The organism is Actinoplanes italicus (genome assembly GCF_003001815.1).
GTDB classification, from domain to species: Bacteria; Actinomycetota; Actinomycetes; order Mycobacteriales; family Micromonosporaceae; genus Actinoplanes; species Actinoplanes italicus.
In genome coordinates this window covers 56,813-287,498 of sequence record NZ_PVMZ01000010.1, presented here as the reverse complement: position 1 = coordinate 287,498, position 230,686 = coordinate 56,813, and the positions used below count along the sequence as shown (strand labels likewise).

The following is a 230,686-nucleotide window of genomic DNA, read 5'->3' as shown; positions in this document are numbered from 1 at the left end:
GATCGAGGCCGACGAGGCGTCCTACGGCGGCGGCCGGCAGGGCACCGCCCACCCGGTCACCTGGTGCCAGAAGATCGACTCCGGCCGGTCCTGGTACACCTCGATGGGCCACGAGGGCACCGCCTACTCGGAGGCCTGGATGCGCGCCCAGATGAAGAACGGCCTGGCGTACGCCGCCGGGCTGCTCGCCGCCGACTGCTCGCCGCCGGTGAAGGACAGGGCCGGCGCCTGGAGCGGCGTCACGCCGTGGCCGCTGGTGCCGATCAACATGTCGCTCACGTCCGACGGCAAGGTGCAGTCGTTCGGCAGTGTCGGGGGTTGGGGCACCGACACCACGCCGTACGACTGGACCGGCAACAGCTCGGTCACCCAGGGCGGCCAGATGGAGGTCGACATCTGGGACCCGGCACAGCCACGCACACTGGCCAACCTCCGGGCCGGCATCCTGCCGAACACCACGTACACCGACCTGTTCTGCGCCATGCAGGTGCAGAACCCGCACGACCACTCCACGATGACGGTCGGCGGTGACGACGGGCTCGGTGGCAACGCCCCGAACGACGCCGCCATCGGTGTCACCGGCTACACCACCAACAACGGGCTGCAGAACAAGGCGCCCATGAACTACCCGCGGTGGTACCCGACCGGCACCACGATGCCCAACGGCGACATCGTCGTCCAGGGTGGCAGCCTGCGCGGCGGGCCGGGCGGACCGGGCGTGCACGTCCCGGAGATCTACACCCCGCAGTCCGGCTCGGGCTGGAAGACGCTCGACGGCGCCCGCAGCCCGGCGGCGTACGGCGACGGCGGCTCCGACCACTCCGGCGCCGACGAGAACCGCTGGTGGTACCCGCGGGCGTTCGTCGCCCCCGGCAGCGGAACCCTGTTCAATATCACCGGCACCCAGATGTACGAGCTCAACCCGGCCGGCAACAACGGCACCGGACAGATCGTGCTGCGCGGCACGCTGCCCAGTGGCATCGCCAACCAGGGTGCCAACGGCAACCCGGTCGGCGCGACGTCCACCGCCACGATGTACCGCCCCGGCAAGATCCTGCAGGTCGGTGGCGGTTGGTGGGCCAACGGCGGCGGACCCGACGGCGCCCGTGCCGGCTTCACGGTCGACATCACCGGCGGTACGGCCGGCCCGGTCGTCACGGCGACCCAGCCGATGAAGTACCAGCGTCACTGGGCGACCTCGACGGTCCTGCCCGACGGCGACGTGCTCGTCACCGGTGGCGGCCGCGAGAACAACGGCAACGGCGGATACGTCACGAACGCCGAGATCTGGGACCCGGACACCGGGAACTGGACCGAGGTCGCCGTGCCGTACGAGCACGCCCGGCTCTACCACTCGGCGGCGCTGCTCCTGCCCGACGGCCGCGTGATGATGGGCGGCGGCGGCACCCCCGGCCCGCGCAACTACACGGACGTCGAGTACTACTCGCCGTCCTACCTGTTCAACGGTGACCAGCTCGCTCCGCGTCCGGTCATCAACACGGCGCCGGCCAAGATCGGTTACAACGGCAGCTTCGCGGTCACCGCGTCCGGGACCGTCTCCCGGGTCACGCTGGTGCGCAACGGCTCGGTGACGCACGGCTTCAACAACGACCAGAACTTCCAGGACCTGACGTTCAGCCAGTCCGGCAGCACGGTCAACATCAACGCGCCGGCCAACGGCACGTACGCGCCGCCCGGCTCGTACATGCTGTTCGTCTGGGACGCCTCCGGCACCCCGTCGGTGGCGAAGATCGTGAAGATCGACCCGGCCGTGAAGCTGACGCAGCTCAACCCGCGGGTCGTCGACCAGTTCGAGTACCCGCGCCTGCCGTCGGAGTGGCGTACCTCCAACCCGCCGGCCACCGTCGACGTGGCCCCCGGCAACGCCCGGATGTCACCGTGGACGGTCGGCAGCCAGGTTCAGCTCGTGCGCGGCACCGTCGCCGGGCAGGGAGGTCTCGGGCTCACCGGTTACCAGCTCAGCCTGGGCGCCGCGGGCAACATCCAGCGCACCCTCAGTTCCCTCACCCCCGGCACCACGTACCGGGTCTCGCTGCGTTACGCACGGGACAGCCGGGTGAGCGGGACCGGTGCGGCGACCGGCACCGTGTCGGTCGCGAACCTGAACGCGACCCTCACCGCCTCCACCGCCCAACCGTCGACAGCCAACTACGCGACGTACTCCGGCACCTTCACGGCCGCGTCGAGCACCGCGACGCTGACCCTGCGGGGCACCGCCGGCGGCCTGATGATCGACGACCTGGTGGTCGTGGGCGACGACGCGCCACCGCCGCCGCCCACCTCGCTCACCCGGTACGAGTTCGAGGAGGGCACTGGCACCTCGGCCGCCAACACCGGCACCACCGGTGGGCCGGGCGTCGCGACCCTGACCGGCACCACCGGCTGGTCGGCCAACGGCATCATCGGCAAGGCGGTCAACCTGCCCGGTGGCAGCACCGCCAACGCGGTGGACCTGCCGGACAACCTGCTCCAGGGCGCGGCGAACTTCACGACCGGGTTCTGGGTGCGCCCCGACACGAAGGCCAACTGGACCGGTCTGTTCCACATCGGTGACGGAACCGGCTCGGCCGGCAGCTACTTCCAGATCCAGATGCAGACACAGGCCTCCGGCAGTACGGGCCTGGCCGCGACCTTCAAGGCCAAGACCGGCCCTGAGGAGCGGATCTACGCCAGCCCGGCCCAGGACGTGGTCGCCGGTCAGTGGAGCCACGTGGCCTTCACCCGCCAGGGTTCGATCGGCACGCTTTACCTCAACGGTGTGGCGATCGCGAGCCGTGCCGACCTGACGATCGACATGACCGCCATCGGCCCGACAGCCGACAACTGGCTGGGACGCAACGGATACCCGGACGCCGCCTTCGACGGCCTGATGGACGACGTGCGCCTGCACACCTCCGCGCTGAACGCGGCCGAGGTGCAGGCGATGTACGACGAGGGTGTCCCGGTCCGGTACACCTTCGACGAGAACACCGGCACCGCCGCCGGCAACTCGGGCACCAAGACGTCGATCGGTGCGGCCGCGTTCCAGGGCACCACCGGCTGGGCGGCCGGCCGGGCCGGCGGCGCGGTGTCGCTGCCGGGCGGCGCCGCGACGACGAACAACCAGGTCAAGCTCCCCGACAACATCGAGGCTGGGCTGGACGAGCAGTTCACCGTGTCCTTCTGGGCAAGGCCGGACGCGCTCCCGAACTGGGTGCCGCTCGTCCAGATCGGCAGCAGCACGGACACGTTCTTCCTGCTGCAGTCGGCCACGAACGGCGGAACCACCGGGTTCGGGGCGACGTTCAAGGCACCGGGGGTGGCCGCACAGGAGCGGCTGCTGCTGGGCGCGGGCCGGGACCTGCCGCTCAACGCGTGGACCCATGTGGTCTTCACGATGAACGGCTCGACCGGGAAGATCTACTTCAACGGCGTCCAGCAGGCGGTCCGCGCCGACTTCCCGATCAACATCGGTGACGTGGGCGTGGGCGGCAACACCACGGCCAACTTCATCGGCGGTACGAGCTGGGGCGACCCCCGGTTCGACGGACTGATCGACGACTTCCGGCTGTACGGCTACGAGCTCAGCGCCGAGCAGGTGAGCCAGCTGCACTCGGGTCGCCGATGACCGGCAGGCTCCGATAGAGGTTGATCACGCCGGCGTGGGTTCGAGTCTCTCCCGGGCCCACGCCGGTGGCCGTCCGGCATTGAAAGCGATCTCTACTGTGGTCGCCGTGCATCCCTATCCGCCGCCCCCGCCCCAGCCGCCGCAGAGGTCGTTCTTCGAGCAGGAGATCGGCGGTGTCCCGCTCTACGTCCACCTCATGGCCGTCCTCGTCTCCTGCGGCGTCTACCTGGTCATCCTTCCTTTCGTCCTGCTCTTCGACGCCATCCAGAAACGGATCGACCGAGCCGTGGACCGCGTCGTCGGCTCGGTGGTGGACCGGATCCTGAAGGCGGCGCTGGTGGTCGTCGCCATACCGGCCTACCTCGTCTACGAGCTCGGCAGATGGATCCACCGCCGCTGGTTCGCGAAACCCGCCTCAGAGGTATCCCCCGCTCCCGCCGGCGACGTCGATGGAGGTGCCGGTCACGTAGGAGGCGAGCGGTGACAGCAGCAACGCCACGACCGGCGCCACCTCGTCCGGTTCACCGAGACGGCCCAGCAGGACACCACGCCTGTCCGCCTCGGCGGCGCACCACACCTCGTACGGGATCTCGGGCGCGCTCGCCGCATGCCGGGCCACCTGCCGGTCGGTGCGGATCGCGCCGATGTTGACCGCGTTGACCAGGATTCCGGACCCGGCGAGCTCGACCGCGAGCGACCGCGACAGGTTCAGCAGGGCCGCACGGGCGGCGCTGACCGCAGCCATCGCGGGCTCCGGCGCCCGTGCCGTGACGCCGTTGACGATCACGATGCGCGCCGCGTCCGACCTGCTCAACGGCCCGGTCGCGGCGGTCACCGTGTTCAGTGCGGCACCGACCTTCATCTCGAACTGATCGGTCCACCCGTCGTACGGCGTCGTCAGCACCCCGCCGGAGCGGCCCGCACCGGCGTTGACCACCAGACCGTCGAGCCTCCCGAACCGTGCCACCGCCGACTCGACGACCTCCCGCATCGCCGCCGCGTCACGGACGTCCGCCGCGTACGTCGCCAGCCGTTCCGAGCCGGGTAGGTCGAACCCGGCGGTGTCGCGGGCACACGTCGCCACGGACGCGCCCTCGGCCAGCAACAGGCGAACGACGGCACGACCGATGCCACGGCTGCCGCCGGTGACGAGGCAGACCCGCCCGGCCAGACCCAAGTCCACGTCAGACCCGCTTCCGGAGCAGGCGCCCGAGCCCCCGCAGCGGGTGCCCGTTCGCGCTGTCGACGAAAAAGCGTGCCAGCCGCGGGCTGATCGCTCCCTCGCTCATCCGGACCATCGCCCGCATCGGCAGACCGGCCGCGCCGAGCATCATCATCTTGAAGGCGACGTCTCCGTAGTCGACCCGGCGGCCGGCCCGCTTGGCCACGGCACGTTCGACGAAGAAGTAGACGATCCGCATGACGAGGCCCGAGTCCCGCATGTCGTGCAGCGAGCTGTACTCGTCGAAACCACCCCGGCCGGGCGCCCGCACCAGCGGAAACGGCTCGTGGATGGTCCCGAAGCCGTCGGGGGACGGACGGCCGTCGAGGGTGTGGTACCAGTCTGCGGCGGCGTCCCGGCGTGCTGGGACACCGTCGAGGGCGACGGTCTTCCGCAGCCGGATGTCCCGGGAGCTCGCACCGACCCGGATCTCGTGGTCGCCCTCCTCCACCACCCATTCGGCGCTTCCCGGGTCGTAGACGGCGAAGGCACGCCGGTCCAGGCTCATCGTGACGTCACGGGACTCCCCCGCGGCGAGCGCCACCCGGGTGAACGACCTCAGCTCCTGAGCCGGGCGGTACACGCCGTCGGTGCGGGCCGCGACGTAGAGCTGCGCGATCTCGGTCCCGTCCCGGTCACCGGTGTTGAGGAGCGTGAAGGTCACCTCGACGCGGTCCGGTCCGTTGCGGCTGAGGCGCAGGCCGGAGTAGGTGAACGTCGTGTAGGACAGCCCGTGCCCGAAGGGATACCGCACCGGCCGGTCCGCGGAGTCGAAGTAGCGGTAACCGCAGTACATGCTCTCCAGGTACGGCGTCTGCTCCGGATGCACCCCGTAATACCCGGAGCTGACCACGTCGTCGTAGGAGATCGGACAGGTCTCGGCGAGCTTGCCCGACGGGTTCGCCGCACCGAACAGCAGGTCGGCGGCGGCCGCTCCCCCGGCCTGCCCGGCCAGGTGCAGGTGCAGGACGGCCGCCGCGTGCTCCGCCCACGGCATCTCGATCGCGCTGCCGCCCACCACGACCAGCACCAGCCGGTCCGACCACGGGGCCAGGGCCTCCAGCAGGGCGATCTGATTGACGGGGATGCGTAGATGCTCGCGGTCGAAGCCCTCGCTCTCGGCGATCTCGGTCAACCCCACACAGACGACGACCCTTCCGGCGGTACGGACGAGAGCCACCGCCTCGTCGATCAGCGCCCGGTCCGGTTCCCCGGTGAGCCGATAGCCGGGCGCGTAGTCCGCCTCGGCGTACTCGCGCACCCCGTCGCGCAGGCTCACCACCCGCGTCGGATTGACGCGCGACGACCCCGACCCCTGGTAGCGGGCGTTGCCGGCGAGCGCGCCGACCAGTGCCACCCGCCCACCGCGCTCCAGCGGCAGCACCCCGTCGTTCCCGAGCAGCACCGCACTCGCGACGGCCGCCCGGCGGGCCAGTTCGTGGTGCCGCTCGTACACGTCCGCCGGAACCTCGGTGTCACCGCCGGTGGTGCGCCGGACCAGCGCGATCACCCGGTCCACCGACTCGTCGACGGTCTTCTCGTCGAGGCGTCCGGCCCGCAGCGCCGCGTGCACCTCGGCGTCGGACAACCCGCCGTTGCCGGGCATCTCCAGGTCGGTGCCGGCCCGGTACGCGGCGGCACGGTCGTTCATCGCGCCCCAGTCGGTGATCACCGCGCCGCTGAAGCCCCAGCGCTCGCGCAGGATCCCGGTGAGCAGGCGGTGGTTGTCACTGCAGTAGACGCCCTCGACCCGGTTGTAGGCACACATGACGGTCGCCGGGTCGCTCTCCCTGACCGCGATCTCGAACGCCGGGAGGTAGTACTCGTGGAGGGCGCGCTCGTCCACCCGTACATCGGTGGTCATCCGTTTGAGCTCTTGGTTGTTGAGCGCGAAATGCTTGAGCGACGCACCCGTCCCGGTCGCCTGGAGGCCGCGGATCCAGGCGGCGGCGAGCTTCCCGGCCAGGTACGGATCCTCGCTGAAGTACTCGAAGTTCCGGCCGCACAGCGGGTTGCGTTTCATGTTGACGCCCGGCCCGAGGACCACGTTGACGCCCTGGTCGACGGCCTCCAGCCCGATCGCGGTGCCCACCTCGGCGGCGAGGTCGACATCCCACGAGCAGGCGAGCGCACTGGCCGTCGGGAAGCAGGTCGCCGTGCTGCTCGCGTTGAGCCCCAGATGGTCGCCGCCCTCGCCCTGTCCGCGCAGGCCGTGCGGCCCGTCGGTCATCAGGATCGACGGCAGCCCGATCGCGGGGACGGCCCGTGTCGTCCAGAACGAAGCCCCCGACCCGAGGGCGACCCTGTCGGCGATGCTGAGCGAGCTGTCCGGCATGGATCAAACGATCTCACGGTTCGGAGCGCAGCTCTCGCCGCAGTTCGGCGGCCTCGGCGTACCTGCCGAGGGCGTCCAGGTCGCGGGCCAGGTTCTCGATCGAACGGTCGGTCTGCGGGTGCCCGTTGCCGAGCACCCGCCGCTTGCGTTCCAGCGTGTCCTCGTCGATCTCGCGGGCCTGCTCGAATTCGCCGAGCTCGCGCAGGTCGGCCGCGAGGTTGTTGGCGGAGGTGAGGGTGTCGGGATGGTCGTCGCCGAGCAGCCGCCGCCGGCGATCCCACGTGTCCCGGTTCAGCTGCCACGCCTTCTCGTGCTCGCCCGACCGCCGGAGGATCACTCCGAGGATGTTGGCCGTCGTGAGCGTGGCCGGATGATCGTCTCCGCCCTGCTCGCGGTATTTCTCCAGGGTCTCCTCGCTCAGCCTGCGTGCCTGCTCGTGTTCCTTCAGCTCGCACAGATCGATGGCCAGGCTGCTGGCCGAGGCCAGGGTCTGCGGGTCGTCGCCGCCGAACAGCCGCCGCCGGCGCGCCAGGGTGTTCTCGTCCAGCTCCCGTGCCCGTTCGAACTCGCGCAGGTGCCGCAGGTCGGTCGCGAGGTTGTGGGCGGCGTTCAGGGTGCGTGCGTCGTCGGCGCCACGGCGCCGGCGTTCCCGTGCGAGGTTGTCCTGGTCAAGGTCACGGGCCTGCTCGTATTCACCGAGGCCGCGGTGGATGCCGGCGAGGGCGTGCGCGATGATCAGAACGCTGTCCTCGTCCGGCTGCCAGGCCCGGTGCAGTTGCTCGGCCAGCGGCAGGGCGGCGCGGAAGTCACCACGGGCCAGCAGGGACCAGACCGCGCTGCAGGCGGTGTAGCGCAGCTGATGGTAGCCGGTCGTGGCGGGGTCGGCGGCGAGGATGTGCGGCAGCAGCACGCTCCAGCGGGGCCACCACCGCGGATCACTGCCGTCGTCGGGGCGGGCGGCGACCAGCAGTTCCTCGACGACCCGGCGGTGCAGGTACGGGTCGGGGTCGGTGTCACGCAGGACGGCCCGCACGAGCCGGTGCAGGATCGGGCCGGCCGCGGTCGGACGGGCGAGGCCGTACCGGGTCAGCTGGGCCAGCACCCGGCTGAACATCACCGTCCCGGCCGCCGCCGCCCGCAACGGCTGGGGCAACTCGTCGGGACTCGAGGTGAACAGATCGGTGGGGATCGGCTCCGGCCCCAGGCGGGCGCAGAGGTGGAGCAGCTGGCCGGCGGCCGGGTCGGCGGCGAGGAGCCGCTCCGCGGTCAGCGTGACGGCAGCGGCCAGCGGAAGCGGATAACCGGCCGGTGGCCGCGACTCACGCTTCGGGTCGGTCATGTGAGCCGTGAGTTCACGCAGGTAGTCGTCGGCGGACAGCCGGGTCTCGACGAGCAGATCCGCCGCCTGCCCCACGGCCAGCGGCAGGTCACCGAGCGCCTCGGCGAGCCGGTCGGCGCCTGGGCCGTCCAGGTGCGGCAGGTGGGCCCGGAGCAGGGCGACGGATTCGGCACGGGTGAACACGTCCACGTCCATCGGGCGGGCGACACCGGTCCAGTTCGGGTTCCGGCTGGTGATCAGCAGATGGCCGGGCCCGTCCGGCAGCCACGGGGCGAGGTGGTCACGGTCGTCGGCGTTGTCGAACACCAGCAGCCAACGGTCCGTCCGGCGCAGGTGCTCCTGCAGCGCGTCGGCCGCGGCCGGGGTGGGCGTGTCGACCGGCACCAGGCAGAGTTGCCTGGCGAGGGCGGCGAGGTGGTCGCCGATCAGCTCGGGCTGTTCGGAGGGAATCCACCAGACCAGGTCGTACTCTCCGGCGAACCGGTGGGCGTACTCCAGCGCCAGCTGGGTCTTGCCGACCCCGCCCAGTCCGTGCAGCGCCTGCACCGCCACCCGGCTGCCGCCGCGCAGCGTGTCGTACAGCTCGCCGAGCATGCCGTCGCGGCCGGTGAAGCCCGGGTTGCGGCGGGCGAGGTTCCACACCGGCGGCAACGACCCGGGCGGTCGCGGCCCGGCAGCGACCGCCCGGCCCGGATAGTCCGGAGGAGCCGCGGTCAGGGGCCCGGCCGGTGCCGGTTCGAGGACCCGGCGCACCGCGTCGAGCAGCACCGACACGGCTTGAGCGGGCACGAGATCGAACAGGTCCGGGACGACGATCGGCGCCCACAGCCCGCCGGACAGGTCCGCCTTCTCCACCCGCAGCGGGATCAGCTTCACGTCCGGGTTCCCGCGGCGCTGCGCCCAGCGCGCGGTCCACTCGTCGGTCGTGAACCGGTCGGCCTTCAGGTATGCCGCCGACAGCAGCGCCAGCATCGGGTTGTCGCGGTGCAGAGCGCGGTCCATCGCCTCGACGGCGTTCGTCCCCGGTGCCCGGTCCACGCTGTCCAGCTCGGTCGGATACCCCGCTGCCTCCAGATGCCAGCGTGCCCATTCGGCCCAGGCCCGATCGGCACCGGCATGGGAGATCACAATCGGCATCCGCTTCGGCACTCCGTACACATTGCACCAATCCGATGCCGGAAACCGACAACCGAACGGGTGTCACCGGAAGAGGTGGGCAGCGGGGCGCATACATAGCGACCGGCGCACACACGGCCGCCCGCGCAAACAGCGATCCACGCACACGCGGCCGCCGACGCCCACGCACCAGCCGGAGCACACGCAGCGGGACCGTGTGCTCCGTTCGTCGCCGGGACGACCGTGCGCGTCCACGGATCCGCAGCGTGTGCTCCTGCCGTCGCGGCCCACGACGTCACGCGCACACCGAGAGCGCCAGCGTGCGCCCGACGGCACCCGGCACGCCCAACGGCATCCGGCACCCGGCACCCGGCCCCCGGCACCCGGCACGCCCGACAGCGGCGGCACCGACGATTGCACCACCGGACATTCAGCCTCCGGGCCCGGCCACGATCACGAACGGCGGCTGCCGTACCGGCGGCGACGGTGAGGTCGCACGCTGGGGCTGTGCGGGTGCCGACCGTCGCCCTGGCGACCGCCGGATCGCACGTTGGTGTCATGTGTGCGCCGGCCGCGGCGGGCTTCCCTGACCGCGGAAGGGGCGCGGAGGCGGCGGGACGCCCATCGCCCCGCCGCCGTCTCACATCAGGTCACGTCAGCAGCGGCCGAGGTCCTGCCACTGTTGCGTCCAGCCGGGTTCCGAACCCTGCGTCCAATACCTGGCCTTCCACAGGTGCACGCCCTCGCCCGACTTCGGGCCGGACGGGTCGCCGTACTTGCTCTTCTCGTGCTTGACCGTGTTGCCACCGGTGTAGACGCTGCCGAACTGCCAGTTGGGCGCGCTGGAGCAGTCGCCGGCCGGCGGGTTGGACGGCCCGGGGTTCGACGGGGTCGGGGAGGACGGCCCCGGGTTGGACGGGGTCGGGTTGACGCACGGTCCCGAGGTGGCGACCGAGTCGTGGAACGCGGAGCCCGACGACCGGTAGGACGACGTCTGCGCGGTGACCTGGGCCGGGCTGAGCACCTGGTTCTTGGCGAACAGCACCCAGTCGACCTGCTCGATGTAGGTCGACATGCCGCCGGTGTGGGTCGCCGTGTCGATGAACCACAGGTTCCAGTTGATGGTCATCGTCTGGCGCGGGAAGTACTTGCCGCCGTGCACGCCGACCTGCACGCCGTCGATGTAGTAGACGACCTGCCCGTTCGCGACCTGGGCGACCAGGTCGTGCCATCCGTCGATGCTGGTCCGCTGCTCGGAGTGCAGGTTGTCGGCGAACCAGGGGTCGGCCCGGTAGGTGTACCAGGTGGTCTGGTAGTTGATGGGCCCGGTCTCGCCCCAGCCTCCGTTCGGCAGGTACTCGGAGATGTCCAGCTCGCTGTAGGTGGGGTCCATGTCCCCGTTGAGCGGGCTGATGGTGAAGAACGTCTGGTTGATGTGGTCGCCGTCGTTGCCGCTGACCGGTGCGTCGGTGAACCGGACCCGGCTGGCGTAGGTGCCCTCCAGGTAGCGCTTCTGGGTGGAGTACAGCTCGGCGTGACTGGTTCCGGCGGCGGTGCCGTCGGTGGAGGCGGTCAGCTGCATGACCTTCTGGCCACCCGAGGTGGGGAAGGTGATCGCGTTCGGCGACCAGTTGGCGCCCGGCACACCCGGTCCGCCCTGGTAGCTGCGGGGTGTCCAGCCATTGGCGGTCAGGGCAGGGTCGGCCGAGGAGTTGTAGTGGAAGTCGTCGAACAGGTAGCCGCAGTCGGCGGCGGAGGCGGTGCTGGCGTTGGCGACGACCAGTCCCATTGCGGACAAAGCGGTCACCGCCAGACCGGCAAGGATTCGTCTACCCATGGACATGGATGACTCCTAAGAGGGGGTAAATCGGGGGAGTTACCGGACCGCGCCGGCGGTCATTCCGGCGCGGATGTGCCTCTGGAACGCGACGTAAGCGACGAGCACCGGCAGCATGGCGATGGTCAAGCCGGCGAACAGGCCGCTCCAGTCGCTGCGGTAGCCCTGACTGACCGACAGGGCGGCCAGACCCTGCGCCAGGACATACCGGTCCGGGTCGGGATTGAGAACCAGCGGAAGCAGATACTGGTTCCAGAGCCCGAGGAAATTGAAGATGCCGACCGCGACCAGACCGGGCCGGGCCAGCGGCAACATGACGCGGAAGAACACCGCGGAATGCGAGCAGCCGTCGAGCACCGCCGCTTCCGCCACCTCCTCCGGAAGCGTCCGGAAGAACGCATGGAGAAAGAAGACGGTGAACGGTACGGCGTAGGCCGCGTACACCAGGATCAGCCCGTGATAGGTGCCGAGCAGACCGAGTTGCCGCACCACGAAGAACAACGGCACCAGTGCCAGGAACACCGGGAAGAACATCGCCGCGACGAAGGTGTAGTAGATGGCCCGGTTACCCCGGAACTGATATCTGGCGAGCGCGTAGGCGACCAGCGACCCCAGCAGCATGGTCAGCACGAGAGCACCGCCGACCACGATCAGGCTGTTGAAGAAGTACCGCCCGATGCTCGCGGCCGTCCACGCGCGGGACCAGTTCTCGAAGTGCAGCGACGACGGCGGCGCCCACGGTTCGTTCAGGATCTCCTGGTCGGTCTTGAGCGAGCTGACCACGGCCCAGAGCAGCGGCAACGCGGTCACCACGGCCCAGGCGAGCATGGCGAGCTGCGGCAGTGGGTTACGCGGTGACTTCATCACGCCTCCAGCGGAGTGCCAGCACCGCCAGAGTGAGCGCGGCGAAGAACAGCGCCACCCCCATGGCCGTGGCGTAGCCGAACTTGCCGTACGTGAACGCCGTCCGGTACAGCGACAGCCCGACCACCTCGGTGGTCCCGTCCGGTCCGCCCGGACCCACCGACATGACCTGGACCAGCACGAACCCGTCGAGCGCCGCGATGCCCAGGTAGACGAACGCCACCTGCACGCTCTCGGCGACCAGCGGCAGCGTGACCCGGCGGAACGTGGCCCACCGGCCGGCGCCGTCGAGCACCGCGGCCTCGAAGAGCTCCTTCGGGATGGCGCCGATCGCGGCACTGAACAGCACCACGTAGAACCCGACCGACGACCACACGACGACCGCCATCACCGACGGCAGCGCCAGCGACGGTTCGGCCAGCCAGCTGCGGGCCAGGCCGTCCAGCCCGATCGCCCGGAGGCCCGAGTTGAGCAGCCCGGTGTTCGGGTTGTAGACGAAGCCCCACAGCACCGCGATGATCACCAGGGAGAGCATCTGCGGAAAGAAATAGACGATCTGGTACGCGGACGCGCCGGGCAGAGGTCGCCGTCCGTTCAGCATGCTCGCCAGGAACAGGGCCAGCCCGATCGTGGCGATGGGCACCACGACAAGCATGACCGCGTTGTTGCGCACCGCGTCGAGGAAGAGCGAGTCATCGCCGAGGCGGACGAAGTTGTCCACCCCGACGAAGTTCGCCTCGCCGGCCACCCCGGTCCAGTCCGTCAGCGACAGGTAGAAGGCCTGGGCGTACGGGGAGAACACGAGCACGACGTGCAGGACCAGCGCCGGGACCAGCGCGGCGAGCAGGAACCGCCACCGGCCGTGCCGCATCAGCGCTTGTACTTCTTGACGGTGCTGTCCTTGGCCAGCGAGTCCGACGCCTTCTGGATGCGCGCCGACCAGTCGGCGGCGCTGATCCGGCGGTTGACCAGCTCGGCCGTGGCGTCGTCGACCGCCTTGGCGAGCGGCGCGTACCACGTACGGAATCGGTAGTTGAAAGCGTCCGGACCGGCCGCCGTGACCGCGTCGCGGACCGAGCCCAGACCGCTGGTGAGCGTGAGCCCGTCGGTGGCGCCGGCCACCGCCGGGAGGGTGCTGTTGGCCTGGGCGAACGCGGTCGCGGACTCCTTGGCGAACAGGATCCGCAGGTACTCCAGGCCCCCGGCGCGGTTCTTGGCCTGCGCCGGGACCAGGTAGGACTCGCTGCTGGACGCCTGCACGGCCGTGACCGGCAGCCTGTCACCGCTCGACGCCGACGGCACGGTGCCCATCACCATGTCGAAGCCGGCCGGGGTGACCTCCTTCTGCTCGCTCTCCAGCCACGAGCCGCACGGGATGAACGCGGCCTTCTTCTGGCACCAGGCGGCCTGCGCCTCGGTGTGCGACAGCGCCTCCGAGCCGGACATGATGTAGCCCTTGCCCGCCAGCTCGGCGAACGCCTCGGCGGCCTGCTTCAGTCCGGGTTGCGACCAGGCGGCCGGATCGAGGTTGTCGACGGCCTTCACCAGGTCCAGTCCGCCGGCCTTGGCGGCCATGGTGAGCAGCGGGTCGTTGATGTACTCGGCGTATTTGCCCTGGTAGGTCCAGGGGGCGATGCCGGCCTTCTTGATCGTCTCGCAGAGGGCGAGCATCTCGGCCCACGTCTTCGGATACGTCCAGCCGCGCTCGGCGAACAGCGACTTCGAGTACCAGACGCCCCAGACGGTGTAGGTGAAGTTCAATGTCACCGTACTGCCGTCGAACGTGCCGTCCTCGATCACGCCGGGCAGCAGCGTGTCGCGGACCGTCTTGCCGGGCTGGTCGAACGCCGGGGCGGCGAGCAGCTCCGCGAGGTCGGTGACCTGCTTGGCGCCGACCAGTGTGGCGATGTCGAGACGTCCGGCGCCGGTGTTGTCGACGACGTCCGGCGGGTCGCCGGCCACGAAGCGGGGCTGCATGGCCTCGCCGACCTTCTGCAGGCCCTTGTGGTCGATCTTGGCCTGCGGGTACTTCGCGGTGTACTGCTGCTCGGCCTTGATGGCGTAGTCGTCGCCGTACCCACCCTTGAAGACGACCACCTCGAGGGGCGCGTCAGCCTTGACCCCGAGCGGGTTCTCGGCGGTCTTGGCGCCGCCGGCCTGTGCGGGCTTCTCCTCCTTGCCGGCGGAGGTGACACACGCGCTGAGCAGCGGCGCGGTCACCGCCGCGAGCCCGGCGGTCCGGAGCAGGGTTCGTCTCGGATAGGGTCTGGGAAGGGATTCAGGGTTCATCGCTGGGCTCGTTTCTCTATGCGGTGCGCCGGATGCGCCCGGCGTACCGCGCCTCTAGTTCTGCGTTGTGTTCCTTGCCGCCGGGCACGTTGTCCGACAGGTAGACGGGCGGGACGATCCCCGCCGCGAGCAGGCGTTCGACCACCTCGACGACGATCTGCTGAGCCAGCAGCGCCGCGGTGATCGACGAGACGGCCCCGACCGCACCGCCGCCGGGGATCGGCAGTGTCGCGTCGCCGTACGGCGCGCCGTTGTCGAGGGTCACGTCGGCGATGTCGCCCAGTTTGCGGCCACTCGGGTGCCGCGACTCGACACCTGCCGAGTGCTGCGCCGAGGTGATCGCGATCAGCGGGTGGCCGTGTTCCTTGACCAGCAGCGCCATCTCGACGACCGCGCCGTTGATGCCGGAGTTGGAGGCGATGACGAACGCGTCATCCGGTTTGACCGGGGCCAGCTGGTAAAGCTTGTGGGCGATCTCGGTGCCGCGTTCCACCATCGGGTCGGCGAGCGCCTCGAGCGGCTCGCCGCCGTAGAGGACGATGTCGCGCAGCGCGATCCGGTTGGTCGGTACCAGTCCCCCGGCCCGTCCGGCGATTTCCATGGCCAGTGCCTCGGAGTGCCCGCAGCCGAACGCCTGGATCACGCCGCCGCCCTTTATCGAGGTGGCCAGGAGGTCGGCGGCCCGGGACTTCGCCTCCTGCTGCCCGCGGCCCACCCTGGCCACCAGTTCTTCGATCCTGGTCAGGAAGTCCTCACTCACGTCGATCCTTTCTCCACCCGCCGTTTACGGGTCGGCAGCTTCTCCGGCAGGCGGTGGGCGTCCACGGCACGGACCGTCAGTTCGAGGGCCTCGGCGGTGCGCTCGTAGGTGCGCTGTGCCACCGCGACGTAGATCAGGTCGAGGACGAGCAGCTGCGAGTGCAGGGCGGAGAGCGCCGCGAGCCGGAACGTCGTCTCCAGCACGCTGGTGGTGAACACGATGTCGGCGACCTCGGCCAGTGGTGACCGGTTGAAGCTGGTCACCGCCACGGTCAGGGCGCCGTGGTCGGCGGCCTCGGCCAGTGTCTCGATCACCTCGCGGGTGCGGCCCGAGTGCGACAGGCCGATGGCCACGTCACCGGGCAGCAGCAGCGCGGCGTTGGTGAGCGCGGTGTGGCTGTCCTGCCGGTGCCAGACCGGAACCCGGATCCGCTCGAGCCGGAACGCCATCTCCCGCGCCGCCGTGCCGCTGCTGCCGAGCCCGAACAGCTCGACGCGCTGCGCCCCGGCGATGGCCGCGGCCACCCGCTCGACGTCCTCGACCTTCAGCAGCGATGCGGTGCTCTGGATGGCCCGGGTGTCGGCGGCCGCGACGACGCTGAGGACCTGGTCGAGCGGATCCTCGGGGGTGATGTCGCCGCTGATGTCGGTCTCCCACCGGGCCTGCTCGGCACGCCCGGTCTCGGTGGCCACGGCGACCCGCAGGCTCGCGTAGCCCTTGAAGCCCAGCGTGCGGCTGAACCGGGTGACGGTCGCGGTCGACGTGCCGGAGCGTTCGGCCAGGTCCACGATGCTGGCGTGGGCAGCCGTCTCCGGGTCGGCCAGGATCGCCTCCGCGATCCGGCTCAGCGCCTCCGGCATCTGCGGTCCCTCGATGCGCAGCCGCCCCAGCAGCCCGCCGCTCTCACCCGTCATCCGTGGACATCCTTTTCATCAAGTGCCTGTGCCGATGAAAATTACGACCACCTTCACAACTAGTCAACAATGAATTTCTGTGTTTCGATCCGGAGCATGGATCTCGTGGTGGGAGTCGACGCCGGCGGGACCGCCTCCCGCGCGGTCGTCGCCACGGTGAACGGGCAGGTCACCGGGCGCGGGCGGGCCGGTCCCGGCAACCCGTTCGCCGCCGGACCGGCCGCCGCCCGGGCGATAGCCGACGCGTTACGGCAGGCACTCGCCGGGCACGACCCGGCGGCGGTCGCGGGCGGCGTGCTCGGCCTGGCCGGCACCGGGGCCTGCCTGGATCCGGCGATCACCGCGGCCCTCGGCGAGGCGTGGGCGGCGGCCGGCCTGACCTGCCCCTATGAGATCGTCGGCGACGCGGTCACCGCCTTCGCGGCGGGCACCGGCGAACCCTCCGGCGCGGTCCTCATCGCGGGCACCGGCGCCGTCGCGGCAGAGATCAAGGACCATGCGATCGTACGTACGGCGGACGGGCTCGGCTGGCTGCTCGGCGACGAGGGATCCGGCCACTGGCTCGGCATGCGGGCGCTGCGTTCCGCCGTACACACCTGGCCGTCGCCCTTCGCCGCCCGGATCGCCACCCGGACCGGCGCCGCCGACCGTGACCGGCTGATCTCCTGGGCCCAGGGCCTTCCGCACGCCCGGATCGCCGCCCTCGCGCCGGTGGTGTGCGAGGCGGCGCGGGCCGGCGATCCGCACGCCCGCACGATCGTCGCCGAGGCGGTCGGCCACCTGACCGCGACCCTCGACGCGGTGGCCGGCAGCGGCCCGATCGTCCTCGCCGGCAGCCTCCTCACCGCCGCGACCCCGATCCGCGACGGGGTCCGATCGGCCTTGCAGGAACGTGGGATCACCCCGCTGACCAGCGGTGACCCGTCGATCGCCGCGGCGTGGCTCGCGGTGGCCCGGCTGCCCGCCGGTGATCAGGCGGCACTGCACGCCGCGTTCTTCGACGCGGGCGCACTCGCCTAGAGTCGGCTCAGTGGAGACCGTGACCCAGATCCTGCACAGGCTGACCTCCTACGAGCCGGGACGGGAGTGGGACGACGTCATCGCCGATCCACGTCTCGTCGTCGATCTGAAACCCAACGACTTCGGCCGCTTCCCGCTTTTCCACAAGCGGTACACCGGGGATCTGCCGCGCTTCGAGCTGCCGCGTGACCTGCCGTCCACCGAGGCGCCGGCCATCGATGTGCTGGCCGGGACGGCGGAGGTCGCCGCCGGGGAGCTCGACGTGCCGCACCTGGCCCGGCTGCTGCACCTGTCGGCGGGCGTCGTACGGACCTCCAAGCGCAGCAACGGGATCACTCACCTGTTCCGCGCGGCAGGCTCGGCCGGCGGTCGCTTCCCGCTCGAGGTCTACGTGCTCGTCCCATCGGGCCACGAGGGGCTGCCGGCCGGCGTGCACTGGTACGACCCTGCCGGTCACGCCCTGGTGCGTGTCGGGCCCGCACCGAGCGGCGGCGGCGCGGCGCTCGTGGTCACCGGCGTCCCGTGGCGGACCGGCTGGCGGTATCGCGAGCGCGGCTACCGGCACGTCTACTGGGATGCCGGCACCATGCTGGCCCAGACCCTCGCGCTGGCCGGGTCCGCGGGGATCCCGGCGCGGCTCTGGACGACGTTCCCCGACCGGGTGGTCACCGAGCTGGTCGGCGCGGACGGCGTACACGAATGGCCCGTCGCCGTGGTCGGTCTCGGCTCGCAACCGCCCGCGCTGACGCCGACCGGCCCCGCGGCCGCCGGCGAGGTCGACACGGATCCGCTGGAGTTCCCGCTGGCGACGGCGGCACAGCGGGCCGGTGACGGGACCGTGCTGGGCGCACCGTGGGCCGAGGGCGACCCGGTCCGGGTGCCGGAGGCCGGGACCGGGACAGTCGAGGCGGTCGTGCTCACCCGCGGCTCGCAGCGACGGATGGACCCGACCCGCGGGGTGCCGCAGAGCGTGCTCACCACCGGCCTGCGGGTGGCCGTACGCGGCATCGGCCTGCCGCAGTTCGTGGCGGTGCACGACGTCGACGGTGTGACGCCGGGCGTGTACCGGTGGCCCGATCTCGGCACGGCGATTCACCCGGGTGACCAGCGCCAGGAGCTCTACCGGGTGAGCCTGGAGCAGGGGCTGAGCAGGGACGCGGCCTTCGTGGTCATCACCGCGGCGGACGTGGCGAGCATGGACGACCGCGGGTACCGGGCCGCGCAGCTGGCCGCCGGACTGGTCGAGGGGCGGTTGCACCTGCTGGCGTACGCCATGGGCGCGAGCGCGACCGGCATGACCTTCCTCGACAGCGAGATCGCGGCACTGCTCGGCACGCCGCTGGACGCCATGATCTTCACGTGCGTGGGCGTTCCGGACTACCGCGCCACCCCGGGCGGGCTGCCGGGTGCGCCGGTCGACGTGCGCCCGATGCAGCATCGGGAGTGAAAACGGGAGTGAAGGCGTCCCCGCATACCATGGGGCCCGATGACCGCTCCTGAGATCCGCCCCGCTGACCTGCCCGCCGCCAGAGCCCGGGCGGAGGAGGCCCTGCGCCAGTTGTCCGACACGCCGGTCGGACTCGACGTCGCCGTCAAGAGGCTCGGCCGGGCCAGTGGTGTCTACGCCTGGTGGGCCGGCCCGTCGGTCTTTCCCGACCTGCACGGGCCGGTGAACCCGAACGTCCCCTCGCTGCGGATGCTGTATCTCGGCCGGGCGACCACGCTGCGGGGCCGGATCCTGCGCAACCATCTGCGGCGCTCGGGCAGTTCGACGCTGCGCCGCACCCTGGCCGGCCTGCTGGTGTCCGAGGGTTACCGGACGACCTGGACCGATCGTGTCGTCCTGATCGGTGAGGACGAGACGCGGCTGACCGCGTGGATGCATGCGAACCTGCAACTGACCTGGGCTCAGGACGCCGAACCGAACTCCGTCGAGGCGAACCTCGTCCGGCGCCTGCACCCGCCGCTGAACGTGAGCGGCGTCGACCCCGAACACGTTCAGGCGGCCGTGGTCGACGCCAAGCACAGGTACAACGCGTCGGCCCAGCCGTAGCCGGTCAGCCCAGCCCGGCAGCCTTCTGCAGCAGCACCGAGCGTTCGCGCCGGTTGGTGCAGAGCCGGGCGGCCAGTTCCAGCTCGGCGCGTGCCTCCGGTCGCCGGCCGAGGCGGGCCAGCAGTTCACCGCGCACAGTCGGGACCAGATGGGAGCCGGCCAGGCGGCCGGAGACGGTCAGCTCGTCCACGATGGCGAGAGCCCGCTCCGGCCCCGTCGCCATGGCGACGGCGACCGCCCGGTTGAGGTCGACCACCGGCGACGGCGCGACCCGGCCGAGGGCCTCGTAGAGCACCACGATCCGTTCCCAGTCGGTCGTCTCCACCGAGGAGGCCGCCGCGTGGGTGGCGGCGATCATCGCCTGCAGTCCGTACGGCCCGAGCCCCCGCGTCGACGCCCTGGCCAGCGCGGCCAGCCCACGCCGGACCGCCGAGACGTCCCACAGCCGCCGGTCCTGGTCCTCCAGCAGGACCGGCGAGCCGTCCGGGCCGGTACGTGCCGGGAAGCGCGCGGCCGTCAGCTCGCACAACGCGAGCAGGCCGTGCACCTCGGGCTCGTCCGGCAGCAGGGCGGCCAGCGTGCGGGCGAGCCTGATCGCCTCGTAGGCGACGCCGGGACGAACCAGCCGGTCGCCCGACGTCGCCGTCGATCCCTCGGTGAAGATCACGTACAGGACGGTGAGGACACCACCGACCCGTTCGCGGCGTTCATCGGCCACCGGCAGCTCGAACGGGATCCGGGCCGCCGCGATCGTCTTCTTGCCGCGGGTGATACGGGCCTGCACGGTCGGCACGGACACCAGCAGCGCTCGCGCGATCTCCTCGCTGGACAGGCCGCCGACCACACGCAGGGTCAGCGCCACCCGCGACTCGGGTGAGAGCACCGGGTGACAGCTGATGAACATCAGCGCGAGCAGGTCGTCGTCGATCCGGTCGGGATCGGGCTCCGAGGCGGGCGGCGTGTCGGCCGTGAGCAACGGGTACCGATCCCGGAGCGCGACGCTCCGGCGGATCGCGTCGATCGCCCGCCGCCGGGCCGTGGCCATCAGCCAGCCACCCGGATTCACCGGAGCGGTGACCGGCCACGACACCAGCGCCTCGGCGACCGCCTCCTGGGCGGCGTCCTCGGCGAGGCAGAAGTCGCCGGTGAACCGGGTCAGCGCGGCGACGATCCGCGCCGACTCGATCCGCCAGACGGCCTCGACATCGACCGTACCCATCAGGCCTGCGGAACCTCGTCGCTGCCGGGCACCCGCCGGATCTCGATCTTGGCGCCGCGGGCGACCGGCACCCGCTTGGCCCACTCGACGGCCTCCTGCTTCGAGGCGACGTCGAGCATGAAGAAGCCGCCGAACAATTCCTTGGTCTCGCCGTACGGGCCGTCGGTGACCACCGGGGTCTCGGCGCTGAAGTCGACGACGACACCCTGGCGCGGGTCGTCCAGTCCCTCGGCCGCGAGCAGCACTCCGGCCTTGACCATCTCGTCGATGAACTGCCGGGTCGTGGCGATCATCTCGTCGATGCCGGCCATCATGGCCGCGTTCGACTCGTCGGTGCCCCGCATGATCAGCAGGTACTTCGGCATGGCGCTCTCCTCGTTCGGCGGGCCGCCTCTCGGCTCTCGCACCCCCACGTCGAACGAGTGTCCCGCGGATCGACACGGCCACGGAGAATTCTTGAGCACGGCGTCTACCGTGGCCGCCGTGGACGACGTACTCGATCCGGTGGGGTCGTTCGGCCGGTGGCTCGTCCGCCCGCCCGACCACTACAGCCTGCGGCACCGCAGCCGGACGGTGGTCGCGGTGGCACTCGACCGGCTGGGCGACCGGCCGATCGTCGTCACCGGCACCTTCGATCACCTGGTACGGGTCTGGGACGCGACCACCGGGGAGCAGATCGGTGATCCGCTCGCCGGTCACACCGAGCCGGTGTCCTCGATCGCGACCGGAACGCTCGACGGGCGGACCGTCATCGCCTCCGGCAGCCTCGACCGGACGGTCCGGCTGTGGGACGTGGCCACCGGCGAACCCCTCGGCACCACGATCGACGCGCACACGTATGTGGTGGAAGACGTGGCGATCGGATACCTCGACGGCCGTACGATCATCGCCTCCGCCGGCCGTGACAACACGATCCGGATCCACGACGCCCGCACCCTCGAGCCGCTCGCCGAGCCGATCGAGGCGAAAGGCCACTGGCCGCGATCCGTGACGATCGGAATCCTCGACTGCCTGACCGTGATCGTCAGCGGCGGCGGGGACGGGACCGTGCGGATCTGGGACGCCCGCACCGGACGGCCCGTCGGGCGCCCGATGGCCGGGCACACCGACGCGGTGACCACGGTGGCGGTCGCCACCCTGCACCGTGGCCTCGTGATCGTCTCCGGCAGCAGCGACATGACCGTCCGGACCTGGAGTGCCAACACCTTCGAGTCGATCGACGTGCGGTTCATCAGGCACACCGGCGCGGTCCATGCGGTCGCGGCCGCACGGACCGGCGGCCGCACGATCTTCGTCACGGGCGGGACCGACAAGGTGCTGCGACGCTGGGACGCCACCACCGGCGAACCGGTCGGCGAGCCGATCACCGGCGCCCCCTTCTCCGTGCACGCGGTCGCGACCGGGGACCTCGACGGCCGTACGGTCGTCGTCGCCGGCAGCAGCGACACGGCCCGGATCTGGGACGTGACCACCGGCGAGCCGGTCGTCGACCTGCTGACCGGCCGCTACGACTGGGTACGCACCGTGGCGGCCGGACGGGTCGGCGACCACCTCGGCGCCGGGTTCGGCGAAGGGGACGCGGCCGGCGACCAACTCGGCGCCGTGTTCGGTGGAGTGGACGCGGTCGGCTGGGCGACCGAGCGGGCCACCGGGTTCAGCCACCCCGCGGTCGGCTATGACGGTGATCCGCGTACCCGGGTGTCGTCAGTGGCTCTGGGCCGGCTCGACCGCCGGCGGCGGCTCCCCTGGCGGGCCGGTGGCGCACCGGACCGTCCGATCATCGTGGCCGGCTGCGACGACGGCACCGTCCGGGTGTTCGACCTGGCCACGAACCGGGCCGTCGGTAAGCCCCTGACCGGACATCTCGGTGCGGTGACCGCCGTGGCGGCCGGGCGGCACGACGGCCGGAACGTGGTGGTCTCCGGCGGCGACGACACGACGGTGCGCGTGTGGGACGCGGGTACGGGCAGGTCTGCCGGTGAGCCACTCACCGGGCACACCGGTCCGATCCGTTCGATCGCGATCGGCCACGACCTCGTCGTCTCCGGCGGTGACGACGCCACGATCCACCGGTGGGCGGCCGGCGCACCCGTCGGTCCTCCGGTCACCGGGCACACCGGCCCCGTCCGCTCGCTCGCGATCGGCCGGCTCGACGGCCGGGACGTCATCGTGTCCGGGGTGACGACGACCGGGTCCGGATCTGGGACGTCGTCACCGGCGACCCCGTCGGCACCCCGCTCCCCGGACCGGTGACGGTGGTGGCGATCGGACACGTCGACGGCCGGACCGTCGTCGCGTCCGGCGACACCCACGGAACCGTGCGGCTGTGGCACCCCACCGGGCCGGAGGTCTCCACCTGGACGTTGCCGGGCGCGGTCCACGCCCTCGGTTTCGACGTACCCGGCCTGCTCACCGTCGGCATCGGGGCTGGAGTGATCGGCATCCACCCGGAACGGGTCTGACAGCCGTCAGACCCGCACCACCCGGACGCCGGCTTCGGCGATCCGGGCGATCTCCTCAACCGGACCCCCGTGTCCGTGACCAGGATGTCGATCGACTCGATCGGGCAGATCCCCGCTTGCCGATCTCATCCCAAGGCCGCCTGATCGGTCGGCGGTGGTTTGCGCACCCGGGGTGGACGCCGGTGATGGTGAGGCATGAGCGGATTTCGGCCTGAATCACCATGCGGCCCTGAACCACCACGCCACGGACGTGGCACCGGGGCGTCGTGAAACGCGGCTCGATGTCGGGCCGTGAGTCACCACCCTGCTCAGGCGGTCAGCTCATCGCGGTCGGGTCGGGCGGGAAGAGGGCGTGGTCGCCCCACGGGTCGACCGGCTCGGGGTAGCCGGGTTCGTCCGTTCCCGTGTCGATGCGGGTCGGGTCCAGGACCGGCGGCCTGTTGTTTCCGGCGCCGGGCAGGCGGCGGATGTTCTCCGCGGGTGGCGTCGAACGGCCCGCCGACGGGCTCGGAGCCGGCCGGTTCGCCGAGGGGTCCTGGCTGAACAAGCCACCCGAGGAGTGTGGAGCGGACCTACCGGCTGACGGCGTGGCGGCGGGTTGGGAAGGCGGCGGGGTGGGACGGTGCCCCGGCGGCTGCGGAGCAGGGTAGGCACGTGGCGGTGCCGGTGAGATGGGGCGGTCCGCCGGGGCTTGTGGGGCACGGTGCGCGGGTGCCGGCGAGATGGGGCGGTCGGCAGAGGGCTGCGGAGCCGGGGGCGTAGGTGGCGGCGCCGACCGGGTGGGCGGTGGTGCCGGGGTCGGGGGCGGGGCGGCGGCCTCGACGGTGCGGGGCACGGGCCTGGCGGGGTCGGGGACGGCCAGCAGTGACGACGCGTTGGTGCGCTCCGAGTTGAGGCGCTCGCGGGCCTCCTGGAAGAACGCGCCTGTCAAGCCGGCCAGGGGCTCGTCCTCCCACATGTCCAGCGCACCTCGTACCCCGATGGTGGCGGTGTGGATGTTTCCCGTCTGGTATTCGCTCTGTGCCTGGGCCAGGGCCGCCCGGAACATGCCGGTGTCGACCGAGTTCTGGTCGACGCGGAGCACATAGCCGCCCTCGGTGTACGCCAGCAGCGACGGATCGAGGGCGCGACGCAGGCCGCCGATGCAGCGCTGCACCACGTCGACGCCGTTCTCCGGCGGGTCGCCGTTCCAGAGGGCGGCGACGATCTGCTGCATCGGCACAGGCTTACCGGCGTTCAGCAACAGCACGGCCAGGACCGCCTGTTGCCTGACCGGACCTAGATCCAACGCGTCGGCGCCCCGGAAGGCTCGAACCGGACCGAGTAGCCCGAACCTCAGCGCGCCGCCGGACGAGCCGTCGGTCATCGCGTCCCCCATCTTGCTGCAGTTTCCCGGCTGCCACGGTACGGCAAGCCCGCAGCAGCATAGTCACGCTGAGCAGCCCTGCCCAGACGGATCGACCGCGGGAGTGATGGGACGGCTACAGATAAAGGACCCGGTGCCGGCGATCCGCCCGCAGGCCATGGCCGCCCGGGTCACCCACACCGCCCGGCCTCGTCAAATGTCGGCCGGACGGGGGATTCCGAGCCGCGTGGCCGGGCCGTCGCCGGGACGGCGGCATGCCGGTGGCGCGGATCCGCACGAGGGGCCGCGTGCGATCGCCCGCCGCTATCATCCGACGGTGCTGCGCGTGATCTACCGACATCTGACCGACGGTCCCCTCCTGCCCGTTCCGGAGTTCGACACCGAACGCGCCATCCTCGACCTGCCACTCTGGAACGCCCGGCGCGACGCCCGCCGCGGAGACTGGACCGCGGCCCGTGCCGTGATCGAAGAGGCCGGTGACGACTGGGAACTCCGCGCCCGGCGGATCGGCTCGCTCAGCCGGCTCACCGACACCGACCGGGGCTGGTTCGACAGCTGGCAGGCCGCCGCACCGAGCGACCCGATCGCCGTTCAGGTACTCGCCGAGACGCTCAGCCACCAGGCCTCCAGCGCGCGGGGCGGCGCGACGGCCGACAAGACCAGCACGGAGCAGTTCCGCGGCTTCTTCACGCTGTCCGCGGCGGCTGCCGACGCATGCGACCTGGCCATGAAACTGGCCGGGCCCAACGACCCGAACCCGTGGGTGACACGGCTCGGCACGATGTTCACCGGCGCGAGTACGGCCGAGTTCGACGGCGTCCTCGAGGAGGGCCGGCGCCGCGATCCGTTCCACTTCGGCCTGCACGGGAGTGCGCTCGCCTGGCGTTGTGAGAAGTGGTTCGGCTCGCACGACCTGATGTTCGCCACCGCACGCGACGTGGCCGGGGCCGCGCCCGAAGGGGCCAGCGCCGTGCTGTTGCCGCTGCTCGCGCACTACGAGTACGTGCTGCGCGAGTTCAACTGGGGCGAGGAGAAGGACGAGGACAAGGCCCTGGCCGAGTGTCACCGGTACTTCCAGCGGCCGGAGGTGGAGGCCGAGATCGACGGGTGGATCGCCAAGTGGCGGGCGGGCACCCCGAACCCGGCCAACGCGCAGACCCTGCGTCAATGGATCGCGCTGTTCTACTGCCTCGTCGACCGGCGCAAGGCGAGCCGGGCGGTCTTCGAGGAACTGGGCCCGTACGTCGACCCGGCCCTCGCGTGGAGCCGCGTCTTCGGCGGCCGGGAGTACGGCTACGTCGTGGCCTGGTACTGGGCCAACGGCCTGAAGCGGCGCAAGAAGCTGTGACTCCCGGTCACTTGCTGAGGACCGCCCAGAGGAGAACCGTTCTCTGATCCACGACCGGCGGGAAGCCCGCGTCGAAGTCGCAGAGAGCCCACCGCAGCAGCACCAGCCCTCCACCACACCGCTCCCCCGCACCGGAGCAGCCCGCGCTCGTCAACTCACCCTGAGAATCCCGCTGCGGCGAGCTGCGGCCGGGAGCCTGGGCGGACGGTGACTGACGTGGAAACGGGACGCGCGGGGCGTACCCGCGAAGGGTTGTGAAAGAAACGCCGGCGGCCCGGACCGCGGGGACCGGGCCGCCGGAGCGTGAGGGTCAGGACTGGCGGCGGAGGCCGGCCAGGGCGGTGCTCCAGGCGACCACCTCGTCGAGCAGGGTCGTGAGCTGCGGGATCTGGTAGTCGCCCGGCTTGAAGACGCTGTAGTTCTCGAACTCGGTGCTGAGGGCGAGCGTCACCTGCTGCCGGACGTCGGCCATCTTGAGCTCACCGGCGACCAGCCGCAGGTGTTCGACGGCCCGGGCGCCGCCGACGGAGCCGTACGAGACGAAGCCGACGGCCTTGTTGTTCCACTCGGCGAACAGGTAGTCGATGGCGTTCTTGAGCACTCCGGACGTGCTGTGGTTGTACTCGGGGGTGACGATGACGAACCCGTCGAAGGAGGCGATCTTCTCGGCCCACTTCTTGGTGTGGTCGTTCTGGTACTGACCCATCGACGGCGGGATCGGCTCGTCGAGGTGGGGCAGGGGGAAGTCCTTCAGGTCGACGAGCTCGTACTGGGCGTCGCTGCGCTGTTTGGCGTGGTCGAGCACCCAGGCGGCGACCTGTTCACCGTTCCGGTTGGGGCGCGTGCTGCCGAGGATGATGCCTATACGAATCACGGGAAGCTCCAAGTCGACGGTGACGATGAGCGGGACGTTACGAGCGTTTCGTTGCAACCGGACCCGTTCCCCGATATCCGCGACCTAAGCGTGAGGTGGCGCGGATCTCGCTATAAACCTGGTTTATACATCGTGTGTATAGTGGCCCGCATGTCAGTCAGCTTCGCCCTGCTGGGGCTCCTGGAGAGCGGCCCGCGCCACGGCTACGACCTGAAGCGCTCCTACGACGAGGCCTTCGGGCGCGATCGTGCGCTGCACTACGGCCAGGTCTACTCGACGATGGCCCGGCTGCTGAAGAACGGGCTCGTCGAGGTCGAGTCGGAGCCGGGCGATGGGCCCGACCGCAAGCGCTACGCCATCACGGACGCCGGCATCACCGACGTGGCCGAGTGGATCTCGCGACCGGAGCAGCCCGAGCCGTACCTGCAGAGCACCCTCTACACCAAGGTCGTGCTGGCGCTCATGACCGGCCGCGACGCCACCGAGGTGCTGGACACCCAGCGCGCCGAGCATCTGCGGCTGATGCGGGCGCTGACCAAGCGCAAGAACGACGGCGACCTCGCCGACGAGCTGATCTGCGACCACGCGCTGTTCCACCTGGAAGCCGACCTGCGCTGGCTGGAGCTCACCGCCGCCCGCCTCGACCGCCTCGCCGCCCAGGTCCGCCCGTGACCCCGACCCCAAGGAACATCATGGCCGATCAACCGCTGCTCACCGCCGACGACGTCCACCTGAGCTTCGGCGAGACCAGGGCACTTCAGGGCGCTTCGCTTCATGTGTACGGAGGCGAGGTGCTCGCCTTGATGGGCCCCTCCGGCTCCGGCAAGTCCACGCTGCTGCACTGCCTCGCGGGCATCCTGACCCCCGAGTCGGGAAGCATCCGGTACGGCGACCGTGACATGGCGACCATGTCCGACTCGGATCGCAGCACCCTGCGCCGGGGCGAGTTCGGTTTCGTGTTCCAGTTCGGGCAGCTGGTGCCCGAGCTGACCTGCCAGGAGAACGTCGCCCTGCCGCTGCGCCTGGCCGGCGCCGGCCGGAGGGAGGCGCACCGTCAGGCCGCCTCCTGGCTGGACCGGCTCGAGGTCCCCGACGTCGCCGCCAAGCGCCCGGGCCAGGTGTCCGGCGGTCAGGGCCAGCGGGTCGCGGTGGCCCGTGCCCTGGTCACCCGGCCGAAGGTGATCTTCGCCGACGAGCCGACCGGCGCGCTCGACTCGCTCAACGGTGAGCTGGTGATGAAGCTGTTCATCGCGGCCGCCAAGGAGACCGGCGCCGCGGTCGTACTGGTGACCCACGAGCCCCGGGTCGCGGCGTACTCCGACCGTGAGGCCGTCGTGCGTGACGGCCGGGTTCGCGAGCAGGAGCCGGCCCGATGATCCGCGGACCGCGGAGGTGGCTGTTCGAGCTGGGGCTCGGCGCGCGGATGAGTGTGGCCGGCGGCCGGGCGGGCTGGTTCCGGCTCGGGCTCATCGCGATCGGCGTGGGTCTGGGCGTCGCCGTGCTGCTCGGCGCGGCGACCGTTCCGGCGGCGATCGCGGCCAGCAACGCCCGCACCGACGCCCGCGCAATCGACAATTTCGACGAGGACGTGGTGAAGGGCGACGACACCCTGCTGGTCAGCCGCACCGGCACGACGTTCGGGGACTACGCGTTCAGCGGTGAGATGCTGCAGGCCGAGGGCTCGCGCCCGCCGCTTCCGCCCGGTGTGACGCGCTTCCCGGGGCCGGGCGAGATGGTGGTGTCCCCCGAACTGGACCGGTTGATGCGCGAACCCGGCAACGCCCTGCTGCGTGAGCGCTGGGACGCCGAGGTGATCGGCGTCATCGGTGACGAGGGCCTGTCCGGTCCGGCCGAGCTCTTCTTCTACCTGGGCACCGACACGCTCTCGGCGGAGGACGGCGACCCGCGGATCGAGGGCTTCGGCGATGCCACGATCGAGCAGGACGTCGTGCCGATCTTCGTCCTGCTGACCCTCGTCGGCATGGTCGTGCTCCTCATCCCGGTGATGGTCTTCATGGCCAGTGCCGTGCGGTTCGGCGACCAGTCGCGTGACCGCCGGCTCGCCGCCCTGCGCCTGGTCGGCGCCGACGCCGCGATGACCCGCCGGATCGCCGCCGGTGAGACCCTGGCCGGTGCGGTGGTGGGGCTGTTGATCGGCGGGCTGCTCTGGGTGGGTGAGATCCTGCTGGCCAACCGGTACGGCACGGGCGCGCTCAGCTTCTACCTGTCGGATCTGCGGCCGGTTCCGCTGCTCGTGGCCGTGATCGTGGTCGGGGTGCCGGTCGTGGCCGTGCTCGTGACACTGTCGGCGATGCGCCGGGTCGTGGTCGAGCCGCTCGGCGTGACCCGGATGAGCGTCACGGTCCGCCGGCGCCTCTGGTGGCGGCTCATCCTGCCGCTCGTCGGGCTCGGCCTGCTGTGGCCGCTCTACCAGGGCATCGACGGGCGGTCGGACTACGAGGCCCAGGTCGTCGCCGGTATGGCGTTCCTGCTGGTCGGCATCTCGCTGCTGCTGCCGTGGCTGGTCGAGGCCGTGGTGCGGCGCCTCGGCGGCGGCAGTCCCGCCTGGGAGCTCGCGGTGCGCCGCCTGCAGTTCGACAGCGGGACCGCGGTCCGCTCGGTGTCCGGCATCGCTGTCTCGGTCGCCGGGGTGCTCGCCATGCAGGGCATCGTCACGGGGATCGAATCGCTCTACAACGGGAGCGGGAGCGCGTCGGCCGTACGGTATGGAATGGAGATCCTGCCCGGTACGGACCTTCCGGAGCGTACGTGGACGGCCGCGCTCGACTCGACGCCGGGCGTGCTGGAGTACCAGACCGTGAGGATGGTCCGGGCGGGTGACGATGCCACTCTCCGGATCGGGTCCTGTCCCGTGTTGCAGCAGTTCGCGCGGCTGGGAGAGTGCCGTGACGGCGATGTGTTCGCCCTCGACGGCGCCGCTCCCGGAGCGACCTACACGCTGGGTGAGTCCGGATCGTCCTGGACGTCGCCGGCCACCACCCGGGTCGTCGACAGCAAATCCGACGTCCCCGCGTCCGGAGCGACCGTCCTGGTCACCCCGTCGGCGATCTCGGGTGTCGCGGTCAAGCCGGACAACACGTACTTCTACGTCGCCCTCGACCCCGGTGCCCCGCAGGCCGTCGAACACCTGCGCAACACCGCTGTCGGGCTGGACCTGCAGGCCTACGTGTTCTCGTACGCGAACAGCACCGTCCGCGACGCCCTCGCCGGTATGCGCGACGCGCTGCTCGTCGGCTCGATCGCCCTGCTCTTCCTGATCGGCGCCAGCATGATCGTCAACGTCGCCGAACAGCTGCGGGAACGCCGGAAGGTCCTCGCGGTCCTCGTCGCCTTCGGCACCCGCCGCCGGACCCTCAGCGGGTCGGTGCTGTATCAGGTGGCCATCCCGGTCGCGCTCGGCATGATCCTGGCCGTCAGCGTCGGAACCCTGCTCGCCACGATCCTGATGGTCGCCGTCGACGCGCCGCTGACCGTCGACTGGTTCGGCATCGGCACCACCTCCGCGATCGCCGCGATCGTGGTCCTCGGCACCACGGCGGCCGGGCTGCCCGCCCTCTGGCGGCTCACCCGGCCCGGCAACCTGCGCAGTGAGTGAGGGCGGCGTGGGCTAGTTTGTTGCGGTGAGTCTCCTTGATGACGTGGGCGAACGTGACGGCTGGCGATGCTGGGTCTGCGACGAGCCGGTCGACGCCGACATGTCGGTGAACGACCCTCGCGGACCCAGCGTCGACAGCCGCACCGCCGACCGGAAAGCCAAGATCACCGAGCGGCTCGCCCATCGCGCCTGCAACACCCGCAAGGGCGCCGTGAAGGTCGTCATCGCGTGGCCGGAGCGGCTCAACGTGGTCGAACCGGCACCGCTCATCACCGTCGCCGAACGGCTCGAGCGCAAGGGCGGCCGTGAGCTGGTCGCCCGCTGCCCCAGCAAGCGCGACGCGCAGGAGGCCGCGGACTGGCTGGTCGACCGCTTCTCCCGGCTCGTGCCCGGCCTGCCGGTGACCGCCACCGTCGACGCGGGCGGCGGCCAGTTCCTGGTCGCCCTCTCCACCGGCCGCCGCTGAGTACGACGGGCGAGCCGGCGGGGCGGTAGGTGGAGCGGTACGGCGTATTCTTCCCCCGTGGGGCTGCGGTTCGAGACTCGTGGGTCCGATTCGCCGTGGGTGGACAGTGTGTGGACCTGCACCAGTGACCGGGTCACCGCGATGACCTCCGTCGCGGGCGTGCGGTGGGGACTGGTCTTCTGGGAGCGGGCCGGCCGCTCCCACGCGGCGATCACCGGGCCCGAGACGCGGACCAGCACGGCGCCCGTCCCGGAGGACGCGACCTTCACCGGCATCGATTTCGCCGTGGGGACGTCGCTGCGGATCGTGAGCACCCCGGCGCTCGTCGACGGCGGGATCGAGCTTCCCGACACCACGAGCCGGACGTTCCGGCTCGACGGGACCCGGTGGGGAACGCCCGGGCCGGACGACGCCGAGTCCCTGGTCGGTGCTCTCGTCCGGGCCGGGATCGTGGTCCGGGATCCGCTCGTCGCCGAGGTGCTGCGCGGGCATCTCCCGGACGTCTCGGGACGCACCGTGGAACGCCGGTTCCGGGCCGCCACCGGGCTGACCCGAGGCGCGGTCCGGCAGATCGAGCGGGCCCGGGCGGCCGCGGAGCTGCTGGCCGCCGGGGAGCCGACCGCCGACGTCGTCACGAAGCTCGAGTACTTCGACGAGCCGCATCTGGCCCGGGCGCTGCGCTCGTTCGTGGGACGCACCGTCGGGCAGCTGCGTGACGGGACCGGCGGCGCGATCGGCCTCGACCTGTGAGAGGCACCGCCGACGACGATCAGCGCGCTACGTCGTACACCAGCTTCAGGATCCCGTTCCCATAGCTCTGCGACTCGCGCAGCGACAGCATGTACTTGTCCCGGTCGGCCCGGCCGAACAGGCTCTTGCCCGCACCGAGCAGCACCGGGAACACGAGCAGGTTGTATCGGTCGATCAGGCCGGCGTCGGACAGGCGCCGTGCCAGCTCGCCGCTGCCGTGGATGAAGATCGCGCCACCGTCGGTCTCCTTGAGCGCGGCGACGTCCTCGGTCGAGCGCAGGATCGTGATCGGACCCCAGTCGTCGACGAGCGCGTCGTCGGACAGGCTGCTCGACACGACGTACTTCGGCAGGTCCTTGTAACCGGCGTGGTCCTCCGAACCGGGCCAGAACGGTGCGAACGCCTCGTAGCTGCGGCGGCCGAACATCAGCGCCGTCGTGTCGGCGAGTTCCTCGCCCTTCAACGACCAGGCCTCCGGTACGAACTCCAGGTCCTTGAACACCCAGCCGCCGCTGCGGTGCCCCTCCTGCGGGCCGCCGGGCGAGTCCACGACGCCGTCGAGCGACATGAAGCCGGTGTAGACCAGGTCACGCATGATGCTGTCTCCTAAGACTCGGGCGGGGCTGCCGGAACACACGCTAGAGCGCCGTCGCGGGGAACGTCTTGGACGGAAACGACACCGGGTCACGAAGACCGGTGGAGATCGAGACTGCCGAGCAGGTTGACGGTGTCGATCGTGAGCGGGAGGGCGCCGCCGTCGTGAGCTGGGCGACCGCGCCCGGCTGGGAGACGTAGGGGTCACGGGTGGCCAGGATCCGGGCGCCGGGCTCGCCGTCGACCGGCGCGATGTGCTCGGCCGGGAACGTGTTCCACCGGCGTGGCAGGCGCAGCCAGTTGTCGTCGAGGGCCCAGTTCAACGCGTCCTGGTCCCAGAACCGGGCATGCTCGCGGTGCACGGTCAGGAAGTACGCGCAGCGTTCGAACACCCGGTCCCGGGCGCAGGCCTCCTGATCGAGCAGCATCACGCCGGAGCTGAAGTACTCCCGGTCGCCGGGCACCCCGAGTCGTTCCCAGCCGGGCAGGCCGAGGCCGTACCGCAGGATGGGGTTCTGCGGATCACGGACCGCGGCGACCGGGCGGTCGGTCAGATCCATGTCCAGCAGCGCCCGCAGGTCGCCGACGACCAGGGTGTCGGCGTCGAGGTAGAGCACCCGGTCGTCGGGCACGTGGCCGGGGATCTCCAGGCGCAGGTAGCCGGAACCAGCGCCCCGGCCGGCCGGCGGATAGCGGCCCGCGGGGACCCGGACGGCGACCGTCCGTACGTCCAGCTCCAGCGCGTCGGCCTGACGGTGGATCCGGTCCCGGTTCTCCGAGGTCAGTTCGTTGTGCAGCACGTACACCCGTAACCGGGACAGCCGACGCGGGTGGGACCCGGCGAGCGAGCGCAGCGCCACCAGCAGAGGTTCGGCGAGTTCGTCCTCGACGCAGTAGACGATGGGGGTCACCGGAACCTCAACCGCAGTGACTGCGGCACCGCGGGGTCGGCCGGTTCGATGTCGGGGACGGTCATTCGGGTCCTTTCGGCAGGACTGCGGAAGACAGCGGCCTGCGGGCTGGAGGCCTTCTCCAACCTACGGGCCGCGTGCCTTCCGTCCACGGTGTCCACGCCGAAGCAGCAGGTCAGGACACCTGTCCGCGGTAGTGCTGCAGGAAGAGCGCCTCGGCGTGAGCGAGCCGCGCGATCTCACCGGGGTCGACGCTCTCGTTCGGGGCGTGGATGAGGGCCATCGGCTCCTCCACACCCATCAGGATGATCTCCGCGTCCGGGTATGTCTCGGCCAGCACACCGCACAGCGGGATCGAGCCGCCCTGACCCAGGTTGATCACCTCACAGCCGTACGCCTCCTGCATGGCCGCGGCCAGCGCCCGGTGCGCCGGACCGCCGGTCCGGGCCTCGAACGGCTGCCCCACCGCCTCCTTGTCGACGGTGACGCGGACACCCCAGGGAGCGGCCGCGTGCAGGTGGGCGGTCAGCGCGTCCAGGGCTTTCCCGGCGTCGGTGCCGGGCGGGACGCGCAGGTTGATCCGGGCGCGGGCGTGCGGCTGGATCGCGGCCGCCGAGCCGACCACCGGCGGGCAGTCGATGCCGAGCACGGTCACCGCGGGCCGGGCCCAGACCATGTCGGCGACCGCGCCGTCGCCGAGCAGACCCACCCCGTGGAGCAGTCCCGCGTCGTTGCGGAACCGCTCCACGGGATAGGTGGCACCGGTCCAGGTCTGGTCGGCGGCCAGCCCGGCGATGGTGGTGTTGCCCGCGGAGTCGCGCAGGGTGCTGAGGATCTGTATGAGCGCCGCCAGCGCGTCCGGCGCCGGGCCGCCGAACATGCCGGAGTGGACCTCGCCGTCCAGCGCCTCGACGGTCACGACCACGTTCGCCAGGCCGCGCAGGGTGACCGTCACGGCCGGCATCCCGACGCCCGCGTTGCCGGTGTCGCAGACCAGGATCGCGTCGGCCCGGAGCAGGTCGGCGTGGTTCTCGACGAAGTCCTCCAGGCCGCCGGTGCCCTGCTCCTCGGAGCCCTCGACGATCAGTTTCAGGTTGACCGGCAGGTCGTCGCCGAGGGCCCGTAGCGCGGTGAGGTGCATGACGATGTTGCCCTTGCAGTCGGCGGCGCCCCGGCCGTACCAGCGCCCGGCCGACTCGGTCAGCTCGAACGGCGGCGTGTGCCAGGCCTCCTCGTCCAGCGGCGGCTGCACGTCGTAGTGGGCGTACAGCAGCACCGTTGGCGCGTCGGGCCGGGTCGAGCGGCGTTCGCCGTAGACGGCCCGGCTGCCGTCGCTGGTCTCGTGCAGGGTGAGCCCGGTGAAGCCGACCTCCGCGAAGTGGTCGACCACCCAGTTCGCCGCGCGCAGGCACTCCTCCGGCGGGTACTGGCGGGGGTCGGCGACCGAGCGGATGGCGACCAGTTCGGACAGGTCGGTGCGGGCCTGGCCCATCAGGCCCGCGATCCGGTCGGTGAGGCTCATCAGGCCACCTCTTCGAGCTTGAGGTCGTCCACGACCTTCTGGAAGCTCTCCAGGTAGGACGGGCAGTACACCTTGATGATCAGCAGCTGGCCCTGCACGACCTTGTTGTCGGCGATCACGGGCCGCTGGCCGGGACCGGCCGCACCGTTGGTGAGCTGGCCGTAGAGGATCCCGCGGCGCAGCGCGTCGTCCGGGTCGAGGCAGACCGCCCCACCGTCCGCGCCGAGCACCTTGACGATGTTCTCCTTCTTCGGCGTCCTCAGCCCGGCCGTGTTCAGCTCGGCGATCAGCTGGTCGGCCTTCTTCTCCGCCTCGGCGGTCTGATACTCGGCGCTGTAGTTGGTGAGCGCGACGATGCTGAGCACGAGCAGGATCACGGCGGCAGCGATGTAGAGGGCACGCTTGCTCACGACGGGACCTCCTCGGGAGCGGCGGTCTTCCAGTGCGGCTTGCGCAGCCGGTAGAAGAGGTACGGCACGAGCAGGCCGAGCCCGAGCGCGCCACCCGCGACGACCGCCAGATAGGTGCCGACGCTGCCGGACCCGAACTGCGACGGCGGGACGAACCCGATGAACAGCGCGGCCAGCGAGGCGGCGAAGCCGATGCCGCAGAGCGCGGTCAGCATCGGGGCGCGGTAGCCGCGCGGGTGATCCGGGTGTGACTTGCGCAGGCGGACCGCCGCGACGAACATCAGCAGGTACATGATCAGGTAGACCTGCGTGGTGATCACCGAGAAGATCCAGTACGCGCTGGAGACGTCCGGGATGAACGCGTACGCCAGAGCGATCACGGTCGTGACCAGACCCTGGACGACCAGGATGTTCTGCTGCACGCCGTGCTTGTTGAGCTTCTGCAGGTACGGCGGCAGGTAACCCTCCTGCCGGGCGATCAGCAGCAGGCCCTTGGACGGTCCGGCCAGCCACGTGAGCATGCCGCCGAGCGACGCGGCGACCAGCATGACGCCGAGGATCGGGGTGAGCCACTGCGAGTCGAACGCGGCGAACACCGCGTCGAACGCCTGCATCACGCCGGCGGTGAGTGACAGCTGCTCGGCCGGCACGATCCAGCTGATCGCCAGCGCGGGCAGGATGAAGATCAGCAGCACCAGGCCCATGGCCAGGAACATCGCCCGCGGGAACTCGCGGCCCGGGTTCTTCAGGGAGCCGACGTGGACCGCGTTCATCTCCATGCCCGAGTAGGACAGGAAGTTGTTGACGATCAGCACGAGGCTGGACAGGCCCGCCCAGGCGGGCAGCAGGTGATCGGCGGTCATCGGCGCGGCGGACTCGTTGCCCTGACCGAGGAACGCGACGCCGAGGATCACGAGCAGGGCGCCGGGAATCAGCGTGCCGATGATCAGGCCACCGCTGGCCAGGCCGGCGACGCCGCTGGTGCCGCGGGACGAGACCCAGACACCGGTCCAGTAGCAGACCATGATCACGATCGCGGTCCACACGCCGCTGGAGGCGAGCTCGGGATTGATGACGTACGCCAGCGTGCTGGCCACGAACCCGAGCAGACTCGGATAGTAGAAGATCGTCATGGCGAACTGGCACCAGACGGCCAGGAAGCCGAGCGGTTTGGAGAGCCCCAGGCTCACCCAGTTGTAGACGCCGCCCTTCCAGCCGGAGGCCAGCTCCGCCGAGACGAGCGCGGTCGGCAGCAGGAACACCAGGGCCGGGACGATGTAGAGGAAGATGCTGGCGAGCCCGTAGACGGCCATCGTCGGTGACGGCCGCAGGCTGGCGACCGAGCTGGTGGTCATCAGGGCCAGTGCCACCCAGGACACATATGCGATGGTCCGGGGGGTCCGTGGTTGTGCCGTGGTCTCGCCCGGCACGTCCGTAGCGCTCACGGCGCCTCCGATCTGTGAATGTCGATCAGGCCCGCATCATGGAGCTCCGGCAACGGGCCGCGCCTCATCCCTGGCGAACGGTCCGGCGCCGGGTGAGCAGCCGATCCAGCGCGCGGTGGAACGGGTGGCCGCAGAGCACGCCGAGCGCCACCGCGACCATCGAGCCGGTGGCGCCGATCAGGTCCTCGGCGCCCATCGCGGTCGACTTGCCGAGGTACTCGGTCAGTCCGATCAGGGTCAGCGCACCCGGCACGAGCAGCCAGAACCCGGGCAGGAACGAGACCAGCGCTGGCGGGCCGCCCGGCACCCGTTCGACCAGGTACGCCACCAGGGTCAGGGTGAACGCGCCGACGAAACCGCTCATGTAGCCGCCGAGCACCATGTTGCCGAAGTACTGACCGATCCAGCCCGCGTAGAGAACCAGGCACAGCCAGCCGAGCGACTTACGTGGGCCGGCCAGCAGCAGGAAGATGCCGACACCGACGAGCAACGGACCCAGCCAGGAAGCCCACCCGCTGAGCACACTCGTCTCCAGCGGCGCGGCCGGCGGCGGCACCCCGACCACCTGCGCGGCCCCGATGATCCCGAAGGCGAGCAGCAGCAGTTGCAGGATCCCGGCGACCAGACGGCTCGAGCCGGTGATCATCTCGTACGCGGAGAGCTCGACCACCGCCATCGTGAGCATCGCCCCGGGCAGGAACGTCACCAGCGGCGCGACCATGGCCCGCAGGTCCGTCTCGGCCCACCCCGAGCCGGTGAGCAGGAACGTCACCGACGCCACCGTGAACGCGGCGATCACCGGCATGATCATCTGCAGGCTGGGCCATCGGCCGCCGGCCAGCTTGAACACGCCGACCATCACGCCGAACAGGGCGGCCAGCATCAGGTCACCACCGCTCGGCATGAGGATCATGCAGATGCCCACCGTGAGGATCGTGTGCCCGAGAACCCGTACCGCAGGACCGAACCGTGACGGCATGGCCACCAGCCGCCGGATCGCCAGGATCCCCTCGGCCGGGTCGATCTTCCCCTGTTCGGCCTCGTAGAGCAGCCGGTACAGCTCGGCCGTCTGATCCAGCCGGAGACCGCCGCCGAGCTGCCGGGTCGGCTCCTGCGTGGTCGGACCGACGGCGTCCAGGGACACCACCAGGAACGTCGGGAAGACGCTGACCCGCGCGTTCGGCGCCCCGTACGCGGTGGCCACCCGCATCAGATGCTGCTGGATCTGGTTGACCGCCTCCCCCGCGGCCGTGAGCCCGCTGCCCAGATACAACAGAAACTCCTGAAGGTCTCGCCTCTGCGACATGCGGCCCTCCTCCGCACAGCAAGGTAGGCATCGTGGCGATCGAAGGAATCATCCGGAACGAAGGATCCCCGGGCCCCGCACGACCGCGCAGTCTGGCAACGTCGTGCGAACCGCCCCATCGGCGACAGCCCAGGAGGTACCCGTGATGCCGGCCCGCCCCTTCACCGCCGAGGACTTCACCCGCCGCATGCGGCGCGCCGTCACCCAGGCGGCCGACGCGGGCCTGGCCGGGGTGCTCGTCACGCCCGGTCCCGACCTGGTGTACTTCACCGGGTACCGGCCGACCGCGATCACCGAGCGGCTCACCATGCTGGTGCTCGGCGCGGGACACGACCCGCACCTGATCGTGCCGGCGCTGGAGCATCCGGAGGCGGCGGCCGCGCCCGGCTCGGCGGCAGTGACGATCACCGATTGGAAGGACGGCGTCGACGCGTACGCCATGGTGGCGGGCCTGCTCGATCCGCGGGGCCGATATGCGCTGTCGGACTCGGCGTGGGCGATGCACCTGCTGGGTCTGCAGGAGATACTGCGGGAGTCGCGGTACACGTCGATGACGTCCACGCTGCCGATGCTGCGGGCGGTCAAGGACGCCGACGAGATCGAGCGGCTGGCCGGTGCGGGAGCCGCGGCCGATGCGGCTTTCGAGGAGATCCTTTCGGTACGCTTCGCCGGCCGCACCGAGACCGCGATCGGTCATGACCTGGCCGACCTGTTGCGCGAGCACGGCCACTCACAGGTCGACTTCACCGTGGTCGGTTCCGGGCCGAACGGGGCGAACCCGCATCACGAGATGGGCAAGCGGGTGATCCGGGACGGCGACATGGTGGTCCTGGACTTCGGCGGTCTCAAGGACGGCTACGGCTCGGACATCACCAGGACCGTGCACGTCGGCGAGCCGACCGAGGAGGAACGTTCCGTCTTCAAAGTCGTCAAGCGGGCGCAGCAGACCGCCTTCGAGGCCGTCCGCCCCGGCGTTACCTGCGAGGACATCGACCGTGCCGGCCGTCAGGTGATCGAGGACGCCGGCTACGGCGACTACTTCATCCACCGCATCGGACACGGCATCGGCCTGACCACGCACGAGCCGCCGTACATGGTCGCCGGCGAGAAACAGCCCCTCGTGCCGGGGATGTGCTTCTCGATCGAACCGGGCATCTACCTGCCGGGCCGCTTCGGTGTACGCATCGAGGACATCGTGACGGTCACCGAAACCGGCGGCCGCCGCCTCAACAACGCCCCCCGCCGCCTACGCCTCGTCACCTGAACCCGCGTGGTGACTTGCGGCTCCCCGGTGGGCACAGATCACCACACAGCCGGGCACAACACCTCGCGTGGTGACTTGCGGCTCCCCGGTGGGCACAGATCACCACACAGCCCGGCACAACACCTCGCGTGGTGACTTGCGGCTCCCCGGTGGGCACAGATCACCACACAGCCGGGCACAACACCTCGCGTGGTGACTTGCGGCTCGCCGGTGGGCACAGATCACCACACAGCCGGTGGGCGGCAGGGGCAGAACGCGGCCGGCGGGGTGATGTCAGGTTCGGTACCAGGCGGCGGTGGCGCCGGGGAGACGCGTGCCGCCGGCCAGGTGGGGGTCGCTGCACAGCAGGAGGGTCCCGGAGCGGGCATCCTCGGGCAGGCGGGCCGGCTCGTCGCCGACGTTGACCACGCAGACGAAACCGTCGCCGCGGCGGAAGGCCAGGACGCCGGGTTCGGTGGGCAGCCAGGTGAGGTCGTCGCCGGTGAAGGCCGTCCGGCGGAGGCCCAGGGCCGCGCGGTAGAGGTTGAGCGTCGACGCAGGGTCGGCGTTCTGACGCTCCACGGTCAGCGACTTCCACTCCACGGGCTGGGGCAGCCAGGAGGCCGGCCCGGGGCCGAACCCCAGCGACGCCGAGGCGCCTGACCAGGGCAGCGGCACCCGGCAGCCGTCGCGGCCGGGCTCGGCGCCGCCGCTGCGGCGGAAGACCGGGTCCCGGCGTGACCGGTCGGGCAGGTCCTCCACCTCCGGCAGGCCCAGCTCCTCACCCTGGTAGACATAGGCACTGCCGGGCAGTGCGAGCATGAGCAGCGCCGCGGCCCGCGCCCGCCGGAGACCGAGGTCGCCACCGCCGTACCGGGTCACGTGCCGGACCACGTCGTGGTTCGACAGCACCCAGGTGGCCGGCGCGCCGACGGACGAAAGGGCCCGCAGGCTGTCGTCGACGGCCGCCCTCAGCGCCGAAGCATCCCACTCGGCGGTCAGGAACGCGAAGTTGAACGCCGTGTGCAGCTCGTCGGACCGTAGGTAGAGCGCCAGCCGGTCGACGGTCTGCACCCAGATCTCGCCGACGAAGACCCGGTCGCCCTCATACTCGTCGGCGATCCGCCGCCAGCCGCGGTAGACGTCGTGCACCTCGTCGACGTCCCAGTGCGGGTGGCCGCCGCTCGGGGCCGGCGCCTCGCCGAGGTCGGGCATCTGCGGGTCCTTGGCCAGGCCGTGGGCCACGTCGATCCGGAAACCGTCCACCCCGCGGTCGAGCCAGTACCGCAGGATTGCGTGGAACTCATCGCGGACCTCGGGGTTCGTCCAGTCGAGGTCGGGCTGCTCGGGCGCGAACAGGTGCAGGTACCACTGACCGTCCGGGACCCGGCTCCACGCCCGGCCGCCGAAGTTGCTGGTCCAGTTGTTGGGGGGCCGGTCACCGCCGGGTCCGCGCCCGTCCCGGAACAGGTACCGTCCGCGTTCCGCCGAGCCCGGAGCGGCAGCGAGCGCGGCCCGGAACCACGGGTGCTCCGACGATGTGTGGTTGGGCACCAGGTCGATGATGATCCGCAGGCCGAGTGCGTGTGCGTCGCGGATCAGCGCGTCGGCGTCGGCCAGGGTGCCGAACCGGGGGTCCACCTCGCGGTAGTCGGCCACGTCGTAGCCGTTGTCGGCCTGCGGCGACGGATAGAACGGGCTCAGCCAGAGGGCGTCGACCCCGAGGGCACGCAGGTACGGCAGACGCGACCGGACGCCACGCAGGTCACCGATGCCGTCACCGTCGGAGTCGGCGAAACTCCACGGGTACACCTGGTAGATCACCGCGTGGCGCCACCAGCTCATGCCATCCGCTCCTGCAGTTTCTCCTGCTCCAGCTGGGCCAGTTCGGCCGCCGCCGACTCGTCGCGGGTGATGTTCTCGCCGGTCCGCGGGTCGAACAGGTGCATCCGCCGGGTGTCGGCCCAGAACTGTGCCTCCTGGTTCTCCCGTAGCCGGCTCATCGCGTCGATCTTGACGACGAGCTGGGTGCGCAGCGCCTCGCTGTCGAGTTCGGCGGCCAGTTCGGCGAGCTGCTTGGTGACCTCGTCGCCGGCCTCGAACGGGATGTACGCGTACTGCGCGTCCCCGAGCCACTCGGTGACGTCGACCCTCGCCCGGAACAGCGCGCCGCGCTGGCGCTTCACATCGTCGAGCAGGCCGGCGTCCTCGAAGTGGTCCGGCCGCAGCCCGGCGAGCAGCAGCTGCCCGTCCGTGACCCTCCCAGCCGCCGCGGCGGGCACGTCGATCTCCAGGAACGGCAGTTTGAGCCGGTCGCCGGCCACCACGGCGGGCAGGAAGTTCATCGGCGGCGACCCGATGAACCCGGCCACGAACATGTTGACCGGCTGCTCGTACAACTCCCTGGGTGAGGCGACCTGTTGCAGGAAGCCCCGCCGCAGCACCGCCACCCGGTCCCCGAGGGTCATGGCCTCGGTCTGGTCGTGCGTGACGTAGACGGTGGTGGTGCCGAGGCGTCGCTGCATGCGGGAGATCTCGGTACGCATCTGGCCGCGCAGCTTGGCGTCGAGGTTCGACAGCGGCTCGTCGAACAGGAACGCGTTGACCTCACGGACGATCGCGCGGCCCATCGCCACCCGCTGGCGCTGCCCGCCGGAGAGATTGGCCGGTTTGCGCTCCAGGTGCTCGTTGAGTTCGAGCATGTCCGCCGCGTCCTGGACCCGGCGGCGGATGTCCTCCTCGGCGAGTCCCTTCTGCAGCCGCAACGGGAAGGCGATGTTCTCGAAGACGGTCAGGTGCGGGTAGAGCGCGTAGTTCTGGAACACCATGGACAGGTTCCGGTCACGCGGCGCCTTCTCGTTGACCCGGTTGCCGCCGATCACCATGTCCCCGGAGGTGATGTCCTCGAGGCCGACGATCATGCGCAGCAGGGTCGACTTGCCGCAGCCGGACGGTCCGACCAGGATCATGAACTCGCCGTCGGCGATGTCGAGGCTGACGTCGTTGACCGCTTTGAAGCCGTCACCGTACTCCTTGACGATGTTGCGCATCTCGATGGCTGCCATCACGGTTTCCTTTCAGCCCTTCACGGCGCCGTTGGTGAGACCGGCCACGATCTTGCGTTGGAACAGCAGCACGAGGATGACCACCGGGATGGTGACGACCACGGCGGCGGCCGAGATCGGGGCGGTCGGCTGCGAGAATTGCGAGGCCCCCTGGAAGAACGCGAGCGCGGCCGGCACCGGGCGGGCCGCCTCGCTGGAGGTGAGCGTGATGCCGAAGACGAAGTCGTTCCAGACGGCGAAGAACGTCAGGATCGCCGCGGTGAAGACGCCCGGCGCGGCCAGCGGCACGATGACCCGGCGGAACGCCTGCCAGGCGGTGGCCCCGTCGACCTGGGCGGCCTGTTCCATCTCCCACGGGATCTCGCGGAAGAACGCGGCCAGCACGTACACGGCCAGCGGCAGCGAATACGACAGGTACGGGATGATGAGCCCGAGCCATGTGTCGTAGAGGCCGAGTGTGCGCCACAGGTTGAACAACGGCGTGGCGATCGCGATGACCGGGAACACCGTGATGGCCAGGGCGACCCCGAGCACCAGGCGTTTGCCGGGGAAATTCAACCGCGAGATGGCGTACGCCGCGAGCGTCGCCAGGATCACCGAGATCGTCGTCGCGATCAGCGCCATCCCGACCGAGTTGCGCAGGGCCGTGGTGAACAGGTCGGACGCGAAGACCGTCTTGTAGTTCTCCCAGCTCCACACGGTCGGCAGGAACGAGTTGTTGGTGATGTCGTCGCCCTCCTTGAAGGACAGCGACACGATCCACAGCACCGGGATGATCGCGTAGGCGATGATCAGGATCGCGCCGACGATCCAGAACACCTGGGTCCGGCGGCTGGTCTTCATCAGCGCTCACCCCTCTGCTGCGACAGGTCGGTCTTGAAGACCTTCACGAACAACACCGCGATGAGTACGACCAGAATCGCCAGGATCACGCTGACCGCCGAGCCGAGCCCGACCATGACCCGGCTGATCGTCTGGCGATAGGCCAGGAAGGACAGCGTCTCGGTGCCCTGCGCGCCGGCGGTCATGATGAAGATGCTGTCGAAGATCCGGAAGGCGTCGAGGGTACGGAACAGCAGCGCCACCATGATCGCGGCCTTCATGTTCGGCAGGATCACCCGTTTCACCCGCTGCCATGCCTTGGCGCCGTCGACCTTGGCCGCCTCCAGGTAGTCGTCGGGGATCTGGGCCAGGCCGGCGAGCAGCAGCAGCGACATGAACGGCGTGGTCTTCCAGATCTCGGCGACGCAGACCGTGAACAGCGCCGACCAGGTGCCGCCGAACCAGTCGAAGTCGCCGAGCCCGAACAGCGGGTTCACGAAGCCGTACGTGTTGCTGAACGCGTACGTCCACGCGTAGGCGGAGACGACGGTGATGATGCCGTACGGCACCAGGATCGCGGTGCGCAGGGGTGTGCGCAGGTAGAGCGCCCGGTGCATGACCATCGCCAGTGCGAAGCCGAGAACCAGCTCCACCGAGACGGTCACGATCGTGATCAGCGAGGTGATGCCGAACTGCTGCCAGAACAGCCCGTCGGTCAGGATCATCGCGTAGTTGCCGAGACCGACGAACTCCCGGCCGCCCGGGTCGGTCAGGCGGTAGTCGAACATCGACAGCCACAGGGCGTTGAGGATCGGGTATCCGGTCACCGCGACCATCGCGATGAACGCCGGCCCGGCCAGCAGCCAGCCCAGGTTGCGTTCGTGCCGGGCGCGGTCGGTCAGCCGGATCCGGCGTGGACGACGTGCGGCGGCGGGTTCGCGCGGCGGTGCTTCGACAGTGCTCACGGCCGCTCCTAGATCAGTCTCTTGTTGGACAGGACGTCTTCGAGCAGGTCGTTGGAGTCCTTCGGCGTGGTTTGCGGTGACAGCGAGTCCGGCGGGTGGAACGCGGTCTGGATCGAGCCGGTGACGTCGCCGTAGTAGGGACTGACGGGCCGGGGTGTCGCCGCGTCGAGGCCCTCACGGATCTGGTCGGCCATCGGGAACATCTCGCGGATCCCCGGGTCGTCGAAGACGGAGGCGAGCGCGGCCGGATTGCCGGCCGTCTTCATGAACTCGATCTGGCTCTGCGCGCTCGCCAGGCAGCGGATCGCCTCGACAGCCAGGTCCTGGCGGCCGCTGAACGCGCTGATCGACAGGCCGAGACCACCCGACGGAGCGGCGCTCTCGGTGCCCGCGTCGACCCGCGGATAGGCGGCCCACCCGACGTCGTCCTTGAAGTTCGCCGGGAGCGAGCCCTCCTCGATCGCTGCGTCGAAGGCGGCCCAGACGTACGGCCAGTTGACCATGAACCCGCCGTCGGCGGCCTGGAAGGCGGCCCGGGAGTCCTCCTCGCCGGCCGTGCTGAACCCGGCGGGAGCGGCCGGGGAGACCGCGAGGTCGTGCATGATCCGGGAAGCTGCCGCACCTGCCTCGGTGTTCAGGCCGCCCTTGACCTGGTTGGCCGGTACGTTCTCCGAGCCCGGCTGAAGGATGGAACCACCGGCCGACGAGACCAGCGCGTTGACCCAGACCATCAGGCTCTCGTTCCGGCGGCCCTGTGCGGCCACCGTGACGCCGGCCTGTGTGGCGCCCTGGATGAGCTGGTCCCAGGTGACCGGCCCGGCCGACGGGTCGACACCGGCCTTCTGCAGCACCGACTTGCGGTACCAGAGCAGTTGCGTGTTGCCGTAGAGCGGCGCCGACCAGAGCGTGTCCCGGAACGTCGACTGCACCAGCGGGCCCTCGAGCACGCCGGTGGAGAACTCCTGGCGTTCCTGGGCGGTGAACGGCCGGAGGAACCCGGCGTTGGCGAACTCGGCCATGAACGGCGGGTCGACGCTGACGATGTCCATCGAACGGTCTTCGGCGGCGAGCCGGCGCAGGAGCTGTTCGCGCCCGCCGGCCGCGGTGTTGGGCAGTCGCTGGATGTTGAACGTGTACGCCCCGCCGGACTCGGCGGAGCACCGGGTGGCCACGTCCTCCTGGGCAGCGTCGGCGATGTAGTACGTCAGCGTGTTCGGTCCGCCGTCACCGCTCCCGCATCCGGACAGGACCGAGGCGAACAGGGCCAGCGCGGACCCGTATGCCCACCGGCGTGGTTTCCTCTCAAGCACCATGCCGTCCCTTCGTCAATGAAGGTGCATCTGGAATCGCTTGCGCATTTCACCCTTGATGTGATCTGCGTCTCACGTCAAGTGTCACTATGTGCACACATTGCGTAGTCGGAAACGCTTCCAGCGGTTGCTACGCTGCGCCCGTGCCCCCACGTGCGCGGGTGAACATGGCCGACGTCGCACGCCGTGCCGGCGTGTCGATGGCGACCGCCTCGCGGGCGTTGAGCGACCATCCGCACGTCGCCGCCGGGACCCGCGCCCGGGTTCTGGCCGCCGCCGAGCAACTGTCCTACGTGATCTCGCCGGAGGCGTCACGGCTCGCCGGCGGCGTCACAGGCCGGGTGGCCGTGGTGGTGCCGCACATCTCCCGCTGGTTCTTCGCGACCCTGCTCGACGGTCTGGAGCAGGTGCTCCGCGAGGGCGGCCTCGACGTGCTGCTCTACCACGTCGGTGACGCGGCCGACCGGCGCGACTTCTTCCAGCGGCTGCCGGCCCGGCGCAAGGTCGACGCGGTCGTGGTGCTCGGCATGCCTGTGCACGACGCCGAACGCGACCGGCTCGAGCTGATGGGTGTGCACATCGTCGCGGCCGGCGGCCAGGTGGAGAACTATCCGTACGTGTCCATCGACGACGCCGCAGCGGGGCGGCAGGCCGTCGATCACCTGATCTTTCTCGGACACCGGCGGATCGGCATGATCGCCGCCATCGACCCGGCCGAGCCCGGCTGGCCGGTGCTGCCCGGTCGCACGCTGGCCTACCGGGCGGCGCTGGCCGACGCCGGCCTGCCCGCCGGCCCGGAGCTGGTGGTGACGGTTCCGTGGGGCGGGCTCAGCGGCGCCGACGCGATGGCCCGGCTGCTGAGCCTGCGTGAGCCGCCGACCGCGGTCTACGCCCACTCCGACGAGGTGGCCCTGGGGGCGATGCGCACGCTGCGGCGGGCCGGTCTGCGGATCCCCGAGGACATGTCGGTGGTGGGGATCGACGATCACCCGATGGCGGAGCTGGCCGACCTCACCACGGTGGCGCAGCCGGTGCTCGAGCAGGGCGTGCTGGCCGGGCGGATGCTGCTGGAGCTGCTGGCGGGTGGGTCCGGGACGGACGGCGCCACCGTTCCCACCCGCCTGGTGGTACGCGGATCGACCGCGCCGCCACGCCGCTGACGGCCGCTATCCGGCCGTCGCCGTCGCGGCGGCGCGACCGGCGGCACGTCCCGAGAACAGGCAGCCGCCGAGGAACGTACCCTCAAGAGATCGGTAACCGTGCACCCCGCCTCCGCCGAAGCCCGCCGCCTCGCCGGCCGCGTAGAGACCGGGATCGGGTTGCCGGAGGCGCCCAGGACCTGGCCCTGACGGTTGGTCTGGAGCCCGCCGAGGGTCTTGCGGGTCGTACTGCTGGAACTTCCGGATCGGCTCGGGCGTTTGCCAGACCCGGCTCAGCAGCAGCCAGAGGTTCTTGCCGGTGAGATCCGGATTCTGTTCAGCACCGGACAGCGCGAACTCCTTGTCAACGATCTTCTGCGTGGTGACGAACCACGAGTAGTCGTAGCCCGAGGCGGTGACCGAGCCCAGCGTGTCGTAGCCCGCCTGGGCGATCGCCGCGCCGGCCACCATGCCACCGGCCACACCGAGCGCCTGCCGGCGGCTGACTTGTCCCCGCTTGCTCACGCTTTCTCGGCCCGCCGGTTCTCAGCAGTCCACGACAGTGCCAGCGCTCCCCCGACCAGGGTGAGCAGCAGGCCGATGATGAAACCGCCCATGTTCGAGGTGAGCCAGGACGCGAGCCCGCACACCAGGGCGATCAGGGAGTAGAAGACCCGCTGGGCGGGGCTGAACCAGAGAAGTGCGCCGCACAGGATGATCACGATCGGCATCAGATAGCCGATGAAGTTCTGCATACCGACGTGCAGCACCACACCCAGCGGCGCCCAGACGGTGAACAGGATTTCCAGGCCGCCGAGCAGGACGAACAGGCCGCCCCAGAACGGCCGCCCGTGCCGCCAGGCCTGTTTCACGGCCTCGGCCTCGACACCGGCCTCGGCCATGATCAGCAGCCGTCCGAGGTGAAGGCCATCCGCAGGTTCGGCAGGTAGAACCTGGCCGCCGTGGTGGCGTAGTTGTTCTGTCGCAGGTTGGTCAGGGTGACCTCCTCGGCCTGCTGGCCGAAGACCCCGATCGCGCCCTTCTTGCCGGGCACCCGGTCCAGCGTGCTGGCGTCCTGTCCGATGTCGATCGTCTTGAAGTCGGCGTTGGCGGTGATCACGTCCGAGTCGACCACGAGGGTGTCGGCCTTGACCTTGTTGGCCGGGCTGCCCGCGGTGATCTTCAGGTAGACGCCACCGAGCTCGATGCTCTGGCACAGCCCGTCCAGTTCGGCGTCGCGGATGGCGGAGACGATCACGACGACCTGCCCACCGGTGTCGCCCTCGTTCGGGCTGCCCGGCGCCATCTGGTCGAGTTCGGCGTACTGGGCGAAGCCATACCCGTGCAGCTTCGGCGAGGTGACCACGAAGGGCATGCCGGAGATCGAGAACGACGCGGCGAGCACCCCCTGCCCGGTCAGCAGGATCAGTCCGGCGGCGATCCCGAGACCGCCCGCCATGATCGCCGTGAACCGGCGCCAGCGGGTGTGGCCGTGACGTGTGGACATGCGTACTCCTTCCGCATCGCGAGCACGGTCGACCGCACCGGCGCGGTACTGCGGATACCGCCCGGCGGTCAACGCAATTGGCAGAGCTCGATGGATTGCGGCGAAGTTACGCCCCAGTAACAGAAGGCGTCAAGCCTTTGAACGCTCATTCCCGTCAGTGAAAAACCCCGTCGGTATCTGACACCGCGCAGGGCGCCACCACGCGATCTCCGGCCGGCGGTGTGGTCGACACGTCGGCCGCACCGTCGCGTCCCAGGAACGGCGCCATCATGAAATAGCTGAGCATCGGCAACAGGTCCGGCAGCCCGGCCACCCGGCCCGTCGAGACGTGACCGTAGATCGCCGCGTAGACCCCGCCCACCACGGTGTCGACCAGTCCGTCGGGCACCGGCGGCGCATCGGTGAAGAACCGGCCGAACCGGCTCAGCAGTTCGGTGCGCTCACGTCGCGCCACCGGCCCGGCCGCGTCGATCTCCACGATCGCCATCACCGCGAACGCCGGCACGCTGGCCAGCACGTCGAGCAGCACCTTCAGTGCCGCCTGCGCCCCGGTACGCCAGTCGTCCGCCTCCGCGTAGGCGTCGTCCATCAGCCGCAGCACCACCGAGGTGCCGTGCCGGTATGTCGCCAGGAAGGCGTCCTCCTTGCCGGCGAACAGCGCGTAGAACGCGGGGCGGGTCACGCCTGCCCCGGCACAGATGTCGCTCACCCGGGCGCTGACGTAGCCCTTCTCGGCGACCGTGTGCACCAGCGCGTCGTACAACCGCTCCCGCTGCGTCGCGGCGACCGCCTCGGGGGTCATCGACCGCGGGCCGCGCTTGATCGCCCGAGCCGGATCGCGACCCGTCCGAGCGCCGGGAAGCGGGCTGACCACGGCATCAACCATTGACATCCCCCAATGTCTTGACATGACATACCGCCGGGGTTTCTCATACCGGGAGGTACGGACCTCGATGGCGTGCGAAGCGATTCCCCCAGTATCACCTCCGTATCAAGCCCCATCACCTCTGCATCAAGCCCCGGAACGCTGCGGAAACGGCCGGGCCACCCCTGAGAAGAAAGGCCGGGTGGCGCCATGCCCGCGTCACAGCTCACCGCTTTCGTCGCCGCGCTCCTGCTGGGGACCGGGATCCCCGCTCCCTACCAGGGCCTGGAGAACTGCCCGCTCACCTCCGCCACCATGAAGGACCCCACGAACCTGCAGGTCGGCTGCGTCCAGTCGGTCACCAACGGCGGCAGCATCACGATCGGCACCACGACCGTCGAGTTCGAGGACCCGATCACCGTCCAGTTCGGCGTCTACTGGCCCGCCGGCGCACCCGTGCGCGACCTGCCCGACGGCTCACAGACCAACGTCTACTCGACCGTTCCGGCGGCCGGCGGCAAGACCCTGGTGGCGAAGCCGCTCGAGGTCACCCTGCCCGGGATCGCCAACCTCATCCCCGGCGTGACCAGCGTGTACGCCCAGGTCGAGCTGGCCGGGCCGATCACCGAGTTCATCCCGCTCGCCACAGGCACCGACACCCCCGTGTTCGTCCTGCCGATCAAACTGCGCCTGCGCAACGCGCTGTTCGGCACCAAGTGCTACATCGGCTCGGACCGCAGCCCGATCAGGTTCAGCCCGACCACCGGCACCACCAGCCCGCCCCCGCCGAACCAGCCGGCCACCGGCGACCCCGGCACGCTCACCATCGAGAACGACCCGAACGGCTACGAGACCCTCGCCGTCGGGTTCACCGGCGCCACGCTGCTCGACAACGCGTACGCGGTACCGAGGGCCAACGGCTGCGGCCTCATCCCGGGCACCCTCGACCCGCTGATCAACCTGGCCTTCGGCCTGCCGTCGGCGGCCGGCCACAACGCGGTCGTGTTCAGCGGCAACGACACCGCCTTCGCGCTGTCCCCCAGCCTCGACGACCTGACCAAGGCGCTGAACGCCTCCTAGATGTCTCATCCCTCTCCTGGAAGGTGCACCCCCATGCACAGCACTCCCCTGCACACCCGCCGCATCGCCGTCGCCGTCGTGACCGGCTTCGCCGCCGTCCTGCTGACCGCCGCGCCGGCGCTGGCCGACGACGACACGGTCCTCACCAGCGGCACGCCCGCCGGCACGGCCGTCGCGGTCGGTGACACCATCTCGGCCGGCATCGCCACGGGCAGCCAGGCCGTGTTCGCCACGGCCCCGGGCGGGGCCAACGGCATGAAGTGCAACACGTCCAGCTTCAGCGCCGTGGTCAACGACAACCCGGCCGCGCCCGGTGCGGCTGCTCTCGGCTCCACCATCGGCCTCGCCGACTGCACCGTCACCGGGGTCATCGGCGTGCTCGGCGTCAACAGCGTGGCGGTCAACAACCAGCCGTACGCCACGACGGTCGCCAGCGACGGCACCGTGGCGGTCGCCGGCACCGATACCGCCCAGATCTCCGCCACCCTCGTGCTGCGTACCCTGCTCGGCACGGTGACCTGCAACTTCGTCGCCGACGGCAACGCCATCAGCGGTGTCGCCGACAACACCGACAACTCGATCAGCTTCACCGACCAGAAGTTCAACAAGAGCAGCGGCCCGGCGGCCTGCGTCGCCAACGGCTACTTCACCGCCAAGTACACCCCGGTCGTCGACTCCGCCGCCGCACCGGTCTTCGTCAACTGACGCCCACCGGCGCTCGCCGGCAGCGGGGTGACTCACGGGCCTCAGGTCCCCACCCGTGGGTCACCCCGCGCCGTCGGACAGCCAGCGCGCGAGGACCCCGGCCGGATTCAGCTGCCGGACGGCCACCTCCTCCAGCCTGGTCAGCAGCTCACCGGGATCGGTGCCGCAGACGACCAGGAACACGTCGTCGGCGACCAGACCCTCCCGGCGCAGCCGCATCAACGCGGCGACCAGGCTCTCGAACGTCCGGGTGCGGTCGGCCTGCTGCGACAGGATCCGCCGGGCGTCGCCGAAGTGATCCGGGACGTCCTCGGGCCACTCGGTCGGCTGGAACAGCCAGGACGGGTCGAGCCCCGCCAGGAATTCCTCCGTGCAGCCGGCCGCCGACAGCGAGCGCAGATCGTCGTCGGTGCACAACGCGAACCCCGCCAGGCGCTCGGCGGGCCGCTCCGTGACGATCGCGGCCAGCGCACGCCGGGCCCCCTCGGCGACGGCCTCCGCCAGCCGATCGTCAGCCACCATGCCCACTCCCCCGCGCGATCTGCTCTACTGACGCCCATGATCTGGGAGATGGGACGGTCCGGCCGGTTCCTGCTGAAGACCTACATCTTCGTGACGGTCGTCGTCGTCCTGGTCGCGCTGAACTCACCGACCCTAGCCGGTCCCGCGGGCATCGTCGGGCTGGTGCTCGCCCCGCTCGCGATCGGAGGGGCGCATGCGCTGCCCCCGTTGCTGGAGTGGGCCGAACTGGAGCCGGGCGGGTACGGCGACCGGGTGGCCGACGCCCTCACGCTCCCGGTGATCATGCTGCTGGCGCTGGCGAACGCGCTGCTCTACGTACGCCTGGTCCTGCTGGTCCGGAAAAGGCGGCGGAAAACCGCGGCCTGATCTCCACGATCACCGTCGGCCGCACCCGGACAACGGCATGCACCAGCGCCGCCTCCGCGCCAGCGGCTGAAATGAGGATTCCTCGCATCTCTTTGATCGAGCACAATCCAGCGCCATGGACTCGTCATTGACGACTGTCGGGCTCCCGATCGCGCTCGGCATCATCATGCTCGGCCTCGGTCTCGGACTGACCTTGGCCGATTTCCGTCGCGTCGTCGCCTACCCCAAGCCCGCGCTCATAGCCCTCGTGTGCCAGGCGCTGCTTCTACCCGTACTCTGCTTCGGAATCGTCCTCGCCCTTGATCTTCCCCCGGCCCTGGCGGTCGGCATGATGCTGCTCGCGGCCTCGCCCGGCGGGACGACGGCCAACCTGTACAGCCACCTCTTCGGCGGCCACGTCGCCCTCAACGTGACCCTGACGGCGGTGAACTCGGTGCTCGCCGTCTTCACGCTGCCGGTCATCGTGAACCTCTCGGCCGCCCACTTCCTGCCGGATTCCAGCTCCATCGGCCTGCAGTTCGACAAGGTCGTCCAGGTCTTCGCGATCGTGCTCGTGCCGGTCGCGATCGGCATGGCCCTACGCGCCCGGTTCCCGCGGCTCGCCGACCGCCTGGCCCGGCCCGTCAAGATCCTGTCGGTGGTCGTGCTGGTCGCGGTCATCGCCGGCACGCTGCTCAAGGAACGCGACAACATCGTCGACTACATCGTCGCCGTCGGTGTCGCGGTCCTGATCTTCAACGTCGTGAGCCTCGCCGTCGGTTACGGCGCGCCGCGTCTGGCCGGCGTCGGCAAGCGCGAGTCGATCGCGGCCGGCATGGAGATCGGCATCCACAACAGCACCCTGGCGATCACCATCGCGGTCAGCCCGGCCCTGCTGAACAACACCGAGATGGCGATCCCCGCCGCCGTCTACGGCATCGTCATGTTCTTCACCGCCGCCGCCTTCGGATATCTGGTGACCCGACGCAAGGAAACCGCCCCCGTGGAGTAGACGAAACGGCAATAACTACCCCATTGACGCGGTTCGAGACATCGACAACGATGATCGTCGACACGGCGGAGTGCGGGGGCTCATCCGTCGTGTCGTGCCGACCGTCCCCCGCGCCATGGGGGGAAGCCGTGAAACTGAGATCGCTTGTCGTCGGAATACTGCTCAGCGTGGCGGGAGGTCTGGTCGGCACGCCGGCCGCAAACGCGGCACTCCCGGCCGCAACGGTGGCGTCCCCGCCCGCGGCGTCCCCGGCCGGCCAGCAGCCGACCGTCCAGGCAGCGGGCACACTGACCCTGACCGCCGGTCACTTCAACATGGCCGGTGGCCATCCGACGCACGGCGTCAAGGGCAATGAGGTGGCAGACGCGCTGGCCCAGGACATCAACCGGCGGGTGCCACAGCTCGGGTTCCTGACCATCAACGAGGGCTGTCTGGACTGGCTGGAGCGGATCGAAGCGCAGCTGCCGGCGACGTACACGGTGCGATTCGACCCGATTCGCGGTGGCAATGGCCAGGTGGCCAACTGCAAGCACGAGTCGCCGTTCGGTAACGCCATCATCTACAACACCGGCGTCCTGGTCGACCCGCAGCCCGTGGCACACGACCTGCGCGCGCTGGAAGGCGCGGAAAAGCGGGAGATGCTGTGCCTGCGGTCCGTCGCCAGGATGCTGGTGGCCTGCACCGCCCACCTCGTCGCCTCGGGTGAGAACGTCGAGCAGCGCCGGCGCGAGGCGGCCGAGGTCAAGCGGGTGCTGGCGGCCGACTACTCCGGCTACACCGTGCTGCTCGGTGGCGACCTCAACGACGACCCGCTCTCCCAGGCCACCAGCAACCTCTACCACAGTGGCTACGGAGGTATCCCGGGCCAGGAGGCGCACGGCTCGTTCAAGGAGGCGTTCAGCCCCTGCGGCAACGAGATCAAGGTCCGCTACCTGGGACCCGGTGGCGAGGAGAACTGGTGCCGGGGCGGCGTGGCCACCCACGGCTTCAACAAGTTCGACTACCTGTTCGTGCCGCCGGCGGCGGTGGTCCAATCCGCCACGGTGGTGTCGTCACCGCACTCGGACCACAAGCAGATGTGGGCCGAGCTGACGATCCCGTCGAGCATCGGGCCGGCCGTCGACTCGATCATGGTGGTCGGTGACTCGATCAGTCAGGGTCTCGAGGGTGATTACACCTGGCGCTACCGGCTCGCCCAGCACCTGAAGGCGGCCGGTCGCGACGTCAGCTTCGTCGGTCCCTACCGCGGCACCACAAGACTGCCGAGAAGCCAGCCGGCCAACTACCCGGAGCAGTCGGCGCCGCCGTACTTCAACGGGGTCTACCGGGACGGGCTCACCTTCGACAGCGACCACTTCGCGCAGTGGGGCCGTCAGGCACACCAGACCAAGGACGACATCGCGGCCCGGGTGGGCCAGTACCAGCCGACCTACCTCCTGGTCGAACTCGGCTTCAACGACCTGGGCTGGGGCGTCTCCAATCCGGACGGGCTGATCGCCGACATCCGCAGCCTGGTCACCAACGCCCGGGCCAGCAAGTCCAACATCCGCATTCTGGTCGCCAACGTCCCCCAGCGCACGCCGCTGGACGTGCAACCGGACCTGAATACCAAGATCAGCACGTACAACGCCAAGCTGGGACCCGCGTTGCAGGCGCTGAACACGTCGGTCTCGCCGGTGCGGCTGGTGGACTTCGCCACCGGCTACGACCCGTACGCCGACGCCTATGACGGTCTGCACCCGAACCCCCAGGGCGAGCACAAGATCGCCAAGGCGTTCGCCAACGTCCTGTCGAGCCAGTTCCAGGTCGGTCCGGCCTACAGCACCCCATCCGGGAGCATCCCGCCGCTGGTGCCCGCCGCGCCGAGCTGGATGCGGGCCACGAACACCACCGCGGGCATCGCCATGGAGTGGCAGCACTCGTTCGGTGCCGGCGGCTACTGGCTCTACCAGCGCAACGCCACCATCGGCGAAGAGTTCCAGCGGCTGCCGTTGCAGATTCCGGCCGACTCGTGGAGCGCGAAGTGGGTGGTACCCGGCCATCGTTACGAGTTCTACGTCGTGGCCACCCGCGGCGACGGGCAGGCCGCCGGGCCGTCTCCGATCGGCGCGGTGACGGTCGTCAACCAGCAGACCGCGGCCGGCCCGCCGAACATCCTCGCGACGCCCGGTGCCGGTTACATAGACGTACGCTGGGACGCCGCGACCGGGCCGTACAGCGAGACCGTGAACAGGTACCTCGTCTACTACCTGGACAACTCGGTGCCGGGTGCCATCGTTTCGACGGCGTCCACCACCGGCCGCTCGGTCCGGTTGTCCGGCCTGGTCAGCGGTCACTCGTACACCGTGGCCGTGTGCTCGGTGAATGCGGCCGGTGAAGGGCTGCCCGCCGGTGGTCAGACCGTCACGGTCGGCTAGCAGTCGTCGCCGCGGGTACCCGGACGGTGTCCCAGCCGTCCGGGTACCCGCGCGCTCGGCCGGTCGCGGATGGATTTGTCCTGTGGGCGGACCTGGAGTCCTGCGCGGTCGGCGCCGTCACCGCCATGACGGACATGCTGCTCGGCGACCGGGGCCGTGACGAAGACGATGATCTCGTTCGCTGCCCGGCGCGGTCAGGCCACGGCGGAACGGCGGCCCTCCTCGCGGGCCCGGGCCAGCATCGATGCCAGGCGGCGACGGCGGAGGCGCCAGGCCGCCAGCAGGAGGGCTGCGGCGAGAAGGGCGAGAAGCTGCGGCCACGGTACGACCCAGCTGGTCACCGTCACGGTCGCGGACGGGCGGGCGGCCGACTCGCCGGGGATGGTCGGTTGCAGCTCGACGATTGTCCGGACGAGGCCCAGGCCCCACACGCCGTCGACCCGGGTCTCCGCGGCACGGCTGCCGCCGGGGAGCAGTTCGCCGAGCTCGGTGGTGACACCGTCGACGCGGGCGCGGGCGTCGACCCGTACGTTCCCCGTGTTGGTGGCGGTGTAGGAGACCCGGAGCCGACCGGGGCGCAGGGGATTCCAGGATCGTTCGTAGGTTGCCTGGACGTCGCCCGCGGTGAGTTCGGGCCGTAGCGTCCCGGAGGCCCGCAGCAGTAGGCGGAACCCGACCCGGCTCTCGACCTGCACGGTTCCCTGGGCACCGGCGATCGACGCGGCGATCCCGGCCGGGTGGTCGCCGGGTGTGACCTCGGCGGGAACGTCGATGGTGAACGGTACGACGGCCGTCTGACCGGCCCGGACCGTGACGGTCGGTGGCACGGCGATCCAGGTGCCGCCGTCGACCGAGGCCCGGTCGGACGGCAGCATGTTGAAGCGGCCCTTGTCGGTGAGGTACCCGTCGGCGGCCTTCAGGGTGAACACCGCGGTGGCGTCGCCGAGGTTGCGGACGGCGAGGTGTTCGGTGACCCGCTGGCCTGGATCGAGGGTGCGTTCGATCCAGCGGCGCCCATCCGGGCCGGCCGCGGTGGCGGGTTGGACGGTCCAGGTGACGGAGGCAGGCGCGGCCGCCGCCGGGGCCGCCGGCAGCAGAGCGACGACGGTGAGGGCGGCGAGAACGGCGGCGGCACGGCGCATGCAGGAAGCCCTTACTCGAAGAGGGACAGGGTGAGGGTGGATCGGTAGGAACCGGCCGCAACGTCGGCGGGGGTTCGCAGGGTCAGGCCGGCGTCGACGGTGTACGCCCCGCCGGTGACCTCGGCCGAGTCGTACGTCGACACCAGCAACTCCTGGTCGACGAGGCCGACGTCGTTGCCCGGCTGGGTGGGCTCGTCGAGTACGGTCACGACCTCCTCGCCCTCGCTGACCAGGCCGGTGTCACCGCCGTTGATCAGGCGCGGTTTCCAGCCGAGGTGTTCGGCGCCGATCGGGGCTTGCCCGGCGGTTCCGGTGAAGTCACTGGTGCTGCCCAGGACGGCCCATGCGGAGCCGGCCGGGATCTCGTCGAGCGTGCGGGTGTCGGTGACGGTGACCGTCGGCAGGGTGCCGGTGAACTGGCGGATCAGCAGGTCGGAGCCGTTCTCCTGGAGCGTGACGGCGTTGCCGGCGACGGTCAGCGCGAGGACTCCGGGTTCCTTGATCTCGGTGATGTCGACGGTCACCTCGACCCGGGCGGGGTCGGCCGGGTCAGCGGACGCGGCCGTGGGCACGGCTGCGGCCAGAACCGAGCAGGCGGCGGCCACACTCAGCCGGGACAGCGGTTTCATATGTTTCCTCCATCAATTACAGGTGAGCGCGGAATAGGTCGCGGGGACGGCGTTGGCGGAGGCTGATCCGGCGGGCAGGGCCGCGGCCCGGACGGCGAAGGATTGATAGGCGTTGCCTCCAGGGGCGACACCTTCGAAGACCTTTCGGCCGTACGGGGTGACGAGCTCGATGTCGAGCGCCGCGGTGCCGGAGTTGCGGGCCTGGACGGCCAGGTACGCCTTCCCGGCCAGGCATCGGGGCGTGGCCGTGACGGTCACCGGCGCCGTGGCCTGCTCATCGGCGAACGCCCGCCACTCGGTGACGGCCACCGCCGAGAACGTGGTGCCGTTGCCGTTGGCGGAGATGACGGCCCGCAGGCGCGAGGTGACGACCGGATCGAAGGTGACCCGGTTGACGGCGGTGCTGCTCGTCCCGTACGCGGAGGCCCCGGTGACGTCCTGCCAGGCCGTACCGTCCCAGTGCTGCAGTTTCCAGCCGTCCGGCTCGGCCACACCGTCACCCGTGCCTGCCGCGCTGTCCCGCCAGAACCTGATCTCGGCCGAGGTGAGCCGGATCGGGCGGGACCAGTCGTACTGGATCCACTGACTGGCCGGTCGCGTCCCGGACCAGGTGCCCCAGATCTGCGCCTGTCCGGGCGACGCCGGGTCGGCGTCGTCGTTGAGGGCGGTGACGCTGTTCCATCCGGCCGTGTACGAGGCGGTCGGCACCGCGATCGGCCCGACGTTGCCGGTGAGCGGCGCGGACAGGTCGGCCGGGATGGTCACCGACTGGACCACCGAGGTGTTCCCCGCCCTGTCGACGGCCCGGAACGAGACCGTGTGCCTGCCGCCGTCAGGAGCGCCGACCGGACCGCTGTAGACCGTCCACGGCCCGGCACCGATCAGGTACTCGATCCGATCAACGCCGGATGTGGCGTCAGCGGCGGTGGCAGTGGCCTTCCGGTCGGCGACGCTCACGGCAGCAGTCGGCACCACACTGTCAATATCAACTTCTAGTTCGGATATGCCGGAGTCGTTCCCGGCACGGTCGGTTGCCGTGGCGGTAACCGTGTGCCGCCCGTCCCCGGTCACCGCGACATCGACGAAGCGTACCGGCGACGCTGACACGGGAGCGCCCTCGTCGACGCGGGTCCGGATCGTCAGGCGGCCTCCGCGATCATCGACGGCCGTGGCCCGCACGGTCACCGGAGAGCGGAACCAGCCGTTGCTTCCCGCGCTGCCACTCGAACTCAACGTCAGCGTCGGCGCGGTCACATCACCCTCGGTGTCCCCCGGCGAGATCACCGTGACCTGCGCCGAGATCCGCCCACCGGCATACCCGAGGACACTCCCGCCAACGGTGATCGTCCCGGGCTGTGCCACGTCAGCCTCGGTGACGGGATCCCAGTAGACCGGCACCCGCAACGTCGTCCCACCGAAGTCGACGGGCACCGTCCCCGGCAGGTCGGTCTCCCCTACCTCCACGGTGACCTGCGGGTTCGCGACCGAGGCGGGCTGCGCCGCCAGAACCTTCCACTCCTCGACGGCGACCGCCGAATAGGTGCTGCCGTTGGTCGAGGCGTCGAACACCGCCCGTACCTGCGTGGTCGTGATGGGGTCGAAGGTCGTGTTCTGGAACCCCTGTGTCCCGGTCGGGTAAGCGCTCGGATTCGGCACGTCGGTCCACTGGCCGTTCCAGTACTGGATCTTCCAGCGGGCGGGTGCGGCGACACCCACACCGGTGCTCTGCGGCTGGTCGTTCCAGAACTCGATCTGCGACCCGGAGATCCGCATCGGCTGGTCCCACGTGTACTGGACCCACTGCTGCGGCGGGTTGCTGCCGGTCCAGGTGCCCCACATGTCCGGCGGCAGCGGGTTGGCACGCACGATCTCGTCGTTGAGCGCCTTGACCCAGTACTGCACGGGCACGGGTTCGTTGGAGACGGTCACCTTGGCGGCGTGCGCGATGTTGGCGCGCGGCGTCCGGTCGGCCTGCCTGGCCGGCGTCGGCACGACCGGCTTGATCCGTGGCGGCGAGACGGTGTCGTCCCATGAAACCTTGTCGATCGCTACCGACCTGCGGAAATGCCCGCCCCCGACGGCGTCCGCGGTGTGATAAGCGATGTACCACTGCCCCTCGAACTCGACGATCCCCGGATGGCTGGTAGTCGATGAGACCGGCGTCAGAATCGTGCCGCGGTACGTCCACGGCCCGGTCGCGCTGGTCGACGTCGCGTAGGCGATGCAGGCGTGGTAGTTGGCCGGGGTGCACGCCGAGGCCGGTCCGGCGTTGTTGCCGGCGTAGGCAAGGTAGTAGGTGTCATCCCGCTTGAACAGCCAGGATGCCTCGAAGAACCCGGTCAGCCCGGTGACGGTCTGCTGGGTGCCGACGGGTGTCCTCATGTCGGCCTGCAGCTCGATCCGCCGCAGTTGGCCGAAGGTTCCCCAGTAAAGGTGCACCCGCTGGCCCTCGACCAGGACCGTCGGGTCGATGTTCTCGATGGTGTTCGCGGTCGGGGTGCGCTGCGAGATGAGCGGCCCACCGATGTGGTCGGTCCAGGGTCCGGTCGGGGTGCCGGAAACGGCCACGCCGATGGCGAACCTGTTGGCGGCCGTCGAGTCGCGCTCACTGACCGGGACATACCAGTAGTAGCGGCCGTCAGGCCCGCGCACGACCTGCCCGGCATAGGCGCGGCCGGGTGTCGCCCAGGTGAAGACGGTCTCCGGTCGCATCAGTGACGGGAAGTGGGTCCATTCCCCCGAAGCCACGTCAGCGGTACGGAACGCGCCCCACTCGTTCATGACGAAGTCGTTGACGGCCGGTCCGGCCTCGTCGTGCCCGGTATAGATGTAGAGCTGCCCGTCAGCGACCAGCGGCGCGGGGTCGGCGGAGTAGTAGGAGCCGTCACCGAGGATCGGATTGACGGTGTTGACGAACTCGGCCGCCTGGGCAGGGGCGGCGGGCGCTACCAACAGCAGCCCGGCCGCGACCAGCCCGGCGACCGCTGCCTTCAGCGGTCTCACGGTGACGATTCCTTTGTGGGGGTGAGGAGGCGACGCCCGGTGAAGGGCGCCGCCCGAGGGTCAACCGCAGCTGATGGCCGCGTAGGGGGCGTCCAGGGCGGCGTCGCCGGCCTTGACCGTGGCGGAACCCGCCGGGAGGATCGCCAGCCGGCTGTTGAACGTCTGGTAGGCGGACTTGCCGGGGGCGACGCCGACGACGGTCCGGGTGCCGTACGGGCTGATCAGCTGGATGTTCAGCGGAACGTCCCCGGTGTTGCGGGCGGTGATCGCCACGTACGCCTTCCCGGCCGTGCACTGCGCCCGCGCCTGCACCTCGACGTCCGGACCGGGTTCGGTCACTCCGGGAACGTCGTAGACCTCCCACTCCTGCACACCGGGCGCACCCTTGCCCTCTTCGGTGCCACTGCTGGTGAGCAGCGCCCGCAGCCGGGTGGTGGTGACCTTGGTGAAGGTCACGTCGTTCCAGCCGGTGGCCGAGGTGCCGTAGGCGGTGGCGTCGCTGACGTCGGACCAGGCGGTCCCGTTCCAGTACTGGAGCTTCCAGGCGCTGGGCGGCGCCACTCCGGCCCCCGACTCGTCGACGTCGTCGGTGAACCAGATCCGGGTGCGGTCCACGGCCACCGGCGACGCCCAGTCGAGCTGGATCCACTGGTCGCCGACCTGCGGCCAGGTGTTCCACACGTCGGTGTTGGGACCGACCGGTCCGGTCGGCGCCGCCCCGTCGGCGAGGTTGTCGGCGGTGAGCCAGCCCGGCGTGTACGACGCGGACGCCGTACCGGTGCGGGCCACGTTGACCGGCGCCTGACCGGCCGCGACCTCGAGCGATCCGGCGGCCGAGGTGTTGCCGGCCCGGTCCACCGAGCGGTATCCGACCGTGGTGGCCGCCGACCCGATCGGCACCGCCCCGGCAGCGGTGGTCCAGTCCTGGGTGACGACCCCGCCGACGGTGAGCCGGTACTGCACGGCGGCGATCCCGGAGAGCGCGTCGGTGCCGGTGATCGACACCGTACGGGCCGCCGCGTTCAGCGAAGCGGTCGCGGACGGAACGGTCCGGTCGATGCCGACGACCAGCTGGGTGACGGCGGAGACGTTGCCCGCCTCGTCGGTGGCCCGCGCCTGGACGGTGGTGCTGCCCTGGTCGCCGACCGTGGCCGGCCCGTCGTAATCGTCCCACGACCCGTCCCCGACCCGGATCTCGATGTCCGGCGAGTCGTCCCGGTTGTCGGTGGCCGTCGCGGTGACCTTCACCGACGCCACGTTGGTCCACGGGTCGGCCGGGTCGGCGGTCAGCGACGCGACCGGCGCGGCGGTGTCCTTCGGCCCGCCCGCGCCGACCGTGACGGTGGCCTTGGCGGTCTTGTCGGTGCCGGCGACCTGCCCGGTCACTTCGAAGGTGCCTTCGGCCGCGTACGAGGCCGGGTCGACCGGCGCCCAGGTGACGGCGATGCCGCTCTGCCGGGAGCCGTCGTTGTAGCCGACCGTCACCCCGGCGGGAAGCCTGGGCGCGACGCCGACGGCGGTGCTGACGGCGACCGGGTCGATCGTGTTGATCTGCACCGGGTCGGCGCCGCGGACCCAGACGTGAGCGGAAGCGGTCAGCGTGGTGCCGGCCACGAATCCGGAGACCGTGAAGTCACCGACCGACGCGACCTTGTCCGGGTCGATCGCGCCCCACGCCACAGCCACCGGCAGGCGGCTTCCGTCGGCATAGGTCACCTCGACCGTCGCCGGGAGGGAGGGGACGACCCCCACCTGGGTACGCACGTCGACGCCCTGGATCGACGAGGCGGCGGCGGCGAACACCCGCCACTCGGAGACCCCGACCGCCGAGTACGCGGTCCCTGCCGCGTTGGGCAGCGCGTTGAACGTGGCCCGCAGCCGGGTCGTGGTGACCGCGTCGAACGCGACGTCGTTGGTGCGCCCGCGCACGGCCGGGCTGAACCCGCTCGCGCCGGTCACGTCCTGCCAGGCGGTGCCGTCCCACCACTGGACCTTCCACGAGGCGGGCACGGCCACGCCGCTGCCGCCGGTGGTGCTGTCCGACCAGAAGTCGATCGAGGCCCGGTCGACGCGGACCGCGGACGGGAAGTCGTACTGCAACCAGCGCGTGGCCGGCTCACTGCCGGTCCAGGTGCCCCACAGGTCGGACTGTGCGCCACCGGTGAACAGCGGCGGCTTCCCGTCGTTGACGGCGTTCACGTTGTTCCACCCGGCCGTGAAGCTCGCCGAGGCGGTGGCCGTGGACGCCACGTTGATCTCGCCCTCGGCCAGCGCCGTGGCGTCGACGACCACGTCCTTGGTGGACGCGCCGACGGTGAGCCGCAGCGTGTACCGGCCGGAGGCGGTGAACCTGGCGACCGTGCTGGGGGTGTTCGCCGGGTCGAAGGCGACCGCGCCTCCGGCCGGGGCGTCCACGACCGACCACTGCGCGGCGATCGGCGTGCCCGGGTTGCCGTCGTCCTGGGCCAGGCCGATCAGTCGCACCGAGCCGGCCTGGCTGTAGGTGGAGTCGAGCCACGCGTCGGCCAGCGGCGGAGCGTCGACCGGCGCCGGGGCGGCAACCCCGGTGTCGTACGCCTGGATCTCCTTGATCGCGGTCTTGAAGCCTGGTGCGTGCTGCACCGTGACCCGCAACTGCGTGGCGGTCACCGACGGGAACCGGATCTGGTTGAGGTTGCCGCGCGGGTACGCCGGATGACGGCTCTGCCTTGGCACGGCCTTCCAGCCGGAACCGTCGTGGTACTCGACCAGGAACTGTGCCGGTGGCGCGTAGCCCTGCACGGTCGCCGTGGTCGTCGACTTGTAGAAGTAGACGCGCACGTCGTCGACCTTGCGGGAACCCTGCAGGTCGACGGTGATCTGGTCCGAGGCGGTGCTCGATCCGGCCGTACCCCAGAAAGGCTCGTTGATCGTCGTGCCGTCGACCGCACCCGCCGGACCCCGCCCGGTGGCCGAGAACGACGCCGTGGCCGGACGTCCCTGTGCGACGTTCGCGGACGGGTCGACACCGGCCTTGGCCAGCACATCGGTGATCCGGGCGTCGGCTGCGAAGGCGACATCCTGAGGCGCTTTGACAGCGATGGCAGTCGAGGAAGACACCGCAATGCCGGGAGCTGTGGAAACATCCCCAGTGGCCGGGTCGTAGACGATCTTGCCCAGCGCCGACGCGGTGAACGCCAACTGACCGTCGAGGTAGACCGAGTAGCCGTCCGGCACGCCCTCGTAGTGGTCGGTACCGCCGGGCGCGTCCCAGACCACGGTCAGATCGCGGTCGCGGTAGCGGACGTTGTTGGCCGTGAAGTGGTCCCAGCCGATGTCGATCGGGTCCAGTTCGATCTTCGCGTCGGAGCGGGGCCGCAGGCCCATCGCGTCCTCGATGACGGTGAAGTTGGTGGCGCCGAGGATCGTGTGGTGGATCCACGAGCGGTACCCGATGCTCTGGTTCGCGGCCGAGCCGTCGGCCCAGAACTCGTTCTGGTCCGGATACCGGTTGTCGCCGTTGCCCTGGTAGTGGGCCCAGGCGTTCCAGTAGAGCAGCTTCTTGTACCACTCGGCGTCGATGTAGTCGGTCGGGTAGTTGCGCAGCACCGAGGCGAGCATCCGGAACGTCACCGTCGAGTTGATCACCGAGAAGTTGTTGCTGCCCGGGTCGCCCTGTGCCGCAGCGGCGGCCTTGTCGGCCTGGTTCGCCGTGGTGAACGGGAAGATCGGGTACTGGGTGTCGTCGGCGAACAGCCGCAGCGCCTCGCGGTACTCGGCGGTGTTCGGCATCAGCCCCACCGAGTACGGGTAGTAGTTGTTGATCTCCTTCCACGGCACCAGGTCACCGGTGGCGACGTGCCGGTGCTTGAGCAGGTTGCCGCGGTGCCCCATCTCGTCGGGCGTGTCGGTGGCCGGCTCCCACAGGTACTCCAGGACGGCTGCCTTGACCCGCTCGGCGAACGCCTCCATCTCGGCGGCCTTCGCGGTGTTCCCGGCCGTCCGGTAGGCGGCCGCACCGGCCTTGGCGTTGGAGTACAGGTAGGCGCTCTCGGCCCGGTCCAGGTTGCCGGCCCGCCAGTCGAACGACACCGCGTCGGCGTCGTTGCCGGTCATGGCGCCCCAGTTGTACTCGATCAGCCCGTTGTCGTCGGTGTCGTACGCGTCGAGCAGGCCCTTGACGTCGTACTCCGCGTACTCGCCGAGGTTCTGCGCGACCGCGGCCGGCCCGCCGTGCAGCTGGTACGAGCGCCACGCCGCCTCGGAGATGTACTGCGTGTAACTGTTGGACCAGTTCGCCGGGTCACCGGGGTTGTCGACGTACTTGCCGCTCTTGGCGACCTCACCGGCCGACAGCCACGGCCCGTACGAGTACGACGGGTCGCGGAAGTACTTGAGGTCGTCGACGAACATGCCGACGGTCAGCACGATGGCGTTGTTGTAGCCGAGTACCCCCTCCATCGAGGTGGGGAACTGGTAGTCGTTGCCCGGCAGGTCGGCGTCGAGGAAGTTGTACCGCATCAGCCACCAGCGGTAGAACAGCGTCTTGTCGATGTTGTTCTCGGGCGTGTCCAGGTAGGGCACGTTCTGCGCCCACCACCGGTTGTAGGCGGTGACGTGCTCGCTGAACGCCGCCTGCGGCGCGAGCCCGCGGATCCGCGTGTAGTCGGCCGCCGACGCCGGGATCTCCTTCGCCACGAAGCCGAGCTGCACCTTCGTACGCGCGGAGCCGGTCGCCGGGACGCTCACGGTCTGCCGCAGCCGGCCCTCGGCCGGGACGAACCCGTCGCCGGAGAATCGGGGGAACAGGTCGGTGAGCTTGTTGTAGGCCCGCACGGCCCCGGTCAATTCAGGATCAGACCCGGCGGCGGTACGGGCGAACGCCGACGACGCGTTCAGGACGACGTCCTTGGCGGCCCCGTTGGTGCTGGCCAGCTCCAGGTTCGTGACCGCCACGTTGGCGTCGGTGATGAACTTGGTCTGCACCACGCGCAGCCCGGCGGCGCTGTTGGTGAACACGCCGCGCCAGTAACTGGGCGTCTGACGGCGCTGGGCGGCGTCCTCGGTGAGCGCGATCTCGGCGCCGCCGACCGACGCCGTGATCGTGTAGGCGCCCTGGCCACCGGCGATCGACTCGATGTAGGCGACCTCGCCGCCGAAACCGAGCACGCCGGGCTGGTGGGTCTTCATGAACACCGTGCGGCCACGACTGAACAGGTACTGATTGGCGTCGCCGTTGGAGCCGCCCGGCTGGTTGCCGGTGCGGGCCAGCATGCGGTCGATCCAGAAGTCCTGGTCGGGGCTGCTTCCGGCACCCGCGGCGACGTCCGCGTCGAAGATCGCCTGGAGCTGGTTGCGGGCGTGGTAGCCGGTCCGGTCGTCGGGGACCGGGTCGGCGTCGCCCTTGAAGACCGGGTAGGGGGTGGCCGCGTTGGGGGCCGCCTGCGCGGCGACCGGGGACAGGGAAGTGAGCAGCAGGAGGGCGGCTGAGGACATGGCGATATGGCGGAATGTCCGCATGGAGGGGCGTCCATTCTGCGCGTGAGGCCCGGCCGCCCATGGCGACCGGACTTCACACGCTCAGGGGTTGGCTATGCGGTGCGGCGGAAGTACGCGTGGTAGGGCGCGGTGTCACCGAGGAAGAACGGTTCGAAGGTGACGCCACCGGCGGTGAACGTGAGTGGCCGGTCGCCCGGCACGGCGACGGTGGCCGGGTCACCGGCGATCTCGACGGGTGTGGTGCTCGCCGACTTGGCGACCAGGGCGATCGGCCCGTAGACCAGGGCCTGGAGGGTGGGGTCGTCGATGGTGGACTCGACGTGCAGGCGGTACGGGAAGCTGACCTCGACCTTGTCGCCGGTGCGCCAGGATCGCTCGACGGAGGCGTAGCCGTTCTCGCTCACCCGTACTCGAGTCGCCTTGCCATTGATCTTGAACTTGAAGTCCTGCCGAGCCCACGACGGAACCCGCAGCCGCAGCTCGAAGCGGGCGTGGCCGGTGATCGTGAGCGTCGACGACGGGGTGCGCGGGAAGTCGCCGGACTGCACGATGGTGACCTTGCGCTCGGTCCAGCGCAGCGTCGACGGCAGGTAGAGGTTGACGTAGAGGACGTCGTCGTCCGGCGTCCGGAAGTAGACGGCGTCCTGGTACTTGGTGTGGTTCTCCAGGCCGGTGCCGCCGCAGCAGGTGCCGATGTTGCCGTAGCCGCGCCGCTGCCCCGGACCGACCGGGACCATGTACGTGACCAGCGGGTCCGTCGTGCTGTCGGCGTCGCGCTTGGAGCCGAGGATCTGGTTGACCAGCGTCCGCTCGTAGTAGTCGAAGAACCGGGCGTCCGGCTTGAGCGCGAACAGGTTCCGGGCCACCTTGAGCATGTTGTACGCCGCGCACGTCTCGGCGTTCGTGCTGGTCACGATGCTGCCGGCGATGACGTCGCGCTTGCGGAACACCTCGCCCTGCCCGGTGCCGCCGTGCACGTACGTGCGGTGCGGCACGACCATGTCGTAGAAGTTCTCGGCCGCGGCCCGGTAGTCGCGGGCGGCGCCCTGCTCGTACATGCGCAGGTAGCCGAGGAACTGCGGGATGTGCTGGTTGGCGTGCCTACCGTCGAGGGTGTCGGTGTCCGCCGCGCAGTCGGCCAGCAGTTTCGTGTTGTCGAAGTACGCGGCCGTGGCCAGGAACGTGCGGTCGCCGGTGAGGGTGGCCAGGTCGGCCATCACCTCGTTCATGCCGCCGTACTCGCCGGCGATGTAGAGCGCCCACATCCGGTCGAGCTGCTCACGCGGCAGTTTGCTGAGCCGGGAGTGCACCCACTCCCCCATGCCGCGGGCCACGTCCAGCGCGGTGGCGTTGCCGGTCAGGGTGTGCGCGTCCAGCAGGCCGCGCATGATCTTGTGGCAGGTGTAGTAGGGCGCCCAGATCGCCGGGTAGGTGACGTACTGCTCCAGCTGGATGAACTGGGTCTCCGGGTAGGCGGCCAGGAACCCGGCGTGGCTCGGGCCGGGCGCGCCGCCGGCACCGGTGACCACCGCGGCGTCCCAGCTCCGGCCGGACGAGTCGGCGACCGCCGTGCCCGTCGTCTCGTCGAACCGGTACCAGGCCAGGTTGCCGGTCGCCGTGGTGATCTCGGCGGCGGTCAGCGCCCGGTCGAACAGGTGGAACTCGTCGACGACCGCCTTGAGGCCGGCGTCGCCGTACTGGGAACGGCCGATCCAGTTGTTCTTCGGAGCGCCCAGCGCGGCCGGGGTCAGGGTCATGGCCGGGTTGGTGCCGGCCGCGACGCCGTTGACGTACAGCGTCCCGACCTGCCCGTCGAGGGTGACGGCCAGGTCCACCCACTCGCCGACCGGCAGCGGGGCAGACACCGGGATGCGCTGTTCACCGCCGCTGCCGGAGGTGGTGATCGCGAACCGCGGGCCGGTGCCGTCGTGGATGGTCAGGAACATGTTGACGGCCGGGCCGACACCGAAGTCGAAGGCCCGTGACCAGGTACGCAACTCGCTGATCTTGAGGCGGATGCGGATGGTGGCCGCGGTCAGGCCGTCGACCGTGGCGTCCGGCAGGCCGACGTACTGCCCGTCGCCGGACAGCTCCAGGCCGCCGTCCGCCCAGGTCGCGGGCGGCGGCGGGGTGCCCGGCAGGCCTACCTGCTCAGCCCAGGCGTCCTGGCACTGCTGGAGGCCGGTGACGATCGCGTCGGCCTTCTCCTTGAAGACCGCCTCGCCGGTGCCGGCCCACGCCTGGGCCAGCATCGACAGGAAGTGGCCGCTGTAGTGGCCGCGCAGATTGCCGGTCGCGTCGTCCCATCCGCCCGGCGGCTGCGCGCCGAGGGTGTCCAGTCCTGCTGCCGCCCGGAAGTTGGCGAGGATCCGGTCGGCCGGGTAGGCGCGGGCGTACGCCAGGATCCGGTCGCGTTTCTCGGTGAAGACGCTCGGGGCCAGGTCGACCCGGTTCAGAGAGAACGGCGCGGCCCGCCAGGAGCGGGGCACGGGCAGGCCGTTGACCACGAGCTTCCTCTTCTTCGCGCCGGCCGCCGCCGGTCCGGGGACGGCCAGGGCGGCTCCGGCTGCGGCCGTGCCCAGGAGCAGGCCACGCCGGGTCAATGCATTATCGGACATCCGGGGATCACCTTTCGGGGGTGAGGGGGATCCAGACGCGCATGGTGGACGGGCCGCGGCGGGCCCACCGGTGGTACGGGTGCAGGGCGACCTCGAGCGGGACGCCGTCACCGGGCGCCTCGGTCAGCGGGCGGTACGGCCAGTCGAGCTTGGCGGGCGGGGTGGTCCGGCAGGTGACGACGACCGTGCCGTCTCGGTCGGCGGGCTCGGTGTCCGGATCCAGGTGCAGGCTGTCGAACGGCACCCCGACGGGCACGTCCACCGACTCCAGGCAGTAGACGACGGGTCCGCGCTGGACGGCGGCCGCGCCGCGTACCGCATCGATCCGATCGTCTCCGGCGATCAACCGGGGCCGGACCGGGAGGTCCAGCACCAGCGTCTCCCCCGCCGTGAAACGGCGGCGCAGCTGCACCAGGCCCCGGCTGATCGCGAGACCGTCGAGGGTGGCGCCGGCCGCCCAGTCCGGCACCCGCAGCGACAGCGTCCACGGCGTCTCGGGCGCCCGGGTGATCCGGATCGCGATCCGGCCGTCCGCCGGGTACTCGGTGTCGATCTCGAGGCCGATCTCGCGCCCGTCGGGCAGAACCGTGTCGATGCTCGCGGCCGTGTACTGATGGATCTGCACGCCGTCGTCGTCGCTGGTGGCGACGTAGGCGGCCAGGCTCGCGAAGGTGCGGGCCAGGTTGGTCGGGCAGCAGGACACGTCGAACCAGGGAGCGCGCAGGTTGGAGGCTGCCCGTGGCACCTGGACGTCGGACGGCGGTTCGGCGCCGACGGTCCGCTGGTGCAGCGTGTTGGTGTAGAAGAAGCGGGTGCCGTCGTCGGCCGGCGAGGTGGCGATGACGTTGAACAGGGTCCGCTCGATCAGTTCGGCGTACCGCAGATCGCCCTGGGCGAGCAGCAGCCGCCACGCCAGCAGCACCGAGCCGACCCCCGCGCACGTCTCGGAGTACGAACGGTCCGGCGGCAGCACGAAGTCGTCGCCGAACGCCTCGTCCTGGTGGCGCGAGCCCATGCCGCCGGTGATGTAGGTGCGTTTGGCGACCGTGTTGCGCCACTGCCTGGTGACCGCCGCGAGCAGGTCGGCGTCGCCGGTCTCGACCGCCACGTCCACCGCGCCGGCGGCCAGGTACACGGCGCGGACCGCGTGGCCGCGGAACACGTCGGCGTCGCGGACCGGGATGTCGTCCTGGAAGTAGGAGCGGCCGAACTCGATGTCGGCCAGCGTGCCGTGCCCGTGCCGGTCGACGAACAGTTTCGCCTGGTCCAGGTAACGGCGCACGCCGGTCAGCCGGTACAGCTCGACGAGCGCCATCTCGATCTCGGCGTGCCCGCAGAACGCCTCGATGCCGCCGGGGCCGAACATGTCGCAGACGTGGTCGGCGGCCCGGACCGCGGCCGCGAACAGTTCCTCCTCGCCGGCGGTACGGGCCCGGGCGATCCCGGCGTGGATGAGATAACCGAACGAGTACAGCTCGTGGCCCCACTCCAGGTCGCTGTAGCGCGGCGCCTGGCCGGGCCGCCCGTAGTTGGTGTTCAGGTAACCGTCGGGTTCCTGCGCGGCGATCACCCGGGCCGCGATCGACCGGAAGCAGCGGTCGATCTCCTCGTCACCGGTGCGGCCGTGCTCCCAGGCCAGGGCTTCGAGCAGCTTGTAGACCTCGGTGTCGGCGAACTCTCGGCCACGCCGGGCGGCCGGCAGGTCACCGGTCACGGCGGCGTCGAAGTTGCCGAGCCAGCCGGCCTTCTCCAGCCACTGCTCGATGTGGGCGAGCGAGTTGTCGCGGTTCGTCTGCTGGCGGCGCTGCCAGAAGCCGTCCCGGAGCCGCACCTCGCGCAGTCCCAGGGGCCGCAGCCGACCGGTACGCGGGGTCACCGGGGTGCCGCCTCGCGCGATCCAGCCGGCCTCGGTGGTCAGTGTTTCATTTATCGTCATCGATCAGCCCTTGAGTGCGCCGGACATGAAACCGCGGACGTAGTGCCGCTGGAGTGCGAGGAACAGGAGGATGCAGGGCAGCGCGAGCACCACCACGCCGGCCTCGGTGGCGCCGTAGTCGACGATCCCCATCACCTGCTGGCGCATGTTCGCCACGGCCAGCGGGAGCGGCATCTTCGCCGAGTCGCTGATCAGCACGAGCGGGGTGATGAAGTCGTTCCAGGCGGCCAGGAACGCGAACAGGCCGACCGTGATCAGTCCCGGTTTGACCGCCGGGAGCTGGATGTGGAACAGCGCCCGGAAGCTGCCGCAGCCGTCCACCAGCGCCGACTCGGCCAGTTCCTTGGGCACGGCCTCGAACGAGATCCGCATCATGAAGATCGCGAACGGCAGCTGGAACATGGTGAGCACCAGCGACAGGCCGAGCAGTGAGTCCTGCAGCCCGAGCTGGTTGAGCAGCACGTACAGCGGGATCAGCAGGGTCGCGTACGGCACCATCAGAATGGCCAGGGTGACCAGGAAGAGCACGTTGCGCCCGGGAAACCTGAAGTTCGCGAACGCGTAGCCGCCGAACAGCGACACGGCCAGCGTGAGCGCCACCGTCATCAGCGACACGGCCGTCGAGTTGAGCAGGTACTGCCCGATGCCGGCCTGGTAGGCGGCGAGCGTGCGGTAGTTGCCGAAGCCCCAGCCGTCGATCTGCGCCGAGCCCGGCTGCGGGCTGACCGAGGCGACGCTGGCCCAGGCGAGCGGGAAGAGGAACAGGATCGCGAGGCCTCCGGCCAGGATCCTCTGGGGTGTACGGAACACGCGTCAGCCCTCCCTGTCGCGAAGGCCACGGAACTGCAGGACGTTCACCACGAGCAGCGCCGCCAGCAGGATGATCGACAGCGCGGCGGCCCGGCCCAGGTTGTTGCCGCCGAAGAAGGCCATGTTGTAGATCAGCTGGACCACGGTGATCGTGCTGTTGTCCGGCCCGCCCTTGGTGAGCAGGTAGAACTGGTCGAACGCGAGCATCGACCCGGTGAGGCACAGGATCGTGCACAGCGCCAGCGACGGCCGTAGCAGCGGCAGCGTCACGTACCGGAACGTCTGCCAGCGTCCCGCCCCGTCGAGCCGCGCCGCCTCGTAGACGTCACCGGAGATGCCCTGCAGCCCGACCAGCAGCAGGAGCATGTAGAAACCGGCGAACCGCCACACGATCAGCGCCACGGTGGACCACAGAGCCGCGTTCGGGGTGCCGAGGAACGAGACGCCGAGGAAGCCGAGCGGGCTGCTCTGCGGCGAGTAGATGGCGTAGAACAGCAACGACGCCGACGCCAGACCGAGCGCGCTGGGCACCAGGAACGAGGTGCGCAGGAAGCCGTTCCAGCGGTTGGACTCCTGCACGATCAGCGCCAGTCCGAGGGACAGGCCGATCAGGATGACCGTGGTGACCACGGTGTACTTGACGGTGAACCCGACCGCCGGCCAGAACAGCCGGTTGTCGACGACGTCGGTGAAGTTCTCCGGCGCGTTGAGGCCGCGGTTGCCGGTGAACAGGCCCCAGTCGGAGACCGACATCCGCGCCACGATCGCGATCGGGACGATGAAGAAGATCAGCACGAACAGGGCGGTCGGTGCGGCGTAGGCCCAGCCGGTCAGCGACATGCTGCGGCGGCGCCGACGGTTCGACCGGCCGGCCGGCGGCTCGACGGCCTGGGCCGGCCGCTCCGGGGCGGTGATGAGCGATGGTGGCACGGGTGGTTCCCTTCGCAGGGTGCGGCGGCGCCGGGCCGGCGGACCCGGCGCCGCCGCGGGCGTCACTGGCCGAGTACCTGGGTGATGGCCTGGTTGTCCTTCTCGAGACTCGAGGGATCGCCGTACACCTGGTTGCGCAGCAGGGTGACCCACGGGCTGCCGGGCGCGTTGAAGGCCTGCTGGAAGTTGACCGCGACCGGGGTCTTGCTCTGCGGCGACGCCGCGGCCTTGTTGATCGTCACGAGGCGCGGGTCCTTGGCGGCGTACTGGTTGTCGGCCAGGTCGGTGCGGGCGACCGTGCTCCCACCGGCGGCGAGCACGTCGACCTGCGCCTTCTCCGAGGTCAGCCAGGACAGGAAGTTCCAGGCCTGCTGGGTCTTCTTGGAGTCCTTGGAGATGCCGATGCCGTCGCCGCCGACGAAGGTGGACTCGCCGCCGCCGGCACCCGGAATCGCGGTGACGCCGACGTCGACGCTCTTGGAGGCGGTCGGCAGCAGGGTGGCCGGGTACGGCATCACGCCGATCTTGCCCTCCTGGAAGGCCGCGACCCAGGTGGCGCCGGTCTCGTCCTTCGAGCCGGGCGCGATCGCCCCGGCGGTCTGCAGCTCACGCCACATGCCGTACACCTTCTGCGCGGCCGGGCCGCCCAGGTTCGACGACTTGCCCTCGGCGTCCATGACCTCCTCGCCGCCGGCCCAGACCATCGGGAACCAGGTGAAGACGTTGCAGCCGCCGCAGTTGCCGCCGAAGTAGGTGCCGTACGTGTCCTTCTTCTTCAGGTTCTGCACGGCCAGGGCCTGCGCCTTGAACTCGTCGAGCGTCTTCGGGCCCTTCTCCGGGTCGAGGCCCGCCTCCTTGTAGAGGGTCTTGTTCCAGAAGATCACCGACAGGTCCAGGACGAACGGCAGGACGTACTTCTTGCCCTCGTAGGTGCCGGCCTGGACGTGCCCCTGGTTGATCTTGTCGGCGTACGGCAGCTTGCCGATGCTCTCGGTCAGGTCGTGGAACAGGCCGGCGTTCGTCCAGTTCGGCACGTAGACGATGTCGGCGGCGAACAGGTCCGGGAGGTCGCCGCTGCCGGCCGCCGCACCCACCTTGGCCACGTAGTCGTCGTTGGGGACGATGGTCAGCTTGACCTGGTTCTTGTGTGACTTGTTGTACGCGTCCACCAGAGCGTTCGCCTGCAGCTCGAGCGGCGCCCGCGTCCACAGTGCCAGCTCGGTCCCGTCGTCCACGCCCTCGACACCGGCGCCGGCCGGCGGTGCGACGGTGCCGCCGCCGTCCTCGGAGGAACAGGCAGTCAGCGAGGCCGTCAACAGCGCCGCCAGCGCGGCGCTCAGCAGAATTCTTCGCACGAAGCACCTCCATGAACCGCCGAACGCGGTTTCGGTGAGTTTCGGTAATGGTCGGGAATGCTGCCGGGGAAGAAGCAGCTCAGAGTGCGATCTCAGTTCGTCCTGCTAGGACCGAAAAGGTTTTCAGGAACGTAATACTCGGGGATTGACCCTGTCAAGGTCCCAGCCCCTCCGCACGCGCCCTTCCGCATCGAGATCGCAACACTCCGTACATCTTGCCGAAAACGTTTTCGTAAGGCACCGTCTCGTGTCATCGACATTTGTCGATAACCGAGCGAACGGGAGGAACCGTGCGAACAAGACGCCTGATGGCACTCATCGCCGCGCTGCTGGCGGTGATCCTGGCTCCCGGTGCGGCATCGGCCGCGCCCCCGACCTGGAGCCCGCCGTCCAACCTGGTCACGCCGCTCAACCAGGTGTGGCAGCACCAGGAGCAGACCTACAACAACGGGAACCTGTACGGCTTCCGTAACTACGGCTGGGACCAGATCATGGCCAACCGTGGCTACATCAACTACTGCGTCCGCTGGGACTCGTCGGCCAACGTGACCGCCGCCCAGCGCGACCAGATCCACGCCGCGCTCGCCCGCCAGCACAAGAAGTGGATGGACGAGCTCGTCGGGCACAACGCGTGGCCGTACGGCGACGTGCCGGTCAAGGTCGTCGGCTGGGCCGTGCGCAACCGCGCACAACTCCAGTGGAGCGACACGTCGGTCGACATCTACGTCAACGACATCCGCGAGAACGCCCCGCAGTGCTCGGCACCGTGCGGGCGCTTCTTCAACCAGAACGGGCAGTATCCCCGCTGCCCCGGAGGTTACGCCCGGCACTACGACCAGTCACTGTGGCTGACCGACGGCTTCGGCGGCGGCGCCGGCGGTGACTGGGGCCAGCGGATGGGCCGCGAGTACTTCATGAACAACATCAACGCGGCGAACATGACGATCCTGCTGCACGAGATAGGCCACACGTGGGGTCTCGACGACTTCTACGACTGGACCCCCTCCGGCGTCAGCAACTTCATCATGCGAGCCGGCAGCTCCGCGTCGATCACCGAGTTCGACGCCTGGATGTTCCGCGACTGGTGGCGGCACCTGAAGAGCCGCTACGGCTACTGACCAGCGCCGTCCCCCTCAACCCGTCCCGGCCGGGGCTCCACCCCCGGCCGGGCGGCCTCACCTCCGCCTGCGCTCAACTGGCCGGCAACTCGAGCAGGGAGGCCGCGGTGTCCTGATTCATGTCGCCCAGCGAGGCGAGACCATCACCTATGGCGACCTCGTCACCGCGATCGACGGCCGGTACCACAATCAGCCGCTACGGCTACTGAGCAACGCCGTCTCCCCTGTCCCCACCCCGGCCGGGCGGCACGAGCAGCGGCCCCGTCTTCCGGGTGGACCACCACACGACGGCCGTGATGGCGATGACCGCGAGGGCCGGGACGAGCTGGTACGGCGTGCCGACCCCGGCTGAGCGGTCCTGCGTCGCGCTGCCGAGGTCGACCCGCAGGGCGGCGGCCACGATGAAGGTGAACGTGTTGAGCACGGCGTGGAGCATCACCGCGATCTCGAGCCCGCCGGTGCGCCAGGTGATGACGGCCAGACCGGTCCAGAGCACGAAATACCAGATGATGATGTACGGGTCGGTCGCGCCGTGCGCGGCCGTGAACAGCGCACTGGACACCAGCACCCCGGCGATCAGCCCGGCCCGCGAGCCGCGGGTCCAGCCGCCGATGACGCGGAAGATCAGGCCGCGAACGCCGTACTCCTCGCCCGCCGACTGCAGCGGGGTGAGGAGCACCGTGGCCAGAAGGAGGGCGATGAGGTCGGTCTGCGACCACGGCGACTCAGCGACGGGCGCGAGAGCTCCCAGGACGATGACGACCAGCCAGCCGGGGCCGAAGATCAGGAGCGATTTGCCGAGCAGGTCGAAGCGGAACCGTGAGGTCACGGAGTGCAAGGACGCTCCGGGTACGCCGTAGAGCCATCGCTGCAGGAGCATGCTCCACGGGATGAGCAGGGCGAGGGAGATCATCGATGCGGCGTGGGAGAGCGGCGTGTAGTCGGTGCCGCCCACGATCGGCGGGGTCCTGCCCATCTGCGCGTCGAGCAGCGCCGCCGCCCGGCCGATGACCGTCGGGAAGACGACGAGCCCCGCCGCCAGGAGGACGATCGCCAGGATGCCGCGACCGATCCGGCGTTTCTCGCCCGCGAGCACCCGGTGGTACTCCACTCCGGCGGGAATCGACGGGTCGACGCGGGGCTCGCCCGGAGCGAGCAGCCGGCTGGTCTTGATCATCGTCATCACTTCCCGGCCTGGTCGAGCAGGCTGTACCGCAGGCGCAGCGACCGCTCGGTGCTTCCCAGCGCGGCTCCGACCGCGAGGGCGAGGTTGAGCCAGATCGGCAGGTGGACGGGCGAGGTGAAACGCCCGACGCTGTCGGCGATCGCGGGGATCCCCGAGATCGGCTCGGCGAGCTGCAGCAGGTTCAGGCCCACGCCGATGAGGAGCATCAGCACGGAGAGGTAGCCGATCGAGCGGCTCAGCCCCGGGCGGTCACGGTCGACGCGGGCACGGCGCCCCTCCGCGGATCGCGGATCGGGGATGAGCTGGCACTCCGCGCCGGCGGTGGTGACGTAGTGGCACCGCTTGACCCCGAAGGCGCTGATCGCCACCTCGATGGTGCCGCCCTCGACGGGGAAGGCCGCCGGGAGCTTGGACACGGCGTGGTGGCGGCCGCCGACGTACAGATGCGCTCTCGCCTTGCCGCTGCCCGAGTTGGCCCGGTACGGCAGGTCGACGGCATAGCCGGGCGACAGCGGGAGGTGGAACAGCGCGCGGGTGAGCAGCTGCCACCAGCGAAAAGGCTTCAACGGCCGACCGTCGCCACTCGTGACGCGCCTGGCCGCCCGCCGCTGTCGCCAGTCCTTGATCACATTCCTCACCCACTCCACCGAGATTTACTAACACACTGTGCTAGTAAAAAAGGTAGCACGGCGTGCTAGTACGGTGTGACAGGAGGTGGCGCATGACACGGGACGGCAGGAGCACCGACTCACGGGAACGGATCCTGGCCGCGGCCGCGGCGATGCTCGCGGAGGACGTGACGGCGAGACTGAGCGTGCGTGCCGTCGCGGCACGGGCCGGAGTGAGCACGGGTTCGCTCCGCTTCCACTTCCCGAATCAGCGCGCGCTGCAGGACGCCCTGCTCGACCGGATCTACGGCCACATGTTCCCGGACGACCCGATCAGAGACCGGTCGGTGCCCGCCCGCGATCGGCTGGTCACCTGTCTCCGGCAGGTGCTCGCCCCGGCCGGCGTCGGCGACCAGGCCCGTGAGGCGTGGACCACGGCGTACCAGACGTACATCGCGTCCGAGCCGACCGACCGGGTGCGGGCGGCCTACTTCGCCCTGGAGCAGGGCGGCCGGCGCCGCCTCGAATACTGGCTGACGGTTCTGGCCGGCGAGGGCGCACTGCCCGGCGGCGACCACACCAGCCGGGTCAGGTTCCTGTCCACCGTCCTCAACGGACTCTCGATCGAACGGGCACTGCCCGCCGAGGCGTCGATCCTCCAGTCCGAGACCGAGACCCTCTACATGGCCGTCGACTGCGTGCTCAACCCGAGGTGACGCGGTCGGCGCGGGCGAACGACGGTCAGGGCTGGCGGCGGAACGCCCGCTGACGGGTCGTCTGCTGATCGCCCGGCCATGGCCGGCGAACCCCTCCCCACGCCCTTTGATCGCCCGGCCGGGGCCGGCGAACCCCTCCCCACGCCCATTGATCGCCCGGCCATGGCCGGCGAACCCCTCCCCACGCCCATTGATCGCCCGGCCGTGGCCGACGTACCCTTCCCGACGCCTCTTGATCGCCCGGCCGTGGCCGGCGAACCCTTCCCCGCGCCGGAAGCAGCCATATCCCGGAGCCCGACCCGAAAAACGGCCGTAGTCGATCATCCAGCACCGGAACATAGCGATAAACGGCCGCGAGCCGTAGCCCAGGCCGGTATCACCGAGCCGGCCGCGAGCCGAACACCGCCGACACCCCAGCCCGACAACCGTCCCCGGGAGCCCGCGAGCCGTACCCGATGCCCCCGATACCGGTTCGCCGATTCACACCCTGACTGCGAAGGCTCTCTAGACTAGAGAGCCTTCGCAGTCAGGGTGCGGCTTGCCAGCCGTAGCTCAGCCGTGGAAGTCGGCCGGCAAGGGAGGGCAACGGGATCGCTTGGCCGCCGCGAAGAGCGCGGCCTGATCCGGTACTGGCGAAGAGCGCGGCCTGATCCGGCGCTCCGGAGAGCGCCGCCGTGCAGGGCCGGTGTTGTGGCAGTGGGATCACACGTAGCAGTTACGCGCGACCCTGCCGCCGCCATAGCGACGGCAGGCGTCCACGGACCCGCAACGGGGGACCTCACCGTTGTTGCCGACGACGTCAGGAGCACACGCGAAGCCTGGGTTTGTGCCCCAGCCGTAGCCAAGCCACGTCATAGCAGCCGGGTTCGAGGGCTGAGATGGGGCTGCCGAGCTGGACCTCGACTGCGAAAGCTCTCTAGACCGCCACCGCCCTCGCAATCGCCATCCCGGGCGCCGCCGGCCAGACCTCGATGCCGGTCTGGCCTGCCATCGACCGCCGGCAGGGGTCACGTCTGCAGGATGCCACCCGGGTACGACAGGAATCCGCCGCCCGGTCCTCGGCTAACGTCGCTGCGTTGGCCGGGGGTCGGGGAGGACACATGGTTGTGGCGAGAGGGCGCAGACAGGTCGTGCTGGAAGGGCTGGTCTGCTCGGACGCGACCGTCATGGCGTGGGAGGAGGGCGAGCGGGACCGATGGGCCGCCCGCGCCTCCGCACTCGATCACGGGCGTGAACAGGACGACTGGGGACTGGCGGCGACCAGCGCCGACCGGCTCGGCGACCTCTCGTCGGCGCAGGTGGCCTGGCTGATCACCAAGGGTCCGGAGGGGTCGGCCCGGGCGCTGATCGGCAAGGCACCGACCCTGCGACAACGCCAGCGCAGCGATCTGGGCCGGGTCGCGGTGGCCCGGTTCGAGTTGGACGCGCTGGCCTTCGCCCTCGCCGAGGCGGCAGACAGCGCGGACCAGCTCGGTCTGCTGGTGCTGCCGTTCCGCGGACCGGAGCCGGCCGGGCTCGTCGCGGGCTGGCTGCGGCATCTCGGCTCGGCGCGGCTGTGGGCACGGACGTGGCTCGACCGGCACGCCGAAGCCGCGGCGCGGGCGCTGATCCCGCCGGCGGCCGGGCGTCCGGGGCGGGTGCGGCAGGACGCCGAGGAGGCGCTCCGACATCTCGCGGTCATCGGCCACGGGCCGGTCACGATCAAAACCGCCGAGGGGTACGGCCCAGCGGCTCATACTCTGATCTCGGAGCTGCTGGAAAGCACCCTGAGCAGGGTGCGAGCCGACGGCGGAGCCTCGATCCAGGGTGCGTTGTTCGCCACCGCACCACCCGGGATCCCGTCCGGCGAGCGGTCGCCGGGTCTTCGGAAGGCGAAGACGCCCGAGTGGGCCTGGTCGTCGGGTCTGCCTGAGGTTCGGCTGGTCCGGGGCGGGGTGCTGACTGAGGAGGACGTGGACCGGCTGCTGGCCGGGCTGAGCCGGTCGCGGCCGGCCGATCCGCCGGAGCCGCCGCCTGGTGATCCGGCGCCGGCCGACGGCGGGGTGTCGATCGCCGTCGAGTCGTCGGCGGCACGACAACCGCTGGTGGAGCCGCTCGATCCGGAGACGTGGGAGCTCGTCGCGGGGTGTGAGCCGGCGGATCTGGCGGGGTTCGGGCGGGCGCTGCTGGACGGCTGGCTGTCCGACGGCATGCCCGCGGCGCAGGCCTGGGCGCTGCTCGCGCAGGCGCACGTCGGCGACGATGCCACGATGGACCTGCTGGCGCCGCTGGTGCGGTCGTGGCCTGCCAAGAGCCGCTACGCGCGGGCGATCGACGGGTACGCGGTGCTGGCCACCGTCGCCTCCGACGCGGCGCTGCGGCACCTGCTGGCGATCGAGGAGAACATGTCGGGCGGGGCGACTAACGACCGTGCGCTCGACTACCTGGAGCAGGGTGCGGCCCGGCGCGGGCTGTCGGTGACACAGGTCGCCGACCGGCTGACGGTCACGCACGGCCTCGACGCCGGGGTGACGATCGACTACGGGCCACGCACGTTCACGGTCGTCACCGACGAGCACCTGACCGCCCACGTCAGGAGCGCCGACGGGCGGGTGCTGGCCCGGCCACCGAAACCGGGCGTCAAGGACACGAACCCGGAGGCGTACCAGCGCTTCCTGCAGTTGAAGAAGGATCTGCGGGCCACCGCGACGGCACAGGCCGCCCGGCTGGAACGCGAGATGCTCGCCCACCGGCTGCGACCGGCCAGTGACCTCGCCGAGGTGGTCCTGCCGCATCCGATCCTCGGGCCGATCGCCCGGCGGCTGCTCTGGGGCGTCTACGGCGCCGACAACCGCCTGGTCCGGGCCCTGCGGATCGCCGAGGACGGCAGCTTCGCCGACATCGACGACATGGCCGTGGTCCTCGACGGTGACACGCCGCTCGGCATCGTGCACCCCGCCGATCTGGGCGAGGACCTGGCGGCCTGGGCGCAGATCGTCGCCGACTACGAGATCGTCGAGCCGTTCCCGCAGATGACCCGGCCGGCGGTGACGCTGACCGAGGCGGAGCGGGCGGCAACGAGCCTGCCCGGATTCGGGCCGGTGACGACCGAACGGGTGGTGTCGCTGCTGGACCGGGGCTGGCACGGTGACCCGGGCAGCTCGATCCGGGCCCTGGACACCCGGCTCGCGAAGGAACTGCCCGGCGGGCTGGAACTCGTCGTCACGGTCGAGCCCGGCGTGGCCATGCGCGCGTCCTACACGCCGGCGGCCGAGCAGCGGATCACCGAGATCTGGGTCGACGACTCGTGGTCGGGACATTGGCAGCGCGAACGGCGTACGCCCATGGGGGTCTGTGATCCCGCCGCCCTTTCGGAGGCCCTCGTGGAGGTGTTCGCGTTGCGCGGCTGACCGGGTCGTTCCCCCGTCCGGGCGAACGGCTCTGCCTCGATCGGTAGACCGTCGGGCTAGTCCGGCCGTAAGCATGGCCTGGTCCAGGTGAACGGCTGGTTAGGTTCTGCTTGCGATGCCCCGATGGGACAGGACGAGAGGACCCTGTGGCTGCTGCACTGGTGGGAATCGACCTCGGGTCGAGCGGCGTCGTCGCCGTCCGCCGCGACGCCGACGGAACGGTGAGCCCTGTCGCGATCGACGCCGGCGGGCCGGCCGAGGAGATGCTGCGCGCGGTCCGGGACGCCGTCGGGGCCGCGGTCGCGTCTGAGGGCGGGCCCGGGGCCGGGACTGAGGGCGGGCCCGGGGCCGGGGGCGTGCCCGTGGTCGTCGCCGATCCCGGCGGCCGGGCCGAGGAGCTGCGAGCCGCCGCGCTGGCGGCCGGCTGGACCGAGGTCACGGTGGTGGCGCAGGCCGTCGCGGCGGCCAACTACCTGGGACGGGTGATCGGCAGCCCGGTGCCGTCCGGGCGGGCCGTCGCGGTGTTCGACGTGGGTGCCCGGCTCACCGTCAGCGTGGTCCGCAACGAAGGGCCGGGCCTGCGGGTCGTGGCCTCGGGGACGGCCGACGCCGGTGGCGACGCCATGGACGCCGCCCTGGCCACGGATCTGCCCGCCGACGTGCCCACGGCCAGGCGGGCACGGGAGACCCTGTCGGCGTCGCCCCGCACCCAGGTCGGCGAGCGGTCGCTCACGCGGGCGCAGCTGGAGACGGCGATCCGGCCGGTGCTGACCGCCGGGCTCGACGAGCTGGAGCGGGTGCTGGACACCGCCGGTGTCACCCCCGATCAGCTGGTCGGGCTGATCCTGGTCGGTGGCGCGGCCCGGATGCCGATGGTCGCCCGCGTCGTGCGGGACCGGATCGGGCTGGAGCCGATCCGGTCGGCCAACCCGGAACGGTCCATCGCCGAGGGTCTGCTGGTCAGCGTGACACCGGCAGCACCCGCCGGCGAGCCGACGGTCCTGGTCCCGTTCGGCGAGGAGCAGCCACCGACCGCGCCGCTGCCGACGACGCCGCTACCGACCACGCCGCTACCAACCACGCCCCTGCCGACCGCACCAACGCCGACCGCGGCGCTCCCCACCACGCCGCTTCCACCTGCGGTTCCGCCCACGAAGCCCGCGGGCGGGCCCAGGCCCTCGCCCAGGCCTGGCGGTAGAGGTGGGCCCGGGCGTGAAGGTGGGCCCGGGCGTGAAGGTGGGCCCGGGCGTGAAGGTGGGCCCGGGCGTGAAGGTGGGCCCGGGCGTGAAGGTGGGCCCGGGCGTGAAGGTGGGCCCGGGCGTGAAGGTGGGCCCGGGCGTGAAGGTGGGCCCGGGCGTGAAGGTGGGCCGGGGCGTGAAGGTGGGCGCCGACCCGACCGGTCGCTGCGCCGCTGGACGCTGATCGGCGTGGGCGGACTGCTCGCCCTCACGGTCACCGGCGGTGGCATCGGATGGCTGCTGGCCGCCCCGGACCCGCCGCTGCCGGACCCGGTGGTCACCACGACCTCGCCCGACGCGTCGCCGTCGCCGAGTGACACCTCGCCGACTCCGTACACCGCCGTGGAGCCGCTCCTGGAGGAGTCGAGCCCGTCGCCGACACCGGAGGAGAGCTCGGAGTCACCGTCACCCGAACCCGAGCCGGTGCGCGACTTCGCCGACGGGTTCAAGGTCTACTCGGAGGAGGGCTACGGCAGGTTCGTGACCCCGTCCGGCAACATCGCCTGCTACCTGGACGAGGATTTCGCGCGCTGTGACATCCGGGAACGCGACTGGACCGGCGAGGAGTCGTCGACCTGCGAGCAGGAGTATGGCGACGCGCTGGGCGTGAAGGGCACGGAGAGCTACTTCATCTGCCACGGGGACACGCTCGACTTCGACAGCACCACGCTGTCGTACGGCGAGGCCATCGAGGTCGGCGACTACATCTGCACCAGCTCCGACACCGGTGTCCTGTGCGCCAACAAGTCCACGGGCGACGGCTTCACGATGTCCCGCTCCGACTACGAACTGTTCTGAAGGGAACGAAATGCCGGACTGGTGCCTCGGTGCCGACCTGGGTACGAGCTTCTCCGCCGCGGCCTTCGCCGCCGGTGACCGGGTCGAGGTGCTGGAGGTCGGCCGGGAACGGCGCATACCCTCCACGGTGGTGCTCGACAACGGCCGGCTCGTCGCCGGAACGCTGGCGCAGCGCCTGACCGGACGCGCCCCCGAACGGGCTGAGCGCAACCCGAAGCGGTACGTGGGACGCGGTCCCATGCTGCTCGGCGGTTCCCCGGTCGAGGCCCGCGACGCGATGGCGGCCCTTCTCGAACTGTTCGTGGCCGAGGGCCGCACCCGGTTCGACGGCGCCGAGCCGGTGGCCGTCGTCCTGACCCACCCGGTCGCCTGGGACGAGGCCCGGCGCGCGGTCCTCGCCGAGGCCGCCAAGCAGGTGGTGCCGGAGGCCGAGCTGCACCTGGAGACCGAGCCGGCGGCCGCGGCCGTGCACTACGCGGCCACTTACGGCCTCGCCGACGGCGGCCGGGTCGCCGTCTACGACCTGGGTGGCGGCACCTTCGACAGCGCGGTGCTGGCCACGGCCGGTTCCGGGTTCACGGTGATCGGCCGGCCCGGCGGCGACGACGAGGTCGGTGGCGAGGCGTTCGACGAGCGGGTGTACGCGCACTTCGGTGAGCAGCTGGCCGAACGCGCCCCGCAGTGGTGGGAGCAGGTGGTCGGCAGCCCGGAGCGGCGCTGGCTGGCGGCGGCCGCGGACCTGCTCACCGAGGCACGGGCCGCCAAGGAGACGCTGTCCGAATACGACACGGCCAGCCAGTACATCTCCGGCGCCGACGTGGATGTGGAGATCAGCCGCGCCGAGCTGGAGGATCTGATCGGCGCCGACGTGATCCGGACGGCGGAGACGCTCGACGAGACGATCCGGCACGCCGACGGCAAGGCGAACGGGCTGGCCGGCATCTTCCTGACCGGCGGCGCGAGCCGGATTCCGCTGGTCGGGCGAACGCTGCGGGCGCGGCACGGCGACCTGGTGCGCACCTGGGACGACCCGAAGATCGTGGTGGCGCTCGGTGCGGCCCGGCTGGCCGCGAGCCGGCGGACGAAGCCGGCGAGCACGAAACCCTCGGCCCCGGCGGTGGTCAAGACCGATCCGGATCAGATGGACGTACGGCTGGAAGGTGTCCTGGAGGCGCGGGGCGGTGTCAACGGCGTGTACGCGTGGTGCGTCGACACCAAGCACACGCTGCATCGCGTCGACCCGGAGACCGGTTCACCCGACCAGCGGCTGGTGCTCGGCAACATCGCCGACTGGGCGGTCGCCGATCAGGGCCTGCTGGTGGCCAACCTCGACGCCGGACAGACCTGGGCCCACGCCCTCACCCCCGAGCTGGTGATCCGTTCGAGCCGTTCGGTGAGCACCGGCCGTGCCCCGGCGGTCGTGGCCCAGGACGGGGTCGGCTGGGCGTTCCTGGCCCCGCGCCCGCCTGTCCCGGTAGGCAACCACGTCGGCCTGCCGTGGGGAGAGACCGGCGCCCTGTCGGTGGTGGAGATCAGCCTGACCGGCGTGTTCATGCAGGACTCACCGCCGACACCGCTGGGCGACTCGGCCCGCTGGTACGTCAACGAGAACAACAACGCTCGCCGGCTGCTCGACCAGGACAGCCCGACCGAGACCGCTCCGATGAACGCGCACGGAGAGCCGGGCGCCGTCGTGGTGCTCGGCCAGTACCGCAGCAAGGCTCCGCTCGGCGCGTCGAGCAGCCGTCCCGGCGGCCTGACCGGCTCGGGCCGGCACCGCAATGTGGTGCCCTGGCAGACCATCTGCCTCGTAAAGCCGGGCGGTGAGATCCAGAGGGCCGAGCGGAACGACGGCAACTGGCTCTACCAGGCCGTCCGCCATGGCGGTGAGTGGTACATGGCGACCTCGGCGGGGCTGGAGGCCGGCTACCTCGACGAGGACGGCACGAAGCTGGCGGCGCGGCCCCGGGCGGGCGCGGTGCGCTGGTTCCCGGCCGGCGAGCGGATGTACGCGGTCGGCGTCGAACAGGTCGTGCCGTCGCGGGGCGTCTGGGTGGCGATGCTGGAGAACGGGCGGATGCGCACGCTCGTGCAGGAGCCACGGTCGGCGCTGCTCGGGCACCTGACCTCGACGACCCGCTCGGAGGCGCCGCGGATCGTCGCCGACGGTGACACGCTGTGGCTGGCCGCGACCCGTGAGGCGGGCCGTTCGGTGCTGCTGCACGCCACGCCGGACGGGGTCCGCACGGTCCGGTCCGCGCCCGGCTGGCTGGAGCCGGTGGCTCGCATCCCTTCCGGGCTGCTGTGCCTGCACGCCGCCGACGTCGCTCCCGGCGAGAACCGGCCGTCGGCGGCGCAGCTGGTGCACATCGCGGTCTGAGTCAGCCCACCGGCGCGTTCCGGGCGATCTCCCCGGCGACCGCCCGGTGCAGCGCCGCGGTCCGTCCGGCGAGTTCGGTGATCGCGGCGAGCCGTCGTTCGGCGGTCGCGGCGGCGTCCCGGCGGGCGGCGGTGTCGCGGGTGGTCAGGCCGAGCAGCTCGGCCCGCCGCTGCTCGTGTTCGCGGCGCTGCCGGCCGAGGGCCTCGTCGACGGCCTGCTCGGCCTCGCTGCGCCACCGGGCCACGGCCCGCTCCAGGGCCGTGGTCAGCTCGGACGCGGCCCCGGAGAACGTCTCGGTGATCGCCCGGCGCACACCGTTCTGCGTCCGGGACGCCTGTTCCCACTGGTGGCGGCGGTGCGTGACGCCGAGCGCGACGGCCGGTCCGACGACGAAAGCGAACGGCCCGAGCGGGATCATCAGGGTGGTGAGGCTGGCCGCGATCGCGAGGCCGGGCACTCCCTCGCGCAGCATGTCGAAACCGCCCTTGGCGGGTCGCGCCGTCTCGAGGCGGGGCCGGGTGCCGGCCGGCATCCGCAGGGCGGCAAGGTCGACCTCGATCGGGTCAAGGTCCATGGCGGTGAGGAACTCGGTCAGTACGGTCGTCGCCCGGTCCTGAACCTCGGCGGTGATCGTGCTCCACGCCGCCTCCAGGGACCGTTCCACACTCTCCGGCAACTCGGCGAGGAACTGATCGGTCTTGGCCGCCGAGGTCAGCGCGGTGATCGCGTCCTCGTACGGGTTGCGCACCTCGTCGAGGCGGCGACGGACCAGGGCGCCGATCTCCCGGCCGAGGAACTGGTGCTCGACGGCGAGCCGGTGTCGTTCCCGGGCCCGCGCCGACAGGTCCCGCAGGGCCGTCTCCACCCCGGCCAGCCGCTGCGCGACCTCGTCGGCGTCGCGGGTGGCGGCGACCCGGCGGTCCTCCTCGGCGACGGCCAGCGAGCGCAGCGCGACGCCGGCAGCGGACAGCACCCGGCCGCATCGGGCCAGCTCACGGCCCTCGCCGCAGGCGCGGATCCAGGCGGTCAGCCGATCCATGCCGCTGCGTTCCCACAGCTGTTCGGCGCGGCTTTCGAGCCCGGCTGCCCGGCGGGCGGCGGCGGCTTCGGCCAGTTTGGCGCTGACCGGGATCCAGGTGGCGTCGAGCAGCCGCCGGGTGCCGCCGGTGTCCTCGAAACGGTCCGCGTTCTCCTTCAGGAACATGTCGAGCCGTCGCCTGTTCTCGGTCAGCAGGTCCTGCCACGAGGTGGAGTCCTCGACCTTGGTCAGTACGAACGCGATCGCGTGGATGCCGCCGGCCGCCTCGGCCAGGAACTCCAGCTCGTGGCGCAGCACCGGCTGGTCCTGGGCGCTGAGGGTGAACAGCAGCGCGTCGGCCTGCCGCAGCATCGCGGTCGTCGTGTGCCGGTGGCCGAGGGTCAGGCTGTCGACGCCGGGGGTGTCGACGAGCCGTACGCCATCGAGAAGTGGATGTTGAAGGGTGATGTCGACGCCCTCGACACCGCGCCGCCTGGCCGGGTCGCCGAGCAACGACGCGTAGTCGCCGACCTCGTCCGGATCGATCTGCTCGGAGGTCTCCTGCCCGTCCGGGCCGCGCCGCCGGACGGTCGCGGTCAGCCGGGGCCCGTGCCGCAGCGCCAGGTAGGTGTGAGTGGCGATGTCCACGTCCACCGGGACCAGGCCGGGCCGGTCCAGCAGGGCGTTGATCAGGCGGCTCTTACCGCGTTTCTGCGCGCCGGCCACGACGACGGTCGCGGTCGCCTCACGCCAGCGTTCCGCCTCGGCCGCCAGCGCCACGGCGAGGTCGGCCTGGCCGTTGCGGCGGGCCAGACCGTGCACCTCGTTGGCGAGCGTGAGCACCTGGTTCACCAGGGCCGGCGGCTCAGTCCCGGCGGACATCGGCGTTCCTTCCGATCGGAGCTGGTGGCTGAAGCGAGCTGGCTGCCGCCCAGATCGCCTCGTAGGCGTCACAGACCGCAGTCACGGCCCGCCGGTCGGCGGCCGGCAGGGGACGGTGCAGCATGATCCGGAACCGGGCGCCGAGCGCGGCGGCCCGCTCGGCCACGGCGGCCGCGTCCGCACCCATGTCGACGCCGACCTGCCCGGCGAGGTTCTCACCGTTGAGCAGGGCCCGCAGCGACGCCCGGTCGTCGGTGCCCACGGTGGGTGCGGCGAGGAGTCTCAGGGCGATCTCCTCCATCGGTACGGGCGGACGCGTGCCGAAAGCGGCGGCAGGTCCGGCGGGTTCCGGCGCGGCGGCGATGTCCTCTAACACGCCCAGCACGTCACGCGCCCGCTGCCCGCCGACGCGGCTGCCGACCGTGACCGCCAGCCGCCGCCAGCGGATCGACGCCGCCCGGGCCGCGTCCGCGACATCCTCGGGCGTGGCGTCGGCCGGCAGTCCCACGCGCGCGGCGGGCTGGTCGGTGCGGGCCAGGCGCAGCAACTCGGTGAACATGTCCTCGCCGAGCGGCAGATGCCCGCGACCGGCGGCCTCCACGGCGGCGAGCACCCGCAGCCCGGAAAGCGCACCGGTGATCGGCCGCCCCTCGTCGACCGCGTCACCGAGCTGCGCCAGCACGTGCCGGTCACCGCCTGTGACGGGAGTACGGGCCACGTCCCGTAGCCGGTGCACGGCAGCCAGGGCCTTGAGCTGATCGGCGCGGCGCGCGAAGTGGGCGATCCCGGCGGCCACCGAACCGAACGCGGCACCGTCACCGGAACCGTCCCGGTCGAACCCGGAGGCGGTACGCAGCACGTCGTTCAGGCCGTCGCGATCCAGGCCGGGACGGTTGCGCAGGGCGTCGGTGGCGACCCGGACGCCGTACGTGTGCAGGCGCCCGGCGAGCCGCGACCGCACCTCGACCGTCCCGGGGAAGTCCGGCGCCGACCCGAACTCGTCGATGTCGAGCAGCAGGTCGTCGAGGTCGAACTCGTCGAGCGCGGCCAGTTCCCGCAGGACCGCCAGGTCGGCCGCGTCCAGCAGCCCCGCCCGTGCCGACTCGGCCAGCAGGCCGATCACCGGCACCACGTCGAAGACCGAGGTCCGCAGGTCGTCGTAGGCGCGGGCGGCGAGCCGCCGGGCGGACGGCCACGGGTCGGTCTCGTCGCCGCGGCGGTCGATCTGGCTAAGGACGGCGAGGGTGTTCACTGCGGTCATGCCGCAGGCCGCCGACAGGGTCCGGAACTCGGCGAGCGTGTCGGCGTCGAACCGCTGCACGTACCGCAGCACGTAGATCAGCGCGTCGGCGTGGTCGTCGCCGTCGGTGCCGAACAGCATCCGTCGCGCGGCCCGTTCGTTGGCGACCGTGACCGTGTTGACGCCCGGTGTGTCGATGACGGTGAGTCGCCGCAGGCCCGGCCGGTCCAGCAGGACCCGCACCCGGGTGACCCACTCGACCGGCACTCCCAGGTCGGCGGGAAACCGTCCGCCGGGGTCCAGCCTGGTGGTGTGCACCTCGCCGGTGTCCAACTCGGCCAGTACCAGGCCGTCGTCGGCGCCGTACTCGTAGAACGTCACGAGCCGGGTGCTCTCCCCCGCGTCGGCCGGCGCCACCGACCGGCCCAGCAGCGCGTTGACCAGCGTCGACTTGCCACCGCTGACCGCGCCCGCGACGGCGACCCGCAGCGGCCGGCCGAGCAGCGCGTGCACCGCCGTGACCCGTTCGCGCAGGGCCGGGTCGGTGAGACGGGCGGCCGTCGCCGTGCACAGCCTGCGCAACTCGGCCACCGTCGGATCCGTCTCGTCCGGTTCGCCCGGCGGGGCGCTCAGGTCGTACCCACTCATAGGTCTTCCCAGGCAAACGGCTCCACATGGTCGGTCCAGGGTTCCGGATCGGGCTCGGGCTCCACCACGGGTTCGACATGGGGGTCCGGCTCCACCCACGGGTACGACACGTCGCCGGCGTCGAAGAGGTCCGCGCCGCCCAGGTCACCGTCGGCGATCACGTCGAAGAGCGGGTCCGGGGTGGCCGGGTCGAAGGTCCGGTCGAACAGGGCGAGCCGATCACTCTCGGACAGCTCCGGCACCGCGTCGAACAGAAGTTCCCGGAGTTCGTCGTCCGTCCGGTTATCACCCGGACGGTCGAATCCGGGCGGCCCCTCGTGCAGACCGTGGTCCCAGTCAGTCATCTCCGCACCGGAATCCTGCCGTCACCGCACCCCGGCATGGTCTCATACGGCTGTGCCGACACCCGCGCAACGGTGAGCCGCTGATGGCCGCCGACCTGGATCAACACCGGCTGGCCGCGGCCCGGTCCGGCGATCAGGACGCGTTCCGTGAGCTTTGGCGTGACTGCGAGCGAACCGTGTACGGCCTGTGCGTGCACCTGACCGGCGGCCACAACGACGCCCTCGACGCCATGCAGGAGACCCAGATCGCGGTCTGGCGCAACCTGCACCGGTTCGAGCAGCGGGCGCCGTTCCGGTCCTGGGTGCTGGCGATCGCGCGCAACGCCGCCCGCGACGTGGTGCGCCGCCGGGCCGCCACGCCGCAACCGCTGCTCGACGACCGGGTGGAACCGGCCTTCCCCCAGCCGCTGTTCGCCGACGCCGTCGACGCGGTGCTGGACCTGCGGGCCGCCCTGGCCGCGCTGGCGCCCGCACACCGGGAGGCGCTGCTGCTGTGGGCCGGGGGTCTGACGTACGAGCAGGTGGCCGTGGTTCTCGAGGTTCCGGTCGGCACGGTCAAGACGTGGATCTTCCGGGCACGGCAGCGGCTGCGCGGTGAACTGGCCGGGCACGGGTGACCTCACGCCGGGCCGTCGGCCCGGTAGACGACCACGCGCGGCGGCCGCAGTACCCGGTCGTGGTCGAGATAGCCGCAGCGTACGGTCTGCACGATCCGATCGTGGTACTCCGGAGCGGGTGCCGCGACGGCGTCGACGGCCTCGTGGGCACGGCCGTCGAAGACCTCCCCGTCGGCGGGACGGATCTCACGGACGCCGGCCGCGGTCAGCGCGGTCAGCAGCTCGTGCTCCCAGCCGCTCCCCGCGAGCTGGTCGCGATAGTGCACCGCGGCCTGCACCAGCGCGTCCCGGCCCGGGTCCGGACGGCTGAGCAGGCGCTCGATCTGCTGGCTGATGGCCGCGCTGACACCGCCGGATGCGAGCCGCCGGAGCACCTCGGCCAGCTCCCGCTCGCCCGCGGCGACCGGCGGAGGCCCGGCCGGTGCGGGGCCGCCGGACACGCCCGCGCCGGACGGTGCGGGCGCGTTGGCATATGCCGGGGTCCACGCCGGACCGCTGCCGCCGCGGCGTCGCTGCCAGATCAGGAAACCGGCCGCGAGCATGGCTGTGACCACCGCCGCGCTCAGCACCACCCAGGCGGTACCGCCGCCGCCCACCTGCTCCGGTGGGATGGCGGGCACGACGTCCTCCACCGGCGGTGCGCTCTCCCCCGGTGGTGGGCTTTCCGCCGGGGGTGGGCTGGCGGCGTCCGGTGCGCCGCCGACAGGCGTGGGCGTGCGCAGCGGGGACAGCGACGGCCGGGCACCGGCCGGGGCCGACGGTGCGGGAGCGGCGAACCCGCTCATGGCCAGGGCCGCCAGCACCCCCGCGGCCGCCATGGCCCAGCGGCGCAGGTTCACGAGCGCTCCTGCTCGCTGTCCCACACCGCCTGGTCGGCGCGCGAGATCGCGTTCTCGCTCTCGATCCACGCGTCGGTGGCCTCGGTGTGTGCCGTCTCCAGGTACTGCTGTTCGAGATCGTGCTTGTAGATCTCGTTGCTGACCTGGTCCTCGTAGGTGTAGCCCGCCAGCGACTGCGCGTTGCGGGCCGCGTTGTCGGCCCGTTCCATGGCGGCGTTCACATCGGTGCCGGACACCGAACCGGGGTTCATCGCCGAGTCGTAGATCAGTCCGGCGTCGGCCATCTGTGAGTTGATGCTGCCCACCAGGGCCGCGGTGTCACCGGTCAGGCCGGCCGGTACCGGAGCGACAGTGGGGGCGGCCGTGTCGAAGACCGGCGGCGCGTCGTCCACCACGAACAGTGCTTCCTCCGCCGGCGGGGGGTCGGCGGGGAACGGGCCGTCGGTGAACTCGGCGTCGGCGAGGGTGTCGCCGTCGGCGTCCACGGTCACGTGCTCGATCCCGAAGGCGTCACGCTCTGACAGCAGGTCGGCGATCCCGTCACCGGTGTGGTCCATCAGGAGCTTGTCAGCCGTACCGTCAAGGTTGGCGTCGGTGATCTGAAGATCGGTCTGGCCGTCGCCGTCCGCGTCGACGAGCTGGCTGTCGATGATGCCGTCCCCGTCGGTGTCGCTCCACTCGAAGTACATGTCGCCGCCGTCCATCGCCGCACCCCCTGGTCGTGTCGTCGTATGCAGGACGGGGGCCGGAGCCGGATTGTTTCGGTCACTTCAAGGAATTCTCCGGTACGGGGTACGGCAACAGCGGAGATGCGGCGGCACCGGCGGCCCGGACAGACTTCTCGCGTAGGCGCTCCCACGGGAGCGGGCCGCCGTCGTCGAGGGGGCACCATGGGAAGGCTGGTGAGCCGGCTCACCCATCCCGTGACGTCGGCACACGTCCGGCACGTCAAGCCCGTTCCGCCGGCCGCGGCGCGGGGCACGGTCGCTCGCGTCTACCGCGATCTCGCCGACGAGTTCGGCATCCTGGCGCCACCGGTCGTGCTGCACTCGCCGGCGCCGGACGTTCTGGCCGCCTGCTGGACCATGCTCCGCGAGACGCTGCTCGTGGAGGCCGCGGTCGGCCGCCGGACCAAGGAGATCGTGGCGACGGCGGTGTCGCTGGCCAACCGGTGCCCGTACTGCGTGGAGGTGCACAGCACCGCCGTCGACGGCCTGGCGGGGACGTGGGCCGCGCCGCTGATGCGCACCCACGGCCTGGACGGCGTCACCGATCCGCGGCTGCGTGACCTGGCCCGCTGGGCGCAGGCCACCGCCGCGCAGCCGCCGGAGCGGCCGCCGGCACCGTTCACGGCGGACGAGGAGGCCGAGATCATCGGCGTCGTGGTCACGTTCCACCACATCAACCGGATGGTGAACGTCTTCCTGCGCGACTCCCCCATGCCGCGGATGCCGGCCCGCGCCGACGGCCCGGTCCGGCGCCTCACCGGCCGCGTCCTCGGTGCCTGGGCCCGGCCGCGCCGCCTGCCCGGACGTTCCCTCGACCTGCTGCCGGCCGCGACGACGGCCGCCGACCTGTCCTGGGCCGCCGGCCGCGATCACATCGCCACCGCGTTCGCCCGTGCCGGCGCGGCCGTGGACGCGGCCGGCGGCTCATGCGTGCCCGAACCGGTCCTCCAGACGGTGGAGACCCTGCTGGCCGAGCGGCCCGCGGTCGCTCTGGAGCCGCACGACCGCGGGTGGCTCGACGCCGCCGTCGGCCGCCTCCCCCAGGAGCATCGGGCAGCCGGGCGGCTGGCGTCACTGACCGCTTTCGCGTCCTACCGGGTCACCGACCAGATGATCGGGGAGGTACGGGACCGGGGTTACGACGATGCGGCACTGATCGGGCTGACGGCCTGGGCGAGCCTCGCCGCCGCGCGGACGATCGGGGCGAGGCTGCGCCCGGAGCCGATCACCAGGTGACGGGCAGTTCGTACACGCCCTCGACGAACATCGTGTGCCGGAACCGGAGCTCCTCGAACGGCACGGCCAGTGCCAGTTCGGGCAGCCGCCGGACCAGGGTCGCGAGCGCGATCTGCAGCTCGACGCGGGCCAGGCCCTGACCGATGCACTGGTGCACGCCGAACCCGAACGCCATGTGACCGCGGTCGGTGCGGTGGATGTCGAACGTGTCGGGGTCGGAGAACCGGCCGGGGTCGCGGTTGGCGGTCGGCAGGAAGCAGAGGACGCCCTCACCCGCGCGGATGGTCTCGCCGCCGATCTCGACGTCGGCCGTGGCGAGGCGGGGCACTCCGGTGTGGATGACGGTGAGGTAGCGCAGCAGCTCCTCCACGGCGCCGGGCACGAGCTTCTCGTCGGCGCGCAGCGCGGCGAGCTGACCGGGATGCCGCAGCAGGAGCAGCATGCCGTACGAGATCATCATCGCGGTGGTCTCGTGGCCGGCGTCCAGAAGCAGCCGGGCCATCGCCACCACGTCGTCGCGGCTCAGCTCACCGCGCTGCTCCCGCTCCACGACCAGCTTGCTGAGCAGGTCGTCGCCGGGCTCCTCAGCCTTGCGCGCGATGAGGCCGGTCAGGTAGTCGGTGAGCGCCTGACTGGCGTCGCCGACCTCCTCCTCGGTGGCCTTCACGTCGGTCATCACCCGGGTGCAGCTCTGGAAGTAGTCGTGGTCGGAGTAGGGCACGCCGAGGATCAGGCAGATCACCTGGGTGGGGATCGGCAGGGCGAAGTCCTCGACCAGCTCGGCCGGCGGCCCCTTCGCGACCATCTGGTCCACGAGCCCGTCGACGATCTGCTGGATCTGCGGCCGCAGCGCGATGGCCCGCTTCATCGTGAAGTCCGGGTTGACCATGCCGCGCAACCGTCCGTGCTCCGGCGGATCGAGCCGGACGAACGTGGGGTTGTCCTGGGTCAGCGCCTCCCCCGACGGTGTGATCAGGGGGAAGCCGGGGGCCAGGTTGTTCGCGCTGAACCGCTCGTCGGTCAGGACGGCGCGCACGTCGGCGTGCCGCATCACCATCCAGACGGGCTGATCGTTCCACAGCCGGATCCGGCTCACCGGCCGCTCGGCCATCCGCCGCTGGAAGACCGGCGGCGGATCGTAGGGGCACTTGCCGCGCTCGGCGGCGAAGTCGAAAACCTCGGTGTCGGAAACCTGGGTCACGTCAGAAACCTTCCGCGCGTTGGTCGCCCCACGATAACCAGCTCGGGACGAGGTCCGAGAAATTGCGCACGGCACAAGAAATTCATTTAGTACGGCCTATTTCCGCACTGCCGAAGATGAATTCACCCCCACCTCGCGGCGACGATTGATCGGCACGCCACCGGCTTCGCGAGAAGGAGTGAAAGTGACCCGACCCATCACCGACTCGAAAGTGGCCGAGCTGCTCGACTCCCTCCTCGGCGCCGAGTGCGACGACCTGGAACCCGCCTACCGCCGGCTGACCGGCGCGCTGTGGACCGGAGGCACCCCTGCCCGGGACGCCGCCGACGCCGTGCCCGAGCTGGTGGCGGCCCTGGAACGGACCGCCGACCCGGAAGTGCGCGGCCGCCTGCTGGTGCTGCTCGGGGTGCTCGCCGGTACCGAGCAGCCGCCCGGCGGACCGGTGCACGCCGCGGTCCGCGCCGGGCTCGGCCACTACCTGGAACTGCTGGCCGGCGGCACCGCCGGCGAGCCGCAGACACTCGCGTTGCTGTACCTGCTGTCGTACTTCCCGGACGACCGCGACCGCATCCTGCCGGTCGCCTCGAAGCTGGGACTTCCGGCCGAGGACCTGTCCCGTCTGGACCGGGCGCTGGAGACCCTCGACACCTCGGACCCGGCGGCGGTCTCGCTCGGCCGGACGTGGCCGTCGCCGGCGGAGTGGTCCCTGATGTCCGGCGAGGAGCGCGAGTTCGACCGCGGCTGGATCACCCGGCTGACCGAGCAGCAGCTCGCCGGCCGCTGGGACGACGACACCGTGATGATCCAGGTCTACCTCGGCGGCCAGGCACACTGGGCGCTGCGCAACGGCCGCCCGAACATCATCCGGGACGCCAGCACCCTGCAGGACGCGCGAGACCTGCCGGAGGCCACCGACAGCCGGGTCGAGCTGTTCGACCGGCACGCGGGCATCCTGCGGTGCGCCGACTGCGGCGGTGAGCTGCTGTTCGACGACATCGACGTGCGGTGCCTCAAGTGCGGGATCGTGCACCCGATCCGGGCCGGCATGCTAGACCTGCTTCCCGCGGGCAGCTCGATGTTCGGTGGCGCCGACCACGCCATGGCGACCGCGGCAACGATGAAGACGGTGGGCCACTACTACGAGACAGTGGCACGGCCGGGCTTCCTGCGGCTGGTCGGCGCCAACTGGGGCGGTGTGGTCACGCCGGCGGACGAGGACGCGTACATCGCCGACCGGATGGCCACGGCAACCGGCCCGGTGCTGGACCTCGGGGCGGGCGCGGGCCGGTGGACGACGGTGATCGAGAAGGTCGTCGGGTCCGAGCGCCTGCTGGCCCTCGACCCGAACCCGATCATGCTGTCCTGGCTGCGGCGACGGTCCCCGGAGCTGGCGTGTCTGCAGGCGAGCGCGCTCAACCTGCCGTTCGCCGATCAGAGCCTGGGTGCGGTGAACTGCTGGAACGCGCTGCAGGCGATGCCCGACGCGCGAGCCGCGCTGCTGGAGGTGGGTCGCTGCCTGCGTCCGGGCGGCATCCTGACGCTGATGACCTACCAGCTGTCGGCGGATCCGCTGTACCGGCACTTCCAGACGACGAGCTCGTGGCCCGGGCACCCCAATGGGCTGGACCTGTACGACCGGGAGCGGATCACCGGCTGGCTCGGCGAGGCCGGGCTGACCGTGCGGGAGGCCGACGAGCCGGGGTCCATGCTGCTGCTGACCGCGGAACGCGCGAGCTGAAAAGCGAGAAGAAGGGGGCCGGCGGGATGTCCCGCCGGCCCCCTTCTCAGGCTTGCCGTTGTGCGGCTCGGATCCTGACGATCGACACCCCCGCCAGTGCGCCACCGGCCAGCGCGCCGGCCGCCGTGAGCAGGGCGGGGATCGTGCCGCCGAGACGGAACCGGCCGGGCCCGGCCACTCCGAGCGCTGCCGCCGCCACCAGGTTGGTCAGCGGCAGTTCGTAGCCGCCACCGGCGTTGAACGGCCCCCGGCCCCGGTGGGTCGCCGACGCCACCGCCATGGTGCCGGCGACCGCCAGTGGCCCGGCCGGATGGGCCGCTCCAGCGGCGATCAGCACCCCGCCGCCGAGTTCGCTGACGCCGGCAAGCACCGCCATCGGCCTGCCCGGTGTGAGACCCAGCTGCTCGAAGCCCTTGCCGCACGCTTCCAGGCCGGGGCCGTCGAACGACCCGAAGAGTTTCTGGGCGCCGTGTGCCGCCAGGTATCCGCCGAGCACCAGTCGTGCACCCAGCAGGAGCACGTCGTGCACCCGCGTGTCAGTCATCTCTCCGCTCTCCTTCCGGTGGCAGCGGCTGCGGGTCGCTGATGAGGCCGGTCATCCGGCCGCCGTCGAGCACGACGCAGTCGCCGAGCCGGGTGGCCTGGATCGTGCACTCGCTGCCGATGACAACGTTCGGTCCGACCTTGCTGTCGACGATGGCGGCGCCGGGGCCGATGATCGCCGGGCCCTCGACCCGGGAGCGCACGAGCCGGGCGCCGGGAGCCAGCGCCACGGCGCCGACGGTCTCGCTGGCGTCGTCGACCTCGCCCAGCAGCTCGGGTTTGACCTGGTCGAGCGCGTGGCGGTTGCAGCGCAGGACGTCCTCGATGCGGCCCACATCGGCCCAGTACCCGGCGTACTCGCTCGCCCGGACCGTGGCTCCGGCCGTGACGAGCAGCTGCACCGCGTCGGTGATCTCCAGCTCGCCGCGGGCTCCGGGCCGGATCCGCTCGACCGCCTCGTGGATCGCCTCGGTGAAGAAGTAGACGCCGAGCACCGCGAGATTGCCGGCCGGCTCCGCCGGTTTCTCGACGAGCCGCCGGACCACGCCGGATCCGTCGGTCTCGGCCACCCCGAACGCCCGGGGATCGTCGACCGCGCGTACCGCGATCTGGGCGGCGGGCCGGCGCTGCGCGAAGTCGGCGGCGAGGTCGCCGATGCCGTCGGGCAGGAAGTTGTCGCCGAGGCACATGACGAAGTCGTCGGCGCCGAGGAACGGCCGGGCGAGCAGCACGCAGTGTGCGAGGCCGCGCGGCCGGTCCTGACGCAGGTAGGTGATGCGCAGACCGAATCGCCGGCCGTCACCGAGGGCGTCGGCGATCTCGGCGTGCCAGTCGCCGACCACGACAGCGACGTCGCGTACGCCGATCTGGTGGAGGTTGCGCATGGTGTGGAACAGCAGTGGCTCGCCGGCCACCGGAACGAGTTGTTTCGGCATGACATAGGTCAGCGGGCGCAGCCGCGTGCCGGACCCACCGGCCAGCACCAGCGCCTTCATCGGGTCGCTTTCGTGTTCGCCACGGGAATACCGCTTCTCTGATACGGCGGCCGAGTGACGCCGCCTGCGGAAAGTCCTCCGGAACAGTCTTTCCCGCGCGCTGATCTCCCGGCATCTCCTGCCGTGCCCGCAGAACCGCATTCTGAGAGGCGAACCGGCCGTTCAAGGTGGGAAAACTGTTTTGAATTGGCGAATCCGTTAAGGAGCCGAGGTGCAGCAGAATCAAGAACGCCACACGACACGCCCCTTCACCGGGGCGGAGTACATCGAATCTCTGCGGGACGGCCGGGAGATCTACCTGTACGGCGACCGGGTGGCCGACGTGACCACGCATCCGGCGTTCCACAACCCCATCCGGATGACCGCCCGGCTGTACGACGCGCTGCACGATCCGGCGCAGCGTGACGTGCTGACGGCGCCGACCGACAGCGGCGGCGACGGGTACACCCATCGGTTCTTCACCACCCCGCACAGCAGTGACGACCTGATCGCCGACCAGCGCGCCATCGCGGCGTGGGCCCGGCTCTCCTACGGCTGGATGGGACGCAGCCCCGACTACAAGGCGTCGTTCCTGGGCACGCTCGGCGCGAACGCGGACTTCTACGAGCCGTTCGCCGACAACGCCCGCCGGTGGTACGCCCTCTCCCAGGAGAAGGTCCTGTACTGGAACCACGCGATCGTCCATCCACCGGTCGACCGGGACCTGCCCGCCGAGGACATCGCCGACGTGTTCGTCCACGTGGAACGCGAGACCGACGCGGGACTGGTGGTCAGCGGCGCGAAGGTGGTCGCGACCGGGTCGGCGCTGACCCACTACAACTTCATCGCCCACTACGGCCTGCCCATCAAGGACAAGAAGTTCGCCCTGGTGGCGACGGTGCCGATGGACGCGCCGGGGATGAAGCTGATCTGCCGTCCGTCGTACACGGCCACGGCCGCGGCGATGGGCAGCCCGTTCGACTACCCGCTGTCGTCGCGGCTCGACGAGAACGACACGATCCTCGTGCTGGACAAGGTGCTCATCCCCTGGGAGAACGTCTTCGTCTACGGCGACATCCGCAAGGTGCACGCGTTCAGCGCGAACTCCGGGTTCTTCGAGCGTTTCGTGTTCCACGGCTGCACCCGGCTCGCGGTGAAGCTGGAGTTCCTGGCCGGGCTGCTGGCCAAGGCGCTGGAGATCACGGGCACGAGCGAGTACCGCGGGGTGCAGAGCCGGCTCGGTGAGGTGCTGGCGTGGCGCAACCTGTTCTGGGCGCTGTCGGACGCGTCGGCCCGCAACCCGATCCCCTGGCACAACGGCGCCGTCCTGCCGAACCCCGAGTACGGCATGGCGTACCGCTGGTTCATGCAGATCGGCTACCCGCGGATCCGGGAGATCATCCTCCAAGACGTCGCGAGCGGCCTGATCTACGTCAACTCCGGTGCCGCCGACTTCCACAACGCCGACATCCGCCCGTACCTCGACCGCTACCTGCGCGGCTCGCACGGCGCCGACGCGGTGGAGCGGGTCAAAGTGATGAAGCTGCTGTGGGACGCGGTCGGCACCGAGTTCGGCGGGCGGCACGAGCTCTACGAACGCAACTACGCCGGCAGCCACGAGAACATCCGCGTCGAGCTGTACTCGGCGCAGCTGGCCGGCGGCCGGATGGACGACTACAAGGAGTTCGTCGAGCGCTGCCTGGACGAGTACGACCTCGACGGGTGGACGGTGCCGGACCTGTCGTCGTTCGACGCGCTGCGCAAGTCCACCACGGAAGGATTCCGATGAGTAACACCCCCGCATCGACCGAGATCCTCGCCGAGATCATCGCGCCCGGACCGGCGCCGCTCCCGCACGCCGTGAAACGCTTCGGCGCCGAGTCCTGCGGCGACGCCCTGGTCGACGAGCTGATCTCCCGCTGCGATCCGCCGCACATCGACACCCCGGTCGACCTGCATCTCGCGCTCACGACCCCGGACCAGGGTCTCGACTACCACGTCCGATTCACCGACGAGGCGGTCGAGGTCATCCGTCAGGAGCCGGAGTCGCCGTGGGCCCGGTTCGAGCTCACCCTCGGAGGTCTTGCCGACCTGCTGTTCGGCGACCCGCCGACGGCCGCCGCAGCCGACTGGGAGCACGTCGGGCTGAACAAGCCCACCCCGGAGAGGCCGCCGCAGGAGCAGCGGAGCATGCGCAGCTCGATGCGGGCCAACCATGCGCTGCTGGCCGCCCTGACCGGCCGGCCGCCGAGCCTGGAGAGCCTGGCCGGGCTGCACGACACCGACAAGTGGGGGCTCGTGCACTGGTACACCACGCATTACGAGCAGCACTTCCGGCCGTTCGCCGACCGGCGGGCGCGGGTCCTGGAGATCGGCATCGGCGGCTACGCCGACCCGGAGTCGGGCGGCGGCTCGCTGCGGATGTGGCAGCGGTACTTCCGGCGGGGCACGGTCTACGGGCTCGACATCTACGAGAAGCGGCTCGACATCCCGCGCGTGCACACCGTACGCGGTGATCAGGGTGATCCGGAGTTCATGCGGTCGCTCGGCGAGCGCGTCGGGCCGCTGGACATCGTGATCGACGACGGCAGTCACCTGCCGGAGCACGTGCTCACGTCGTTCCGGGCGCTGTTCCCGCACCTGCGCGACGGCGGGATCTACGTCATCGAGGATCTCGAGCCGTCGTACTGGCCGGGCTGGGGCGGACAGCCGCCGGGCACCGCGGACGCGACCACCGGCATCGGGTTCCTGAAGACGCTGATCGACGGACTCAACCACCGCGAGTTCGACGGCGAGCCCGGCTGGTTCGACCGCAACGTCCGGGCGCTGCACTTCTACCACAACATCGCGTTCGTGGTGAAAGGCCCGAACCGGGAGACCGGCGCCCCGGAGATCGTCCGGACCATGCCGCCGTCCTGGTTCCCGGAGGAGTCCGGCGGCAACGGTTAGAGAGTTTTCGCAGTCAGGGTCCCCGCCCTCCAGCCGTATCCGGCACCTCGGATACGGCTGGCGCGCTTCCCGGGCGGGGAAGGGTTCGCCAGCCAGGGCCAGCCGATCAACGAGCCGGGGAAGAGTTCGCGGACCAGGGCTGGCCGATCGTCGGCCACCTGGGCCCGGGCGCTACGGCCGGCGGGCCGGGCGTGCCGACTCACCGGGATCCCGCCGGCCTCGTTCAGCGGCGGGGTCAGCCGCCGCGTTGCCGCTCGGTGAGCAGTTCGAGCATCGGGACGGCGTCGGCCGGTGTCGGCATCACGGCCAGTTCGTCACGCAGCACGGCGGCGCCGGCCCGGAACGACGGATCGCCGACGATCCGGACCAGGTGGCTCCGCAGGCCCTCGGGCGTCAGGTGGTCGGCGTCGCCGAGGTGGATCCCGGCACCGCGCTTGTCCAGGGCCTCGGCCTGCGCGACCGGCCCCCACCAGCGCTGGTTCCCGAAGTTGCTCGGCAGCACCAGCTGCGGCACGCCGTACTCCAGTGCCGCCGCCACCGTCTGCGAGCCGCCGTGGTGCAGGACGGCCGCGCACGTCGGCAGCAGGGCGTTCATCGGTACGAACTCGACGAGCCGCACGTTGTCCGGCACCGCCGGCCGGTCCGCCGTGTCACCGGCGACCGTCGCCACGACCTCCATGTCCAGGCCGGACACGGCGTCGAACAGGTCGTCGAACGAGATGCCGACCGACGCGACGTCCCGCGTGGACAGGCCCAGCGTGAGGCAGACGCGCGGACGGTCCGGGGCGTGGCGCAGCCAGTCCGGCACCACCGCGGGGCCGTTGAACGGCAGCGGGCGCACGTCGACGTACTCGGCCCCGTCCGGACGCCACGTCCACGGCGGCATGTTGTTGATCGCCCACTGGCCGAGCACCATCTCCTCGCTGAAGGTGTGCCCGGACGCCGCGGTCAGCGCCGCCTCCAGAGGGTCGGGGCCGTCGCCCTTCCACGCCACCCGCAACTGCACGGGGGCGTCCACGCCGTACACGAACCTCGCGTGGGCCGCGCCGCTGCGCCGGGCCGCGGCCGGTCCGCCGAACATCATCATGTAGTCCCAGACGATGAGGTCGGCGCCCCACTCGACGGCCAGGTCGCTCAGGTCGTCGGTCGCCTCGGGCGGGCAGAAGAACCGGAAGGCGGTCGCCGACAGCTCCAGCTCGCCGGTGGGGTCGCCGTTGAGGTACCGGTCCACATAGTCGGTCTGGGTGGCGTTGGCGCCCACCTCGGACGACGGCCGCGGACCGCCCGCGGCGGCTCCGGCACGGGCCATCGCACCCAGGTCGACGGGTTGACCGACCGCCACGAACGGCAGTCCGGTGCGGGCGGCGTCGTCGGCGGTCAGCGCGCTCGGATCGGTCGCGGCGGCGACCCGGACGTCGTGTCCGGCCGCGCGCAACGCCCAGGCCAGCGGCACCATCCCGTACAGGTGGGTCTTGGCGGAGGCGGTGAGAAACAGGACGCGCATGGCGGTTCCTCCCGGTGCGGTTCGGGACGTCCGGTGGTCTGTCGGCGACACTAACGACGGTCCGTGCCGCCGGACATCTCTCCCGGTGCTGAGTTGTCGATCTCGTACCTGGGTAGGCTCGGACGCATGCTCCAGCGGACCTCGCAACCGGCCGCCGATCCGGACGCGGCGACGTTCACCGGCCTGGTCGACCGGCATCGCCACGAGTTGCTCGTGCACTGCTACCGCATGCTGGGCTCCTTCGAGGAGGCCGAGGACATGGTGCAGGAGACGTTCCTGCGCGCGTGGCGGGGCCGGGACGCCTTCGAGGGCCGCGCTGCTCTGCGGACCTGGTTGTACCGCATCGCCACCAACGCCTGCCTGGACGCCTCGGCGAAGGGCCGGCGCCCGATGCTGCTGCCCACGGCCGAGACCTCCGCGCGCCCGGCCGACTCCGCCTGGCTGCAGCCGTTCCCCGACGCCCGGCTCGACCCCACCACACCGCACGAGGAGCAGCCCGAGGCCCGGGCCGTCGCGAGGGAGACCATCGAGCTGGCGTTCCTGGTCGCCCTGCAGCATCTGCCGCCGCGTCAGCGTGCCGTCCTGGTGCTGCGTGACGTCGTCGGATGCTCGGCGCAGGAGGCGGCGGACATGCTCGAGGTCACCACGGCGTCGGTCAACAGCGTCCTGCAGCGTGCCCGCAGCACCATGCGCACACATCTGCCGCCGCGCTCCCGGCACGAGTGGTCCCCGTCGCGCGATCTGGCCGTACCCGAGCAGCAGGTCCTCGATCGTTTCATGGTGGCCGTCGAGAACGCCGACATCGCCGCGATCACGGACCTCATCAGCGAGGACGCCGTGGGCTGCATGCCTCCCTACCCGATGTGGTACGAGGGACGCGACGCCATCGTCGAGGCGGTGGCCGGGTCGTTCGACACGGGCGCGGACGACTACGTGGGCGAATTCCGGCTGGTCGCGACCCGCGCCAACGGCTGTCCCGCGGCCGCGCTGTACCTCAGGGCGCCCGGCGACGCGGCGTTCCAGCCGTGGGCGATCAACGTTCTCCGCGTCGAGCACGGCCGGATCGTGGAGCTGACGTCGTTCCTCAGCCCGCAGTTGTTCCCGGCGTTCGGGCTGCCCGCGACGCTCGGCTGAAAACAACCGCCGCGGGACCGATGAGTTCCCCGCTCCGCGTCGTCAGTACGTACAAGGACCGGTGAGAAAGCCGGGTCATCGTACGGACGACTAGGGAGTGAGATGACTGACGTCCCCACACGAGCCGGGCCGCGAGACTGGATCAGCCTCGTCGCCCTCGCCGTGCCCACCCTCGTGGTGGCGATCGACATGGGCGTGCTGTACCTGGCTCTGCCAGCGCTGTCGGCCGATCTCGGTGTGAGCAGCATCGAACAGCTGTGGGTGCTCGACATCTACGGTTTCGTCCTGGCCGGCTTCCTGGTGACCATGGGCAAGCTCGGCGACCGGATCGGCCGGCGCAGGCTGCTGCTGATCGGTGCGGGCGCGTTCGCCGGCGCGTCGGTCATCGCCGCCTTCGCGCCCACGGCGGCGACCCTCATCGCGGCCCGGGCCCTGCTCGGCATCGCGGGCGCCACCCTGGCACCGTCGGCGCTGGCGCTGCTCACCGCGATCTTCAAGGATCCGAAACAGCAGGCCACCGCGGTGGCGGTGTTCATCACGTGCCTCATGGGCGGCGGAGCGGTCGGCCCGATCGTCGGCGGCCTGATGCTCCAGCAGTTCTGGTGGGGTTCGGTGTTCCTGCTCGGTGTCCCGGTGATGCTGGCGCTCATCGCGGTCGGACCGTGGCTGCTGCCGGAGTACCGCGAACAGGAGCCGGGCCGTCTCGACCTGGTCAGCGTGGTCCTCTCGCTGGCGACCGTCCTGCCGCTGATCTTCGGGCTCAAGCAGCTGCCGCTCGGTGTGGAGCCGCTGCCGGTGGCGGCCGTGGCCCTCGGCCTGGTGGCCGGGACAATGTTCATCCGGCGGCAGCTGCGCCTGGAGACTCCGCTGCTGGATCTGCGGCTCTTCGGTGGGCGTACGTTCCGGTCCGCGCTCGGCATCATGCTGCTGGGCTCGGCCTCGATGGCCGGCATCATGCTGTTCTTCAGCCAGTACCTGCAGCTCGTCGTCGGTCTCAGTCCGGCCGCGGCCGGGCTGGCGATGGTCCCGTCCTCGGTGGCGGTGGCCGTGAGCGGCCTGATCGCCCCGAAGATCGCGCAGCGGCTGCGGCCCGGCGTGGTGATCGCGGGCGGTCTGGTGGTCTCGGGTGCCGGGTTCATCGTCCTGACGCAGGCGACCGCGACCAGCGACCTGTTCGTGGCGCTCGGCGGGGTGGTGCTCGTGACGTTCGGCGCGGGCCCGTTCACCTCGCTGTGCATCTCGCTGGTGATGGGGTCGGTGCGCGAGGAGGAGGCCGGATCGGCCTCGGCGGTGTCGGAGACCGGCGGCGAGTTCGGGGTGGCCTTCGGGCTGGCGGCGTTCGGCACGATCGGGGCCACGCTGTACACGCGGCTCATCGAGGTGCCGGCCGACGTGCCGCCGGCAGCCGCCGAGGCCGCCCGGCACAGCCTCGCCGAGGCGACCGTGGCCGCGGGCTCGGTGCCACCGTCCACCGCGGAATCCATGCTGGCCAGTGCCCGTGAGGCGTTCACCTCCGGGATGAACGGGGTGGCTGTCGCCGGGGCGGTGCTCGTCGCCGTGCTCATCGTCGTGTCGCTGTACGGCCTTCGCGACTCGGGCCCGATCGGCAGCGAGGACGCGAGCACGGCGGAGCAGGGGGACGAGCCCGCCCTGGAACGGGCTGACAGCCGATGACGAACGGCGTGGGCGTGCTGGTCACCAGGTGACCAGCACGGCCTCCGGCCCGCGGATCAACGTGGAGGTACGCCACTCGACCTCACCCGCGAGATCGAGCTTCGGCACCCGGGTGATCAGGGCGCGCAGCGCGATCTGCATCTGCATCCGGGCGAGCACCGCGCCGACGCAGCGGTGTGAGCCGTACCCGAACGACAGGATGTTCGCAGGTTCCCGGTCGAGCCGCAGCGTCTCCGGGTCGTCGTAGACCTCGGGATCCCGGTTCGCGGCCTCGGCCGACACCAGCACCGCCTCACCGGCCCGGACCGTGCCGCCGGTCAGCTCGACGTCCTCCAGCGCCACCCGCGCCAGCCCGGAGTAGGGCCCGCTGGGGATGACGCGCAGCATCTCCTCCACGGCCGCCGGGATCCGGTCCGGATCGGCCAGCAGATAGTCCCACCGGGAGCGGTCGGTGAGCAGCGTGACCACCATGTTGCCGATCATGTTGAGGGTGGTCTCGTGCCCGGCGACCAGCAGGGTGACGCCGAGCATGTTCAGCTCCGCCTCGGAGAGCCGGGAGCCGTCGGCGTCACGGGCCGCGACGAGCGCACCGAGCAGGTCGTCGCGGGGGCCGCCCGGATCCCGGCGGCGCTCGTCGATGAGTTCGGCCATGTAGGTGATGATCGCCTGGACGGCGGCCACCCGGGCCTCGGCGGCCACGGTCGCGTTGGACACGACCGCCTCGATCCCGGCGCGGAAGATCGACCGGCCCGCCGGCGGTACGCCCATCAGCTCGCAGATCACGGCGACCGGCAACGGCTCGCACACGGCCTTGACCAGGTCGGCGGGACTGCCCGCGACGAGCATCTCGGTCACCAGCCGCTGCGCGGTCTCGTCGACGAACGGCCGGAGACGCTCGATGCGCCGGGCGGTGAACGCCGACGCGATCAGGCCGCGGAGCCGGCCGTGCTCCGGCTGGTCCAGGTTGGTGATGTTGGCGGCCATCTCCGGTGTGTTCGGCAGGTCCGGCTCGGCCCGGGGCAGGTCCGCCTCCAGGGTCGCCGCCCGGCTGAAACGCGGGTCGCTCAGCACCGTGCGCACGTCGTCGTGCCGCAGCGCCAGCCAGCCCTCCTGGCCGTACGCCATCTTGATCCGCAGCAGCGGCTGCTCGGCGCGCATCCGGGCGTATGCCGGATCCATCTCCAGACCCTGTGCCGTGCTGAACGGATAGGAGTAAGGACATGCCCCGTTGGTGACCAAGGTCCCTCCTTCGCCGGTGGGGCGGATATGACCACCCCGCTCGACGGCCACGCTAAACGTTTCGGCGCGAATTGAGCAGGCCTCGATCCGCGCAATTCAGAAGACGAATCCAGCCGCGTTCCACAGGTAACGTCGGGCAGCGGAATAGATTATCCCGCATTCCCCGGAGGCGCCGATGCGCATTCCATCCGACACCGGCCGGACTCACCCGGACACGAGAGACCCGGCTACGCTGGCGCGCTCACGCCTGCCTTCCCTGACCGGCATGCGTGCCGTGGCCGCGTTCCTGGTCGCCGCGCAGCACTTCGCCGAGCAACCGGGCCTGCTGCCCGAGGGCGGGACCACCGACACGATCCGGGTGGCGTTCAGCGCCTTCGGCGCCATCGGGGTGTCGTTCTTCTTCGTGCTCAGCGGCTTCGTGCTGACCTGGACCGCGGTGGCCCGCCCGGACGACACCGCGCCGCGCTTCTGGCGCCGCCGGTTCTTCAAGATCTATCCGAACCACGTGGTCACCATGCTGATCGCCACGGCGTTCATCCTCTGGGAGGGCGCTCCCTACGCCGCCGAGCGGCTCAGCGCGCCCGAGGCCCAGTTGCTGCTGGTCCACGCGTTCAGTATCGACCCGATGGTGGCGTTCGGTTTCACCGGCGTGAGCTGGTCGCTGAGCGCCGAGGCGTTCTTCTACCTGTCGTTCCCGCTGCTGCTGCCGCTGGTGAACCGGATCCCGGCAGCACGCCTGTGGGCCGCGACCGGTGGCGTGCTGCTGCTGATCCTGGCCATGCCTCAGGTCGCCACGCTGCTGCCCGACGAGCCGGCCTACCCGTGGTACCCGTCGGCGTGGGAGTACTGGTTCGTCGCGTACTTCCCGGTGGTCAAGCTGCTGGAGTTCCTGCTCGGCGTGCTGCTGGCGCGGCTCGTGCTGTCCCGGCGCTGGGTGCGCACGCCGCTGCCGGTCGCCGCCGCGGCGCTGGTCGTCTGCCTCATCGCGTCGCCGTTCGTGCCGACGCTGTACGGCCTGACCGCGGTGGTCATCGTCGGGATCGCGCTGATCATCCCGGCCGGGGCGACGGCCGACATCGAACGGCAGCCGAGCTTCCTGCGCCGCCGCACGATGGTCTGGCTCGGTGACATCTCCTTCGCCTTCTACCTGCTGCACACGCTGGCCCTGCAGTTTGCGCTGCAGATCTGGACGCGGATGAACGGAACGACCACGGCCACATCCGCGATCGTGCTCATTCTCGCCGGACTGGGCGTCGGAATTCTTTCGTCGTGGCTTCTCTTCCAGTTCGTGGAGAAACCGATGCAACGCAGATTCTCGAAAAGTGCCGGAAAAACGAGGACCGGAGGAAAGTGATGCGCGAATACGGCTTCGAGGACCTCACCCTCGACCACGTCAAGTTCTACGTCAGCGATGCGGAGGGCGCGGCCGCGTCGCTGTCGGCGGCCTACGGGCTCGGCATCGCGCCGACGTCCGGAAAGCCCGACGAGGACGTCGGCGGGGCCCGGTCGGCGCTGGTCGGAGTCGACGGGATCCGGCTGGTCCTGACCGAGGCGGTGGAGGACGACCACCCGGCCAGGGCCTTCGTCGAGGCACACGGTGACGGGGTGAGCGACGTCGCGATCGCGGTCGACGACGTCCACCGCACGTTCGCCGAGGCGGTACGCGGCGGCGCCCGGGTCATCGCCCGGCCGGCCGAGGCCCACGGTGTGGTCACGGCCGCGATCGGCGGTTTCGGTGACGTCATCCACACGCTGGTGCAGCGCCCGCACGGTCTGAAGCCCGGTCCGCTGCCCGACCCCGCGGCCGGTGGCGACGGCACCGGGCTGCACCGGATCGACCACTTCGCGGTCTGTGTGGAGGCCGGTCAGCTCCAGCCGACCGTCGGCTTCTACCAGCGGGCACTCGGCTTCGACATGACGTTCGAGGAACGCATCACGGTCGGCCGGCAGGCGATGAACTCGATGGTGGTGCAGAGTCCCGACCGGACGATCACGTTCACCATCCTGGAGCCGGACCGCAGCCGGGCGTCCGGGCAGATAGACGATTTCCTCAAGAACCACGGCGGGCCCGGTGTGCAGCACATCGCGTTCACCTCGGACGACATCGTCACCTCGATCGAGCGGCTGCGGGACCGTGGTGTCGAATTCCTGTCGACGCCGGCGTCGTACTACGAGATCCTGCCCGGCCGGATCGAGCATCCCGACCACGCGGTGCCGGATCTGCGGCGGCTCGACATCCTGGTCGACGCCGACCACGGCGGTCAGTTGTTCCAGATCTTCGCCCGGTCGACGCACCCCCGGCGCACGTACTTCTTCGAGATCATCGAGCGGCAGGGCGCGCGGACGTTCGGCAGCGGGAACATCAAGGCGCTGTACGAGGCGGTCGAGCTGGAGAGCGAACGAGCCCCGGAACTGCCGTGACCGACGAGCTCGCCGAGGCCGCGAAGGCCCGCCTGCCCCGCGCGGTGTGGGACTTCGCGGCCGGCGGCGCCGGTGCCGAGCGGACGCTGGCCGCGAACCGGGCCGCGTTCGACCGTGTCGCGCTGGTGCCGAGGGTCCTCACCGGGTCCGTGCCGGACCCGGCCACCCGGTTGCTCGGCACCGGCATGACCATGCCGGTCGCCGTCGCACCCGTCGCCTACCTGCGGATGTACCACCCGGACGGCGATCTGGCCGTGGCCGCGGCGGCCCGGCGTGCCGGTATCCCGTTCACCGCGGCCATGCTCGGCAGCCACACGATCGAGGAGATCCGGCCGGACTGGTTCCAGCTGTACTGGCCGCGCGACCGCGGCCTGATGCTGGACCTGGTGCGCCGGGCCGAGCGGGCCGGCTGCTCCGCGCTGATGGTCACCGTGGACATGCCGGTGATGGCGCGCCGCGACCGGGACGTCCGCAACCGGTTCACCCTGCCGGACGGTGTCACGGCGGCGAACCTCGTGCCGGACGGGCGGGCCCGTGAGGGCAGCACCGTGGTCGCACACACCAACACACTGTTCGACCCGGCCGTCAGCTGGGCGGATCTGGACTGGCTGCGATCGAGGACCGCGCTGCCGATCGCGCTCAAGGGCGTCCTGGATCCACGGGACGCCGCCCGGGCCGTGGCGGCCGGCGTCGATGCCGTCGTGGTGTCGAACCACGGCGGGCGCCAGCTCGACGGCGCGGTCCCGGCCGTCGACGCGCTGCCGGGTGTCCGGGAGGCGGTCGGTGAACACTCCCAGGTGCTGCTCGACAGCGGCGTCCGCAGCGGCCTCGATGTCGTCCGCGCCCTCGCGCTCGGCGCCGACGGCGTGCTGATCGGCCGCCCCCTGGTCTGGGCGTTGAGCGTGGGCGGCACCGACGGTGCCGCCCACGTCCTGCGGTCGCTGCGCGACGAACTGTGCGAGGTCCTGGCGCTGACCGGATGCGGCACCGTCGGAGACGCCCGGGAGCTGGCCACCGCACGGATGTGACCGGCCTACCAGCCGACCTTCAGGTTCGCCGGGGTACGCCGCGGCGGGCCCTCGCAGCCGGCGTTGTACGCGTCCAGCAGCGCCTGCGCCCGCCCGGTCGCGTCGCCGAACCGTACGACCGGATCGGCTCCTTCGGCCAGGACGTCGTGCATCGCCTGGGTGATCTCCTTCTGGATGCCCGCGAAGTCGCCGAGCAGCGGGCCGAGCGCCGCCGGAGAGCCGTCGGCCTCGTCGAGCTGCTCGGTGGCCACCCGCAGATCCGGGTTCTCCCGGAACCAGCCCTGCTCGTCGAGCAGGGCGACCGACGAGCGGGTGATCGGCAGCCGATTGTTCTGCCGGTGCCACTGCGCGGCCTTCTCCGGCTTGACCATGTGCTGCATGAACGCGAGTGCCGTGTCGCTCGTCGCCGGCCCGAGACCGCTGCGCAGCCACAGCCCGTCGCCGCCGATCATGTTGCCGGCGAAGGACACCTCGTCGTTGTACGGCATCCGCCCCACCCGTACGGTCCGGCCGTTCTCGCGGCCCTGCGCTATCAGCCGCGCCGCGTCCACCGAGGAGCTGAGCAGGAACGCCGCCTGGCCACTGCCGAACGCCTCGAAGCAGCTGTTCCAGTCCGACCGTTTGCCGGAGTACCGGTACAGGCCGTCGCGCTGCAGCCGGTCCCACCAGGTCACCCAGGCGAGCACCTCGGGCGACGCGAGGTCGATCTTCTCGGCGCGCCCGGACCGGCCGTTGTCCCGGTCGGCGATCAGTCCGCCCTGCTGAGCGACGGCCTGCAGGAGGAACCACACGTGGTTCGGCCAGGCGACGCCCTGCGCCGGGCCGTCCGGCAGTGCCGTCACGGCCCGGCACGCGGTCTCGAGTTCCTGCCAGGTCCGCGGGAGTGCCTCGATCCCGGCCGCTTTCAGCAGGCCCGTGTCGGCGTAGAGCACCACCGTGGACGCGGTCGGCGGCAGGGCCCACTGCTCCCCGCCGATCCTGAAGTAGTCGCGGGCCGCGGGCACGACGTCGCCGACGAGCACCGGCTCGCCGAGGACCTCGGTGCGGTCGCCGAGGGCGCGGCCGATCGGGGTGAACAGCCGCTCGCCGTCCGCGCCGAGGGTGTCGAGGGCCAGCTGCGTGCTGGTGTACAGATACTCCGCCACGTCGGGGGGCTCGCCCTGCTCGACCGCGCGGGCGACCTTCGAGGGCATGGTGCGGAAGTCGTGGCCGTGGATGACCACCTCGTGTCCGGGATGCGCCGCGTTGAAGGTGCGCGCGGCCTCCCGTACCGGATCGAGAAAGCCGGGGAACGGGTAGTCGTTCAGCCACACGTTCACCGTTCTGGTGTCGCTGTCCATACCTCCGAGCCTGTCGCCGTACCGGCGTCCGGGCATCTCTCCCCGTGCCCTCCCGGGCGCCGCACGGCAGAAGTGGCCGCCGCCGGCGCGCCTCCACCAGGCTCTTGAAGAGTGCTGAGCGACGAAGCGAGGAGCCGATGAGCGAGACCACCAGGAGCGAGACGCGGCCGATCAGTGCGGCGTTCGACGCCCTGACACCCATCGTGGATGCCGTCAACGACGGTGCCTTCCACCTGGCGTACTGGTACGACGAGAACGACGACGCCTCGATCGCCGAGGCGGGCCGGCGGGTGACCCGCAAGGTGCTGTCGGCGCTGGGCATCCGGGCCGGTGAGCATCTGCTCGACGTCGGCTGCGGGCCGGGTGCGCCGGCGGTGCTGATGGCGAGCGAGAGCGGCGCCCGGATCACCGGTGTCGCGATCAGCGACGAGGAGGTGGCCCACGCCCGCCGCCGGGCCGCGGCCGCCGGGCTGGCCGGGCAGGTGGAGTTCCGCCAGGCCGATTACATGGAGCTGCCGTTCCCGGACGCGGCGTTCGACGGCGTGGTGGCGATCGAGGCGCTGCTCGGCGCTCCGGATCTACCGGCCGCCCTGCGTGAGCTGCACCGGGTGCTGCGGCCCGGTGGGCGGTTCGCGTTCTGCCACTGCACCAAGGAGGTCGCGCTGGAGGACGGGCAGATGACCCGGTTCAACACCAGCACCTGGGGCAGCGAGCTGCCGACGCTGAGCCAGTGGCTCGACGTGATCCGGTCGGCGGGCTTCTCCGTCGAGGAGTATGCCCAGTTCGGGCCACGGGTGCTCGGTCAGAAGGACCGGTATCACCAGGCTCTCGCCGCGCGGCGTACCGAGCTGGTGTCGACCGCGGGTGAGGAGGCGGTCGGCCGGTTCGAGCAGAGCATGGCGGGCTTCTTCGCCCCGGAGGCCGGCACGATCGGGTACGCGCTCATCGCGGGCCGACGGTCGCGGGACTGAGTCGTGGTGGCCGATCTGGATCAGCGGGACCTGCACGACTCGCTGAGTTCGCCGGTCCTCGACTCGATGACGTTCCTCAACGAGATCGCGCATCGCCATCCGGAGGCCATCTCGTTCGCGGCCGGGCGGCCGCACGAGGACTTCTTCGACACCGCCCTGGTGCACGAGTACCTGACGATCTTCACCGAACACCTGGCCCGGAAGTTCAACGACGATCATGCTGCGGTACGGCGTGCGCTGCTCCAGTACGGGCCGACCAAGGGGATCATCAACGACCTGGTGGCGGAACATCTCGCGGTGGACGAGTCGATCCTCGCGGACCCCGAGTCGATCGTCGTCACGGTCGGCGGCCAGGAGGCGATCTTCCTCGTCGTCCAGGCGCTCCGCTCGGGACCCGAGGACGTGCTGCTGGCGGCGTTTCCCGGATATGTCGGCCTGACCGGGGCGGCGCGGCTGGCCGGCATGCCGGTCCTGCCGGTCGCCGAGACGGACCGTGGCATCGACCTCGACGACCTGGTGCGGGTGCTGCGCCGGGCCCGCCGCGACGGCCTGCGCCCGCGCGCCTGCTACGTCGTGCCGGACTTCGCGAACCCGTCCGGCAGCACGCTGAGCACGGCGGACCGTGAGCGGCTGCTCGACATCGCGGCCGCCCACGACCTGCTGCTGCTGGAGGACAACCCGTACGGCATCTTCCGCGACGGCGACCCGCTCCCGACGCTCAAGGCACTCGACCGGGACCGGCGTGTGGTCTACCTCGGCACGTTCGCCAAGTCCGGGATCCCCGGCGCGCGGGTCGGCTTCGCCGTCGCCGACCAGACCGTGGCCACCCCGTCCGGCACCGAACCGCTGGCCGGCCAGCTGGCGCGGCTCAAGAGCATGCTGACGGTCAACACCGCACCGATCGCGCAGGCCGTGATCGGCGGCAAGCTGCTGGCACACGGCCTCAGCCTGCGCGCCGCCAACGCCGCCGGCAACGAGCTCTACCAGCGCAACCGGCGCCTGCTGCTGGACGAACTGGACCGCCGCTTCCCCCGCGCCACGAACCCGGGCGTCACCTGGAACGCACCCGACGGCGGGTTCTTCGCCGTGCTGGAGCTGCCGTTCGAGGCCGGCGACCCGGAACTGGAGCGATGCGCCCGCGACCACGCCGTCCTGTTCACGCCGATGCACCACTTCCACGGCGACGGCCAGGCCCGCAGGCGGATCCGGCTCGCGTTCAGCAGCGTGACGCCCCGGGAGATCACCGACGGGGTGGGCCGGCTGGCCGCCTTCGTCCGGGACATGACCACGACAACCACCCAGGAGAGGACCATGACCACTTCGGCTGTACGAGAGACGACCGCGACGACCGCGGGCGACATCGAGGAACTGGACCGCCGCCACCTGATCCACCCGCACCAGACCCGGATGCGCGCCGACCGCCGCGTCATCGTGCGCGGCAAGGGCAGCACCGTGTGGGACGCGCACGGCCGGGCCCGCCTCGACGTCACCGGCGCCGGCAACTGGGTGGCCCAGGTCGGGCACGGCCGGGAGGAACTGGCCGAGGCCGCCGCCGAGCAGATCCGCGAGCTGGCCTACTTCACCTGCTTCTACGAGTTCTCCAACGACAAGGCGGTCCAGCTCGCGGCCCGGCTCGCCGACCTGGCGCCGGCCGGCCTGAACCGGGTCTACTTCACCGGCAGTGGCTCGGAGGGCAACGACACCGCGATCAAGGCGGCCCGGCTGTTCCACCACCGCAACGGCGAGACCGGCCGGACGTGGATCCTCGGGCGCCAGTTCGGTTACCACGGTGCCAGTTACGGCAGCGGCACGGTCACCGGCTTCGACCTCATGCATCAGGGGGTCGGCCCGAACCTCCCGCACGTCGAGCGGCTGAGCCCGGCGTGGCCGTACCACCAGGAGTTCTACCAGGGCCAGGACCCGACCGACTTCCTGGTCGCCGAGCTGGAGCAGACGATCGAGCGGATCGGCGCCGGGAACATCGCCGCGATGATCGGCGAGCCCGTCCTCGGTGGGGGCGGCGTGGTCGCCCCGCCGGAGGACTACTGGCCGCGGATCCGCCAGGTGCTGCGGGCCCACGGCATCCTGCTGATCGCCGACGAGGTGATCACCGCCTACGGGCGTACCGGCGCCTGGTTCGACTCGGCCGGACGCGGCATGGACCCGGACATCATCGTCACCGCCAAGGGACTCACGAGCGGCTACGCCCCGCTCGGTGCCGTCCTGCTCAGCGACCGGATCGCCGGGGTCGTCGCCGACACCGACGACTTCTTCTTCCACGGCCACACCTACTCGGGTCACCCCTCGTCCTGCGCCGTCGCGCTGCGCAACCTGCGGCTGCTGGAGGACGAGAACCTGATCGCGCGGTCGCGGCAGATCGGCGAGTGGTTCCGGGCCGGGCTGGCGAAGGCGGCCGAGCTGCCCGCCGTCGGCGAGGTACGCGTCGAGGGCGCCATGGTCGGCATCGAGCTGGTCGCGGACCGGGCCACCCGCCAGCCGCAGTCCCCGATGGCCGCCGTCGCCGCCTGTGACGAGCTGTACGACCGGCACGACCTGATCCTGCGCCACTACGGCCCCACGATCGTCATGGCGCCGCCGCTGGTGATCACCGAGGAGGAGGTCGCCCGCGCCGCGGACGGCGTGACCGAGGTGCTGCAACGGCTCGGCACCGACGGCGTGATCCGCGGCCACTGACCCCTTATTCAAGCGAGGAGATCGGGATGGAAACGAACGTCGCGGCACCGCCGCGGGAGGAGCTCGTGGCCCGGGCCGCGGAGCTGGTGCCGGTGCTGCAGAAGCACGCGCAGTGGATGGAGGACAACCGGCGCCTGCACGACGAGGTCGTCGAGGCGCTCGTCAACGGCGGCTTCACGAAGCTGCGCGTCCCGGCCCGCTACGGCGGATACGAGGCCGGCGCCCGGACCGTGGTCGACGTGATCGCCGAGCTGGGCCGTGGTGACGGCTCGACGGCGTGGACCGTGGCGGTGTGGTCGATCAGCACCTTCATGGCCGGGCTGTTCCCGGACGAGGTGCAGGACGAAGTGTTCGCCGACCCCGGCGCCCGGATCTGCGGCATCCTCGGCCCGAGCGCGATGGGCCGGCCGGTCGACGGCGGCATTGTGCTCAACGGCAAGTGGACCTTCAACAGCGGCGTCCAGCAGAGCGACTGGAACACCAACGCCGCGGTGATGGCCATGCCGGACGGCAGCATGGCCCCGATCATGGTCGCGATCCCGACGAAGGATCTGCAGGTCGTCGACGACTGGCACACGTCGGGCCTGCGGGCCTCGGGCAGCGTCAGCACGATCGCACGGGAGCTGTTCGTCCCCGAGAAGCGGGTCCTGCCGATGGTCCCGGTCCTGCAGGGGCAGCACCTGTCCCGGCTCAACGCGGACTCGCCGGTGTTCCGTGCTCTGTTCATGCCCACGGCCTGCGCCACGGTCAGCGCCGCCGCGCTCGGCCTGGCCCGGGCGGCCCGGGACGCGTTCTTCGAGCGCCTGCCCGGCCGCAAGATCACCTACACGGCGTACGAGGACCAGAGCCAGGCGCCGGTCACGCACCTGCAGGTCGGCGAGGCGATCACGAAGTTGAACGAGGCCGAGTTCCACGTGCGGCGACTGGCCGAGACGATCGACAGCAAGGCGGCCGCCGGTGCCGGGTGGACGCTGGAGGAACGGGCCGCGGCCCGGCTGCACACCGGTGCGACCGTCCAGCGCGCCCGGGAGGCGGTCGACGTGCTGGCCCGGGCCAGCGGCGGCTCGTCGATCCACCGCGAGGTGCCGATCCAGCGGATCAAGCGGGACATGGACGCCCTGAGCCTGCACGCGATCATGCACCCGGAGACCAACCTCGAGCTGTACGGGCGGGTCGCGTGCGGCCTGGAGCCCAACACCGTCTACATCTGACCGCGGCCGACGTACGAGAAGAGGTGTGCTGGTATGACCCTCGGGACGCGAACCAACCGCAACCCGGCGCCGCCGGAGCACGGCCCCTCCCCCGCCGACCTGATCGCGCGGGCCGAGGCCATGGTCCCCGAGCTGGTCCGCCGGCAGGCCGAGACCGAGAGCCGGACCTACTACGCCGAGGACACCCACCGTCGCTTCGCCGAGGCCGGGTTCTACCGGATCCTCGTCCCGCGCCGGTACGGCGGCCTCGAACTCGGCGTCGAGACGTTCCTCGAGGTGACCAAGATCCTCGCCCGGGGATGCCCGTCCACCGCGTGGATGTACTGCCTCGGCGCCACCCACGCCCTGCCCGCGGCCTCGCTGTTCGGCGAGGCCGCCCAGGCGGAGCTGTTCGCCGACGGTGACTTCATCTGCCCGGCGACGATCGTGCCCGGCGGGTCCGCGATCCGGCTGCCCGACGGCGGCTGGCGGGTCAGCGGCACCTGGCGTTACTGCTCCGGCTCGCCGTACGCGACGCACTTCATGGGCCACGCCCTGGTGCCCGCCGACGACGGCGGGCCGGATCAGACCCTGCTGTTCGTGGTGCCCCGGTCCCGGTGGCGGCGGCTCGACGACTGGGGTGACCAGCTCGGGCTGCGGGGCAGCGGCTCGCACGGCATCACGGTCGACGACGCGCTCGTCCCGGACCACTCGGCGATGCTCGGTGTGCACGTCAGCCAGGTCGCCGTCGAGCGGGGCACGCCGGGCCGGACGCTGCACGGCAACCCCGAGTACGGCGGTGGCCCGCTGAGCTACATGAACATGGAGGTGGCGGCGCTGGCGGTCGGCATGGCTCGCAACGCCCTCGACATCTACGAGGAGATGCTGCGCGAGCGGACCACCCTGCTGCCACCGATCGTGCCGCGCGGCGAGAACCCGGACTACCAGCTGTGGTTCGGCGACGCCTGCGGCATGGTCGACACCGCGGAGGCCGCGCTGGCCGGCGCGATCCGGCGCTGGCAGCGGACCTGCGCCGCCGGCCCGGAGGCGTTCACCCGTGAGGAGGATCTGCGGATCGCCGTGATCTGCCGGCACATCCTGCGGCTGTGCTGGCGGGCGGTGGAGTCGAATCTGTTCCCCACCGCCGGATCCAGCTCGGTCCGCGGCGGGGAGCGCCTGGAACGCGTGTGGCGCGACATGTCGACGATGCACAACCACACCGGGCTCGCGGTCTTCCTGCCGACCGTCGCGGTGCGTGACCTCACCAAGCAGCGGCTGGGTCTGGAGTGACCGGTCGCCCTCCACCACGGAAGAGGACGGAATGTACGACTACGTGATCGTGGGCGCCGGCTCGGCCGGTTGCGTGCTCGCCGCGCGCCTGAGCGAGGACCCCGGCGTCACCGTGTGTCTCGTGGAGGCCGGCGGGTCCGATGGCGACCCGGACATCAGTGTGCCGGCGGCGGCCGCGAAGCTGTTCCGGTCGCGGTACGACTGGGACTACGACAGCCACCACGAGGCGCACTGCGACGACCGCCGGATCTATCTGCCCAAGGGCCGTGGGCTCGGCGGCACCAGCTCGCTCAACGGGATGATCTACATCCGCGGCAACCGTCACGACTACGACTCCTGGCATCAGCCGGGCTGGACGTACGACGAGTTGCTGCCGTACTTCCTGCGCTCGGAGGACAACGAACGCGGCGCCTCGGCCCACCACGGGACCGGCGGCCCGCTCGCGGTGTCGGACAACCGGTCGCGCAACCCGATGGCCACGGCGTTCGTCGACGCCGCCGCCGAGGCCGGCTACTCCCGCAACGACGACTTCAACGGCGACCGGCAGGACGGCTTCGGCCTCTACCAGGTGACCCAGCGCGACGGCGTGCGGTGCAGCAGCGCGGCCGCGTACCTGCACCCGGCCCTGGACCGGCCGAACCTCACCGTCGAGACCCACGTGAGCGTGCACCGGATCACCATGTCCGGTGACCGGGCGACCGGCATCGTGGGCCGGCGGCTCGACGAGGAGCTGGAGATCCGGGCCGAGCGTGAGGTCATCGTGGCAGCCGGGGCGTATGCCTCACCGCAGTTGCTGATGCTGTCCGGCATCGGCCCGGCCGACCAGCTGCGCGCGTTGGGGCTGCCGGTCCAGGTGGACCAGCCGCTGGTCGGGCGCAATCTGCAGGACCATCCGCAGTTCTGGCTGGTCTGGGGTCACGACGAACCGGTGAGCCTGCTGGCCGCGGGCAGCGAGGAGAACCTGCGGCGGTACCTCGCTGACCGGACCGGGCCACTGTCGTCGAACGGGCCGGAGGCCGGTGGTTTCACCCGCTCGCGGCCCGGCCTGCCCGCCCCGGACCTGCAGTTCACCTGCCTGCCGGTGATGTACGTCGAGGGCGGCCTGGGCGCGCCGACCGGTCACGCCGTCTCGGCCGGCGGATACGTCCTGCGCCCGCGCAGCCGGGGTTCGGTGACGCTCGCCGGCGACGGCCCGTCGGTCAAGCCGCGCATCGCACACGGCTACTACGAGGACGAGGCCGATCTGGACGTCGCGGTCGCCGGGGTGCGGACGGTGCTGGAACTGGCCGCGCAACGCGCGCTCGCGCCGTACACGACACGGCCGGTGAGCGTGCCGGACTCAGCCGCCGACGCCGACGTCCGCGCGTTCCTGCGGCGCACCACCCAGTCGTCGTACCACGCGGCCGGCACGTGCGCGATGGGCAGGGTGACCGACGCGGAGCTGCGGGTCCTCGGAGTCGAGGGGTTGCGCGTGGTGGACGCCTCGGTGATGCCGACGCTGGTCAGCGGCAACACCAATGCCCCGACGATCGCCATCGCCGAGAAGGCCGCCGACCTGATCAAGGGCGCCGCTCCCCTGCCCCGGGTGGCGGCCGCCGTCGCCGTCTGACCGGCGGCACACCCGCGCGATCCCCGGCTGCACGAACAGCCGGGGATCGCGCGGCTTCGTCATGCGGCCGGGATCGGATCGTCCGGACAGGACACGCCTCTCGTGAGGATCCGGGTGAACTCCCGCTCGAGCCGGGTCGCGGTCGCGTCGTCGAACCGGTTCCGGCGGAACTGCAGGTGGCCGATCAGGTCACCGTCCGGGTGCAGGTTCAGCGTCCACAGGATGCCGTCCGGCACGTCGCAGCCGACCGGCTGGGACACGAGCCGTCTGCGGATCTCGGCCAGGCTCAGATCACCGATGCGTTCGCCGTCGAGCACGTACGGGAACGGGAAGAACTGGAAGACGCACAGCGCCGCGTTCTCGTCGCCGGCCGGGTTCATCAGGTCCGGCGCCTCCTCGAAGATCTGCACGAACGGGATGTCGTACGCGTAGCTCTCCACACATGTCTGCCGGGTGCGCATCAGGACCTCGCGGAACGTGCGGCAGTTCGCGATGTCCGTACGCAGGGGAAGGAAGTTGAAGAAGGTCCCGACCGTCTCGTCGAAGCGCCCGTCGTCACGCCCCGGGGTGAACGTCGGCACGACGACGTCGGTGCGGCCGCTCATCCGGCTGAACGCGATCTCCAGCGCCGACAGGCACACCATGAACGGCGTGGTCCTCGTGCGCCGGGCCAGCTCACGGATCCCGGCGACGACGTCGGCGGTGATCAGATGGCGGTGGATCGAGGTGAGTTTCGGCGCGGTCGTCGACTCCGGACGGTCCGTGGGCAGCGCGAACACCTCGGCGTCGCGCAGCTTGTCCCGCCAGTACTTGCGCGCCTCCCCGGCGTCGTCCTGACTCAGCGTCTCCCGCTGGGTGAGGACGTACTCGCGGTACTGCCGGGGGCGCTCCGGGATCGGCAGACCCGCCCGCCGGGCCGAGTAGAGCGTGACCAGATCGCGTGCCATCAGACGCATCGACCAGCCGTCCGCGATCGAGTGGTGCACCTGGAGCACGAGCACCCCGTCGTCGGCGGTGAACCGCGCGAAGACGGCCCGCAGGTGCGGCACCACGTCGATGTCCAGCGTGCGGGACTCGATGTCGATGAGCAGCTCCTCGGCCCGTTCCTCGCGCGCGGCCGGCGCGGCCGGCAGGTCGCGGACGGTCAGCTCCGGGGAGCCGGGCGGCAGCACTTTCTGATAGCGCTCGTCGTCGCCGAGAACGATCGACGTGCGCAGCATCTCGTGGCGTTCCACGAGGTCGTCGAGGGCCGCCCGCAGCACGTCCACATCGATCCGGCCGTGGACGCGCCAGCCGTGCACGAGGTGGTTGCGGGGGCCGAACTGGCCGTCGGCGTCCCCCTCGTCGAACATGAACGTGAATTCCTGGTTGGCCGAGAACGGGATACGGCTCGTCTGCCTCCCCGCCGGATTTCCGATCGTCATCCTCTCAGCCTCACAGCTGCCCCGACCGCGGACATCTCCCATCCTGCCGGGTTCGCCGCCCGCCCCGGTCGGCACGCCGGGAGATGCCCGGCCGGCCGGACTCGGGAGACGCTCGGAACATGTCAGAATCCCTGAACACGGTCGATGCCGCGCCTCCGGGCTCGCCGGCCTATGCGGCCGCAACCGAGGTGTTCAATCTGGCGGCACCCGTCGAACCCGCTGCCGCGGTCACGGCGACCTCGGTGCCCGAGGTGCGCCAGGCCGTCGCCGCCGCCGAGTCCGCGAATCTTCCGGTACGGGTCCACAGCACCGGGCACGCGGCCGCGACGGCACGACCGATGCGCGACTCGCTGCTGATCCGCACCCGCATCGGCGGCGGCGTCGAGATCGACGCCGGCAACCGCGTCGCCCGGATCCCGGCCGGTACGTCCTGGGGCGAGGTCGCCGAGGCCGCCGAGCCGTACGGCCTCGCCGCCCCGCACGGCTCGTCACCCCTGGTGGGCGCGGTCGGCTACCTGCTGCGCGGCGGGATCAGCTTCTACGGACGGCAGACCGGCATCGCGGCGAACAGTGTCCGCGCGGTCGAGCTGGTGACCGCGGGCGGCCGGGTCCGGCGGGCCGACGCCGACCGGGACCCGGACCTGTTCTGGGCCCTGCGCGGCGGTGGCGGCGGGTTCGGTGTGGTGACCGCCGTCGAGGTGCAACTCTTCCCCGCCACCGAGGTCGTGACCGGTGCCGCCTACTGGTCCGCCACCGACGCCGAACGGCTGCTGACCACCTGGCTGGACTGGACCCGGACCGCGCCGTGGGCCGCGACCACCACGGTGCGGCTGATGAACCTGCCCGACCATCCGGACGTCCCCCCGGCGCTGCGCGTCGGGACGGTGCTCTGTGTGGACGGTGCGGTGCTCGGCGGTGCCGGGGGCGAACGCATCGCGGCCGGTCTGCTCGACCCGTTGCGGGCCGTCGCACCGCCGCTGCTCGACACCTGGGCATCGGCCGCGCCGGCCGCGGTGCTGCAGACCCACATGGACCCGACCGAGCCGTTCCCCGTGTACGGCGACCACATGCTGCTGCGCGACCTCGACGAACAGGCCGTCTCGGCGCTGCTGCGGGTGGCCGGGCACGGGTCCGGATCGCCACTGACCAACGTCGAGATCCGTCAGCTGGGCGGCGCACTGGCCGTGCCGTCGCCGTTCGGCGGCGCACTCGACCATCTGGATGCCCGCTTCGCGTACCTGGGTGGAGGGGTGCCGCTCGGCGTCACCGCGGAGGCGATCCGGGCTCGCACCGCGGTCCTGCGAGACACCCTGCGCCCGTGGGACACCGGGACCACGACGCCGACGTTCGCCGCGAACGTCGCCCAGCCGCAGCGGCACCTCGACGCGAACCGGATCGAGGCCGTCGACCGGGTGCGCGCCCGCGTGGACCCGGCCGGGATCTTCCGCGACGACATCGCCCCGAACGCCACCGCGCTGCACTGATTGGAGCCCTCATGGATTTCCCGTCGATTCCCGCGGCCTTCGCCGCGCAGCTGGCCGCGGCCCCCGACGCGCTCGCGGTCGACGCCGACGACGCCCGGCTCACCTATCGTGAGCTCGACGAGCGCGCCAACCGGCTGGCGAACCGCCTGCTGGGCCTGGGCGTACGGGCCGACGAACCGGTGGCCGTCCTGGTGGAACGCTCGGCGGAGGTCGTCGTGGCGTTCCTCGCCGTCGTCAAGGCGGGCGGCTGCTATCTGCCGCTGCACAGTGCCTACCCGCTGGACCGGATGCGCCGCATCGTCGCCGACGCCCGGCCGGCAGTGCTGATCGCGGACAAGGCGTGGGAGGCACGCGGCCTGCCCGAATGCGACCGGATCGTGGTCGTCGACACCGACACCGAGCTGCCGGACATGCCCGCCGGCGCTCCCCCGATGCCGGACGACCCGCTGCGGCTCGCGTACGTCATGTACACGTCCGGGTCCACGGGCACCCCGAAGGGCGTGGCCATCACCCACGGCGGCGTGCTGTCTCTGGCACTGGACCCGTGCTGGGCCGGGAGCGGCCGGCACACCCGGGTGCCGATGGTCGCACCGTACGCCTTCGACGTCTCCACCTACGAGGTGTGGGTGCCGCTGCTGCACGGCGGCTGCGTGGTCGTGCCGCCGGCCGGTGACGTCGATCTGGACGCGCTGCGGCGGCTCGTCGCCCAGGAGCGGGTCACCGCCCTGCACCTGACGGCCGGGCTGTTCCGGGCGGTGGCCGAGGAGGCGCCGGAGCTGCTCGACGGTGCCGGTGAGGTGATGACCGGCGGTGACGTGGTGTCGCCGGTGGCGGTGCGCAAGGTCCTCGACGCCTGTCCCGGGCTGGTCGTCCGGGTGCTGTACGGCCCGACCGAGAACACGCTCTTCACCACCCAGTCGACCTGGCGCGCCCCGTTCGAGGCACGGCCCACGATGCCGATCGGGGAGCCCATGGCGGGCGTACGGGTCCACGTCCTCGACGAGGCCCTGAACCCGGTCCCCGACGGCGAGGTGGGTGAGCTCCACATCGGTGGCGACCGGCTGGCCCGCGGATATCTGAACCGGCCCGACCTCACCGCGGAACGATTTCTGGAGGACCCCGCCGGGCGGCGGATGTACCGGACCGGTGACCTGGTCCGGTACGGGCCCGACGGCCTGCTGGAGTTCGTGGGCCGCATCGACGACCAGGTGAAGATACGCGGGTTCCGGGTGGAGGCCGGCGAGGTCGAGGCCGTACTGGCCGGCCACGACGGTGTCGCCGACGTGGCGGTGGTGCCACAGGAGACAAGCAGCGGTGAGAAGACGCTGGTGGCGTACCTGGTGCCGGGACCGTCCGGCGCGACTCCGGCGGAGCTGGACGCTCTCGCACGGCGGTCCCTGCCCGACTACATGGTGCCGTCGGCTTTCGTGCCCGTGCCCCGGCTGCCGCTGACGGCCAACGGGAAGCTGGACCGGGACGCACTCCCCCGGGTCGACCTCACCGGGCCGGTGGTGTCCCGGGCGCCGGGCAACGCCGTCGAGCGGGAGCTGTGCGGCATCTTCGCGGAGGTGCTGGGTATACCCGAGGTGGGTGTCGACGATGACTTCTTCGATCTGGGTGGCCAGTCACTGAACGCGCTGCGGCTGGTCAACCGGATCAAGGTGGTGCTGGGGGTCCCGGTGCGGGTGGACGCGGTCTTCGACGACCCGACCGTGGCGGGACTCGCCGCACGGATCGCCGCTTCGACCGGCGGCACGCCGGGCTCCCGCCGTGCGAGCCGCCAGTGAACTGGGTAGATTGCCGTAAAAGCGGCCAACCGACCAATCGAGCAAACACGGAGGGACTTGCGATGACCAAGTTGCAGTACCAATGCGCCATGTCGCTCGACGGCTTCATCGCCGGCCGGAACGGGGACATGTCCTGGATGGGCCTCGCCGGCGGCTCCGACGACGGCGGCGACTCCGCGGACGACTCGACCAATCCGCTGGTCGCCGAGGTGGGCGCGGTCCTCAGTGGCAGCAACACCTACCACGGTGACGACCCGAACGCCGGCACCGACAAGGAGGGCGGCTACGACGGGCAGTACGAGGGTCACACCTTCGTGCTGACCCATCACATCCCGGAGAAATCCGAGCCGGGGGTGACCTTCGTGGACGACCTGGAGAAGGCCATCGCGCTGGCCAAGGAGGCCGCCGGCGACAAGCTGGTCAGCGTCCTGGGCGCCGATGTGGCACGGCAGTGCATCGCGATCGGGGCGCTCGACGAGATCCTCGTCTACGTCACCCCGATCCTGCTCGGCGACGGTGTCCGGCTCTTCCACAACCCCGGTGGCGAACCGGTCCGGCTGGAGATCGTCAAGGCGGACGAGCTGAGCATCCTGAGCCGGGTCGTCTACTGACGCTCTCCCCCATGCGGAAAGGACCAGGGCCCGGCGGAAACCCGGGCCCTGGTCCTTCTGCGTGTTCAGGAGGCGGCGATCTTCAGGTCCTGGGCGCGGTCGGTGCTCTCCCACCTGAGGTCCGGCAGATCGCGGCCGAAATGCCCGTAGGCGGCGGTCTGCCGGTAGATCGGGCGCAGCAGGTCCAGGTCACGGATGATCGCGCCCGGCCGTAGATCGAAGACGTCGCCGATCGCCCTCTCGATCCGCTCGACCGGCACGTTCTCGGTGCCGAACGTCTCCACGAACAGGCTCACCGGGTGGGCCCGGCCGATCGCGTAGGCGACCTGCACCTCGCAGCGCTCGGCCAGGCCGGCGGCCACGACGTTCCTGGCGACCCAGCGCATGGCGTACGCCGCGGAGCGGTCCACCTTCGACGGATCCTTGCCGGAGAAGGCACCGCCGCCGTGACGGGCGTATCCGCCGTACGTGTCCACAATGATCTTGCGGCCGGTGAGACCGGCGTCGCCCATCGGACCGCCGATCTCGAAGCGCCCGGTCGGGTTCACCAGCAGCCGGTAGCCGTCGGTGTCCAGGCCGAGGCCCGCCAGCTCGGGGCCGATGACGTGCTCGCGCACGTCCGGCGTGAGCAGCGACTCCAGCGAGATGCCGCCCGCGTGCTGCGTCGAAACGACGACCGTGTCGAGACGCACCGGACGCAGCCCGTCGTACTCGATGGTGACCTGCGTCTTGCCGTCCGGCCGCAGATAGGGGATCGTGCCGTCCCTGCGCGCCGCCGACAGCCGGCGGGCCAGCCGGTGCGCCAGCGCGATCGGCAACGGCATCGCCTCGGGCGTCTCCGAGCAGGCGAAGCCGAACATCATGCCCTGGTCACCGGCACCCTGACTGTCGAGGGAGTCACCGTCGACTCCCAGCGCGATGTCCGGCGACTGCGCGCCCAATGACACGCTGACGCCGCAGGACGCGCCGTCGAAGCCCTTGGACGACGAGTCGTAACCGATGTCCAGCACCGTGTCCCGGACGATCTTCGGGATGTCGGCGTAGGCGTGCGTGGTGACCTCCCCCGCCACGTGCACCTGGCCCGTGGTGATCAGGGTCTCCACCGCGACGCGGCTCCGCGGGTCCTGCGCGAGCAGGGCGTCGAGGATCCCGTCGCTGATCTGGTCGGCGATCTTGTCCGGGTGGCCTTCGGTGACCGACTCGGAGGTGAACAGGCGGCGTGCCATGATCAGCCCGCTTCCCGGGTCAGTCCGCGTCGGCGAACTGACCGGACCGCCGTCCCGGACCGCTCGGTCCGCGATAGGCCTGGGCGAGATCCAGCCAGCGGTCCGCCTCGGAACCGGTGGCGGTCAGCGACAGGTCGTCACGGTGCCGGCGCCGGGTCGCGAGCAGGCACAGATCGACGGCCGGGCCGGTGACCCGATCGGGGCTGTCCTCGGGCCCGGCGGTCAGCACGTCGCCGGACGGCGTGGTCACCTCGAACCGGAGTTCCACATCCGGTGTCGGCAGGCCCCGGACCTGATAACCGAAGTCCCAGGTACGCCAGATGAAGTCGACGAGATGGGCCAGGCCGGGCGGCGGCTCCCGGTGCACCCCGAGCGCGTCCGCGATGTCCTGGCCGTGCCCGACCAGCTCCATCATGCCGGCCGCGGCCAGGACCGCCGCCGGCAGCGGCCGGACCAGCCAGGGCACCACCTGCATCGGGGGCGTGCCGGCCATCGCCGCGTCGAGAGCGACCAGTTCGTCACGCCACCGGTCGAGCAGGACCGCGTGCGGCTCCTTCAGGTACGGGGACATGGCGAGATCCACGTTGGCGTCGAAGTCGGGGCCGAGGTTCGCGGCGAACTTCTGGAACCGGTCGGGGGCGCTCATCGCCATGCTCGCCATCCGGAAGGTGGCGGCCAGGTGGGCGATCTGGTGGGCGACGGTCCAGCCGGGTGCCGGGGTCGGGCGCTTCCAGCCGGCGTCGTCGAGGCCGGACACGAGCTTGACCACGTCCTGGCCGGCCACATGCAGCTGCACGTACACATCAGGTTGGTTGATCATCGAAAGTCCTTTCGGATGCGGATAGGCGCCAGGCCACCGGCCGTGGATGGCGCCGCCGGGACATCAGCAGCACCGCGGCGCCGAGGACCACCAGGCCGTCCACGACCAGCAGGGTCGCGCTGAGCGGGTCCACGGAGTGCCCGTGCGACCCGTGGGCATGGGTGCCGCCGGAGGGCGGTGCGGCCGGGTCGACGGTGAAGTGGCGGAGCCCGCCCTCGCGGCCGCCGTCGGTGAACGCGACGTGGTAGACGATCGCGAAGACGCCGGTGCGTTGACTGGACATCGGTTGCGTGATGGTGCGTCCCTCGACCGACGGCGTGCCGGGGAGGGTGACCCTCGACCCGTCCGGGTCGAGGACCGACAGGTACGACCCGGCTGCGACGGGTTCGCGGCCGAAGGTGACCCGGACACTCGCCGGCACGGCCGGCAGCACCGCGTCGTCGGCCGGAACACTCGCCGCCGGTTCGTCACTCGCCGCCGCGGGCAGTGCCGGACCGGCCACCGTCAAACCGGTGATCAGCGCGGCCAGGACGGCTCCCACCGGGCGGCGCATGTCACGCCGGAGTCGGTGTGGACGCCCCCGCGGTGACCAGGTCGCGCCGGTCCGCGCAGTCGCAGGCCGCCGTCTCGCCCGCGGGGAGGGGGCGCAGGTGCAGGTACATCGCCACCACCATCGGGATGAAGACCACCGAGTTGTAGAACAGGTGCAGTTCCACCCGCGGCATGATCAGCTGGGCGATGCTGGTGGGCGCCGCGGCGCCGAAGAGATTGGCACCGGCCTGCGCCTGGATCAGCAGCAGCAGGTGCTCGATGTGGTGCCAGAACTGCAGGCCGAGCGCCAGGACCCACCACATCCGGGCCTTGCCGGTGAAGCCGGGCAGCAGCAGGAACAGGCCGATCAGCATCACGATCGCGAAGCCGTAGTGCAGCCACTCCGAGGTGATCAGCCACGGGAAGAACTGTCCGAGGACGCCACGGGCCTGCGGGCGCGGCATGCCCATCACCCAGATCTGATAGGCCTGCACCAGATGCTCGGCCCAGTGCGCGATCACCACGAACATGAACATCCGGAGTGCGGGTCGGTGGTAGCGGCCGTTGAGCTGGGCGACCGTGCGCGACTTCGGCCGTGTCGCTTGGTCTCGCATGACATTCCTCCATCCGATTCCTGGGTACGGAATTCACGCTATCGGCGTTTCGGGAACGGTCTTTCTTCGACGATGCGGTCTGCGTCGTGCACCGCTCGGCCGGCCTGTCGCGTGGTCACCAGGCCGGTCCGGTGCAGCCACCGGACGGTGTCGGCCAGGGTGGTCCGCAGTGGCCTCGCCGGGATGCCGAGCGGGTCGCCGGCGGCGATCGGGCGGGCCACCCGGCACGTGTGGATGGCGCCGTACTGGACCGGCAACCGGACCGGCAGGACGAGCTGCGCGACGTCGGCGAGGCGGCCGACCGGTTCCAGCGCCGCGGCCGGCAGGTGCACGGCGGGCAGCCGGCGACCGGTGATCGCCCGCAACGTGTCCAGCAGGGTGCGGGTGCCTGCCCACCGGCCCGGACCCGTGAAGCGGCCGGGACGGGGTACGCCGGTCAGCAGGACGGCGTGCAGCTCGGCGAGGTCGCGTACGTCCCCGATCGGAAACCCGCCGTCCGGCCAGATCGGCATCAGGCCGCGCAGCACGTCGCGGATCCGCAGGGTCTGGTCGCCGGGGCCCGGATCGTGCGGCCCGAGCAGGGCGGGCGGATAGATGATCGTCACCGGCTCCCCGGCGTCCTGGTGGTGGCGCGCCACGGTCTCGGCGGCCGCCTTGGAAGCGAGGTAGGTCTCGCCCCCCGTCGGCAGCAGGGCGCCGAATGTCGAGACGTGGACCGCCGCCGCACCGGCGTCACGGGCGGCACCGAGCACCACCTCGGTGCCTCGGACGTTGACGGCCCGGATCTCCGCCCACCGGCGCGGGTCGAAACTGTAGACGGAGGCCGCGTGCAGAACGGCTGAACAGCCACGCAGCGCGAACGCGACCGCGGCCGGGTCGGTGACGTCGCCGGCGACGATCCGCACGTGGGACGGGTCGAATCCGTGCGGGCGCAGGGCCGGTCCGACGCGTTGCGGATCTCGCACGAGCAGGCGTACGGATTCACCGCGTCGCAGAAGTGCGGCCACCGTGTGCGATCCGACGAGCCCGGTTCCGCCGGTGATCAGAACGGTCGACGCATTCTCGGAGTTGGCCGGGATACTGCCGTCCGGAAAGGATTGATATCCGTTTCTCATTTTTCATTCCCGCTCTTTGACAGGAGATTGCGAATGATTACCACGACCGACCCGGCCCAGGACCGAGCCGCTTTCGCGCGGCAGGTCAAGAATGCTTCGAGCTCCGAGTTGCGTGAGCTGCTCGACCGGTACGGCAAGACCGTTCTGACCGCGCTGGCCGCCGGCATGCCGGACGTGTTCCGCGCCGACCTCGCCGGCCCGCTCGACGCGGTCGTCCAGTGGCACGTGTTCGACCGTTCCGGTGAGGACAGTGAGGTCTTCGACCTGCACATCGCGGGCGGCCGCTGCCGCCTCGCGGAGCCCGGCGCCGCCAAGCCGCGGCTGGTGCTGCACCTCAACGAGGTCGACTTCGTCAAGATGACCACCGGGAACGCCGGCGCGCGGGTGCTGTTCCTGCGCGGCAAGCTGCGGGCCCGCGGCGACCTGGGGCTCGTGAACCGGTTGCCGAGCCTGTTCGACGTGCCCCGGCCCTGACCCGGCGGCCGATGCGGTGGCCCGCTCGCGGCGGGCCACCGCATTCGTCAACGATCCGCGGTGCGGGCCCAGGCGCTGCTGCTCACCGACGGCGGCGGCTCGGCGACGTAGCGGACCGGCAGCCCCCGTCGCCCGGCGGCCGCGACGATGCCGGGCACCGCCCGTTCGGCGAGGGCGGCGATGGTGAAGGCCGGGTTGACGGTCAGCGCTCCAGGCACCGCGGAGCCGTCGGTCACGAAGATGCCCGGGTGGCCGCGCAGCTCGTGGGTGTCGTCGAGGGCGGACGTCTCGGGATCGTCGCCGATGCGGCACGACGCCAGCGGGTGCACGGTGTACGCGCCGATCACCTCGTCGTTCCAGGGCATCACCCGGGCCAGGCCGTCGCGTTCGAGGATGTCGCGTACGTCCTCGTCGGCACGTTTCCAGGCGGCGCGGGTGTCGGCGGAGGGCCGGTACGACAGCGCACCGCGGCTGAGCATCTGCTGCGAGACCCGGTCGGCGTTACCGGTCTCCGGCGGCGGCCCGAAGACACCCTCGTTGTCGTCCTCGGACATGATGAAGATCGTCAGCCAGGACTGCCAGCGGCGCAGCATCTCCTTCTTCTCGGTCCCGAACCAGGTCGGCCCGGCCGCCTCGGGCGCCTGCGCGAGGATGGTGCCGAACCCGGGCGGGAAGTAGAGCTGCTCCAGCGAGTACCGGCTGAACTCGGGCAGCGAGCCGTCGAGCTTGTCCCAGCTCGCGCAGACCGGGCCTTTGCCGATCTGGTACGCCTCGTACGCGCGGCCGTCGCCACGGTCGAGTTTCAGCAGCTCACGCACCTTGTCCTCGTCGACCACCGCGGTGTTGAGCCGTTCGCCGTTGCCGGAGAAGTAGCGGCCCACCGCCTCGGGCATCGCTCCGAGGTCCTCCTCGGAGCGTTGCAGGATCACCGGGGTCGCGGCGGCGCCGGCGGCCACGACGACCAGCTTGCAGTCGATCGTGCCGGAGCCCGTGACGACCCGGTAGTCCACCTCGTCGACGGTGTTGTAGTGCACCCGGTAGCCGTCGCCGGTGCGCGTGATGCGTTGCACCTCGTGCAGCGGGCGGATGCGGGCGCCGTGCACGACCGCGGCCGGCAGGTAGTTGAGCAGCAGCGAGCGTTTGGCGTCGAACCGGCAGCCGGACATCATCCAGTTGCAGTTGGTGCAGCGGTCGCGGTCGATGGCGGCGGGCACCGGGTTGGCGGTGCGCCCGGCCCGGGAGCACGCCGCGGCGAACAGCCCGCCGGAGTAGGTGACGTCGTCCCAGTCCTGCCGGGTGATCGGCAGGGACTCGGCGACCATGTCGTACCACGGGTCGAGGGCGTCACGGTCGATGGTCCGCGGCCACATCCGCTCGCCGATGCCACCGCGCCGGCCGAAGACGTACCTCGGCGCCCTGGGCATGGCGGCGAAGTAGACGACGCTGCCGCCGCCGACGCAGTTGCCGCCGAGCACGTTCATGCCGTCGCCCATGGTGAACTCGAAGGCCCGGGTGGACGAGCTGCCGAACTTGAAGTCGTGGTCGAAGTCGTCGCCGGTCAGCCAGGGCCCGCGTTCGAGGATCTCGACGCGTGCGCCTCCGGCGGCGAGCCGGTAGGCGGGGATCGCGCCGCCGAACCCGCTGCCGATGACGACGACGTCGGTGCTGTCGTTGCGACTCATGCCGGATCTCCCGATTCCGTCGTGTGCGGGTGGACGGTGGCCAGGACCTTGCGGTACGAGAAGTCCGGGAACCGCCAGAGTCCGTCCGCGCCGGGCGGGGTGAACCCCATGGCGATCAGGCCCGGATGGCCGCCAGCGAGGGCGTCCGTCGTGTGCTGCGACGCGCCGGTGTCCCATGCCATCACGCTGAACATGGCCAGCGGCACCCACAGCTCGCGCTCCGGGTTGCCGGGCGCCATGAGCGTGGCGGCCAGGGCGGTGCGGTCGTCGAATCCGAGCGCGGCGAACGCCGGCACCCCGTCCTCGAGCGTCCGGCCGCGCCGGGCCGCCCAGTCCCGGGCGTGTTCGTCGAGCCCGGCCGCGAGGGTGGGCAGCACGCCCGCGAGCCCACCCTCCTCGGAGGTCATCAGGTCGATCGCCCCGGACGCCACGGCGCCGCCACCCGCCGCCGCCCCGGCGACCGCCCTGTCGTGCGGGCCACGGCGCTCGCCGGGAATGATCGTGTCCGCGAACGCTTCGAGTGTCATCACTTCGCGATCGTCGAGAATCGCGGATTTCGGCTCCATCAGATATGACCTTCCTGGGATTCCGCGCTGCATTCTCATCGTGGTCCGCGTTTAGTCCGGCAGGCATCTCCCGGGTTGCGCCACCACGGTGCGCACGGCGGAAGACGCCGGTCACCAGCCCTTTTCGACAGGATGGAAGGAATCGTTGTCGATCCATTGAGGAAAGAGGGACGTGATGACTTCGACCCCGACGTCCACGGGTCCGGACAAGGCGGATCAGGCGGCCATCGCGGCGGTTCCGGCGCGCATGGTGGCGGCGTGGCGCGAGCACGACTCGAAGGCCTTCGCCGGACTGTTCGCCGAGAACGGCACGATGATCCTGCCCGGCGTGTTCCGGCAGGGCCGTACGGCCATCGAGGAGTTCATGGCCCACGCCTACCAGGGTCCCTACAAGGGCACGACGGTCACCGGGCAGCCGATCGAGATCAAGCCGCTCGCCGACGGTGCGGTCGCCGTGCTGACCGAGGGCGGTGTGATCGCGGCCGGCGCCGACGGGCTGGACCCGGCGGACGCGATCCGGGCTTCCTGGATCCTCGTCAAGCGTGACGGCGAGTGGGTGCTGGCCGTCTACCAGAACTGCCCGCGCGACCCGGCCTGACCCGCCGGCGAAAGAAGGCGCTGCCGGTGGACGATCCACCGGCAGCGCCTTCCTCATGCGTGGGGTCAGGTCCGCCGCTTCTCCCGCAGGTGCCGCACCCACCAGTAGGCGCCGCGGATCACGCACACGATGGTGACGGCGAAGAACAGCGTGTAGACGATGTTGAACACCATCAGCACGCCGTACACCATGGCCACGGACGAACCGAACATGAACATGTCCCGGCCCTTCGACGGAGTCGTACCCGGGTCGGTGATCATGTAATTGGTGAAGAGCACGAACGCCACACCGGTCATCGGCACGAGCGCGCCCCACAGTGACACGTCCCAGATCCAGTGCCGGATCAGGGCCTGGATGACGAAGCCGCCGACCCAGCCCATGATGAGCAGCACCTTCTTGGTGAGCAGGGCGTTGAGCACCGTTCCCGCGGTCAGGATGACGAACGGGACCATGACGCTGATGGCGTCCGGAACGTTCTCGGTGAAGTGGTACGGCGGTGCGATGTTGACCCACGAGAACGCCAGCAGGGTGATCGTGATGCCGAAGTTCGACGGGTTCAGGAAGTGCCGCATCCGGCCGTTGATGGGCGCGCGGAACACCGCCTTCTGCGCGATCGCCACGACCACGGCGAACGCGATCGGCCAGAAGTGGACGTTGGCGTAGAGCAGCATGTTGCAGGCCAGCGCGGTGATGTGGGTGGGCAGCAGGAACGTGTACATGCCCCATGCGCCGTGCCCGGCGAAGGCGGGGCGCCGGCCCTGCGATCGGGCCGCGACCATCTCGATGGTGATCTCGGCGAAGTATCCGACGGCGAGGGCCAGCAGCGGCCAGGTCCACGGCTGTTCGAAGCCGAGCACCGTGTAGCCGAGGATGTTGAAGACGCTCATCGAGATGGCGAAGTTGCGCAGCGCCTTGTAGCGGGGGTCGGCCGCGTCGATGCGCGGGGTGGTCGTCGCGACCGGTGCCGGAGCCGATGGTGCGGACGGTGCCGCGGGCCGGCCGGCCCGGTGATCCAGCGTGACCTTGTCCTGCGTCAGTTCCGTCATCGGGCCGGTACCTCCGTTGCCTGGTCGGTAAGGACCAGCTCGTGCCAGCCCGCGGTCAGGTCGAGCGTCTGGGTGTGCCGGGCGCCGTTGATGTCGACCCAGCTGACCTCCGCCTTGACGGGGCCCGTGGTCGCTTCTCCGAGCCCGAAGAACACGTCGAAGCTGCGCCGGCCGCTGTGCCCGCCGCCGCCGTCGAGCTGGCCGATCCGCTTGCGGCCGTCCGCCGTCATCAGGCACACCTGCGCGCCGTACGCCGGGGTGGTGGCCTTGCCGGCGTCGTCGCCGAGAGCCGGCCGGTGCAGTCGCAGGCCCACGAAGTCGGAGTCCGCCGGCCGGTCGTTGCGGTAGTAGGCCGGCGCGCCCCACTGCCGTGCCACGGCGAAGTCCTGGCCGCCGCTGCCGTCGGTGTCGCTGACCGCGACACCGCGGGTCGGCACCGGCACCGCCAGCCCGAGATCCTTGCTGATGTTGACGTATTTGCCGTTGTCCTCGCGGGCCCAGAAGGCGAGGGCCTCGTTGCCGGAGATGTCGTCGCCCGGCTGGGCGTTCGGCCACATCTGCGGGTTCTCCAGCATCAGGTCGTTGCTCATGGCCAGTTCCTGCAGCCACGACCAGCGGTTGATCTCGCCCTTGATGAAGCCGTCGGCCTGCACCACGGCGGGGTTGCCGCTGTTGTCGAAGTCGGCGATCTTGGTGTCCCAGCCCCAGCCGGTGAACGCCATGTTGTAGTCGGCGGCCTTCTGGTCGAACGGCGCCTCACCGCGGCTCAGCTTCGTCTTCGCGTCCACCGCCGAGGTCGAGGTGTTCTTCCACAGGAAGTTGCTCTCCTCGATGCCCCACGACGTCGTGATGTTGCTGACGAACATGTCGAACCGGCCGGCCCCGAACAGGTCGCCGAACTCGGCCGACATGCCCTTGAACGAGTCGTGACCCAGCACCATCGACTTGGGTGTGACCGCGCCCCGGCGGCCCTCGGTGCCCTCGAACCTGATCCGGCCCGGCGTGGACACGTTGTGGAACAGGTGGTCCGGGCCGAAGTCGTTGGCCAGGTACAGCTCCGGCTGCAGGTCACCGTCGAGGTCGGCGGAGGCCGAGCCGAGGGTCCAGCCGCTGGCGAGCTTCGGCTCGATGGCGCCGGGCTGCTCCTGGTAACGGACCGACGGCTGGTCGCCGCCCTCCGCGCCGATCCAGCGCAGCACGTGCGCGCCGCCGCCGTTGGCGGCACGCGACATCGAGTGGTTCATGCGGACGTTGGCCGGCGAATCCGGGTCGAGCACGCCGCTGTCCGGGAAGTAGTTGAAGACGCCGACGTCCGGATGGCCGTCACGGTCGAAGTCGGCGACCGCCACGGCGTTGGTGTTCCACAGCGGGCCGTGGTAGGTGCCGTCCGGTGACGGAGCCTGCGGCACCAGCTCGGTCGGCAGGTAGGTGGCCCTGCTCAGCGGTTCCGGGCCGGTCTGCCGGTTGAGGAAGACGACGGGCGTCCGGCCCCAGTAGTAGGTGAGCAGGTCCATCCGGCCGTCCTGGTTGAAGTCGCCCGGGTTGCAGCCCATCGGGGCGACGCCCGGACCGGTCGGCAGCGGCGCCGGGTCGAGGACGAACGGCTGGTACCGCTCGCCCGTGCCGGGGGCCGGGGTGACGATCACCGCGTCGCTGCGGGTGTCGACCAGGCACAGGTCCTGGGCGCGGCCCGCACCGGTGAGGTCGTTGACCGCGATGGCCGCGCCCACCGACGAGACCCAGGAGCGGATGTGTTCGTAGTGCTTGTTCACCTGGCGCACGTTCTTCTGCGGCAGGCCGGGCGGCAGGGCGATGGGCATCTCGGTGAATCGGTAACGCGACGCGACGGCCGAACGTTCGGAGGCCGACGCCGACGGCGTCTGAGCGATCAGATACACCGAGCCGACCAGCACGAGGGCGAAGATCGACGGCATGAGCCGGCGTACGAGTCCGGCTGCTTTCGTGGGCAAGAGTCCCTCCTTGGGTGGGGCGCGCTGTCAGGCGCGGTGGACGGTGACCGGCAGACCGCCGCGGATGCGCAGCGAGAGCATCGGCTCGGCGACGACCGGCCGTCCGGGCACACCGGCCAGGCGCAGGTCGCGGCAGATCATGGCGAGGACCAGGACGGCCTCGAGCATCCCGAGATGACTGCCGACGCAGAACCGGGGTCCGGCACCGAACGGGATGTACGCGTAGCGCGGCCGGTCGGTGTCGGCGCCGGCGGTGAAGCGGCCCGGGTCGAAGCGGTCGGGCTCCGGCCAGAAACGAGGATCACGATGCAGCGTGTACGGCGACACGAGCACATCGGCGCCGGCCGGGACCCGGAACCCGCCCACCACGTCGGCGTCGTTCGCGATCCGGGGCAGCAGCCACACCGGCGGATACAGGCGCATCGCCTCCTGGATCACCGATGTCGTGTAGGTGAGCCCGTGCAGGTCCCCGTGGACAGGCACGCGGTCGCCGAGCACCCCGGCCGCCTCGTCGTGCACCCGCCGCCACACCTCGGGGTGCTTGTCGAGCAGGTGCAGGGTCCAGCTCAGCGTGCTGGCCGTCGTCTCGTGCCCGGCCAGCAGCAGGGTGACCAGCTCGTCGCGCAGGCGGGCCCGCCCGACGGCGGGGTCGCTCTCCCTGCTGGTCGACCTGATCAGCCGCGACAGCACGTCCTCGTCGTCGCCGGACCGGCTGTGACGTTCGGCGACGAGCCGGTCGACGACGCCCTCGAGACGCCGCCGGGCCCGGCGGAAGCGCACCTGGTGCGGCAGTGGGATCCACATCGGCACCATGCTCAGCGTGCTGAGCTCGAACATCGCCTGGTCCTGGACCGCCGCGAAGTCGCCGCCGATGTCCGGGAAGGCGTGCAGGTCGGCGTCGAGCAGGGTGCGGCCGAGCACGCCCAGTGTCAGCGAGGTGAGCTCGTCGACGAGGCGGACCGGACCGCTGCCGACGTGGCCGCGCAGCCGGTCGACCAGGCGTGCGCCCTCCGCGGCGACGGCGTCGGCCTGCTGGGCGATGCGCCGGCTCTGGAACGCCGGCTGGATGACCTTGCGCTGTTCGCGCCAGAGCCGTCCCTCACTGGTGAGCAGGCCGTCGCCGAGCGCGCGTCTGGCGTGCACGAGTCCGATGCCCTTGCGGTAGTTGTCGGCGTTGTCGGCCAGCACGTGCTTGGCGTACGCCGGATGGTTGAAGATGTAGAGGGTCTTGTGCCCGACCGGGAGCCGGCACGCGTCGCCGTAACGGCCGATCGCGCCGGACATCAGGGCCAGCCGGTCCCGGTTCATCAGCATCAGCAGCCGGACAGCGGCCGCCCGTGAAGGCCCGGGCAGGGTACGCGCGGGTGCCGTCGTCGTGGTCACGTCGCCTCCCCGGTTCCGGGCACGTCGCCCACCCGGCTGAACCGGCCGCGCAGGAAGAGCAGCACGTCACGGGCCGTGGCACGGGGCATGTCCAGCAGCCGGCCCACGAAGATCGTGTGGTCGCCGCCGTCGTGGGTGTCCCATAGCTCGCATTCGAAGTGCGCGGCCGCGCCCTCGATGAGCGGTGCCCCGCACAGGGCGCCGGTACGCACCGCGGTGTGCCGGAACTGTTCGGCGCCGAGCGGCCGCCGGCTCGCGAAGTGCCGGGCGATCTGCTCCTGGCCGGAGTGGAGCACCGAGACACCGAACGTGCCCGCGCCCAGCAGCGCGTCGTGCATGAGGGCGCCGCGTTCGACGCAGACCAGGATGAGCGGGGGATCCAGCGACACCGCGGTGAAGCTGTTGGCCGTCATGCCGCGCGGCTGCGGGCCGCCGACGGTGACCACCGTGACGCCGGTGGCGAACGCCCCGAACGTCTGCCGCAGCAGCCGGGTGTCCATGGCGGTACCGGATCGCAGCCCGGTCATGAGCGGGACCTCGCCAGCTGGGGCGTGTACGGCTCGAGCGCGTGCAGCAACGCGTCGGGGACCCGTGCCGGGCTCGTCCGGTTGTTCGGGCCACGCATGCACGCGACCCGCTGGGTGCCCCGCGCCACCAACGTCTCGCCGCCGCCGGGGTCCAGCCGCACGTAGTCGAATCCGAACTGGAGCTGGGTCTGCCCGAGTTCGAGCAGCCGCATCCGGATCGACAGCTCGTCGAAGGCGGTGATCTCGGCGAAGAACTCGCAGTCGACCTTGAGGGTGAACAGTTTCAGGTCGTCGCGCAGGTCGTCGAGGACGGCGGTGGCGTGCTGGCGCAGGAACAGCTCACGGGTGCGGCCCTGCCAGCGCAGATAGTTGACGTAGTAGACGTTGCCGACGAGGTTCGTCTCCTCGAATCCGACGACGTGCCGGTATTCGTAGTAGTCCTTCATCTCTGCTCCTCAAGGACCTCGGCGAGGACGGCGAGGACCACCGGGGTGTCTCCGCCTCGGACGGACGTGGACAGGACGCCGATGCGCGCGTCGCCGGAGGTGAGCAGCACCCAGCCGGGTGGGCCGCCGGCGGCGAGCATGATCGGTGCGTCCGTGGAGCGGCCGGCCTTGCGCAGGCTCTCCCCTGCGGCCCAGACCCGGGTGGCGGCCACGTCGAACGGTTCTGCGCACGCCTCGGCGATCCGGGCGGCGAGGTCGTGGTGCCGGCCGAGCAGCGCCTGCCAGTCGTCGCGGGCGCGGGACGCGACCGGTTCCAGGTCGCAGCCGGCCGGGCCGTCGGCGATCACGGCCAGGGTCAACCCGGCGCCGTGTGCGGCGGTCAGGGTACGGTCGCCGGGCAGTTGCGGGCGGCCGTCGGCGCGGTAGTGCACCTCGGCCGGGTGGCCCAGGGCCCGGCCGGCGGCGCGGGCGGTCCGGCGGCGGCGGGTGGCGACGTGCTCCCCGGTGTCGTCGCCGTCGTCGTCGGGCTCGACCACGACGGAGGCCCGCAGGCCGGTCACGTCTTCGAGGGTGCGTTCCAGGTAGGGGCCGAGCAGCGGCGCGGGCCACGGTCCCCGGCTGTCGCGCTTGCGCACGGCCCGCAGGTGCAGGCCGGACCAGCGTTCGACGGCCTGGCCGGAGGCGTCGCACAGGACGACGTCGTACAGGTAGTCGTCGCCGTCGTGGCTGCGTTCGGTGGCGTACATCCGCAGCTCGCCACCGGCGTCCAGAGCGGAGCCCGCCGGGATGATCTCGTCGACGCCGACCGGCAGCAGGGTCGCGTCCGGCACGCACACCTGGTTGCCGTGCATCAGCGCGTCGCGCACGCCCGGGTCGCCGAGGATCAGGCGGCCGGGCAGGAAGCCGGCGAACCAGCCGGTGTCCGGCAGCGCCTCGACGGTCGCGTCGACGTGCCGGGCCGCGGCCCGCCGGTATCCGCGCAGCCGCTGGAACCGGTCGCCCTGGAAGAGCAGGCCGTCGTAGAGGTCGGTCGCCGGGTCCAGCGGGACCGGCGGCAGACCGCTGCCGGGGTCCGCGGGCCGCTCGATCGCCGTGTCCCCGCCGCGGCGGCGCAGCCGGGCGCGGAAGTGTTCCGCGGAGAACCCGGTCTCGGCGCTCTGGATCGCCACGTCGACGGTGTCGTCGCCGGTGCGGACCGCGGCGATCCGGATCGTGGTGCTGCCGTCCGGCGGCACCACGATCGGGCGGGCGAACTCGGCGCCGGTGATGATCGGCGGCTCGGTCCAGCCGGTCAGGGCAGCGGTGACCTGCGCCATCGCTTCCATGCCGAACACCGCCGGGAACAGCAGGCTGCCGTCGAGCAGGTGGTCGGCGAGGTACGGGTCGGTGCCGGCGTTGAGTTCGGTCTCGGCCACGAGTTCCACCTCGTGGTAACGCAGCAGGGTCCGGTCGACGAAGCGCAGCAGCGGCAGTTCGGGCTGATCGCGTTCGACGGTGTGGATGCCCTCGGTGCGGCCGCTGATCACCACGGCGGGCGGGGTGTCCGGATCCTCCAGGAGCCGGCGCAGGACGGCCACCCCCTGGTCGGGGGTGATCGGGGTGACGCCCTGCCGGGACAGCGCCTCCACCACGGAGAGCCGCTCCCCCATGCCGACGCCGGACCAGACCGACCACTCGAGCACCAGGGTCCGGCAGTCCGGGTTGGCGGCGCCGTGCCGGGCGACCAGGTCGCCGAGCCACTCGTTGGCGATCGAGTAGTGCGCCTCCCCGCGCAGACCGGACCGGCCGATGATGCTGCCCAGGGCGACCAGCAGGCGCAGCGAGCCGCCGTCCACGGCGTCGAGCACGTTGCGCAAGCCGTCGACCTTGGGTGCCAGGGTGTCGCGCAGCATGTCGGGGTGCACGTCGACCAGCGACGCGGGTTCGTTGCGGCCGGAGCCGTGCAGGATCGCCGTCACCGGTCCGCCGAAGAGCCCGGTCAGTTCGTCGATCGCCGCCCGGATCTGGGCGGGATCGGTCACGTCGGCCCGCGCGTACCGCACGTCCACACCGCGTTCGGTGATCCGGGTCAGGTTGCCGCGCAGTTCCGGGTCGGCCGCCGGGTCGGAGCGGCCCACCAGCGCGAGCCGGCAGCCGCTGTCCTCGGCCATGGTCAGGGCGCATTCGGCGGTGATGCCCTTGCCCCCGCCGGTGACCAGCAGGACGTCGGAGGAGGTGAGGGCGGCCTCGGTACGCCCGGCACGCACCGGCATCGGCCGGAGCACCGGAACCTGCCGGACACCGTCGGCGGTGTAACGGACCTCGGCGAACGCGGAGGTCGCGGCCACCTCGGCGACGATCCGGTCGACGGCGTCGGGCTCGGGCGCGATGTCCACCACGGTGGTGCGGACGTGGGGCGCCTCCAGGTGCAGCGTCTTGGCGAGTCCGGCCGCGCCGCGGCCGTGCTGGACCAGCACGAACCGGTCCGCGGCGGACCCGGTGGCGGCCGCACGGGCACCGGCCAGTGCCGGCGCCAGGTCGGCCTCCGAGCAGTCCTCGGGCAGCCACACCAGCACGCCGCCACCGACCCGGGCGCGTTCCAGGGCGGACTTAAGCTGGCCGGCGAGTGGGGTGCCGCCGGGCGAGTGGACCTGCCAGGATCCGCGGTCGCCGGTGGCCGCGACGGCGGGTGCGGAGCGTTCGTCGAGGTCGATGCGCCAGGCGCGGACCCACTCGGCGGCGCCGGCCACCGGTGCCGCGGTGTCCTCGGGGCGGTCGCTGTCACGCAGCGACTCGAGGGTCTCGGCGAGCTCGCCGAGCGTGGCCGTGGCGTAGTTGGCCGGCACCTGGCTCGGCGGGATGCCGGCGCCCTGAGCGACCGTGTTGACCAGCTGGCCGACCGTGATGGAGCTCAGGTGCAGATCGTCGAGGAGCCGGCTGTCCATGTTGACGGATTCCAGCGGGAGTTCGGCGCGCTCGGCGGCGAGCCGCCGCAGTTCCTCGGCGACCGGGGCGCCGCCGGTGGCCGGGCCGGACTCGGCGGGGGCCGCGGGCTCGGCCGCGGGACCGGCCGGGCGGTGCGCCGGTACGGCGGGCGCCTGCTCGCAGGGGCTGGCGAAGAAGGTGAACGTGGTGTCGAGGGTCAGCGGCCGCAGCAGCCGGCCGTGGAACAGCGTCGGCTCGACGTTGGTGCCGCCGGTGACGAATGCGGCGGCCACCACGCGCAGCAGCCCGGCCGACGATTCGTCGTCGGTGTCGAGGGCGACCGCCGGCACGTCGGTGACGGCGCGCGCCAGCCCGCTGAGCACCTGACCGGGCCCGACCTCGACGAGCAGGTCGACGTCCTTGGCGGCCAGTGCGACCGCCTGCGAGAACAGGACCGGTTCGGTGATCTGCCGTCGCAGCAGGTCGCCCAGGTCGGTGTCGGGGTCGAGTGTCTCGCCGGTGACCGTCGACACCACCCGCCGTTGCAGCGGGCCGAAGCTCTCGCGTCCCAGCACCGAGCCGAAGGCGTCGGCGGCTCCGGCGACCAGCGGGGAGTGGAAGGCGTGCGACACGGCGAGCCGGGACGCGGTGACGCCGGCCTCGCCTGCCCGGCGGCAGCCCTCCTCGACGGCGTCGATCGCGCCGGCGACGACGGTCTGGTTCGGGCCGTTGTGGCCGGCGATCACCAGGGGCAGGCCGTCGATCAGGCGCTGTGCCTGTTCGGCGTCGGCCGCCATGCTGGCCATGGTGCCCGAGGAACTGTGCTCGGCCATGGTGCGGCCACGCTGCGCGGCGAGCTCGACGACGGTGCCGGCGTCGACGGCGCCGGCCCACTGCAGGGCGGTCAGCTCGCCGAGGCTGTGCCCGACGGCGACGGTGGCGTCGATGCCGAGGGCGGTCAGCACCCGCTGACCGGCGAGTGATCCGGTGACGATCCTCGGCTGGGCCACCTCGGTGGCCACCGTGTCGCCGCCGCCGGGCAGGGCGGCCCGGCGGTAGACCTCGTCCGCCTCGGTGAACCGGCGGCGCAGGGCGCCGCCGCTGGTGCCGCGTCCGGAGCCCTGGCCCGGGAAGAGGAAGCCGATCCGGCCGTCGCCGGCCTGTCCGAGGAAGACGCGGTCCTCGGACGACACCAGCTGGGTCTCACCGGAGTCGATCGCGGTGATCACGGCCTCCAGCCGGGTGACCGCGTCAGCCGGTGAGCGCACCACGACGGCGGCGCGCCACGGCAGGTCGCGCAGGTCGCCGTGCAGTGCCGAGGCGAGGTCGCTGAGCTGGGCGTAGCTGACCGTGGGCACGAAGGCCGCCGCCCGTTCGAGACGTTCGCGCAGCTCCTGCGGGGTGAGGGCGTCGAACAGCAGCAGTTCGGCGTCCTGTGCACCGGCCGCGATCGCGCTGACCCGGGCGCCGTAGCGGGCCGGGCGGCGCGCCTCGCCGTTGTCGAGCACGAGGTGGGTGTTGATGCCGCCGAAGCCCATGGCGGTGACCCCGGCACGGACCGGTTGCCCGTCGGGCCACGGTTCGGCCTTGCGTACCACCCGTAGTGCGGTGTTGCCCGCGCTGAACACCTCGTGCGGGTCGTGGCAGCCGATCGCGGGCGGGATGACCTCCTGGCGCAGCGCCATCGACGCCTTGATCAGCCCGGCGATCCCGGCGGCGGCCTTGGTGTGGCCGATCATGGCCTTCACCGAGCTGATCGCGGCCGGCGCGGCGCGGCCGGCGGCCTGCCGGTTCTGGTTGAGGGCGGTGAGCTCGTTGTCGTCGCCGACCTTGGTGCCGGTGCCGTGGCCCTCGAACAGCGGGACGGTGTCGATGCCGAAACCGGCCTGGGCGTACGCGCGGTTGAGTGCCAGGTGGTAGCCGCGGGTCTCCGGCCGGGTGATGCCGCCGCGGCCGTCGGAGGAGATGCCCCAGCCCGCGATCGTCGAGTAGATGCGGTGCTGCCCGCGCCGCGCGTCGTCCTCGCGCATCAGCACGACCATCCCGCAGCCTTCGCCGGGCCAGAAGCCGTTGGCGCCGCGGTCGTAGACGCGCATCTCGCCGGTGGCCAGCGCCATCGTCTTGGCGAACCCGATGATCTCGAACGGGTCGATGGACAGGTCCACGCCGCCGGCGACGGCGACGTCCAGTTCGCCCTCGACCAGTGCCTTGCAGGCGGTGGCGACCGACAGCAGTGACGACGAGCAGGCGCCGTCCACGGTGTAGCCGCCGCCCTGCAGGTCGAAGTGGTTGCAGATGCGCCCGGCGATGGTGTTGGACAGGCCGCCGGCCAGGGTGTCCTCGTCGATCGCCGGGAACGGGCTCTTGTAGGCCTGTTCCAGGTCGTCGAGCAGCATGCCGAGGTCGTCGTCGCCGAAGCCGCGTTCACGCAGCACGGCGCTGACCGTGCGCTGCACGTACGGCCAGCGCAGCCGCAGCTGGTTGGCGCGGGAGAACTCGCCGGTCAGCGTGTTGCCGATGATCACGCCGGTGCGGTCGCGGGGCAGGCCCTCGGCCATCGGGAACCCGGCGTCGGCGAGCGCGCCGGCCGCGACGTCCAGCGCGAGCCAGTGGGTCAGGTCGGTGGAGCGGTAGGTGCTGCCGGCGACCTTGTAGGCGACCCGGTCGAACTGGTAGGAGTCGATCACCGCGGCGTTGGAGGCGTAGAAGCGGTCGGGGGTACGGGGATCGGGATCCCAGTAGTCCTCGAGCCGCATCCGGACATCGGGCAGGCGGCGGAACGCCCGCCGGCCCGCGATCGCGTTGTCGAACAGTTCCTTCGGGCTGGTGGCGTCCGGGTATCGGCAGGCCATCCCGACGAGAGCGATTCTGGGCATGGGTGATCGCTGTCTCCTTCCGCGGCGAGGCCGCGCGGTGTCCGGCGGTTCGCGCGTGTCGCGGCGAACCGTCTTCGTGGTGCCGGGAGGTCAGGTGCGCGGACCGTCCCGCCGTGGCGTGGTCACGCCGGCCTGTGACGTGAAGGCGCCGGCGATCCGCTCCCGCCAGGTGGCGTAGGCGGGGACGTCGCCGGTGTCGGTGAGGCCCTCGCGGGCGCGGTCGGTGACGGCCGAGGCGGTCGCCACGTCGGTGCCGCACAGCACCTCGGTCGCGAGTTCGTTGTGGTCGACGACCAGGCCGGCGCGCAGTCGGGCGGCTGCGGCGAACGCCGCGCCCTGGGCGACCTGGGGCCGGTGCGGGCCGGCGAGGCGGGCGAAGTCCTCGAGTTCGGTACGGGTCACGCCGCCGGCGTAGGTGGCGGCGAGCCCAGCCCCGCTGTACAGGTCGCCGCGCCGGTGTTCGGGGAAGGCGTCCAGCAGGGCGGCGACCCGGTGCGGGTCGGCGCCGCCGACGAACCAGGTGGCCCGGCCGATGCCCTGGTCGACGACGCTGCCGGTGTGCTCGGCCGATCCGCCTGCGGGCCATCCGAGCCGTTCGTCACGGAAGTGTTCGTGCACGTAGCGCCGGGTGCGGAAGTAGGCCTGGTGGAAGCCGTAGCCGTCGAGGACCAGCCAGCGCAGCAGCGGGTCGGGGGCGTGCAGGGTGCTCCAGCGCAACCGCGGCAGGCGGGCCATCGCCCAGCCGACGCCGACGTAGACCATGTAGACGTGCGGGTCGCCAGGCCCGGCGAGGAAGTCCCGCACGTGGTGGGTGTGCCCGAACGGCAGCCCGTCGAGGACGGCCATGGCCATGCCGGCGCCTTCGAAGGCGAATCCGCGGTACGTCTCGTCGAGCCCGGCGAGTTCGGTCACGACGTTCTCGGAACGCCCGGTGGCGGCGGCCGCGCCGTAGCCGGTCAGGAACGAGCGTCCCACCGTTTCGAGCCGTTGCACGGCTTCGGGTGACTTGGCGTGGAATCCGCGTACGCCGACGCGGGTCTGTGAGATGTCGGGGGTCAGGATCCGTCGGCGCAGGGCGTGCCAGGTTCCCATTCGGGGCCTCCACAGAAGTTGTCAGGTCACGGGCGGGCCGCGTGGTCGCGGGTGACGTGCTCGCGGACCTGCCGCCGCCAGGACTCGTAGTCGGGTTCGCCGCCGTGCGCGCCGGTGAGGCTCACGTCGTCGGCGAGTTCGGCGGCGGTCGCGACCGGCAGGCCGGCCAGTGCGTGCACCGCCACCTCGGTGTGGTCGGTGACGAAGCCGGAGAAGTGCCGGGCCTTGGCCGCGAACACGGCTCCCTGTGCCAGGTGCGGCGCGTGCTCCCCGGCGTCGGCCCGCAGTCCGGTCAGGCCTGCCCGGTCGCATCCGCCGGCGAAGGTGGCCGCCAGGCCCACGCCGCTCCACAGATCGGCGTGACGGTCCGGGGCGAAGGCGCGCAGCGCGGCGCTCACCGGGTCGGGGCGGCCGCCGTGGATGAACCACAGGGCCCGGCCGATGCCCTGGTCGACGGCGTGCGGGAAGTAGTCGGGCCGCCCGCGCCACGGGTAGGGGTCGAGCTTGCGCTGGCGGGTGATCACGCGCTCGGTGTCGAAGTACGCGCGGTCGAAGCCGTAGCCGTCGACGGCCAGCCAGCTCATCGTCGGGTAGTAGGGCGTGCCGGTCAGGTCGGGCAGCACCCCGCGCCACAGCACACGAGGCAGCCGGGCCATGGCGAAACCGATTCCGATGTACGTCAGGAATGTGTGCGGACGGCCCGGTCCGGCAAGCAGTTCCCGGGTCCTGGTACCCCGCCCGGCGGCCATGGCGTCGCGAATGGTCAGCGCCATGGTGGCGCCCTCATAGGCGAATCCACGCAGTTCCGCGGTCACCATTTCCAGCCGCCGCCGCAGATCCTCGAGCGAGGCGACGTCGATACCCCATTCAAACCCGCAGACCACCGACTGCGGTATCGCCTCCAGCGCACGGGTGGCGCGGGTGGGCGTCACCGGAAATCCTCGCCCGGCGAAACTGACGTCGTTCAGCGAGGGGCTGAGGGCGAATCGGCGAAGGGCTCCGAAAACTCCGGGCATGTCGGCACTCCAGACGTATCGGGTTCTGTCCATCGTGTTACGCGGCGCCTTGCGGATGCGTCTCCTTTCGTGCGCCGTCATCGATGTCCGTTTGCCGGGCGCCGATGCGGCGGGCCGCTTCGAACGCGGCCCAGCCGGTCACCTCCACGAGTGCCTCGTCGCCGGGCAGCACGTCACGGAAGGCGGCCACCGTGTCGTCGCCGACCTGGTGCGAGGCGACGGCGGTGAGCAGCGCCAGCCGCCCGGTGGCGCGGTCGTGCGGGTCCAGGCCGGCCAGCGCGTCCTCGCACCAGGCGGTCGAGATCCCGGTCTCCTCGCCGTGCCACCGGTCGAGGTGGCCGGCGACGAGCGCGCGTACCCCGTCGGACAGCCAGCGCCCGGCGGCGGCGTCGTAGGTGGCGGCCGCGCCGGCCATCGCCCGGGCCACGGTGGGGCTGGCGGCGGCCCATCGCAGGTCGGCGGGCAGGTCGGCGGGCGGAAGCAGTCCGACGGAGCGCCCGGGTGCCCGCGGGGCGCGCAGGGTCGAGCGCAGCAGCCGGCCGAGCCCCTGCTTCATGCGCCTGCGGGCCCGGCCGACCAGGACCGGCGGCAGCAGGAAGTTGGCGAGGAAGACGTTCACCGTGCGGGTCAGGTAGTGCATGGCGGTCAGCGTGCCGATGAGCTCACCGCGTTGCGCCGCGCTGAGACCGGCGGGCAGGGCCGTGCCCTCCGGTGCCTGGTGGGCGCTGCGGGCCCACGCGCTGATCTCACGGATGGCGGGGTCGTGCATCGCGCCGATCCGGTCGGCGGACAGCTGCTCGGCGTCGTGTTCGCCGCTGAGCTCGTACATGCTCACGGTGTGCATGTCGACGCAGTAGGGGCAGATCGTGGCGACGGCGACGGCGGCCGCGACGGCCTCCTTGCGGGCACGGTCGGCGAGGTCGCCGACGAGCAGTGACTCGCGCATCAGCATCCAGTAGGCGGCGAGGGCACGCGGCGAGGGCGAGTGCATCAGGGCCGGCGGGATGACCATCCGCATCTCGTCGGCGATCTGGGCGTAGGTCGCGGCGACCACGCCCGTGGCGGCGTCCGGCGGCACGGGGGAGACGTGGCGGACCTGGCGTTGCACGGTCGAGGCGGTCATCCGGCTGACGATCATGGCAGCAACTCCTGACTCGTGGAGTCGCCATTATCGTCTCGAAATCAGTGCGACAAGAACTGCTCACGAGTGGACCGCACGATCGAAGAATAGTCAGCCCACCGCCGCAACCAATTGATCACGGTGATACGCCACTTCGGTATTGCGGTCTCCTCCCAGGTTGCCCCGCTCCGGTTGCCCGCGTCACAGCAGGCTCGATAGCCTCGGTGAGGAATTTGCAATTTCATTGCGTTCGCGACATTGACTGCACCCGATGCGTGTTACGACGATGGCCACCCTTCCCCAAGGAGCGTGACGCAGCAATGGAAGACACCAATGAGATCGCCGCTCTACGCGCAATCGAGACCATGCAGGGACGCCTCGGCGAACAGTTGACAGTCGATGATCTCGCACGTTCCGCGATGTTCAGCAAATTCCATTTCACTCGTGTATTCCAGCGTGTAACCGGGGTGTCGCCGGGTCGTTTCCTCTCGGCGCTAAGGCTGCAGAAGGCCAAAGAGCTCCTCGTCTCCACCTCGATGAAGGTCTCCGACATCAGCATCAGCGTCGGCTACAACAGCGTCGGTACCTTCAGCTCGCGTTTCAGCCGCAGCGTCGGCATGCCGCCCACGATCTACCGGCAGCGTGAGGGCTTTGCCGACGCGATCACCGCCGAACCCGTCGGCGCCGGCTTCTCCAGCGCGGCGGTGCGCTGCGAGCTGCATCTGGACGAGCCCGACCCGGACGCGCTGATCTTCGTGGGCCTGTTCACCGACCGTATCCCGGAGGGCCGCCCGGCGCGTTGTGCCGTGGTGCGGGAGAAGGACCACGTCGTGTTCGACAATCCGCCGCTGGGCCGGTGGTTCCTGCTGGCCCAGTCGGTCTCCGGCGGTGACACGGGCGTCGAGCCCGACCACGCGGACCGCCCGGTGAAGGTCGCCACGGCCGGGCCGATCGCGATCCACCGCAACTCCGTCATGTCGATCGACCTCGACCTGCGGCCGTGCCGGGCTCTGGACCCGCCGGTCCTGCTGGCCCTGCTCGACGTCCGCAACTACGCACTCGACCGGATCGGCGCCGCCTACGGCCGGACCGAGACTCTCGCCCACGCGGCGTGATCCGCGACCGCGGGCACCGACTCACCCCACTGGAGGATCCCGTGCCCCTCGGACCGACGAAGCAACTCGTCCCGCCCGATACCGCCCGCGAGGCCGTGCCACAGCGCCGGACGCGGCTCGTGCTGCTCAGCGCCGGTGCCGGCGTGCTGCTGGCGATCCTGTGGTCGTTCCACTTCGTGGACACGGTGATCGGCGAGAACGTGGCCGACACCCTCCTGGGCCACCCCGCCAAGGAGACCGCCCTGTCCGGCGCCGGAGCCGCGCTGCTGTTCTCGCTGGTGTCCGGCCTGGCGGGCACCTTCACCGCCTGCAACATCGCGATGGCCGCGTCGCTGGGGCCGCTGGGCCAGGCCGGCGGCAGCGTCCGCCACGACGGCGCGGGGGTGCTGCGCACGCTGGCGCGGCCGACGGGCCTGCTGCTGGCCGGCATGGTGGCCGTGTCCGGCACGTACGGCTTCGTCGGTGTGCTGCTGGGTGAGCGCCTGCCGCAGCTGTCCACCGCGACGGTCGGCGGCATGCCGGTACGCCTGATCCAGTCCGCCGTCGTCTTCGGGATCATCGGGCTCGTACTCATCTGGCTCGGTCTCGCCGCGATCGGCCTGGTCCGGGACCCGTTCGCCGCGCATCCCGCCCGCCGGGTCGTCGTCTTCGGCGCGCTGGCCGGCGGTTTCCTGATCGGACGCCCGTACCCGATGTTCAACAAGCTGTTCCACTGGGCCGTCGACAACGGCAATCCGCTGTTCGGCGCCGCCGCGTTCGTGCTCCAGTCGATCGGCAACGTCGTGCTGGTCGCCGTGATCTTCGCACTGATCATCATGGTGACGCGGGGCCGGGCGGTGCGCTGGCTCGCCGACCCGCGGCGTGCCGCGGCGGTCACGGGGGCGCTGCTGATCGCGCTGGGCGTGTTCACCGTCGTGTACTGGGACCTGCGGTTGCCGGCCCGTTTCGGCTACGGCTGGTTCCCGATGATGCCGTACAACTGAAGGCTCGTCATGAACGAGAACAGCGAGATCGGCGAGATGCGGGAACGCATCGACGAGATCGACGACGAACTCATCCGGCTGTGGCGTGAACGCGCGGGCCTGTCGCAGGACATCGGCGCCAAGCGGATCGCCGCCGGCGGCACGCGGCTGGTGCTCAGCCGCGAGGAGGTGGTGCTGCGCCGGTTCCGCGCCGGCCTCGGCACCGAGGGAGTGAAGCTGGCACTGCTGTTGCTGCAGGCGGGCCGCGGTCCGTTGTGACACCACTTCAGTCAACGGCAGGAGCCGGGGTACGCCGCGTGTGGCGTACCCCGGCTTCGTTCTTGATCGTCAGCGCAGCCCGGCGGTGAAGGCCCGGATGTCGCGGACCAGCAGTTCCGGCTGCTCCAGGGCGGGGAAGTGTCCGCCCCGGCCGAACTCCGACCAGTGGCCCAGCGTCGGCAGGATCTGCTCGGCGAAGCGCCGGATCGGGCGTACCGCGTCCTTGGGGAAACACGCCACCCCGACCGGCATCTCCAAAGGCCAGGGGCCTCCCCAGGTACGCACGAAGTCGGCATCCACATGCGACGACTCGTAGTAGAACTGAGCGCTGGGCCCGGCCGTGGCGGTCAGCCAGAAGAGGGTGACGTTGGTGAGGATGTCGTCGCGGCTCACCGCGTCCTCGGGTGCCTTCTCCGCGTCGGTCCACTCCATGAACTTCTCGGTGATCCAGGCCAGCTGCCCGACCGGTGAGTCGGTCAGCGCGTACGACAGGGTCTGCGGCCGCGTCGACTGGATCTTCATCCAGCCCATGCCGTCCTGCGCGAAGTCACCGGTGAACCGCAGCCGCTCCATGTCCTCGGCCGACAGCCCGTGCAGCGCGGCCGGGTCCGGCGGCGGCAGTGTCACCAGCATGTTGACGTGCACGCCCAGCACGTGGCCGGGGTCGGCGAGGCCGAGGCGCAGCGAGATCGGCGAGCCCCAGTCACCGCCCTGTGCCACATAGCGGTCGTACCCGAGCCGGCGCATCAGCTCGGCCCAGGCCCGCGCGACGCGGCCGGTGTCCCAGCCCGGCTCGCCCGGGTGCGGCGAGAACCCGAATCCCGGAATGGACGGGATGACCAGGTGGAACGCGTCGGCCGGGTCGCCGCCGTGCCGGGCCGGGTCGGTCAGCGGCTCGATCACGTCGAGGAACTCGGCGTTGGTTCCGGGCCAGCCGTGGGTGAGCAGCAGCGGGGTGGCGCCCGGTTCGGCGGAGCGCACGTGCAGGAAGTGCACGGTCGCGCCGTCGATCTCGGTGGTGAACTGCGGGTGCCGGTTGAGGCGGGCCTCGTGCACGCGCCAGTCGTAGCCGGTGCGCCAGTAATCGGCCAGTTCCCGCAGGTAGCCGACCGGCACGCCCCGGCTCCAGCCGGCGTCGGGGAGCTCACCGGGCCAGCGGGTCGCGTCGATGCGCCGGTGCAGATCGTCCAGCTCGTCCTGCGCGACGTCGATGTGGAACGGTTCCATCGGGTCCCTCCTGCTAAAGGTGGTCGGCCTGGGCCTGGGCCTGGGCCTGGGCCCGGGCGGCGGGGGCGGGGGCGGGATCGGGCCGGGGCGCGTCCCACCGGGACTTGCGCAGCACCCGCACGACCTTGCCGGGGGTGAGCAGCCGGGTCGGCGGGTCGATGAGGCCCGCGACCCGGACGAACGCGTTGCCGAGCCCGGCGTCGTGCGCCGCCGCGAGCTGCAGCCGGGCGACGTAGGCATTGATCAGGCGGGTCTTGGGGGTACGGCGGCCCTGCACCGCGGCGTAGCCGAGGTCGGCGTTGGCCGTGAAGTCCCACGGCGCGTCGATCTGCCCGGCGATGTCGGTGAAGAACGACCGCCATTGCGGTGTACGGCCACGCGCCAGATGCCGGCCGAGCACGAGGGTCTCCAGCGCGGCGACGGTCATGCCCTGGGCGTAGACGGGGTTGAAGCTGCACACCGCGTCACCCATGATCAGGAAGTTGTCCGGAAAGCGGGTGAGCCGCTCGTAGCGGCGGCGCACGCTGCCCGGGAACCGGAACATGACCGGGTCGTCGAGCGGCTCGGCGTCGCACACCGCCCGGTGGATCTCCGGGACCGGCAGTGACCGGACGTAGTCGAGGAAGCCGTCGGGGTCGGTGGGCGGATGGTCGCCGAGCACGCCGGTGAGCGACAGTTCGACGCGGTTGTCGTCGCCGGGCAGACGGTAGAAGAACGCGCCGCGCGGATGTGACGGGGTGGCGGCCGGGATCATGGCGAGGTCCGGGCCGAACGGGTCGGCGTCGAGCCGGTAGTGGCGGGTCGTGTACGCGAGATCGATGCGGACCTTGTCCTCTGCGGGCCGGCCGTACCCGAGTTCGGACAGCCACGCCGGGGCACGTGAGCCGCGCCCGGTCATGTCGATGACCAGGTCCGCGGGCAGCACCGTGGGCTGTTCGCCGGGCCGGCGGCTCTGCACGCGGGCGCCGGTGACCCGCCGGCGGTCAGGGGTGGTCTCGAGGCCGAGCACGTCGTGGTTCTGCAGGAAACGCACTCCCGGCAGAGCCTGCACCATGGCGCGCAGGTGGAATTCGAGGACCGGCCGGGTCGCCGGGACCGAGATCAGCCCGGAGATCGCCGGCCGGATCCGGCGCCCGCCGAAGTACCAGCGGATGTCGCCGTTGAAGTCGCCGGGCCGTACCCCGCCGTCGATCATGCGCTGGGTCAGTCCGGGGTAGAGCTGCTCGAAGATCTGATGTCCCCGGGCCACCAGGCCGTGCGCGTGCCGGCCGTGGGGCACCCCGCGGCGGGGCCCGGCCACGTCCACCACCTCGTCGCGTTCCACCAGGATCACCTCCCGGTAGGCGCCGGCGAGGACTCTGGCGGCCAGCAGGGCCCCCAGGCCACCGCCGAGCACCACTACACGATCGCCGACAGTTTCCGGCATCGTGGCACCTCCCTCAGATTCGTTGTCTCCACACGCACCCGAGCCTGGCAGTGCCGTCGAATTCCGCGCATCTCACGCCTTGCGCAATACGGTCCGGTCCCACCGCAGCGGGGCATCCTGGAGGTTGCCGGGCCGGATCGGGCGGTGCGAGGGTCGAAATGCGGATTGCAGTAAATCCCCGGGAGCCGTATTCGCGATCCTTTTTGAACCCGAAGGGGCTGGCCGACGTGGCAAGTGACGGCAGATCAGCGCGAACGACATCATGCGGAATATGTGGCGGGATGGTCGAGGAGAAGTTCGACTTCGGCAACCAGCCGGTGTCCAACGCATTCCTCCGCGCCGACGAACTGCGGGAGGAGGAGTTCTTCTGGCTGGCGGTCGGCATCTGCACCTCGTGCGGAATGGTTCAGCTGATGCAGGAGACCCCCCGCACACGAATGTTCCACGAGAACTATCCGTACCGATCGTGCAGTTCGTCGATCATGCGCAAGCATTTCGAGCGCACCGCCCTGCACCTGATGGAGACCGAGCTGACCGGGCCGGGCGACCTCATCGTGGAGATCGGCTGCAACGACGGTGTCCTGCTCAAGGCCGTCGCCGACGCCGGTGTCCGTCACCTGGGGATCGACGCGTCGGCCGGCGCCGTCGAGGTGGCCCGCGCCAAGGGGGTACGGGCCAAGGTCGAGTTCTTCGAGGAGTCGACGGCGGCACGGCTGCGGGAGGAACACGGCCCCGCCAAGGTGATCTTCTCGGCGAACACGTTCAGCCACATCGCCTACATCGGCTCGGTTCTGGCCGGTGTGGACCGGCTGCTCGCCGACGACGGGGTGTTCGTCTTCGAGGACCGGTATCTCGGCGACATCATCGCGCACAACTACTTCGACCAGATCTACGACGAGCACTTCTACCTCTTCTCGGTACGGTCGGTGACCGCGATGGCCGAGAGGTTCGGTTTCGAGCTGGTGGAGGCCGAGCGTCTGCCCGTGCACGGCGGGTCGATGCGGTACAAGTTCGCGCGGCCCGGCCGGCGCCGGGTCTCCGGCCTGGATGATCTGCTGGAGCAGGAGGACCGGCTGGGACTGACCCGGCCCGAGACGTTCGAGCGGTTCGGGGCGAACATCGACCGGATCCGGCGGGATCTGGTGGCGCTGCTGCGCGACCTGCGCGCGCAGGGCAAGACGGTGGCCGGGTACGGCGCCACGTCGCGCAGCACCACGGTCACCAACTTCTGCGGCATCGGCCCGGACCTGATCCCGTTCGTCTCCGACACCACACCGGAGAAGCAGGGCCGGCTGACCCCCGGCTCGCACATCCCGGTGCACGCCCCGGACCGGTTCGCCGCGCCCTACCCGGACTACGCGCTGCTGTTCGCGTGGAACCACGCCGACGAGATCCTGGCCAAGGAGCGCCGGTTCCACGACGCCGGCGGCCGCTGGATCTTCTACGTCCCCGACGTGCACATCGTCTGAGCCGTGCCGCAGTCAACGACGCCTCAAGGGGAGGACCGTCCGATGATCAACGTCTTCCAGCCGATGCTGGGCGAGGAGGAGCTCGCCGCCGTGGCGCAGGTGTTCTCCGGCAACTGGATCGGCCGGGGCAGCCGCACCGAGGAGTTCGAGCAGGCCTTCGCCCGGCACATCGGGGTGCCCGGCGACTCGATGGTGTCGATGAACTCGTGTACCGAGGCCACCTTCCTGGCGCTGGAGCTGCTCGGCGTCGGGCCGGGTGACGAGGTGGTGCTGCCCGCGGTGAGTTTCGTCGGCGCGGCCAACGCGGTCGGTGCCCGCGGCGCCCGGCCGGTCTTCTGCGACGTCGACGCGAGGTCGCTCAACCCGACGGCCGCCGAGATCGAGTCGCGGCTGACCCCGGCCACCAAAGCCGTGATCGTGCTGCACTACGGCGGGCATCCCGGTGACATCGCCGAGATCGCCCGGATGTGCCGGCGGCGCGGCGTCCGGCTCGTCGAGGACGCCGCCAACGCCCAGGCCTCCTCGGTCGACGGGCGATCCTGCGGCACGTTCGGTGACATCGGGGTGTGGAGCTTCGACCACGGCAAGATCGCGGTCGCGGTCGACGGCGGCATGCTGCACTCCCCCGACCCGCATCTCGTGGCCCGCGCGCGGACCGCGGCGTACCTGGGCATGGAGCAGCGCAGCGGCTTCGACGAGGCGGCCCGTGCCCGTACCCGATGGTGGGACTTCGAGGTGTCGTCGTTCGGGCGGCGGTCGGTCACCAACGACGTGCTGGCCGCGATCGGCACCGTCCAGCTGCGCCGGCTGCCCGGTTTCGTGCGCCGCCGGCAGCAGATCACCGCGTTGTACGACACGCTGCTCGCCCACCTGCCCGGCGTCGAACGGCCGCCCCCACTGCCGGCGGGCCACCTCAGTTCCCACTACCTGTACTGGATCCAGGTCGACCCGGCGATCCGTGACGAGGTCGCCCGCCATCTGTACCGCCGGGGCGTCTACACGACGTTCCGCTACCACCCGCTGAACCGGGTCGCGGCCTACGGCACGCCGGCCAGGCTGCCGGGGGCCGACCACGCCGCCGATTCCACGCTGTGCCTGCCGCTGCACCAGGGGCTGACCGACGACGACGTGCGGTCGGTGGTAGCCGGCCTGCGCGAGTTCGTCACCCGGCCGGCCCCTCGGACACCGGCCCGGCGCCACGATGCAGAGGAAGGACGAGATGCAGTACGGACCTGAGCACGCGGAGTTCTACGACGCGGTCTTCGAGAGCCGGGGCAAGGACTTCTCCGGCGAGGCGGCCGCACTGGCCGCCCTCATCCGCCAACACCGGCCGCAGGCACGGTCGCTGCTCGACGTGGCCTGCGGCACCGGGGCACACCTGGCGGCCTTCGCCAACCTGTTCGACGACGTCGAGGGCATCGAGTACGCGCCGGCGATGGCCGCCGTGGCCCGCGACCGGCTGCCGGACGTGCCGATCCACGCCGGCGACATGCGCGACTTCGACCTGGGCCGCACCTTCGACGCCCTGACCTGTGTCGGCAACTCGGTCGGCTGCATGGACGACCGCAAGGAGCTGACGGCCGCGATCGCCCGGATGGCCGCGCACGTCGTGCCCGGCGGAGTGCTGGTGGTCGAGCCCTGGTGGTTCCCGTCGAACTTCACCGACGGGCATGTCGGCGGGCACGTGCTGAAGGAGGACGGCCGGGTGGTCTCCCGGCTCACCCGCTCGGTGCGCGACGGCGACAAGACCCGGCACGAGGTGCGGTTCACGGTGGCCGACGCCTCCGGGTTCCGCGACTTCAGCGAGGTGCTGGTGGTCAGCCTGTTCGACCAGGAGGACTACGAGGACGCGTTCGCCGCGGCGGACTGCTCGGTCCGGCTCGTCGGCGGGCTGCAGCTGGCCGACGGCCGGCCGAACAGTCCCGGCCTGTTCGTGGCGGTACGCCGGTAGCCCACCGTCCCCGGGCGGCGCACGCCGCGGCCGCCCGGGGCAAGGCAGGACCTCAGGCCGCCTTCGCCGTCTCCAGGCGCTCGATCGCGGCCTTGCGGCTGTCCAGCAGGGCCAGCAGGACCGGCGGGTCGATCTTCGAGGCCGGCTTGAGGCGGACGTTGATCGGGAAGGTACGCGTTCCGCGGACCACGATCGGGCCGACCGAGGCGACGGTGACGCACTGCTGATGCAGATTGAACAGGTCGCCGGAGACCGAGTGGCAGAGCAGATACCAGGAACCGTCGGGCACCCCGGCGAAGAAGAACTCGCCCGGCTCGTCGAGGACCATGCAGCACACCGGCCGGCCCTCCGGGATGCGTTGCGGGAAGAGGCCCATGAAGATCGGACCGGGAATCGACTTCTCGACCGACCCGTCGGCGGTTCCGACAATGGTGTTGCGCTCGGGGCCACGAGACTGGACGGGAATGCGTGAAGCGTATCCGCCCAGACGCCGGTACATGGTCGGTGACAGCCCGACACTCTTCGTGAATCGTGTACTGAAAGTGCCGACACTGTTGTATCCGACGCGAAGGCTGATTTCCGCCACATTCAATTTCGTGGTGATCAGCAGACGCTTCGCCTCCTGCAACCGGATGGCCGACAGAAATCGTCCGGGAGAGGTTCCGGTGACTCGCTGGAATACACGGGTGAAATGGAATTTGCTGAACATCGCGGCTCTAGCCATGTCGTCGACTGTCAACGGCTCCGAAAGATTGTCACGCATCTTGTCGATGACGCGTCCGACAGCTCGTTCGGTGCTGCTATACATCAATCTCTCCCACGCGCTTGCTTTCGGACATCGGCTCAGGGCGCCGGGCGCGCGGCCAGCTGGCACGCGGCGACGCCGTCGTCTGAGGCCGGCCTCGTCACCCCCACGGCCGATCGCTCCACTCCTTGGAACGCTAACCCCGCCGCGAGCTCAGCGCATATCGAATCGTGCCGTGAGTAGCACTCCCGACTATCACCCTATTTTGATCCAAGTCAATATAACTCTCAATTTTTATTATTCGGGCATATCGGCCGCTCAGTGGTGTCACGCTCCGGCCGACCGGTAGTGTCTTGAATCAGCGGGCCGGCCGCCCGGCCGAGGAGTCAGCCCGCCCGAAAATTGCGGTTGGACTCAACCACGGTGGGAGCGCGGTGCGAATATCGGACCTCAGCCGGCAGAGCGGAATTCCGGTCGCAACCATTAGGTTCTATCTCCGCGAGAAGCTGCTACCGCCAGGGACGATGACCGCTCGCAACCAGGCGGAATACGACGAACGCCACCTGCGCAGGATTAGGTTCGTCCGCGCACTCACCAACATGGCCGCACTCGATCTCACTTCCGTTCGAGAACTGGTGTCCATGGTGGACGACCACGCCATCCCGTTACCGGAGGTCTTCCGCAATCTGAACCGCCTGCTCTACCCACACGGCTCCCCCGCACCACGCTCGGAATCGATCGCCGAGGCCCAGAACGAGATCGACGGCTTCATCCACCGGATGGATTGGCGCAACCGCGAGGAATCCGCCGGCCCCGAGGCGCTCGCTCAGGTCGTCGCCACCCTCCGGAGCCTCGGCTGCGACGACGACCTCGGTTTCCTCGAGAACTTCGCCGAGGCCGCCAGCCGTCTCGCCGTCGCCGAGATGGAACTCCTCCCCGCCAGCACCGATGACGTCGACCGCGGCGCCATGATCGCCCGCGCCGTGATGTTCAAGGTCGCCTTCCAGGTCCTGCACCGGATGGCACACGAGCACCACGCGTCACTACGATTCCCCGAGCCCGCCACCCCGGCGCCGCCGACCAGCCCCGCGCAGACGGCCCGCCCGCCCCGAATGCGGTGAACCCGACCGCCGGCGTCCGGCGAGGTGGTTGGCTCGACACATGGGTGCTCCTTCCCGGGGTTTCGTCCGGATGAGCCCGTCCGGCGTGCTGGATCACGGGGTGAGCAGGTTCGCGGCGGTCCTCGCCCGGGCCGCCGACGCGCCGACGGCACTGATCCTGCTGACCGGCGACGGCGACGGACTCATCCTCGCCGGAGCGTCCGGCATGCCACCCGAATGGCCCCGGCCAGGAAACACACCCTCCCGCTCCACGCTGGCCGGCCTCGTCCTCGAAACCGGAGAGCCGCTGATCATCACCGACATCCGCGACGACCCCCGCGTGCCCGACGCCGCACCGGCCGTCGACGCGGGCGTCCGCGGCTACGCCGGCTTCCCGATCCACCACGAACACGACGGCATCCTCGGCGTCTGCAACGTCATCGACTACCAGCCCCGCGACTGGACCCCCGACCAGCTGGCCGCCGTCGACGAAGCAGCCCAGGCCTGCGCCGAATTCGTCGCCGGTCAACACCGCGCCGACACCCAGCGCCGATTCCTCGACGCACTCCTGCGAAGCCTCAAGATCGGCGTCGCGGCCTGCGACGAGAACGGCAACCTGGTCTTCCAGAACGACTACGCCCGCGAACTCTCCGGCCGCATCCCCGTCGGCACCCCCATCCGCGACTGGGCGCCACACAGCCGCGTCACCGACCTGCACGGGCGACCACTGCCCGCCGACGACCTGCCACTCCTGCGCGCCCTGCGCGGCGAACGCCTGCGCGACACCGACCTGCTCGTCAACATCCCCGGCGGCCACCCCCGCACCATCACCGTCGACGCACAACCCATCATCGGCGCCGGCCGGCACCACCTCGGATCCGTCGTCACCGTACGCGACGTGACAGAACAACGCCGCGCCGGCCGGTTCCGAGACGTCGACCAGGCGGTCACCGAGGCACTCGCCAACGCCGGCAGCATCCAGGAGGCCGGGCCACCGGTGCTCGCCGCCATCTGCGACGGGTTCGGCTGGCCGTACGGCGAGATCTGGCTCGTCGACCAGGAGGCCGGAACCCTGCTGCCGGCCGCCCACCACCACACCGGCAGCCCCGACATCGGCAACTCCGCCACCTGCGACCCGAACACCGAATTCGACCCCGGCGACACCGTCACCGACACCGCCTGGCGCACCGGACGCACCGTCTGGGCCGGACACGAACCCGGAACCGACCGGGTCCGCCTCGCCGTACCCGCACCCACCGGCAGCCGCGTCCTCGCCGTCCTGTCGTTCCGCGCCACCGCCGTCGACGACCCCGCCGACCCCCTCATCAGCCTGCTCGCCGGCATCGGCGCACGCATCGCCGAATTCCTGGAACGGCACCGCGCCGACGAACTCACCCTCGCCCTGCACCGCAGCAAGGACGACTACCTCGCCCTGATCGGCCACGAACTGCGCACCCCGCTGACATCGATCACCGCCTACGTCGAGATGCTGCGCGAATCCGACCCCGACACCGTCGTCGCCGAACTACCCGGCATGCTCGACGTGCTCAGCCGCAACAGCGCCATCCTGCGCACCATCGTCGACCAGCTGCTCGACCTCGCCGCCCTGGACGGTGGGCACGCCACCCTCACCCACCGTCCCGTCGACCTGGCCGCCGTGATCCGCGCCGCCGACGCCGAGGTCCACCCGGCCGCCGAAGCCGCACAGGTGTCGGTCAAACTCGACCTGCAGGTCGAACCGACCGTCACCGGCGACGCCGCAAGACTTCGCCAGGTCGTCACCGAACTGCTCGGCAACGCCATCAAACACACCCTCGGCGCGGGCGAGGTGACCGTACGCATGACCCGCCCCGACCCGGCAGCCGTCGAACTGACCGTCACCGACACCGGCCTCGGCGTACCACACGCCGAACACGACCGGCTGTTCGCCCGCTTCTACCGCTCGGCACGCACCCGCGAGAACCGCATCCCCGGCAACGGCCTCGGCCTGGCGCTGAGCCGCGCCATCGTCAACCTCCACCACGGCAGCATCCGCGTGGTCCCCACCAGCGGACCCGGCACGAAGATCACCGTACGGCTGCCCGCCGACCGGTCAGAACACGGCGGCTAACGTCCTGCGCACACAGTCGACCAGGTCCGTCGGCAGGAACGGCTTCATCACGACCGCCGTGGCCCCCGCCCGCGCCGGCCGATCGTCACCCGGAGTCAGGCTCCCACTCACGAAGATCACCGGAAGATCCGCCGTGACCGGGTCGGCCCGGAGCCGCCGACACAGCTCGACACCGGACAGGTGCGGCATGTCGATGTCACTGACCAGAATCGCCGGACGATGCTCACGCACCGCGGCCAGCGCCGCGTTCCCGTCCGCCGCCTCGATCACCGTGAAATCAGCACGCCGCAGGATCCGGGCCGCCAGCATGCGGATGTCGTCATCGTCCTCGGCCAGCACCAGAACCGTCATACCGAGGAACGGCCCTCGAACAGGTAACACCGCATTTACACAAGGGTAGGAGAGGCATCGGCGCGATGTGGGCGCTTCGCCGCCGTACCGCTCACCCGCGCCGCGCGGCGCGTCCCTGAAGTCCTGGCCGCTGCCGCCGTCGCTGGGTTGATGTCAGCCAGCGCACCACCCGTAGAGCATCCTAGGAATCTAGGTGGATGGCGATCGACGGGCGAGTCAGAGGTTCACCCGGTTGACGATCGAGGCTGCTCCAGCGACGGCTCCAGTCGCTGTCGCCGGTCCTGTTCGCCCGTGCTGTTCGCCCGTGCGTATCGGCGGCATCGAGGCTCGTCACGTAGCGACGCGGGGCATCGTGAGCATCGGTGTTCACTCAGGAGCGCATGATCAGAAGTCTCGGCCGCAGCGGGTCCCTCAGGCTCGGCCGGCCGGCGGTCGCGATCGCGGTCTCAGCAGCGCCGGCGCCGTCCATCTCCCATAGCAAACCCGCATGCCAGGTGTCGCCGGGACCGAAAGGGATCGGAGCCGCGTCCAGAGAGCTTTCGCAGTCGAGGTCCAGCTCGCCGGCCCGATCTCAGCCCTCGAATCCAGCTGCCATGACGTGGCTTGGCTACGACTGGGGCACACAATCAGGCTTCGCGCATGCTCCTGACGTCGTCGGCAACAACGGTGAGGTCCCACGTCGCGGGTCCGTGGACGCCTGCCGCCGCCATCGCGGCGGCAGGGTCGCACGCAACGGCTGCGTGTGATCCCACCGCCGCAACACCAGCCCTCCACAGCGACACTCTCCGGAGCACCGGCTCAGGCCGCGCTCTCCGCAGCACCGGCTCAGGCCGCGCTCTTAGCAGCGGCCAAGGGATCCCGCTGCCCTCCGTTGCCGGCCGACTTCCACGGCTGAGCTACGGGTGGCGGGGTCGGGTGGCTGTTGATCGCCCGGCCGTGGCCAGCGCACCCTTCCTGGCGCCTGTTCATCGCCCGGCCATGGCCAGCGCACCCTTCCCAGCGCGGGAGGCAGCCGTATCCCGGAGCCGGGCCCGTAAAACGGCCGTAGTTGATCGTCCAGCACCCCAACGTGGCGGTATCGGGCCGCGAGCCGTAACCCAGGCCGGCAACGCCGAACCCGCCCCGGGCCGAGCGCCGCCCGACGGCAGGCAGACAGCCGTCCCGGGAGCCCGCCAGCCCTTGTCCGAAGTCCCTGATGCGGCTCATGGGTTCAGACCTCGACTGCGAAGGCTCTCTAGACACCTTGTACGGTCAGGGTCTGAGGCTGGTGGGGATAGCCATGTCCCGGACCGCCTGATCTGATCGCCCAGCCGTGGGCGGTGAACCCTTCCGCGGGCTGTTGATCGCCCAGCCGTGGCCGGTGAACCCTTCCTCGGGCTGTTGATCGCCCAGCTGTGGCAGGCGGACCCTTCCCCGGACTGCCTGATCGCCCAGCCTTGGGCGGCGAACCCTTTACCGGGCCGGAGGCAGCGATATCCCGGAGCCGGGCTCCGAAAACGGCCGTAGTTGATCGTCCAGCACCGGCGCGCGGCGGTAGCCGACCCCGCGATTCCGGAGCCCACGACGGTGACGCCAGGCCATCAGCCGGCCGAGCGCCATCACGGCTCAGACGGATGCGGCTGACGGGCCGGGAACCTCAACCGCGAAAGCTCTCTAGTTCATCGTCGTCGGCGTAGAGCACGGCAATGGCCCGCGCCAGGTCGCAGGCCGGATCGTGTTGCCAGTCATCGTCGTGGATCACGCGGGTCCACGCGGTGAATTCATCCGCGTCGCAGATGAGTAGCGGCCCGCCTTCGCTGCCGGCCCTGCTGATCCAGCTGTGAAGCATGTCGATCGTGGCGGCACCGTACCGGCGCGGCGATGAACTTCCACGCACGGATGGGGCCGGCGGCCACGCGAAACGGCGCGCAGAAGGCCAGCGGCGACGCGAAATCGGCGGATGAGAAGGTCAGCGGCCACGCGACGACGTCGATGAGTGGTCAGCGGCTGCGCGAAACCGGCGGGCGGACGGTGGCTGCGTCTGAGCGGCAGGCGGTCAGCGGCTGCGTGGGAGCGGCGGGCCGTGGTGGGCCGGCCGGCCAGGCAGGCGGTGCTCGGCGGTGTAGAGCGCCTCGGTCACCAGGCGGCGCACGTGGTCGTCGGCCAGGGTGTACACCTGGCGGCGGCCCTCCCGGCGAACCCTCGTCACCCCGGCCAGGCGGAGTTTGCCCAGGTGCTGGGAGACGGCGGGACGGGCGGCTCCGACGGCTTCGGTCAGTGTCGTCACGTCCTGTTCGCCGTCCAGCAGGCAGGCCGCCAGGCGCAGCCGAGTGGGGTCGGAAAGCATCGCCAACAGGGTGGTTGCTGCCTCGATCACGTCGTCGCCCACCGCTTGTTTCTGCAGGTCACTGGCATTTGCAACGTTGTCGCGTGCGCGCATGAGCACATATTATGCCGACCATGGGCCATCACGCACACCACGGCCACGAGCACCAGCCGGACCACGAGCACGAGCCGGACCACCAGCACGAGCCGGACCACCAGCACGAGCCGGACCACCAGCACGAGCCGGACCACCAGCACGAGCCGGACCACCAGCACGAGCCGGACCACCAGCACGAGCATGGGCGGCACGGGCACAAGCACGCAGGCGGCAACAACCGGCTGCGGCACCTGTTCACTCCGCATTCGCACGACAGCGCCGACAAGGTCGACAGCGCTCTCGAGTCGTCGCGGGACGGGTTGAGGGCCCTGTGGATCTCGCTGGTGGCGCTCGGCGTCACCGCGCTTCTGCAGGCGCTGATCGTGGTGCTCTCCGGTTCGGTGGCGCTGCTCGGCGACACCCTGCACAACGTGGCCGACGCACTCACCGCCGTACCGCTGGGGATCGCCTTCATCCTGGGCCGGCGGGCCGCCACCAGGGCGTACACCTATGGTTTCGGTCGTGCCGAGGATCTCGCCGGCATCGTCATCGTCCTGGTGATCGCCGGATCGGCGGTGGCGGCCGGATGGTTCGCGGTGGACCGGCTGCTGAGCCCGCGCACGATGACGCACCTGCCGTGGGTGTTCGCGGCGGGGCTGATCGGGTTCGCCGGCAACGAGCTGGTCGCCCGCTACCGGATCACCGTGGGCCGGAGGATCGGGTCGGCCGCGCTGGTCGCCGACGGGCTGCACGCGCGGACCGACGGGTTCACGTCGCTCGCCGTGGTCCTGGCGGCGGCGGGAACCGGGCTGGGCTGGGGCTGGGCCGACCCGGTGGTCGGCCTGGTCATCACGGTGGCGATCCTGTTCGTGCTCAAGGACGCCGCCCGCGAGGTCTACCACCGGCTGATGGACCGGGTCGACCCGGCGATCGTCGAGCGGGCCGAACGGGAGCTGCGCGCGGTTCCCGGCATCCACGACGTGTCCGCGCTGCGGATGCGCTGGATCGGTCACCGGCTGCACGCGGAGGCCGGCATCGTCGTCGACTCGGGGCTGACACTGATCGCCGCGCACGAGATCGCCGCGGACGCCGAGCACCAGCTGACCCATCATGTGCCCCGGCTGACCGGCGCGACGGTGCACGTCGACCCGGACAGTCATCCGGGCGACCGGCACCACGGTGAGCTGTCCCACGCGCGGCGCCGGTGAATCGTCAGGCGGGGGTCACCCGGTACACGGCGTTGGCGTGGTCGTCGCTGACGTAGAGGGCGCCGTCCGGGCCCTGGACCGCCATCACCGGACGGCCCCAGCGGGAGCCGTCCTCGTTCTGGAAGCCTCCGAGCAGGGTCTGCTGCGCGCCGAGGGCGCCGTTTCGCCAGGCGAAGAACGAGACCTCCGGCGGGCGGGGCGGGTTGCGGTTCCACGAGCCGTGGATGCCCACGAGCGCGCCCGGTCCGTACGCCCCGGGCAGGCCCGGATCGGTGACGAAGCTGAGCCCGAGCGGCGCCGAGTGCGCGCCCATGCCCTGCTCGATCGGGGCCAGCTTGCCGCAGTCGAGTTTCGCGCCGTCGGCGTTCATCTGGATGTCGCGGACGAACGGCCGCCCGGTGTAGTTCAGCGGTGAGCCCGGGTCGCCGGGTTCGACGTCGGCCTCGGAGTTGCAGTACGGCCAGCCCAGGTCACGGCCCTGCGTCAGCCGGGCGAGCTGCTCCATCGGGTGGTCGTTGACGTACTTCTGCATCACCTTGCCGGCATCGGAGTCGCCGTCACCGTCGTAGTCCTTGGCGTACGGGAATTCGATGTTGTCCCGGTGGTTGACGGCGGTCCACACGGCGCCGTCGGGGTCGATCGCGAGCCCGGTGCCGTTGCGGACCCCGCGGGCGAACGTGGTCGCCTCGCCCCCGCCGGAGGGCGCCCGCAGGATGCTCGCCCGCTCCGGGGAGGCCTCGCGGTCCTCGGCCGACACGTTGCCGGTCGATCCGACCGAGACGTAGATGCTGCCGTCCTCACCGATCGCGACGCTCTTGAGCGCGTGCGAGTACGCGCCGCGCAGCTCAGGGCTCTTGGCGTCGGGCAGCCCGTCGATCACGACCTTGCGGCCGGAGACCTCGCCGGACTTGTACGTGTAGGCGTTGACCTGATCACTCTCGGCCACGTAGAGGGTGTCGCCGTCGAAGTCGAGCCCGTGCGGCTGGTTGAGCCCGCTGAGCAGGGTGCGCTGCGCCGGGACGGTGTCGCCGGCGCCGGGGGTGAGCGCGATGACGTCGCCGAACTTGGGTCGCGACACGAGCAGCTGCCCGTCCGGGGTCCAGGCGAGCAGGCGCGCCTTGTCGATGCGGGCCCACACGGTGACCGTCCACCCGGGCGGGGCCTGCACCTTCCGCTCGGAGTCGAACGGGCCGGCACCCGTGCCGCCGAGGACGCGCACGGTGGTCGGCACCAGGTCCGGGACCTTCTCCGCGGCCGACGCCGCGGGTGCGGGCGCCGCCGGAGGCACCGGGACACCACGCTCCTCAGCCGTGCAGGCACCCAGGGTGAACAGCAGGCTCGTGGTCAGCACACCGCGCGTCACAGTTCTCACCGGTGCATCTCTACCCACCCGCGGGCCGGGCCGCAACCCGGCGCACCCGAAGAAGGGTGTTCGGAGCCGCCCCCGGCGCGGATGGGTCGAAGTCGGTAAGGCGACAACCGCCCATCCGCGCGGCTCACCGCCACGAATCCGGAGCCGAGAACCCATCATCGGCACGGAAGGAACGACCATGACGGTCAACCCGAAGACCCCGGGGACCCGCCGTCGGCGGACAGCGGCAGTGCTCGGCGTGGGCGCGCTGCTCCTCGGGTCGCTCTACGGCCTCGGGCCGGGAGCAGCGACCGCGTCCAGTCACCGGGAGGCGCCGCTCATCGCCGCCGACCCGGCCGTCGACAACACCGACCTGTACGCGTTCGTCAGCCCCGAACGACCCGGTTACGTCACCTTCATCGCGAACTGGCAGCCGTTCTCGGAGCCCAACGGCGGGCCCAACTTCTACCCGTTCGCGACCGACGCGACGTACCACATCAAGATCGACAACGACGGCGACGCGAAGCCGGACGCCGAGTTCCGCTGGAGGTTCAAGAACGTCGACAAGCGGGGCAGCAGCACCTTCCTCTACAACAACGGCCCGGTCACCTCGCTCGACGACGAGAACCTGCTGTTCAGGCAGACCTACTCGCTGGAGTCGTCGTTCGGCGGCGCGGACTTCAAGACCCGCGTGCAGGGCGCCCCGGTCGCGCCGTCCCGCGTCGGCGCGGCGTCCATGCCGGACTACCAGACGCTGCGCGACCAGGCCGTACAGACGCTGCCGGGCGGCTGGAAGATCTTCGCGGGCCAGGCCGACGACCCGTTCTTCCTCGACCTGAACGTCTTCGACCTGCTGTACGGCGGTGACCTCTCGGAGACCGGGCAGGACACCGTCGCCGGCTACAACGTCAACACGATCGCGCTGCAGGTGCCGTTCAAGGACGTGGCGCTGGGGGCCGACGCCGGCCGCAACCCGGTGATCGGCGTCTGGTCGACCACCGAGCGCAACCGGGTCCGGATCACCGGCGGCGGCCAGTCCGGCGGCAAGGTCCAGGTGTCGAGGCTCGGCAACCCGCTGATCAACGAGGTCATCGTGCCGGCCGGTCTCAAAGACACCTTCAATGCCAATCCTCCGGTACGCGACGCGAAGATCCCGGCCCTGGTGAAGCGGGTCCTCGAACCCGAGGTGCCGAAGCTGATCGAGGCCATCTACAAGATCCCGGCGCCTGCCACACCGCGCAACGACCTCAGTGAGATCTTCCTGACCGGCATCACCACCAAGGCGAACGGTCCCATCAAGGCCGATCTCAACTCGCAGCTCGACAACGCCGACGTGAACCCGTCGAAGTTCCAGCCGGCCGAGGTGCTGCGGCTCAACCTGTCCGTTCCGGTCACCGGCCGGCCGAACCGGCTGGGTGTCCTCGCCGGCGACCTGCAGGGCTTCCCGAACGGACGAAGGCTCACCGACGACGTCGTCGACATCGAGCTTCAAGCCCTCGTGGGTGCGGCGCAGACCGGCAAGCTCGTCGACGCGCTCGCCGCCGGTGACGCCGTGGACGACAACGACCAGCAGTTCGGGGCGGAGTTCCCGTACGTCGCGCTGCCCAACGGCGTGCCGGTGAACAGCGCGGGAGCGGTGCAGAAGGCCGCCGCGGGCACCCCGGCCAAGCCCAGCGGCCTGACCGGCGACGCGACGCCCGCCGACCGCCCGGACACCGTGCCCGTCGCGTACATGACCGGGGCCTCGGGTCTGGCCGTCGTGATCGCCCTGGCCAGCCTGTTCGTCTTCCTGCGACGCCGTCGGCGCACCGTGGCCACGGCACCGCGGCCCTACACCGATCAGGACCCGACCCTCCGGCTCTGACCGCATCCGGGCGGGCGCCCCCGGGCACCCGCCCACCCCTTTTTCCGGGAAGGACCATCATGCGACGCACCCTTGTCCGGCTGGGTCTGGCCGCTGTGCTCGCCGCCGCCCTGCTCGCGGCCGCGGCCCTGCTGACCTGGCCGCGTCCGGCTCCATCCACCGCTCCGGCCGTCGCGGGTCAGCGGCCCGCGGACACGCTGGCCGCCCGGATCACCCGGACCCAGCAGCAGCTGCGCGACGTGCCCGGCGACTGGCCGTCGTGGGCCGCGCTCGGCGCGGCCTACCTCGAACAGGCCCGGATCACCGCCGACCCCGGCCTGTATCCCAAGGCCGGGCAGGCCGCCCGGCAGTCGCTCACGCTGCGTTCCGACGGCAACAGCGAGGCGCTCGTGGTGCTCGGCGCGCTCGCCAACGCCCGGCACGACTTCACCGGCGCCCGCGACCAGGCACTCTCGGCGATCAAGAGCAACGACCACGACGCCGACGCGTACGGGGTGCTCGCCGACGCCCTGACCCAGCTCGGCGACGCGTCCGGGGCGACCGACGCGGTCCAGCGCATGCTCGACCTGCGGCCGGGCCTTCCCTCGTACGCCCGCGCCTCTTATGACCTTGAACTTCGCGGCCGGACCGGCGAGGCGGAAGCCCTCATGCGGCAGGCCCTCGATGCCGCCGCCGACCCGCACGACCGGGCGTTCTGCCACACGCAACTCGGCGACCTCGCGTTCGGCCGGGGCGATCTGGTGACCGCCGGGACCGCATACACGGCGGCGCTCGCCGACGATCCGGCCTCACACGGCGCTCAGCACGGGATGGCCAGGATCGATGCCGCCCGCGGCGACCTTCCGGCGGCCCTCACCCGATACGCCGACCTCACCGCACGTGTTCCCGCGACCTCAACCATCCTGGAGTACGGCCACGCGCTCCGCCTCGCGGGCCGCGACACCGAGGCCGCCGCACAGTTGGCGCTGGCCACCGCCGCGGAACAGCTGTTCACCGCGAACGGTGGCACGGACCGGCTCGCTGCCGCCGAACTGGCACTGGCCGCCGGCCGCCCCGAGGAAGCCGTGACCGCCGCCCGAGCCGAATGGGCCGCCCGCCGGCACCCTGACGTCGCCGACATGCTGGCCTGGTCGCTGCACACCGCCGGCCGCGACGCGGAAGCCCTGCCCTACGCCGAACGGGCGGTGGCCGGCGGCGCGCGGTCAGCGGTCTACGCGTACCACCTCGGCATGATCCGTCTCGGTCTCGGACAGCACGACGCCGCCCGCACCGACTTCGAGCGGGCGCTCACCACCAACCCGTACTTCTCCCCCACCGACGCCGACACCGCCCGCCGGGCCCTGGCCGGCCTGCCCGCACCCGGAGATGCCCGATGACCCGCACCCGCACCCGGCGACACGTCGTCATGAAAGCCGCCGCCCGTGGCCGGTGGGCCGTCGCGGTCATGGCCGTCACCGTTGCGGCAGGTTTGCTCGCCTGGCCGGCGACACCGGCGGCCGCGCATCCGCGCGGGAACTTCTCCGTCAATCAGTACGCCGGGCTGGCCCTGCATCCGGACCGGGTCGACGTGGCCGCGGTCGTCGACGTGGCCGAGATCCCGACGGTGCAGGACCGGGCGCGGGCCGACAGCGACGGGAACGGCACGTTGTCGCAGGTGGAGCGGGACGGATACGCCGCGGCGGAGTGCGCCCGGCTCGCCGGGGGCTTCGCGGCCACGGTGGACGGGCACCGGCTCGGGTGGACGATCAGCGGGCCGGTCTACGAGGTGCTGCCCGGTACCGGCGGACTGTCCACGAGCAGGCTCGACTGCCGGCTCAGCGCGCCGGCCCGGCTGGACGGGCCGGCCGAGGTCCGCGTGGACAACGGGTACCGCATCGACCGGGTCGGCTGGCGGGAGATCACCGCGGCCGGGAACGGTGTGGTCGTCGACGGGTCGACGGTTCCGGAGGCGAGCGTTTCGGGACAGCTAAGGTCGTACCCCACTGATCTTCTGTCCTCGGCCCCGGACGTGCGGACCGCGACCATCCGGGTCGGCGGCGCCTCCGGACCGGAAGCCCTGGCAGGGACCTCGCCCGCCGTCGGGCCGGGCGCGTTCGAGGCCGGGCCGGAGTGGCTCGCGTCGGCGCAGGGCCGCGTCGAGGCCGCACTCGGCGGACGGCTCACACCGCTGGTGATCGGGCTGGCGTTCCTGCTGGCGCTGGTGCTCGGGGCAGGCCACGCGGTCCTGCCCGGACACGGCAAGACGGTGATGGCCGCCTACTTCGCCGGCCGGCAGGGCCGGGTACGTGACGCGTTCGCCGTCGGCGGCGCGGTCACCGTCGCCCACACCGGCACGGTCCTGGTCCTGGGCCTGCTGCTCAGCACATCGACCGCCATGGCCGGTGAGCGGGTGCTCACCGTGCTCGGCGTGGTCAGCGGCGTGCTCGTGGTCCTGGTGGGAGTCGCCATGCTGGTCTCGGCGCGCCGGGCCCGGGCGGCGGGCCGGCAGGGCGAGATCGGCGCCGTTTCCGGCTTCGCCGCCCACACCCACGACCACCGATCCACTCACCACGACCGGTCGCACAGCCACGCCGGTCACGTGCACCACGAACACGACCAGGCGCTGAGGCACGTCGGCGGCGGGCATGGGCATGACCGTCCACACCACCACCGTCCCCGGGAGCACGAGCACGACCACGCGCCGGGTCCGGACGGCCGAGCGGGCGGAGGTGGCCGCAACCGGCGGCGAAGGCTCGGACTGGCGGGCATCGGCCTCGCCGGTGGCCTGGTGCCCAGTCCGTCCGCGCTGGTGGTACTGCTGGGAGCGATCGGCCTGGGACGCGCCGGACTCGGCGTGGCTCTCGTCATCGCCTACGGCGTCGGGATGGCCGCCACCCTGACCGCGGTAGGCCTGCTGCTGGTCGTCCTCCGGCACCGCCTGGCCGGTCTCGCCGCCCGAGCCGGCCGGGCCGGCGCGCTGGGCAGGCACCTGTCCGGCCTGACCCGCCGGGTCGCCGCCGGAACACCGACCGCCACAGCCGCGCTCGTGATGGTCGTCGGTCTGGGCATCGGCTTCCGAGCGATCGCCTGAGGGTCAACGAGATCCGATGTCCGCACCGCACGAGCCCAGGAACGCACTCGAATCCAAGGGGCGGGGCCAGGCCGAACCGAACCGGGCCAAGCCAGGCCGGCCGAGGCGGGCCGAGATGTGTTACCGACCGCATAACGTCTGGTAACAGCCGGCAATCGGGCCGGTGAGGGCAGGTTAGCCTTCGAAGATGATCCACCGTCTTCCGGGTGGCCGGTGATCGGCACGCAGCGCACGACACGGCGCGGCGATCTGCCGCTGCCCGTGCCGCGCCGGGCGCCCGATTCGGCGGCCGCGGTTCTGCGGGCGGTTCTCGATCACGGGCCGATCGCCCGGAGCTCGATCGCGCGGGTGACCCGGCTGTCGGCGGCGACGGTCAGCGGTGTGACGGCGGTGCTGATGGATCAGGGGCTCGTCCGTGAGGCGCCGGAGGCGGTGAACCGGCCCGGTATCGGGCGCCCGCACGTGCCGCTCGATGTGGACGCCGACTCGGTGGCGATCGTCGGGGTGCACATCGCGGTTCCCCGGGCCACGGTCGCGTTGCTCGATCTGCGGGGCCGGGTGATCGTGCAGCGTCAGGATCCGCATGGGCGGCGTGATCCGGCCGGGGTGCTGGAGGCGCTCGCCACCACGATCGCGGAGGTTCGCCGGGAGCACGGCCGGTGGCGGCGGATGCTGGGTGTGGGGCTGGCGACGGGTGGCTGGGTGGACGCGGCCGGCGGCCGGGTGGTCGAGCATCCGGCGCTGGGCTGGCGTGATGTGCCGGTGTGCGCGACGCTCGCCGAGGCGACGGGGCTGCCGGTACGCGCGGACAGCAACTCGAGGGCCCTGCTGCGCGCGGAGCAGTTGCTCGGGGCCGTCGCGGATCGGGCGCGGCAGAGCGCCGTACACATGTTCGTCGGGAATGTTGTCGATGTTGCTTTTGCCACCGGTGGCGTGGTGCATCAGGGACCGCGGTCGGCCGCCGGGTCGGTGGCGCATCTGCCGGTGGACGGGTGTGACCTGCCGTGCTCATGCGGCCGGGTCGGGTGTCTGCAGGCGGCGGTCGGCGAGAAGGCGCTGGTACGCCGTGCGCTGGCGGACGGTTTGATCGACCGGCCGGAGATCGGGGCGCTCGTGGACGCGGCCCTGGCCGGGAGCGTCGGGGCGCTGGCGTTGCTGCAGGAGCGGGCGCGCCTGGTGGGCCGGGCGGCGGCGCTGCTGCTGGATCTGTTCGATCCGGAGGTTCTCGTGGTCGCGGAGGCGGGCGTGAACCGGGTTCCCGAATGTCTCGCGACACTGCGCGCCGAGGTCGAGTCGGCGTCGTCGGCGGGTGCCGACGTCACGGCGACGGTGTACTCCTCGAGCTTCCCGACCAGTGTGCTGGCGGTGGCCGGCGGAGCGGTCGCGCTCGATCGCGTGTACGCCAGCAACTGATCTACCTGGGCTTACTTATTTCAGTGGGGCGCAATATTGCCTCTTAAACCTAGCGGCATAGTATGAATTGCGAGAAGAACGGAGTCTCGCATGACCATCATCGTCTCCAGGTCGTCAACGGTCGACGCAGCACTGTTCCGTCAGGTGTTCCGCCGCCACGCCGCGGGCGTCGCCATCGTGACCGCCGACGCCGGCCGCGGCGCCGCCGGCGTCACCGTCACCTCGCTGGCCTCGCTGTCGGCCGACCCGCCGCTGCTGTCGTTCAGCATCAACGCCACCGCCTCGGCCTGGGAGCACCTGCGCGACGCCGACACCGCTGTCGTGCACCTGCTGGGCGCCGAGCACACCGAGGTGGCGCGGATTTTCGCCACCAGCGGCATCGACCGGTTCGGCGCGCCGACGCGCTGGGGCCGGCTGCCCACCGGCGAGCCGGTCCTGGACGACGCCGCGGCCTGGCTGCGGGTGTCCATCGAGCACCGGCACCCGGCCGGCAACTCACACCTGGTCATCGGGCGGGTCGAGGAGGCCGGTCTCGCCGAGCACGGCGCTCCCCTGCTCTATCACGACGGCAGCTTCCACGCCCTCTAGCGAAACGAAACCCGGCAGAAGAGGAAGACCCATGATGCGTACGTCCCGTCAAGCTCTGACAGCCGTGCTGGCCACGGTCCTGGCCACCACAGCGGCGTGCGGTAGCGGCGAGGAGGCCGCCACCAAGCTGGAGCTGTCCGCCGCGCTGCCGGACAGGGTGCCCAGCGGCGCCACGCTGCGTCTCGGCGACCCGCAGCTCCAGGCGCTGATCGGGGCGTCGGGTCTGGACTCCGAACTCGACGACGCCGGCATCACGATCGAGTGGGCGAACATCAGCGGCGGCCCGCAGAGCATCCAGGCTTTCCGGGCCGACAAGCTCGACTGCGCCTCGGTGGCCGACATCCCGTCGCTGTTCGCGGCGTGGACCGGCACCTCCACGAAGATCGTGTTCCAGTCGGTGACGGTCGATCCGCTCGAGCACCCGATCTACAAGCTCGGCGTCGCGCCCGGGGTGGGCGTCGCCTCGCTGGCCGACCTTCGCGGCAAGAAGATCGCCTACAGCGCCGGCCAGGCGCAGGGCGCGCTGGTGCTGCGGGTGCTGCAGAAGGCCGGCCTGACCCAGAAGGACGTGCAGCTGGTCGAGCTGACCAGCACCGGCGACTCCTACGTGACGGCGCTGGGCAGCAAGGCCGTCGACGTGGCACCGATCGGGGCGCAGAACGTCAAGCTGTACGAGGCGAAGTACCCGGGCGCGACCTCGATCTCCACCGGGATCCGCGACGACGCCTCCACGCTGTACTGCCTGACCTCCGCCGTGGAGGACGCGAACAAAGCCGCTGCTCTCAAGGTGTACGTGGCCGTACGGACGAAGGCTCTTCTCTGGTCGAACGACCACCCGGACGAGTTCGCGAAGGCCTACTACCAGGACACGCAGGGTTTGAGCGAGAAGGACGCCAAGGCCGTCGTGGAGATCAACGGCGACAAGGCCATCCCGGCGACCTGGGACGCGGCGATCACCCGCCTGCAGGAGACCGCCGACCTGCTCGCCAAGGAGCAGAACCACGACAAGCTCGACGTGAACACGCTGATCGACCGCCGTTTCGAGGAGGTGCAGGCGGACGCCGCCGGTGCCGCCGTCGTCACAGGTGATGCCGCATGACCACCACCCTGCACACCACGCCGGTCGCCGTCGACGACAAGGGCGACGCCAGCGACAAGCGGGTCGTACGCCGTCGTCTCGGTCCCGGCCGTCGCATCCGGTTCGCGTTCTGGATCGGTCCGGTCCTCGCCCTCACGGTCTGGAGCATCGGCTCGGCGACCGGGGTGATCAAGCCGGCCATCCTGTCCGCGCCGTGGGACGTGGTGGTCGCCTTCGAGGACCAGTGGGTCAACCACGATCTGCTCGGCAACATCCTGTCGTCGCTGCAGCGGTCCGCGATCGGCCTCTTCCTGGGCGTCACGACCGGCGCGGTGCTCGCGGTGATCTCGGGCCTGTCCCGGATCGGTGAGTCGCTGATCGACGGCCCGATCCAGATCAAGCGGTCGGTGCCGACGCTCGCGATCATCCCGCTGTTCATCGCCTGGTTCGGCATCGGCCAGGAGATGAAGATCATCACGATCGCGCTGATCAGCCTCGTCCCGATCTACATCCACACGCACAACGGGTTGCGCAGCATCGACGGCAAGTACGCCGAACTGGCCGAGACGATCGGCATCAGCCACGGCGAGTTCATCAGGCACATCGTGCTCCCCGGCGCGCTGCCCGGCTTCCTGCTCGGCATGCGGTTCGCGGTGACGTCGTCGCTGCTCGGCCTCGTGGTCGTCGAGCAGTACAACGCGGTCGCCGGCATCGGTCACATGATCACCCTGGCCGAGCAGTACGGGCAGACCGACGTGATCGTCGTCGGCCTGGTCATCTACGGCATCTTCGGCTACTGCGCCGACAGCGCCGTCCGTCTCACGGCAAGGAGGGTGCTCGCATGGCGCAAGACACTCGAGGGCTGACGACGACCGTCGAGCCCGCGGTACGGGTCCGCAACCTGCACCGGAGCTTCAACGAGAACGGCGGTGTCCTCAACGGCCTCGACCTGGACATCGCGCCGGGTGAGTTCGTGGCCCTGATCGGCCGCTCCGGCACCGGCAAGAGCACCCTGCTGCGGGCGCTGGCCGGGCTGGACCGCGACGTCGCCGGACACGGGCAGATCGAGGTGCCGGAGTCGGTGTCGGTGGTGTTCCAGGACTCCCGCCTGCTGCCCTGGAAGCGGGTCCTGGACAACGTGACCTTCGGATTGCGCGGCCCGGACGCCGGGGAGCGCGGCCGCAAGGCGCTGGAGGAGGTGGGTCTGGCCGGGCGGGAGAGGTCCTGGCCGTACGAGCTGTCCGGCGGTGAGCAGCAGCGGGCCTCGCTGGCCCGGTCGCTGGTCCGGGAGCCGGAGCTGCTTCTCGCCGACGAGCCGTTCGGTGCGCTGGACGCGCTGACCCGGATCCGGATGCACGCCCTGCTGCGCAAGCTGTGCGAGGCCCACCGGCCGGCCGTGCTGCTGGTCACCCACGACGTCGACGAGGCGATCGTGCTCGCTGACCGGGTGATCCTGCTCGACGCCGGGGTGGTGCACACGGACGTACGCGTGGATCTGGCGAACCGGTCCCGCTCGGATGCGGGCTTCGCCGAGCTGCGGTCGCTGCTGCTCGACCGACTGGGGGTGGACAGTGAGTAGGAAGCTGCACCTCAACGCGTTCCTCATGAGCGTCGGCCACCACGAGGCGTCGTGGCGGCTGCCGGAGAGCGACCCGCACGCCAGCTGGAACGTGAAGCACTTCCAGGAGCTGGCCCGGATCGCCGAGCGCGGCAAGCTCGACTCGATCTTCTTCGCCGACAGCCCGGTGCTGCAGGGCGATCCCGGGCGGCGGCCGGCCGGCAAGCTGGAGCCGACCGTGCTGCTGACCGCCCTGGCCGCGGTGACCGAGCACATCGGCCTGATCGCGACGGCGTCCACGTCGTACAACGAGCCCTACAACCTGGCCCGCCGGTTCGCCTCGGTGGATCACGTGTCGGGTGGCCGGGCCGGCTGGAACATCGTGACCACCGCCGGAGCGGACGCGGCCCGCAACTTCGGCCTGGACGACGTGCCGCTGCACGCCGACCGCTACGAGCGGGCCGCCGAGTTCGTCGAGGTCGCCACGAAACTGTGGGACAGCTGGGCCGACGACGCGGTGCTCGCCGACAAGGAGGCGGGTGTCCACGCCGACGCCGCGAAGGTCCGCGCGATCAATCATCGGGGGCGGTACTTCCGGGTCGACGGGCCGCTGAACGTGCCGCGCTCGCCGCAGGGCTACCCGCTGCTGGTGCAGGCCGGATCGTCGGAGGACGGCAGGCAGTTCGCGGCCCGGTTCGCCGAGGCGGTGTTCACCGCGCAGCAGACGCTCGGCGAGGCGCAGGACTTCTACCGCGACCTCAAGCAGCGGGCGGCGGCGCTCGGCCGCGATCCGGACGGCGTCAAGATCCTGCCCGGCATCGTGCCGGTCATCGGCGACACGGTCGGCGAGGCGCGGGAACTCGACGCCGAACTGGAGAGGCTGATCTCCCCGGAGTACGCGAAACGACAGCTCGCCGAACGCTTCAACCTCGACCCCGACGACCTCGACCTGGACGGGCCGCTCCCGGCGGACCTGCCGACCGAGGACGAGATCGAAGGCGCGAAGAGCCGCTACACCCTCATCGTCGACCTGGCCCGGCGCGAGAACCTGACCGTGCGCCAGCTGATCGGCCGGCTCGGCGGCGGCCGTGGGCATCGGACCTTCGCCGGTACGCCGGTGCAGGTGGCCGACACGATCGAGGAGTGGTTCGGCTCGGGCGCCGCCGACGGCTTCAACATCATGCCGGCGGTCCTGCCGTCCGGCCTCGTCGCCTTCGTCGAGAAGGTCGTCCCGATCCTGCGGGAACGTGGCCTCTTCCGTGCCGAGTACACCGGCACGACCCTGCGTGAGCACTACGGACTCCCCCGCCCCGCCAACCGCCTGGAGCTGAGCAAGGTATGACCCGGCAGCTGCACTTCAACCTGTTCCTGCACGACACCGGCCACCACGAGGCGTCGTGGCGGCTGCCGGAGAGTGATCCGCACGCCAACCTGTCGCTCGCCGCGCACCAGCACCTGACCCGGGTCGCCGAGGACGCCAAGTTCGACTCGGTGTTCCTGGCCGACAGCCCGGTGCTGTGGAGCGACCCGGGCCGGCGTCCGGCCGGCAAGCTGGAGCCGACGCTGCTCCTGGCCTCGCTGGCGGCCACGACGACCCGGATCGGCCTGATCGCGACCGCGTCGACGTCGTACAACGAGCCGTACAACCTGGCCCGCCGTTTCGCCTCGCTCGATCACCTGTCAGGTGGGCGGGCCGGATGGAACATCGTCACGACCGCCGGGGAGGCCGCGGCCCGCAACTTCGGGCTCGACGACCAGCCGCTGCACAAGAACCGGTACGAGCGGGCCGACGAGTTCCTGCAGGTCTCCACCAAGTTGTGGGACAGCTGGGCCGACGACGCGGTGCTCGCCGACAAGGAGGCCGGGGTCCACGCCGTCCGCGAGCGGGTCCGGTCCATCGGTCACGAGGGACGGTACTTCCGGGTCCAGGGTGCGCTGAACGTGCCGCGGTCGCCGCAGGGTTACCCGCTGCTGGTGCAGGCCGGCTCGTCGGAGAACGGCAAGGAGTTCGCCGCCAGGTGGGCCGAGGCGATCTTCGTGGCGCAGCCGACCCTGGTCGAGAGCCAGGCGTTCTACGCCGACATCAAGCGCCGGGCGGTGACGGCCGGCCGCGACCCCGATCATGTGGTCGTCCTGCCCGGCATCGTCCCGGTCATCGGCGACACCCTCGCCGAGGCGCGGGAACTGGACGCCGAACTCGAGCGGCTGATCTCGCCGGAGTTCGCGATCGGGACGCTGGCCACGGTTCTCGGGATCGACGCCGAGCGGCTCAAGCTGGACGAACTCCTGCCGGCCGACATCCCGGCAGAGGAGGAGATCGAGGGCCACAAGAGCCGCCGCACGCTCATCGTGGACTGGGCACGCCGGGACAACCTGACCGTGCGGCAGCTGATCGGCAAGCTCGGCGGCGGGCGCGGGCACCGCACCTTCACCGGTACGCCGGTGCAGGTCGCCGACACGATCCAGCACTACTTCGAGAACGGCGCCGCCGACGGCTTCAACATCATGCCGGCCGTGCTCCCGTCCGGGATCGAGGCGTTCGCCGCCAAGGTGGTGCCGATCCTGCAGGAGCGCGGCCTGTTCCGTACCGAGTACACCGGCACCACCCTGCGCGAGCACTACGGACTCCCCCGCCCCGCCAACAGCCTGCTCGAGGTGACCTCCCGATGACCGTTCCGCTTCGCCCGTTCGGCCGTACCGGCGTCAAGGTCAGCGCCCTCGCGCTGGGCACCATGATGTTCGGCGAGCGCGGCAACCCCGACCATGACGACAGCGTCCGGATCATCCACCGGGCGCTCGACGCCGGGATCAACCTGGTCGACACCGCCGACGTCTACAGCCAGGGCGAGTCCGAGGAGATCGTCGGCAAAGCCCTGGCCGGGCGACGCGACGAGGTCTTCCTGGCCACCAAGTTCCACGGACAGATCGGTACGGACCCCAACCACTTCGGCAATTCCCGGCGCTGGATCATCCGTGCCGTGGAGGACAGCCTGCGCCGGCTGCGGACCGACCACATCGACCTGTACCAGGTGCACCGGCCCGAGGAGGACACCGACTTCGACGAGACCCTCGGAGCGCTGTCCGACCTCGTGCACCAGGGCAAGGTCCGCTACATCGGCACGTCCACGTTCGAGCCGTCGGCGATCGTCGAGGGCCAGTGGATCGCCGCTCGCCGTAACAGGGAACGGGTCGTCTCGGAGCAGCCGCCGTACTCGATCCTGGCCCGCGGCGTCGAACGCGAGGTCCTGCCGATCGCCCAGAAGTACGGCCTCGCGGTGATCCCGTGGAGCCCTCTCGCGGGCGGCTGGCTGACCGGACGGTTCCGGGCCGGCGGAGCCCAGCCGGAGACCAGTCGCGGCGGCCGTCAGCCGGGCCGGTTCGAGATCGGCGCCCCGGAGAACGCCGCCAAGCTCGCGGCCGTCGAAGCCCTCGCGCTGCTGGCCGAGCAGTCCGGCCTGTCGCTGATCCACCTGGCGCTCGGGTTCGTCCTGGAGCATCCGGCGGTCACCGCGCCGATCATCGGCCCGCGCACGTTCGAGCAGCTCGAGGCCCAGCTCGACGCCGCGCAGGTGCGGCTCAGCCGGGACGTCCTCGACGAGATCGACAAGATCGTGCCGCCCGGCGTCACGCTGTCGTCGCGCGATCAGGGCTACCACCCGCCGGCACTCGAGCCGGCCCGGCGGCGGCGGAGCGCGGCATGAGCCACGAGTTCCTCTGGTACATCCCGAACACCGTCGAACCCGGCCATCGCGGCGACGACGCGGTCGACGGCTACGGCACCCTCGACCACAGCGTCGACCTCGCCGTCACCGCCGAGAAGCACGGCTGGTCGGGCGCGCTGATCGGCACCGGCTGGGGGCGGCCCGACACGTTCACGGTCGCGACCGCCCTGGCCGTGCGGACCACCACGTTCCGGCCACTCGCGGCGATCCGGCCCGGTTACTGGCAGCCCGCGCACTTCGCCAGCGCCGCGGCCACCCTCGACCGGCTCAGCGGCGGCCGGCTGCTGATCAACATCGTCAGTGGTCAGGACAATCTGGCCGCCTACGGCGACGTCGAGGGCGATCAGGCCCAGCGCTACGCGCGGACGCGTGAGTTCATCCAGATCGCGCGCCGCCTCTGGACCGAGGAGAACGTGACGTACGAGGGGGAGCATTTCCGGGTCACCGGCTCGACCGTGACGCCTCGTCCGTACAACAATGGTCCCCGCCTCTATTTCGGTGGCGCCTCGCCCGCAGCCGAAAGGGTCTCCGCGACCGACGCCGACGTCCAGCTGTTCTGGGGTGAGCCGCTGGACGGCATCGCCGAGCGGATCGACCGCCTGCGCGGGCTGAGCACCGATCTCGGCCGTGAGCTGCCACCGCTGGAGTTCGGGCTGCGGATCACCACGCTGGTACGCGACACCAGCGACGAGGCGTGGCACGACGCCGAGGAGAAGGTCGCCGAACTGGCCCGCTACCACGAGACCCACGGCGACCCGCTGCGCCGCCGGGCCGTCGGCCAGCAGCGCCTGCTCGACCTAGCCGAACGCGGCGACGTCCTCGACTCGTGCCTCTACACGGCCCCCGGCCGGTACGGAGGAGGCGGCGCCGGAACGACGTGGCTGGTCGGATCGGCCGACGAGGTCGCGGCGGCGCTGCGCAAGTACGCCGACCTGGGCATCACACACTTCGTGCTCTCCGACACCCCGTACAAGCACGAGACGGCCCGCGTCGGCGACGCCCTGATCCCCCGGCTGACGTCCTGACAGCACAACCCGGGGATGGTCCACTGGTTCGACCAGGGCCATTCCCGGGGCCGTAGGGCACTCCCGGCCTCCGCCGGAACTGCTCCGAGCGAACTACTTCCCGGCCGCGGCCGTGAGAATCTCCGTCACCACCTGGTCGGCGGCGGTCGGACGACCGTGGGCGGTGGCGGCCTGGGCGAGCGCGGCCCGGCGCTGCGGGTCGGCCAGCAGGGCGCCGAGCGTGTCCTGCAGGCGGTCCGGAGTGGCCTCGTCGCCGTCGAGCATCACAGCGGCGCCGTGCTGGGCGAGGTGACGGGCGGTGATGCGCTGCTCGTCACCGGCCGCGTGCGGGTACGGCACGAGCACGCACGCCTTGCCGAGGGCGGTGAGTTCGGCGACCGTCCCGGCGCCGCTGCGGGCGACGACGACCGCGGCCGCGGCGAGCAGGTCGGGCAGCTCGTCGTGGATGAAATCGACGACCCGGTAGCGGTCCGCGAGGTGCGCCGGCAGACCACCCGCCACCTGCTGCATCTCGGCGAGGCTCAGGCTGCCGCACTGGTGCACGATCTGGCAGTGCGGCAGCAGGCCCGGCAGGGCACCGGCGAGCATCCGGTTGATCTGCTGGGCGCCGGCCGCGCCACCGGTCACCAGCACGAGCGGCAGGGCCGGGTCGAGCCCGTAAGCCGCCAGCCCCTTGGCCGGGTCACCCTGCAATACTGCGGGCCGGATCGGGTTGCCGGTGACGACCGCGCGGCGGCGGGCCCGTTCCGGCAGGTGCTCCAGGGACGCCTCGTGACTGAGCAGGATGCGGGTGGCGACCCGGGCGAGGATGCGGTTGGCCAGGCCGAGGCTCAGGGTCTGCTCGTGCATCAGGTAGGGAACCCGGAACAGTGCCGCGGCCAGCCCGATCGGCACCGACACGAAGCCGCCGGTGCTGAGCACGACCGCCGGCCGGGTCCGGGCGACCGTGAACGCGGCCTGCAGGATGCCGAGCGGAATCCTGAACGCGTCCACGAAGTTGCGGGCCAGCTCCCGCGGGTTGGGCGAGCGGCGCAGCTTGCCGGTGGTGACGGCCCGGAACGGGATGCCGTTACGCTCGGCGATCTTGGCCTCGAGCCCGTCGGCGACACCGACCCACAACAGCTCGGGCGCCGTCCCGGTCGCGGCGAGCCGCGCCTGCAGAGCGTTGACCGTGGTCAGGGCCGGGTACGTGTGCCCGCCGGTGCCGCCACCGGTGACGATCATGCGCAGCGCTTGCAGCCGCTGAGTGCTGTAGAGGGACATGCCTACCCACTCCGAAGATCGCGTTACCGAACAGGTCGACGCAGTCTAGTCACCCGGTGGTGTCAGGCCACTCGGAAGACTTGGCCCGATATGACGGACAGCACTTCCGGAAGCAGCAGTGGCCGATCCCCCATTGAGCCCCGGACTGGCGACGGCCGGTGGTGCTCCCGGGTGCGCCGGCCGTGAACGTTCTCGGCATCGAGACGGTACACCGGCGGCCTCACACACCTGCAGCGATTGCAACGCTGAGCGCACACGTAACTGCTACGTGTGCTGCGTCTGTCGCTATCACGACGACCAACGTCCACGAACGCGCTATGTGTTCGTGCACCGTCGCCATCCCCGACCGTTCACGACGTCAAAAGCGTCGGCGGCAGTCTTCTCGTCTCCGCACGCCGAGGTGAATGCGACACCGAACGCCGCCATGACAGCGAGCGGTGCGATACGGAAAACCCGCATGACATCTCCCTCCGAGATCAATCGGTCGACCCCATCCGGCAACGGTGCGCCGCGCGATCCCCCAAGGAACCCGTGTGCCCCACTGGTCCGCACACGGGCTCCGCAAAGGGCACCCGACGAAGCCCGGCATCACCGGCCGCCGGAAGGCCGCGCAAGTGCTCCCAGCCCGAGCACCAGGGATGAAACCAGGGCCTCACCCGGGGGCCCGGGCCGGGTTCCGGCGGCGACAGTGGAGAGGTCGACTTCACCGGGCTTCACGAGGAGGAACCATGAACGAGCCGCAGGTGTGGCTGGTCACCGGCAGTTCACGCGGTCTGGGCCGGGCCGTCGTCGTGGCGGCGGCCGGGGCCGGGCACCGGGTGATGGCGACCGCCCGCCAGCCCGGCCAGGTCAAGGATCTGGTCGCCGCCTATCCGGGCCTGATCGAGACGGTCGCGCTGGACGTCACCGACCCGGCGGCCGCACGCCGGGCGGTGCAGGCCGCGGTCGATGCGTTCGGCCGCCTCGACGTGGTGGTCAACAACGCGGGGTACGCCGACAGCGCCCCGATCGAGGAGATGTCCGACGACGATTTCCGCCGGCAGGTCGACGCCAACCTGTTCGGGGTGGTCAACGTGACCCGGGCGGCCCTGCCGGTGCTGCGGGCCCAACGGTCCGGCGTGTTCGTGCAGGTCTCGTCGATCGGGGGGCGGGTCGGCGGAACTCCGGGCATGGGGGCCTACCAGACCGCCAAGTTCGCGGTCGAGGGCTTCTCCGAGGTGCTGGCGAGCGAGACCGCCCCGTTCGGCGTCAAGGTGATCATCGTCGAGCCGGGCGCGTTCCGTACCGACTGGCAAGGTTCGTCGATGGTCCGCCACGAGGTCGGCCCGGACTACGCCTCGACGGTCGGCCGGATCAACCGGTTCCGCGCGGAGACCCAGGGCACCCAGCCGGGCGACCCGGACCGCGCCGGTGCCGCGATCGTCGAGGTGGCCGCCCTGCCCGATCCGCCGCGCCGGCTGCCGCTGGGCTCGGACGCGCTGGCCTCGGCCCTGACGGCGGGAGCGGCCCGCAACGCCGAGGCGGAGCGCTGGTCGGCGTTGAGCCGTTCCACCGACTACCCCGCCTGAACCCACCGGCTGTGCCACACCGCTGTCTCAACTGCGCTGAGACAGCGGTGTGGCACAGCCGGGTGTTCGATGTGTCCAAGATCCGTCAATGTCAGATTCGCCGAGCTGTGTACGGTCGAATGCGCTCGTGACGGTCTTCGGAAGGGCGCCGGATCGTGGGACTTTTCGTCGGTATCGGGGTGGGTTCCTACGATCAGGACCAGCACCCGGCGCTGCCCCGGGCGGTGCCCGACGTGACCGAGTTCGCCGAGCGGCTGAGCGGCCACTTCGTCGAGACGGTGCTCATCGACCCGGACGAAGAGGCGGTACGCAAGCGGCTCCGCAGACTCGCCGGCGAGGCGGACGGGGCCTTGGTGCTGCTGTGGGCCGGGCACGGCACCGGCGACCCGGCCCATCTCGTCCTGCTGGCCTCCGACAGCCGCGCCGTCCCGAACGACGGCTTCGACGCCACCCAGGTGGCGAGGGCCTGCGCCGGTTCGGGTGCCAGCCAGATCCTGCTGATCCTGGACACCTGTTACTCAGGTGGTGGCCTGCCGGCCGCGACCGTCGCGGCTGAGGTGCTGCACCAGTTGCCGGTCGACCACGATCACATGTGGGTCGGTGTCCTCACCTCCTGTGCGGCCGTCGAGACCGCGCAGGACGGTCTGCTCGGCGAGCGCCTGCGCATGCTGCTGGACCGGGGGCCGCGACAGCCGGTGCTCCGGGTGCGCTGGTCGGTCCACAACAGATTCATCCGCGGTGACGACCTGTGCGACGCGCTGATCAAGGAGTGGGACAGTGACCGGCAGACACCGCAGTTCCAGGGCCGGGGCAGCGCGTGGTGGATGTTCCCCAATCCGCTGTACGACCCGGGCGCGCCGGAACAGGTCGTCGAACACCTGCTGTGGGCGGCCCGCAGCAGTGGGCGCGGCGACGAGCGGTCCTGGTTCACCGGCCGCACCATCGAGGTCAACCAGGTCGTCGAGTGGGTTCGATCGGGGGAACCGGGCGTCTACGTGGTCACCGGATCGCCCGGGACCGGGAAGTCCGCAATCACCGGCCGGGTCGTCAGCCTGTCGAACCCGCACGAACGAGACCGTCTGCTCACCGAGGGCCGCCGCTGGGAGCACGACGACCCCGGGGAACGATCGGTCCGGGCACACCTCCACGCCCGCGGTCTGAGCGTCGACCAAGCCGCCGACCTGATCGCCGGCCAGCTGGTCGCCGGTGGGTTGCTGCCCGCCCAGGAGGCCCGCCGCAACGCCGCCGAACTGGTCGGCCAGGTCCAGCGTGTCGTCGAAGCGGGCACGGCGCCGCCCGTCATCGTCGTCGACGGCGTGGACGAGGCACGCGGCGAGGCGTTTGCCCTGGCCGACGAACTGCTGACCCGCCTGGCCCGGTTCGCCGTGGTGGTGGTCTCGACACGCGACCTTCCCCGGCTGGGTGGCGGGGCCGGCCTGGTGTCCACATTGAGCCCGGGCGGGCCCGGGATCGACCTCGACGCAGCCGACGCAAGGGATCGCACCGCCCGTGACGTCGTGGAGTATGTGTCGGCCCGGCTGGCCGGTGTCGACCCCGCCATGGACCCGATGTCGGTGGCCGAGCAGGTGGGGGCCGGTGTCGCGGCGGATCGAGGCAGGACGGGCCGGCCCTTCCTGCTTGCGCGGCTGGTGGCCGACCAGCTGAGCGCTTCACCGGTCGACACCACGGATCCCGCCTGGCGGGATCGCGTCGCCATCTCCGTGGAGCAGGCATTCGACCACGACATGTCCATGATCAGCGCACCGCCGAGCGGCTCGGCGCTGTTGATGAACGACCATGTGGCCGGCGCTCGGGCGCTGCTGACGGCCCTCACCAGAGCGTACGGCGCAGGATTGCCCGAGGAGGAATGGCTGGCGATCGCAAACGCCACGCGGTCACCGGAAACCCGTTTCGATCGGGACGACCTGAGCTGGGTGCTGGATCAGCTCGGGCGCTATGTGATCCAGGACAGCGAATACGGCACCGCCGTCTACCGAGTGGCGCACCAGAGCCTCGCCGACCACCTCCGTCCGCCGTTCCGGTCCAGTCACCAGCAACCGTTCGATCCGGGGGCGCTGCCGATCGCCGAGTCGCTGACAGCGTTGTACCGGACGAAGATCGATGCTGGACTCGCCGTCGACGGGCCGGTGTATCTGTGGCGCTACCTGTGGCGACATGCGTCAGACGCCGGACCCGAGGGGTTAGGACTGCTGCGCGGCCTCGCCGAAATCAATGCCTCACTCGCCGGGTATCTCGCGGCCGCAGCATTGGCGATATCCGAGCGGCACAGCCAGTGGGGCTATTGGCATGAAGCCGTCGGGCCCACAGAAGGGGCTGTCTCGCTGTTCCGGATGCTGGCCGCCGACAACCCCGCCTTCCTCCCCGACCTCACGGGGGCACTGAACAACCTCGGCAACTGCTACAGCAACGTCGGACGACTGGCAGACGCCGTCGCACCCACCGAAGAAGCCGTCACCCTCCTACGTGCCCTGGCCGCCGACAACCCCGCCTTCGTCCACGACCTCGCCATGGCACTGAACAACCTCGGCAACTGCTACAGCGATGTCGGACGGCGACTAGACGCCATCGCACCCACCGAAGAAGCCGTCACCCTCCGCCGTGCCCTGGCCACCGACAACCCCGCCTTCCTCCCCGACCTCGCCATGACACTGAACAACCTCGGCAGCCACTACAGCAGAGTCGGACGGCGACAAGACGCCATCGCACCCACCGAAGAAGCCGTCACCCTCCGCCGTGCCCTGGCCACCGACAACCCCGCCTTCCTCCCCGACCTCGCCATGACACTGAACAACCTCAGTATCAGTTACAGCGATGTCGGACGGCGACAGGACGCCATCGCACCCGGCGAAGAAGCCGTCACCCTTCAACGTGCCCTGGCCGCCGACAACCCCGCCTTCCTCCCCGACCTCGCCACGGCACTGAACAACCTCGGCAACCGCTACAGCGACGTCGGCCGGCGACAGGACGCCATCGCACCCACCGAAGAAGCCCTCACCCTCCTACGTGCCCTGGCCGCCGACAACCCCGCCTTCCTCCCCGACCTCGCCAGCACTCTGATCAACCTCGGCATCAGTTACAGCGACGTCGGACGGCGACAGGACGCCATCGCACCCACTGAAGAAGGCCTCACCCTCTACCGGACCCTGGCCGCCGACAATCCCGCCTTCCTCCCCGACCTCGCCATGGCCTTGAACAGCCTCGGCAGCTGCTACAGCGATGTCGGACGGCGACAGGACGCCATCGCACCCGGCGAAGAAGCCGTCACCCTCCTACGTGCCCTAGCCACCGACAACCCCGCCTTCCTCCCCAACCTCGCCACGACACTGAACAACCTCGGCAACCACTACAGCAACGTCGGAGGGCGAGAGGAGGCCATCGCGCCCACCGAAGAAGCCGTCAGCCTGCGCCGGGCCCTGGCCACCGACAACCCCGCTTTCCTCCCCGACCTCGCCGTGGCACTGACCAATCTGGGCACCCACTACAGCAACGTCGGACGATCAGCAGACGCCATCGCATCCACCGAAGAAGCCGCCGCCCTCCTACGTGCCCTAGCCACCGACAACCCCGCCTTCCTCCCCAACCTCGCCATGACTCTGAACAACCTCGGCAACCACTACAGCAACGTCGGACGATCAGCAGACGCCATCGCATCCACCGAAGAAGCCGCCACTCTCCTACGTGCCCTAGCCACCGACAACCCCGCCTTCCTCCCCAACCTCGCCATGGCACTGAACAACCTCGGCAACCACTACAGCAACGTCAGACGGCCGGCAGACGCCATCGCACCCACCGAAGAAGCCGTCGTCCTCTACCGGACCCTGGCCGCCGAGAACCCCGCCGTCATCCCCGACCTCGCCAGCGCACTGAACAACCTCGGCACCCAGTACAACAACGTGGGCATACCGAGCGCTGTCGAATCGAGATGGCAGGCCACTTTGATCGACCTCCCCGATTCTCACGCGGCTTATCTATACTTCGCTCGAGCCGCCGCGGCCCAACCGGGCACACCCGCTGCCGCCGACTGGGTGATCTCCGGTCTGCGCCTGGCAGCCGGCACGCAGGATCTGCTCGGTGCCTTGCATGAGCAGGCGCGCCGACATCGAGACGCCGATCCGGACAGTTTCGACCGGACATGGGCCGCCACCGGCGACGAACCGCCGGATTGGCTCGACGTGGAGCCCGGTTTACTCGCGACCGCCAGGGCCTGGATCGAAACTCCCACCTTTCCGGCTGAACGCGACCACCTGGCCGGCCATCCCGAACTACTCGACGCAGACGCGGACGTTGCCGTCGCCGAGGCGCTCCTGGCCGTTGACGAGCAAGAAGCCGGCAGATACCACCGGTTGCGGGAAAACGCTCGCGCCCAGGGCGTCGACGAGGCCTATCGCCCGTTGCTGCTGCGAATTCTGGCTGCCGAGTTCGTCGGCGCAGATCCCGTGGAACAAGCCGCAATGCTCAGCGAGCACCACGACGACCTGCTCACCGAGAGCGTCCGGGACACGTTCGCCGAGATCGCTGAAGGTGACGAGAGCGGTATGGCCGAACGGGCGGACGCCATCATCGCCCTGGCCCAGATCGACGCGGCGGGACCTGCTCTCGAGGCGCTCGTCCATCCCGAACAGTTCGCCGGTCTGCTTGCGACGATCGCGGAGAGTGCGGACACCACGGGGCTCGAGGCCACCGCGTTCCTGGCGGGCACCATCACGCGGACGGACGAGGCCGCGTCCACCGCCGACTTCTACAGTGCTGTCGCCGCCGCCCTGGCCGACGACCTCGACACCGCGGCGGAGTTGTTGAACACGGCTCGCCGGCGTACCCCGGATCAGACCAATGCCTGGATCGTCCGGCTCGCCGAGATCGGCCGGCGCCACCCCGCCGCCCTGAGTCTGATCGCCGTCCTGACCACCCCACCGGAAGGCACCGAATGAGCACGCCGACCGATTTCGTGGTGGTTCTCCCCGGAATTCTGGGCAGCACCCTGAGTCACCACGGCACCCTCGTCTGGTCGCCGTCGGCCGGCTCGGCGCTGCGGGCGATCCGCACCTTCGGCCGCAGCATCCACGGCCTGCGGCTGCCCGAGGACGTCGGCGACAACCACCCCGGCGACGGCGTGGAGGCGGTCGGCCTGATGCCGGACCTGCACGTCCTCCCCCACGTCTGGACTCCGGTCAAGGGTTACGACCGCCTGCTGGCGAGACTGCGTTCGATCGGATATCGCGAATCCGTCGACGACCCGGCGGCTCCGCCGGGAAACCTGCTGCCCATCGCGTACGACTGGCGCCTGTCCAACCGCTTCAACGGACGCCGCCTGAAGAGTGTTGTGGAGCCGGCCCTGGAACGCTGGCGTGACCGGGGCGGCCGGTATGCCGATGCCAGGGTGACGTTCGTCTGCCATTCGATGGGTGGTCTGGTCGCCCGCTGGTACATCGAGAAGTGCGGCGGCTCCGAGATCACCCACAAGTTGATCACGATCGGCACGCCCTACCGGGGTTCCGCCAAAGCGTTGGAACAGCTGGTGAACGGCGCGAACAGGTCCGTCGGCAGGCTCGGCGCGGACCTGACCGGCCTGGTCCGCAGCATGCCGTCGATGTACCAGCTGCTGCCCGAGTACGCCTGCCTGCACCAGGGGGACGGCCTGGCCAGGACCACCGAGGTGGACCTCCCCGAGCTGTCCGCCGCGAAGGTCGCCGACGGCATGCGCTTCCACGCCGAGCTGGCCGGGGCCGAGTCCGGCCGCCCGTCCACCCTGACCTCCACCCACGCGATCGTCGGCATCCACCAGCCCACGGCGACCACCGCGCGCCTGACCGGCTCCGGGATCGAGTTGATCAACACCTTTCAGGACCGGCAGCTGTACGGCGACGCGACGGTCCCGATCGTCGCCGCCGGCCGCCCGGACGTCCCGATGGACAGCCCGCTGCTGCGCCGCGTTCCCGATCAGCACGGCAATCTGCAGCGCAACCGCGCGGTCCTCGACGAGGTGCACGGGATCCTGACCGCGAGCCCGATCTCCGTCCGGGCCCCGCACACGACCGCCCTGCACGTCGAGGTTCCCGATCTGCTGCCGGCCGGAACGCCGCTCGAGGTCCGGGTCGCGGTCACCGGTGACCCACAGCAGGTGCGGGTCACCGTGACCGGCGAGGACGGCAGGATGGCCGACTCGAGGATCGCCCGCTCCCGCGACGGCGCACCCACGACCACCGTGATCGAGAACCTGCCGCCCGGGGCCTACGCCGTCGATGTCACCGGCCTCACCGCGAGCGCGCCGGTGGCGCCGGTGCGCGGGGACGTTCTCATGTGGGCGGACTGATCGGCAGCCGGGCCTCGACCGTCCAGCCGCCGTCGCCGGCGGGGCCCGCGGTCAGGCGCCCGCCGAGCTGCTGGATACGTTCGCGCAGGCCGGTGAGGCCGCGCCCGGTGCCGGGCAGGTGATCAAGGGCGGTGGCGGGTGCGTTCTCCACCCGTACGACCAAGGTCTCGGAAGAACCGCCCACCGTGACGCGCACCGCGGCGCCGGAAGCGTGCCGCAGCGCGTTGGTGATGCTCTCCTGGACCACCCGGAAGGCCAGGTGCGCGACGGGCGCGGCGACCGTGCCGGGACGGTTCTCGAAGCGGCAGGCGACGTCGAGCCCGGACCGGGCGGCCCGGGTGACCACCTCGTCGATGAGGGCGAGGTCGGGGTTCCCGGCGTCGCCGCCGCCGAGCAGGTCGACCAGTCGTTGCAGGTCACCGCGTCCCTGGCGAGCCGATTCGGCGATCGCGGTGAAGGTCTCGCGGGTCCGTTCCGGATCACGGTCGACGAGCCGCTGACCGGCCGCCGCCTGGATGATCATGACGCTGATCGCGTGGCCCACGATGTCGTGCAGCTCGGCGGCTATCCGGGCCCGTTCGTGGCGCAGCGCCAGATCGGCGTAGAGTTCGCGTTCCTCCTCCAGCTCACGTCCACGGGCCGCGAGCTGCGAGGCGGTCTCCCGCCGCGCCCGGAGCACCGTTCCGGCCAGGAACCCGGGCAGGCTGAAGACCAGCAGCGGAACCGGGTTCGTCTCGCCGTTCACGAAGTACAGGCCGGCCAGGAGGGCGACGACTCCGGTCGCCGCGTGCCAGGTCCGGAAGCCGAGCGGCACGACCGTCGCCAGCAGTGCCAGGATCACGAAGGCCGGCTCGGGAAACCACACGTGTTCGGCCAGCAGCGCTCCGGCCAGCCAGAACCCGCCACCGGCCAGCGCCACGGCGCGGGGATGCGTGCGCCACCAGAGCAGCGCGAGCCCGCTCGCCGTCAGGCACGCCGCCAGGGTCGGGTCCGGCCACCCGTCCAGGGCGGCCGGCACGACGATCACGGCCAGCACCAGCAGGACTATGAACGGACGCACCGCGGCTCACCCCAGCACGGGCAGCTGCGCGACCACCCGCGCCGACCCGCGGGTGAGTTTGACCTCGACCGATCCGGCGTGCAGTTTCACCCGCTCCCGTACCCGGGCGACCGCCGCACGGGCCTCGGACCCGCGTACCGCCGAGCCCTGGACCCGGATCTCCAGGGCGTCGTCACCGAACCGCACGTCCACCTGGATGGGCTGCTCGTCGAGGGCCTTGACCAGGTATTCCACGATCCGGTACGCCGAGAGCTCCACCGTGGCCGGCAGAGTCCGCGGATCTCCGCTCACCGTCAGTGACGACCGCGAGGAACGCCGGGCCAGCAGCGCGTCCAGATGTGCGACGGTCGGCGCCGGGGCGAGGGCCACCTCGCCGCCGCGCAGCAGGCCGACGATCTCCCGCATGTCGTCCATCGTCTGGCGCGACCCGGACTCGATCGCCTCCAGCAGCGCCCGGGCCTGCGCCGGGGCGAGCCCGTCGGCCGACTCCGCGGCCCTGGTGAGCTCGTCCAACCGGTCCTGCAGCAGCCCGTCGAGCTGCCGCGACAGCCGCGCGCGGTCGTCGGCGACCATCAGCGCGGCCCGGTCGTCGCGCAACCGCCGAAGCTCCTCGTCACGTGCTCTGAGCTGCTCGTTGAGCCGGGCCCGATGCCGCGCGGCGCGGCCCACCCCGAAGACGATCAGCACGACCGGTGAGGCGAGCGGGAGCGCCGAAGGGCCGGCCGACGAGTCCTCGATCAGCACGACGGCCGTGATGGCGACGGCAACCCCCAGGCAAATCCATGCTTTGGTACGTCCGAAGCGGAGCGCCCCGAGAAACGCGTAGGTGAACGCGAGCGGCAGGCCGACCCCGCATCGCGTCACCCAGCCGAACACCAGGACGTGAACCACGAGGATGCCGAGGGACACGAGCGCCGCCGCCAGCGCCCCGCGCCGCCACCACAGCACCGCGGCGGTGGCGGCCGCGAAGACCGGAACCATCCACGGCGAGTGGCTGTCGACCGTGTGGGCCATGGCGCCCGCGGCGATCTCACCGGCGACGTAGGCGTCCGGCGTGACGACGTTGAAGATCATGAGCGTCACACCGAGGGCGGTGAGGGCCCCCGCGAGCAGCCAGTCGCCGGGCTTGACACCGCGGAGGACCTCACCCATGTTCCCGCTCCCTCCCACCGGCGATCACACGGTCGCGCGCTGGTCAGCAGGCTGCCTACGGTTGAGCTGATTCTTCACCAGCCAACCGAGCGCGTAGAAGACCACGACCGGTGCAATCGCGAATGGCAGAGCGTCGGCCAGTCCGGCGGACGAGTCCCGCCACAACATGATCACCTCGGTGACCACGATCCCGGCCAGGCCGAGCACGTGTTCCCGTGTCCCGTTCGCGAACCGGGCGACCGCGTAGGCGAGCGCCGCCGCCAGCGGGATCACCACACCGCACCGGGTCACCCAGCCGAACGCCAGCACATGCAACGCCACCGCGGCCGCCGTTGCCGCGACGACCGCGGTGACGTTGCCCCTCCGCCACAGAATCGGCACGGTGACCAGCAGGAACGCCGGAACGATCAGCCACGAGGAGGTGGAGACGGGGTGGATCAGGGTCGGGTCGTCGCCGTTGGTGAGGTTGAGGGACATCAGGACCACGCCGGCGGCCGAGAACAGGGCCGCCAGCAGGTAGTCGGTCGGCCGTACACCCTGGAGGATCTTCATCGCTCTTCTCCTGGTCAGAGGTTTGATACCGCTGACGCTAGGGATCGGCGGGGGTAGCCCTCGTCGGCCCGGATGACGATTTCGGCGGCCGGTGTCGTCCTCAGGGAGGACCCGGCGACGACATCGGGCACGGGAGAATCCTGGTGTGCCGACGATCCGGGTGCTCATCGCCGATGACCAGACGCTTGTGCGCACCGGATTCCGGGTCATCCTCGAGGCGGAGGACGATATCGAGGTCGTCGCCGAGGCCGACACGGGTGCGGAGGCGATCCGGCAGGCGCAGCTGACCAGGCCGGACGTGATCCTCATGGACATACGGATGCCGGAGCTGGACGGCCTGGCCGCCACCGAGCGGATCCTGCGGCAGGAGGACCCGCCGACGATCGTGGTGCTGACGACCTTCGATCACCAGGAGTACGTCTATCGCGCGCTGCACGCCGGGGCGGCCGGTTTCCTGCTCAAGGACGCGCCGTCGAGCCGCCTGATCGCCGCGGTCCGCGCGGCCGCCACCGGGGACTCCCTGATCGAGCCGTCGATCACCCGCCGCCTGGTGGAGCGTTTCGCCGCGCCGCCGCCGGCCGCCGGCCCCCCGGCCGAGCTCGCCGCGCTCACCGAACGTGAGCGCGACGTGCTCCGGCTGATCGCCGGCGGCCTGTCCAACGCGGAGATAGCCGCCGAACTGGTGGTCGCCGAGACGACGGTGAAGACCCACGTGGCACGGATCCTCGCCAAACTGAACGTCCGCGATCGGGTCCAGGCAGTCGTCATCGCCTACCGGACGGGCTTCGTCGCCCGCTGATCAATCCCTACGGCAGGGTCCACCGCTGGTTCGTCCCGGCGAAGCAGTCCCAGATCTGCAGGCGGGTGCCGTTGGCGGAGCTGTTGTTCTGCGCGTCCAGGCAGCGGCCGCTGGCCGGGTTGCGCAGGGTGCCGTTGGACTGGGACTGCCACTGCTGGGCGCCGGTGCCGTTGCAGTCGTAGATCTGCACGAGCGACCCGTTCGCGGTGCCGGCGGCGTTGACGTCCAGGCACTTGCCGAGCGCCCGGACCGTGCTGTCGGTGCCGACCGTCCACGTCTGCGCGCCGGTGCCGTTGCAGTCGTAGAGCTGCACGGCGGTGCCGTTGGCGCTGCTCGCCCCGGCGATGTCGACGCACTTGCCGCCGATGCCGGTGATCCGTCCGGTCCGGCCGGTCGGCGGGTTGGTCGGGCCACCACCCATGACGGTGTCGTAGATGGCGCTGACCAGGGAGTTCGCTCCGGTCGCGTCCTGCGAGAGCTCCCAGTTCATGATGCCGCCCGCGTTGGCCATCGCCCACTGGGTCTTGCGGCGGACGGTCGGCAGGCCGTTGTAGCACTCGCCGGACGGGGTGCAGTCACGGTTGGCGTTGGCCGGGTCCTGAGCGACCAGCTGGGCGTACGTCAGGTACCCGGGCCGGCTGTAGAACGGCACACCGAGCACCGTCTTGGCCTTGGGCAGTCCACGGTTCTTCCAGAAGTTGGCCGCGTTGATCGACCAGTCGTAGTTCGCGTGGGGGCTGCCTCCGTCGTACGCCATGATGTTGAGCCAGTCGACGTAGCCGAACACGGCCGGCTGGACGCCGTTGGCGGTGCCGCCCTCGCTGACGACCGCCGCCGTGAGCAGCTTGCCCTCGTTGTGCAGGGCCGTGCTGAGCTGCCCCATCAGGGCCGTGTAGTTGTTGCCGGACGTACCGGGGTCGGGGTATTCCCAGTCCATGTCGACGCCGTCGAGGTTGTACTGCCGGACGACGCCCATCACGGTGTTGACGAACGTCGTGCGGGTGCCGGCGTTGGCCGCCAGGCTCTCGAAGGCCGAGTCGTTGCCGTCGTTCCAGCCGCCGATGGCGATCGAGACCTTGACGTTGTTCTGGTGACCGAGCGTGACAAGCTGCTGGAGCTTGGCGGTGTTCTCGATCGGCTGCAGCGTGCCGTTGGCGTTGGGCAGGGCGAACGAGTAGTTGATGTGGGTGAGCTTGGTGTACTGGACGCTCGTGACGCTGCCGGCCCAGGAGGGCATGTAGCCGACGCTCTTGAAGCCGTTCGGCAGCACAGCGGCCTGGGCGGTCCCGCTGCTCGTGAGGGCGATCGCGGTTCCCGCGGCGGCGACGGTGAGCGCTGCCGCTACCGCCGCCCACCTGGTGTTTCTCTTGATGGCCATGGGGATCAGGACCCTTCGTGTCCGATATGGGGGCGGCCAAATGTTAAGAAGGTTTACAAACAGTCGTCAATATGATCGGCCGGTTCCGCAACAAAATGACGTGTTACATAGCGCATGGCCCGGATGTGAAGAACACACATTGCTTCGATGACAGCCGCGACTACATCGGACCGCGGGCGCACCGAAGACTCGAAGCATGATGAAACTCCTGCTGGCGACCGTCCTGGCCGCGACGCCGGTCGCGCCGGTCACCCGGTTGTCCCTGCCGCCGCCCACCGGCACGGCGAAGGTCGGCGTCGTCACGGCACACCTGGTCGACCGGTCCCGGCCCGATCCCTGGGTCGCCGGCGAGCGATTCCGGGAGCTGATGGTGTCGATCTGGTATCCGGCCCGCTCCGTCCACGGCCACGAGCGGGCCGCCTGGGTCACGCCCGGCGTCGCGGCCCGGATCAATCCACCGGACAGCGGCTTCGCTCTGCCGGTCACCCACGGTCACGTCGACGCGCCGCCCGCCGCCGGGCGGCACCCCGTGATCCTCTACTCACCCGGCTTCGGCGTGGAGCGCACGAGCGGCACCGCGCTGGTCGAGGATCTCGCCAGTCACGGCTACGTGGTCGTCACCATCGATCACACGCACGACGCCGGCCTCGTCGAGTTCCCCGACGGCCGGATCGCGACCAATGCGATCCCCCCGCCCGCGACGCCCGCCGAGGAGGAGCGCCTTCTCGAGAAAGTCCTCGATGTACGGGTGACCGACACCCGTTTCATCCTGGACCGGCTGCGGAGCATGCCCCTGGCCCGCACCATGGACTTCTCGCGTGTCGGAATGTTCGGCCACTCGATGGGCGGCGCCGCCGCGGCCGGGACGATGCGCGACGACCGCCGGGTGAAGGCCGGGCTCAACCTGGACGGCAGTTTCATCGGCCCTGTCATCGAGGCGGGCCTCGACCGGCCGTTCATGCTGGTGGGATCCGAGCCGCACGACGGCGAACAGGACGAGACCTGGACCCGGATGTGGGACAACCTGCGAGGCAGCCGGTACTGGGTCGAACTCCAAGGGTCGGCACACCTGTCCTTCAGCGACTTCCAGGTGCTCCTGCCGCAACTCGGCCTGCCACCCGGCCAGGTGGAACCCGCTGTCGGCACCATCGACGGTGAGCGCTCGGTCGCGATCCAGAGGGTGTACGTCCGCGCGTTCTTCGACCGGCACCTCCGCCACCGCTCCGGCCGCCTCCTGGACCGCCCGTCACCGCGCTACCCGGAGATCGGCTTCCAGCGGCGGATCATGACGACTTGGTGACCTTCAGGGTGCTCACCGGGGTGGGGTTCAGGGCGTTCATGCGGGTGCTCACATTGCCCCACGTCCCGGCGGCGATCGCGGCGTCACGTTCGGCGACCAGCCTGTCGTAAGTGGCCCTGGTGATGCGGTCGAGACGCAGCTGCCACACCACCCCGGTGCCCTCCGGCTTCGTGGAGCCGAGATAGACGGTGTACGGGGCGGCCACCCCGTCGTAGATGTCCACCTTGCCGTCCAGGTAGCAGTGGCCCGCCACGCAGATCGACAACGCCAGCACGGTGCCGGTGGCCGAGACGTCGGCGGCGGAGACGGCGAACGCCGCGTCGAACGGCCAGGAGACTCTGCTGTTGGCGGCCGGAGAGCTGATCCTGGTCTTCACGGTGACGGCCTTCGTCGTGGCCGCCGTCCTGGCCGGAGTCGATGCGGGCGTCTTCGGGGTGGCCCCGGCAGTCGCCCTGGCTGACGGCGCGACCGACGGGGACTGTGCCGGAGGAGCCGCGGAGACTGCGGGTTCGCGGGTGGTGCATGCCTGCGGGGAGGTCGCGGCACCGTCCGCACCATACGAGGCCACCACCGCGAAGCAGTAGTCCACCGCTGGATCGAGGTTCGCGACCTCGAAGGCCGTGACGTTCGCGGGGGCCTCCCCCAGTGGTTGGGGCGCCGTGCCGGCCGGGCCGCCGGTGATCGTGAACGCGGACACCGAACCGTTGGCGGGACCGCCCCACAGGACCATGACCGAGGTACCGGCGTCGTGCAGCGTCACCGTGGCCGGTGCGGCCTGGACGGACGATGCGGCCTCGTCACCGGTGCGCACGAAGATCGCCGTCACCGCGACGGTCGCCGCGACGACGGCGACACCGGCCAGCACGAGGGACTTCCGGGACCGCGACCCGGGGACCAGAGCCGGCACGGGAACCGAGGCGGGAACCGAGACGGGCACGGGGGCGGGCGCAGGCACCGGAGCCGGCGCCGGCCCCTGAGCCGCAGCGGGCTCCGAAGGCGGAGCCGGGACCGGACCCGGATCCGGAGCGGCCGCGGGAGCCACGACCAGCGGCGGGCCCGCGGCAGGAACCGGGGCCGGGGAGGACGCCACGACCTCGGGGCCCAGGTAGGTGCGGGCGTGGACCACGGCCGGGTGGTCAGGGCCGAGGACGGCCGGGCCGAGCTGCGCCACGCGGGTGAAGTTGGCGCGGGCCACGTGACGGTTGGCGAGTTCCTCGGCCACCAGGCCCAGGTCGTACGCGATCATGAGCATCAGCGGATCGGCGTCGCCCAGGCGGATTCCCGCTTCGAGGGCCTCCTCGAGGGTGCGCCGCGCCGCCATCGGGTCGTCGGCTCGCGTCTGGACGTCGGCGAGCTGCCGCATCGTGGCCAGGAGTTCGGCGTCGCCCTGGTCCAGCTGTGTGCGGCCGATCTCCACAGCGCGTTCCAGCAGGGCCCGGGCCCCGTCCAGGTTTCCCGACTCGGTGAGGGCTTCGGCACGCCGGCGGGCTTGGGAGAAGGCGGGAGACTCAGGCACGGCGAACATGCTGCCCGCACCAGGCGCCGAGCACCAGCCCGGACCCGATTGACAAGTCTCACTCGTCGTGAGGTGCGGTGAGCCTCCTCAGTGTTCGGTGCCCAGCACCACCGCGCAGTCCGACTCGTCGATGATCTGCACGCCGACGACCTTGTACCTGGGGCCGAACTGATCGTGGAACCAGGTCCCGTCCGGCTCCACGCACTCCTGTGTCCCGTCCGAGAACAGCAGCAGGGCCGCGTCGTCGGCACGGGAGTTGTAGATCGCGTAGGCGCCGCGGCTTCGTGGACCGAGTATCTGGAACTCGTCGGTGAACGCCCGATAGGAGGCTGTCGGCTTCCGGTCGCCCCAGTCCTTGGCCTTCAGGTAGAAACAGACCCTCGGATGGTCGCAGCCGAACCCGGTCGCGGCCGCGGCCGGAGCCGCCCCGGCGAGCAGAAGTCCGGACGCGGCCCCGAGGGCGGTGAGTTCGCGAAGCATTTTCTGATCCCCCCGTTCTGGTAGTCGTCATCCATGCTGGCAGCGCCCGCCGGGACGCGCGGGCGGGTCGGTGCCGCGGTGCCCGTGACGGCCGGGCGGAAATACCTGAACGGCCACGTCCGTTGCGTTGCCCGTGAACGCGGCGACGGTGGTGGTAATAGGCGGCGGCCAGTCCGGACTCTCCGCCGGTTACCATCTGAAAAGGCACGGTTTCAGCGACGCCCGCACCGACCCGGGCGGCGCGCGGACCTTCGTGATCCTCGACTCCTCTCCGGCGGCCGGCGGGGCGTGGCGGGAACGCTGGGAGTCGCTGCGGATGGAGACCGTGAACGGGATCTTCGACCTGCCGGGGTTCCCGAAACCGCCACTCGACCCGGCCGAGCCGAGCCGGACGGCCGTGCCACGCTACTTCGCGTCGTTCGAGGAGGCGTCCGGCCTGCCGATCCTGCGCCCGGCCCGGGTGAACGCGGTGCGGCGCGCGGACGGCGGCGCTCTGATCGTCGAGTCGGACCGGGGGCCGTGGAGGACCGAGGCGGTCATCAACGCCACCGGCACGTGGGACAACCCGGTGCGCCCGCACTATCCCGGGCAGGAGACGTTCGCCGGGATCCAGGTGCACACCCGCGAGTACGTGTCGGCGCAGCGGTTCGCCGGGATGCGGGTCGCCGTCGTCGGTGGCGGGATCTCGGCGTTGCAGCTGCTGGAGGAGATCTCGCGGGTGGCGGCGACGGTCTGGTACACCCGGCGCGAACCGGTCTTCCACGACGGGGAATTCACGCCGGAGGTGATCGGCCGGGAAACCATCGCGAAGGTGACCGCGGACGTCGAGGCGGGCCGCCCGACCGGCAGTGTCGTCTCCTACACCGGACTGGTCTGGACGCCGTACGCGCTCGCCGCCCGCGAGCGCGGCGCCCTGCGGCGGCGGCCGATGTTCACGGCGATCGAACCATACGGAGTACGCGAGGCGGACGGGTCGTTCACCTCCGTCGACGCGATCGTGTGGGCCACCGGTTTCAAGGCGTCGCTACGCCACCTCGATCCGCTGGGGCTGCGCAACGAGCAGGGCGGCATCCGCCTGACCGGTACCCAGGTGGCCGGCGAACCGCGGGTGCACCTGATCGGTTTCGGACCCTCCCAGTCGACCGTCGGCGCGAACCGGGCGGGCCGGGAAGCGGTGACCGCTCTGGTCAGACTGCTCGGCCCCAGCGCCGGGCCAGGGCGGCCGGTGGCAGCCCGGCCAGCTGGGCCGTCTCCCGGCTGAGGTGCGCCTGGTCGACGTAACCGGCCCGCACGGCGAGCTCGGCGAGCCCGCCGGGTGACGCGAGCAACGTGAGGAAGCGGCGGAAGCGCAGCACCCGGTGCAGCGTCTTCGGCCCGTAGCCGACCGCGGCCGTGAAGCGGCGCCGCAACTGCCGGTCGCCGATGTCGAGCCGGGCGCTCAACTCATGAACACGCACCCGCGGGTCGTGCAGCAGGCGCACCGCCTCGACCAGCGCCGGGTCGGGTGGTCGCTCCTCGACCAGCTCACCGATGACCGCGAGCAGCCGCCGCAGCGCCTCGGCCGGTGGCAGGTCACCGTCGAGCCGGCGCGCCGAAGCGCGTGGCAGCGCGCCGTCGAGCCGGCGCGCCGAGGCGGGGCGCAGCTCGGACAGGTCGACGCGCCGGTTGCACAACTCGTCCAGGGGCAGGCCGAGGACCGGTCCGCCGGCGGCCGGACGGAGGCGTACACCGAGAAGGGTTTTCTCCGCCTCTGTCGTGCCCGGCATCGGGCCGGTGTCGGGGCCGGCGACGAACGCCCCCCGGCCGCTCTCCCAGATCAGATCGACGCAGCCGTCCGGCAGGACCAGCGCCGGTGTGGAGGTCTCGGACTCCGTGCGGCTCCACAGGCAGACGACCGAGCCGGCCAGCGAAGCCGGTGGCGCCCACTCCCGGTAGGTCATGACACCCGCCTCTCGCGTCCGTTTTCTACAAGACATCCGTCGGGCGGCCAGCCTACGTTCGGGGTATGACATTTCTGGCCGCCACCCGATTCCTGCAGCGTGAGGCACGTCCGCTGGAGCGCCGCCTGCACGCCTCCCTCTTCCTGGGCGAGTCCCCGGACGGAGTGGTGAACGCGCTGCGCGCCTACCGCAACGCCGACGGCGGTTTCGGCCACGGTCTGGAGCCGGACAAACGCTGCCCGGCCAGCCTCCCGATCGATGTGGAGGTCGCGTTCGGAGCCCTCGCCGACGCCGGCGCCGACGCGCCCGACCTGCTGGGACCTGCCTGCGACTTCCTGGCCGGCGTCGCCGCGGGCAACGGCGCCGTGCCGCTCGCGTTCCCGGTGATCGAGGAGTATCCGAGGGCCGAGCACTGGACCGACTGGACCTATCAGCCTGGCGTCAACCCGACCGCGGGCCTGACCGGGCTGCTGTACCGGCTCGGCTTCGACCACCCGTGGCGGGCTGCCGCGACCCGCTTCTGCTGGGACGCCGTCGAGTCCGGGAGCCTCCCCGACGAGGTGCACGGGCTGTCCGAGGTGATGAACTTCCTCGCCCACGTCCCGGACCGGGAACGGGCCACCACGCACGCCGCGCGCGTCCTGGAACAGATGACCGCCACGTCGATGTTCCAGGACATGCCCAAACCCGGCGAGTACGGCCTGACCCCGCTGCACGTGGCGCCGACGGCCGACTCCCCGTGGCGGGCGCTGTTCGACGACGCCCAGATCGAGGCGCACCTGGATCAGCTGGAGGCCGCGCAGCTCGCGGACGGCGGCTGGCCGGTCACCTGGGAGCCGCCGAGCGAGTCCTCGCGTCTGGAGTGGCGCGGCATGGTCACTCTGCAGGCTCTGCGCACGCTCACCTCGTACGGCCGCCTCGCCCTGGAGAAGTAGCCGCTAAAGCCGGCCTCGCCGTCGCCACCGGTAGGAGTCGGCGACGAGGCCGGCGATGGTGAGAGCGACCACGACGAGGGTCAGCACCACGCCGGCCGTGCCCCAGGCCACCATCGCCACCGACAGCAGACCCCAGACGACGCCGCCCACGATCGCCGCCGCGAGCAGGACGGGGCGCGGCCATCGCCGGGGCCCCGCCAGCGACGGGAAGTCCGCGACCAGCCGGTCCACGATCTGGTCGAACTCACGCTGCTTGTCACCGGTTGCCACCGGGTCACCTCCGCTGCCGGGGGAAGTCCACGTCTCCCCAGACTAGGCCTACTCTCCGGTAGTACCCACTGATCGCCGGATGGACTCCTCAGTCCTCGGCCGGCACGACCATCGGGGTGCCGGCCACCGGGTCGGGGACGACGACGCAGGACAGGCCGAACACCTTCTCGACCAGTTCGGCGGTGACCACCTCGGACGGCGGCCCCTCGGCGACGATGCTGCCGTCGGCCATGGCGATGACGTGGTCACAGAACCGGCACGCCAGGTTGAGGTCGTGCAGCACCACGACGACCGTCTTGCCCGACTCGGCGTTGAGTCTGCGCAGCAGCCGCAGCAGGTCGACCTGGTGGGCGATGTCCAGGAAGGTGGTCGGCTCGTCGAGCAGGAGCAGGTCGGTCTCCTGCGCGAGGGCCATGGCCACCCAGACCCGCTGCCGCTGGCCGCCGGAGAGCTGACGGATCGGCCGGTCGATCAGGTCGGCGGTGCCGGTGGCGTCCAGCGCGCGGGTGACGGCGTCGTGGTCGCCCTCGGTCCAGCGGCGGAACCAGCCCTGGTGCGGATAGCGGCCGCGGGAGACCAGGTCGGCCACGGTGATGCCGTCCGGAGCGACCGGGCTCTGTGGCAGCAGCCCGAGCACCTTGGCGACGTCCAGGGTGCTCAGCTCGGTGACGGACCGGTCGTCGAGGTAGACGGCGCCGGAACGCGGTGGAAGCAGCCGGGCGAGGCCGCGCAGCAGTGTCGACTTGCCGCAGGCGTTGGCGCCGACGATCGCGGTGACCTTCCCGTCCAGGACGGTCACGTCGAGGTCGTTGACGACGGCCCGCCGGTCGTATCCGAGGGTCAGGTTCTCGGCGCGCAGTCGGGTCATCCGCCGGCTCCCTTGCGGTTCGTGGTGGCCAGCAGCCACAGCAGGTACGGGGCGCCGACCGCGCCGGTCACCACGCCGGTGGGCAGCGGGGTGGGCATCAGGTGGACGGCGACGAGGTCGGCGGTGAGCAGCAGCGACGCGCCGGTGAGGGCGGCCGCGCCGATGCCGCCCGCGGCCGGGCCGAGCAGCCGGTCGGCGACCGGGCCGGCGATCAGGGCGATGAACACGATCGGGCCGGCGACGGCGACGGCCAGGGCGGTCAGGGTGACGGCGACCGCGAGGAGGGCGGCACGGCTCGCCTCGGTACGCGTACCGAGCGCCCGGGCGGCGTCGTCACCGAGTTCCAGCGCCCGCAGCTGCCGCTGCAGCAGCACGGCCAGTGGCAGCAGCACCACGAGCGCGCCGGCCAGCAGCTTCAGCTCGTTCTCGCTGGCCTGCCCGACCGACCCGGTGAGCCAGTGCATGGCCTGCCGCGCCTCGAACAGCTGGGCGCGGGTGAGCAGATAGCCGATGAGTCCCTCGAAGAACACCACCAGGCCGATGCCGATCAGGATGAAGCGGTAGCCGCTCACCCCGTCGCGCCAGGCGAGCACGTACATCAGCAGGGCGGCCAGCAGTGCGCCGCCGAGCGCGAGCCCGCTGACGAACAGGCCGCTGACCTGGAACAGCACGATCCCGGCGACCGCGGCGAGGCCCGCGCCGGAGGTGATGCCGACGAAGTCCGGTGACGCGAGCGGGTTGCGCAGCAGCTGCTGGAAGATGGTTCCGGCGGCGCCGAGGGCGAGTCCGACGGTCAGTGCCGAGAGCGCCGTGGGCAGACGCAGGCCGCGCACGACGAAGTCGACGCTCGGGTCCGTGCGCAGCCGGAGGACCGAGGTGACGACCTCCTCGGCGGTCAGCCGCATGCTGCCGATCATCATGGTGAACACGAACAGGCCGGCGACGAGGGCAGTCAGTCCGGCGATCACGCTCCAGGCGCGCAGGCCACGACGGCGGCGGTTGGCGCGGAGCACGGCGGGGGTCGCGGTCATGGTCATGGTCACGCCTCCGACATCCGGCCGTAGCGGACGATCCCGATGAACACCGGCGCCCCGAGCAGCCCGAGGACCACGCCGACCTGCAGTTCGTCGGGCGGCACGACGACGCGGCCGATCACATCGGCGAGCAGCAGCACGATCGGGGCGAGCAGCATCGAGTACGGCAGGATCCACCGGTAGTCGGGGCCGCACAGGAACCGGGCCATGTGCGGCACGACCAGGCCGATGAAGACGATCGGCCCGCACGCCGCGGTGGCCGCCCCGGCCAGGACCGCGACGACGCCGAACGCGGCCACCCGGGTGAGGCCGACGCGCTGGCCGAGGCCGCGGGCGATGTCCTCGCCGAGGGCCAGTCCGTTGAGGACGCGGCCGAAGGCGAGCGACGCGATCAGCCCGGCGATCAGGAACGGGGCGACACCGGTGAGGATCGGCGCGTACCGCCCGGCCAGTGAGCCGACCTGCCAGAACCGCAGCTCGTTGAGGGCGTCCACGTTGGTCATCACGATGCCGGTGGTCAGCGAGCCGAGCCCGGCGGTGACGGCGGCGCCGGCCAGTGCCAGCTTGACCGGGGTGGCGCCCTCGCGGCCCAGTGAGGCGACCGCGTAGACCAGGATCAGGGCGGCGATGGCCCCGGCGAACGCGAACCACACGTACACGCCGACGCCGCGCAGGCCGAGGACGGTGATGGCGAAGACCACGAAGACCGCGGCGCCGGAGTTGATGCCCATGATGCCGGCGTCGGCCAGCGGGTTGCGGGTCACCCCCTGCAGGATGGCGCCGGCGACGCCGAGGGCGGCACCGACCAGGATCCCCAGCAGCGTACGGGGAACGCGCAGCTCAAGGGTGACGGTCGTGTTGGTCGTGCCGTCGTCGGTCCAGCTGCCGAGAGCGCCGAGCACCTCGCCGAGCCCGATGTCGCGCGAGCCCTGGGTGACGCTCAGGAACGCCACGACGGCCAGCACCACACCCAGCACGGCGAGACCGGGCGCGAGAGCCGGGGCTCGCCGTGGGGTCGAGATCAAAACCTTCATCGGGTACGGACTACGCGCCGATGTTCTCGTCGGCCGCCTTGACGGCCGTACTGAGCTTGTCGAGCTCCGTGGCGAAGTCGCCGTAGGTGTGCATCCAGTACGCCGGCCACGCGATCGCCGCTCCCGCCTGGGCCGCTTTGATCTTGAACCAGGTCGGCTGCTTCTTGCCCCAGTCGGCGTTCGCGGTCGGGGTGAAGCTGCGGCCGTCCCAGAGGATCAGGTCGGGCTGGTACTTGTCGGCGTTCTCCCAGCTGAGGTTCTCCCAGTACGGGAAGCCCTTGTCGGGGGCGTCCGGGTTGATCACCTTGAGGCCGAAGCTCTGCAGGTCGAGCAGCTCGGGCGCGTACTCCGGGTTGGCGACGTAGACCTTGTCGTCGGCCGGGCTCATCGCCAGCACGGTGAGGCCGGGCTTGGTGGCGACGGCCGCCTTGAACGCCGTGACCGACTCCTCGAAGCGCTTCTTGTTCGCCGCGATCGCGGGGTCGTCCACCTTGGCGCCGAGGCTCTTGGCGAGCGCCTCGTAACCGTTGGCCAGCTCCAGGATCGACTTGCCCTGGGTGGCGCCGACGACCGGGGCGAGCTCGGCGAGCTTCTTGCTCTTCTCGTCGACGCCCTCCTCGAGGCCGCTGTGCGCCTTCTCGGCCGGCCACCAGTCGGCGACGATCAGGTCGGGCCGTAGCGAGGCCGCCTTCTCCACATCGATCTTGCCCCACTCCTCGCCGAGGATCTCGATGCCGGTGAGGTCGAGGTTCTTGAGGTTGGGGTCGGTCTTCACCGGCTCGTCGGCGTAGACGCCGACAGGCTTGATGCCGAACGAGATCAGCGCCGCGGCCTCACCGGCGTGGGCGATGATGCGGGTCGGGACCTTGTCGGTCTTGACGACCTCACCCGAGCCGTCGGTGAAGGTCCACGGACCCGCGGGCGCCCCACTGGCACCGGACGAGCCACTGGGGCTCTCCCCGGAACCGCACGCGACCAGCGCGAAACTCACTATCGAGGCAGCGAGGGCCGTACGCCATGCACGCATATGTATTCCGTTCCCTGATGACCATCAAATTAGGTAAGGCTAACCATATAATCGAGCTCCTGGCTATCGGCCACCCCTCCCCACCGGCGCAAATGGATTGCCGTCAGGGCCGGATCCGGACCACGATGGCCGGCATGTCGGGGCATCACGCATGAGGTCGCCGTTGCAGGGCGGTATGCCGCCACCGGGCACGCTCACCGGAGCCGTCGTGGAGATCGCCTGCGACGAGTCCGGGTTCTCCGGCACCAACCTGCACCGATCGGCCACGCCGATGATCACCCACGCGAGCGTCGACCTGACCACCGACGAGGCCGCCGGGCTGATCGCCGTGCTGCGCGACGGGCTCCGGCTGTCCCCGCACGAGACCAAGTCCGGCCAGTTCCTGCGCCGCCCGGACGCCCGCGACGCCGTCGACCGGTTCCTTACGGCGCTGCCCGGCCGCGCTCACGTACACCTGGTCGACAAGGAGTTCTTCCTGGTCACCCGGGTCGTCGATCTGCTGGCCGGCAAACCGTCCTACCTCGCCGGCACCCGCCTGGCCGAGATCCGGCGCCCGGCCGCCGTCGCCCTCCACCAGCAGGGCCGGGCCTCCGCCGTCCTCGCCGAGGAGTGGAACGCCTTCCTCGCCGCCTTCGAGGACCTGGTCCGCACCAAACGGCCCCGCCCGGCCGCCGAGCGGGCCGAGCGGTTCCTCCAGGCCCGTGACGCACTGGCCCGCCGCCTGCCCGGCACACCGGCCGCCGGCGTTCTCGACGCGGTGACACGCCACCGGGTGCACACGCTGCTGACCAGATTGGACGCCGACGACCGCTCGTTGCCGCCACCACTGGAACCGATGCTGCCCGCCCTCGCCGAGACCGTCCTGACCTGGAGCGCCGGCCACCGGCGGGTGCTCGTCACGCACGACGAGCAGAGCGCCCTCACCACCGACCGCCTGATCCGCCTGCAGCGAGCCCTGGCCGCCGGTCGCGCCGCGCTGCCCGGCGAGGTGTCCCCGCTGGCCGGCCTCGTGATGGCCGACTCCCGCGACGACCCTCGCATTCAGGTCGCCGACCTGCTCGCCGGGGTGGCCCGCCGCCCACCGGCCTACGCCGACCCGGCCCTGCTGCGGCCGTTGATCTCCCCTGCCTCTCTGATCGCCCCCGAGGCTTGCCCCTGACGTGCGGGGAAGGGTTTACCGTCGGGCACCTTTGACGAGCCCATCGAGGGAGTACGGATGCCCCTGTCACGTGAGGTGCGAGTGGCCGCGGTCCCGGCGGGTCTGCCCCGGCCCACCGACCTGACCGTCACCGAGACACCGGTCCCGGATCCCGGCCCCGGGCAGGTGCTGGTCCGCAACCGCTGGTTCACAGTGTTCGCGGCCTTGCGAACTCTGCTGGCCGGTGTCACCGGAGCCCCGTTCCCGGGTCTCGGTCCCGGTGACACCCTGTTCGGGCCCGCGATCGGCGAGGTGGTGTCCGCACCGGACGGTGACCTCAAGCCCGGAGAGTTCGTGCAGCACATGCTCGGCTGGCGTGAATACGCGCTGGTGGCCGCCGCGGACTGCCGCCCGCTCGGCACGGATCTGCCGGACCCGGCGGTCCACCTGTCCCAGGGCGTCACCGCCTACGGAGCACTCACCCGGGCGGCGCCGGTCCGTCCCGGCGACACGGTGCTCGTGACCGGTGGCGCCGGCGCGGTGGGCTCGATCGCCGGCCGGATCGCCCGGCTCCTCGGCGCCGTCCGGGATCGACACCTATCAGCTGATCCTCAAGCAGATCACGATGACCGGATACAGCGCGCACGGCGACGAGAGGATCCGCGCCGAGTGGGCGGCCTGGCAACGCTCCGCGCCGGTCGAGTTCCCGCACGTCATCGTGGACGGTATCGGCCGGGCGCCGCGGGCGTTGCACGATGTCCTCACCGGACGGTACCTGGGCGCCGTGCTGGTGTCCGCCCACTAGCCACGAGGGAGACGCCCTGGCGGACCGCCCGGTCCGCGTCGCTGGACAGGCGCTCGGCGGAGGCGGCGCCGGCTGCGGGGTCGCGGACGGCCGGGTCCGGCCGGACCGGCGCCACCCGGCATCTCCCTCGTGGAGTCGCTTCGCTTACACATCGACGCTCTCGGATCCCGGCTGGGGCAGGCTCGGCCGTGAGGCCCGGACGGGCCACCCGGAGGTGATCGATGATGCGCAAACTACTCGTCGTCGTCCTGTCGGCGCTGGCCGGCGCCGGTGCCGTCGCGCCCGCACGGGCGAACCCGGCGGAGCCCGACATCGGCGCGGTCGCCTCCTGGAACGGACTCGCTCTCGACGCGGTCCGGCTGACCAGGGCGACCGACGCCGACGCGGCCCGCCTGTACGCCATGGTCAACGTGGCGATCTACGACGCGGTCAACGGGATCTCCGGTACGAGGGAGCCCGCGCTGGTGGCCGAGCGCGGCCCCCGGCACGCGAACCCGCAGGCCGCCGCGGTGGCCGCCGCGCACGCCGTGCTGGTCCGGGCCGATGCCGCACGCTCCGCCGGTTACGACGCCGAACTCGCCGCCGGCCTGACCCTGCTGCACCACGGCGTGGACAGTGGCGCCGCGTGGGGCGCCCATGTGGGCACCGCGGTGTTCGATGCCCGTACCGCCGATGGATCTTCGCCCGTGGAGTCCCAGCCCGCCGGAACCGGACCGGGAGTCTTCCGGACCGCCTGGTCCGGGGTTCAGTACCGTAACGTGCGGCCCTTCGCCATCGCCGCCCCGCGAGTCCCGGCGGGCCCGCCGGCCCTGGACAGCGCCGCCTACACCACCGCGTTCGCCGAGGTGGCCGACCTGGGCGATGCCGCGGTGCCGCGGCCCGACCTGCTGGCCACCTACCAGTTCTGGTCGCTGCCGGCCGGTTCGGGCCAGCCGCCCGGCGAGTGGCTGCGGATAGCCCTGACCGTCGCCGAGGCCCGGCACCTGCGGCTCGCCGACGAGGCCCGGCTCGGCGCGCTGATCACCATGGCGCTGGCCGACACCAGCGTGGTGACCGTGTCGACCAAGTACGCCTACCGGCACTGGCGGCCGACAACCGCGATCCGCGAGGCGGACACCGACGGCAACCCGGCGACGGTCGCGGACCCGGCCTGGTCGGCGCGGGCCGGCAGCGTCGGCAGCTCACCGGAGTACGTGTCGGGGCACAGCTCGTACAGCGGCGCGGGCGCCACGGTGCTGGCCGGATTCTTCCGCACCGACCGGATCGCCTTCACCCACGCGACCGACTCGGCGCCGGGCGGGACGGCACGCACCTATCCGAGCTTCTCCGCGGCGGCCGCCGAAGTGGGACGGTCACGGGTGTACGGCGGTCTGCACTTCGACTTCAGCAACCGCACCGGCCTGGCCATCGGCGACGGTGTCGGCCTGGAGGTGCTGGCCACCAGTCTGCTGCCGCGCCGGCACTGACCTGTCCCCTTCGCGGTGGTGTACGGTACCGTTTCGTACACCATCGTGAGAGGGAGGAACGCCATGGACATCGCCATCGTCACCGGGGCGACCGGCGGCATCGGTTACCACACCGCGCTCCAGCTGGCCGAAGACGGAAAACAGGTGATCATCGCGGCGCGCGGCCGGGAGCGCGGCCTCGCCGCGGCGGCCCGCACCGGCGGCACCTGGTGGGAACTCGACCTCGGCGACCTCGCCTCGGTGCGGCGCTTCGCACAGAGATTCCTCGAGTCGTACGGACGACTCGACCTCCTGATCAACAACGCCGGAGTGATGGCCGTCCCCCGGCGCGAGCTGACCACCGACGGGTTCGAGCGTCAGTTCGGCGTCAACCACCTCGGCCACTTCGCGCTGACCGGGCTGCTGATGCCGGCCCTGCGGGCGGCCGCGGCGCCACGGGTCGTCACCGTCACGAGCGGCCTGCACCGGCGTGGCCGCATCGACTTCGACGACCTGATGGGTGAGCGGCGGTACCGGCAGTTCGGCGCCTACTCCCAGTCCAAGCTGGCGAATGTCCTGTTCGCGCTGGAACTCGCACGGCGTACCGGCCTGACCAGCGTCCTGGCCCACCCCGGCGTCGCGCACACCGATCTGGCCCGCACCGGCAGCGCGATGCGTGACGTGATCATCAGGTTGGTGCGCCTTTCGGCGCAGTCCGCCGAGGCGGGTGCGCTGCCCATCCTCCGGGCGGCGTCGGGACCGGAGGTCAGGACCGGGCAGGCGTACGGGCCGGACGGCCCCGGTGAGCGCCGGGGCCGGCCCACCCTGATCCAGGTCTCCGGACGCGGCCGCGACGAGGCCGCCGCCCGGCGCCTGTGGTCGATCTCCGAGGAGCTGACCGGGGTGCGATACGGTACGTTGACCAACGCTCAGTGACATCTTCGGGGGGCCGGATGCCGCAGTCGCCGGCCACCACTCAGTACCGCCTGGACCCGGCCCGGGAGCAGGCCATCCTCGAGGCGATCCGTGAGCTGCTGACCGAGGTCGGGTACGACCGCATGTCGATCGACGAGGTCGCCCGCCGGGCCCGGGCCAGCAAGGCCACCATCTACCGCCGCTGGTCCGGCAAGCCCGACATGGTGGCCGCGGCCCTCCACGGCATGATGATCGACCACCCGCCGCTGCCCGACACGGGTACGCTGCGTGGTGACCTGATCGGCGCGATGAACGCGTTCTGCCGCGTCTACGAGCGCAAGCAGCCGATCGTGCTGAGCCTGCTCGCCGCCATCCGCAGCGATCCGTCCCTGGGCCGCGTCCTGCACGAGCACGTGCTGGAGTCCGGCGTCACCGACGCGACCGCCGTCTTCCAGCGGGCCGTCGCCCGCGGCGACCTCACGGCCGCACCGAACGTCGGCGCCGTCGTCGAGGTCGGCAAGGCGCTGCTCTGGCACCGGCTGCTGCTCTCCGGCGAACCTCTCGACGAGGCGTGGGTGATCCACATCGTCGACGACATCCTGCGGCCACTCCTCGGTATTCATCACTAATCACGATGAATACCGCTCCGCTGGAAGCCGTTTGACCGTTTCGTCAGCTCCGAACGCGATCCTCGCGTGTTCCAGTCCTGTCGCCGGCTCTTCGCGGCTCCCGGTGCCGTCGCCCTCACCCTCGCCCTCGCCCTCGCCCTCGCCCTCGCCCTCGCCGCCCGCCCGGCTCGCGATCTCCGTGTTCGGCGTCAGCGTGGCCATCATGGTGGCGACACTGCGTGAGTCGTACGCCCTGGCCGGCGCCGTCTCCGCGGCCAGGCTGGCCGCCATTGCCGTGGCCGGGCCATGGCTCGGCGAGCACGCCGCGGCCGGCGTGATCCTGGGCCTGATGGCCGGCGCCTCGATCGGCGGCTGGGTCGTCGAGGCTGCCGGGGCCACATCGGCTACGCCACCCCGGCCCTGGCTGCGGCGCTCGCCCTGCTGGTCGCGCTGATCAGTTTCGATCCGGCCGCCTTCAACCCGAACCGCTCCCCGCCCGCCAACCCTCCCCCGCTGGCCACCCCCTGCTCCCTTCGCGGCCCGTCACCCGGCCAACGTGGTGACCTACGCCCACCCGCGCACCACACATCACCACGCACACCCACGCCCCCGGCAACGTGGTCACCTACGCCCACCCGCGCACCACACATCACCACGCACACCCACGCCCCCAACAGCGTGGTCACCTACGCCCACCCGCGCACCACACATCACCACGCGGGTGGAGTGGCTGGTCGGCGCGAAGCTGACGAACCGCGCGTGAGGCGGCTCGACCCGGACGGCCGCCGGGACGACGACGCCGTCGGGAACCGCCGGGCGGCGGCTCGCGCACACGCTGCCGGAGCCATGTGTGCGGGCGCACGGGCTCCGCGTGGCCGGCGGCGCGACTTCAGACGTACAGCAGAGGCGGCTTTTGATCTGTCAGTTGACGCTAACGTTAGCGAAAGCTAACGTTAGCGATGCCGGCCGGAAGGGTCGGGGAGGAACCAGGGAAGGAGACGGTCGTGGGCCGTCCGGTTGCGTTTTTCGAGATCATCAGTGCCGATGCCGAGCGGGCTCGGGGCTTCTACACCGAGCTGTTCGGGTGGTCGGCTCCCGCGGAACAGGAGGGTGGCTACGCGCTGGTGGACACCAACGCCGGGGAGGGTGCGATCGGCGGGGGCATCGGGGCCGCCGAGGGGCCGGGTGAGGCGGGCGTCAAGATCTACGTGCAGGTGGACGACCTGGAGAAGACGCTCGCGGAGGCCGTGAGGCTCGGCGGCGCCACCCTGGTGGAACCGTCGCCGCTGCCGGGCGACTACGGTCGGTTCGCGGTGTTCGCCGATCCGGACGGCAACCCGGTGGGTCTGTGGGGGTGAACGGCTGATGATCGAGGACGAGTCCGCGACCGATGACGCCTTCCGGGCGTTGGCGGAGCCGCGCCGGCGGGCGATTCTGCGCCTGGTCGCCACTGATGAGCTGGCGGCCGGGGAGATCGCTGCGGCGTTCGACGTGACTCGGACCGCGATCAGCCAGCATCTGACCGTGTTGCGGGAGGCCGGCCTGGTGAACGAGCGTCGGGCCGGCACCCGGCGGCTCTATCGGGCGCGGCCGGAGGGGCTCGCCGGGCTCCGGCGGTTCCTCGACGAGATGTGGAGCGACGCCCTCGACGTGGGGCGTCGCCTGGTCGAGGCCGACCGCGCGGCCGGCGAACCCGGCCTGGAGTCGGACGTCGCCTGAGGACCAAGGCTGAGGGCCGGGGATCCAGCGCCGCAGAATGAGGGGCGTGTCCGACAACGTACATCCGATGAAACGACCGCCGATCCGTCAGTCGACGCTGGTCCGCAGCGACCGTGAGCACACCTTCGAGGTGTTCGTCCGGGACATCGGCGCCTGGTGGCCCACCCGGTCGCACTCGCTCGGGCTGGAGAAGGTCACCACCGTCACGATCGAGCGGGAGCTCGGCGGGCGGATCTACGAGACCTGGACCGACGGGCGCCAGGTCGACTGGGGCGAGGTCATCCTCTGGCAGCCGACGGAGCGCTTCGCGATGACCTGGACGAGCCTGCCCGAGGTCACCGAGGTCGAGCTGACGTTCACGGCGCTGTCGCCGGCGTTGACCCGGGTCGCTCTGGAGCACCGTGGCTGGGAGCGGCTCACCGCCGAGCAGGTCGCGGCGGCCACCTCGCTGTCCGGCGGCTACGAGGCCGGCTGGAAGCGCATTCTGGATATTTTCACTCGACAGGTCGAAGCAGGGACCGTGGAAGGAAGCTGAACATGCGGGTTCTCGCGCAGGTGGTGCACTATCCGAAAGCGGAGCACCGGGACGACATCGTCGCCGCGATGGGGCGGCTGCGTGCGGCGTCGGAGGGTGTCGCCGGGCTGGAGGAGATCGGCGGGTTCGAGGACTCTGCCGGTGGCCGGCTCATCGCGATCTCGGTCTGGTCGTCGATGGAGGCCATGCGGTCGGGCATGGCGGCGCTCGGGGCGGCGATCGCCGACGTGCCGTTCGGCCAATGGGAACGCCAGGAGCACTTGATGGAGGTGTTTCCGCAGGTCGCGTGAGATCGCCTGGTTCAGGCCGACGGAAAGGACTTCGACCTGTTCGGCTCGGACGCGGGCACGTCGGAGCGCCTTGTCATCATGGACAGGTGACGAGGAGCGGGACGAGTTGGACCTGACCGAGGCGCGAGAGATGGCGATCGGTCTGATGGCCCGGCACGGACTCCGCGGGTGGCGCCTGACCTTCGACGACGCGAAGACCCGGGCCGGGATCTGCCGGCTGGACCGCAAGGAGATCGGGCTGTCCCGCCCGCTGGTCCGGTTGTATTCGACCGAGCAGGTCACCGACACCGTGCTGCACGAGATCGCACACGCTCTCGCCGGGCCGGGGCACGGCCACGACCGGACATGGCGGGCGATCGCTCTCCGGATCGGCTGCTCCGGCACCCGATGTGTGCCCTCCGACGTGCCCCGCGTCGAAGGCGCGTGGGAGGGGATCTGCCCGGCGGGCCACCGGACGACCGTGCACCGTCAGCCGGTACGGGTCCGGTCGTGCACCCGTTGCTCGCCCCGGTTCGACCGGTCCGCGCTGTTCTCGTGGACGCACCGCGGTGTCCCGGCGCCGATGCATCCGCGCTACCAGGCCGAACTCGCGCGCATCACTTCGAGCCGGGTCGCCACGAGCACCGAGAAGCCGATCCCGTTCGCCGTGGGTGACCGGATCCGGCTTCGTGGCGGCGGCAAGTACAACGGGCTGGTCGGCACCGTCGTCAAACGCGGCCGTACGCGCTATCAGGTGCAGACCACCGCCGGCCTGCTCAATGTCCCGTTCATGATGGCCGTGCCCGACCGCGAGCCGTAGCCCGGACCGATCGGTCCCGCCCTCACGGACTCGCCGGTCCGATCGGCGACGTGGCGGGCGTCGAGGTGAGCCCGCCGCGATCCAGGTCTTCGGCGTACGCGCTGATCGCCCGGCCGTACTGCCGGATGTCCGGGTCCTCGGTGGACTCGACGAGGACCCGGAGCAGATCGGCGACCGCCTCGCGGCTGTCACCGATGTTGTAGCGCAGCATGGCCTGAAACACCCGCAGCGGCCGGTGGCCGGGGAAGCGCCGCAGCCCGTCGGCGAAGACCTCGGCCGACTCGTCGTCGCGGCCGAGGACCCGCAGCGTGCTGCCCAGCCCCAGCAGCGCGTCGCGCATCTGGTCGTCCGGCAGCCCTCCGGCGATCGCCGCCCGGTAGTGCGGCACCGCCTCCTCCTCCCGCTCGAGCACGTCGTGCACCCACGCCGTCTGGTAGGCGATCAGCGGATCGGCCGGGAACTCGGCACGCAGTGCCAGCAGCAGTTCCCGCGCCCGATCCGGTTCGCCGCCCTCGCGGAGCCGGACGGCGTGGGCGAGACGTTCGTCAAGGCTCTCGATCACCGGTCGATCGTGTCACGGCCGGTCAGCGGATCGGCGACTCGGTCGGGGTGAGGGTGACCTCGATGGTGTCGAGGAGCTGCTCGATCTGCGGGCGCAGCAGCTGCCACTCCCGGCCGCTGACCAGCGCCTCGTTCTCGGCGTCGACGGCGACGGCGAGATCGCGCAGCAGGGTCGACAGGCCGTTCGCCTTCGCCTGGCGGGCGCCGTCGATGCTCTGACCGCCGAGCGCGCCCCAGCGGACCGACAGGCTGGTCAGGTCCTCGCGGATCGGCGGCCAGGCCATGGCGCGGCGGTCCGGCTCGCGCATGCCCAGGACGCTGAGCACGCGGGACTCGGTGAGCATCCGGGTCTCGGCGGCCAGGGCGGCGGCCTCGGTGTCCCAGGTGGAGGTACGCCGGGAGCGGGCGATCAGCACGGCCGCGGCGAGCCCGGCGAACAGCAGGAACAGCAGCAGCCAGCCGAGGAATCCGCCGCTGTCCTCCTCCGCGGCGACCACGACGACCGCCGCCGAGGACTCCTCCGGCTCGGGTGCCTTCGTCGTCGTGGTGGTCTCGACCGGCACCTTGGTCACCGTGACCTCGACGGTACGGGTCTCCACCGGCTGAGGCTTCTCGGTGGTCTTCGTCGGCTCGGGGTCCTGCGTCTTCGTGGGCTCGGGCTTCTCGGTCGTCCTGGTCGGCTCGGGCTTCTCCGTGGTCTTCGTCGGCTCCGGCTTCTCGGTCGTCTTCGTCGGCTCCGGCTCCTCGGTCCGGGTCGGCAGGGTGCGATCGGCTGTCGCCTCCACCGACGGGCGTGTCGACGGGAGTGAGCCGACGTCGCCCTCCCCGGTGCACGCCGTGAGCCCCAGCAGGCAGAACGCCACGCCAATCGGCAGCAGTCGTCTCATGATCGCTCTCTCCCTCTCTGCGACTGGCCTCAGACTCCGGGCCGTACGGCGTCCGGACATCCCTCGCCCCGGATGAGCCGGGCCGGATGCGGGCGATTCACCCACCGGGGATGACGTCGCCGCGCAGCCGCCGATCGACGCTGGGACGGTCCGGTGAGCGAGGCGTACACGGCAGGGGGCCACCGCATGCAGAGCCGACTCCGACTCGGCGGCCACGGCGTGCAACCGCTGCTGCTGATGTTCCCGCTGGGTCTGTTCTGGATGGCGTTCGTCTTCGACGCCGCGACGCTGCTCGGTGCGCCCGCGATGGTCGGCACGCTGGCTTTCTGGAACATCGTGGCCGGTCTGATCGGCGGCCTGCTCGCCGCGGTGGCGGCCGGCTACGACGCGGTCACGGCGCGGGGCCCGGCCGCCGCCCGGATCGGATTCCTGAGCCTGCTGCTGGACGTCGGGGTGCTCATCGTGTTCGCGGTGCTGGCCCTGCTGCGGGTCCGTGGCCCGGACCGGGCCGTCGAGCCGGGGCTGCTGCTGCTCGAGGTGGCGGGGCTGCTGGTGGCCGCGTTCGGCGCCTGGTTCGGGGGCCGGTTCGCCGACCCGCGGGCCCCGGTCGCCGAACCCGTCCGCTGACCCGCCCGCGCCTCCCCCGCTGACCCGGCCCGCTGTGTTGCGGGCATCCGGCAGATTGAGCGGCGCCCTCAGACTGCCCCGCTTCGCCACCCGCTCGCTGCCCGCGGATTCCGCGCGACCCGGGGCCGCCGAACGATCCGGCGGGCGGTTCCGCGTGCCGCCGCAGCCGCCCCGCGAACCGCGGGACGCACGCTCGGGCTTCGCGCGTGCTCCCGACGTCGCCGGCAACAACGGTGAGGTCCCACACTGCCGGCCCGTGGACGCCTGCCGTCGCCGTCACGACGGCGGGGTCGCGCGCAGCCCGCTACGTGCGATCCCGCCGCACACCACCGGCCCTGCACAACACCGCTCCCGCACCGGATCGGGCCGCGCTCCCCGACGCGGCCGGGGAACACCGCTGCCGCCCGTGCCGGCCGGAAGCCTGGAGTGCGGCTCGTGAACGAGCCGCACCGCCAGTCCTGCCGCGCGGAGGGTCAGGCGGCGCGCGGCGCGCGGAGACCGGCGATCGCGCTGATGACGATGCAGATGCCGGCGAAGATCAGGGTGGTCGCGCCGATCAGGATGAACGTGGCCAGGCCCAGGCCGGGCCAGACGAGCAGGGCGATCGAGGCGAGTACGACGAGCACGCCCAGCGCGATGCGCCAGCCGCCGCCCGGCTGTCCCCTGCCGACGGACAGGAAGATCTCGCCGAGCCCGTCGAGCAGCCAGCCGATCGCGACGATCAGCAGCATCAGGGTCAGTGATGTGGCGACGTCGGCCAGGCAGACGACACCGGCACCGGCGACGACCAGGCCGAGCAGCACGCCGAAGACACGGTGCAGCGCCGGCGCCTCACTGGCGACGAGGAACTGCAGGATGCGGATGCCGCCCATCAGCAGCAGGTTGAGCCCGAAGAGCAGGCCCACCACCCGCAGGGTGGCCTCGGGCCAGGCGAACGCGACGATGCCGAGGACCACCGCGAAGATGCCGGCGGCCAGGCGCAGCCAGATCCAGGTACGTGACATCGCGCTCACCGTGCCTCTCTGCCGTGCACCGCGAGGGTGTAGACCACCAGCACGTCCAGCGCGATGATCAGCGTGCACCAGAACGGCTGGGCCGGCAGGAAGAGCAGGTTGCCCAGGGCGCTGATGGCGGCCACGCCGATGCCGATGACCCGGGCCCACATCTTCCCGGCCAGTACACCGAGGCCGGCGGCCATCGTGAGCAGGCCGAGCATCGAGTGGAACACACCCCACACGGTGTAGTTGAAGTCGACCGCCAGCCCGGAGCTGGTGGTGAAGTAGTGCTCGTCCATGCCGATCGCCACGATGCCCTCGATCAGCTGGAAGCTGCCGAGCAACATGACGATCACGCCACTGAAGATCACCATGCCGAGCCAGGCGCTCGGCCGGGTGGTTTGCGTCGTCATTTCGGGTCTCCTGAGGTGGGCGGTTCGTCGGCGGAATCCCAGTTCCGCGGACGCCAGTTCTCCACCACCTTGGCCACGGCGGTGACCAGGAAGAGCTGCCCGGTCAACGCCTCCAGCACGGCGATCGTCTGTGCCGGATTCGTGGCCGGCACCAGGTCGCCGTACCCGGTGGTGGTCATCGTGACGAAGCTGAAGAAGAGCGCCTCGGACAGGCTCGGATCGCCCCGGTCGCCGAACAGCGGCCCGGACTGGATCGCGGCCAGGCACTCGTAGCCGAAGCCGAACGCCATGCCGATCAGCAGGAACGCGGCCAGGGCGCCCATCATGGTCTGCGCGTCGACGACGCGGCGGGCGCCGAGGTAGCGCAGGATCGAGAACGGGGCCAGCAGGTACAGGGCGCTGGCCGCCAGGAACGTGTACCCGACCACCGGCGAGTCGTGGGCGACCAGGTTGAACCCAGCCACGACCAGGGAGAGCACGAACACTCCGGCCGCGGCCAGGCGCATGCCGAGCCGGGCTCCCGACACCCGCAGCGCCTGCCACACCGTGAGGGTCTGCACGAACAGCAGCAGCGCGACCATCCAGCGGTCCCCCGCGAGCAGGGCCAGCACGTAGGTGCCGACGATCATCAGCAGCACCAGGCCGTACCCGCTGCGGGTGTGCTCAGAAGGGCGGACCCGCACCCGGGCCGTCCTGGGCCGGCAGCCGGCGGACCTCGATGAGGCGTAGCCCGAGACCGTGGATCCGCGAGATCAGCCCCACCACCGCCGACTGATCCGGCAACGAGCCGTGCAGGACGGTCTCCGGCGGTTCCACACTGACCGTGAGGTCGCGGAGTTCGGCCAGCAGCTCGTCGGGGATCACTCCCGAGACCCGTACCTGGTATGTCGCATCGGGCATGGCCATCACCCCTCCGGGATCACTGATTCCGGGCCGCGGACCCGGGACTGGAACAGGCCGAGCCGGAACAGCCGCTCGAGACGGCGCACCGTGAACGGATGGGACATCGGCAGCTGGGCGAGACCCACCCAGAAGCCGCGCAGTGCCTGGCCCTGCCGGACCAGCTGCTCGATGTCGGTGGTGTGCTCGGTGTGCCGGCCGGAGGCGAGCAGCACCAGGCCGGTCGCGCCGAGCGGGGCCAGGTGGGCGCCGTGCCGGTCGCACGAGTACTCCCGCAGGCGAGACAGCGCCGGGCCGAGCAGCGGGATCCGCTCCGAGTAGGCGACCGACAGCTGGTACCAGAGCGAGACGTGGTGCAGCCGGATGTGCCCCAGCTCGTGGCCGAGGATGAAGCGCAGTCCGTCCTTGTTGTTCTGCTGCAGGTTGACGAACAACTCGTTGGCGAGCACCACGTAGTCGTGGCCGGTGGCCTGGGCGGCGAACGCGTTCAGGGTCCCGTTGCCGTTGGCCAGATAGAGGTTGGGGCGACGCTTGAGTCCCAGCTTGTGGGAGTACTCATCCATGGTGCGGTAGAGGTCCCCGTACTGCTTCGGTGACAGCTCGACGGCCGTGCCGCGGATCGACGCCCGTTGCGTCTCGCGGATCACGATCAGAGTCGGCACCAACAGCAGCAGTCCGATGAACGCGGACCGGACCGCGGTGGCCCATCCGGTGTTCTCGAGGCGTTCCGGCAGGAACGGCAGAGTCATCGCGGCCTGCACGATGAACACGACGATGATCACGTTGAGGATCACCATGAACACGTAGAAGGGCAGCTCCGCGGGATGCCGCAATCTGCTGTTGTGCCTGGACGGCGTGGACACGGCGGTTCTCCTGTCTCCCGGTTTGGCCCGACACTCCGCCGAACGGCGCCTCCGCGCCTCATCCCACCGGAATGAGGACCGGTCACGGTCTCCGGCGCGACGCTGCAAACCATCCCTGGCGTACGCCGAAAGGAGTTCCGCCATGTCGCGGAGCAGCGTCTGGTCAGCCCGCCTCTCGTTCCTCACCGTGGCCTGCGCCGCCGTGCTGCTGCTCGCGGTCGCGGGGCTGCGCGGCAGTGTCGCCCTGCTGCTGGCCGCCGCCCTCGGCGGCGCGGCCGGGCTCGCCGCGGCCTGGTGGTTCCTCACCCATCGCGGCCTGTGGCGATGGCTCGCCGGCACGGTCGTGGTGCTGTCGCCGGTGGCGGTCGCGATCGTCTACATGCGACATCGCCTGCTGTGGGTGGTGATCGTCGCCGGGGTGCTGTGGGTGCTCGCGGTGGCGGCCGGGCGGCAGGCGCTCACCGGCCCCGGTGACAGGCCGCGGGAGTTCGTCACGGCGGCGCCTCGCAGCCCGTACCTGATCATGAATCCTCGTTCGGGAGGCGGGAAGGTGGAACGTTTCCACCTCGTCGAACGCGCCCGCACGCTCGGTGCACGGGTGTTCCTGCTGGACGGTCCGGCCGTGGACGTCGCCGAGGTGGCCCGGCAGGCGCTGCGCGACGGCGCCGACCTGCTCGGCGTGGCCGGCGGTGACGGCACACAGGCGCTGGTCGCCGGGGTCGCCGCCGAGCACGGGGTGCCGTTCCTGGTGATCTCGGCGGGCACCCGCAACCACTTCGCGCTCGACCTCGGGCTGGACCGCAAAGACCCGTCGACGTGCCTGGACGCGCTCACCGACGGCGTCGAGCTGCACGTCGACCTGGGGTTGATCGGTGATCGGACCTTCGTCAACAACGCGTCGTTCGGGGCGTACGCGGCGGTGGTGCAGAGCCCCGCCTACCGCGACGACAAGACCGGCACCGCCCTGGAGATGCTGCCGGACGCGCTCACCGGCGCCGACGGGCCGCGCCTGCGGCTCAGTGTCGACGGGACGACCGTCACCGGCTCCCAGGCCGTGCTGATCAGCAACAACCCGTACACCACCGGCGATGTGGCGGGGCTCGGTCACCGGCCGCGACTCGACCTCGGCGTGCTCGGGGTGCTGGCGGTGACGGTCCGTGGATCCGCCGACGCCGCGCGCCTGATCAGCGGGCGCGGGCGGGCACGGTCGCTGACCTTCCGTACCGCCCCCGCCGCCGTGGTCGACGCCGACGCCCCGGCCGTGCCGGTCGGCATCGACGGGGAGTCGGTGATGCTGCCCACGCCGGTGCACTGCGTGATCCGGCCCGCGGCCCTGCGCGTCCGGGTACCCCGGCACCGGCCCGGCGCCCGGCCCGCACCGCCCGAGATGGACTGGACACGACTGCGGCGGCTGGCTCTCGCCGGCCGCCGCAGTACCCCTGAAGTCAATGTCTGAACTAGCGCCGCCGGGCCGTCCGTCGTGTCACGCGGCGGGCGGTGCGCCGGCCGGTCGAACGGGCGACTCTCCTGGTAGCGAACATCGTCGGCTCCCTTCTCAGCGGACGGCCCCGGCCGTCTCCAGGTCGTGCAACTCCTTGGCCTCCTCGGCCGCCAGCAACCCGATCCCGACCAGGTCGAGCGGGCTGATGAACCCGTCGGCCAGGCGGAAGCCGCCGGCCCGGGCGATCGCGTCGCGCAGCGGCACCGCCCAGTGGTGCTCGATCAGCAGCAGGGCCGCGGCGCTGTCCGGCGGAATCTCGGCGATCGGGTCCCACGCCTTCGGGTCGTCGAAGATCGCCACCCCGTCGGCGGCCGCGGCAGCGCCCAGCTCCGCGCCGGCCACCGCACCGGTCTCCCCCTCGATACCGAGGCCGATCAACGCGCCGACCTTGCTGCCCAGCTCCACCGCCTCCTCCTGGGTCAGGTTGCTCAGGTGCTCCACCTCGAGCTCACCGTCGGTGTCCTTGTACACGGCGAGAGCGTCGATCACCCGTACCGTGTCGCTCTGCCGCAGCCGCTCCAGCTCCGCGATCACCTCGCCATGAAAGTTCGGATGCGGGAAACCCAGCACGATCAGCTGGACGGGACCGATGGACATCTCTTCCACTCCTCCGCTCGGCGGCCTTGTCGAAAACGATCCTCCGGCCGGGCGCCCGGACAGCGCCTCATCCGGCGCGGGTGAGGACGCGGACGAACGCTGCGGATGCACTGGGACGGTCACCAAACGAAGGAAGGAACACTCATGGCAACCCTGATCGCCATCGGGTACCCCGACGAGACGACCGCCACCGCCGCGTCGATCGAAGCGCACCAGCTCGCCAAGGACCTGATCCTGCAGCCGGACGCCATCGCCGCGATCATCCGCGACCGGGAGGGGAAGTTCCACGTCACCACCAGCCACCACGAGGTGGCGGCCGGCGCCAGCTGGGGCATGTTCTGGGGGTTCTTCTTCGGGATCCTGTTCTTCATCCCGATCCTCGGCATGGCCGTCGGCGCCGGCATGGGTGCGCTCACCGGCAAACTCGCCAAGAACGCGATCAACAAAGACTTCCAGAAGCAGGTACGGGACCTGCTGCAGCCCGGAACGTCGGCACTGTTCCTGGTCGTCGAGCACGTCACGACCGACCGTGCGGTGTCGGCGCTGGCCAAGTTCGGCGGCACGGTCCTGAAGTCCTCGCTGCCGAAGGACGTCGAGGAGGAGCTGCAGGAGGCTCTGCACGGCCCGGAGACCGCCACCGCGGCGCAGTGACGTCATGCGTGTGGAACAGAGCCGGGCGACCGGGTGGGTCGCCTGGGTCCTCTTCGGCGGCGTGATCCTGGTCCTCCTCGGCACGGTCCACACCTACGTCGGACTGATCGCCCTGTTCCGGCCCGAGGTGCTGGCGGGCACCCGGGCCGGGCTCCTCCTCCCGATCGGCTGGACCGGGCTCGCCTGGGCCCACCTGGTGATCGGCGTAGTCGCCATCGCCGACGGGTGGGCGCTGATCCGCGGGCTGAAGTGGGCCCGCCTGGTGGCGATCCTGCTCGCAACGGGATCGGCGCTGGTCAACTTCGTGTTCGCCGCCGGCCACCCCGTGTGGTCGGGCATCGCGATCGTGCTCGCCGTGATCGTGATCTACGCGACTGCGGCGCACGGCGGCGAGGTCGCCGACGCGTACGGCACGTGAACCTGCGACGGATCGACGACCTGCAACGACGGTGGGGCCCGCTCGGCTTCGGGTACGCGGTGGTTCGTAAATACCTGGACGACGGCGGGCCCCGCGAGGCGGCGCTGATCACCTACTACGGGTTCCTCAGTCTCTTCCCGACCCTGCTGCTCGGGGTGGCCGCCGTGTCCCAGGTACTGGCCCGGCGCCCGGAGCTGCGCCAGGAGATGATCACGGCGATCGTGCCGCCGGCCCTGCAGCCCGGGATCGAGTCGTCGATGGCGGCGCTGTCGGCGTCCTACACGGCCCTGATCTTCGGAGTCTTCGGACTGATCTTCTCGGGTACGGGGGTGGGGCTCAGCGCGTACGAAACACTCAATCACGTCGCCCACGTGCCCATCCGCAAGCGAGCCGGCCTCGTCTCCCTCTATCTGCGGGCGATGGCCGCCCTGGCGGCCATCCTGGCCGGGACCGTGACCATCGGCGCCCTGACGGTGGCCGCCTTCGCCGCGCCCGTCGCGCTGCTCGGCGCGTGGGCGATCGCCGCGGGCGTGCTGCTCGCCGTCACCCGGATCCTGCTGATGCGGCCCGCGCCGCTGCGGTCGCTGTGGCCCGCCGCGGTGATCGGCGCCGCCGGGATCACCGGGTTGCTCAACCTCGGCGCGCTCGTCCTGCCCGACCTGGTCCGCCGGGCCGGGCGGGTGTACGGGGCGTTCGCGACCGTGGCCGGCATCTTCACGCTGCTGTACCTGCTCGGCAACGTCCTGGTGCTGGCCGCCGAGATCGCCGCCGTCCGGCACGCCCGGCTGTGGCCGCGAGCCCTCGACCCGGCCCGGCCGACGGCGGCCGACGCGCGGGCCATGTCGCTGCTGGCCCGCGAGCAGGAGCGGATCCCCGCCGCCCGGATCGACTACACCCTCCGAACCCCACCCACCTGACCGTCGTCTCCGGCCGCGGCCTGCCGCCCGTCGACGGCTCCCGCTCCGTGTGGATGGCCGTGGTTCTCACCGCCCCGGGTCCGGCCAGCAGCCAGCGCTGTATCGACGGCTCGGAACAGCGCTGAGAGCCGGCCGGGGCGGGGAGGCGGCGCGGAGGCAGGGGTGGCGCGGCGGCGCGGGCGGCGGGGCGGGCTAGGTGGCGGGGCGGGTTCGGGGGAGGAACCAGGCTGTTAGCAAGCCGATCACGCCGGCGCCGGCTACCGCGAGCATCGCCCACAGGTAGGCGCGGCCCGGGTTGGCGCTGTCCACGCCGGCGACCAGGATCGTGCCGGCCAGCGCGGCCCCCAGTGACGAACCCAGGTTGGACACGCTGCGGGACAGGCCGGAGATCTCGCCCTGCAGATCCTCGCCGAAACTGCTCTGCACCACGTTGACCGACGGCGTGAGCATGCCACCCAGCCCGACCCCGATGACGAACAGCCCGGGAATGAGGGCCCAGATGCTGTGGACGGCCCGGCCGAGGGTGAGCAGCAGCGCGATACCGCCGACGGTGACCGCGAACCCGGCGAGGATCAGAGTGCGCTGGGCGCGGCGGCGGGCCATCCGTTCGGCGAACAGGGAGGACAGCAGCACACCTACGGTGGTGGCGGTGAAGACGCCGCCGGTCTCGATGGCGCTGTAGCCCTTGACCACCTGCAGGTAGGTGGAGACAACGAAGGACGTGCCCATCACCATGAGCCACTGCATGTTCTGGGTGATCAGGCCCAGGTTGGACGTGCGGTTGCGGAACAGCAGGGTGGGCAGCAGCGGTTCCCGGCCGGCCCGTTCCTTGGCGCGGACGCCGGCGAAGAACCACACCAGTACCAGCACGCCGGCGATGACCAGCCCGACGGTGAGCATCGGCTCCTGGTCGGCGGCGAGGATGCCGAGCACGATCAGGACCAGCCCGACCGCGGAGAGCACGGCCCCGCCGACGTCGAAGCGCTGGGACCGGTCGGCGGGCAGCGGGTCGTGGACGGCCCTACGGCTGAGCAGCACGATCGCCAGGACGATGACGGCCTGCAGGACGAACGCGGCACGCCAGTCGATCGCGGACGCGATGAACCCGCCGATGAGCGGGCCCGCGACGGCACCGATGCCGCCCATCGCGCTGATCGCGCCGAACGCCTTGGCACGGGACCCGATGTCTTTGAACAGCAGTGTGGTGAGGATGTAGACGGGCGGGATGAGCAGTGCCGTCCCGACGCCCTCGAAGATCGAGTACCCGATGACGAGGACGGGGAGGCTGGGTGCGACGGCGCTGAGCAGCGCGCCGGTGCCGAACAGCAGCAGGCCGAGCTGGAGGCACCACTTGCGGCCGAGCACGTCGGTGAGCCTGCCGCCGGGGATCATCAGGGCCGCCATCACCAGCAGGAACAGGGTGATCGCCAGTTGTACGCCCTGGACGTCCGTGTTCAGGTCCCTGCTGATGTCGGTGATCATCACGTTCATGTTGGAACCGGCGAAGCTGCAGATGAACTGTGCCAGCGCGAACGCGATCAGCGCCCGTCTGAGCCCGACCGGGAAGCGCTCGGTCATGGTGCACCGCCTCTACGAGTGACGGGGAGGGGTCTACGGGAGCAGGTCACGGCTCCATCGCGGTCCGACGTCGCTCCAGGCGCGCTGCCAGGCGCGGGCCCGATGCCGGTCGAGCAGGGCCACGCCGAGCCGGCGGAGCCCGTTGGTCGCGGCGGCCACGGAGGCCACGACCACGATGGCGACGAGCGCGGCCTTCCCGACGGGGTTACGGCCGCCGGGCTTCGTACGTACGTCCCCCTCGTTGTTGACCCAGATCTTGACGGTGTCGCCCGGCTGCTCCCCGGAGGTGACGGCGATGGACCCGCTCCGGGGTGTCCCGTCCGGCGCCTTCCAGGAGGCCCGCGCGGTGTACGGGGTGGCCTGCCGATCCGCGGTGGCGCGGTCGAGGACGGCGGTGACCTCGTGCAGGTTGTCGCGTTCCCAGGCGATGGCCCGCTGATCGGACCGATAGCTGAGACCGGCCGTCCACCAGGCCAGGATGGGGGCTCCGAGCAGGAAGAACGCGAAGAGTCCGACCAGCATCACGATCTCGATGCGGTCCGAGCGGCGCAGGAGGGGATTGCGTTTCCGGGCGAACATGTCCGAAGGATCGTCGGCGCGGGCCCCGGACGGTTCATCCCCGTCGGATGAGGAGTGCGGGCGACGGCTCGGCGACGCTCGGGATTGGCACACCACGAGCGAGGGGGTCGGTATGCCGGTCTGGGTTCGGCTGAGGCACGAGACCGAGGAGGCCACCGCCTCCGGCATCTACGGCCTGATCGTGGGCGCGGCGGTGCTGGTGGCGTCGCACGCGACGACGGCGGTCCGGACGGTGATCGCGGTGCTGGCCACGCTGACGATCTACTGGCTGGCCGAACGCTACGCGCGGATCGTGGCCGAGCGCATCCACGAGGGGCACCGGCCGACCTGGCACACGGTGCGGCACCAGCTGACGACCGGCTGGGAGATGATCACGGCGAGCACGCTGCCGCTGCTGGTCCTGATCGCGGTCCGGCTGTCCGGCTTCTCGCTGGAGCGGGCCGAGATCTCGGCGCTGGTCTGCACCACCGTCCTGCTGTGCGTGGCCGGTTGGTGGATCGGCTCGGGCGGTCGCCTGCACCCGCTCGAGCGTCTGGTGTCGACGCTGGTGGCGGGCATGTTCGGTGCGGCCCTCATCGTCCTGAAGACGCTCCTGCACTGACGGAGACCACCCGGTGGACCCGCCAGCCGCCGGGGCCGAAGTGGCGTTCGCGGACGACAGTGTCGCCGCGGTCGACGCTGATCAGGCTCCACGAGCAGGGCGTGCCGCGGGTGCGCAGGCTGGTCGCGGTACCGGCGACGACGAACACCTGGCGGCCGATCACGCGCACGTCGGGGACGTGGGTGTGCCCGGCCAGCACCAGGTCGACGCGGGCGTGCCGGGCCGCGGCGAGCAGCCGTGGGGCGCCGAACAGCCGGGCGGTCCCGGTGGCCAGCGGCGGATGGTGCAGGGCGAGCACGCGTACGTCCCCGTTGGGCACCGTGCCGAGAGTGCGGGCCACCACACCGGCCTCCCGGTCGCCGACGCGGCCGTTCTTCCAGCGCCACCAGGGCATCGAAGTCAACCCCAGGGCGGTCACACCCTCGGCGCGGCGGATCGGTTCCGGGTCGGCGTCGATCATGGAGAGCCATCGGTCGTACGGACGAAGCACTCGCCGCCACGAGCCGAGTGGGAGGTCATGGTTGCCGAGAACGGCGAGGACCGGCCCGGGAAGCGCGTCGAGCAGCTCCCGGGCCCGCCGGAACTCCCCCGGCCGGGCCCGCATCGTGAGGTCCCCGGTGACGACGGTGAGGTCGGGTCGCGCCGCCGCCACATCGGCGGCGACGCTCTCGACGGCGGCCGGGTCGTGCGCTCCGAGGTGCAGGTCGGAGAGATGCGCGACGACGACCGGCCGGTTCACGGCAGCACCGGGTAAGGGGCCGGCCCGGCCCGGCGGCGTCCGGGTCGGGCCGGCCTGGCGAGCGGCGCTGCACCGCTCGCCGGTGGGGTGGTCGCACTCACCGGGGCGGTCGCAGGTCGCTCGGGCCGCCGTAATCGCCGCCCGGAGTCACGACCGTTCCTGCCTTGCCGGCGAGGATCGCGGCGGCGTCCTCCAGAGCGCCGATCGCTGCCAGGTCGCCGGTGAGTTCGACGAAACGGCAGACCGCCTCCACCTTGGGCCCCATCGAACCGGCCGGGAAGTCCTCCCGGCGCAGTTCGGCGGGGGTCGCCCGGCTGATGGGCCGGGGGTCGGGACCGCCGAACCCGCGGACGACCGCGGACACGTCGGTGAGCAGCAGCAGCGCGTCGGCGTCCAGGGACTCGGCCAGCACCGCGGTGGCCAGGTCCTTGTCGACGACGGCCTCGACTCCGGTGAGCCGCCCGTTCTCGTCACGGATCACCGGGATGCCACCGCCTCCGGCGCAGACCACGATCGTGCCGGCGCCGAGCAGCTGACGGATGATCCGGGTCTCGACGACCCGCTGCGGCCGCGGTGACGGGACGACCCGCCGCCACATGGCGCCGTCGGGGGCGATCGCCCAGCCGCGCTCGTCGGCGTACCGGCGGGCGGTCTGCTCGTCGTAGACGGCGCCGACGAACTTGGTGGGCTTCTGGAACGCCGGGTCGGCGGCCGAGACCAGGGTCTGGTCGAGGATCGCGGCGACCTGCCGGCCGGGCAGCGCGTTCTGCAGGGCCTGCAGCAGCCAGTAGCCGATCATGCCCTGGGTCTGTGCGCCGAGCACGTCGAACGGGTACGGGATCGCGAGTGTCGGGTCGGCCGCGCTCTGCAGGGCGAGCATGCCGACCTGCGGCCCGTTGCCGTGCGTGATGACGACCTCGTGCTCGGCGGCGAGCGGGGCCAGGGCGGCGACCGCGCGCAGGGTGTTGGCCCGCTGCACGGCCGCGTCCGGCTTCTGGCCGCGTTCGAGCAGCGCGTTGCCGCCGATCGCGATGACGATGCGCATCAGGACCCCAGGGTGGCGACCATGATCGCCTTGATGGTGTGCATGCGGTTCTCGGCCTGGTCGAAGACGATCGAGTACGGCGACTCGAACACCTCCTCGGTGATCTCCAGCGACTCCATGCCGGTGTGCTCGTAGATCTCCTGGCCGACCTTGGTGTTCCGGTCGTGGAAGGCCGGCAGGCAGTGCATGACCTTCACGGCCGGGTTCCCGGTGGCCCGTACCGCGTCCATGTTGATCTGATAGGGCTTGAGCAGCCCGATCCGCTCGTCCCACATGTCCTTGGACTCGCCCATCGACAGCCACACGTCGGTGTAGAGGAAGTCGGCGCCGCGCACGCCCTCGGTCACGTCCTCGGTGTGGGTGATCCGGGCACCGGTGGTCTCGGCGATGCTCTGCGCCGCCTTGATCACCTCGTCCGGGTTCCACCGGGACGACGGCGCGACCATGCGGACGTCCATGCCCATCATGGCGCCGCCGATGAGCAGCGAGTTGGCGACGTTGTTCTGGGCGTCGCCGAGGTACGCGAACGCCACCTCGTTGTCGTGCTTCACGGTGTGCTCACGCATGGTGAGGATGTCGCAGAGGGTCTGGGTGGGATGCCACTCGGTGCTGAGCCCGTTCCACACCGGCACACCCGCGTAACGGGCGAGGATGTCCACGTTCTCCTGGCCGAAGCCGCGGTACTCGAGAGCGTCGTAGAAGCGGCCGAGCACCCGCGCGGTGTCCTTCACCGACTCCTTGTGGCCGAGCTGGGTGCTGCCCGGGTCGAGGAACGTGACGTGTGCGCCCTGGTCGTGGGCGGCCACCTCGAAGGCGCAGCGGGTCCGGGTGGACGTCTTCTCGAAGATCACCGCGATGTTCTTGCCGGAGATCCGCGGCACCTCGGTGCCGGCGTACTTGGCGGCCTTGAGCTCGGCCGCGAGCTTGAGCAGGAACTTCCACTCCGCCGGGGTGAAGTCGAGTTCCTTGAGGAAGCTGCGGTTGCGCAGGTTGAAGGACATGTCCGAACTCCTCAGGCAGCGTCGCGTTCGATCGGGCAGGTCATGCAGCGGGGGCCGCCACGGCCCCGGCCGAGCTCGCCGCCGGCGATGGTGATCACTTCGATCCCCTGGCGGCGCAGGTAGGTGTTGGTGGTGACGTTGCGTTCGTAACCGACGATCACGCCGGGTTCGACGGCCAGGAAGTTGTTGCCGTCGTCCCACTGCTCGCGCTGCGCGGCGCGTACGTCCTCGTTGGTCTCCAGGATCTGGATCTTGTCGACGCCGATCGTCTCGGCGATCGTGGCGAAGAGGTCGTCGTTGCGGACCACCTGCAGCCCGTCCGGGTCGTCGGCGGGCAGGACGGTCCACGACCGCAGCGACTCCTGCAGGTACGGGTACATCACGAAGGTATCCCGGTCGATCATGGTCATGACCGTGTCGAGGTGCATCATGGCGTGCGAGTGCGGCAGCTCGATGGCGATCACCTTGGTGGCCGCGCCGGACGAGAACAGGCTGCGGGCCAGGTTCTCCACGCCCATCGCGGTCGACCGCTCCCCCAGCCCGATCATGATCGCGCCGTTGCCGAGCACGTGGATGTCGCCGCCTTCGAGGGTGGCAGGCTGGTGCGGTGCGTCGTCACCGCCGTACCAGACGGTGAAGTCGGCCAGGTTGAACATCGGGTGGAACCGGTAGATCGCCGAGCTGTGCACCGACTCGCGCATCCGGGCGGGCATGGCCATCGGGTTGATGCTGACGCCACCGTAGATCCACGCCGAGTTGTCCCGCTGGAACAGGTGGTTGGGCAGCGGGGTGAGCACGAAGTCGTCGGCGCTGAGCAGCTCCCAGCGCAGGCTGTTGACGGTGAACCCGGCGAGCTCGTTCTTGAGCACCCCGCCGATCAGGTAGTCGGCGAGTTTCTCGCTGTCGGCCTGTTCGGCGAGCCGCCGCAGCGGCGCGGACAGGGTCGGGCCGACGGTGTCGTCGGTGACGATCCGGTCCAGCACCCAGGTGCGGGCCTGCGGGATGTCGAGCACGTCGGCCAGCAGCCGGGCGAAGTAGTGCACCTTGACCCCGCGCTCGCGCAGGACCTCGGCGAAGGCGTCGTGCTCCTCGCGGGCCCGGCGGGCCCACAGGATGTCGTCGAAGAGCAGGTCGCGGACGTTGTCGGGGGTGAGCCGGCTGAGTTCGACACCGGGTCGGTGCAGGATCACCTGCCGGAGCCGGCCGGTCTCGGAGTCGACGTGAAAGCTCATGCTGTGCTCCCGCTTTCTTTGATCCCTTTGCGGATGGACAGGTAGACGGGTATGCCGATGAGACCCGCGGCGCCGGCCATCAGGAACGGTCCCCAGACGACGAACCACTCATCACCGGAGTTGCGCGAGTACCAGATGAAGAGAATCGAGAAGACCAGGGCCAGGACGGCGATGATCAGGTCCCCGGCACCACCCTCGCGGTGCCACTTGAGCTTGGCCATGGCGGAGAAGGCGTACGGGACGGCCGCCGTGATGCCGCTCATCAGCACCAGGGTGTTGAACACCGTGGCGCCGCTCGCACCGGCGTAGCTGACGACCATGGCGACGCTGGCCAGCACGCTGGAGGCGATGATGCCGGCGGCCGGGACCCCCCGTTTCGAGATCCGGCCGAACAGCTTCGGGAACAGTCCGTCCTTCGCGGCGGCCAGTGGCATCTCGGCGCAGATCATGGTCCAGCCGTTGAGGGCGCCGAACCCGGAGATGATGACGGCGAGCGCCACCAGGTCACCGGCCCAGTCGCCGCCGCCGGCCATCGTGTTGAAGGCCACCGAATAGGAGGCCTTGTTGGCGTCCTCGGCGAGCACCGACGTCGGCACGATCCCGAAGACCGCGACCATCGACAGCAGATAGACGACCGCGGCGCCGAGCGTGCCGATGACCGTGGCCTTCGGCACGTTCTTGCCGGGATCGCGGACCTTCGCCGCGGCGACCGCCGCGCACTCGACGCCGAGGTAGCTGAACAGGCAGATCGCCATGGCACTGCCGATCGCCTGCAGATTCGTCTCGCCGCTGACATTGGCGGGGCTGAAGTTGGCGGTGCTGATGAAGAACAACCCGACGGTCGACATGATCAACAGCGGGATGAACTTGACGACCGTGGACCAGAACTGGACGAAGCCCATGTTCTTGACCCCGGTCAGGTTGATCAGCGCCGGGATCCAGATGCCGACCAGCGCGATCACGATCGACCAGCCGACGATCCCGTCGGAGTTGACGAAGTTCTCGACGTAGAAGACCCAGCCGGTCACGATCGCCGCGTTGCCGGCCCACGCGGTGATCCAGTAGGACCAGGCGTTGGCGAAACCGACACCGTCACCGAAGGCGGCGCGGGCGTAGGCGTACGGGCCGCCGTCGGCCGGCATCCGTTTCGACAGCCGCGCGAACAACAGGGCCAGGGCCAGCGCACCGACGGTGGTGAGGACCATCGCGACGATGCTGATCGGGCCGATCGACGCGAGCGAGTAGGGCAGGTTGAAGATCCCGACGCCGATGATGGTGCCGAGGATCAGTGCGGTGGCCTGCGGCAACCCGAGGGATCGGGTCTCCGCCGCCGGAGCCGCCTTGTCCAGCTGGGTCATGGAGGCCAGCCTCTCGGTGCGGGTCCGGCCGGACATCACTCCGGCCGGATGAGATGAACGGTTCAGGGCATCGCGGGCTCGAAGCGGCCCAGCTCGTCGTCGCCCTTCTGGATCACGCCGTAGCTGGACTCGGGCACCTCCTGCCAGGCCCCGGCCAGCTCGCCGAGCGGTTCGGAGACGACCAGCCGGGTCTCCTCGGACAGGCCGCGCAGCGACTCCTGCTCGGGGTAGAGCCGCCGCAGAGCGGACATCTCGGTGCTGTAGAACAGCGAGCGGCTGTGCCCCTCGCTCGAGTAGCGGAAACACCAGGTCCGGTCACCGTCGGTGGTGGCCACGGTCATCTGCAGGGGATCGGGTACGCCGTACGCGCGCCCGACCGACTCGACCAGTCCGGCCATGCGTTCCACGGCGGCGACCGGCCGGTCGCGCAGCCCGTAGGTGAGGGCCAGGTAGAACATCACCTCGGAGTCGGTCGAGCCGGTCATCGAGGTGTAGAGCTCGGGGTCGACGGCGAGAACGAGGTCGCGTTTGAGCCGGTGGAAGTCGCGGATCGACCCGTTGTGGGCCCACAGCCAGTTGCGGTACCGGAACGGGTGGCAGTTGGTCTGCTGCACCGGCGTGCCGGTGCTGGCCCGGATGTGCGCCACGAACAGCGGCGACGTGGTGGATCTGGCGATCTCGCGCAGGTTCGGGTCGTTCCAGGCGGGGCCGACGCCCCGGAACAGGACGGGTTCGGGCGCTCCCGGGACGTACCAGCCGATGCCGAAGCCGTCGCCGTTGGTGGTCTCCACCCCGAGACGGGAGTGCAGGCTCTGGTCGATCAGCGAGTAACGCGGCCGGTAGAGGAGCTCTTCGAGCCGGATCGGGGATCCGGAGTACGCAAGCCAGCGGCACATGCCGACATGGTGGCCACCGGGCGGTGGCGCGGGGCTCACCCTCGGCGGATGAGGTCCGGATTACGGCAGCCGACCTTCTCGAGCCAGCCGCACAGCAGCCGGTGCACCTCGTCCGCGCCGACCGGCTCACCGGCCACCGGGAACGTGCGCGGGTGGATCAGCACGGGCCGGTCCTGGTCGCCGCCGAGCCCGCCGTGGCAGCCGATCAGCTCCTCGAAGGCGGCCACCTCCCCTGCGACCGGATCCCAGAAACTGTTGATCAGCAGGTCACCGGTGTTCTCCAGGCGGTCGTGACGGACCAGGTCGGCGACGGCGTGAGGCCCGAACCCGATCAGCGGATCGAGCCCGTCGACGTGTCCGTCGGCCAGGCGACGCCTGCCGGAACGGCCGAGCACGACCGGCCCGTCCACGGCGGAGCGAACCATCACCCAGCCGACGCCGGGATGGCCGGTGAGCCCGGCGAGCAGGGCCGGGTGCCGCTCCTCGATCTGTTCGAGGGTGACCCGGCCGGCCATCCGGGCGAAGTAGACCAGGGCCAGGTTGCCGCCGGCCGCCACCACGATCTCCGGGCGCGCGGGGTCGGCCGGGCCGGGCCGCTCCCCCTCGTCGCGGCCCAGCCCGGCCCGCAGGGCGGCGGCCCGGCCCCGCTGCTCACCGGTGTCGACGGCGGTCACCTCACCGGCCGCGGTCAGCCGTTTCACCAGCTCGTCGAGGGTCACCCCGTACCGCTGGAGGAAGGTGGCGCCCTGGCTCTGCCCGTGGTCGGAGAGCACCACGAAGTGGTACGGCCGGGGCGTGCTCGCCGCGACCTCCTCCAGAGTGGCCAGCACCCCGTCGATGCCCTCCAGCGAGGCAAGCGCCTCGGGCCGGGCCGGGCCGGCGTGGTGGGCGATCTCGTCGTAGTCGACGAAGTCGCAGAACACCACGGGCGCCCCGCGCATCATCTGCTCGGCGATCACGGCCAGGTTGAGGTGCCGCAGCAGCACATTGGTGGCCCCGCGCAGCAGCACGTACCGCCAGTCCCGGCGCATCCGCGGCTCCACCTGTCGCAACCGCTGGCGACGGGCCTGGTGCAGCTCCGTGACGATCTCGCCGACGGTCAGCACCAGCGACCGGGTCAGCCCGAACGGGTCGAGCAGGTAAGCGCTCAGATAGCGGGCCGGCCCGCTCCGGCGGTCCGGGACGGTGCTCATGGTCAGCAGCGAGGTGGGCGCGTCGCCGGAGAACACGTTGCCGACGCTGACACCGCCGTCGGCGAGCAGGCCGCGGCCGTCGGAGCCACGTGACTCCACCAGCGCGGCATCCGCCGGGTGGTTGGTCACCACGAGTCGGCCGGTCGTCTTCTCGTACCAGCGGAAGGCCGGGACCCGATCGCTCGCGCCGTGCAGCAGCCCCGCCTGGCTGGCCGGCGTCGTCGCCGGCAGCCGGGCGTGCCACTCGGTGAGCAGGTGGGTGCCGGACCGCAGCCAACGGCCGAGCGTCGGCAGGTTGCCGGCCTCTACCGCCCAGCGGGCCAGCGGCGCGGACAGCCCATCGATCTGGATCATGATGACGCCGGGTGTGGTGTCCGGCGGCACGCTGCGCCGGAAGTGCCGGTTGACCCGCAGCAGATGCCGGGTGGCAACGCCCGGCTGCCCGGCGGTGACCAGCCACGACCCTGCGGTCATCAGCGCCGCGCCGAGCCAGGCGGCCCAGAAGGCGGACCAGAACCCGTCCACGTGCACGCCCGGTGTCAGATGCAGCGCGGCCCACACCAGCAGTGCCTGCGCGACCAGCCAGCCGGCCACCACCCCGGCCCAGCCGATCGCCGAGAGCAGGGAGACCAGCAACGGGCGCAGCACGGCGCCGAACACACCCAGCAGGATCGCGGCCACCAGCACCGCCCAGCCGTCCTCGGCGGAGATTCCCGGCAGCAGCCCGATGACGAGGCCCGTCACCACCGCGCCGGTCAGGACGGTCCACAGAGCCCGAGTCATGGCCGTCAGTGTCGGCGAGACGTCCCGGCCGGACGCCATCCGTGCCGGATGATGCCCGCTGCTCAGGCGTGCCCCGACCATGGCGGGGTGACCGAGCCGGATGAGACCACCCTGGGCAAGGTGCTCGCGGCCGTCCCCGATCGGCTGCGCTCGCGGGCAGCCCTGGTGCTCGGCAACCGGGCCGGGGCATTCCTGCTGCGTACGGCCGGCGAGCTGGTTCGCGTGCAGATCTTCGACCGTTCGATGACCCTGGCCGCGCAGGCCTTCACGTCGATCTTCCCGATCCTGATCATGATGAGCGCGCTGCTCGGCGGCTCCCTGCGGGAGCGCCTGGGTGACCTCGTGAGGATGCCGGACGCCAGCGCGCGTCTGCTGGATGAGGCGCTCAGCGGCAGCCGTAGCAACGCGTTCGGCATCGTCGGCTGCCTGATCGTGATCCTGTCGGCGACCGGGCTGGCCCGCGCGCTGATCCGGGCGTACCTGGCGGTCTGGCCGGTGGCCGGGCGCCGTACCGGTGCGGCGGCGACCGGCTGGCAGATCGGCAGCGTGCTGATGCTGGTCGCCTTCCTGGTCGGCGTGCGGCTGCTCAGCGGGCTGAGCGGGGCGCTGCCGGCGCCCCGGTTGTGGGCGCTGGTGTTGTCGCTGCTGGCCGACGTGGCCCTGGCGACGATGCTGCCGCGGATCCTGCTCGGACCGGCGGTGCCCTGGTCCCGGCTGCTGCCGGCCGGTGTTCTGTTCGGGCTGATCATGGTCGCGGTCCGGGCGGCCGGGACCGTGTACCTGCCGCGGGCGCTGGAGTCCAGCGCCGGGCGCTACGGCACGATCGGGCTGGCCTTCACCTACATCGGCTGGCTGTACGTGCTGTCGTTCTGCCTGCTGCTGTCGGCGGTGCTGGCCGAGGTGTGGGCCGGCACCACCGACAGCGGCGGGCGATTCAGATCAGGCCCGCCTGACGGGCCGTGACGACCGCCTCCCGGCGGCGCCCGGCACCGAGCTTGCGATAGATCGACCGCATGTGGGCCTTCACCGTGTTCACCGAGATGTTGAGGTTCTCGGCGATCTCGGCCGCGGTGAGCACGGTCGGCAGATACTGCAGGACGTCGATCTCCCGCTCGCTCAGCGGGCCGGCCGCCTGCACTCCCAGGATCACCGGGATCTCACCGGTGATCTCGGCGAGCACCCCGTCCCCCACCGGGCCGTGCAGCTCGGTGAGCCAC

The 230,686-nt window shown here is 71.0% G+C and carries 197 protein-coding genes and 4 pseudogenes (2 of these 201 cut by a window edge); 94 read left to right on the top strand and 107 right to left on the bottom strand.

From position 1 onward, the window contains the following. Together CLV67_RS25170 and CLV67_RS25165 are read left to right on the top strand one after the other, a co-directional pair. Nucleotides 1–3,628, top strand: the 3' portion of a protein-coding gene (locus tag CLV67_RS25170) for a LamG-like jellyroll fold domain-containing protein (protein WP_106322489.1). Its footprint begins 626 nt before the window's first position; 3,628 of the gene's 4,254 nt are visible here — the last part of the coding sequence; its start codon lies beyond the left edge, outside the window; the stop codon is at nt 3,626–3,628. Nucleotides 3,629–3,734: 106 nt separating this feature from the next. Continuing rightward, nucleotides 3,735–4,112, top strand: a complete 378-nt coding sequence (locus CLV67_RS25165) for a hypothetical protein (RefSeq protein WP_146169283.1) — start codon at nt 3,735–3,737, stop codon at nt 4,110–4,112. On the opposite strand, the gene CLV67_RS25160 is transcribed toward CLV67_RS25165, so the two are convergent. The 9 genes from CLV67_RS25160 to CLV67_RS25120 form a co-directional block, all read right to left on the bottom strand. Next, complete coding sequence (locus tag CLV67_RS25160) at nt 4,044–4,811, bottom strand: SDR family oxidoreductase (RefSeq protein WP_106322485.1); 768 nt, start codon at nt 4,809–4,811, stop codon at nt 4,044–4,046. The genes CLV67_RS25165 and CLV67_RS25160 overlap by 69 nt on opposite strands. A gap of 1 nt (nt 4,812) precedes the next feature. After that, nucleotides 4,813–7,185: a glycoside hydrolase family 3 C-terminal domain-containing protein gene (locus CLV67_RS25155; RefSeq protein ID WP_106322483.1), complete on the bottom strand. Its 2,373-nt coding sequence runs from the start codon at nt 7,183–7,185 to the stop codon at nt 4,813–4,815. Between the two features lie 13 nt (nt 7,186–7,198). Continuing rightward, entirely contained in the window at nt 7,199–9,661 is a 2,463-nt protein-coding gene (gene fxsT / locus CLV67_RS25150; protein ID WP_106322481.1) for an FxSxx-COOH system tetratricopeptide repeat protein, read from the bottom strand. Between the two features lie 634 nt (nt 9,662–10,295). Continuing rightward, nucleotides 10,296–11,477: a glycosyl hydrolase gene (locus CLV67_RS25145; protein ID WP_106322479.1), complete on the bottom strand. Its 1,182-nt coding sequence runs from the start codon at nt 11,475–11,477 to the stop codon at nt 10,296–10,298. 39 nt (nt 11,478–11,516) lie between these two features. Further along, nucleotides 11,517–12,341: a carbohydrate ABC transporter permease gene (locus tag CLV67_RS25140; protein WP_170153980.1), complete on the bottom strand. Its 825-nt coding sequence runs from the start codon at nt 12,339–12,341 to the stop codon at nt 11,517–11,519. Next, the gene (locus tag CLV67_RS25135; protein ID WP_106322477.1) at nt 12,325–13,212 is read right to left on the bottom strand and encodes a carbohydrate ABC transporter permease; all 888 of its coding nucleotides are present in this window, start codon (nt 13,210–13,212) and stop codon (nt 12,325–12,327) included. The genes CLV67_RS25140 and CLV67_RS25135 overlap by 17 nt, the downstream gene beginning before the upstream one ends. Then, nucleotides 13,212–14,630: an N-acetylglucosamine/diacetylchitobiose ABC transporter substrate-binding protein gene (ngcE, locus tag CLV67_RS25130; protein ID WP_106322475.1), complete on the bottom strand. Its 1,419-nt coding sequence runs from the start codon at nt 14,628–14,630 to the stop codon at nt 13,212–13,214. Before ngcE ends, CLV67_RS25135 begins: the two co-directional genes overlap by 1 nt. A 16-nt stretch (nt 14,631–14,646) precedes the next feature. Next, nucleotides 14,647–15,375 (bottom strand): sugar isomerase domain-containing protein, encoded by a 729-nt coding sequence (locus CLV67_RS25125; protein ID WP_373873156.1) that lies wholly within the window; start codon nt 15,373–15,375, stop codon nt 14,647–14,649. Between the two features lie 11 nt (nt 15,376–15,386). Next, nucleotides 15,387–16,304 (bottom strand): MurR/RpiR family transcriptional regulator, encoded by a 918-nt coding sequence (locus CLV67_RS25120; RefSeq protein WP_106322471.1) that lies wholly within the window; start codon nt 16,302–16,304, stop codon nt 15,387–15,389. Between the two features lie 96 nt (nt 16,305–16,400). Between CLV67_RS25120 and CLV67_RS25115 the strand changes: the two genes are divergently transcribed. From CLV67_RS25115 to CLV67_RS25105, 3 genes are read left to right on the top strand one after another with little or no spacing between them, the layout of a single operon-like run. Next, a complete protein-coding gene (locus tag CLV67_RS25115; RefSeq protein WP_106322469.1) occupies nt 16,401–17,324 on the top strand; it encodes an N-acetylglucosamine kinase in 924 nt (307 codons plus the stop codon). A gap of 10 nt (nt 17,325–17,334) precedes the next feature. Continuing rightward, nucleotides 17,335–18,771 (top strand): nitroreductase family protein, encoded by a 1,437-nt coding sequence (locus tag CLV67_RS25110; protein ID WP_239166303.1) that lies wholly within the window; start codon nt 17,335–17,337, stop codon nt 18,769–18,771. A 39-nt stretch (nt 18,772–18,810) separates the two neighbouring features. Continuing rightward, the gene (locus tag CLV67_RS25105) at nt 18,811–19,377 is read left to right on the top strand and encodes a GIY-YIG nuclease family protein (RefSeq protein WP_106322466.1); all 567 of its coding nucleotides are present in this window, start codon (nt 18,811–18,813) and stop codon (nt 19,375–19,377) included. A gap of 4 nt (nt 19,378–19,381) precedes the next feature. Here CLV67_RS25105 and CLV67_RS25100 read toward each other — a convergent pair whose 3' ends face one another. Further along, entirely contained in the window at nt 19,382–20,596 is a 1,215-nt protein-coding gene (locus CLV67_RS25100; RefSeq protein WP_106322464.1) for an RNA polymerase sigma factor, read from the bottom strand. Further along, complete coding sequence (locus tag CLV67_RS25095; RefSeq protein ID WP_106322462.1) at nt 20,596–20,961, bottom strand: YciI family protein; 366 nt, start codon at nt 20,959–20,961, stop codon at nt 20,596–20,598. Before CLV67_RS25095 ends, CLV67_RS25100 begins: the two co-directional genes overlap by 1 nt. A gap of 91 nt (nt 20,962–21,052) precedes the next feature. Between CLV67_RS25095 and CLV67_RS25090 the strand changes: the two genes are divergently transcribed. Then, nucleotides 21,053–22,849, top strand: coding sequence for a WD40 repeat domain-containing protein (locus CLV67_RS25090; RefSeq protein WP_170153979.1), 1,797 nt, complete (start codon nt 21,053–21,055; stop codon nt 22,847–22,849). Nucleotides 22,850–22,854: 5 nt separating this feature from the next. Beyond that, nucleotides 22,855–23,058 (top strand): hypothetical protein, encoded by a 204-nt coding sequence (locus CLV67_RS25085; RefSeq protein ID WP_146169282.1) that lies wholly within the window; start codon nt 22,855–22,857, stop codon nt 23,056–23,058. A 316-nt stretch (nt 23,059–23,374) separates the two neighbouring features. Here CLV67_RS25085 and CLV67_RS25080 read toward each other — a convergent pair whose 3' ends face one another. After that, nucleotides 23,375–24,436 (bottom strand): AfsR/SARP family transcriptional regulator, encoded by a 1,062-nt coding sequence (locus CLV67_RS25080; protein WP_106322456.1) that lies wholly within the window; start codon nt 24,434–24,436, stop codon nt 23,375–23,377. Between the two features lie 304 nt (nt 24,437–24,740). On the opposite strand from CLV67_RS25080, the gene CLV67_RS25075 reads away from it, so the two are divergent. Beyond that, entirely contained in the window at nt 24,741–25,772 is a 1,032-nt protein-coding gene (locus tag CLV67_RS25075) for a hypothetical protein (protein WP_146169281.1), read from the top strand. Nucleotides 25,773–26,082: 310 nt separating this feature from the next. On the opposite strand, the gene CLV67_RS25070 is transcribed toward CLV67_RS25075, so the two are convergent. Further along, nucleotides 26,083–26,646 (bottom strand): NADPH-dependent FMN reductase, encoded by a 564-nt coding sequence (locus CLV67_RS25070; RefSeq protein WP_106322697.1) that lies wholly within the window; start codon nt 26,644–26,646, stop codon nt 26,083–26,085. 150 nt (nt 26,647–26,796) lie between these two features. On the opposite strand from CLV67_RS25070, the gene CLV67_RS25065 reads away from it, so the two are divergent. Genes CLV67_RS25065 through CLV67_RS25045 form a run of 5 tightly spaced genes read left to right on the top strand, consistent with a single transcriptional unit; the run spans nt 26,797 to nt 31,478 of the window. Then, a complete protein-coding gene (locus tag CLV67_RS25065) occupies nt 26,797–27,318 on the top strand; it encodes a PadR family transcriptional regulator (RefSeq protein WP_106322452.1) in 522 nt (173 codons plus the stop codon). 20 nt (nt 27,319–27,338) lie between these two features. After that, nucleotides 27,339–28,022 carry an ABC transporter ATP-binding protein gene (locus CLV67_RS25060; RefSeq protein WP_106322450.1) on the top strand — a complete coding sequence of 228 codons (684 nt, stop codon included), beginning with the start codon at nt 27,339–27,341 and terminating at the stop codon, nt 28,020–28,022. Further along, entirely contained in the window at nt 28,019–30,262 is a 2,244-nt protein-coding gene (locus CLV67_RS25055) for an FtsX-like permease family protein (RefSeq protein ID WP_106322448.1), read from the top strand. Before CLV67_RS25060 ends, CLV67_RS25055 begins: the two co-directional genes overlap by 4 nt. 25 nt (nt 30,263–30,287) lie before the next feature. Then, nucleotides 30,288–30,728 carry a hypothetical protein gene (locus CLV67_RS25050; RefSeq protein ID WP_106322446.1) on the top strand — a complete coding sequence of 147 codons (441 nt, stop codon included), beginning with the start codon at nt 30,288–30,290 and terminating at the stop codon, nt 30,726–30,728. A gap of 57 nt (nt 30,729–30,785) precedes the next feature. Beyond that, nucleotides 30,786–31,478, top strand: a complete 693-nt coding sequence (locus CLV67_RS25045; RefSeq protein ID WP_106322444.1) for a helix-turn-helix domain-containing protein — start codon at nt 30,786–30,788, stop codon at nt 31,476–31,478. A gap of 19 nt (nt 31,479–31,497) precedes the next feature. Here CLV67_RS25045 and CLV67_RS25040 read toward each other — a convergent pair whose 3' ends face one another. The 6 genes from CLV67_RS25040 to CLV67_RS25015 form a co-directional block, all read right to left on the bottom strand. Continuing rightward, on the bottom strand, nt 31,498–32,073 hold the full coding sequence (locus CLV67_RS25040) for a dihydrofolate reductase family protein (RefSeq protein WP_106322442.1): 576 nt from the start codon (nt 32,071–32,073) through the stop codon (nt 31,498–31,500). A 43-nt stretch (nt 32,074–32,116) separates the two neighbouring features. Next, nucleotides 32,117–32,983, bottom strand: a complete 867-nt coding sequence (locus CLV67_RS25035) for a glycosyltransferase family 8 protein (protein ID WP_106322440.1) — start codon at nt 32,981–32,983, stop codon at nt 32,117–32,119. Between the two features lie 175 nt (nt 32,984–33,158). Beyond that, nucleotides 33,159–34,505 (bottom strand): dipeptidase, encoded by a 1,347-nt coding sequence (locus CLV67_RS25030; RefSeq protein ID WP_106322438.1) that lies wholly within the window; start codon nt 34,503–34,505, stop codon nt 33,159–33,161. After that, entirely contained in the window at nt 34,505–34,915 is a 411-nt protein-coding gene (locus CLV67_RS25025) for a hypothetical protein (protein ID WP_106322436.1), read from the bottom strand. Before CLV67_RS25025 ends, CLV67_RS25030 begins: the two co-directional genes overlap by 1 nt. Continuing rightward, nucleotides 34,912–36,360, bottom strand: a complete 1,449-nt coding sequence (gadC, locus tag CLV67_RS25020) for a glutamate/gamma-aminobutyrate antiporter GadC (RefSeq protein ID WP_239166304.1) — start codon at nt 36,358–36,360, stop codon at nt 34,912–34,914. Before gadC ends, CLV67_RS25025 begins: the two co-directional genes overlap by 4 nt. Before the next feature lie 64 nt (nt 36,361–36,424). Further along, nucleotides 36,425–37,666 carry a threonine/serine exporter family protein gene (locus CLV67_RS25015; RefSeq protein ID WP_106322434.1) on the bottom strand — a complete coding sequence of 414 codons (1,242 nt, stop codon included), beginning with the start codon at nt 37,664–37,666 and terminating at the stop codon, nt 36,425–36,427. Between the two features lie 145 nt (nt 37,667–37,811). Here CLV67_RS25015 and CLV67_RS25010 point away from each other — a divergent pair, with 145 nt between their 5' ends. Next, nucleotides 37,812–38,930, top strand: coding sequence for an aminopeptidase P family protein (locus CLV67_RS25010; protein WP_106322432.1), 1,119 nt, complete (start codon nt 37,812–37,814; stop codon nt 38,928–38,930). A gap of 273 nt (nt 38,931–39,203) precedes the next feature. Here CLV67_RS25010 and CLV67_RS25005 read toward each other — a convergent pair whose 3' ends face one another. Genes CLV67_RS25005 through CLV67_RS24985 form a run of 5 tightly spaced genes read right to left on the bottom strand, consistent with a single transcriptional unit; the run spans nt 39,204 to nt 45,074 of the window. Further along, complete coding sequence (locus tag CLV67_RS25005; RefSeq protein ID WP_106322430.1) at nt 39,204–40,754, bottom strand: glycoside hydrolase family 13 protein; 1,551 nt, start codon at nt 40,752–40,754, stop codon at nt 39,204–39,206. Further along, the gene (locus CLV67_RS25000; RefSeq protein WP_106322428.1) at nt 40,751–41,974 is read right to left on the bottom strand and encodes an ABC transporter ATP-binding protein; all 1,224 of its coding nucleotides are present in this window, start codon (nt 41,972–41,974) and stop codon (nt 40,751–40,753) included. Before CLV67_RS25000 ends, CLV67_RS25005 begins: the two co-directional genes overlap by 4 nt. Before the next feature lie 12 nt (nt 41,975–41,986). Next, a complete protein-coding gene (locus CLV67_RS24995; RefSeq protein ID WP_106322426.1) occupies nt 41,987–42,817 on the bottom strand; it encodes a carbohydrate ABC transporter permease in 831 nt (276 codons plus the stop codon). Beyond that, nucleotides 42,817–43,761, bottom strand: a complete 945-nt coding sequence (locus CLV67_RS24990) for a carbohydrate ABC transporter permease (RefSeq protein WP_203737089.1) — start codon at nt 43,759–43,761, stop codon at nt 42,817–42,819. Before CLV67_RS24990 ends, CLV67_RS24995 begins: the two co-directional genes overlap by 1 nt. 8 nt (nt 43,762–43,769) lie before the next feature. Continuing rightward, nucleotides 43,770–45,074 (bottom strand): extracellular solute-binding protein, encoded by a 1,305-nt coding sequence (locus CLV67_RS24985; protein WP_106322424.1) that lies wholly within the window; start codon nt 45,072–45,074, stop codon nt 43,770–43,772. A gap of 140 nt (nt 45,075–45,214) precedes the next feature. On the opposite strand from CLV67_RS24985, the gene CLV67_RS24980 reads away from it, so the two are divergent. Next, nucleotides 45,215–46,231 (top strand): LacI family DNA-binding transcriptional regulator, encoded by a 1,017-nt coding sequence (locus tag CLV67_RS24980; protein ID WP_106322422.1) that lies wholly within the window; start codon nt 45,215–45,217, stop codon nt 46,229–46,231. A gap of 6 nt (nt 46,232–46,237) precedes the next feature. Here CLV67_RS24980 and CLV67_RS24975 read toward each other — a convergent pair. The 4 genes and pseudogenes from CLV67_RS24975 to CLV67_RS24960 form a co-directional block, all read right to left on the bottom strand. Then, nucleotides 46,238–46,651, bottom strand: a pseudogene (locus CLV67_RS24975) (FAD-binding protein); the annotation flags it as partial. Between the two features lie 80 nt (nt 46,652–46,731). Next, nucleotides 46,732–47,112 carry a DUF6114 domain-containing protein gene (locus tag CLV67_RS24970; protein WP_106322420.1) on the bottom strand — a complete coding sequence of 127 codons (381 nt, stop codon included), beginning with the start codon at nt 47,110–47,112 and terminating at the stop codon, nt 46,732–46,734. Nucleotides 47,113–47,114: 2 nt separating this feature from the next. After that, nucleotides 47,115–47,717, bottom strand: a complete 603-nt coding sequence (locus tag CLV67_RS24965) for a DUF6230 family protein (protein WP_106322418.1) — start codon at nt 47,715–47,717, stop codon at nt 47,115–47,117. Nucleotides 47,718–47,871: 154 nt separating this feature from the next. Continuing rightward, a complete protein-coding gene (locus tag CLV67_RS24960) occupies nt 47,872–48,609 on the bottom strand; it encodes a TetR/AcrR family transcriptional regulator (RefSeq protein ID WP_239166306.1) in 738 nt (245 codons plus the stop codon). A 183-nt stretch (nt 48,610–48,792) separates the two neighbouring features. Here CLV67_RS24960 and CLV67_RS24955 point away from each other — a divergent pair, with 183 nt between their 5' ends. Beyond that, entirely contained in the window at nt 48,793–49,662 is an 870-nt protein-coding gene (locus tag CLV67_RS24955; protein ID WP_106322414.1) for a hypothetical protein, read from the top strand. A 33-nt stretch (nt 49,663–49,695) separates the two neighbouring features. Then, nucleotides 49,696–50,367: a Tat pathway signal sequence domain protein gene (locus CLV67_RS24950; protein WP_203737091.1), complete on the top strand. Its 672-nt coding sequence runs from the start codon at nt 49,696–49,698 to the stop codon at nt 50,365–50,367. A gap of 60 nt (nt 50,368–50,427) precedes the next feature. Here CLV67_RS24950 and CLV67_RS24945 read toward each other — a convergent pair whose 3' ends face one another. After that, nucleotides 50,428–50,889 (bottom strand): DUF4303 domain-containing protein, encoded by a 462-nt coding sequence (locus CLV67_RS24945; RefSeq protein WP_146169280.1) that lies wholly within the window; start codon nt 50,887–50,889, stop codon nt 50,428–50,430. 36 nt (nt 50,890–50,925) lie between these two features. On the opposite strand from CLV67_RS24945, the gene CLV67_RS24940 reads away from it, so the two are divergent. The 3 genes from CLV67_RS24940 to CLV67_RS24930 all read left to right on the top strand — a co-directional run bounded on the left by CLV67_RS24940 (nt 50,926) and on the right by CLV67_RS24930 (nt 54,663). Then, nucleotides 50,926–51,255: a hypothetical protein gene (locus CLV67_RS24940; RefSeq protein ID WP_146169279.1), complete on the top strand. Its 330-nt coding sequence runs from the start codon at nt 50,926–50,928 to the stop codon at nt 51,253–51,255. Nucleotides 51,256–51,370: 115 nt separating this feature from the next. Further along, nucleotides 51,371–52,246, top strand: a complete 876-nt coding sequence (locus CLV67_RS24935) for a bile acid:sodium symporter family protein (RefSeq protein ID WP_106322408.1) — start codon at nt 51,371–51,373, stop codon at nt 52,244–52,246. Between the two features lie 167 nt (nt 52,247–52,413). Further along, nucleotides 52,414–54,663, top strand: coding sequence for an SGNH/GDSL hydrolase family protein (locus tag CLV67_RS24930; protein ID WP_170153978.1), 2,250 nt, complete (start codon nt 52,414–52,416; stop codon nt 54,661–54,663). A 194-nt stretch (nt 54,664–54,857) separates the two neighbouring features. Here the strand turns inward: CLV67_RS24930 and CLV67_RS24925 are convergent, their stop codons facing one another. The 9 genes from CLV67_RS24925 to CLV67_RS24880 form a co-directional block, all read right to left on the bottom strand. Continuing rightward, nucleotides 54,858–55,805, bottom strand: a complete 948-nt coding sequence (locus tag CLV67_RS24925; RefSeq protein WP_106322404.1) for a hypothetical protein — start codon at nt 55,803–55,805, stop codon at nt 54,858–54,860. 11 nt (nt 55,806–55,816) lie between these two features. Next, entirely contained in the window at nt 55,817–56,434 is a 618-nt protein-coding gene (locus CLV67_RS24920) for a hypothetical protein (protein WP_106322402.1), read from the bottom strand. A gap of 12 nt (nt 56,435–56,446) precedes the next feature. Continuing rightward, on the bottom strand, nt 56,447–59,437 hold the full coding sequence (locus CLV67_RS24915) for a family 43 glycosylhydrolase (protein ID WP_106322400.1): 2,991 nt from the start codon (nt 59,435–59,437) through the stop codon (nt 56,447–56,449). Nucleotides 59,438–59,497: 60 nt separating this feature from the next. Continuing rightward, entirely contained in the window at nt 59,498–64,912 is a 5,415-nt protein-coding gene (locus tag CLV67_RS24910; RefSeq protein WP_106322398.1) for an Ig-like domain-containing protein, read from the bottom strand. A gap of 95 nt (nt 64,913–65,007) precedes the next feature. Next, on the bottom strand, nt 65,008–67,533 hold the full coding sequence (locus CLV67_RS54310) for a beta-L-arabinofuranosidase domain-containing protein (protein ID WP_170153977.1): 2,526 nt from the start codon (nt 67,531–67,533) through the stop codon (nt 65,008–65,010). A gap of 7 nt (nt 67,534–67,540) precedes the next feature. Beyond that, complete coding sequence (locus CLV67_RS24895) at nt 67,541–69,469, bottom strand: glycoside hydrolase family 127 protein (protein WP_106322396.1); 1,929 nt, start codon at nt 69,467–69,469, stop codon at nt 67,541–67,543. 3 nt (nt 69,470–69,472) lie between these two features. Next, nucleotides 69,473–70,279 carry a carbohydrate ABC transporter permease gene (locus CLV67_RS24890; protein ID WP_106322394.1) on the bottom strand — a complete coding sequence of 269 codons (807 nt, stop codon included), beginning with the start codon at nt 70,277–70,279 and terminating at the stop codon, nt 69,473–69,475. Between the two features lie 3 nt (nt 70,280–70,282). Further along, complete coding sequence (locus tag CLV67_RS24885) at nt 70,283–71,209, bottom strand: carbohydrate ABC transporter permease (protein WP_239166307.1); 927 nt, start codon at nt 71,207–71,209, stop codon at nt 70,283–70,285. A gap of 62 nt (nt 71,210–71,271) precedes the next feature. Next, on the bottom strand, nt 71,272–72,564 hold the full coding sequence (locus CLV67_RS24880) for an ABC transporter substrate-binding protein (protein WP_239166308.1): 1,293 nt from the start codon (nt 72,562–72,564) through the stop codon (nt 71,272–71,274). Nucleotides 72,565–72,854: 290 nt separating this feature from the next. On the opposite strand from CLV67_RS24880, the gene CLV67_RS24875 reads away from it, so the two are divergent. Next, entirely contained in the window at nt 72,855–73,682 is an 828-nt protein-coding gene (locus tag CLV67_RS24875; protein WP_239166309.1) for a hypothetical protein, read from the top strand. Nucleotides 73,683–73,884: 202 nt separating this feature from the next. On the opposite strand, the gene CLV67_RS24870 is transcribed toward CLV67_RS24875, so the two are convergent. Next, nucleotides 73,885–74,859: a CPBP family intramembrane glutamic endopeptidase gene (locus tag CLV67_RS24870; protein ID WP_239166310.1), complete on the bottom strand. Its 975-nt coding sequence runs from the start codon at nt 74,857–74,859 to the stop codon at nt 73,885–73,887. Nucleotides 74,860–74,864: 5 nt separating this feature from the next. Further along, a complete protein-coding gene (locus CLV67_RS24865) occupies nt 74,865–75,434 on the bottom strand; it encodes a hypothetical protein (RefSeq protein WP_239166311.1) in 570 nt (189 codons plus the stop codon). A 155-nt stretch (nt 75,435–75,589) separates the two neighbouring features. Between CLV67_RS24865 and CLV67_RS24860 the strand changes: the two genes are divergently transcribed. From CLV67_RS24860 to CLV67_RS24840, 5 genes and pseudogenes are all read left to right on the top strand, one after another. Beyond that, nucleotides 75,590–76,192, top strand: a complete 603-nt coding sequence (locus CLV67_RS24860) for a TetR/AcrR family transcriptional regulator (protein ID WP_106322386.1) — start codon at nt 75,590–75,592, stop codon at nt 76,190–76,192. A gap of 1,100 nt (nt 76,193–77,292) precedes the next feature. After that, nucleotides 77,293–79,581 carry a DUF4132 domain-containing protein gene (locus tag CLV67_RS24855; protein ID WP_146169278.1) on the top strand — a complete coding sequence of 763 codons (2,289 nt, stop codon included), beginning with the start codon at nt 77,293–77,295 and terminating at the stop codon, nt 79,579–79,581. 263 nt (nt 79,582–79,844) lie between these two features. Beyond that, nucleotides 79,845–80,525, top strand: a pseudogene (locus tag CLV67_RS54790) (Hsp70 family protein); the annotation flags it as partial. A gap of 256 nt (nt 80,526–80,781) precedes the next feature. After that, nucleotides 80,782–81,003: a hypothetical protein gene (locus tag CLV67_RS54785; RefSeq protein WP_428839487.1), complete on the top strand. Its 222-nt coding sequence runs from the start codon at nt 80,782–80,784 to the stop codon at nt 81,001–81,003. 624 nt (nt 81,004–81,627) lie between these two features. Continuing rightward, entirely contained in the window at nt 81,628–83,997 is a 2,370-nt protein-coding gene (locus CLV67_RS24840; protein WP_106322378.1) for an Hsp70 family protein, read from the top strand. Nucleotide 83,998: 1 nt separating this feature from the next. Here CLV67_RS24840 and CLV67_RS24835 read toward each other — a convergent pair whose 3' ends face one another. From CLV67_RS24835 to CLV67_RS24825, 3 genes are read right to left on the bottom strand one after another with little or no spacing between them, the layout of a single operon-like run. Then, nucleotides 83,999–85,897 carry a dynamin family protein gene (locus tag CLV67_RS24835; RefSeq protein ID WP_106322376.1) on the bottom strand — a complete coding sequence of 633 codons (1,899 nt, stop codon included), beginning with the start codon at nt 85,895–85,897 and terminating at the stop codon, nt 83,999–84,001. Beyond that, nucleotides 85,881–87,785, bottom strand: a complete 1,905-nt coding sequence (locus CLV67_RS24830; RefSeq protein WP_106322374.1) for a dynamin family protein — start codon at nt 87,783–87,785, stop codon at nt 85,881–85,883. The genes CLV67_RS24835 and CLV67_RS24830 overlap by 17 nt, the downstream gene beginning before the upstream one ends. Then, a complete protein-coding gene (locus CLV67_RS24825; protein WP_106322372.1) occupies nt 87,782–88,129 on the bottom strand; it encodes a hypothetical protein in 348 nt (115 codons plus the stop codon). Before CLV67_RS24825 ends, CLV67_RS24830 begins: the two co-directional genes overlap by 4 nt. 83 nt (nt 88,130–88,212) lie before the next feature. Here CLV67_RS24825 and CLV67_RS24820 point away from each other — a divergent pair, with 83 nt between their 5' ends. Next, nucleotides 88,213–88,746: an RNA polymerase sigma factor gene (locus CLV67_RS24820; protein WP_106322370.1), complete on the top strand. Its 534-nt coding sequence runs from the start codon at nt 88,213–88,215 to the stop codon at nt 88,744–88,746. Between the two features lie 2 nt (nt 88,747–88,748). On the opposite strand, the gene grpE is transcribed toward CLV67_RS24820, so the two are convergent. Together grpE and CLV67_RS24810 are read right to left on the bottom strand one after the other, a co-directional pair. Next, nucleotides 88,749–89,585, bottom strand: coding sequence for a nucleotide exchange factor GrpE (gene grpE / locus CLV67_RS24815; protein WP_106322368.1), 837 nt, complete (start codon nt 89,583–89,585; stop codon nt 88,749–88,751). Continuing rightward, nucleotides 89,582–90,289 (bottom strand): hypothetical protein, encoded by a 708-nt coding sequence (locus CLV67_RS24810; protein ID WP_106322366.1) that lies wholly within the window; start codon nt 90,287–90,289, stop codon nt 89,582–89,584. The genes grpE and CLV67_RS24810 overlap by 4 nt, the downstream gene beginning before the upstream one ends. A gap of 186 nt (nt 90,290–90,475) precedes the next feature. Here CLV67_RS24810 and CLV67_RS24805 point away from each other — a divergent pair, with 186 nt between their 5' ends. Then, complete coding sequence (locus CLV67_RS24805; RefSeq protein WP_106322364.1) at nt 90,476–91,549, top strand: carboxymuconolactone decarboxylase family protein; 1,074 nt, start codon at nt 90,476–90,478, stop codon at nt 91,547–91,549. Here the strand turns inward: CLV67_RS24805 and CLV67_RS24800 are convergent. Continuing rightward, nucleotides 91,539–92,750 (bottom strand): cytochrome P450, encoded by a 1,212-nt coding sequence (locus CLV67_RS24800; RefSeq protein ID WP_203737106.1) that lies wholly within the window; start codon nt 92,748–92,750, stop codon nt 91,539–91,541. The genes CLV67_RS24805 and CLV67_RS24800 overlap by 11 nt on opposite strands. Before the next feature lie 184 nt (nt 92,751–92,934). On the opposite strand from CLV67_RS24800, the gene CLV67_RS24795 reads away from it, so the two are divergent. After that, nucleotides 92,935–94,488 carry a class I SAM-dependent methyltransferase gene (locus CLV67_RS24795; protein WP_203737108.1) on the top strand — a complete coding sequence of 518 codons (1,554 nt, stop codon included), beginning with the start codon at nt 92,935–92,937 and terminating at the stop codon, nt 94,486–94,488. Between the two features lie 46 nt (nt 94,489–94,534). Here CLV67_RS24795 and CLV67_RS24790 read toward each other — a convergent pair whose 3' ends face one another. Continuing rightward, entirely contained in the window at nt 94,535–95,032 is a 498-nt protein-coding gene (locus tag CLV67_RS24790; protein WP_106322362.1) for a DoxX family protein, read from the bottom strand. Next, nucleotides 95,025–96,026 carry a glucose-1-phosphate thymidylyltransferase gene (locus CLV67_RS24785; protein WP_106322360.1) on the bottom strand — a complete coding sequence of 334 codons (1,002 nt, stop codon included), beginning with the start codon at nt 96,024–96,026 and terminating at the stop codon, nt 95,025–95,027. Before CLV67_RS24785 ends, CLV67_RS24790 begins: the two co-directional genes overlap by 8 nt. 211 nt (nt 96,027–96,237) lie before the next feature. Here CLV67_RS24785 and CLV67_RS24780 point away from each other — a divergent pair, with 211 nt between their 5' ends. Next, entirely contained in the window at nt 96,238–97,794 is a 1,557-nt protein-coding gene (locus tag CLV67_RS24780; protein ID WP_106322358.1) for a 4-hydroxyphenylacetate 3-hydroxylase family protein, read from the top strand. After that, a complete protein-coding gene (locus CLV67_RS24775; RefSeq protein ID WP_106322356.1) occupies nt 97,791–98,954 on the top strand; it encodes a class I SAM-dependent methyltransferase in 1,164 nt (387 codons plus the stop codon). The genes CLV67_RS24780 and CLV67_RS24775 overlap by 4 nt, the downstream gene beginning before the upstream one ends. Nucleotides 98,955–99,189: 235 nt before the next feature. Here the strand turns inward: CLV67_RS24775 and CLV67_RS24770 are convergent, their stop codons facing one another. Beyond that, entirely contained in the window at nt 99,190–100,458 is a 1,269-nt protein-coding gene (locus tag CLV67_RS24770; RefSeq protein ID WP_106322354.1) for a nucleotide disphospho-sugar-binding domain-containing protein, read from the bottom strand. Nucleotides 100,459–100,584: 126 nt separating this feature from the next. Between CLV67_RS24770 and CLV67_RS24765 the strand changes: the two genes are divergently transcribed. Both CLV67_RS24765 and CLV67_RS24760 read left to right on the top strand, forming a co-directional pair. Continuing rightward, nucleotides 100,585–101,592 (top strand): sigma-70 family RNA polymerase sigma factor, encoded by a 1,008-nt coding sequence (locus tag CLV67_RS24765; RefSeq protein ID WP_106322352.1) that lies wholly within the window; start codon nt 100,585–100,587, stop codon nt 101,590–101,592. Nucleotides 101,593–101,694: 102 nt separating this feature from the next. Further along, a complete protein-coding gene (locus CLV67_RS24760) occupies nt 101,695–103,266 on the top strand; it encodes an MFS transporter (RefSeq protein WP_106322349.1) in 1,572 nt (523 codons plus the stop codon). Nucleotides 103,267–103,287: 21 nt separating this feature from the next. On the opposite strand, the gene CLV67_RS24755 is transcribed toward CLV67_RS24760, so the two are convergent. Next, nucleotides 103,288–104,445 carry a cytochrome P450 gene (locus CLV67_RS24755; RefSeq protein ID WP_106322679.1) on the bottom strand — a complete coding sequence of 386 codons (1,158 nt, stop codon included), beginning with the start codon at nt 104,443–104,445 and terminating at the stop codon, nt 103,288–103,290. Between the two features lie 325 nt (nt 104,446–104,770). On the opposite strand from CLV67_RS24755, the gene CLV67_RS24750 reads away from it, so the two are divergent. Genes CLV67_RS24750 through CLV67_RS24740 form a run of 3 tightly spaced genes read left to right on the top strand, consistent with a single transcriptional unit; the run spans nt 104,771 to nt 107,954 of the window. Beyond that, entirely contained in the window at nt 104,771–105,859 is a 1,089-nt protein-coding gene (locus CLV67_RS24750; protein WP_170153975.1) for an acyltransferase family protein, read from the top strand. Beyond that, nucleotides 105,859–106,926, top strand: coding sequence for a 4-hydroxyphenylpyruvate dioxygenase (gene hppD / locus CLV67_RS24745; RefSeq protein WP_106322345.1), 1,068 nt, complete (start codon nt 105,859–105,861; stop codon nt 106,924–106,926). The genes CLV67_RS24750 and hppD overlap by 1 nt, the downstream gene beginning before the upstream one ends. Beyond that, nucleotides 106,923–107,954 (top strand): alpha-hydroxy acid oxidase, encoded by a 1,032-nt coding sequence (locus CLV67_RS24740; protein WP_106322343.1) that lies wholly within the window; start codon nt 106,923–106,925, stop codon nt 107,952–107,954. Before hppD ends, CLV67_RS24740 begins: the two co-directional genes overlap by 4 nt. Nucleotides 107,955–107,959: 5 nt before the next feature. Here the strand turns inward: CLV67_RS24740 and CLV67_RS24735 are convergent, their stop codons facing one another. After that, nucleotides 107,960–109,294: an extracellular solute-binding protein gene (locus CLV67_RS24735; protein ID WP_106322341.1), complete on the bottom strand. Its 1,335-nt coding sequence runs from the start codon at nt 109,292–109,294 to the stop codon at nt 107,960–107,962. Between the two features lie 137 nt (nt 109,295–109,431). Here CLV67_RS24735 and CLV67_RS24730 point away from each other — a divergent pair, with 137 nt between their 5' ends. The 6 genes and pseudogenes from CLV67_RS24730 (at nt 109,432) to CLV67_RS24705 (ending at nt 117,048) form a co-directional block, all read left to right on the top strand. Then, nucleotides 109,432–110,265, top strand: a complete 834-nt coding sequence (locus CLV67_RS24730; RefSeq protein ID WP_106322339.1) for an SAM-dependent methyltransferase — start codon at nt 109,432–109,434, stop codon at nt 110,263–110,265. A gap of 3 nt (nt 110,266–110,268) precedes the next feature. Beyond that, nucleotides 110,269–111,540, top strand: a pseudogene (locus tag CLV67_RS24725) (aminotransferase-like domain-containing protein); the annotation flags it as partial. A 36-nt stretch (nt 111,541–111,576) separates the two neighbouring features. Next, entirely contained in the window at nt 111,577–112,959 is a 1,383-nt protein-coding gene (locus tag CLV67_RS24720) for an aminotransferase family protein (protein ID WP_239166316.1), read from the top strand. 26 nt (nt 112,960–112,985) lie between these two features. Then, nucleotides 112,986–114,170: an acyl-CoA dehydrogenase family protein gene (locus tag CLV67_RS24715; RefSeq protein ID WP_106322337.1), complete on the top strand. Its 1,185-nt coding sequence runs from the start codon at nt 112,986–112,988 to the stop codon at nt 114,168–114,170. A 33-nt stretch (nt 114,171–114,203) separates the two neighbouring features. Beyond that, on the top strand, nt 114,204–115,439 hold the full coding sequence (locus CLV67_RS24710) for an acyl-CoA dehydrogenase family protein (protein ID WP_106322335.1): 1,236 nt from the start codon (nt 114,204–114,206) through the stop codon (nt 115,437–115,439). A 31-nt stretch (nt 115,440–115,470) separates the two neighbouring features. Further along, entirely contained in the window at nt 115,471–117,048 is a 1,578-nt protein-coding gene (locus tag CLV67_RS24705) for a GMC family oxidoreductase (RefSeq protein WP_106322333.1), read from the top strand. Nucleotides 117,049–117,107: 59 nt separating this feature from the next. On the opposite strand, the gene CLV67_RS24700 is transcribed toward CLV67_RS24705, so the two are convergent. Further along, nucleotides 117,108–118,472 (bottom strand): condensation domain-containing protein, encoded by a 1,365-nt coding sequence (locus tag CLV67_RS24700; RefSeq protein ID WP_170153974.1) that lies wholly within the window; start codon nt 118,470–118,472, stop codon nt 117,108–117,110. Nucleotides 118,473–118,591: 119 nt separating this feature from the next. On the opposite strand from CLV67_RS24700, the gene CLV67_RS24695 reads away from it, so the two are divergent. From CLV67_RS24695 to CLV67_RS24685, 3 genes are all read left to right on the top strand, one after another. Beyond that, nucleotides 118,592–119,956: an FAD-binding oxidoreductase gene (locus CLV67_RS24695; RefSeq protein WP_106322329.1), complete on the top strand. Its 1,365-nt coding sequence runs from the start codon at nt 118,592–118,594 to the stop codon at nt 119,954–119,956. Between the two features lie 11 nt (nt 119,957–119,967). Next, a complete protein-coding gene (locus tag CLV67_RS24690; RefSeq protein WP_106322327.1) occupies nt 119,968–121,743 on the top strand; it encodes a non-ribosomal peptide synthetase in 1,776 nt (591 codons plus the stop codon). A gap of 62 nt (nt 121,744–121,805) precedes the next feature. Beyond that, entirely contained in the window at nt 121,806–122,354 is a 549-nt protein-coding gene (locus tag CLV67_RS24685) for a dihydrofolate reductase family protein (RefSeq protein ID WP_106322325.1), read from the top strand. Nucleotides 122,355–122,419: 65 nt separating this feature from the next. Here the strand turns inward: CLV67_RS24685 and metK are convergent, their stop codons facing one another. The 5 genes from metK to CLV67_RS24660 are packed head-to-tail and all read right to left on the bottom strand — an operon-like array spanning nt 122,420 to nt 126,660. Beyond that, nucleotides 122,420–123,580 (bottom strand): methionine adenosyltransferase, encoded by a 1,161-nt coding sequence (gene metK / locus CLV67_RS24680; RefSeq protein ID WP_106322323.1) that lies wholly within the window; start codon nt 123,578–123,580, stop codon nt 122,420–122,422. 19 nt (nt 123,581–123,599) lie between these two features. Next, nucleotides 123,600–124,400 carry a TIGR03084 family metal-binding protein gene (locus CLV67_RS24675; protein WP_106322321.1) on the bottom strand — a complete coding sequence of 267 codons (801 nt, stop codon included), beginning with the start codon at nt 124,398–124,400 and terminating at the stop codon, nt 123,600–123,602. Next, entirely contained in the window at nt 124,384–124,953 is a 570-nt protein-coding gene (locus CLV67_RS24670; protein WP_106322319.1) for a copper resistance CopC family protein, read from the bottom strand. The genes CLV67_RS24675 and CLV67_RS24670 overlap by 17 nt, the downstream gene beginning before the upstream one ends. A 1-nt stretch (nt 124,954) precedes the next feature. Next, on the bottom strand, nt 124,955–125,545 hold the full coding sequence (locus CLV67_RS24665; RefSeq protein WP_106322317.1) for a hypothetical protein: 591 nt from the start codon (nt 125,543–125,545) through the stop codon (nt 124,955–124,957). 38 nt (nt 125,546–125,583) lie between these two features. After that, nucleotides 125,584–126,660, bottom strand: coding sequence for an NAD-dependent epimerase/dehydratase family protein (locus CLV67_RS24660; protein ID WP_106322315.1), 1,077 nt, complete (start codon nt 126,658–126,660; stop codon nt 125,584–125,586). 33 nt (nt 126,661–126,693) lie between these two features. On the opposite strand from CLV67_RS24660, the gene CLV67_RS24655 reads away from it, so the two are divergent. After that, nucleotides 126,694–127,134: an SCP2 sterol-binding domain-containing protein gene (locus CLV67_RS24655; RefSeq protein ID WP_106322313.1), complete on the top strand. Its 441-nt coding sequence runs from the start codon at nt 126,694–126,696 to the stop codon at nt 127,132–127,134. A gap of 47 nt (nt 127,135–127,181) precedes the next feature. On the opposite strand, the gene CLV67_RS24650 is transcribed toward CLV67_RS24655, so the two are convergent. Beyond that, complete coding sequence (locus tag CLV67_RS24650; RefSeq protein ID WP_106322311.1) at nt 127,182–128,816, bottom strand: GMC family oxidoreductase N-terminal domain-containing protein; 1,635 nt, start codon at nt 128,814–128,816, stop codon at nt 127,182–127,184. Further along, nucleotides 128,813–129,382 (bottom strand): DUF5987 family protein, encoded by a 570-nt coding sequence (locus CLV67_RS24645; RefSeq protein ID WP_106322309.1) that lies wholly within the window; start codon nt 129,380–129,382, stop codon nt 128,813–128,815. Before CLV67_RS24645 ends, CLV67_RS24650 begins: the two co-directional genes overlap by 4 nt. Before the next feature lie 175 nt (nt 129,383–129,557). On the opposite strand from CLV67_RS24645, the gene CLV67_RS24640 reads away from it, so the two are divergent. Then, nucleotides 129,558–129,980: an SgcJ/EcaC family oxidoreductase gene (locus CLV67_RS24640; protein WP_106322307.1), complete on the top strand. Its 423-nt coding sequence runs from the start codon at nt 129,558–129,560 to the stop codon at nt 129,978–129,980. Between the two features lie 65 nt (nt 129,981–130,045). Here the strand turns inward: CLV67_RS24640 and CLV67_RS24635 are convergent, their stop codons facing one another. The 9 genes from CLV67_RS24635 to CLV67_RS24595 all read right to left on the bottom strand — a co-directional run bounded on the left by CLV67_RS24635 (nt 130,046) and on the right by CLV67_RS24595 (nt 144,378). After that, the gene (locus CLV67_RS24635) at nt 130,046–131,026 is read right to left on the bottom strand and encodes an enediyne biosynthesis protein (protein WP_106322305.1); all 981 of its coding nucleotides are present in this window, start codon (nt 131,024–131,026) and stop codon (nt 130,046–130,048) included. After that, nucleotides 131,023–132,960 carry an FG-GAP repeat domain-containing protein gene (locus CLV67_RS24630; protein ID WP_106322303.1) on the bottom strand — a complete coding sequence of 646 codons (1,938 nt, stop codon included), beginning with the start codon at nt 132,958–132,960 and terminating at the stop codon, nt 131,023–131,025. Before CLV67_RS24630 ends, CLV67_RS24635 begins: the two co-directional genes overlap by 4 nt. Before the next feature lie 63 nt (nt 132,961–133,023). Further along, nucleotides 133,024–134,310 carry a cytochrome P450 gene (locus CLV67_RS24625; protein WP_106322674.1) on the bottom strand — a complete coding sequence of 429 codons (1,287 nt, stop codon included), beginning with the start codon at nt 134,308–134,310 and terminating at the stop codon, nt 133,024–133,026. A gap of 65 nt (nt 134,311–134,375) precedes the next feature. Next, the gene (locus CLV67_RS24620) at nt 134,376–134,906 is read right to left on the bottom strand and encodes a flavin reductase family protein (RefSeq protein WP_106322301.1); all 531 of its coding nucleotides are present in this window, start codon (nt 134,904–134,906) and stop codon (nt 134,376–134,378) included. After that, a complete protein-coding gene (locus tag CLV67_RS24615) occupies nt 134,903–135,352 on the bottom strand; it encodes an acyl-CoA thioesterase (RefSeq protein ID WP_106322299.1) in 450 nt (149 codons plus the stop codon). The genes CLV67_RS24620 and CLV67_RS24615 overlap by 4 nt, the downstream gene beginning before the upstream one ends. Beyond that, a complete protein-coding gene (locus tag CLV67_RS24610) occupies nt 135,349–141,132 on the bottom strand; it encodes a type I polyketide synthase (RefSeq protein WP_106322297.1) in 5,784 nt (1,927 codons plus the stop codon). The genes CLV67_RS24615 and CLV67_RS24610 overlap by 4 nt, the downstream gene beginning before the upstream one ends. Before the next feature lie 90 nt (nt 141,133–141,222). Further along, nucleotides 141,223–142,224 (bottom strand): DUF1702 family protein, encoded by a 1,002-nt coding sequence (locus CLV67_RS24605; protein WP_106322295.1) that lies wholly within the window; start codon nt 142,222–142,224, stop codon nt 141,223–141,225. Between the two features lie 26 nt (nt 142,225–142,250). Continuing rightward, nucleotides 142,251–143,240 carry a DUF1702 family protein gene (locus CLV67_RS24600; protein WP_106322293.1) on the bottom strand — a complete coding sequence of 330 codons (990 nt, stop codon included), beginning with the start codon at nt 143,238–143,240 and terminating at the stop codon, nt 142,251–142,253. A 37-nt stretch (nt 143,241–143,277) separates the two neighbouring features. Continuing rightward, complete coding sequence (locus tag CLV67_RS24595) at nt 143,278–144,378, bottom strand: carboxymuconolactone decarboxylase family protein (protein ID WP_239166313.1); 1,101 nt, start codon at nt 144,376–144,378, stop codon at nt 143,278–143,280. A 302-nt stretch (nt 144,379–144,680) separates the two neighbouring features. On the opposite strand from CLV67_RS24595, the gene CLV67_RS24590 reads away from it, so the two are divergent. Genes CLV67_RS24590 through CLV67_RS24580 form a run of 3 tightly spaced genes read left to right on the top strand, consistent with a single transcriptional unit; the run spans nt 144,681 to nt 146,716 of the window. Further along, the gene (locus tag CLV67_RS24590; RefSeq protein ID WP_106322291.1) at nt 144,681–145,475 is read left to right on the top strand and encodes a helix-turn-helix domain-containing protein; all 795 of its coding nucleotides are present in this window, start codon (nt 144,681–144,683) and stop codon (nt 145,473–145,475) included. A 41-nt stretch (nt 145,476–145,516) separates the two neighbouring features. Beyond that, nucleotides 145,517–146,458 (top strand): hypothetical protein, encoded by a 942-nt coding sequence (locus CLV67_RS24585; RefSeq protein ID WP_106322672.1) that lies wholly within the window; start codon nt 145,517–145,519, stop codon nt 146,456–146,458. A gap of 9 nt (nt 146,459–146,467) precedes the next feature. After that, complete coding sequence (locus CLV67_RS24580; RefSeq protein WP_106322289.1) at nt 146,468–146,716, top strand: chorismate mutase; 249 nt, start codon at nt 146,468–146,470, stop codon at nt 146,714–146,716. A 69-nt stretch (nt 146,717–146,785) separates the two neighbouring features. Here the strand turns inward: CLV67_RS24580 and CLV67_RS24575 are convergent, their stop codons facing one another. After that, a complete protein-coding gene (locus tag CLV67_RS24575; protein ID WP_106322287.1) occupies nt 146,786–147,943 on the bottom strand; it encodes an epoxide hydrolase family protein in 1,158 nt (385 codons plus the stop codon). Nucleotides 147,944–147,956: 13 nt separating this feature from the next. Further along, nucleotides 147,957–149,369: an NAD(P)/FAD-dependent oxidoreductase gene (locus CLV67_RS24570; RefSeq protein WP_106322285.1), complete on the bottom strand. Its 1,413-nt coding sequence runs from the start codon at nt 149,367–149,369 to the stop codon at nt 147,957–147,959. A 269-nt stretch (nt 149,370–149,638) separates the two neighbouring features. Between CLV67_RS24570 and CLV67_RS24565 the strand changes: the two genes are divergently transcribed. From CLV67_RS24565 to CLV67_RS24555, 3 genes are read left to right on the top strand one after another with little or no spacing between them, the layout of a single operon-like run. Next, complete coding sequence (locus CLV67_RS24565; protein WP_275414906.1) at nt 149,639–150,838, top strand: class I SAM-dependent methyltransferase; 1,200 nt, start codon at nt 149,639–149,641, stop codon at nt 150,836–150,838. A gap of 42 nt (nt 150,839–150,880) precedes the next feature. Then, nucleotides 150,881–152,074 carry a DegT/DnrJ/EryC1/StrS family aminotransferase gene (locus CLV67_RS24560; RefSeq protein WP_106322280.1) on the top strand — a complete coding sequence of 398 codons (1,194 nt, stop codon included), beginning with the start codon at nt 150,881–150,883 and terminating at the stop codon, nt 152,072–152,074. Then, entirely contained in the window at nt 152,058–152,789 is a 732-nt protein-coding gene (locus tag CLV67_RS24555; RefSeq protein ID WP_106322278.1) for a class I SAM-dependent methyltransferase, read from the top strand. Before CLV67_RS24560 ends, CLV67_RS24555 begins: the two co-directional genes overlap by 17 nt. 52 nt (nt 152,790–152,841) lie before the next feature. Here CLV67_RS24555 and CLV67_RS24550 read toward each other — a convergent pair whose 3' ends face one another. Then, nucleotides 152,842–153,597 (bottom strand): helix-turn-helix domain-containing protein, encoded by a 756-nt coding sequence (locus tag CLV67_RS24550; protein WP_106322276.1) that lies wholly within the window; start codon nt 153,595–153,597, stop codon nt 152,842–152,844. Nucleotides 153,598–153,968: 371 nt separating this feature from the next. Between CLV67_RS24550 and CLV67_RS24545 the strand changes: the two genes are divergently transcribed. Both CLV67_RS24545 and CLV67_RS54305 read left to right on the top strand, forming a co-directional pair. Next, complete coding sequence (locus tag CLV67_RS24545; protein ID WP_239166318.1) at nt 153,969–154,655, top strand: MerR family transcriptional regulator; 687 nt, start codon at nt 153,969–153,971, stop codon at nt 154,653–154,655. Nucleotides 154,656–154,695: 40 nt separating this feature from the next. Further along, nucleotides 154,696–156,744: a sensor histidine kinase gene (locus CLV67_RS54305; protein WP_106322272.1), complete on the top strand. Its 2,049-nt coding sequence runs from the start codon at nt 154,696–154,698 to the stop codon at nt 156,742–156,744. On the opposite strand, the gene CLV67_RS24535 is transcribed toward CLV67_RS54305, so the two are convergent. The 3 genes from CLV67_RS24535 to CLV67_RS24525 all read right to left on the bottom strand — a co-directional run bounded on the left by CLV67_RS24535 (nt 156,727) and on the right by CLV67_RS24525 (nt 159,514). Then, on the bottom strand, nt 156,727–157,095 hold the full coding sequence (locus tag CLV67_RS24535; protein WP_106322270.1) for a response regulator: 369 nt from the start codon (nt 157,093–157,095) through the stop codon (nt 156,727–156,729). The genes CLV67_RS54305 and CLV67_RS24535 overlap by 18 nt on opposite strands. A gap of 1,636 nt (nt 157,096–158,731) precedes the next feature. Beyond that, entirely contained in the window at nt 158,732–158,923 is a 192-nt protein-coding gene (locus tag CLV67_RS24530) for a hypothetical protein (RefSeq protein ID WP_106322268.1), read from the bottom strand. A gap of 207 nt (nt 158,924–159,130) precedes the next feature. Next, nucleotides 159,131–159,514, bottom strand: a complete 384-nt coding sequence (locus CLV67_RS24525; RefSeq protein WP_106322266.1) for an ArsR/SmtB family transcription factor — start codon at nt 159,512–159,514, stop codon at nt 159,131–159,133. Nucleotides 159,515–159,534: 20 nt separating this feature from the next. On the opposite strand from CLV67_RS24525, the gene CLV67_RS24520 reads away from it, so the two are divergent. Then, nucleotides 159,535–160,704, top strand: coding sequence for a cation diffusion facilitator family transporter (locus CLV67_RS24520; protein WP_249037961.1), 1,170 nt, complete (start codon nt 159,535–159,537; stop codon nt 160,702–160,704). Between the two features lie 4 nt (nt 160,705–160,708). On the opposite strand, the gene CLV67_RS24515 is transcribed toward CLV67_RS24520, so the two are convergent. Continuing rightward, on the bottom strand, nt 160,709–162,076 hold the full coding sequence (locus CLV67_RS24515; protein WP_106322264.1) for a PQQ-dependent sugar dehydrogenase: 1,368 nt from the start codon (nt 162,074–162,076) through the stop codon (nt 160,709–160,711). Between the two features lie 178 nt (nt 162,077–162,254). Here CLV67_RS24515 and CLV67_RS24510 point away from each other — a divergent pair, with 178 nt between their 5' ends. From CLV67_RS24510 to CLV67_RS24455, 12 genes are all read left to right on the top strand, one after another. Beyond that, complete coding sequence (locus CLV67_RS24510) at nt 162,255–163,919, top strand: DUF4331 domain-containing protein (protein ID WP_106322262.1); 1,665 nt, start codon at nt 162,255–162,257, stop codon at nt 163,917–163,919. A gap of 59 nt (nt 163,920–163,978) precedes the next feature. Then, nucleotides 163,979–165,295, top strand: coding sequence for a tetratricopeptide repeat protein (locus CLV67_RS24505; RefSeq protein ID WP_106322260.1), 1,317 nt, complete (start codon nt 163,979–163,981; stop codon nt 165,293–165,295). Beyond that, complete coding sequence (locus CLV67_RS24500) at nt 165,292–166,989, top strand: HoxN/HupN/NixA family nickel/cobalt transporter (RefSeq protein ID WP_203737111.1); 1,698 nt, start codon at nt 165,292–165,294, stop codon at nt 166,987–166,989. Before CLV67_RS24505 ends, CLV67_RS24500 begins: the two co-directional genes overlap by 4 nt. A 213-nt stretch (nt 166,990–167,202) precedes the next feature. Beyond that, nucleotides 167,203–168,402: an ROK family transcriptional regulator gene (locus CLV67_RS24495; RefSeq protein ID WP_106322258.1), complete on the top strand. Its 1,200-nt coding sequence runs from the start codon at nt 167,203–167,205 to the stop codon at nt 168,400–168,402. A gap of 90 nt (nt 168,403–168,492) precedes the next feature. Continuing rightward, nucleotides 168,493–168,990 carry a flavin reductase family protein gene (locus tag CLV67_RS24490; RefSeq protein ID WP_106322256.1) on the top strand — a complete coding sequence of 166 codons (498 nt, stop codon included), beginning with the start codon at nt 168,493–168,495 and terminating at the stop codon, nt 168,988–168,990. A gap of 31 nt (nt 168,991–169,021) precedes the next feature. Further along, on the top strand, nt 169,022–170,089 hold the full coding sequence (locus CLV67_RS24485) for an ABC transporter substrate-binding protein (RefSeq protein ID WP_106322254.1): 1,068 nt from the start codon (nt 169,022–169,024) through the stop codon (nt 170,087–170,089). Continuing rightward, entirely contained in the window at nt 170,086–170,934 is an 849-nt protein-coding gene (locus CLV67_RS24480; RefSeq protein ID WP_106322252.1) for an ABC transporter permease, read from the top strand. The genes CLV67_RS24485 and CLV67_RS24480 overlap by 4 nt, the downstream gene beginning before the upstream one ends. Continuing rightward, entirely contained in the window at nt 170,910–171,647 is a 738-nt protein-coding gene (locus tag CLV67_RS24475) for an ABC transporter ATP-binding protein (protein WP_106322250.1), read from the top strand. Before CLV67_RS24480 ends, CLV67_RS24475 begins: the two co-directional genes overlap by 25 nt. Beyond that, complete coding sequence (locus tag CLV67_RS24470; protein WP_239166320.1) at nt 171,640–172,968, top strand: LLM class flavin-dependent oxidoreductase; 1,329 nt, start codon at nt 171,640–171,642, stop codon at nt 172,966–172,968. The genes CLV67_RS24475 and CLV67_RS24470 overlap by 8 nt, the downstream gene beginning before the upstream one ends. Further along, nucleotides 172,965–174,296: an LLM class flavin-dependent oxidoreductase gene (locus CLV67_RS24465; protein WP_106322246.1), complete on the top strand. Its 1,332-nt coding sequence runs from the start codon at nt 172,965–172,967 to the stop codon at nt 174,294–174,296. The genes CLV67_RS24470 and CLV67_RS24465 overlap by 4 nt, the downstream gene beginning before the upstream one ends. Continuing rightward, entirely contained in the window at nt 174,293–175,327 is a 1,035-nt protein-coding gene (locus tag CLV67_RS24460) for an aldo/keto reductase (protein ID WP_106322244.1), read from the top strand. Before CLV67_RS24465 ends, CLV67_RS24460 begins: the two co-directional genes overlap by 4 nt. Continuing rightward, nucleotides 175,324–176,373, top strand: a complete 1,050-nt coding sequence (locus tag CLV67_RS24455) for an LLM class flavin-dependent oxidoreductase (RefSeq protein WP_106322242.1) — start codon at nt 175,324–175,326, stop codon at nt 176,371–176,373. Before CLV67_RS24460 ends, CLV67_RS24455 begins: the two co-directional genes overlap by 4 nt. Nucleotides 176,374–176,466: 93 nt before the next feature. Here the strand turns inward: CLV67_RS24455 and CLV67_RS24450 are convergent, their stop codons facing one another. Continuing rightward, nucleotides 176,467–177,636, bottom strand: a complete 1,170-nt coding sequence (locus CLV67_RS24450; RefSeq protein WP_106322240.1) for a UDP-N-acetylglucosamine--N-acetylmuramyl-(pentapeptide) pyrophosphoryl-undecaprenol N-acetylglucosamine transferase — start codon at nt 177,634–177,636, stop codon at nt 176,467–176,469. Nucleotides 177,637–178,364: 728 nt separating this feature from the next. Here CLV67_RS24450 and CLV67_RS24445 point away from each other — a divergent pair. The 3 genes from CLV67_RS24445 to CLV67_RS24435 all read left to right on the top strand — a co-directional run bounded on the left by CLV67_RS24445 (nt 178,365) and on the right by CLV67_RS24435 (nt 185,535). Then, a complete protein-coding gene (locus CLV67_RS24445) occupies nt 178,365–179,204 on the top strand; it encodes an oxidoreductase (protein ID WP_106322238.1) in 840 nt (279 codons plus the stop codon). A gap of 155 nt (nt 179,205–179,359) precedes the next feature. Further along, on the top strand, nt 179,360–184,153 hold the full coding sequence (locus tag CLV67_RS24440; protein WP_106322236.1) for a tetratricopeptide repeat protein: 4,794 nt from the start codon (nt 179,360–179,362) through the stop codon (nt 184,151–184,153). Next, nucleotides 184,150–185,535 (top strand): esterase/lipase family protein, encoded by a 1,386-nt coding sequence (locus CLV67_RS24435; RefSeq protein ID WP_106322234.1) that lies wholly within the window; start codon nt 184,150–184,152, stop codon nt 185,533–185,535. Before CLV67_RS24440 ends, CLV67_RS24435 begins: the two co-directional genes overlap by 4 nt. Here the strand turns inward: CLV67_RS24435 and CLV67_RS24430 are convergent. From CLV67_RS24430 to CLV67_RS24420, 3 genes are read right to left on the bottom strand one after another with little or no spacing between them, the layout of a single operon-like run. After that, nucleotides 185,519–186,595, bottom strand: coding sequence for a sensor histidine kinase (locus CLV67_RS24430; RefSeq protein WP_106322232.1), 1,077 nt, complete (start codon nt 186,593–186,595; stop codon nt 185,519–185,521). The genes CLV67_RS24435 and CLV67_RS24430 overlap by 17 nt on opposite strands. A gap of 6 nt (nt 186,596–186,601) precedes the next feature. Further along, nucleotides 186,602–187,747 (bottom strand): sensor histidine kinase, encoded by a 1,146-nt coding sequence (locus CLV67_RS24425; protein WP_106322230.1) that lies wholly within the window; start codon nt 187,745–187,747, stop codon nt 186,602–186,604. A 24-nt stretch (nt 187,748–187,771) separates the two neighbouring features. Next, nucleotides 187,772–188,299, bottom strand: a complete 528-nt coding sequence (locus CLV67_RS24420) for a hypothetical protein (RefSeq protein WP_106322228.1) — start codon at nt 188,297–188,299, stop codon at nt 187,772–187,774. Nucleotides 188,300–188,444: 145 nt separating this feature from the next. Here CLV67_RS24420 and CLV67_RS24415 point away from each other — a divergent pair, with 145 nt between their 5' ends. Then, nucleotides 188,445–189,098: a response regulator gene (locus CLV67_RS24415; protein WP_106322226.1), complete on the top strand. Its 654-nt coding sequence runs from the start codon at nt 188,445–188,447 to the stop codon at nt 189,096–189,098. A 7-nt stretch (nt 189,099–189,105) separates the two neighbouring features. Here CLV67_RS24415 and CLV67_RS24410 read toward each other — a convergent pair whose 3' ends face one another. Beyond that, nucleotides 189,106–190,476 (bottom strand): glycosyl hydrolase family 18 protein, encoded by a 1,371-nt coding sequence (locus CLV67_RS24410; RefSeq protein WP_106322224.1) that lies wholly within the window; start codon nt 190,474–190,476, stop codon nt 189,106–189,108. 196 nt (nt 190,477–190,672) lie between these two features. On the opposite strand from CLV67_RS24410, the gene CLV67_RS24405 reads away from it, so the two are divergent. Then, nucleotides 190,673–191,776 (top strand): alpha/beta hydrolase family protein, encoded by a 1,104-nt coding sequence (locus CLV67_RS24405; protein WP_106322222.1) that lies wholly within the window; start codon nt 190,673–190,675, stop codon nt 191,774–191,776. On the opposite strand, the gene CLV67_RS52030 is transcribed toward CLV67_RS24405, so the two are convergent. Continuing rightward, nucleotides 191,760–193,292, bottom strand: a complete 1,533-nt coding sequence (locus CLV67_RS52030) for a tetratricopeptide repeat protein (protein ID WP_170153973.1) — start codon at nt 193,290–193,292, stop codon at nt 191,760–191,762. The genes CLV67_RS24405 and CLV67_RS52030 overlap by 17 nt on opposite strands. An 87-nt stretch (nt 193,293–193,379) precedes the next feature. Beyond that, entirely contained in the window at nt 193,380–193,772 is a 393-nt protein-coding gene (locus tag CLV67_RS24390; protein ID WP_106322216.1) for a hypothetical protein, read from the bottom strand. A 133-nt stretch (nt 193,773–193,905) separates the two neighbouring features. Here CLV67_RS24390 and CLV67_RS24385 point away from each other — a divergent pair, with 133 nt between their 5' ends. After that, the gene (locus CLV67_RS24385; protein WP_106322214.1) at nt 193,906–195,033 is read left to right on the top strand and encodes a flavin-containing monooxygenase; all 1,128 of its coding nucleotides are present in this window, start codon (nt 193,906–193,908) and stop codon (nt 195,031–195,033) included. Here CLV67_RS24385 and CLV67_RS24380 read toward each other — a convergent pair. Further along, a complete protein-coding gene (locus tag CLV67_RS24380; RefSeq protein ID WP_106322212.1) occupies nt 194,960–195,712 on the bottom strand; it encodes a helix-turn-helix domain-containing protein in 753 nt (250 codons plus the stop codon). The genes CLV67_RS24385 and CLV67_RS24380 overlap by 74 nt on opposite strands. Before the next feature lie 65 nt (nt 195,713–195,777). On the opposite strand from CLV67_RS24380, the gene CLV67_RS24375 reads away from it, so the two are divergent. Then, on the top strand, nt 195,778–196,647 hold the full coding sequence (locus tag CLV67_RS24375; RefSeq protein WP_106322210.1) for a hypothetical protein: 870 nt from the start codon (nt 195,778–195,780) through the stop codon (nt 196,645–196,647). A gap of 3 nt (nt 196,648–196,650) precedes the next feature. Here CLV67_RS24375 and CLV67_RS24370 read toward each other — a convergent pair whose 3' ends face one another. From CLV67_RS24370 to CLV67_RS24350, 5 genes are all read right to left on the bottom strand, one after another. Continuing rightward, a complete protein-coding gene (locus tag CLV67_RS24370) occupies nt 196,651–196,917 on the bottom strand; it encodes a hypothetical protein (protein WP_106322208.1) in 267 nt (88 codons plus the stop codon). Between the two features lie 88 nt (nt 196,918–197,005). Beyond that, nucleotides 197,006–197,785 (bottom strand): ABC transporter ATP-binding protein, encoded by a 780-nt coding sequence (locus CLV67_RS24365; protein ID WP_106322206.1) that lies wholly within the window; start codon nt 197,783–197,785, stop codon nt 197,006–197,008. Next, the gene (locus CLV67_RS24360) at nt 197,782–198,816 is read right to left on the bottom strand and encodes a FecCD family ABC transporter permease (RefSeq protein ID WP_106322666.1); all 1,035 of its coding nucleotides are present in this window, start codon (nt 198,814–198,816) and stop codon (nt 197,782–197,784) included. Before CLV67_RS24360 ends, CLV67_RS24365 begins: the two co-directional genes overlap by 4 nt. An 8-nt stretch (nt 198,817–198,824) precedes the next feature. After that, nucleotides 198,825–199,853: a FecCD family ABC transporter permease gene (locus CLV67_RS24355; RefSeq protein ID WP_106322204.1), complete on the bottom strand. Its 1,029-nt coding sequence runs from the start codon at nt 199,851–199,853 to the stop codon at nt 198,825–198,827. Between the two features lie 10 nt (nt 199,854–199,863). Next, nucleotides 199,864–200,880, bottom strand: a complete 1,017-nt coding sequence (locus CLV67_RS24350) for an ABC transporter substrate-binding protein (protein WP_106322202.1) — start codon at nt 200,878–200,880, stop codon at nt 199,864–199,866. A gap of 151 nt (nt 200,881–201,031) precedes the next feature. On the opposite strand from CLV67_RS24350, the gene CLV67_RS24345 reads away from it, so the two are divergent. From CLV67_RS24345 to CLV67_RS24325, 6 genes and pseudogenes are all read left to right on the top strand, one after another. Continuing rightward, on the top strand, nt 201,032–202,039 hold the full coding sequence (locus CLV67_RS24345; protein ID WP_106322200.1) for a hypothetical protein: 1,008 nt from the start codon (nt 201,032–201,034) through the stop codon (nt 202,037–202,039). A gap of 57 nt (nt 202,040–202,096) precedes the next feature. After that, nucleotides 202,097–202,369 (top strand): annotated as a pseudogene (locus CLV67_RS54780) (NADP-dependent oxidoreductase); the annotation flags it as partial. A 274-nt stretch (nt 202,370–202,643) separates the two neighbouring features. Continuing rightward, complete coding sequence (locus tag CLV67_RS53530; RefSeq protein ID WP_239166324.1) at nt 202,644–202,823, top strand: hypothetical protein; 180 nt, start codon at nt 202,644–202,646, stop codon at nt 202,821–202,823. Between the two features lie 221 nt (nt 202,824–203,044). After that, on the top strand, nt 203,045–204,289 hold the full coding sequence (locus CLV67_RS24335; RefSeq protein ID WP_106322196.1) for a vanadium-dependent haloperoxidase: 1,245 nt from the start codon (nt 203,045–203,047) through the stop codon (nt 204,287–204,289). A gap of 63 nt (nt 204,290–204,352) precedes the next feature. Then, the gene (locus CLV67_RS24330; protein ID WP_106322194.1) at nt 204,353–205,204 is read left to right on the top strand and encodes an oxidoreductase; all 852 of its coding nucleotides are present in this window, start codon (nt 204,353–204,355) and stop codon (nt 205,202–205,204) included. A 17-nt stretch (nt 205,205–205,221) separates the two neighbouring features. Then, nucleotides 205,222–205,812 (top strand): TetR/AcrR family transcriptional regulator, encoded by a 591-nt coding sequence (locus CLV67_RS24325; protein ID WP_106322192.1) that lies wholly within the window; start codon nt 205,222–205,224, stop codon nt 205,810–205,812. Here CLV67_RS24325 and CLV67_RS51175 read toward each other — a convergent pair whose 3' ends face one another. After that, nucleotides 205,813–206,016: a hypothetical protein gene (locus CLV67_RS51175; protein WP_146169275.1), complete on the bottom strand. Its 204-nt coding sequence runs from the start codon at nt 206,014–206,016 to the stop codon at nt 205,813–205,815. On the opposite strand from CLV67_RS51175, the gene CLV67_RS53525 reads away from it, so the two are divergent. The 6 genes from CLV67_RS53525 to CLV67_RS24295 all read left to right on the top strand — a co-directional run bounded on the left by CLV67_RS53525 (nt 206,015) and on the right by CLV67_RS24295 (nt 209,134). After that, nucleotides 206,015–206,245 (top strand): hypothetical protein, encoded by a 231-nt coding sequence (locus CLV67_RS53525; RefSeq protein ID WP_239166325.1) that lies wholly within the window; start codon nt 206,015–206,017, stop codon nt 206,243–206,245. The two genes, CLV67_RS51175 and CLV67_RS53525, sit on opposite strands and share 2 nt — an antisense overlap. A 550-nt stretch (nt 206,246–206,795) precedes the next feature. Continuing rightward, nucleotides 206,796–207,149, top strand: coding sequence for a VOC family protein (locus tag CLV67_RS24315; protein ID WP_106322190.1), 354 nt, complete (start codon nt 206,796–206,798; stop codon nt 207,147–207,149). A gap of 7 nt (nt 207,150–207,156) precedes the next feature. Next, a complete protein-coding gene (locus CLV67_RS24310; RefSeq protein ID WP_203737115.1) occupies nt 207,157–207,510 on the top strand; it encodes an ArsR/SmtB family transcription factor in 354 nt (117 codons plus the stop codon). 67 nt (nt 207,511–207,577) lie between these two features. After that, entirely contained in the window at nt 207,578–208,045 is a 468-nt protein-coding gene (locus CLV67_RS24305; protein ID WP_203737116.1) for an SRPBCC domain-containing protein, read from the top strand. A 2-nt stretch (nt 208,046–208,047) separates the two neighbouring features. Continuing rightward, complete coding sequence (locus CLV67_RS24300) at nt 208,048–208,335, top strand: hypothetical protein (RefSeq protein WP_106322188.1); 288 nt, start codon at nt 208,048–208,050, stop codon at nt 208,333–208,335. A gap of 70 nt (nt 208,336–208,405) precedes the next feature. Then, the gene (locus CLV67_RS24295) at nt 208,406–209,134 is read left to right on the top strand and encodes a SprT-like domain-containing protein (protein ID WP_239166326.1); all 729 of its coding nucleotides are present in this window, start codon (nt 208,406–208,408) and stop codon (nt 209,132–209,134) included. A gap of 22 nt (nt 209,135–209,156) precedes the next feature. Here the strand turns inward: CLV67_RS24295 and CLV67_RS24290 are convergent, their stop codons facing one another. Beyond that, nucleotides 209,157–209,696, bottom strand: coding sequence for a tetratricopeptide repeat protein (locus CLV67_RS24290; protein WP_203737117.1), 540 nt, complete (start codon nt 209,694–209,696; stop codon nt 209,157–209,159). A 22-nt stretch (nt 209,697–209,718) separates the two neighbouring features. Then, the gene (locus CLV67_RS52025) at nt 209,719–210,582 is read right to left on the bottom strand and encodes a hypothetical protein (RefSeq protein WP_170153972.1); all 864 of its coding nucleotides are present in this window, start codon (nt 210,580–210,582) and stop codon (nt 209,719–209,721) included. 186 nt (nt 210,583–210,768) lie between these two features. Here CLV67_RS52025 and CLV67_RS24280 point away from each other — a divergent pair, with 186 nt between their 5' ends. Further along, nucleotides 210,769–211,209 carry a DUF2231 domain-containing protein gene (locus CLV67_RS24280; RefSeq protein ID WP_106322184.1) on the top strand — a complete coding sequence of 147 codons (441 nt, stop codon included), beginning with the start codon at nt 210,769–210,771 and terminating at the stop codon, nt 211,207–211,209. Nucleotides 211,210–211,682: 473 nt separating this feature from the next. Here the strand turns inward: CLV67_RS24280 and CLV67_RS24275 are convergent, their stop codons facing one another. The 5 genes from CLV67_RS24275 to CLV67_RS24255 are packed head-to-tail and all read right to left on the bottom strand — an operon-like array spanning nt 211,683 to nt 214,380. After that, nucleotides 211,683–212,213, bottom strand: coding sequence for an HdeD family acid-resistance protein (locus tag CLV67_RS24275; protein ID WP_106322657.1), 531 nt, complete (start codon nt 212,211–212,213; stop codon nt 211,683–211,685). A gap of 5 nt (nt 212,214–212,218) precedes the next feature. Further along, nucleotides 212,219–212,617, bottom strand: coding sequence for a DUF7144 family membrane protein (locus CLV67_RS24270; protein ID WP_106322182.1), 399 nt, complete (start codon nt 212,615–212,617; stop codon nt 212,219–212,221). Continuing rightward, nucleotides 212,614–213,300: a potassium channel family protein gene (locus tag CLV67_RS24265; protein WP_239166327.1), complete on the bottom strand. Its 687-nt coding sequence runs from the start codon at nt 213,298–213,300 to the stop codon at nt 212,614–212,616. The genes CLV67_RS24270 and CLV67_RS24265 overlap by 4 nt, the downstream gene beginning before the upstream one ends. Then, entirely contained in the window at nt 213,281–213,517 is a 237-nt protein-coding gene (locus CLV67_RS24260; protein WP_106322180.1) for a hypothetical protein, read from the bottom strand. Before CLV67_RS24260 ends, CLV67_RS24265 begins: the two co-directional genes overlap by 20 nt. Before the next feature lie 5 nt (nt 213,518–213,522). Next, nucleotides 213,523–214,380 (bottom strand): M48 family metallopeptidase, encoded by an 858-nt coding sequence (locus CLV67_RS24255; RefSeq protein WP_239166328.1) that lies wholly within the window; start codon nt 214,378–214,380, stop codon nt 213,523–213,525. A 142-nt stretch (nt 214,381–214,522) separates the two neighbouring features. On the opposite strand from CLV67_RS24255, the gene CLV67_RS24250 reads away from it, so the two are divergent. After that, a complete protein-coding gene (locus tag CLV67_RS24250) occupies nt 214,523–215,836 on the top strand; it encodes a diacylglycerol/lipid kinase family protein (protein WP_106322178.1) in 1,314 nt (437 codons plus the stop codon). Nucleotides 215,837–215,935: 99 nt separating this feature from the next. On the opposite strand, the gene CLV67_RS24245 is transcribed toward CLV67_RS24250, so the two are convergent. Then, the gene (locus CLV67_RS24245; protein ID WP_106322176.1) at nt 215,936–216,478 is read right to left on the bottom strand and encodes a hypothetical protein; all 543 of its coding nucleotides are present in this window, start codon (nt 216,476–216,478) and stop codon (nt 215,936–215,938) included. 144 nt (nt 216,479–216,622) lie between these two features. Between CLV67_RS24245 and CLV67_RS24240 the strand changes: the two genes are divergently transcribed. The 3 genes from CLV67_RS24240 to CLV67_RS24230 are packed head-to-tail and all read left to right on the top strand — an operon-like array spanning nt 216,623 to nt 218,464. After that, nucleotides 216,623–217,129, top strand: coding sequence for a DUF1269 domain-containing protein (locus CLV67_RS24240; RefSeq protein ID WP_106322174.1), 507 nt, complete (start codon nt 216,623–216,625; stop codon nt 217,127–217,129). A gap of 4 nt (nt 217,130–217,133) precedes the next feature. Continuing rightward, the gene (locus tag CLV67_RS24235; protein WP_106322171.1) at nt 217,134–217,547 is read left to right on the top strand and encodes a DUF7144 family membrane protein; all 414 of its coding nucleotides are present in this window, start codon (nt 217,134–217,136) and stop codon (nt 217,545–217,547) included. Further along, nucleotides 217,544–218,464, top strand: coding sequence for a YihY/virulence factor BrkB family protein (locus CLV67_RS24230; protein ID WP_106322169.1), 921 nt, complete (start codon nt 217,544–217,546; stop codon nt 218,462–218,464). The genes CLV67_RS24235 and CLV67_RS24230 overlap by 4 nt, the downstream gene beginning before the upstream one ends. Nucleotides 218,465–218,656: 192 nt before the next feature. Here CLV67_RS24230 and CLV67_RS24225 read toward each other — a convergent pair whose 3' ends face one another. Beyond that, the gene (locus CLV67_RS24225; protein WP_106322167.1) at nt 218,657–220,042 is read right to left on the bottom strand and encodes an MFS transporter; all 1,386 of its coding nucleotides are present in this window, start codon (nt 220,040–220,042) and stop codon (nt 218,657–218,659) included. Between the two features lie 33 nt (nt 220,043–220,075). Further along, entirely contained in the window at nt 220,076–220,621 is a 546-nt protein-coding gene (locus CLV67_RS24220) for an Rv1733c family protein (protein WP_106322165.1), read from the bottom strand. Nucleotides 220,622–220,733: 112 nt separating this feature from the next. On the opposite strand from CLV67_RS24220, the gene CLV67_RS24215 reads away from it, so the two are divergent. Next, on the top strand, nt 220,734–221,222 hold the full coding sequence (locus CLV67_RS24215) for a hypothetical protein (protein WP_106322163.1): 489 nt from the start codon (nt 220,734–220,736) through the stop codon (nt 221,220–221,222). Here CLV67_RS24215 and CLV67_RS24210 read toward each other — a convergent pair. From CLV67_RS24210 to CLV67_RS24180, 7 genes are all read right to left on the bottom strand, one after another. Further along, nucleotides 221,194–221,961 (bottom strand): metallophosphoesterase family protein, encoded by a 768-nt coding sequence (locus CLV67_RS24210; protein ID WP_106322161.1) that lies wholly within the window; start codon nt 221,959–221,961, stop codon nt 221,194–221,196. The two genes, CLV67_RS24215 and CLV67_RS24210, sit on opposite strands and share 29 nt — an antisense overlap. Before the next feature lie 97 nt (nt 221,962–222,058). Then, entirely contained in the window at nt 222,059–223,006 is a 948-nt protein-coding gene (gene arcC, locus CLV67_RS24205) for a carbamate kinase (protein WP_106322159.1), read from the bottom strand. Next, nucleotides 223,006–224,007: an ornithine carbamoyltransferase gene (gene argF, locus CLV67_RS24200; RefSeq protein ID WP_106322157.1), complete on the bottom strand. Its 1,002-nt coding sequence runs from the start codon at nt 224,005–224,007 to the stop codon at nt 223,006–223,008. The genes arcC and argF overlap by 1 nt, the downstream gene beginning before the upstream one ends. Before the next feature lie 11 nt (nt 224,008–224,018). Further along, a complete protein-coding gene (locus tag CLV67_RS24195; RefSeq protein WP_106322155.1) occupies nt 224,019–225,239 on the bottom strand; it encodes an arginine deiminase in 1,221 nt (406 codons plus the stop codon). Continuing rightward, nucleotides 225,236–226,597: an amino acid permease gene (locus CLV67_RS24190; RefSeq protein ID WP_106322651.1), complete on the bottom strand. Its 1,362-nt coding sequence runs from the start codon at nt 226,595–226,597 to the stop codon at nt 225,236–225,238. Before CLV67_RS24190 ends, CLV67_RS24195 begins: the two co-directional genes overlap by 4 nt. Nucleotides 226,598–226,659: 62 nt before the next feature. Continuing rightward, nucleotides 226,660–227,493, bottom strand: a complete 834-nt coding sequence (locus CLV67_RS24185; protein WP_106322153.1) for a class II glutamine amidotransferase — start codon at nt 227,491–227,493, stop codon at nt 226,660–226,662. A gap of 35 nt (nt 227,494–227,528) precedes the next feature. Further along, the gene (locus CLV67_RS24180) at nt 227,529–229,469 is read right to left on the bottom strand and encodes a phage holin family protein (protein WP_106322649.1); all 1,941 of its coding nucleotides are present in this window, start codon (nt 229,467–229,469) and stop codon (nt 227,529–227,531) included. A gap of 87 nt (nt 229,470–229,556) precedes the next feature. Between CLV67_RS24180 and CLV67_RS24175 the strand changes: the two genes are divergently transcribed. Further along, nucleotides 229,557–230,432: a YihY/virulence factor BrkB family protein gene (locus tag CLV67_RS24175; RefSeq protein ID WP_239166329.1), complete on the top strand. Its 876-nt coding sequence runs from the start codon at nt 229,557–229,559 to the stop codon at nt 230,430–230,432. Here CLV67_RS24175 and CLV67_RS24170 read toward each other — a convergent pair. Continuing rightward, nucleotides 230,404–230,686 carry the end of a winged helix-turn-helix domain-containing protein gene (locus CLV67_RS24170; protein WP_239166330.1) on the bottom strand. The gene runs 2,288 nt beyond the window's last position, so 283 of the gene's 2,571 nt are visible here — the last part of the coding sequence; its start codon lies beyond the right edge, outside the window; it ends in the stop codon at nt 230,404–230,406. The two genes, CLV67_RS24175 and CLV67_RS24170, sit on opposite strands and share 29 nt — an antisense overlap.

Bases quoted from the DNA above. Each gene is read 5' to 3' on its own strand.
- CLV67_RS25155 (WP_106322483.1), bottom strand. From the start codon at position 7,185: ATGCCGGACAGCTCGCTCAGCATCGCCGACAGGGTCGCCCTCGGGTCG.
- fxsT (WP_106322481.1), bottom strand. From the start codon at position 9,661: ATGCCGATTGTGATCTCCCATGCCGGTGCCGATCGGGCCTGGGCCGAA.
- CLV67_RS25145 (WP_106322479.1), bottom strand. From the start codon at position 11,477: ATGGGTAGACGAATCCTTGCCGGTCTGGCGGTGACCGCTTTGTCCGCA.
- CLV67_RS25140 (WP_170153980.1), bottom strand. From the start codon at position 12,341: ATGAAGTCACCGCGTAACCCACTGCCGCAGCTCGCCATGCTCGCCTGG.
- CLV67_RS25135 (WP_106322477.1), bottom strand. From the start codon at position 13,212: ATGCGGCACGGCCGGTGGCGGTTCCTGCTCGCCGCGCTGGTCCCGGCG.
- ngcE (WP_106322475.1), bottom strand. From the start codon at position 14,630: ATGAACCCTGAATCCCTTCCCAGACCCTATCCGAGACGAACCCTGCTC.
- CLV67_RS25120 (WP_106322471.1), bottom strand. From the start codon at position 16,304: ATGACGGGTGAGAGCGGCGGGCTGCTGGGGCGGCTGCGCATCGAGGGA.
- CLV67_RS25115 (WP_106322469.1), top strand. From the start codon at position 16,401: ATGGATCTCGTGGTGGGAGTCGACGCCGGCGGGACCGCCTCCCGCGCG.
- CLV67_RS25105 (WP_106322466.1), top strand. From the start codon at position 18,811: ATGACCGCTCCTGAGATCCGCCCCGCTGACCTGCCCGCCGCCAGAGCC.
- CLV67_RS25100 (WP_106322464.1), bottom strand. From the start codon at position 20,596: ATGGGTACGGTCGATGTCGAGGCCGTCTGGCGGATCGAGTCGGCGCGG.
- CLV67_RS25095 (WP_106322462.1), bottom strand. From the start codon at position 20,961: ATGCCGAAGTACCTGCTGATCATGCGGGGCACCGACGAGTCGAACGCG.
- CLV67_RS25080 (WP_106322456.1), bottom strand. From the start codon at position 24,436: ATGGGGGACGCGATGACCGACGGCTCGTCCGGCGGCGCGCTGAGGTTC.
- CLV67_RS25065 (WP_106322452.1), top strand. From the start codon at position 26,797: ATGTCAGTCAGCTTCGCCCTGCTGGGGCTCCTGGAGAGCGGCCCGCGC.
- CLV67_RS25060 (WP_106322450.1), top strand. From the start codon at position 27,339: ATGGCCGATCAACCGCTGCTCACCGCCGACGACGTCCACCTGAGCTTC.
- CLV67_RS25055 (WP_106322448.1), top strand. From the start codon at position 28,019: ATGATCCGCGGACCGCGGAGGTGGCTGTTCGAGCTGGGGCTCGGCGCG.
- CLV67_RS25040 (WP_106322442.1), bottom strand. From the start codon at position 32,073: ATGCGTGACCTGGTCTACACCGGCTTCATGTCGCTCGACGGCGTCGTG.
- CLV67_RS25030 (WP_106322438.1), bottom strand. From the start codon at position 34,505: ATGAGCCTCACCGACCGGATCGCGGGCCTGATGGGCCAGGCCCGCACC.
- CLV67_RS25015 (WP_106322434.1), bottom strand. From the start codon at position 37,666: ATGTCGCAGAGGCGAGACCTTCAGGAGTTTCTGTTGTATCTGGGCAGC.
- CLV67_RS25010 (WP_106322432.1), top strand. From the start codon at position 37,812: ATGCCGGCCCGCCCCTTCACCGCCGAGGACTTCACCCGCCGCATGCGG.
- CLV67_RS25005 (WP_106322430.1), bottom strand. From the start codon at position 40,754: ATGAGCTGGTGGCGCCACGCGGTGATCTACCAGGTGTACCCGTGGAGT.
- CLV67_RS25000 (WP_106322428.1), bottom strand. From the start codon at position 41,974: ATGGCAGCCATCGAGATGCGCAACATCGTCAAGGAGTACGGTGACGGC.
- CLV67_RS24995 (WP_106322426.1), bottom strand. From the start codon at position 42,817: ATGAAGACCAGCCGCCGGACCCAGGTGTTCTGGATCGTCGGCGCGATC.
- CLV67_RS24985 (WP_106322424.1), bottom strand. From the start codon at position 45,074: ATGGTGCTTGAGAGGAAACCACGCCGGTGGGCATACGGGTCCGCGCTG.
- CLV67_RS24970 (WP_106322420.1), bottom strand. From the start codon at position 47,112: ATGGCCGAGGCCGGTGTCGAGGCCGAGGCCGTGAAACAGGCCTGGCGG.
- CLV67_RS24965 (WP_106322418.1), bottom strand. From the start codon at position 47,717: ATGTCCACACGTCACGGCCACACCCGCTGGCGCCGGTTCACGGCGATC.
- CLV67_RS24960 (WP_239166306.1), bottom strand. From the start codon at position 48,609: ATGTCAATGGTTGATGCCGTGGTCAGCCCGCTTCCCGGCGCTCGGACG.
- CLV67_RS24955 (WP_106322414.1), top strand. From the start codon at position 48,793: ATGCCCGCGTCACAGCTCACCGCTTTCGTCGCCGCGCTCCTGCTGGGG.
- CLV67_RS24950 (WP_203737091.1), top strand. From the start codon at position 49,696: ATGCACAGCACTCCCCTGCACACCCGCCGCATCGCCGTCGCCGTCGTG.
- CLV67_RS24945 (WP_146169280.1), bottom strand. From the start codon at position 50,889: ATGGTGGCTGACGATCGGCTGGCGGAGGCCGTCGCCGAGGGGGCCCGG.
- CLV67_RS24940 (WP_146169279.1), top strand. From the start codon at position 50,926: ATGATCTGGGAGATGGGACGGTCCGGCCGGTTCCTGCTGAAGACCTAC.
- CLV67_RS24935 (WP_106322408.1), top strand. From the start codon at position 51,371: ATGGACTCGTCATTGACGACTGTCGGGCTCCCGATCGCGCTCGGCATC.
- CLV67_RS24925 (WP_106322404.1), bottom strand. From the start codon at position 55,805: ATGCGCCGTGCCGCCGCCGTTCTCGCCGCCCTCACCGTCGTCGCTCTG.
- CLV67_RS24920 (WP_106322402.1), bottom strand. From the start codon at position 56,434: ATGAAACCGCTGTCCCGGCTGAGTGTGGCCGCCGCCTGCTCGGTTCTG.
- CLV67_RS24910 (WP_106322398.1), bottom strand. From the start codon at position 64,912: ATGTCCTCAGCCGCCCTCCTGCTGCTCACTTCCCTGTCCCCGGTCGCC.
- CLV67_RS54310 (WP_170153977.1), bottom strand. From the start codon at position 67,533: ATGTCCGATAATGCATTGACCCGGCGTGGCCTGCTCCTGGGCACGGCC.
- CLV67_RS24895 (WP_106322396.1), bottom strand. From the start codon at position 69,469: ATGACGATAAATGAAACACTGACCACCGAGGCCGGCTGGATCGCGCGA.
- CLV67_RS24870 (WP_239166310.1), bottom strand. From the start codon at position 74,859: ATGATCAAGACCAGCCGGCTGCTCGCTCCGGGCGAGCCCCGCGTCGAC.
- CLV67_RS24860 (WP_106322386.1), top strand. From the start codon at position 75,590: ATGACACGGGACGGCAGGAGCACCGACTCACGGGAACGGATCCTGGCC.
- CLV67_RS24855 (WP_146169278.1), top strand. From the start codon at position 77,293: ATGGTTGTGGCGAGAGGGCGCAGACAGGTCGTGCTGGAAGGGCTGGTC.
- CLV67_RS24840 (WP_106322378.1), top strand. From the start codon at position 81,628: ATGCCGGACTGGTGCCTCGGTGCCGACCTGGGTACGAGCTTCTCCGCC.
- CLV67_RS24835 (WP_106322376.1), bottom strand. From the start codon at position 85,897: ATGTCCGCCGGGACTGAGCCGCCGGCCCTGGTGAACCAGGTGCTCACG.
- CLV67_RS24830 (WP_106322374.1), bottom strand. From the start codon at position 87,785: ATGAGTGGGTACGACCTGAGCGCCCCGCCGGGCGAACCGGACGAGACG.
- CLV67_RS24825 (WP_106322372.1), bottom strand. From the start codon at position 88,129: ATGACTGACTGGGACCACGGTCTGCACGAGGGGCCGCCCGGATTCGAC.
- CLV67_RS24820 (WP_106322370.1), top strand. From the start codon at position 88,213: ATGGCCGCCGACCTGGATCAACACCGGCTGGCCGCGGCCCGGTCCGGC.
- CLV67_RS24810 (WP_106322366.1), bottom strand. From the start codon at position 90,289: ATGGACGGCGGCGACATGTACTTCGAGTGGAGCGACACCGACGGGGAC.
- CLV67_RS24805 (WP_106322364.1), top strand. From the start codon at position 90,476: ATGGGAAGGCTGGTGAGCCGGCTCACCCATCCCGTGACGTCGGCACAC.
- CLV67_RS24790 (WP_106322362.1), bottom strand. From the start codon at position 95,032: ATGACTGACACGCGGGTGCACGACGTGCTCCTGCTGGGTGCACGACTG.
- CLV67_RS24785 (WP_106322360.1), bottom strand. From the start codon at position 96,026: ATGAAGGCGCTGGTGCTGGCCGGTGGGTCCGGCACGCGGCTGCGCCCG.
- CLV67_RS24775 (WP_106322356.1), top strand. From the start codon at position 97,791: ATGAGTAACACCCCCGCATCGACCGAGATCCTCGCCGAGATCATCGCG.
- CLV67_RS24770 (WP_106322354.1), bottom strand. From the start codon at position 100,458: ATGCGCGTCCTGTTTCTCACCGCCTCCGCCAAGACCCACCTGTACGGG.
- CLV67_RS24765 (WP_106322352.1), top strand. From the start codon at position 100,585: ATGCTCCAGCGGACCTCGCAACCGGCCGCCGATCCGGACGCGGCGACG.
- CLV67_RS24760 (WP_106322349.1), top strand. From the start codon at position 101,695: ATGACTGACGTCCCCACACGAGCCGGGCCGCGAGACTGGATCAGCCTC.
- CLV67_RS24755 (WP_106322679.1), bottom strand. From the start codon at position 104,445: ATGGATCCGGCATACGCCCGGATGCGCGCCGAGCAGCCGCTGCTGCGG.
- CLV67_RS24750 (WP_170153975.1), top strand. From the start codon at position 104,771: ATGCGTGCCGTGGCCGCGTTCCTGGTCGCCGCGCAGCACTTCGCCGAG.
- hppD (WP_106322345.1), top strand. From the start codon at position 105,859: ATGCGCGAATACGGCTTCGAGGACCTCACCCTCGACCACGTCAAGTTC.
- CLV67_RS24735 (WP_106322341.1), bottom strand. From the start codon at position 109,294: ATGGACAGCGACACCAGAACGGTGAACGTGTGGCTGAACGACTACCCG.
- CLV67_RS24730 (WP_106322339.1), top strand. From the start codon at position 109,432: ATGAGCGAGACCACCAGGAGCGAGACGCGGCCGATCAGTGCGGCGTTC.
- CLV67_RS24720 (WP_239166316.1), top strand. From the start codon at position 111,577: ATGACCACTTCGGCTGTACGAGAGACGACCGCGACGACCGCGGGCGAC.
- CLV67_RS24715 (WP_106322337.1), top strand. From the start codon at position 112,986: ATGGAAACGAACGTCGCGGCACCGCCGCGGGAGGAGCTCGTGGCCCGG.
- CLV67_RS24710 (WP_106322335.1), top strand. From the start codon at position 114,204: ATGACCCTCGGGACGCGAACCAACCGCAACCCGGCGCCGCCGGAGCAC.
- CLV67_RS24705 (WP_106322333.1), top strand. From the start codon at position 115,471: ATGTACGACTACGTGATCGTGGGCGCCGGCTCGGCCGGTTGCGTGCTC.
- CLV67_RS24700 (WP_170153974.1), bottom strand. From the start codon at position 118,472: ATGACGATCGGAAATCCGGCGGGGAGGCAGACGAGCCGTATCCCGTTC.
- CLV67_RS24695 (WP_106322329.1), top strand. From the start codon at position 118,592: ATGTCAGAATCCCTGAACACGGTCGATGCCGCGCCTCCGGGCTCGCCG.
- CLV67_RS24690 (WP_106322327.1), top strand. From the start codon at position 119,968: ATGGATTTCCCGTCGATTCCCGCGGCCTTCGCCGCGCAGCTGGCCGCG.
- CLV67_RS24685 (WP_106322325.1), top strand. From the start codon at position 121,806: ATGACCAAGTTGCAGTACCAATGCGCCATGTCGCTCGACGGCTTCATC.
- metK (WP_106322323.1), bottom strand. From the start codon at position 123,580: ATGGCACGCCGCCTGTTCACCTCCGAGTCGGTCACCGAAGGCCACCCG.
- CLV67_RS24675 (WP_106322321.1), bottom strand. From the start codon at position 124,400: ATGATCAACCAACCTGATGTGTACGTGCAGCTGCATGTGGCCGGCCAG.
- CLV67_RS24670 (WP_106322319.1), bottom strand. From the start codon at position 124,953: ATGCGCCGCCCGGTGGGAGCCGTCCTGGCCGCGCTGATCACCGGTTTG.
- CLV67_RS24665 (WP_106322317.1), bottom strand. From the start codon at position 125,545: ATGCGAGACCAAGCGACACGGCCGAAGTCGCGCACGGTCGCCCAGCTC.
- CLV67_RS24660 (WP_106322315.1), bottom strand. From the start codon at position 126,660: ATGAGAAACGGATATCAATCCTTTCCGGACGGCAGTATCCCGGCCAAC.
- CLV67_RS24655 (WP_106322313.1), top strand. From the start codon at position 126,694: ATGATTACCACGACCGACCCGGCCCAGGACCGAGCCGCTTTCGCGCGG.
- CLV67_RS24650 (WP_106322311.1), bottom strand. From the start codon at position 128,816: ATGAGTCGCAACGACAGCACCGACGTCGTCGTCATCGGCAGCGGGTTC.
- CLV67_RS24645 (WP_106322309.1), bottom strand. From the start codon at position 129,382: ATGGAGCCGAAATCCGCGATTCTCGACGATCGCGAAGTGATGACACTC.
- CLV67_RS24640 (WP_106322307.1), top strand. From the start codon at position 129,558: ATGACTTCGACCCCGACGTCCACGGGTCCGGACAAGGCGGATCAGGCG.
- CLV67_RS24635 (WP_106322305.1), bottom strand. From the start codon at position 131,026: ATGACGGAACTGACGCAGGACAAGGTCACGCTGGATCACCGGGCCGGC.
- CLV67_RS24630 (WP_106322303.1), bottom strand. From the start codon at position 132,960: ATGCCGTCGATCTTCGCCCTCGTGCTGGTCGGCTCGGTGTATCTGATC.
- CLV67_RS24625 (WP_106322674.1), bottom strand. From the start codon at position 134,310: ATGCTGATGAACCGGGACCGGCTGGCCCTGATGTCCGGCGCGATCGGC.
- CLV67_RS24620 (WP_106322301.1), bottom strand. From the start codon at position 134,906: ATGACCGGGCTGCGATCCGGTACCGCCATGGACACCCGGCTGCTGCGG.
- CLV67_RS24615 (WP_106322299.1), bottom strand. From the start codon at position 135,352: ATGAAGGACTACTACGAATACCGGCACGTCGTCGGATTCGAGGAGACG.
- CLV67_RS24610 (WP_106322297.1), bottom strand. From the start codon at position 141,132: ATGCCCAGAATCGCTCTCGTCGGGATGGCCTGCCGATACCCGGACGCC.
- CLV67_RS24605 (WP_106322295.1), bottom strand. From the start codon at position 142,224: ATGGGAACCTGGCACGCCCTGCGCCGACGGATCCTGACCCCCGACATC.
- CLV67_RS24600 (WP_106322293.1), bottom strand. From the start codon at position 143,240: ATGCCCGGAGTTTTCGGAGCCCTTCGCCGATTCGCCCTCAGCCCCTCG.
- CLV67_RS24595 (WP_239166313.1), bottom strand. From the start codon at position 144,378: ATGATCGTCAGCCGGATGACCGCCTCGACCGTGCAACGCCAGGTCCGC.
- CLV67_RS24590 (WP_106322291.1), top strand. From the start codon at position 144,681: ATGGAAGACACCAATGAGATCGCCGCTCTACGCGCAATCGAGACCATG.
- CLV67_RS24580 (WP_106322289.1), top strand. From the start codon at position 146,468: ATGAACGAGAACAGCGAGATCGGCGAGATGCGGGAACGCATCGACGAG.
- CLV67_RS24575 (WP_106322287.1), bottom strand. From the start codon at position 147,943: ATGGAACCGTTCCACATCGACGTCGCGCAGGACGAGCTGGACGATCTG.
- CLV67_RS24570 (WP_106322285.1), bottom strand. From the start codon at position 149,369: ATGCCGGAAACTGTCGGCGATCGTGTAGTGGTGCTCGGCGGTGGCCTG.
- CLV67_RS24560 (WP_106322280.1), top strand. From the start codon at position 150,881: ATGATCAACGTCTTCCAGCCGATGCTGGGCGAGGAGGAGCTCGCCGCC.
- CLV67_RS24555 (WP_106322278.1), top strand. From the start codon at position 152,058: ATGCAGTACGGACCTGAGCACGCGGAGTTCTACGACGCGGTCTTCGAG.
- CLV67_RS24550 (WP_106322276.1), bottom strand. From the start codon at position 153,597: ATGTATAGCAGCACCGAACGAGCTGTCGGACGCGTCATCGACAAGATG.
- CLV67_RS54305 (WP_106322272.1), top strand. From the start codon at position 154,696: ATGGGTGCTCCTTCCCGGGGTTTCGTCCGGATGAGCCCGTCCGGCGTG.
- CLV67_RS24535 (WP_106322270.1), bottom strand. From the start codon at position 157,095: ATGACGGTTCTGGTGCTGGCCGAGGACGATGACGACATCCGCATGCTG.
- CLV67_RS24530 (WP_106322268.1), bottom strand. From the start codon at position 158,923: ATGCTTCACAGCTGGATCAGCAGGGCCGGCAGCGAAGGCGGGCCGCTA.
- CLV67_RS24525 (WP_106322266.1), bottom strand. From the start codon at position 159,514: ATGCGCGCACGCGACAACGTTGCAAATGCCAGTGACCTGCAGAAACAA.
- CLV67_RS24520 (WP_249037961.1), top strand. From the start codon at position 159,535: ATGGGCCATCACGCACACCACGGCCACGAGCACCAGCCGGACCACGAG.
- CLV67_RS24510 (WP_106322262.1), top strand. From the start codon at position 162,255: ATGACGGTCAACCCGAAGACCCCGGGGACCCGCCGTCGGCGGACAGCG.
- CLV67_RS24505 (WP_106322260.1), top strand. From the start codon at position 163,979: ATGCGACGCACCCTTGTCCGGCTGGGTCTGGCCGCTGTGCTCGCCGCC.
- CLV67_RS24500 (WP_203737111.1), top strand. From the start codon at position 165,292: ATGACCCGCACCCGCACCCGGCGACACGTCGTCATGAAAGCCGCCGCC.
- CLV67_RS24490 (WP_106322256.1), top strand. From the start codon at position 168,493: ATGACCATCATCGTCTCCAGGTCGTCAACGGTCGACGCAGCACTGTTC.
- CLV67_RS24485 (WP_106322254.1), top strand. From the start codon at position 169,022: ATGATGCGTACGTCCCGTCAAGCTCTGACAGCCGTGCTGGCCACGGTC.
- CLV67_RS24480 (WP_106322252.1), top strand. From the start codon at position 170,086: ATGACCACCACCCTGCACACCACGCCGGTCGCCGTCGACGACAAGGGC.
- CLV67_RS24475 (WP_106322250.1), top strand. From the start codon at position 170,910: ATGGCGCAAGACACTCGAGGGCTGACGACGACCGTCGAGCCCGCGGTA.
- CLV67_RS24465 (WP_106322246.1), top strand. From the start codon at position 172,965: ATGACCCGGCAGCTGCACTTCAACCTGTTCCTGCACGACACCGGCCAC.
- CLV67_RS24460 (WP_106322244.1), top strand. From the start codon at position 174,293: ATGACCGTTCCGCTTCGCCCGTTCGGCCGTACCGGCGTCAAGGTCAGC.
- CLV67_RS24455 (WP_106322242.1), top strand. From the start codon at position 175,324: ATGAGCCACGAGTTCCTCTGGTACATCCCGAACACCGTCGAACCCGGC.
- CLV67_RS24450 (WP_106322240.1), bottom strand. From the start codon at position 177,636: ATGTCCCTCTACAGCACTCAGCGGCTGCAAGCGCTGCGCATGATCGTC.
- CLV67_RS24445 (WP_106322238.1), top strand. From the start codon at position 178,365: ATGAACGAGCCGCAGGTGTGGCTGGTCACCGGCAGTTCACGCGGTCTG.
- CLV67_RS24435 (WP_106322234.1), top strand. From the start codon at position 184,150: ATGAGCACGCCGACCGATTTCGTGGTGGTTCTCCCCGGAATTCTGGGC.
- CLV67_RS24425 (WP_106322230.1), bottom strand. From the start codon at position 187,747: ATGGGTGAGGTCCTCCGCGGTGTCAAGCCCGGCGACTGGCTGCTCGCG.
- CLV67_RS24420 (WP_106322228.1), bottom strand. From the start codon at position 188,299: ATGAAGATCCTCCAGGGTGTACGGCCGACCGACTACCTGCTGGCGGCC.
- CLV67_RS24410 (WP_106322224.1), bottom strand. From the start codon at position 190,476: ATGGCCATCAAGAGAAACACCAGGTGGGCGGCGGTAGCGGCAGCGCTC.
- CLV67_RS24405 (WP_106322222.1), top strand. From the start codon at position 190,673: ATGATGAAACTCCTGCTGGCGACCGTCCTGGCCGCGACGCCGGTCGCG.
- CLV67_RS24390 (WP_106322216.1), bottom strand. From the start codon at position 193,772: ATGCTTCGCGAACTCACCGCCCTCGGGGCCGCGTCCGGACTTCTGCTC.
- CLV67_RS24380 (WP_106322212.1), bottom strand. From the start codon at position 195,712: ATGACCTACCGGGAGTGGGCGCCACCGGCTTCGCTGGCCGGCTCGGTC.
- CLV67_RS24375 (WP_106322210.1), top strand. From the start codon at position 195,778: ATGACATTTCTGGCCGCCACCCGATTCCTGCAGCGTGAGGCACGTCCG.
- CLV67_RS24365 (WP_106322206.1), bottom strand. From the start codon at position 197,785: ATGACCCGACTGCGCGCCGAGAACCTGACCCTCGGATACGACCGGCGG.
- CLV67_RS24360 (WP_106322666.1), bottom strand. From the start codon at position 198,816: ATGACCGCGACCCCCGCCGTGCTCCGCGCCAACCGCCGCCGTCGTGGC.
- CLV67_RS24355 (WP_106322204.1), bottom strand. From the start codon at position 199,853: ATGAAGGTTTTGATCTCGACCCCACGGCGAGCCCCGGCTCTCGCGCCC.
- CLV67_RS24350 (WP_106322202.1), bottom strand. From the start codon at position 200,880: ATGCGTGCATGGCGTACGGCCCTCGCTGCCTCGATAGTGAGTTTCGCG.
- CLV67_RS24345 (WP_106322200.1), top strand. From the start codon at position 201,032: ATGAGGTCGCCGTTGCAGGGCGGTATGCCGCCACCGGGCACGCTCACC.
- CLV67_RS53530 (WP_239166324.1), top strand. From the start codon at position 202,644: ATGACCGGATACAGCGCGCACGGCGACGAGAGGATCCGCGCCGAGTGG.
- CLV67_RS24335 (WP_106322196.1), top strand. From the start codon at position 203,045: ATGATGCGCAAACTACTCGTCGTCGTCCTGTCGGCGCTGGCCGGCGCC.
- CLV67_RS24330 (WP_106322194.1), top strand. From the start codon at position 204,353: ATGGACATCGCCATCGTCACCGGGGCGACCGGCGGCATCGGTTACCAC.
- CLV67_RS24325 (WP_106322192.1), top strand. From the start codon at position 205,222: ATGCCGCAGTCGCCGGCCACCACTCAGTACCGCCTGGACCCGGCCCGG.
- CLV67_RS53525 (WP_239166325.1), top strand. From the start codon at position 206,015: ATGGTGGCGACACTGCGTGAGTCGTACGCCCTGGCCGGCGCCGTCTCC.
- CLV67_RS51175 (WP_146169275.1), bottom strand. From the start codon at position 206,016: ATGATGGCCACGCTGACGCCGAACACGGAGATCGCGAGCCGGGCGGGC.
- CLV67_RS24310 (WP_203737115.1), top strand. From the start codon at position 207,157: ATGATCGAGGACGAGTCCGCGACCGATGACGCCTTCCGGGCGTTGGCG.
- CLV67_RS24305 (WP_203737116.1), top strand. From the start codon at position 207,578: ATGAAACGACCGCCGATCCGTCAGTCGACGCTGGTCCGCAGCGACCGT.
- CLV67_RS24300 (WP_106322188.1), top strand. From the start codon at position 208,048: ATGCGGGTTCTCGCGCAGGTGGTGCACTATCCGAAAGCGGAGCACCGG.
- CLV67_RS52025 (WP_170153972.1), bottom strand. From the start codon at position 210,582: ATGAGACGACTGCTGCCGATTGGCGTGGCGTTCTGCCTGCTGGGGCTC.
- CLV67_RS24280 (WP_106322184.1), top strand. From the start codon at position 210,769: ATGCAGAGCCGACTCCGACTCGGCGGCCACGGCGTGCAACCGCTGCTG.
- CLV67_RS24275 (WP_106322657.1), bottom strand. From the start codon at position 212,213: ATGTCACGTACCTGGATCTGGCTGCGCCTGGCCGCCGGCATCTTCGCG.
- CLV67_RS24270 (WP_106322182.1), bottom strand. From the start codon at position 212,617: ATGACGACGCAAACCACCCGGCCGAGCGCCTGGCTCGGCATGGTGATC.
- CLV67_RS24260 (WP_106322180.1), bottom strand. From the start codon at position 213,517: ATGCCCGATGCGACATACCAGGTACGGGTCTCGGGAGTGATCCCCGAC.
- CLV67_RS24250 (WP_106322178.1), top strand. From the start codon at position 214,523: ATGTCGCGGAGCAGCGTCTGGTCAGCCCGCCTCTCGTTCCTCACCGTG.
- CLV67_RS24245 (WP_106322176.1), bottom strand. From the start codon at position 216,478: ATGTCCATCGGTCCCGTCCAGCTGATCGTGCTGGGTTTCCCGCATCCG.
- CLV67_RS24240 (WP_106322174.1), top strand. From the start codon at position 216,623: ATGGCAACCCTGATCGCCATCGGGTACCCCGACGAGACGACCGCCACC.
- CLV67_RS24235 (WP_106322171.1), top strand. From the start codon at position 217,134: ATGCGTGTGGAACAGAGCCGGGCGACCGGGTGGGTCGCCTGGGTCCTC.
- CLV67_RS24225 (WP_106322167.1), bottom strand. From the start codon at position 220,042: ATGACCGAGCGCTTCCCGGTCGGGCTCAGACGGGCGCTGATCGCGTTC.
- CLV67_RS24220 (WP_106322165.1), bottom strand. From the start codon at position 220,621: ATGTTCGCCCGGAAACGCAATCCCCTCCTGCGCCGCTCGGACCGCATC.
- CLV67_RS24215 (WP_106322163.1), top strand. From the start codon at position 220,734: ATGCCGGTCTGGGTTCGGCTGAGGCACGAGACCGAGGAGGCCACCGCC.
- arcC (WP_106322159.1), bottom strand. From the start codon at position 223,006: ATGCGCATCGTCATCGCGATCGGCGGCAACGCGCTGCTCGAACGCGGC.
- argF (WP_106322157.1), bottom strand. From the start codon at position 224,007: ATGTCCTTCAACCTGCGCAACCGCAGCTTCCTCAAGGAACTCGACTTC.
- CLV67_RS24195 (WP_106322155.1), bottom strand. From the start codon at position 225,239: ATGAGCTTTCACGTCGACTCCGAGACCGGCCGGCTCCGGCAGGTGATC.
- CLV67_RS24190 (WP_106322651.1), bottom strand. From the start codon at position 226,597: ATGACCCAGCTGGACAAGGCGGCTCCGGCGGCGGAGACCCGATCCCTC.
- CLV67_RS24185 (WP_106322153.1), bottom strand. From the start codon at position 227,493: ATGTGCCGCTGGCTTGCGTACTCCGGATCCCCGATCCGGCTCGAAGAG.
- CLV67_RS24180 (WP_106322649.1), bottom strand. From the start codon at position 229,469: ATGACTCGGGCTCTGTGGACCGTCCTGACCGGCGCGGTGGTGACGGGC.